Source organism: Lentimicrobium saccharophilum (genome assembly GCF_001192835.1).
Taxonomy (GTDB): Bacteria; Bacteroidota; Bacteroidia; order Bacteroidales; family Lentimicrobiaceae; genus Lentimicrobium; species Lentimicrobium saccharophilum.
Map to the genome: position 1 here is coordinate 1,580,338 of NZ_DF968182.1, position 213,637 is coordinate 1,793,974.

Sequence of the window (213,637 nt, forward strand, 5' to 3'; positions counted from 1 at the left end):
GCCCGCCGAATCGGAGCTGTTCAGTTCTGTGTGCTCATCTGCAAACCGGTTTAACGGATAAGAACGTTCCGGCTGATTTTCACTCCCGGGAGCCGGAGAACTGGCAGATTCAATCCTGACAAAAGGTTCCAGAAGAGCATAAATCTCATCATTGACAGCATAAAGTTTCCGCAGGTCTTCCTTTTTGAAGAACCTCCCGCCCTTCTCCCTGAACTTCAGAATGCTACCGGCCTGTTTTTCAGTGAATCCGAGCCTGACCCAGCCTGCCTGATCCAAAGTATTAGGGTCAAAATCAAAAGGATGGAACCTGTCCCTTAATGCAGACCTGTCGGGTCGTGTAAAATCAAAACTGTGCTGATCCGCCTGCGCCACCGATGCTTCCTGTTTCAGGAAAGCATCAATTTCGGCCGCAAATGAGCCATCGCTAAACGGCTCGGGCGTTCTGTACTTAATGTAAATGCGAGGCACAAGCACCAGGATAACAACCAGCAGAATCACGATCAGAATGGCATTGCGTTCCGATTTGCCAAAATGAAAATACTCTTTCAGCCGGTTATTCACGGGACGGAGATTATCGTTCTACATCATCATTTTCAATATAGGAATCAGGTTCAGGTTTTGGTTTCGACACCAGCACACGATAGAAAAAGTATACGGTGAGCACTACCACAACCAGCTGGACAACAATCATAAGTATCAAAGCTGAAGCATTCATCAGGAAACCCTCCCTTCTTTGGTTCGTTTACGCCAGGCGATATATACAAGCAGCGATATCAGCAGAAATAAGGAAACAAGCAGCAGCCTGGCCATATCAACAAAAAATACCCTGTTTACAACTTTACCGGTATAAAGTTCTGTACCTGCTTCAATTTTATCACCCGGGGTCAGGGACAAACTATGCTTTTCAGGATTAAATCTGTAATCACGCGATACAGGCTCACCACCCGGGTTGAGCCGGGAAACTCTTATATAATGCTTTTCGCGCAGGACGAATACAGAATCGACCCTGCCATCGGCTTCAGCATAAAACGCACCCGCAAACCACGTTTTATTCGGCCCGACGCCTTTATGCTGCAGTTGTCCGATTATGCTTTCGTTATGGAACTCCCACTTCCGCGGGTTAAGGTTGCTCCAGTCGTCATTTACAGGGCGGATAAGGGCGCCTGTAAATACAAGAATCAACACAACCGGGGTAATGTATTTAATAATGAACCTGTATATCAGCGGAATCTTTATATCGGCTCCTTCGGTGATTTCACGCCAGCCTTTTTTCAGGCCAAACACCCAGGAGAAGAGGATGGCTTCGAGCAAAGCAAATACGACCAGCGATACAGTTCCGGCCCAATAGTCGTATTCATCGAAGACCCCCTCATTGAAAAAGAAGATGGTGGGCAAGCCCAGCAAAAGTACAACGGTGCCAAAAGCAAACGCTGCCTTGGGTCGCGACCAGTTAAACTCATCCATCAGGAATCCCATACCCGGCGTACCCATTGCCAGGGAGGAAGTGATACCGGCAAAAAACAAGAGTCCGAAAAAACTTACTCCGGCAATGGCAGAAAGAACAGGCCCCCATTGCTCAAATAAAAACGGCATGGTACGGAAACCCAGCCCGAGCCCGCCGATTCCGGTAAGTTCCACCACCCTGTCGATACCCAGGTAGCCGATGGAGATCGGGATAATCACCGCGCTTCCCAGCACTATTTCCACAAATTCATTCATCCAGCCGGCCGACATCGCGTTAAGTGCGATATCGTCGCGTTTTTTCAGGTATGAGGCATAACACTGAATAGATCCCATGCCCACCGACAGGGTAAAGAAAATCTGTCCGGCAGCAGCCAGCCACACCTTGGGGTTGGCCAGGGAGGAGTAATCAGGCGTCCATAAAAAATTAAGGCCTACCGTTCCATTGTTGATCGCCCCTTCGTGTCCGGCCTTCAGGGTGATGCCCCTGTAGGCCAGAAAAATTCCGAAAATAATCAGCATTGGGACCCCGATCTTGGCCACCTTTTCCACGCCACCGCTCAAACCGCGGCTAAGTATCCAGGTGTTCAGGGCAAGACAGAGCACAAAAAAAATCAGGGCTTCATAAGGTATGCCAGTGGTAGAAGTGGTTACATCCAGATAATTGCTGAAAAATCCGGCTACCTCATGCTGGTCCATCCCGTTGAAGGTCCCGAAAAGGGAGTGAAAGATGTAGGAGATTGTCCAGCTTTCGATGTAGCAGTAATAAGCGGCAATGGCAATGTTCGAAAAAATACCGAAGACTCCCACATACTTCCATATCCAGCGTTTATCCATCGAACCCATGATAAAAGGGGTGGAGTGATGGCCAAACTGTCCGCCGAACCTGCCGGAGGCCCATTCTATCATCAACAGTGGAATGCCCAGCACCAGAAATGATACCAGATAAGGGATGATAAAGGCCCCGCCTCCATTCTGCACGGCCTGCACCGGAAACCTTAAAAAATTACCAAATCCAACGGCATTTCCTGCCATAGCCAATACCAGCCCAACCCTGGACCCCCATGCTTCAGTGTTTGTGCTCATCGCTTCTCTTAGTGAGTTTAACTTTAGTATGTAAATGTCGCAATCCTGACGACTTTAAAAGCAACTTATATTCTGACACTTAAGAACTATGCACAAGAAATGTAAACTCCAGCCGCACCTTTTCACCTGCATTACTTTCAACCATCTCAAAGGGTTCAGCCATTAAACCTGCCGGTCCGGTCTGGTAGATGCAATATTAAAAAATAAATCATCTTTCGCCAACTGTTATTTTAAGCAGGTAATTACCTATCCGGCAATCGAGGCATCGCTTTTTATCACAATAATCCGATTTCATACCGATCAGGGCCTGGGTATTGAAGGCGCTGGATACATCCATGCCGGCGGCTTTCCAGCGGCTGATCTGTGTATTTTTCTCACCGTTTAGCCGGCTGAAAAATTCCAAAGCCCTGTTACACAGGCTATCGTTGTCGATGGAACGGCCATAAACAAAGAGAAATGGCAGCACGGAATTGATCAAAAGTAAACTCACCGCATCCTTTCCGAGGTGTTTCTTCCGGCCGGGCGTTAACCGGTCGAAAATAAAGTGGTTGTCCCAATATGCAGAGGCGCTGACACCGGAAAAGTGCACGGTCAGTTCATCGGTGGTTTTGCACTCCAGTGCGCGCGAAAGCAATCCGCCGCCGGTACAGAGCAGGGCTGAGAACTGGGCCAGGCGAATGGTTGGAAAGTTCACGGGTCTTAGCCGCATAAAGCGCCAGAGATGCGGTGCAATTGGCACCAGATGATACTTTTGGCGCAAAAAGGAATACTCATTGAACAACTCCTGCGGCCAGGGATCTCTCAGGTCGTGCGAGAGCAGTCCGGCCTGACCGAATACCAGCGCTTCCACCTGCATGGGCTGATCCAGATGCCTGGCGATTACGCGATACGGCAGCGACCTGGCCATCATCTCGAAAGGCAGGGCGTTCACACTGAAACCGAAACTGCGGGCGAGGGTATGATAAAAGGCCTCCTCCCAATCGTTGTTCCCCAGCTTGAGAAAACCCTGAATCAACTCAGCTTTGTGCTCAAGCCTTTCAACCAGCATTCGCTCCAGCCAGAGATATGTTTCATGTGCAGGCACCTCATTCAACTGGTTGATGCAAGGCACCCAAAGCTTCGAATTTATAAACTGCTGATAGTTTGAATACAACGACAAATCGAAAAACTCCTTCAGCTGCAGAACCGGAAACCGGCTTTCAGAAGGTTTATCATCATGATGATAAACCACGTGCAACACCACATTCTCATAGGCCGGATCATGCTGATGGCCATGGCGGTACCAGTCGGAACTGTTTACATGTATTTCGACATTGCCGGCCCACATGGCCTCACCGATCCTGAGCCGGGCATCGGAAAAATCAGGCCCGGCGTTATGATTGTGGATACCCGGAGAAATCACTTCAACATACTCATTTTCAATTGTTCTTAACGGCTTATTGTATAGCCTGTACTTCCAGATATAATGCAGGAATTCCTCTTTCATAATTTTAGTATATATCAATAATTAAAAATGGACACCTCCATACATTATCGCCTGAAAACATGTTGATTCCGGCAGATTGCCTTGATTTTTCATCAATTGCCTGATTCGTTCTATAACCTTACTAAATCCTTAAGATAACCGATAATATTTTTAATTCGTTGTTCTGAGGTGACCGGATCGCAGCATCCGCCATGATACCCTGAATGAATCAACCATCACAATGGAGAAATTTTAATTAAAATTAAGAAAAAAGATGGATGTATTCATGAAATTGTTTATATTTGAAGAAAAATGACCAAAGGCAGCCCGGCAGCCTGCTTGCGGATGTCAAACTTTAAACTAACTTTGCCGCTCTTAAAGAGGATTTCATGAAAAGTGCCGTTACGCTTGTTGCAGGAATTGACTACAAAGTGCGTAAGCTTATTGAAAAAAACGGCATACTAAAAGGCGAGAACCAGCGTTTAAATAATGAGGTGAACTCGCTGAACAAGAGGATTGAAGACCTCCAAAAGGAGATCAATGAAATACACGAAAAACTAACTGCATTAAAACTGGCGAAATCACTGAACAGAGAAGAGAGCCGGACAAATGTCAAACTAAAGATTAATGAGCTTGTGCGGGAAATTGACCATTGCATCGGACTTTTAAATAAATAAACTGTTAAACTACCTGATGGATGAACTATCGATAACTGTAGTAATTGCTGACCGGCCCTATAAACTGACGATACAGAGGGAAGAAGAGGAAGCGGTCCGCAATGCAGCCAGGTTGATCGATGAACAAATGAAAAAATATGCAAGTTACTTTCAATATAAAGACAAACAGGATCTGTTGGCGATGGTTGCCCTTCAATATGCAACCAGTACCGTTGAACTGGAGAACCAGTTAAGGTATCGCGACAATGAGCTGCTTGACAAACTTGCTGAAATTGACAGGGTTTTAACAAATGATTGACCTTATTTGAAAGTCTGCAACAAGTTCTTTGAAAAAATTAATGACATCCCGCATTGATTCTACCAAGTTTGTAAACTCAACATTTTCAACTTTGGGACAACGCTCAGTACGGATGTAGAACAGGCCTTACCCTGGTTTCGGCCAGGTCCCTCTCCGGAGGGCATTGGAAGTTTGAAGTCCCTGGCAGTTCCATTTATGTAGTTTTGGGGTTTACCAAAACTATTGAGTCAATGCGGGTTTTTTATTGTCCGTCCCTTCCTCCGTTTCTACATAACCACAATTAACTCTTGTAAAAAAATGGATACACTGATGATTATTCTGGCCGTTGTTGCCGGAATTGTAGCAGGCGGGCTGGTAACCAGCACGCTACTGCGGAAGGCCATCGAAAAAAAGAGCGAACACCTTCTGAAAGACGCCGAAGAAAAGGCTGAAATGGTCAAAAAGGATAAAATCCTTCAGGCCAAGGAGAAGTTCCTCCAGATGAAAACCGATTACGAAAACACTTACCAGGAAAAAAACAAAGAAATACTCAAGAATGAAAACAGGCTGAAACAAAAAGAAGCCACCCTGTCACAAAAATTTGAAGAATTACAACGCAAACAAAAAGAAGTAACCACCATTAAAGACAACCTGACTTCGCAGCTTGAGCTGCTGAACAAGAAGCAGGCAGATCTTGACAAAGCTGTGAAACAGCAGGTTGAACAGCTCGAAGCTATATCGGGCATGTCGGCGGAAGAGGCAAAAGCACAAATGATTGAGGCGCTCAAGGACGAGGCCAAATCCGAAGCCATGGTCCATATCAAGGACATTGTGGAGGAAGCAAAGCTTACTGCCAATACCGAAGCCAAGAAAATCGTTATCGAAACCATACAGCGTACGGCTGCCGAGCACGCCATTGAAAACAGCGTTTCGGTCTTCAACATCGAAAGTGAAGAGATCAAGGGGCGCATCATCGGCCGCGAAGGGCGCAACATCCGCACCCTTGAAGCCCTTACCGGAATTGAGATCGTGATTGACGACTCCCCCGACGCCATTATCCTTTCGGGGTTCGACCCCGTACGCCGAGAAATCGCCCGCCTGTCACTGCACAAACTGGTGACCGACGGCCGCATACACCCGGCCCGCATCGAAGAAGTGGTTGCCAAAACCCGCAAACAAATCGAACAGGAAATTGTGGAAACCGGCAAACGTACCGCCATCGACCTTGGCATCCACGGCCTGCATCCCGAGCTCATCCGTATGATCGGTAAAATGAAATACCGTTCCTCTTACGGGCAGAACCTGCTGCAGCATTCCAAGGAGGTCGCCAACCTTTGCGCCACCATGGCTGCTGAACTTGGTCTCAGTCCTAAAAAGGCCAAACGTGCAGGACTGCTTCACGATATCGGAAAAGTGCCCGACAATGAACCGGAACTGCCGCATGCAATCCTTGGCATGAAGCTGGCCGAACGCTACAAGGAGCCCGCCGACATCTGCAATGCCATCGGCGCCCACCATGATGAAGTGGAGATGGAAAGCCTGATTGCACCCATCGTGCAGGTTTGCGACGCCATTTCGGGCGCACGCCCAGGTGCAAGGCGCGAAGTAGTGGAAGCGTATATTCAAAGGCTCAATCACCTCGAAGAGCTGGCCCTCTCCTACCCCGGCGTGGTAAAAACATACGCCATACAGGCAGGCCGCGAACTCAGGGTAATTGTGGGTGCCGACAAGGTCAGCGACGACGAGGCAAACAAAATTTCGTACGACCTCTCTAAGAAAATCCAGGACGAAATGACCTACCCCGGACAGATTAAAATTACCGTAATCCGCGAGACCAGAGCGATCAGTTTTGCAAAATAACTATTGAATCTTATTTCTGAAGGAGTGTTATCTGTTGGTAACACTCCTTTCTGTTATAAGGCAATTATCCCCTCAATCACCGAAGCCTTCCGGTATCTTTCCACGATTTCGGCGGGGCTGAGCATCATTTCCTTTACTGTTACCGAGATATACTTCCCACCTGAGGAATGGCGGGTAAAAATGCGCGCCTCATCGCCGAACAGGCGGCGCAACAATGCGTAATCGCGGTTTGAATCCGTAATTATGAATTTAAACATATACACCGCCGGCCAGTTTCCCTGCCGGGATAGCTGGTCTTCCAGCCGTTTCAGAAATTCCTCGTTAATATGTCCGGGCACAATGGATTGGTTTAGAAAACGGTTCACTATTTTGCCGTACTTTCGGCAACAGAATCAAGCCAAATTAATCATAATCATGATACAATTTACCGAAGCCCTTAACTATCTGAAATCACGGGGGATCAAAAGCCCGGATACCGGAATTATTCTCGGCACCGGGCTGGGTGATCTTGCCCGGCATATTGAGGCTGAAGTCATTATTAACTATGAAGACATTCCCGGCTTCCCCGTTTCTACAGTAGAAACGCACCATGGCCGCCTGATCTGCGGGTTGCTGAGCGGGAAAAAAGTCCTGGCGATGCAGGGACGTTTTCATTACTACGAAGGTTACAGCATGCAGCAGATCGTATTGCCCGTCAGGATCATGAAGCTGCTGGGGGTGTCGGCCGTGCTGCTATCGAATGCGGCGGGCGGGATCAATCTGAAAATGACAAAGGGGAGCCTGATGCTGATCGACGATCATATCAACCTGCTGCCGGCCAATCCGCTAACCGGCCCCAACCACGACGGACTGGGTACCCGGTTTCCCGATATGAGCCGGCCCTACGATCCCGCAATCAATGCTTTGTTTGCAAAAGCGGCTGTAGAAGAAGGCATTGAGTTGCACACCGGCGTTTATGCTGCCGTTGCCGGACCTAACCTCGAAACCAGGGCCGAATACCGCTTTCTTCGAACCATAGGCGCCGATGTGGTGGGCATGTCGACCGTACCGGAGGTGATCGCCTGCAACCACATGAAACTGCCCTGCGCAGCCGTAAGTGTGATTACTGATGAATGCGATCCTGACAACCTGGCCCCTGCCGACATCGGCGACATCATAGCAACCGCAGCCAAAGCTGAAAAGTTATTGACCCGCCTGTTTAAGCATGTGATTGGAAATTTATAAAAAGAGATAACAGTGGCAGGGTCGAAGCCTTTGCCGGAAATCAGTGCATTTTCACGCGTTTCAGCAGATAGGGCAGCAGCACCTGTTTGTAACCCAGGTTGATATCGGCTTCCACCAGGTCAATGTGGTACTGCGCACAACGAAGATAAAGTTCTGATTTAAAGTTATTCATCTGCTCACGGTAACCGGCCCTGACCTCGTTGGGGCAGATTTTTACCTCTTCGCCGGTCTCCATATCGATGAAACGATACGGTTTGTTGTCGAAGGCGAAGTCAATCTCATGCTTCTTATCAGCCACATGAAACAGGATTACCTCGTGCTTGTTGTGTCTGAGGTGCTGAAGGGCCGGGAACAACTCATCGCGCGAAGCGTCGCTGTCGAGCATATCACTGAAAATCACCACCAGCGACCGCTTATGAATGTTTTCGGCAATCTGGTGCAGGGCGCTGGCGGCTGAAGTTGATTTACCCGACTTATTCTCCGGGGCATCCAGCAGGTGTTCCAGTTCTTTATACAGCCTTTTTTGATGAACCTGGCTCGAATGCGCACCGGTATGAAGCACCACTTCGTCATTAAAAATACTCAATCCCGAGGCATCACGCTGACGCCGGAGCAGATACATAATGGCAGCCGCCGAATAGACAGAAAAAGTCATCTTATCCGGATCCTCAGGGGAAGGTTTGTCCTTAAGCGGATAGTACATGGATGAAGAACCGTCTATCACGATCTGGCAGCGCAGGTTGGTTTCTTCCTCGTACTTTTTGACATACATACGGTCGGTACGGCCGTATAATTTCCAATCGATGTGCTTCACCGATTCTCCCTGATTATAAAGCCGGTGTTCGGCAAATTCAACCGAAAAACCATGAAACGGGCTCTTGTGCAGGCCTGTAATAAACCCTTCCACCACCTGGCGCGCCAGCAGCTCAAGCGGACTCAGGTCTTCAAAACCAGACTGATCAATCGTAACGGGCATGGACAAACAAAGTTATCTGAAATAAAAACCGGGACACAAAGAGCGTTCCATGTATCCCGGCTGATCTGTCAAAGCAGTTTACAGAAGCTTTTCGAGCTTGGCAACCAACACCGACTTGGGCACTGCCCCTACCTGTTTGTCGGCCACTTCTCCGTTTTTGAAAAAGAGGATGGTGGGAATATTACGGATACCGTATTTAGCGGTGGTTCCCGGATTGCTGTCAACATCCAGCTTACCGATCACTGCCCGGCCGTCATATTCCTTGCTCATTTCTTCAACGAGGGGTCCAACCATCCGACAGGGTCCGCACCACTCAGCCCAGAGATCGACGATGGCCGGTTTGTCTGACTTCAGTACAAGTTCTTCAAAATTAGCATCGGTTAATTCAATTGCCATGATGAAATAAGATTTTTAGGTTAAACAATTCAGCTAAGGGTTCAAAGATAACGCATTTTTCTCCCGACAGTTTACAACTGTCGTCATTTTCTTTAAATTTTTATAGCAGTCACCGCGCGGTTGATCCAGCGCAAATGCTGATCAGGCAAGGCTTATTTCAAGCATTGTCCATTGTTTCAGTTTCCCGGCCAGTTCCCTGGGGTTGACCCGGTAGCGCGACATCATCTTCAGGTTCCGGGTCATTTCATCGGAAACCTGAAATTCTAGCGAGGCCTGACCCGGCGAGGATGTTACCGCTTCCTTCAGTCTCTCCACAAAAGATTGATCCACTCCTGCCCCTTCCAGATGAATGGTCACCGAACTGGTAAGCTTGTTGGTAACCTCAGCCAATAGCAGAATGTTTGAAACCTTCAGCTCTATCATATCCGAATCGCGAAAGCGCTTCTGCACCGAGCCACTGATCATCAGCGACATCCCGGGAACCAGTAAATGCCTGAATTTCAGATAATCATCCGAGAACAGCATGAGTTGCACGGTGTCGTTGTGGTCTTCGATGGTGAAACTCCCGAAAAGGGTGTTGTTTTTACTCATCCTTTCATTGGCGGCAGAAACGATACCTGCAACACTCACCGTTTTTCCGAGAAAACGCCGGATATTCTCCTCCCGGATATCGCTTACCTGATTTTTACAGAATGATTTGATTTCCAACCTGTAATCATCGAGCGGATGGCCGGACATATAGAAACCGGTAACCTCCTTTTCGTGCCTGAGTTGTTCAAAGTTGCTCCAGGCTTCACATTCAGGCATTTCAACTTCCGGCATTTCCACCTCCGATTCGCCACCAAAAAGGCTGACCTGCATTCCAAGCTTTTGTGCCTGGTAATCAGAAGCATGCCGCAGCACCTTATCAAGAAAAGTCGGGCCGTCAGGCGCTTCCTGGAAAAAATACTGCGCCCGGTGCGATCCTTCAAACGTATCGAAAGCTCCGGCTTTGGCCAGCGCCTCCAGGCTGCGGCGGTTGATGGTACGCAGGTTTACCCGGCGCGTCAGGTCAATGATATCCTTAAACGGACCGTTGGCCGTTCTTTCTTCTATAATAGCCATCACCGCGTTTTCGCCTACGCCTTTCACAGCACCCATCCCGAAACGGATCTCCCCGTTTCTGTTCACAGCAAAATGGTATCCCGACTCATTCACATCGGGACTAAGGACCGGAATGCCCATCCGGCGGGTTTCATCAATAAAGAAAGTAATCTTTTTGATGTCGCTCAGGTTGTGCGTCAGCACGGCCGCCATATACTCTGCAGGATAGTGCGCTTTGAGGAATGCAGTCTGGAATGCCACAAAAGCGTAACAAGTGGAATGCGACTTGTTGAATGCGTATGCGGCAAACGCTTCCCAGTCGGTCCAGATCTTTTCGCAGGCTTTCAGATCCAGGTTGTTCTTTTTACAACCCTCAATATACTTTCCCTTCTTCTCATCCAGGGTTTTCTTATCCTTCTTTCCCATGGCCTTGCGGAGGGTATCGGCATCTCCCTTGGTAAAGCCGGCAAGTTTCTGGGAGAGGAGCATCACCTGCTCCTGATACACCGTGATGCCATAGGTTTCTTCAAGATACTCCTCAAGTTCGGGCAGGTCGTAAACCACTTTTTCGCGCCCGAATTTCCGGCTGATAAAATTGGGGATATATTCCATGGGCCCCGGACGATAGAGGGCGTTCATGGCAATCAGGTCCTCGAACTTATCGGGCTTCAATTCCCTGAGATGCTTCTGCATCCCGGCCGACTCAAACTGGAAAGTGCCGTTGGTTTCGCCCTTCTGGTAAAGTTCAAGGGTTTTATTATCATCGAGCGGCACCTCATCGATATTGATTTTTTTTCCATGATTCTCTTCTATCAGCCTCAGCGCATCCCTGATGATGCTGAGGGTTTTCAGACCAAGGAAGTCCATCTTGATCACCCCCGCGCTTTCGATTTCCTTTCCTTCGAACTGGGTAATCAGCAGATTGGTTTCCTTTGAAGTGTGCACCGGGATAATATCGGTCAGGTCCGAAGGGGCGATGATGATTCCTGCGGCATGAATGCCTGTGCTGCGGACGGAACCCTCAAGTTTCACGGCTTCACGGAGCACCTCCGCCTGCAGGTCTTTTCCTTTGGCAATCTCCCGGAGTTTCTTTACATCTTCCAGGTCTTCCGCAACCAGACTTTCTTTTTCCTTCAGGCTTCCGGGCCCCTCGAGTGGCGCCTGCATCAATCTTTTCAGTTCAATGCCCGGCTTATCGGGGACAAGTTTGGCAAGGTTATTCGAATCGTTGAGCGGAAGATCAAGCACCCGCGCCACATCCTTGATGGAGCTCTTGGCCGCCATGGAACCAAAGGTGACAATCTGCGCCACCTGGTTGTGGCCATATTTGTCAACCACATAATCAATCACCTTCTGACGGCCTTCATCATCGAAATCGGTATCTATATCAGGCATGCTCTTGCGGTCCGGATTCAGAAAACGCTCGAACAGTAACTTGTACTTGATCGGGTCAATGCTGGTAATACCGATACAATACGCCACAACAGAACCCGCTGCCGAACCGCGGCCCGGGCCGATAAACACCCCGAGATCCCTGCCCGCCTTGATAAAATCAGACACAATCAGAAAATACCCGGTAAATCCCATCTGACGGATTACACCCAGCTCAAATTCAAGACGGTCGGTAATCTCAGGGGTCAGCTCGGCATACTTCTGACGGGCACCTGCATACGTCAGATGGTGCAGATATTCAAACTGATCGGTATAACCTTTTGGCAGGGCAAAATGCGGGAGCATAATGTCTTTCTTCAGGTTCAGCAGCTCCACCTTACCCACAATATCATTGGTATTGTCAATGGCCTCCGGCAGGTCGGAGAACAATTCCGACATTTCCTGCGTGGTCTTGAAATAAAACTGATCATTGTAAAACGCAAAACGCCTGCCCTTTACCGACGAATCTTCATCGTTGTAATCCTTGTTGGTGGGAGTGCTTTTCTTTTCGCCTGTATTTACGCATAGGAGGATGTCATGGGCTTCGTAAAAGTCCTGCTCAACATAATGAGAATCGTTGGTGGCAATGATTTTTACATTGTATTTGCGGGCGAACTTCACCAAAACTTCATTCACTTTGTTTTGCTCGGGGATCTGGTGACGCTGAAGTTCAACATAATAATCCTCCCCGAAAATATCCAGCCACCATTTAAACAGCTTTTCACCTTCCTCCTCGCCCTTATTCAGGATAGCCCTTGGTACTTCGGCAGCCAGGCAGCAAGTGGTGGCGATCAGTCCCTTGTGATGACGAAGCAGCAATTCTTTATCGATGCGCGGATACTTGCTGTAAAAGCCCTCCATATAGCCCAGTGAACATAACTTCACCAGGTTGTTATAGCCCTCCTGATTTTTGGCAAGAAGCAATTGATGAAAGCGCATATCTTTCAGGTCTCTTGTAAACTGCTTGCGATGCCGGTCTTCAACAAGATAGAATTCGCACCCCACGATGGGCTTGATTACCGGGGGCTCCCCCTTCTTATTGTACTTTTCAGCCTCTGCCACAAATTTGAAAACCCCGAACATGTTACCATGATCGGTAAGCGCAACAGCCGGCATATTGTCTTTTACGGCCTTTTCGTACATCTGGCTGATTTCGGCAGCCCCGTCGAGAATGGAATACTTTGAATGAACGTGGAGATGAGTGAATTTATTCATAGAAAATCATCCGGCAGGTAATAAATACCTGTAATATAAAAGGTTAGTTCTGATTCGGATTCTGATTAAGGAACCAAAAACAGCTACCCGATTAACAGAATCAACGGTAACTGTGGTGGGTAAAATTAGTCAAATCAGCCGAGGGGGTTTGTATTGTTGATAAATTTTATCATTCTCAATCAGGGTGCCTTTAAACGGGAGAACGCTACATTATGACTTATCTTTGCACTCTCTAAACCGCAGCATCAGATGTTTCAAAACCGGAAATTACAAAGGATAGCCCTGGTCGCGGTATTTTTACCGGCATTGATCCTGCTTGCCGGTTTTGCTTTCAGAAATGTACTGCTCAACCGGATGCTGAGCGACCGGATTGAAAAGCTTGAAACCAGGACCGGTATGGATATCAGCTTTCAGAAAGCCGGTTTTACCGGGATCAGCACCATCAACATCCATCAGCTTTGTCTGCTTCCTCCTGAAGGCGACACCCTGATGACAATGCAGCGCATAAGAGTGAATATCAGTCCTTTGGCATTGCTGACATTCCGGCTTAAATTCGGGTTTGCGGAGATCAACAAACCAAAACTTACCCTTTGGCGCGAAGGGAGTGAAAGCAATTACCTTTTCCTGCTGAACCATGGTTCCGATTCTGTCAGCAGCACCGCACCCGACGCTCAGCGACGCAATTACAAAGCATTTACCGATCGCATATTCAGTCTGATATTCAACTACATTCCAGCAAATATCCGCATCACGGGCCTTCAGGCAAGCGCCCTGATCAACCGCCACCACCTTGCATTCAGGATGGATGACCTGTTGATTGACGACCGGGCATTCAGCACCAGGATTTATGTGGCTGAGGACAGTACAGTAAATCAATGGAACCTGGGCGGTTTGATTCAGCCCTCTGCAGGCTCGGCAGGATTCAGCCTCACAACCACCGGACTGTCGCCGGTGAAAATCCCGTATCTGCAGCACCGCAGGGGATTGCTTCTTGCCTTCGACACCCTGAAGCTTGATCTGAAATATAAAAAAGAGTCCGACAGTTGTTCAAGATTAACCGGAAATATGCGGACTTCAAATCAGCGCATCAATCATGCGCGCATCTCCCCTTTTGACGTGATACTTTCATCAGGCAGCGCGGAATTCAGCATTAAGACCGGCAAAACCTGGGTCGAAATTGACAGCGCCACCCGTATCAGCTTCAACGGACAGGATTTCAGGTTGTTTGCACGTTATGATCAATCGCCCGAAAAAAGGATACAAATACGGATCAATGAACCTGATTTTGATGCAGCCGTCTTTTTCAACGCCTTGCCTGACGGACTTTTCACAAACCTGGCAGGCATCAGGGTAAAGGGCCGGCTGGGTTTCAGCCTTCATTTTGACCTCAATCCGGATTTACCTGATTCACTGACATTTAACGCCGCATTGAAGCAAAAGGGATTTTCAATCCAGTCTTTCGGAGTCACCGATTTCAGAAGAATCAACGGCGACTTTCCTTACACGGCTTACGAAAAGGGCGTGCCCGTGCGGACCTTCATGGTCGGACCTGAAAATCCAGACTTCCGCCGCCTTGATCAGATCCCGGATTACCTGAAATATGCGATCATGACATCGGAAGACGGTGCATTTTTTCACCACAACGGATTTATCCCCGATGCCATCCGCGAAAGCATCATCACCAACATCAGGGAAAAACGCTTTGCCCGTGGCGGAAGCACCATCAGCATGCAACTGGTAAAAAATGTGTTTCTGAACCGCAACAAAACAATCACACGGAAACTTGAGGAAATGCTGATCACCTGGCTGATCGAATCGCAGCGGCTGACAGGTAAGGAGCGGATGCTTGAGGTCTATCTCAACATAATAGAAACCGGGCCTATGGTTTACGGCGTAAATGAAGCGGCCCGTTTTTACTTCGCCAAAGATGTTTCAAAACTGACGCTGGCAGAATCCATTTACCTGGCAAGCATCGTGCCCCGCCCGAAAGCATTCAGGTATTCATTCGACAGCAAGGGAGATTTACGGGAGCACCTGAAAGCCTATTATGAACTTGTGTCATCCAAAATGCTTAGAAAGGAATGGATCACACAGGAAGATTATGACCGCCTGGCTCCGGCTGTCGAGCTGAAAGGTCCCGCCCGTGAGTTGGTGGTGATGACGGATACGATTCCGGCAGGAGAAATAGAGGAGCCGGAGGAGTTTTAATTTCGGATTTCGGATTTCGGATAGTGGATTGCGGTCCCGATAGCTATCAGTGATCTTATTTACAATATTTGATTTAGTTCTTTGTATGTAACAGGATAAGATTTTTCCCAAATACATTTGAATAGCTATTTATTATAGGCAGTTTAGATCTTTCTATTGTGAATTTGGGTCTTGGAATGATTTATTATAACTATAATTAAATATGGCGGTGATTAATGTCATCCAATGAACTGCGCTAATTAGTTTATCCTCTATTTAATAGTAATTATGCATAAATGTATTCTTGTTATAGGTTGTTCTAATGAAAATATTGTGTATATTTACCGCCATATATAATTTTAGTTTTGTTTAATCAAACCAAAAATTGAAGCGATGAAAATCTCAATCAAGGGCCTAAAGGGCAGCGATTTTTTTATTGACCAAAACGATAGTCTTGGAAAGAAACTAGCTATGCTGATCGAAGGTCATTGCACCATTGGGGTAAAGGCAGCAATAAAAAAGTACGGATATACCGAACAACGTTACTATCAGTTATTGAAGAAATATCACGAAAATGGCTCATTAGCATTGGTTGACAAGAAAACAGGCTCGGAAAAGCAGCCTGTCAGAACAAAGGAAGTTTTAAACCAGATAATCAGGCTTCGGTTTTTAGATCCATTTGCCGATGCTGTTGTAATCTCCCAGAAGCTGAATCAACTTGGATACAAAGTAAGCAAACGCAGTGTTGAGAGGACAATTACGGAGTTTGGGCTCCAAAAAAAACGCATGTTCTGAACCCTAAAAATGAGAAGCAAAGGGAAGAAATCAATATCCGGGTCTCTAAGAGGGAAACATCATCCATCAAAATAAACAATGCCGGAACAGAGAGATTTTTCAGGGAAAGCCTTTCAAAAAAGGTAAGTGGTACACTTGTCGGATTGTGGTTTCTGGTTGCCGAGCACCTTCGACTTGGAAGTTGGGATTTGATACAAGGTTATACCAGAAATACAGACAAGGCTATTGAATCCAGAATAGCTATGCAGATTGTTAACGAAGCTGCATTATGCAATAACCGAATAAGAAGAAATAACTATATATCGCATCAGGGTTTTGAACTGCTTAATGGACTTGGATTCCTGGCTACCGATGAACAAGTTCATAAACTCCTTAATAAGCACACTGTTCAGGATTGCATTGAGTTACAGGAAGCATTGGCCTTGATTCGTTCCAATAACGGTCATTACCTCAGCAATCAGATAGCCATAGACCCTCATCGTATTCCATCAACAACTCAAAGAATAATGCCAAAAAAGAAAAAACAGCCCGATGAGCCATCCAAAAAAATGTTACAAACATTTTTTGCACTGGATACACAAACCGGCCAACCCATAGGGTGTGGCATAGGCTCTCCCGGTGTAAATACATCAAAGGCAGCAATAGCATTGATGAAACTAGTAGAAAAGGTAAATAAAAACGCATTGGTTTTAGCTGATAAAGAACACTTTACCGATCATCTAATCCAAAGCATTGACCAAAATAGCAGTTTTCAATTACTCGTACCTGCAATATCTACCGAGAGAATTAAGAAAATAGAAAGATCTCTGGAATACCAAAGAAAATGGGCAGGATATGCCATTGCAGAAACAACGTTCAATTTTAATGGGTCAAAGGAAAAATACAGGCTTATTTGTCAGCGTGAAGGTGAAACCCACAAAGATTTTTCATTCAAATCATTCTTGACTTTATCTGATAAACCGGTTGAAGAACTGCTTACTGAAGTATACCCTGAAAGATGGTCAATAGAAGAGTTTTTCAATTTTGATGGGGCAATGGGCTTCGACAGGGCTTCAACGTTTAACCTCAATATCAGGTATGGGAAAATGTCCTTGGCCTTGTTGGCTCAAGCGGCAACACATGAGTTTCGAAAAAAATTGCCCCAACCCTATAAAAAATGGAAGTCAACTCACCTGGCTGATGCAGTATTCTCAAAAATTGACGGAGATATAAGAGTAAAAGAAGACACCATAATTGTAACATGCTATAATGCCCCAAATGAGTTAAATTTACAACAAAACTACCAAGGACTACCGGAAAAGCTTATAAGTGAAGGCATCAATCCTAAAATCCCATGGCTTTATGACTTTAAGCTGGATTTTAGGTTCAAATAGCCTTTTACTAAAATGAATACTCGCCAGAAAATCTTTGATAGCTATCGGGATCGGGATCGGTTCTTCGCTAACGCTCAGAAAGACTGCAATTTGCATGTGTTTTTTAAGGAGGGGGCTTGGTGGCGGCTTCGCCGCCACCAAGCCCCCTCCTTTGAATTCTAAAACATTGTCTTTCTGAGCGTAACATCGTGGAGCGAAGAACCGACCAAAGGGAGCTCACCGGAAGTAATCTCCAAGTTCATTATCCGGTTTTTCCGGACAACAATGATTTTTTAAATACCCACTTCCTTCTGCTTACTGCTTACTACATACTTCTTACTGGCAGCTTCAACCTCAGCCTTAGCCTCATCATAGAAAATCAAAAGAAATCCCTTCCAACTCTTTGATATGTCAGAAATTATCCGTTATTTTGCACCCCTGTTTCAAAAATCACAGTTTTAACTACTTAATTTAAGATTTATGCCAACAAAAATGAGATTACAACGTCATGGTAAAAAGGGCAGGCCTTTTTATCACATTGTAATTGCGGACGGTCGTGCACCCCGGGATGGAAGATTCATCGAAAAGATTGGCACGTATAACCCAGTTGCGAAACCTGCCGAGATTGATCTCAATTTCGAAAAAGCTTACGACTGGTTTGTTAAAGGAGCTGACCCCACCCCAACCGTGAAGGCTATCCTGAGCGAAAAGGGCGTCCTGCTCTACAACCACCTGATGAAAGGCGTTGCAAAAGGCGCATTTACCAAGGAAGTTGCTGAAGTTCGTTTCAACGAATGGAAAGAATCCAAGGAAAACAAGACCAGCAGTGCTGTGAAAGCCATTGAACTGAGCGAGAAGGAAGCTGCCAAGAAGCGTCTGGAAGCCGAAGCCAAGGTTAACGAAGCCCGCGCTGAAGCCATCGCCAAAAAACGCATGCAGGAAGCTCAGGCCGCTGCCGGCGAAACCGAAGAAGCCGCTGCCGAAGCCGCCGAAGAAGCCGCCGAAGAAGCCGCCGAAGAACCTGCAGCAGAAGCTGCCGAAGAAACCGCCGCCGAGTAATTCCGGCCATTTCCGGGACTATGGAAGGGTATTTCTATCTGGGCAGAATCCTCAAACTTTTTGCTTCCAAAGGAGCCCTTCTGGTCAATCTTGATGCTGACAACCCGGAAGACTACATAAATCTGGAATCAGTTTTCGTTCGTATGAATGAACAACTGATTCCATTTTTTATTACCGATATTCAGCTCCGGCACAACAACAACGCGGTATTCACCTTTATGGATATCGACTCGCCCGAACAGGCTTCCCTGCTCACCGGCTGCGAATTATATCTGCCTGTGGAAATGCTGCCTCCCCTCACGGGTAACCGGTTTTATTACCATGAAATCAAAGGGTGGCGTGTCGTTGATGAAGCATTCGGCGATACCGGAATTGTGGAAGAAGTGCTGGAATACCCCCACCAGGCCATACTGCGCATCATGCGTGGCGAGAAAGAAATCCTCGTCCCCGTCAGCGACGACATCATTACCGGCGTCGACCGTGAAAACCGAACCCTCAGCATCCGTGCCCCGGAAGGACTGATAGAGATGTACCTGGAATAAATCCGGACAAAAGCCTGCATTCCTTAACTATATAACCGGTTCGTAATCCCATCCATAATTCCAGCAATCTTATTTCCCGTTAACCACAAGCACTGATCGTTTTACAGATTCAATACTGCATAGCGGGAATAACCATAACTAACTAATTATCATATTTTTATTAATATAAATCACACAATTTACTGCAGCAGAAATTACTGAATACTTATTTCGCCCCGCATTAGTTCTGATAAAACAATAAAATATTGCATTCATTTCAATATCTTTGATCGAGCAAGAAAAAAATCCATACGTTTATTCAAATCCGTTATGAAGCAAATACAATTATTTCTGATCAGCCTTATCATGCTCTATATCCCGGCTACCGGACAATTGCCCTGGTCACGCGTCTCTCCGGTACCCCAGGAAAACACCATCAACGACATCGCACAGATTCCGGGCTCCGGCAGGCTGATGGCTGTGGGCGCAGGCGCTACCGTAATGCGTTCTGACAATGGCGGAACCAGCTGGACGATAATGCTTAATCCCGCCGGAATGAATAATTTTTACACGGGGAAAGGCATACGTTTCATTGATGAAACTACCGGATTTATAAACGGCGGCAGGGAAACCATATTAAAAACCACCGATGCGGGAGATTCCTGGTCATTGAAATACCAGGGAAACACCATGTATGAAACACAATACATCAACCATCTGCAGTTTATTAATGACTCCGCCGGATTTGCATGCGGCGAAAACGGACTGCTGTTAAAAAGCAACGATAAGGGCGAAACATGGATCCCTCTTGAAAGCGGCACAACGGCGGGGCTCAAAAAAATCATTTTTCCCGACAGTTTAAATGGCTTCATTTATTCTGGAACCGACGGATTGAAAACCTGTGACGGAGGCAGCACATGGACCTGGGACACCATCTTCCGGGACCTGCCGGTAAACCGGGTTGACGACTGCATATTTACAAATGACTCCACAGGATTTGTATTTGTATATTCAAGTCAGCCAGACTACGAAAGTTACATTTATAAGACTACAGATGCCGGCAACACCTGGACTCAGGTTTATGAAGATCCGGGTAGTGCTTATACGGGAAAATTCGCCTTTTTTAATGAGCAGCAGGGCATGATCGCCTGTGCCACCTGGATGTACCAGACAAAAATACTGCTAACCAATGACGCCGGCGAAACCTGGAATGAGATAGCGCAGCCCTGGCTTCCATGGTACTCAACCAATGCATTTACATGTACCGGAGAAACCTCCGCTATCGCAGCAGGAAATAATGGAATGATCTATCATTCATCGAACGGAGGACAAAGCTGGGAAGCCGGATACGAAAGGATTTTTACAGGAGCAATCTACAAGGCACAGTTTACAGATCCCCTTACGGGATTTGTTCTTACCAACACAGGAAGCGGCGGGGTGGCAAGCATCAGCCTTTTAACAACAAGCGATGGGGGCAGCACATGGGCAAATATCTTCCAAAACAGCTGGTCAGCAACCCTGGATTTCCACTTTATCAGCAATTTAACGGGCTATCTCTTCACAGAGCAGTTCAGCGATACAATGTCTGTCTTTAAAACCACCGATGGGGGCGATACCTGGACCATTTGTCCGGGCAGCCTCAGCTTTTCCATTGATCAAAAAGACATTTTATTCTATGATGAAGAAACAGGGATCGTAACCGGAGATTTTGAGGTATATAAAACTACTGATGGCGGACAGAACTGGGCCAATATTGCTCCGGGAAACGGAATTTTCAACAAAATAGCACTCCGGTCAGCAGAAGAAATTTTGATCACCGGGTCATACAACAATCAGGCAGCACTCTTCCAGTCCATTGACGGCGGAGACAGCTGGACCATCCGGACCATAGACGAGGCTGATTTTGCCGGCGAGATTGCCTTACCGGGCGATGAAACCATAGTGGTCACCTGCGGGACCAAAATCATGAAGTCGGATGACAATGGCAATAACTGGTCGCAAGCAGCGACCGGGGCAACCCCCATCGAATATAAAGCCCTGTTCTTCCCCTCTTTGCTTACCGGGTATGCTATGGGCGAAGGCCCGTTCAGCACCATAGAAAAAACCACCAATGGCGGAAACACCTGGTTTCCTTTGAACACAAATACCTCATCCGCCCTGAATGCCGCCTGGTTTCCGGACGATGACAACGGATTTGTCTTCGGGGAAAGGGGGCTGATGATAGAAACTTCAACCGGAGGGGTGACGGATGCAAACCTCCAGGTAACCGAAGAAAACTCAGCCTTGTTTATAATCTCTCCCAATCCGGTTTCCGGTGGTTTTATCCTCAGTGCAAAGCCGGGAAGCAACCTTCAGGGTTCTGCAACACTCTCCGTTACCAGTCTGACGGGAAGTCTTATCCGGGAGCAAATCATCCGTGATCCGGGCCAGCCTGAATATGTTTCAACGGACATGCTGAAACCGGGCATCTACCTTATTACCATCCACACCAAAAACGGAATTCAGGAGACGCACAAACTAGTGAAACTTTAAGTAGTGCGCTAAAAGCAGACTGCGTTCCGCTGAAATCCGTTGGCCGGATAATGCGTATCTTTGCCGCCATGGCATTCCGTTTTAAACAATTCAGCGTTGAGGACACCGCATGTACCATGAAGGTGGGTACCGACTCCGTATTGCTCGGCGCCTGGGCCGCGGTAAACGGCAGCAGCAAGATATTGGATATTGGCACCGGTTGCGGCATCCTCGCGCTAATGGCGGCTCAACGGAGCGGAGCGGGCATTATCGGGATTGACATTGACACAGCTTCGGTTGAGGCTGCACACATTAACTTCAGCCGTTCACCCTGGAGCGAAAGGCTTACGGCCTTTAACCTGAGCCTGCAGGACTTTTGCTCCAAAAATCCCCCGCAGTTTGACCATATCCTTACCAATCCGCCTTTTTTTATCAATTCGCTGAAAGCCCCCCTGCCTTCGCGTAACAGGGCCAGGCACAACGATGAACTGCCTTTTCCGGAACTGGCAAAACACTGCCGGCAGTTGTTGAAACCGGAAGCCAAGTTAAGCCTGGTGCTGCCTGTTCAGGAGGCTGCCCTGTTTTTGAATACTGCCAGGGAAAACGGATTATATCTTAGCCGGACGCTGGAGATCCGTCCTTACACTCACCGCCCCGTCAACCGCATGCTGATGGAGTTTAGGAGAAATCCGGCCAATGAAACTGCAACCGACAGGTTGGGTATTCGCGGAGAGGACAATTCATATACCCCTGAATACAGGAACCTTACCAAAAATTTCTACCTCAATTTCTGACGTAAAGGCATTGTTTTTGATCGGTATTGAAAAACATTTCACCATGAAAAGGCTCCTTCTCTCCCTGATTTTAGCCGGTTTGATGCAAGGCTTTGTCCATGCCCAAAAAATATTTTCCTGCGAAAACCGATACGATGCTGATTTTAAGGTATATGTAGTAAAAAACCGATACGATGCCGATCTGCTTGTTTACAAAGTCTCCAACCGTTACGATGTTGACACCGATGGCCGCTGGTATTTTGTGGAAAACCGCTACGATGCCGATAAAAAAATCTGGTTTGCCGAAAACCGTTATGATGCCGACCTGCTGATCTTTTTTGTTGAAAACCGCTACGATGCAGGCTGGAGAAACCGGAGTAAGATGCACCTGGTTTTTTGATTGCGGTCCCGATCCCGAATGCTATCAGGACTATCGGGAGCGGATTTCGGATTTCGGATTTTGGATTGCACTTGTCTCGTAAGACGGCGATAGCAGGATAACGAAAGATTGCGGAACAATCAAAACCTCAGCCTTAGCCTTAGCCTCAACCTTGGTTACTGAGCAGCTTGTGGTGAGTATAGCCGAACCAAGCCAAAGCACAACCTCAACCTTAGCCTAAACTTAAATTAAAACTGTGGCTGCGGGCCCTGACGTCTCGATTCACGGCTCAGTCGTTCGTTGAATACATAGATCAGTCTGAAGGAAAACAGTCCGTTGTATTGATCACGGATATTGGGGCGCCCTGTTTTGGAATCAATGATTTCGCGGGTGGCAATGGGGCGTATGGAATAAGCGTAGCGGGCATTGAACCGCAGGCGTTCGAATACCCGGAACCTGACATCAAGCAGGAAATTTAAATCACTGCTTCGGTAGATGCCACTTTCGAGGGTGGTGGCGGGCATCTCGTAACCGTTGCGTTGCTCCCACACCTTGACCAGGCGGCCCCACGACATCCCTGCTCCGAAGGTAACAATATCTTTATCCGTAAAATGAAGCAATACAGGAACTTCTAAATAATTCAATTTCAGATCATAAGAGCCATCCAGAGAATCGAGATATTTAACCCGCTGATGAGCACCCTTTTCGCTGTAAATATTTTCGATACTCACCGACCATTTGTTGTTGAATGGCACAATGGCCGACAACCCGGTATTCAATCCGAAATTCTTATAGCCATATACCTCGTCACCGTCAACCTGCGTAGCGTTCAGCCCGACGATGGCCGCCCCCATAATCCGCTGTCCATAACCGGTCTGCACCGAAATCACGGCAATAAACAACAATACCCCTGTAATTCGCTTTATCATTTCACATTAAAAACAAAAACCTCAAATCAAACGGGATCCCGCCTTTTTTCGTATAAACTGCATTTAAATTACCATCACCTCCCCGGCCCATGATCAATTGACTGGCGGCGAATCTGTTTTACAACTAACAGGTTAGAATATAACCTGTTAAGATAACTCCGGTACTTTACTCCCGGTTAAAGCGCCTCTTTTACACCTAACAGGTTAGAAGAAAACCTGTTAGGTGAATATTACTTCATATATACAACCTTAACCTCAGCCTCCCCTCTACCCTGCGGCTTCCTTCATCGACAGAGAAATCCTTTTCCGGGCTACATCTACATCCATTACCTTTACACGGACTTTCTGGGTAAGTTTTACCACTTCATTCGGGTCGCGCACAAAACGGTTAGCCATCTGGCTAACATGTACCAGACCGTCCTGGTGGACGCCGATATCCACAAAAGCACCAAAAGCAGTAATATTGGTAATGATGCCGTTTAAAATCATCCCGGGCTTCAGGTCCTCAATGGAGTTGATGCTGTTATCAAATTCAAAAAGATCAAATTGTTCTCGCGGGTCCCGGCCGGGTTTGGCCAGTTCCTGCAAAATATCATTGATGGTTGGCAAACCCGCTGACTGGGTAACAAAATGCTCCGGCATGATTTTCTTCCTCAGTTCCTCCTGTTCTATCAGGTTCTTCACAGTACACCCAAGGCTATCGGCCATTCGTTGCACAATATCATAGCTTTCAGGATGCACAGCGCTCCGGTCGAGAGGATTTTCGGCATCGCGTATCCGCAGAAAGCCTGCTGCCTGCTCAAAAGCCTTATCCCCAAAACGTTTCACCTTCAGCAGTTCCTTTCTCGAACGGAAGGCTCCGTTTTTGTTGCGGTGTTCCACGATGTTGCCGGCAATTGAAGGTCCAAGCCCCGAAACATAACTCAGCAATTGTTTACTGGCCGTATTCAGCTCCACCCCAACCTGGTTCACGCAGCTGATTACGGTATCCTCAAGACTGTGTTGAAGCGACTGCTGATTCACATCATGCTGATACTGACCGACTCCAATGGATTTAGGATCAATCTTCACCAGTTCGGCCAGGGGGTCCATCAGACGCCGGCCAATGGAAACGGCTCCGCGGACCGTTACATCATATTCAGGAAACTCCTCGCGGGCGACTGCTGAAGCCGAATACACGGATGCACCACTTTCGTTCACCATAATTGAAACCAAGGGCCTGTCGAAGGGAATTTTTCTGATGAAATTTTCCGTTTCCCTTCCGGCAGTGCCATTTCCGATAGCAATCGCTTCGACACCGTAGGCCGAAACCAGGTTCTTCACCTTGGCAACCGCTTCACGCACTTCGTTTTGCGGTGGATGCGGATAAATGGTTTCGTTATGCAGCAGACGGCCCTGCCGGTCGAGACATACAAGTTTGCATCCGGTCCGGAATCCGGGATCGATGGCAAGCACATTTTTCTGTCCCAGCGGAGCTGCCAGCAACAGTTGCCTCAGGTTGCCCGCAAAAACCTTAATGGCTTCATCGTCGGCCTTTTGTTTGGCCAATTGCCGCATTTCCGTTTCCATCGAAGGCTGCAGCAATCTTTTATAGGCATCTTTCACTGCCATCTCCACCTGGCGGGTCACCTCATTATCACCTTTCAGAAATATCCTGTTGAGGCGCGCAATCGCCTTTTCTTCGGCAGGCTCCACTGCCAGGCGCAGAAACCCCTCCTCTTCTCCCCTGAACATTGCCAGAATGCGGTGCGAAGGGGCCCTGAGAATCTGCTCAGTGGTATCATAATAATTCTGATAGTGGATGCCTTCAAGTTCCTTGCCTTTAACCGGGCGTGATGAAATCATGGCCTCCCGGGTAAACAGATTACGCACCTGTTCCCTTGCCGGAAGACTTTCATTGACCCATTCGGCAATGATATCCCTGGCGCCTGCAAGGGCGTCTTCGGCACTGTTTACAGATTTCTCCGGATCAATAAAGGCTTCCGCTTTTTCTTCAGGATCAACCGGATTTTGCGCCATAAGAATCTTTGCTAGGGGTTCAAGTCCTTTTTCCCTGGCAATGGTCGCGCGGGTTTTGCGTTTGGGCTTATAGGGAAGGTAAAGATCTTCGAGCGCAGTGAGTGTAGTGGCTTCCCGGATCTGCTTTTCAAGCTCCGGAGTCAGCTTTTCCTGTTCCTGAACCGAACCCAGAATATACTCCCGGCGCTTCTCAAGCTCCATAAGCTGTTGGTGACGGTCGCGAATGGCCGCAAGCTGCACTTCATCAAGACTGCCGGTCATCTCCTTGCGGTAACGGGCCATAAACGGGATGGTTGCCCCGCCTTCCATCAGCTTGATGGTATTGAACACCTGCCAGGGCTGAAGATTCAGTTCCCGGGCAATCATCTCAGCAAATTGATTATTCTGATCTGTCATTATTACTTTATTTTCTTCCAAACAAAATTTCAGTCCCTAAATCTTTCCTTGCGACGGCATTTCAAGCGCTTTCCGGGGGTAACAATTATCTGGTTCCGGTTATCATCAGATTTGGGGCCCGCTTATTCACTGCTATCCTGAAAGTGCTAGTGTTGCTGAATATTTCAGCAAAGCGCTTCTCCAGTGCCGAAGCCTCCTTCTCCAGGCCGGGTGAACCGGCGAATTTATTGAAAACCACCTTTCCGCCCGGCACAATTATGCGATACAGGTTCCGGATAAAGGCTTCATTTTCAAATTGCGGAGGCACAAAGCGGTCCAGGTAGATATCCACAACGATCAGTTTGAAATACTGCGTACAACGCTCAATATAAGCCAAAGCATCATCCCGGATGATTTCAAGTGCCGGCAGCCGCCCGATGTTGAAATGCTCCTGTGCAGCCCTCAGCACAACGCCATCAAGTTCAACACCGGTAAGCGGATTATCAAACCCTAACTCTTCACGAAGGATAACTGCCACGCTTCCCGCGCCGAAGCCAAGAATCAACACCTCATCATCTGGATTCAGGTCAGGAGGGTCCAGCCGGAAATACTTTCTGAATGCATCGTGCAACGGCCCGTACGAATAGTTTACATTTTCAGCATTCAGCTGATAACGGCCGTTCACGAGGGCAACCTCAATCACAGGATTAACATCGCCTGTATATTGCTCAATGATCTGCCCGCCGGCAAAACTGGATAGATACCTGAAGGCATCACGGCTGATTTTCACGATGGATAAAGCTTTATGCAAAGATAAAAAAAGCCGGTATGAACCGGCTGATGCATTTTCTGTAAACCAAAACCGGTCTTTCAACCCTGTTCGCTCAGATAAGAACCGCAGTTTAAAAGCAGCGCTTAAATATATCTTTCACTTTTTTGATGACTCCCCGTTAACAGGGCTTACATCTGCTGAATGATAAGTTTTCGTACAATTACCGCCTCATCGCTGGCCAGTCTCAGGTAATACATTCCTGGTTTGCAGTTACGCAATGAAAGGGTGGATGAAAATAAATTTCCGTGAACCAGCGAAATTACTTCAGTATAAATTCGTTTACCCTGTAATGTAAACACTTCAAGATCAGCTATTCCCTTCAATCCTTCAATATGAATGCTGAATTCTCCGCTGGAAGAAGGATTCGGATATACCTGCATGCGGTTATCCTCATTCATCTCATCGATTCCATAACTGCAATTCTGAAAAGTGAAATACACTGCAATTTCGCCCTGATTAGAGCATCCGGTAACCGGATCGTCAACTGTTACATTATACTCCTGAATATCAAAACTGATTCCTGAAGTTTTGATGTCTATGGTCTGTGTAACTGCACCATTGCTCCAGAGGTAAGAAGATCCGGGATTTCCCGCATTCAGGGTTATGGTATCATACACGCAGACACCGATTTCGACCGGACTGATATACTGAATCCTCGGGTCATTGGCTGGTGGGAGACTGATGGAAGGCAAAGGATTTACCCTGACCCTCACACTGCCCGACGTGGAATTGAAACCGTCATATACTTCAACCGAATAAACAGTCTCGACCAGAGGCTCCACAACAGGGTTGGGATCGTTCGAGGTAAATCCCGGCGGGTTGGAAGTCCATAAATATGACTCATACAGTCCTGAACCTCCACCCGGAAGAGCCTGTATCTGAGTACTCTCGCCACGGCATATTACAGAGTCTACTGCCGTAGGGTTCACATGAAGCGGCCCTCCTTCAACAATTACAAGTGTTTGTGAATCGGAGGCGCATCCATTATGATCCGAAACTTCGAGGGTAAAACTCTGACTTACATAAAGGTTTAAAGTAGGGGTTACTGGCATGGTGGGAGCCAGTACCATATCGGCCGGACTCCACTGGTAAGTATAAGGGCCTGTACCTCCGGTAACGGATGAAATCAGCATAGCGCTGGTGCCATGTGGAATAATCTGATCAGCACCGGCGGAAACCACCGGCAACGGATGTATGGTCACGACAACATTTCGGCTGACCGAAGATTCTCCATCGTTTACAATCACCGTATAGGTTGTCGTCTGAAGGGGTGCTACTGTAGGTTCAGGAAGGGTTGAGCTGAATCCGGGAGGATTTGAAGTCCATTCATAAGTATATTGCCCGGTACCACCATAGGCAAGCACTGTAAGCTGAGTCTGATCACCCAGACAAACAGCTGGAGGGCTGGCGTAAGCATTGCAGCTCAGCACCCCGCCTTCAACAGTAATCAGCACCTGGTCCTGACCAATACAACCTGTCTGATTGTCGGTTACCGTGAGTGTAAAAACAGTAGTCGTGTTCATAACAACCGTGGTCGGTTGCAACACATTGGGATTCAACAACAAGGCAGCAGGTTCCCAATGATAGGTATAACTTCCTGATCCTCCGGCAACACCAGCCGGTATGGTATAGGAGGTTCCTTCCGGAATACCGGTATCCGGTCCGGCATTTACTTCAGGATTCGGATTTACTGTAAGATAGATGGAGTCTGTGGCTGTGCATCCCCATTCATTGGCTACCGTGCATCTGTACCAACCTGTGGTATCTCCGAGAATGGTCTGCGAAACCGAGCCGTCATGCCAGATATATGAATTGTACTGCCCGGGATCCAAATAAAACGCTTCACTCGCACAAATTGTCGTATCATTCCCCAGCGATACAGTTGTTGAAGGATGAATCCTTATAAACCGGTTTACGGTTTTCGACTGGCCATAAAGGTAGACAACCAGCCCTACGCCGTACAGACCGGGACCTGGAAATGTATAGGAAGGATTCATCACCGTTGAATTTGACCCGTTGGGAAAGGTCCACTTCAGTGAGTCCGGAGTATCGGAAGCACTGGCATAAAACTGGATCACATTGCCGTCGCACGCCGGCTCGTCCCAGTAAAAGTCAACGGTCAGATAGAAAAATGATTGTATAAATGGCGGAAGTCCATACCGGCATTCCCTGCCTCCAAGGTTAACAGCATTTTCAACAAAATCACAAGCTGAGCCCAATGCATTGGGTTGGTTTATCCTGGAAAGATAAGGAGATCCATACCTGGCAATATAAAGTCTGTTATCAGGGCCTAACTGCAGGGCACCAATGGGATCAGAACTCTGTCCAACAGAAGCCACAACTGTTCTTGAATTCAGAATGGTGGTCGGATCTCCGGAAGAGAGATCATACTGATGGATTTTTCTGTTTGACTTCCATTCACCTATGTATAATCTTGAACTGTTGGGAGAAAATTCAACCCCATAAGGACCGCCCGGATCCCCCCCTCCCGGATTTGTATAAGTATTATCAGTAACCAGATGAGTAATGATCCCGGTAGAGTTATCAAAATTATAAATTCCTACATCAAAGGCAGTATTATTTGCTGCAGCGATTTTTGTCCCGTCGGGTGACACCTTCAGGTAACCTTTCGAAGCCTGACCAATGTTTCCGACAAGCGGCGGGCCTGTTGAACTGATAACAGGTGTGGTATTTACCCCGTCCCAGGTGATACGATAAGCATAAAAATCAGAATTTCCCCATTTTTTTGTGATCACCCAGAATGTCTGTCCATCGGCATGCCCGACCGCTGTAACCTTTTCGCAGGCCAGCGGGACCAGTGAGATATTTTTTTCAGTCGTCACCACATCGCCCAAACCGTCATTGAGCAACATATCAACCTTGGTATAGGAAAGCCCGTTGGCCAGGCCATTATCTGCAGCATCTACCGTAAAGATATAGTATTCTGTAGTGCTGCCCGGCTTTGGAACTATGATCCCGGACTGGGTACTGGACGAATGCCCCCACAATCCAAAACCATTGGGCATCTGCGCGTGATTCTTATTGTACACAAAACGGCCATCTGTATAGAATTCGAGTGCTCCAGCAGCAGTGGATATGGACGAACACCCTTCTCCTGTATTCAGCGCACCGTTGTTTAAGGGCACCGGGGGACCCATTGCAAAACTTATCCCGGCATACTGGCCAAAGTACCAGTAATTGGCCTGTTTCTGAGCATTGACTGTTAAAAACGAGGTGAGCAATGCTAGGAATATTGCAATATTTTTATAGTTCATCTGACAGCTGTTTTTTTTTACCTCTCATATACAAATGTAAATATTTTTAAAACATGCAATAAGATTCCCCTGCAAAACTGAACGTTTATATGCTGACAACAAGGCAAAAATCGAAATACCCGGCCATAGCATTCAGGTGGCTTGTTCCCCGCTAACCCTGATTGCCGAAATCTCCAGGCGTAATAGAGGTAAAGGGATCCGGATAATTTAACAAATATCGCTGACAGGTGAAAGAGTACATTCAGGAAACAGATCTAATGGCTTATCCTGCCCAAAAAATTAACTGATAAGGAATCAGGTCCTGAAGAAAAAAAGCCGGTCAAAGCCGGCCTTATTAAGTAATTGCAGATAAACTACCGGAACAGCATAACGCTTCCTTTGTATTTTACCTTACCAATGGAGGATACATTCCCGATCACATTAAAGGTCATATACCATGCATAAATTCCGGCCGGAGCCTGTTCTCCGTTAAAGGTGCCATCCCACTGGTCAGCAAAGTTTGTCGTCTCCCATACTCTTTGTCCCCAGCGATTATGAATCACAAGTGCATAATCAGAGATTCCGTCACTGGGCCCCAGGGGCCTAAAGTAATCATTTAACGCGTCTCCGTTCGGTGAGAAAGCTGTGGGCAGAGATATATCCAGGGCGATGATTCTAAGGCTGTCAGTGTTCAGGCAACAGTTAATATCAATATATTCTGCAATATACAACCCGGGATCGGTAACATTATAATAACGTCCATCGCTCCCGTCCTGCCATAGGTATGAATACATATCTGCACCGGCATCAAGCGGAATGGTTGAACCCGGGAAAATATACAGGCTGTCAGGAAGAAAACTTTTGGGTGGCAGGTTATTGATTACCACCTGGGAGGTAGTCGAAAATGATTGTCCGCCGAAAGTTTCAGTAAGTGTAACATTATAGGTGCCCGGGCCGCTGAATACATGCACCGGATTAAGCCCGGTTCCGGGCGTGGTATTACCCGGGTCGCCGAAATCCCATGTTGCCTGATCGATATTGGAGGTGTTCAGGATGGTAAACAGGGTTTCATCCCCGTCGCATTTGGTGTCGTAGTCAAATGGCGGGATATCGAAGAAACTCTGGATAAATGTGGGCAGGCCATTCTGTCCGCGTTTACCGCCAAGTGAGAATCCGGACTCATTGTAGTTGCAATACACACCCGGGCGGTTGGGATTTTCTATTACACCAAGAATATCGCGCTGATAACGGGTTACATATATTTTACCATCACGTCCCAGCTGCAACGCGGACACATCAGCTTCGAGCGGGGCGATATTAATCTCAGTCATCAGATTACCATTGGAAAGATCGTATTGATAAAGATGATTATCCCTCCCGGTACTAAGGTTAGTCACGGTTACGTACAATTTACTGCCGTCCGGTGAAAATTCGACATAATAAGGCCCTTGGTTTGGTGACAGAAGCGGAGGCGTAAGTGCTACAGCTCCACTGACAGATCCGCTGCCATTGTTGAAAGAAAACACTTCAACGACGCCTTTACCGAATGAAGCATACGCCAGTTTATCCCCTTTAGGGCTGATTTTCATGGCTCCTACACTTTCCCTCGCGTTGTAATCATCACTCAGTACCGAGCCGGCACTACTCACAACAGGTGTGGTATTAACACCTTCATTGGTAACCTCGTAAGCATAGAAATTATTGTTACCCAGGCCGTGGGTAACCACCCAGTAGCCTTTCCCATCAGCCTTTTTCACACCCGATATCATTTCGGCCGACTTCGGCAACAGGTTAATATCCCGGTCAGCGGTTACCGCTCCCGCTCCGTTACCAAGGGTAAGGTCAACCCTTGAATAATTGAAACCTTTGGTTGTTCCGAAAGCGGCAGGATATTGGATGTCCGTGGTAAAAACATAGAGCATCTGAGGAGTTCCCGGATTCTGCACAATCAGCGAGGATTGCGTTGAACCCAGGTCACCTGCCAGGTTAGGGCCAAAATTAATCAGGTTATGATTGCCGTTCCAAACCCTGATCCCATCCGTATAGAGCAGAAGATTCCCATCCTCGTCAGAATAAACGGCTGTACCTTTTCCTACAGGCAGGTTATTGTTTGACAGATTATTCAGCGAAACACCGGCATCGCTAAACCGCAATCCGGCATTCTGAAAGAAAAACCAGTTATCGGCCTGCCGGGGCGGGACATATGAACATCTGTTAACAGCACGGCTTTGGGCCAACATCATCATCGGGAGACCGATGATAAGCATCAGCAGCGAAATAGGCAGATTTCTTTTCATTAAGGAATTCTTCATTTAGTTCCGGTAAGCTTCAGAAGACCAAGCAGTTCCTATGAATTATACTTTACCAGGAAGCAGTAAGTTATTATTGAATGATCAGTTTCTTAAGAATTACAGCCTCATTGTTGGTTAGCTTCAGGTAATAAATTCCGGATGTTCCCCGCTTAAGCACCAGCGATGAGCTGAAGTCACTTCCCGGCAAGAGAGAAATTTCCTCATTATAAACCATCTTCCCTTGTGCTGTATATACTTCAAGCAGTGCTGAACCTTTCAATCCCTTAATCATGTAATTAAATTCCCCATCATCCGAAGGATTCGGATATATCAGCAACCGGTTGTCGGAATCCCTTTCATCAATGCCATAACTGCAATTCTGGAATGTGAAATAAGCAGTTATCCCTGCAGTATTCTCACATCCGGTCTGCGGATTAATGACGGTTACCTGAAATTCCTGAACGTCGAAGCTGATGCCCGAGGTTTTGATATCAATGGTCTGATCAGTGGATCCATTGCTCCAGAGATATTCTGACCCTGGGTTTCCTGCATCCAGGGTAATGGTATCATAAACACAGGCGCCGATTTCAACCGGGCTGATCACGAGCACCCTTGGGTCATCAGGGACAAGACTAATCTGCGGAAGCTGGTTTACAGTTACAATCACACTGCCTTCGGTGGTATTATAGCCATCATCTACAACCACTGTGTAAGTGGTTGTGATGGTTGGATTCACCAAAGGCTCCGCTTCGGAGGAGGTGAATCCCGGAGGAACGGATGTCCATGTATAGGATTCATAAACGTTGGATCCACCGCCAGGGATAGCCCTGAGCCGGGTTGAACCATTCCGGCAGATAACCGGATCATCTGCCACAGGATTCACCTGAAGGGGACCTCCTTCGATGGTAACAATTGTCTGCCCCGTTGAGACACATCCTTTGCTGTCGGTTACCTGCATGGTAAAGTTCTGAGAGGCATAAAGATTTTGCGTCGGAGTTACCCACATGGTGGGCGCTACAACAAGATTTGCCGGACTCCATTGATAGGTGTAAGGTGAAGTTCCTCCGGTTACCTGAGAAGTCAGCATGGTGCTGGTACCGTGGGGAATTGTCTGATTGGGGCCTGCATTGGGCACAGGAAGGGGATTAACAATTACCTGAACCTGCACCTGGAAGGTATTAAACCCATCGTAAACCGAAAGATAATATGTTGTTGTAACATCAGGATTTACAGTAACATCTTCAAGGGTTGAATTGAAGCCAGGGGGATTGGATGTCCATGTAAAAGTATAGTTTCCTGAACCGCCGGAAATCATTGAATTCAGCATGGTACTCCCGCCTAAGCAAATTTCTGCGGGATTGGCCTGAATAATTCCCGCCAAAGGTCCGCCGGTGATGTTCACCGTCATGTTATCAGATTTCTGACAGCCATTCCCGTTGTCGGTTGCAGTAAGCGTAAAGTCAGTGGTTGCAGCAAGCAATACGGTAGTCGGTGTCAGTGCCGATGGATTATCAACTTTGTCGGATGGAATCCACTGATAAGTATGGCTACCGGATCCGCCGGAAGCAGAGCCGTTCAGTTGGGTATTGGTTCCGTATGCAATGGTTTTATCCGGCCCGGCACTCACATTTGGAGTCGGAGAAATGGATACCGGCTGGATTATGGATTGTTCACATCCGTTGTTACCGGTCACGGTAAGTCCGACGTTGTAAAATCCGGCACTGGTATAGGAATGCTGCGGATTCTGAAGGTTAGAGGTATTTCCGTCTCCGAATGACCAGGCCCAGGAAGAAATTCCTCCGACAGGGACTGTAGTTTGATCGGTAAACTGTGTCTGTTGCTGGGTACAGGGATTTGAAGTGGTAAAAGCCGGAACCGGTTTGGGCCTTACGGTTACCACAGCCTGACCGGTTGCTGTACCCGAACAGGCATTATTCTGCACCGAAGTAAGCGTATAGGTGGTGGTTTGGGTAGGGTAAACCCAGAAAGTATGAGTGGTTTGCCAGAAGTTAATCACTGTCGGGATTCCACCGAAACCATTGGACATCGTTACCCTGAAAGGACCCACGCTGGTTGCATTGATGGTCAGCAAAGCAGAATCACCTTCGCAGATACTTGTTGTACCGCTCAGGGTTGCTGTAGGCGGATCGTAAACAAATACCTCGGTGTTTGTAGGGTCACTGGTGATACCATTGTATGTAATCGTAAGAGAATATACGCCACCATTACTGTGGGTAATTCCATTGATGCTGGGATTCTGCATATTGCTGATAAATCCGGCCGGGCCTGTCCATTGGTAGGAAGCTCCGGGCACGCTGGCTGCATTTAACTGGAGTGTACCACCAACGCAAACCGGAGAATTGCTGGTTGCCGGAGGGGGAAGAATGGTGCAATCGGTGGTACCTGTACCGCTCTGCTGCTGGAATGTAATATCGCAGGGCTGATTACTGAAATTCGTGATTATCAGGATATAGTATTCTCCGGTCTGACCGTTGGGAATATTGGCAGTTTCGGTAGGTGCAGGCGAATAGCTACAGTCAACAACCTTGCTGCCGGTAAGCCCTCCATTGGTATTATTCATGGGGCATGGAGTAATCGGATCGGCAAAAGGCCCCCACAAACAGAAGTCAATGTCCCGCGAAGGGGTACTGTACATGTAGATACCGATGGGACCAGGATCTTCAATTTTAAGATGATACCAAGCCGGATTGGGCCTGGTGGATAAGCAGCTGTAATTGGGGCCTGCCTGTGCCTGGGTATTTGTTCCGGCCGGAAATGTATAAATAGTTCCGGTACAGAATGGCATTGATTTATGACAGGAATCATTCTCAGTATCACGCTGCCCAGTCAGGGCATAATATTCAAGCCACTCACCATGCTGTGATCCAAGCTGTAGAATCATGGCAGTCTGCGCATCCTTGTCAAGTTCCTCATCCAACGAACAGGCCTTGCTCATAATGCCTGAAACTGCCGTTTCTATCCGGTCGAAACTACTGGCAACCGGATAAATATAAATGATTCCGGTCTCTTCTGAAATCACCACCTTGGCATCGGTTAGTGAGTTAAATTCGCTCACCATTACCATTCGCTCAAAGTAAGAATAATTCATCAATTCAACCCGAATATGCTGATCTTCAGCACCCCGGCTGATAACCTGCTGAGAGTTCACACCGTTCAGGAAAATAAATAATCCCGCTAAAAGCAATCCTGTTTTAGTCAGTGCAACTTTCAGTTTGGCAATTGTTTTCATGCTTTTTTACTTTTTCAATCAATACTGAATATTGACTACCATATTTCCGGGAAATATCAGGGAAATTCAGGCTAATGACCGGTATAACAGCAGAATAATAATCAGCATTCAGATAAGTTTTTATCTGATGCAGCAGTTCTACTGACTAATGACAAATCCCCGGAACAAAACCCCTCCCCAAAAAATGGCGATCAATGCAGTCCCAAAATTATAAATTTATTAATAAGTAACGGACATTACAATGAATTTATTAATAATTTTTCAAATCAGGGTTGGAGATTGCCGGCATAAAAGCGGCAATATGGAGTACCAGGCAGCTCCTTTGATCTGTGCTTTTTCCTGACAATGTTTCATATATTGCAGGATTTCTAAAGATAATATTCCCGGAAAGCACAGAATCAATGCCTGTTAACGGTTGAAATTACGTTTTTCAATACCAGGGAATTCAGCAGGCCGGACAGATCAATTTATTTGTTTCGTTGATGACTCAGATTCAATTTCTTCATCTGAAACGGCAAAACTGATTGCGAAAGAAGGAGTCTGGCCGAAATTTCCGGTATTTGCCGCGGACGGACCGGACATTTTTATCCTGTCGGCAGATATTCCTTTGGATATCAGATAGTTTTTAACATTCCGGGTCCTCTCCTCTTCAATTGCTGAAATCCTTGTCTCTAGATGGGCCCTTCCTGAAAGCTGAACTGACTTTTCCTGAACAGAAGCAAGGGCTGCACTGACACCCGACTGCTCTCCGAGCCATGCCGTAAAACCGGGATCACGGTTTGAAATCTGCCTGATTCGCAAATCATCTTCAGGAGACAGACTGTCACTAAAACCGAGCCCAAGGAATTTCTGTTTTGCCATATAGGTGGCCAGGAATTCTATTTCTGCCTCCCGGCTGTTACCCGGTGTAAAATGAACGCTGAGTTCAGGCTTATTCAATATCACTTCAGCAATCCTGCCGAGTGTAACCAGGTTATCCTGGTCTGGCTGCTGCTGAAGAAATTCCATCTTCATTTCACGGTAATCATCTTCTGATCCTCCGAACATATCAGCCACAAGGCGATAAGGAGCAACTGCAGCCTTGATCGCCAGGTTCTTCAATACCTGAAGCAATGCCTTGCCCCAGCGATAATCAGGATCATCGAGATCGCCCTCAACCGGGATTGACAATCTGATATTCCCTTTCAGGTCCCTTAAAACGGATATGGCCAGCCGGACGGGAATATTCATGGCCGTATTGTTCTGAACCCTTTTCCCGGCTACCACCCTTTCGATAAATAACCTGTTCTCACTTTTCAATTTGTGATCCCTGATATAAATCTCATTTTCAAAAGTAAGGTCCCCGTCGATAAATGGTGTGGCGACATAATATACAGAATATGGATTGATATCGGACAACCTGATGCCCTTTATACTGTAATTCATCTCCATTTCAGAATAACCATCCGGATTAATACTGAGATTCCCGGAAAAAATTCCGGTCTGGTTAAGTTTAGACTTCATGACCACGTTTATTCGTTCACTTGAAGAATTAAGATTTTCCGACGAGATGAAAAGGGAGTCCAGCTCGTACTGAAATTTGTCTTCAAGGGTATAATCAGTATATACAACCCTGCCGTTGGTAATCAGCACTTTACCGGCCTTGTAATTACTCACTTTATACTGGCTTGTATAGAATTGAACATAATCTGCAATCATCCTGAAAAGATTGGCATAATCCTCCACAGGCACCGTACCTGTATTCACTGAATCAACTTCTTCGGCAGCTATCAGCATGCGGTCGAAATTAATTCCGTCATCATAAACGGCAAATTTTACGTAAGGTCTGTCAATATTTATGACACCAAAATGATAGACATTGCCGGCAGAGTTGATGGAATCCGCATCTATAAGAAGTTTTCCGACCGATGCAATCACTTCGCCTGTGGTATCAGCCACTGAAAATTCCCTTAAAACAAAATCCCCTGAGGCGGCAATATCAGCCGGGTTTCCGGCATTGCCGTCAAGCCGCAGGTCGGCACTGACTAAACCTTCAAGGGATTCAACAAGCAGGTAATCCTTCATGTACGGATAAAGATGGGTAAGGCTAAAATCAGTGATCCCCGCTTTCAGATTATACACAGAGGTTTCCTGATTAAAAAACAGATCTGCCGTTAAATCTCCACCCTGATTGAATGCGCAAGTCGCGGAAATACTGATACGCGGATCGGCAGAAGAGATTACCGGGCAGGTTATATTCAGATTTTCGATTGAAATATTCACCAGCGGTGATGCACCCTTATAATTCAAGGTATTATTTCTGATTTCAATATTCCTGACTTCAAAAGCTACCGGCGCTCCGTCAGCCGGTTCCTCAACCGTATCGCCTGCAGCAAACCTGAGTATCAGGTCGTCAAAATTGAATGATTCACCATTCTGCAAAACCTGAATAATGGCATTCTCAATTAAAACATCCTCAACGATATTCCTACCGGTAAGAAAAGACAACAGGGCTGTATTTATCCGGATTTTACCGGCAGCTACAAATAAACCGCGATCATCTGTTTCATAAACCTTTAGCAGTTTTATGCCGACCTTTCCGTTCAGCAGGTTTATGACGAGCCTGTCCATTTCGATCTTTCTGCCGGTCCATTCCCTGCTGTTTTTTTCAATAAGGTATTCAGCGACCGGAGAGATAAATACCGCTAGCAGGATTACAATTCCGGCAACAATTCCCAAAAGAAGCGCAATGAGTTTAGTGAATCTTTTCATCCTTTCTTCAAAAGCAATTTAGATCTGACGGAATATCATTCAGTGTGTTGCGATGAAAGAAGAAATTTCATACTCATCGCGGCTTACCTGTTTATAATCAACTTCTTAACAAAGTATCCGGTGTCAGTGCCGATTTTCAGCAGGTACATTCCTTCAGGAAATCCTTCAAGACCAAAACAGGCCGGATCGCTGTTTTCACCGCTGAAATTATGCGCAGCAAGCAGTCTGCCCCGGATATCATACAACCGGAGTTGAATATCTCCTGATACAAAAGGTAAAATTCTTATACAGACAGTTTCCCTTGCCGGATTGGGAAATACAACAACATCATTAAAATCTCCGCTTTCGTCAATCCCATAGGAGCAATTTATGAAGTTAAACAGCACATTGACCTCCGCCCTTGAAAAACAGCCGGTAGAGAGGTCAGTGACAATAACCCATAATTGCCTGAAATCAAAAGTAATACCTGATGTCCACAGTTGAATAAAATTGCCGGTGGAACCATCGGACCAGAGAAATGAAACCTCTTCTGAAGGAAGCGTAATGTTGATGGTATCGAAAACGCAGGCCAGAATGGTATTATCCTCATGAGGCACACCCGGGGCTATAAGATTGATTGCCGGCAGGTTGATAACAGTTACAGGGACTATTCTTTCAATCAAAGACATTCCGTCTCCGACTTCGAGACGATAGGCTGTAGAAGCCAGTGGTGAAACATTCACTTCAGACTGTTCCGAAATAAGGGTATTTCCATCGTACCACCGGTAGTAATAACCGCTCTGAATTCCACCAAAAGGCAAGGCCAGCAATGTAGTTGAGGAACCAAGGCAGATGGTATCGGGATTGGCAACCGGAGAAGCATTAAGCATACCACCCTGAACAATAACGCTGACCTGATCGGGAGGGCTTGAACATCCATGGTGATCGGTGACTGTGAGAAAAAACAGATTACTGGTATACAGAGGGATGGTTAAAGGATCGGCCACAAAGGGGTTAATCAGCGAATCGGCCGGAGACCAGGAGAAGCTGTAATTTCCCGTGGGTGAGGCGCTGCCCTGGAGTTGGGCACTGCTGCCTGTCTGCAGAAAAATATCTTGCCCGGCACTGGCTGCCGGTAACGGCCAGACCTCAACGCTTACCTGGGCAGAAACGGAGGAGGTTCCGTCGAAAACCACCACTTCATAAACAGTACTTACATCAGGCATTACAAAAGGATACTGAAGGTTACTGAATAACACTCCGTTAATCAGCCAGCTGTATTGATAACCTGAACCTGCGCCGCCCAATGCCTGAACCGAGAGTGCGGTTCCTTCTCCCGCGCATAATGCCGGCGGGTCTGCAAAAGCTGAAATGGTCAGAGGACTGCCGGCTACTTCAATCCAAACCTCATCGCTGGCAGCACAACCATTTACCGCATCGGTGGATGTTAATGTAAAGAGTACTGTTGCCTGAAGAGGCAGGGTTTCGGGCCGCATCACATCCGGGTTGAGCAACAGTGAAGCAGGTTCCCAGTGACAAAGCACCGGGTTGCCTCCTCCCTGAACACTGCCCTTCAGTATAACTGACGCGCCAAAGATTACCGTAGTATCATTCCCCGCGCTTACCTGGGGACCGGGTGCAATCTCAACCTGCAGTGCAGGCGAAAAAGGGCCGGTACCGCAGTTATTGACAACGGCCACCCTGAGATTGGCGATACCGGAAAATGCCGGATCCCAGTTCACTGAAACCGCATTCCCGCTGCCTGTAACCACACCGGCACCTGAAGGATCAATGGACCAGTTATAGCCTGAAGCATTCAGTGCAATCTGAGTGGTGTAAATGCCCGTAGCTCCTCCGGAGCAGAAAAAATCCGGACCCTGAGGCTGCATTGCCTGCGATGGCAATGGACTTACTTCTATCACGAGCGGGTCAGACCATACAGATGAACCACATTCATTCACGCCCCTGACGGCCAGTTGGGCTGTGCCGGAAAATGAAGCAGACCACGACAGGGTGATCTGTTGTCCATTGCCAACAACAATTCCGGCTGACGAAGGCAAGAGCGTCCATTCGTAATGGTCGGCAAAAGCGGAACCTGAAGTAAAATAGGTTGTAAGCCCAGCACCCTGGCACAAAGCCGCAGGGCCGACCGGTGTTCCGGTTTCCTTGGGCAAGGGGTTTATATTTACCTGCAACGGAGGCGAACCCGGACCGGTTCCGCAATCATTAACACCTCTTACCTGAATATAAGCTGTCCCTATAAAATTATCGGCCCAGTTGACCATTGCAGATGTTCCGCTGCCCTGGATGGTTCCGGCCGATGGAGGGGACATTCCCCAAAGGTAACTCGTTGTATTGGCAAGGGGGGGTGTACTGAAGACCGTATTGGGCGGATTCTCGCAGAGGGCTGTTGGCCCCTGGATCGGGGCGCCGGCCGGAGGAACTGAATAAATCTGCACCATAGTTGAAAATACGACCTGCGGGCAGGCAGCAGAAGGAGGAATGGTATTGGTAACCTGGTAAGTTCCTTGTGCAGAAGCCGCCAGGTTGATCTCCCCGGTGTAGATGCTCGCAAATACCAATCCTGGTGGTGTTGCAGAAAAAGTGCCGGCTGAAGAACCCGGCGCAAAAACCGGAAGCGGATTGATCGCCGTGACACAATAACCCGGCTGCGGATATCCAAATGTGGCAGAAGGCGAGGTAACCACTGTAAGTAAAATACTTGCCGTGTCAGGGCAGGAACCTTGCGTGATGTGAGAAATGGTATAGGTCCCCGGATTACTCGCACCCAGATTTATATTACCGGTTGAAGCATTGATCGACAATCCGGGAGGAGTGGCAAAATAAATACCTCCGGGATAAGGTGTAACAGGATTGCCTGAGAAGCCACTCTGGCAAAGCGTTGAGGATCCGTAACCAAAACCCGCGTTATCCTGGGGAATAACAGTGACTGTAACATTATCGGAAAAAACCTGGCCACCGCAAAGATTTACCACGGCGGTATATACCGTTGTCACTGAAGGCGTTACAATAAGCTCCGGCCCGTATCCAACAATGGTACCTCCCGGGTAACCACCGGTATACCATTTGATCCCGCTTGGGACAAACCGGGTGCTTTCGTTCGTAACCACCCATTGGGTGGAATTCCGTCCTGTCGCTGTAAAGGCTGTGGAACCATTGCTGTTATGAACACCCTGGGTAGCTGTTCCACCTGCCCATGTAAGGCAGTTGGGCTTGTTGGTGAGATGATTCTCGACAATGCTGCTCTGTTCGTTCAGGACTATCTGGAAAGACCCGCGGGTTGAGGTACAACTGAACATCGGACATTCATACCAGTAAACTACCAGTTTACGGTTTGGGGCTGTGCCGATGGTTTTATAAAAAACATATGGTGGACCGTAGGCTGAAGTCACGCCCGGATGCCAATCCTGCCAGGGCGCCATAATGCAGTTTTTAGGCACTGTACTGCTTGTGCTGGGAATGGGTGCAGAGGTGTAAGTTGTCCAGGATGAATTGTAGGAAAATCCGACCCAACCGTTGGAACCAATGTAGAATTGCGAGTAATATTGGTTGAAGAAGCAGAACTGAAACCCGATATTAAACGGACCGGCAATCTGGTCGTCCTGATTTCCGCCAAAGGTCACCGGTGTCCCGCCGGAATAAGTCTCAGGTTGATACGGATAGACTTCAAAGGTATAGCTATCGGTACCATAGCCACCTTCTGCCTCAGCAAACAATGTTACCGTTTCACCCTGACAAATGGTAACATCCGGCCCTGCATTAATTTGTGATTTTACCTGAAAATCAAAACAAAAAACCAACGCCACCAAAAGAAAAAAACTCCGGTCATTATGCATTAAACACCCTTTTAAGTTATAGAAGATTAATCTTCAGGGTTAAAGTCCTCAAGATTATGCTCTTTGCCATTGATAATAATCTGCCGGATCCCGATGAACAACAGGATTTTCTTTACGTAAGCGGCATCAGTCGGGTGAATGTAAGAAAGAGTAAAACGATGGAAATCGGAAGATGGCTGATCTACAGCCAGGGTAAAGGTTTCAGGCATCAGAGAAGCCTGGCTGGTAACGGGTTCAATATCAGGAAAATCGTCAATATTAATAAAGAAAACAGTTTTAACTCTGCCATTGTCCTGCAATAAAAAATCCTCCGAGTTCACAAACCTGGCAGTATAACCATCCTGAGCACTGACTGGTTGGCCCATTAAAAAAATAACCGATATGAACAATGGTATCAGCTTCAATATTTCAGGGCCATGGGTTCTCATAACGGACAAAGTTAGTGAATAACCAGTTTCGTGACAACAGTACCTCTTTTTGATGTAATCCTGAGGAGATAGGTTCCGGGGCTGTTATCCGACAAGTCAAGCATAGTTTGACTGATACCCGGCATGGTTTTACTGATTCCGCTGCGCATAATTACACGGCCGCTGAGATCGGTCATGGTGACATCAAAGAAGCCGGCCGGTCCGTCCAGCGCTATGGTTACATTTCTGCGGGCCGGGTTGGGATACACAATGATAAAATCCTCCGGTTTCAGATCCTCAACGCCATAGGAACAGGCTGTAAAAGTAAATGCAACCCCGGCAGCGCCATGGTTGATGCATCCGGTAATCGGGTCGGTCACCCGCACCGAATGTTCCTGAAAGTCAAAACTTATTCCGGAGGTCTTAGTTTCAAGATATCTTTCCGTGGATCCGTTGCTCCAAAGGTACTGAGCGCCGGCGTTGCCTGCATCCAGGATCAGGGTATCGTAAACACAAACCTGAATATACCCGCCCTGAATATAATATTCCGGTTTAATCAGGTTTACTTCAGGAAGCGGATTAACCTCAACAGTTACCTGACTTTCAATGGTATTAAACAAATCATTCAGGATCAATGTGTAGGTTGTAGTTCCGGAAGGGGTTAACTGAACGGTTTCGCCGGTTGAGATTTCCGTATCACCGACTTTCCAGCTGTAAAAATAATGCGGATAGTTGCCGCCACTGGGCAGTGCGATTAATTGCACCGTATCACCCATACAGATAACCGGGGGAACTGCCTGAGGCACAACTGCCAGGGGGCCTCCTACAACAGTAACCATCATTTGATCCTCTTCGCTTACACAACCATTTGCATCAGTAACAACCAGGCTGAACAAAGTAGAGTTGTTCAGTTTCCTGGTAACAGGGCTCTGTATGGCCGGATTCCATAGCGAATCAGCCGGTTGCCACTGGTAATCGAAAGGAGGCATTCCTACCCCTGCACTCCCCTGCAATTGGGTAAAAGTCCCGTGATTAATCTGGATATCAGCCCCGGCATCTGCAACCGGTAAAGGATGTACTATAACTGTAACCTGTGAGCTGACAGGATTGAAGCCGTCGTCCACAATAACCGTGTATGTGGTTGTCTGAACCGGCTCCACTACAGGATTCTGAAGCGTTGAGGACCAGCCGTCCGGTGCGCTCCACTCGTAAGTGTAGGGCTGCTGGATATTGCCGCCGAATGCATTTACTTCGAGCTGGGTGGAACCTCCGTAACAGATTTCATCGGGGCTGGCAGAGGCTGAAGCTGCAAGAGCATCGCCCACAAATAATGTCGCAGCAGGCGACATGGTGAGAGGAGGGCAGTCACCGCTGACGAGACATCTGTACTGATACTGTCCAAGCTCAAATGTAGCAGGATTGATGGTCAGCGTGTTTGTATTTGTTCCGGAATAAGGGGCAACTTCGGTAAGATATTGCCAGAATGCGGTCGGATTGGGCCGGTACTGCCACCTGAAACTGGTATCTCCAAGCGTTTCAACATGAAAAACAGCCGTTCCGCCAATGGGCACCATCTGATCCTCAGGGCCTGCCAGCACGGTTGGAAGCGGATCAAGTTGAACATCAAAGGTCTTCCCGTGCGGCAGTGAATTATTCGAACAGAGGTCAACCACATTTCCGATCAAACGCAGTTCATATTCTCCGTTTTCATACATCGGCGGATAAAACTCGATGGTAAAGAACTTCTCCTGCTCGCCACCGGCCTGACATCCTGCCCCGTTGACGCTGGTCACCGTGTGCTCGGTTCCGTCAGGACCAACAAGCAGGAAATCAGAAGGATTTACCGAAAGACAACGCAGGTTCTCGGTAAAACCAAAATACAACGAAGTGGCTCCGGCACATCCGATTTCATTATCAATAAACGCAATGGTTGCTGCAACATCATCATAGATTCCTGCTGTTGAAGCTCCAAAATCAAGGGTATAACCAGCCGACGAAGAAGCTGTCCAGTTACTTATACATAACACATAGGTATCTCCTCCCTCAACGGGCAGGTCGGCATTCCATTTATTGGTAGGCCCGCCGCCGTTACAATGTGAGCTCCCGCCATTGGGACTGCTGATACCGGTCGAGCCGTGATAACCCGCCCCCCCGGCAGCATTACAGCTCTCCTGCATGAAAGCCGCGTTGTTATATATATCGCTGCACTCCATGTCGTTCAGGTTATAAACCGCCCAGTCGTAATCGTCATTCGGGTTAACCGGAGTGATTACAAAACGCAGCATTCCGGATGTCTGGACAGAAATCACGTACCAAATGGTATTGGTCTCTCCATCCATACAACTGCGCGGACAACTTTGATTCGGGTTGATTTCATCAGGATAATTTCCAGAGCCAAGCGGCACCAGTGGCTGATCATAGAAACCGGTGCAAACCGGGATGGCCCCCAGGCAATCCTGAATGGTAGGAACCTGCGACCAGGAGTAACCGTAAAAAGCTATTGCAAAAACAACCGTTAAAAAGAGACCAGACCTGTTTCCCTTGTAGGAAAGATAATTCATGACATCAATGTTTCCGTTATAAAAACCTGTTTATAACGATTTAACAAAAAGGAAAGTAAACAATAAGTTGCTGAAAAAGCAAGCACACAGGCAAATTTAAGAATAATATAACCCGGAATCAGGAGTTCATAAAAAAAATGAAATCTGCCGTATTCCTCTCCTCCCGATGCAGCTGTGAAGGGGATTCGGTAAATCGGAAATGCACAATTCAAAAAAAATGTGTTTTTTTGTGTACGCTTGCGTCTGTAAAGACGTTATAATCCTGTCAATATACTCAAATTATGCACAAAAACCAATATTCCAACCGGCTGTTTTGCATTATTTTACTTGCTTCTCCGCTGATGTTTATAAGTTGCATCAAAGAAGAAAACAACACACTCAATCACCTCCCGGTAGCCCGCTATACCGTGAATCCGGCAAGGGGGGAAAACAATACGCAATTTGTATTTGATGCTACGGGTGTCTCCGATGCAGAAGACCTGGCAAGCCAGCTGCAGATATGCTGGGACTGGGACAATGACGGGTTTTATGACACGGATTTCACAACAGAAAAGACATCCACCCATCAATATAATGCCACAGGAATTTATTTCCCGCTGATGCTGGTTCGTGATACAAAGGGCATGAAAGACTCAATCAGGCACATGGTTGTAGTGGTCAGCGATCTGTCAAACCAGCCGCCGGCAATGCCTGCTTATATCACCCCGCCAAACTGGCAATCGTGGATGGAACCGGAGGTAATTTTCAAGTGGACATGCAGTGATCCCGAAAACGATGAAATAACCTTTGACCTCTGGACCGGCCGCAGCGCTGAGGCCATGTTCCCGGCAGCGACCGGAATTTCGGAATTCAATATGGAGAACGGACGAAAGGTTTATCAAACCACCCACGCAGGATTTGAGCTTAAAAAAACCTATTACTGGCAGATTTATGCAAAGGATGTTGCGGGCAATTATACCGCTGGTCCGGTTTGGCGCTTTACAACCCGCCCTGAATAATGCGGGCAAGGCTATTTTCTTTATTGACCCTATTGATGCTGCTACAGGCGGGATACACTGCCGCAGCAAGGGAATTCACGATCAGTGGTTGTATCGGAGGAACCGGAAACTCCGGAATTTACCTTTACCGCTTCTACGGAGATCTTGAAATAAAAACCGACTCTGCAAAAACAACTCCCGAAGGATGTTTTACCTTTCACTTGAATGATTCCCTGCCTCCGGGCCAATACCGTCTAATATTCAATGGCAACCGATTTCTTGACCTTGTTTTTAATCACGGGGATATCAGTTTCTCTACAACCCTGGACCACCTGATCGACAGCATCCGGTTTACCGTTTCCGAAGAAAATGACTTGTATTACAAATACCTGAAATTCAGGTCAAAAAGCAGATACCGTATCCGGCAATTGCATAAGCAGCTTAAGTCCTTTCCTGAGGATAACCCACAATACAGGAACACAAGACAGGAAATAATGAGCCTGGTGAAGCAGGAAAATGACTTTACCCAAAGGCTGCTCAACGGGCGGGAGAACTATTTTGCAGCAAGGCTGGTTCAGATCGACCGTGAACCCCAACCCGATCCCGCATGGTCGCAGGAGCTCCGAAACCGTTATGTTTTCAGCCGGTTTCTTGGCTACCTGGATTACAGCGATACCCTGCTGCTCTATACCAATGCCTTCTCAGCCGAGATCATTTCTTACCTCTCTGTTGTTACGGCCCTGTGGCCCCAACCCGACAGCACAGCATACGGATTCAGGCTCGCTGCTTTTAACCTGCTGTCAGCCTCAGGCAATTCGGAGAAAATGTTCGGTTTCATCAAAAGTTATCTTATCCGGGGATTTACCCGTCTGGGTTATATCCGGCTTGCGGAAGAGCTTGACAATACAAGTTACAGGGATAATTGCTTTACCGGAGCACTCACGACAGATGCCTCGTTGCACCGGGAAATGTTGACCGGAAAAAAAATTCCTGCATTCAGCAAGTTAAAGGGGTGCACAAATCAACAAACGGATGGAAATGACGCCGGCTTACTGATTATTCTTTCAGCTCCCGGTTGTATCTGGGATGAAAATATGAGACACAATGTCATGCAGTCACTGATACTGTCGCCATACGGCAAATACCGGGCGCTTACCCTGACCGCTGAAGGAACGGACATCATTCCTGTCAACGATAAGGAAAATATTTGCATCCGGGGTAAAAAGGAATATGCAAAAATCCGCCGCATCGCCGGACATCCCCGGGCTCCCCTGCTGATTGTAACGGATTCCGGAGGAACCATTGAAAAAACCGCCGGTTCATGGGCTGCACTGTTAAACGGGAGTGAACTATAATTCCCAGCCAGAAGCCAGAATATCCACGATGTGAATGGTTTTAAGCGGAATATTGTGTTTGCTGATATACCCTTGCATGTGCATGAGGCAGGAACTGTCGGTGGATACAATGTATTCAGCCCCGGTCTTAAGTGCCATTTCAACCTTATGAGCAGCCATAGCAGTTGAAACGGGTTCATTTTTGACAGAAAACATACCGCCAAACCCGCAACAGGTCTCCTTATCCTCCATTTCAACCAGTTTCAGCCCGCGTACATGCCTGAGCAGGATTCCCGGCTCATCCTTAAGACCGTATTCCCGGAGAGAAGCACAACTGCTGTGCCAGGTAACGACATGATTAAAGGTGGCACCGGTATCTTTTACATTCAGAATATTAACAAGAAAATCCGTGATTTCATAGATATTCTTTTTCAGGGTACGGTATTCATTATGCAGGGCAGAATTGTAAAACATTTCGTCATAATAATTCCTCACCATACCCACACAGGAAGCTGAAGGGGCTACAACATGACTGCAATCCTTAAAATCACGGATAAACTTCTCACCCATAGCCTTTGCATGATCCCAAAACCCGCTGTTGAAGGCGATCTGACCGCAACAGGTCTGATTCTTGTTATATCGGACTGTAACTCCGGCCTTTTCAAGCACTTTTACCATGCTGAAACCTGTCTCGGGGTAAAACTGATCAATAAAGCAGGGTATAAATATATCTACAACCATAGTGTAGCGAAAAATTTTAACAAACCTACGCTATATTTGCGGAAGAAACAACCGGTAAGGAAAAAACCGCTTACTTTTTCTGATTTTTGAACGCTTTAGCTACTGCATTGATAAATTGATAACAAAAGGCATGAAACCTGGTTTTATTTGTTCGATAATTCTGCTAATCAGCCTTCTGACAGGGATGGCAATAAAGGCACAGGAGGCCTCAACGCCCGATCCGTCTTCATGGGATACCATTTTTTCAAAACATCAGGTTAACGGCACCTTTGTATTATATTCTGCTGCAAGGGACAAATACTACACATGGAACAAAAAAAGGGCTGACACCAGGTATCTGCCGGCATCCACCTTCAAGATTCCGAACACCCTGATCGGATTTCAGACAGGAGCCATCAGGAGTGCGGATGAAGTCTTCGAATGGAACGGCACGGACTATGGTTATGATGCATGGAACCGCGACCTTAGCATCAGGGAAGCATTCAGATTATCCGCAGTATGGGTCTACCAGGAAGTTGCCCGTCGTGTTGGCAGGGAAGCGATGGATTCACTTTTGCAAATCTGCAGATATGGTAACATGAAGACCGGACCTTTTATCGACAGCTTCTGGCTCGATGGGGATGTGGCCATCTCGGCCAACGAACAGATTGGATTCCTCAATAAGCTATGGAGCCGTCAATTGCCATTTGACAAAAATTATCAGCAATTGGTTACCGGGATCATGCTTGCCGAAACATCCGGAAACCGAAGATTATATGCAAAAACAGGCTGGGCAGCCCGCATACAAAAACAAGTCGGGTGGTATGTTGGGGTCGTTGAAACGCCTGAAGAAATCTGGATCTTTGCGCTGAACATCGATATCAGGCAGACGGCTGATCTGGACGCCCGCGTAACCATCAGCAGAACGATACTCGACAAAGAAGGTATCTTTCCCTGGCCAGGATAATCAATCGGACTCCAGTGTAAATCCGGCGCTTTTAAGGTGATCCCAGAATGCCGGATAAGACTTGGAAACCACCCCGGGGCAGTCGATCACAACCGGACCGGCCTGCACGCTCAGCATTGCAAAAGCCATGGCGATACGATGGTCGGCATGTGATGATATCACATCCGGCTCCTTAGCGTCCCTTCCGGGTAACAGCACCATCCGTTCCCGCGCAGGAGAGTATGCATGGTATCCCATGCGTGCAAGGCCTTCAAGCATTGCTTCAATCCTGTCGCTCTCCTTAATGCGCAGGGTCGAGAGCCCGGAAAATTCCGCCCGGCAACCTTTCCCGGCACAGGCGGCCACCATGGCAGGGAACAGATCAGGAGTTCCGGTAAAGTCGATGTTGATTTTCGCTGTGCCGCCCGGCTGATGCTGCAGGATGAGTTTATCTCCGCTCCAGCGTGAGTTCACCCCGGCATTCCTGAACATATCTTCCACCACCCGGTCGCCCTGGGCCGAACCGGGCCTCAGACCCAAAAATGTGATGTTGCTCCCGGGTTTCATTGCCACAAGGGCATACCAGAAGGCCGCAGCCGACCAGTCAGCCTCAATGCCTGGATTAACAAGCTGATATACTCCTGGATGAATACGGATGAAAGGCAGGTCTGTCTCAACATTGATGCCATGTTCCCTCATAAGCCCGGCGGTAAGCTGAATATACGGCAGCGAAACGGTTTCACCATCAAGTATCAGTTCAAGGCCTTGTTTCATGGAGGGGGCAATCATCATCAGGGCCGAAACAAACTGGCTGCTGACGGAAGAATCGATCCTGATGCTGCCTCCCTTCAGACTGCCACCGCTTATTTTTATCGGAGGAAAGCCATGGTTGCCCTGATACTCTATGATGACGCCAAGTTTTGCGAGGGCGTCCACCAGCGGCCCGACCGGACGCTGCAGCATGCGTGGTGATCCGGTAAGCAGGCGGGTTCCTGAAGTTACCGCCATCAGTGCAGACATAAACCTGAAAACAGTGCCGGCATCACCTGCATTAAATTCATTGCTGCCGGGCAGTGTAATCAGCTGCCGGATCAGTGTATGCATGATCCTGGTGTCATCGCAATCCGGCTCTTCACCATAAATGCTGCCGTCTGCGAGAAAACGGATAACCATTAGCCTGTTGGCTATACTTTTCGACAGAGGGAGTTTAACCGTAAGAGGCCGGACGACTTCCGGCGGAATAATCCGTAGCATCCGGCAAAAAAAATTATTCTGTTAGCCGCCCGAAATCGGTGAAACGGAAAAGACTTTCCCGGATGATTGCCGGCTCGCACTGCTGACCTTCCACCGCATGCCCTATATTACGGAGCAGGGTCAGCATAGTCCGTCCTTTCTGGTTTTTCTTATCGTAATTGGTAATCTCTACCAGTTCATCGATGGCGGTTGTCGGAATTTTATAATGGTTGAAGTTCAGGAGGATCTGCCGTACCAGTTCATCGCGGTCAGAATGACTTAATCCGGCAATACGATATGAAATATATGCTTCGCAGATCATCCCCATGGCAATTGCTTCACCATGGGTAAGCGGGGATTTATCGTTGCGCAATGACCAGGTTTCAAAAGCATGCCCGAGGGTGTGTCCGAAGTTAAGCAACCGGCGCGAGCCCTGTTCAAGGGGGTCAGCGTTTACAATTTCTGCTTTGATCCTGATTGCTTCAAGAATCTGATCATCCCAACTTGAAACCACGGCCATGGGAATCCTGATCAGCCTTTTCCAGAAATCCGCATCAGCGATCAGGGCATGTTTAATCATCTCGGCATAACCGGATAATAACTGACGGTGCGGCAGCGTGCTCAGAAAGCCAGACCATACATAAACGGCAGCAGGAGGTGCAAAGAGCCCGATCTGATTTTTCAGGGAATAAAGATCTACCCCGGTTTTTCCTCCCAGTGAAGCATCTATCATTGACATCAGGGTGGTAGGAATATTTACATATTCCATTCCCCTGTGAAAAACGGATGCCGCAAAGCCTCCGAGATCACTTACCATGCCGCCGCCAAGATTTATCAGCAACGATTTTCTGTTAGCCCCTGCAACAGCCATCTGATTCCACACCTGCTCGCAGGTCGCAAGGGTTTTGTGATCCTCTCCGGCCGGAATTACAATTTTGTAAGCCCTTTCCATCTGAGGTACCATGCCGGCAAGCAACGGATAGCAATGCTTGTCCGTATTTTCATCGGCAAGGATAAAAACAGATTCCTTGTTCACGAAAAGCGTTGTCAGGTTGTAACGCAACTCTTCAAGGGCCGATGGTCCGACATATACCGGACTGCCTGCAATCTTAAATGTCTGCATCTTCTTTGCCATAATGCAAACATACAGCAACTTTGCTGAAATTACCAGAAAAAATCACAATTGACCGTTAAAAATGATGAATGACCAAACCAAATTTCTGTAAAGTAAAATTCATGATTATACAATCCATTTTCTCCCTGCGCACTTCCAACGTATCAGGCACGCCTGAATTGCGGTAGCAGACTTATTTTACATCTCATTATCAAATAGTTAATCTATTGTCAATGGCAGTTTCCTGAAATCAGGGCCGGTTTTGTGATATCATTAACCTTGCAGATATTTAATTTTTAATTTTTTCAAATTTTCCGGCACTTTTTATCGGGTCAATTAAGTATTTTTGAAAATCAATATTACGGGGCTGCCATCAAATATGGAATTAAACTTTAACAACACTGAAACAGCTTTTAAAAGCAAGACAAACAGGGACCTCAAGCGTGCCCTTTGGCTCTTCAGGTCGCTGGCCAGCCCCCGGCTGGTCAGAATCGCCACCTGGATGACCAACACGGCTCTCAGGCTGAAGGTCCCTGTAAACTGGCTGATCAAACCGACCATCTACCGTCATTTTGTGGGCGGGGAAACCCTTGAAGAATGTGCAGGAACGGTCGCCCGGCATAAAGAATTTAACGTCTGCTCTATATTGGACTATTCCGTTGAAGGCAGCCACGATGAAAAAAGCATGCAGGAAACCCTGCTCGAAACCCTTAAATCAATCAGAAACGCCGCCGGAGAAACGGGCATCCCCTTCGCTGTTTTCAAACCAACCGCATTCGCCGTTCCTGAATTGTTCAACAATGCAGAACCCGGCCGCCCTCTTGAGGGACAAATGGAAAATGAATACTACCGCTTCCGTTCAAGGGTAAACGTGCTGTGCAACGAAGCCTTTAAACTTGACGTTCCGCTGATGATTGATGCGGAAGACAGCTGGTATCAGCACCTGGTTGACGATACAACCGAGGAAATGATGCGTCGTTATAACCGGGAGAAGGCGATTGTTTTCAACACCCTGCAGATGTACCGCCATGACCGGATACAGTTTTTAAAGGACAGCATTGCCAACGCAAGGGAGGGTAATTATTTTCTCGGGGTAAAACTGGTCAGGGGGGCCTATATGGAGAAGGAACGCGAAAGGGCAAAAGCAAAAGGTTACCCCTCTCCTATACACCCTGACAAAGCCGCCACCGATGCCGCATTCGACGAAGCTATCAGAATCTCACTCGACAACAGCGATATCGTCAGCGTGTTCTGTGGCTCGCACAACGAAACCAGCAACCTGCTGATGGCTCAGGAAATCCTTAAAAGGGAGCTCCCCGTGAACGACAACCGTTTCTGGTTTGCTCAGCTCTATGGCATGAGTGACCACATCAGTTTCAACCTGGCAAACAGCGGATTCAATGTGGCAAAATATGTTCCTTATGGCCCTGTGAAAAATGTAATGCCATACCTTTTCAGGAGGGCCGAAGAAAATACCAGCATCGCCGGACAAACCAGCCGGGAGCTGAGGCTGTTGAAAACTGAAATCGGGCGAAGGAATTCAACCCGGTAACCATCACCGGTTTCACCGGTTCATCCTCTCTTTTTACTGACCCGCACACCATTTTTCCGCTTTCACCGATTTCGTGAGTGCTGTCCCCCGACAACCCCATATTTTTGTGGCTGTAACCAATTATAATACCGGAAGCCATGAAAAAATTACACACCTGGACATCCATCGCAATCATCATCGCCACTGCATTAATAGCTGCTTTCCTGATGTAATAAGTCCTGAAATTATCTGGCCGGCAGGCCGGAGTTAACCGTGGTTAACCTGCTGATTGATTCAAATACTAAAAAATTGTTAAACACGCCCTGTCAATAAAACAAGCCAGACGATTCGTGCGTTACAGTATCTGAAACTACTGAAACACCAAGTCTCACCTAAAACTACTGTGCCATGCTGGAATATTCAAAAACCATCCTTCAAAAGGTCAGTTTCAACAGGGATCTGTTTAAGAAAGAACTGTACAAGGCAATCAGATTCCTTAAACGGGAAGAGATTGTTCTGCTGCAGATATGGTGTATGGTCAGTTTTAACGACAAATATGCCGATATCATCCGGGAGGTTTTCCGGAATATCGCACGCTAGCATTCAACCACAAATACATGAAACCGGCAGATCCGCCGGTTTTTTATTTAAAAATGATTTGTCCCGAAGCAATCATTTATATCTGTAAACATTACACAACCAGCCTTCTGCTATCAGCCTTAATGGCAATTTGATTAATGCCTTATGCTGATTCAGGCAACAAAAACTGTGTCAATATCGAGGTTAAAACCGGAATGTCAGCAGGAATTCACCATTTATTAAACTTACATCCTATATTTGCTGCTGATCAAATCCTAAATGAATGAATGATTATCAGGAATGGCACAATGAAGTCGTTGCGGACAGGGTGATCGGGAACCTGAAAAGAAACCAGTTTGAGGCCATTTATTTCAGTAAATCAGCTGAAGCATCAGACTTTATCTGCAACCGGATAAAGCAAGGGATGAAAGTGGCTTTTGGCGGTTCAATGACAATTAGAACACTTGGGATGCGCGAGAAAGCCTCAGCACTGGGGGCTATACTGATTGACCATAGCAAACCAGGCCTCAGTGAATCAGAAAGACTGGAAGAAATGCGCAGGGAACTGACGGCAGATATCTTTCTGTGCAGCACCAATGCACTTACCCTGAAAGGAGAACTGGTTAATGTTGACGGTTATGGTAACCGCGTGGCTGCCATGATCTTCGGGCCCGGGCAGGTATTGGTAGTGGCCGGAATCAATAAAATTGTCAGGGACGAGCAGGCTGCATTTGAACGGCTTAGGAGCACTGCAGGGCCCATGAATATGAAACGGCTTGGAAGAAACACTCCCTGCGCTTCCGATGGCATCTGCCATAACTGCAGTTCAGAGGAACGGGGTTGCAGGGCATACACCATCATCCGGAAACAACCGGCACAAACCCCAACCACGGTAATCATCATCGGAGAAAACCTGGGTATGTAAAATTGCAGGATCCGTTTTTTTTCTAAAAATCATCATTCAAACGATAACCATAAACAAGAGATATGGAAACAAAGCAAACCGGATGGACGATCATCATAGTTTTCGCTATAATCCTGGTCACATTTATCCTCTCTGCCGTATTGTTGATTCCGAAGGGTGAAGGCGGAGTTTTCCTGTTAGCATTCTCACCCGTCCTGCTATTGGTCATGCTTTTATTTTACCAGCTCACTGTTAAGATAGATCATGAGACCATAAAAATCCGTTTTGGCATCGGCCTGATCCGGAAAAGCTGGAAATTATCAGCCATTGAAGGTGCCGCACCGGTCAGGAACAACTTTTTCCATGGGTGGGGCATACATTACACCCTGAATACAGAGGTATACAATGTAAGCGGGTTCAGTGCGGTGGAACTAAGTTTCAGAAACAGCAAGCGCAAAGTAAGAATAGGGACAAGTGAGCCGGAAAGACTGGCCGGTCACATCAACCGGATGCTGGAAAAAAACGAAAGGATTTGAGATTCTTTTCAAAAAAGAATGAAAAAGTAAAAAAAGTTGCTATCTTTAAATTTGCTTGCTTACATTTGACCCGATTAATATGTTATTGCCATGGAATTAACACCTTTAAATGCGATATCGCCCGTTGACGGACGTTACAGGAAACAGGTTGAAGTGCTGGCCTATTTCTTTTCAGAAGCAGCGCTGATTAACTATCGCGTATTTGTTGAGGTTGAATACTTTATCGCCCTCTGCGAACTGCCCCTGCCCCAACTGAACGGCGTTACCAAAAGCGATTTTGAAAAACTCAGGGCACTCTGCCGCGATTTCACTTTTCAGGATGCTGCAGAAGTAAAGGAAATCGAAAGCATTACCAACCACGATGTGAAAGCTGTGGAGTATTACCTGAAAAAGAAATTTGACAAAATGGGACTGGGCAAATACAAGGAATTCCTGCATTTCGGCCTTACCTCCCAGGACATTAACAACACCGCCGGCCCTTACGCCCTCAAACTGGCTATCGATGAGGTAATCCTGCCCGCTTATGAAGACCTGGCTACCAAACTCGCCCAGAAAGCAAAACTCTGGAAGAATGTACCCATGCTTGCCCGCACCCACGGCCAGCCCGCCACCCCGACCACGGTCGGAAAAGAATTGTATGTATTCACCGACAGGCTGAAACAACAGATTAAACTACTGAAAGCAGTACCTTTCAGCGTGAAGTTCGGAGGCGCTACCGGCGGGCTGAATGCCCATTATGCAGCCTACCCTGAAACCGACTGGGTATCATTTGCCGAGAACTTTACCAGGCATCATCTGGGTATGGAAAGGCAGAAAGTAACCACTCAGATTGAGCATTACGACAACATGGCCGCCCTGTTCGATGCCATAAAACGCATCAACATCATACTGACCGACCTCTGCAGGGACATCTGGGCCTATGTATCCATGGACTACTTCAGGCAGAAGATCAAAGCCGGGGAAGTCGGCTCATCAGCCATGCCGCACAAGGTCAACCCCATCGACTTCGAAAATGCAGAAGGAAATCTTGGTGTCGCCAACGCGCTGCTTGAGCACCTCTCATCGAAACTGCCGGTTTCAAGGTTGCAGCGCGACCTCACAGATTCCACCGTAACCCGCAATATCGGTGTTCCGGTTTCCCATACCATTATTGCAGTAAAATCTATTGCCAAAGGCCTGGGTAAGCTGCTGCTCAACGAAGATAAAATTACAGCTGACCTTGAATGTAACTGGGCGGTGGTTTCCGAAGCCATACAGACCATTCTCCGGCGCGAAGGCTACCCAAAACCTTACGAAGCCCTGAAAGAACTCACCCGAACCAACACCCGTGTAACCCACGAACTGATCATTGAATTTATCGACGGACTGCATGTGAGCGATAAAGTTAAGAAAGAGCTGAAAGCCATCAGTCCGCAGACTTACCTCGGCAAATTCACAATTTAGCGTTTTACCCCGGTCTTCACCGGAGAAGTTAGTAATGACAGCCAGTAAATGCCACCGGGACGTAATAACTGCCCGGTTGAATGAAACAGGTTATCTTATCATACTTATTGCAGATTTCTTTCCTAATCGGAGGGCGAAATAATCCCTGCGCTGTTGACGCTGTTGTTGTATGCGATAATGTAGTCCAGGAATTCGACATATCCATTCCCGTCAATATCTTCCAGCGAGATGCCTGAGTCGCTTTCTACATTCTTGTTATAAATAGAGATTACATCAACAAATTCGATATAGCCATCCTGTGTGACATCACCGGAGAAGAACCCCCATTTTGAGCCATCGCCGTTAAGGTCTTTCTGATTTGCGCCATAGGCTTGTCCGGCCGAATTTGTGTAATTATAGGAAACGATACTTTCGCTGAAACTAACAGGACTTGCGCTGACAGTTTCAATACTATTGCGATGCCTGACCGCCAGATAGTAATTCCCGTCGTACGCGGCAGGGATTGTAACGGTAGCGTTACCATCTGCAAACAAAAGAACCTCCGGTGCAGACACAATAACATCTTCGTAGTTGTCACCATCATGAAAATCAACCGTGATCTGGTCCGAAATTGTTACATCCCAGATAGCATTTCCATTTGCATCAAGCACAGGGTTCATTAATCCGCTTGCACTATTAAAAAGCCCTTCAAGCATTAATGTAAGATGTAAAGTTTTAACCGGGATTATCTGCGAACTGATGTAGATATTCCGCGACTGAACAGCTTCATTATTCATACAATAATACTGCCCCGTGAGGGCATCAGAAATGGGATTGAGGAAAGTAAGCACCTGAGTATTGGCGCCGGAAAAACCCGGATTACCGGTCAGATTGCCTGGTGGCCCCCACCAGGCCAGCCCCGAGCCAGAAAAATTGGCATCCAGCCTGACTGTCCCTGCAATTGGCGCCCCGTTAATCAGCATAATATTCTGATCTGTTGTTCCATCCAGAGTGGTCAGGGTATTAGCCCAGGTACCATTGTTATATAAATCGCCAAACACAGTGATGGTAAATGAATAAATATTATTCATAATAATTCCGTTGTTGTGGATATCACCCTGCACTTGAATTGTATAAGAGTTTAATCCCCTATTCTTTATCATTCCTTCATTCACAATGCTCCCTGAAAAAGCAACACCAATACCCGCCTGAAATACCCCGTGCAAAGTCACATCCGACAGAAAAACGGTGTTCTGACAATATGCACCTAAGGACTTAAAATGCAGGTCTGTACCTGAAACAGATGCATCAAGAAGATAACCATTCAGCACAGAAAGATAACCACCTTCGGGCAAGGTAACCAGACATCCGTTCAGATCAATATCCGTTCCGTCAAAAGTAAGATCGGTGGCTGCAACGATATCACCGGCTTCATTGTCGTTGATAAGTGCCACACCTTCAAATACCTTTGAGAATGCAAACAGATGTACTGATGTTCCTGTTAAAATAGTTGAAAGGTTTTTCCAGCTACCGTTATTAATCAAGTTGCCTGAAATGCTCAGATAAAAGTCGTATACATTGTTCTGAATTGTGCCGTTGTTGGTAAGATTTCCATTAATAGTCAACAGGTACGAGTTGATTGGTCTGTTCTGCAGGGTTCCGTAATTGATCACACTATTTTTGAAATTATGATTGTTCCCAAAAATCAATAATACACCATAAAGTTCTGTCTGAGGGGCATCTATAATCTGGTTATAAATGAAGTTACCACTGCCGGCAGTTATTTTCAGGGCAGGTGCGGTTGCTTTATACAAGGTGCCCGGGTTAAGACAGCCACCGTTCATGGTAATGGAATTCCCTGAAGTAAATTCCAGGGTATCTGAGTTCAGGGTAATAATGGTATTTGTAAAACTCAGGTTCGAAGTGGCCTGCAATCTTCCATTTGCACTGACTCTCTCGAAATAATATCCGCCGAATGGCTGTGACATGGAAACCGACTGATTGACAGCACCGTTCATGACGGTTGAACGGTTTGTCCACACCCCGTTGTTGATCAGATTACCGGAAATATACAGATACAGATCGTAAACATTGTTATGAATGGTACCGTTGTTGGTTACACTCCCGTCGATGAACAAAGCATATGAATTGTCCGGATAGTTCTGCAGGGTTCCGTTATTGATAATGCTGGTTTTAAAGTTGTGAGAACTTCCATAAACCGTTATGGTGCCATAAAACTCAGTTTCCGGTGCATCAATTATAAGGTTTTGAAGGTAAGTGCCTTCATTTGCCGTAATTCTTAATGCAGGTAAAGCTGTTTTATAAAGTATCCCGGGATTTATGCATCCTCCCGACAAGGTAATACCGGCACCAGTCGTAAACTGCAAGGTATCGTTATTGAGCGTAATAACGGTATTGTTAAAGGCGAGATCGGTCGCTGCGATCAATCTGCCTGCACCTGCCGCTCTTGTAAAGGCCTGACCGGCAAATGGCTGGGTCATCGATATCAGTTGGTTTGAATTGCCGTTGAGAATTGTTCCGTAATTGTCCCACACCCCGTTATTCTCCAGGTTACCCGAGATATTAATATAAAAACCAAAAACATTGTCGGTTACGGTTCCATTGTTGGTGAAATTGCCCGGCACCTGCAGTGTGTATGAATTGTTATTATAATTAAGTAATGTTCCATTGTTGATAACATCTGATTTCAGCGATACACCACTTCCGTATATAACCAGTGATCCGGCCAGTTGCAGCTGAGGGGCATCAACCATAAGACTACTAAAATATGTTCCGTTGTCATTATTCATTGCCAGGGCAGGCATTGATGATTTATAAACGACACCCGACAGTATACTGCCTCCGTTCAGCGTGACGGAAGTGCCGGTGGTAAACTCAAGCGTATCTCCGTTCAACTGGATTTCGGTACCTTCGAAATCAAGTGCTGAGGTTGCCTGAATCCGGCCTGAACCATTAATCCTTATTAATTCGGCCCCTGAAAAAGTCTGAGTCATTGATAATTCCTGGTTGACTGTTCCTGACAGGATGGTGCGGTAATTTGCCCAATAGGCATTGTTGACAACATTCCCGTTAATATTCAGAATGAAGGAGAAAACATTATTCAGTAAACTTCCGTTGTTCGCAAAATTTCCGTCCACGAAAAGTGTATAGGCATTGTTAGGGTAATTACTCAGTGTACCGTAATTGATAAAATTATTCCTGAAATAATTGCTGTTGCCATTGATTATAAGGGAACCATAAAATTCAGTCTGAAGAGAGTAAAGTGTAAGATTTGAAGCATAGGTTCCGTTGTCCGCCGAAATTTTCAATGCGGGCAACGACGATTTATAGATTACGGCATTTGAAAGATTTCCGGCATCAATCAGCAGTTGGCTGGTTCCCGTAAATTCGAGGGTGTCATTTAAAAAATTAATATTGGTCCCGGTAAAACTCAGATCAGAGGTGGCAACAACCCTTCCGGTTTGTGTACTTTTCAAAAAATTGGAAAGGGATAAGGGTTGTCCGGAAGATATCTGTTGATTTCCCGACCCGCTGAAGTCAAGAGTGGTATTTGACATGGTCCCTTCATTGGCCAGATTACCATAAACTTTCAGCGAAAGCCCATATCCGGCATAGTTTGAAATAATTCCGGTGTTTGTGAGGTTACCGTAAACATTGAGTGTATAATTATTACTTGAATGATTCTGCAAAATACCACCGAGATTAACCTGAATATTGTTACATGAATTTCCGTTCACACTCACCGTGGATTCAATGATAACATCGTCGGAGGCTGCCGGAACAATTCCTCCCAGCCAGGTGGAAGGAACACTCCACACCCCCCCGCCGGGAGCTGAAACAATCTGAGAATTTGCTTTTACAGGTATAAGTGCAAAGGATACAAGGACTGCACCCGAGAGAAAAACAAATTTTTTGAAAAGACTTTTCATGGCGTTTTGAATTAAAAATTTCCTTTGAGAAAAAAATATTCAGGCCTTATTTTCGATAAACCGGGAATCACAAATGTTCACCAATGCAATAACAATCGTTTCCGGCTGGTTCAATTACCACGAAAACGATAAATATCAACTATATACCCTCAGCGAGACGACTCTGTCAGATCAGATGCTTGCAGATAAAGGGCCGGAAGAGAATGGAGAAATGGAGATAAGGAAGAAACAAAACAGAGCGGGACAGGAGTGGTTGCCGGTCAATAGGCTTCTGCGTTAATGCCAACCGGGGTTATGCAGTCATCATACTAAAAATGAACATTCCAGCCGTTAAAAGATACTTATCTGTCTGCAGTCACAACTGTGACAATAACTTTAAAACCTGCAGGCAACTGATTTATTTTTAACGCCTTAAGAAAACTAAATATAAGGAAAAATCCCTTTGAATCAGCCTTGAAGATTAACCTTTAAGGTAATTTTAATACACTGAATCGTCTCTCAACTTCAATGACACAACAGCGCTTTAAAACGGGAAGATAATTTAAAGCGGAGTCCAGGCATACGTTATATGCTTTACCTGCAGATCAGCAACTTATGCGTTTCCCGCCAACCCCCCCCTTCAACCAGAATGAAATAGGCACCTGGCGGCAGATTGCTGACATCAAACGTCAACCCATCTGTTCCGGAATTGAAAATTCCACAACTTAACACGGTTTGACCGCAAAAATTCCTGACAGAAACCTTAAACTCACCCCTGCTACTTGAAGATATATTCAACGTTACAACTGTTGAAGCAGGATCAGGAAAAAGGCGCCCCGGCTTCTGAACCGGCATATTCAGGCCGGTGACCACACCCGAACCGGCATACCATAATCCATTGGACAAGGTTCCAAAGACAATATTATCGTTGTCCGCACCTACTGTATTGATCATATAGCCACCCTGAGGCATTCCTGAAGTAATCAGTCTAAAACTGCTGCTATCCCTGTGTTGTACATAACCTCCTGCATGGGTGGCCACATACAGATAGTCGCCATGGGCTGTCATATCAGTAATATACATGCCCGGGACCAACCCGGAGCCTGCCGGCGACCAGGTAAGGCCATTGTCGGTACTGTGGTACATCAGGGTAGCTGAAGCCGCAAATAACTCATCGTCCAGTTTTGCCAAAAGGTTCACTTCGTAAAGTCCTGTTCCGTAAGGCGACCAGGTAAGCCCGTCATCGGTAGAGCGGTAAAGGTAGTTTCCCGTATTTGCCAGCCCTGCCAATAAATCCGGGCCATTTTTCAGAAAACACCTGACCAGCTGATTTGATGCTCCCACATTGACAGCTGACCAGTTCTGTCCGTAGTCTTCGGAACGGAAAACACCATCCTCCGTGTTAGCCAGCAGGATATTCCCATCCGAAAAAATTGCACCTGCATTAAGGCTCGTAAGTCCATTGTTGACTGCTGTCCAGCTGTAACCCATCATGGTGGAACGGTAAACACCGTTTGCAGTGGAAGCATAAAACACGATATTGGCCCCTTCGACCGAGGATATGATTCTTCGGATATCGGAGGTGCCGATCCCGGTGAATGAAGGGTACCAGTCGGTGAAGTTTTGCGATCGCTGGATGCCATTGTCGGAGGTTGCTACATACCATATTCCGCCGTATGACAGCACATCGGTACTCTGGTTCGATACCGGCAGGGCAGACTGAGTCCACTGGGCCTGCAGTGAAGTACTTGCCATTATTGCCAGCAAAATGGTTTTATAAATGAGAAGAAGTGATTTCATGATTTTCTTTTTTAATGCTCAATGATGACAAAAATTTAAAATGATTGACCCGGATTATATGATTTCTATCATTCTTTTCATCTGAGCCTAACCTCAATTTAATTTCACAACATGATTAGCTCGCTCACAATCATTTGATAACAGGCAAACAATCTTACAGGGTAAATTCCGGCTATAAGGGGGACTGATGCCTGCTTAAATGTTGCATGTAAGAATTACCGGTGAACGATCCGGGTACTTTTCAGTTAAGATAAAACTAAAGTCAGCCAGTTGATTATTCCTGCAGCTTAGGGGATACCCCGATGCTCAGATTGCCTTCACTACCCATTAAAAAGACGGTATACTTTCCATTGTCTGCCGTGATGGAACCTCCCTTATCACCCATTTTCATGGTTACTGTTTCGAATCCCTTTTTCTTTAGATCGGCATCGTACTTATCAATGAAATCATCCTCAACATTTTCGTAGATAACATTCCACGATTTGGCTCCATCAATGATACTTGTCGTTACAGCTTTTACTTTTCCGTAAGTGAACTCGGGAACTTCGTCAGGTATTTCTCCGGGCCAGGAATTGGCTTTCCCGTCAAGCTCAACAGTATTGCCGCCCTGGGTGATCACAGCTTTTTCATCGCCGAGATCCACATCGGCATTGCTGCCTGTTTCGTTTTCAATGGCATCTTCCAACAACTCTTCGCTGGTTTTTTTCGATCTATCCTGACAGGAAACGATAAAACTGCAAAAAACAAGGATTGCAGAAAACAACCCGGTTCTGTTAATTCTTTTTGTTGCTTTCATAACAAAAAAGTTAAGTGGATAATTGGAAAATTAGTGATAAAATAAAAAAAGTCAGCTGTCATAAAAGAGGATTCATGAAATCAGACCATCCGCATAACTGATCCAGTGTGTCGGGTAAGGTACCCGGCAATAAAAGCATCACTGAATGATAAAGTTCGAAGCCTGTGACGGATTTTAGGATTTTCTGTTTCATGGTTAACTTCTTTCTCGCCACAAGTTGTGCCAATCCCGATAAATCGGGACATGTTGTGGTTAATTATCATATCTTTATAATCCTCTTCACAATCGTTTGATTTTCAATCCTTGTCCGAAGGAAATAGATACCGGCCGGCAGGTGGCTGATATTGAGTTCAATTTGTCGGGTGCCGGGTTCCGGATTATCGGATTTTACAACCTGCCCGAGAAGATCGGTAACCTTGCAACTTTGAAATTCAACGCCGGATTTCAAACATTGAACTTTGAAACTCCCATGGGTTGGATTCGGGAACAGCCCGATATCCGGCAGAATCAACGCTTCTGAACCTAAACTCCCGACAGGGGTAAAGTCCACCATGACCAATCCCGTTGAGTCGGAGCCATCGCGGATATCAAACTGCATGATTTCTGCAGGATCCGTATGATCCCAGACATTAAAGCGGGCAAAAAGTAACGGATACTGTTCGCTGATGGCCTCAACATACAAATCATAATTTCCGTTACCGGTAATTACATTCAGGCCGGGACAGGTATCCAGCCCGCCACCAAGATCAATGGGATTTCTGAGTACCCGGATCCCGGAACCAGCGTTGTCTTTGATGACATTACCATGAACAGGGCCGGCCAGACCATCCAGGATCATTCCATCTCCTCTGCAGTCTTTAATGATGTTGTGATGAACATCCTCAGCGCCCTTGCTATAGAAACCAGTATAAGATTTTTCGATTTCATTGTTGGCAAACTCCACTGTCCCTGCCTTACTGTAATATCCCATGTTCCCCCCTGTTATCCTGTTCCCGGCTACATACCCCCATCCGGAATAATTGAAAATTCCGCAAGTGCTTTCAGATGGATCAGGGGCAGCTGATTGTACTTCATCAATGATGATAGTGTTGTTCATGACATGCATCGGAGCTCCTGCGCTGGTTCTGATCCCTGAAACATTTCCCGTACAGGTAATGGTATTGTTTCTGATAGTGACAGACCTGCTTTTTGCAATGATCCCGGCCTTATAATCCTCATCGATAAATGCCGGGGAGTTTTCGTCGGAATTGATGGTATTGTTTTCAATAAATTCATCTTCAGTGAGATCGTAATTTCCACCGCTTTGATCCACAATTGCACCATTAAATATCCGGTTATTTGAAATGGTGGTTTTATTCGCAGCCGATTTGTCAAAAATACCGTATTGGATCTCGTTGTTATCGATCAGATAGGTATATCCGGCTCCGGATTTGATTTGAATATAACCGCAACTGTTACCGGTAACGGCTATTTCCGAAATACCTGCACCATGCCTGAACTCAATACTACCTTCTGTTCCTGTAGAATTATTTTCGATTATGAATCCATAATTAGCACCTAATAATGAATCAGGGGGAGGGATTCCAGCTGCACAACCTATCTCAATATACTCTGTTGAGCAGTTGCGTATTATGTTCCTGTCGGTGAAAGGGCCGGTATGGGCTCCCCTGATAAAATAAAACTCATCAAACCTGAGCTTTTCAAGACCGGTTGAAAGATTGCTGTCCTCCCGGTCAACCACAATCCCCTGAATGATCGTTTGACCGGCACCTTCACCCATCAGACTTACCCCAGCTTTGAGAAACAAGGTATGTGGATTCCCTGACCAGGAATCATCGGGAATGTATGTTCCCTGTTTGATCATCACCTGCCAACCTGGAGATGCTGCATTGATGCCTTCCTTTATAGTGTTGAACGGATGTTCCTGTGTCCCGTCTTCAATGCCGGTGTTGTTGGAGGCAGCAACGTAGATGGTTTGCTGACCAAATGAAAAATGGAATACGAAAAACGGAAAAAGTAAAATGGGGATGAGTTTTTTCATGACTTATTTTTTTTTACCACAACAGGCACATAGGGCACCCAGATTTCACAATAGAATTATATGTGCCTTCTATGTGCCTTACTGTGCCTATCCCGATAAATCGGGACATATTGTGGTTAATTATTATAACTTTATAATCTTCTTCACCATCGTTTGGCTATCAAAGCAAAACCGTACAATATATATCCCGGAAGAGAGATGGCTGATATCCAGTTCTGAAGTTCCGGAATTTCGGAACTCCGGAACCCGGGCTTCCAGAATCCTGCCAAAGAAATCGACAATCTCCATAACCGCCGGCAGCCGGCTGCCGGTTGAAAACTGAAAACTGAAAACTCCCCGGGTGGGATTGGGAAACATTATGATCTCCGGCAACGGATGTTCACTTACACCATATGACAATAGCGGCATATACAACACCAGCGCTCTCGCCGGATCATCGTTTGCATCATAAATATCATATTGACCGACTTCTGCTTCAGTACTGTGAGACCACACGTTATTCTGTGCCCAGATGGTGTCAACAAAACCGGAAAGAGTTTCCACGTAAAGGTCATAACCGTCGTTATCTTTGATGACGTTAAATCCTGTACCGGGTTCATCCAATCGCCCCATGGGACAGTTTCCTCTTGTGCGGATACCGTGTCCGCCGTTGTACCTGACGATATTGTAATTCAGTCTGATGGAATTTGTATCAGCATATTCAGACTTGTAATCAAGGATCATCCCGTCTCCGATACAGTACTCCACCCTGTTACTATCGACATCTCCCGAAACTGACTGCAGATATAAACCATAATGCGCCCCATCAATCTCATTTTCATTAAATCCATGCGAAGCGATGGCCGATAAGTATACCCCATAGGCGCCGCCGCTGATCCTGTTGCCTTTCATCCCTCCGAATGATGTCGATCGCACATGGATAGCGCAAACAGATAACGTATCTCCATCTAAAGGCAAGCCGGAGGGTTCAAAATACGGGAGGGTGATGGTATTGTCCTCAAAATAGCCACCGGCTGTAGTTTTAAACCGGATGGCTGCTACCGAGCCATCGGTGTGGATTTCATTTTCTCTGATGACGATATCCCCGGCGGTAGCCTGAAAATGTATACCACCGTTTTTAAAGTTATTATTCCCGATAATTGATTCAGACAATGCCACATATTTGGCCGAAGGCGAACCGTTCTGGATATCATTCTCCGTGAACCGCAGGCCGCTGTGTGAGACCGCTCTTAACCGGATCCCGCCTCCAATCGTGTTACCGGATATCACATCAGGGTATGAGGCTGTCGATAGCACGATCAGGCTGTCGGATACAGTATTGTTTTGGATGAAGATGGTATCGGATTTTGCAGTTGTGATTACGCTCAGGCTTCCTGCCACCTGGTTCCCTTCAAGCCTTATTAAGCCCTGGGAAGAGGTGCTGCTGATCCACAGTCCACCGCCGGTTTCACAATTTATGACCTCCCGCCTTGCCGCACAGGCAGCGCTTCCAATGTGAATGCTATCATCAACGGAGCAGTTCTTTAATAATATTCGACCGGTTTCGCTAACCGATGGGGTGTGATCATTCAGAACTTGCAATCCGCAGTCTTCAATAATCAAAGGGGTCACCGAATAACCGCTGTCATTGTGTATAACGTTCCGGCACCAAAGATTCCTGATGAGCACAGGCATAGAGTCAAGCTTTGAGGATAGTATAAAAATTCCCTGAACCAGGGTAGAAGCAGCAGATGTTCCGGCGATGGAAACACATTTCTCAACCAGCAATGTGTCTTCAGGATAGTTACCAGAAACTATCGAGATAGAATCACCGTTCTGTGACAACTGCAATCCTTCAACAATGGTATTAAAGGGATTTGCCTGTGTGCCGTTCTCGTTGCCTGTATTGTTGGAAACATCGACGTAGATGATTTGCTGCGCAAATGAAAAATGAAAAGCGCAGAACGCTAAATGCAAAATAAGGATGAATCTTTTCATGGCTTGTTTTTTTTCACCACAACAGGCATATAGATTACACAATAAAATTCTATGTGCCTTCTATGTGTCTACTGTGTCAATGCGGTTAATTATCGTAACTTTATAATCTTCTTCACAATCGTTTGATTTTCAATACACAACCGCACGAAAAAGATTCCTTTCCTTAACCCGGATGCTTCATACATTACCTTGTGTTCGCCGGGTAATTGCACCTCATTTACAAGGATTGCTGCATTCCGACCGGTTATATCATCGATGACAAGCTGCACATGCCCTGGTTCTTTCAAATGATACTGAATTGTTGTTGAGCCGGAAAAGGGATTCGGAAAAAGCCTGAGCTGTAGATCATCAGGATCGTGATCCTCAACCGACAGGGCTGTTTGCCATCTGGCGATGTATTTGGCTGTTTTATTTCCTGCCTTGGTAAACCGGCCACCGGCATAAAGGTTATTTCCGTCGGCATACAGTGCTTTCACCCATTGATTGGTGCCACTTCCAAGCGACGACCACTGACTGCCATCCCACATGGCGATGTTGTTGACATTCAGCCCTCCTGCCTGTGTAAAACTTCCGCCGGCAAATAATTTATCACCAATAACTGCAAGTGTATACACCGGCCCGCTTGTTCCACTGCCCAGGGGAGACCATTGCGAGCCATCCCATCTGGCTATATTATTGACGCTCACGCTCCCTGCAACAGTAAATCCGCCGGCAACATACAGATCGTTTCCAATCAGGGCAAGGCTGGTCACAACACCATCACCGCCACTGACGCCTCCTCCCAAAGCCGACCAGGATGAACCATCCCATTTGGCAATACTGCTAGCATCCACGGTTCCTGCCCTGGAGAATTTGCCCCCGACATACACATCATTATCATCTGTTTCAATAGCAAACACATCCGGTGTGTAATAATCTGACAGCCATAAGCCACCACCTACAGCATGAAACTGAGTCCCATCCCACCGGGCTATTCCATAAAGATCTATCCCGGCGGTAGCGATCATTCCCCCTCCCAGATAAAGTGCATCTCCGGCTGAAGCCAGACAGTCAACCTGGTAATCTATCACACTGCCGGGCTGAACCCATTCAGTACCGTTCCACTTCGCGAAATGCTTCATAGCCTGCCCGTTCGATTTGTAAAAGATGCCACCGGCATAAAGCGCTGAATTGAAGAATTCCATGGCAAAAACGGCATTCTGATCAAATCCGTGGCCGATGGGCGACCAGCTTACCCCGTCCCATTGGGCAATGCGGTTGATATTGTTACCGCCGGCTTTGGTAAATTCACCCCCGGCGTATAAAATGCCGTCTTTTTTCACAAAACAATTGACGTCGGCGTTCATGCCCGAAGTGCCAAATGATTCATCCCAGTTTTCATCTCCTGAAATCGGGCTTGCCTGATTTTGCGGGCAGACGTTGAGGCAAATGGACATCAAAATAGTCTGCACAACAGCGATCATTGCAAATAAATTTGTCTTCATAGCCTGATGATTTTTTTCACAATTATTTGGTTTTCAGACTCTATTCTAACGAAGTAGATTCCAGGGGGGAAGTGTGTGATGTCCATCAGAATGCTGGCGGCACCCCGTTCAGATTTGAGTTTTTCCCGGATTTTCCCTGTGGGATCAACGATCTCAACCTGACAATCCGGATATAGGATATTGGATAATAAAATCTGAAATTCCCCCTGTGTCGGGTTTGGCATTATTTCAGCACTTATCCGGCCGGGTTCATCAAATCCCTGTGCCTCCTGCTGCGACCAGGAATAATAATCCCGGGTGCTGAGCACAAACTGCTGCACATGTACGATCCATTTGTGATACGAATCGCTGTGCCGCCGGTTTAATGAATCGAATGTGTAAAGGTGCATGTTTACCCCTTTCCAGGATGCTGATCCGGCATCCCATTGCGATAGCGCATCTTCGACAAGCAGGGTATCCTGAATATATTCATATGCACGCATATAGCCAGGCTCCCATTCACCAAAGTCATTACCGCTGTATCCGGTGTTTCTCAACATTCTGTTAAACGCATTATAGGTCATTTCAGCTTTTATACTCGGCATCCATGTGACTGTATCTTCGCCAATGCGGTAATATTCATACAGGGCCATATTCCCGGCTTCATCCCAGGCCCAATGATCCTTCTCCAGTGGAATCCACTCTTCGATTGATTCCTCGTATTTCCAATACCACGACTGAATTTTGCTATGGTGTTCATCCCAGGTGGGTTCTTCCTTTACCATATAGTACCACAGTTGTGTATTGTGATTATAAAAGAGCCTGGTTTTCAGAATCATATCGCCGGTTGTATTGTACTCATAGTCATACCTTAATTTAGGATAAAAAACTCCTGTTCCATCTTCCTCTTCCCATTCGGTCACCCGTTCCGGAAGTCCCTCAGGATTATATTCATATAAAATGTATGATGTTGAATCCCAATGCTGTCCCAGGTTATTCCATTCGAAATTCACTTCATTCGTCAGCCTTTGCTGATTATCATAGTAATTCAATATTCTTCGATAATTTATCCAGTCGAAAAGGGAAAGACTCCAGCCATCGAAGTATGATTCGGAAACATTGCCTTGGGCATCAAATACATATCTTTCCCTGAAAAGGCCTTTGTAAGCCATGGTTTCGTTTTCCCAAAACAATACTGCCCACATGGTCTGCCGGTCCTGACCATCATACTGCCATTTTTCAATGCGGTATGGCACCCAAAGATTCAGGGCCTGTTCCCTGACGAATTCCTCTTTCTGTATGGTTCGCTTTTGCTCATCATACCGATAGGTTGTCCGGAAAGAGAGAATTGAATCGCTGATGCCGGAAAATTTCCAGGTGATTACTGAATCGAGCACCTCGGTTTGCGGATTCTCCCGCCACATCTGACCCCATATGGAAAAGGGTAACAGAATAAGCACTGCCATCGCAATTGTAATTGAGTTTTTCATGTCCTGATTTATTTCTGAAGTACAATTTTTCCTGAAAAAAGCTGATTACCGGCAATTACCCTGCAGATATACATTCCGCCGGCGAAAACCTCCGGATTCCATGAAATCCGGTTATTCCCTTTCTGACAGAAACCATGGTTTGCCTGATATACCGTTCGCCCCTGCAAATCAGTAACACAAACGGTTACATCTGCTGAGGCATTCAGTTCAAAATCGAAAACAGCGATGTTGTTTGCCGGATTGGGTGAAATCTGCAAAGGCCGGGGAGTGTCTTTTTCTCCATAGAGCAGAAAGTCATCGATCCCCAGCGGAGGCAAAGGCAGTTTGGTCAGTTCACCACCTTTTCTATACAGAATAATATTTGCATTCATTCCGCTGCCGCCTGAAATCCGGCCTTCGCCAACAGCCACATAACCTCCGCCTGCCAGCGGCTGAGCATCGAAAACATAACCCCTGGTCGGCATATATACATTCCCCGGAGACCAGGCAGCGGTATCAGCCGAGATGAAGTTTCCATCCGGATCATAAACCGCCACGTAAATCATTTCCTGTGAGCCGAAACCATTGCGGCTGAGGAGGTAATTACCATCGGCATTCCGGGCGATGGAGCTGAAACCGCCATTCTGGTTCGTATGCGGCATTTTCTCCCAGAGCAGGGTTCCACCCGCATCCAGTTTGGCCAGGTACTCACTGTTCATGTAGTATCCCGCAAGCAGAAATGAACCGTCATCCTGTTCGATGATATCCCCTCCCGTATCCCAGTAATCTGTGAAGTACTCTTTTGTCCATAAAGTATCCCCGTTCTGGTCGAAACGGATCACATACATATTGGTGATATAGCCAACCGATAGTGCATTCCCTTTGGTTCCGGCAAATATGTATCCACCATCTGCGGTGGTATGTACCTCTCCCACCTCATCGCGACGGTTGCCGCCATATCTTCTGGTCCACAGACTGTCGCCCTGCGCGTTGATTTTCATAAACCACAGGTCGCCTGAACCATCGTATTTCGTTGTTTTACCGGCAATGAAGCAGCCCCCGTCAGTGGCTTCTGTGATGGAGATGCCTTCTTCATCGGTTTCATAACCGTATGTTTTTTCCCATTCTTTGTTGCCGTTCTGATCAGTTTTAATAAGATAAAGATCTTTGCCACCGTTGCCGGAAGATTTGGTAAATCCGGTCAGCAGAAAGCCCTGATCGGGGCATTGTACAAAGTCGAAGGCCCGGTCCTCCTGGTTTCCGCCATAACTTCTGGTCCACAAGGTATCGCCATTGATATCCGTTTTGATAAGCCTCATGTCAAAGGTGCTGTTGGTGCCTGAGGAGCCCTGATACCCTGCAATGACAATATTTTTATCCGGTGTTTCCATAACGGCATACCCGCAACCGGCAGTTCCGTAACCTTCGAGGTTGTAATACCCATCAGAATTCCGCGGTGGATCGAGCTTCCATACATAAATGTCGTGCAGACGATTCGCTTTGTAATCATAACCGGTAAGGTAGAGATAACCCTCTTCGTCCGCTGTAATGGCATAGGCAACATCCATGTCGATGGCAGGACCGATGTATCGCATCACCCACAGATCGCGGCCGGTTTTATGGTGCAGGCTGATCATGTTGGCTTCGGCCAGCAATCCGCAACTGTAAGCCGCCACATGTACATTGGTGTCGGGCGTCTGCACTATGGAGAAACCCATGTCGAAGGTCCCGTAAAGCCCTTCATAGCGGTAAAACCATTCGGCTGTGCCTTGCCGGTTAACCTTCATCACGGCCACGTCAAGATCGGTATCCACCTGAGCATCGCGGCCGGCAGCACGACCCACGACATAGATGTTATCATCTATTCCGTAAAGCATTTCATAGCAGGTTTCTCCAAATACCGGTTCCGGGCCCGGCCCGTCAATGTTGCAGTTCCACTGGAATTCACCTGCAGCATTGAGGCAGATGGCGCCGATATCAGAGCCGATCACACAGCTTGCATAGATGCGGCCGTCGTTGCCGAAAACAACATCAGTGGCAACACTGTAACCGACATTAAACGCGGGATGAAGGTATTTCCAGTTAAATCCGCCCAGAGCGGTTAAACTTATAATAACCAATTGTTTTTCATTGGAATTGAGGGAATAACCGGCAGCATATACATTGCCATCGGAACCAACGGTAATCGCGCTGGCCATATCGTCACACAATGAATACGGACAAGCCCCGTCGAACCAGTATATCCATTCCTGCACGCCGGTGGTTGAGTTGATGGCTGTTACCAGAAAGTCGTAGTTGGCTTCCCCGGCCGCATATACCAACCCATTGCCGCCATATTCCACTGAATAAGCTTTACTGGCATAATCCCCGGTGTTATCGTAAATATATTCCCAACGGAAACTGCCTTCGGAAGTAAGGCTGAAAACAAGGTACTTATCATTGCCTTCCACATTTTCCTAAAAACCACAGATATACAAGTTTCCATCGGTTCCATAGTGGATCTCCGATACTTCCATCGCCTTATCCTGCTCTCCTTCATACACATACACCCACTGCCGGGTTCCCGCCTTATCCAATGCAATGACAACAATGTCGTGGTCTAAGTCATTGTACTCCACACCGGCCACATAGACAAAACCATCGTCTCCACAGACGATATCATGTCCAATTTCGCTTTTTCCGGTATTGTAGTTAAAATACCATTTATGGTCCTGGCTGTAGGCGATGAGGCCAAGCAACAGGATAATCCAGAGGCTGACGACATTTTTCATATTTATCTGTTTTAAGTTTTACCCAGTTCAGTCTGTAAGAGTATTACCCTAAACCTGAATAAAAGGATTATACCCTGATGATTTTTCTTACCATTACCTTATCGCCCGAAATGGCCCTGATAAAATAGATGCCCGGAGATAAATGACTTCCATCAAATAAAATCCGGGCAGAACCGGAACCTTTGTTTCCGGAAACAGGCACGGAAATCACCCTGCCTGTATTGTCGCGTATCTCTATCGTCAGAAAGGATTCGTTGGTGAGCTCACAATAAACTGACAACTCATTGTGAAAAGGATTCGGGGCCGGAATTACGGCAATCTGTCCTGTGAGTTCTTTTTCTCTGGAAACACCGGTATACCCCCCGTTGGAAGTGTGCACTGTTCCGGCAACAATGTTTCTATAATTCAACCCATACAAAAATTCGGCTAAGGGTATGAAAGGCATTTCCCGGCTCTTGAACTGGTCTTCCGTCCTGACAATGGTTCCACAGGCCCCGACTGCCACAAAGGCTTGTGCGTCAAGAGCCTGCCCGGCCCATAGACCATTCCCCTGTGGAAGTGGATTCTGCCATTGCCAGGGATTATGTGCCCTGGCATTGAATATCAATAAAATAGTTACAAAGGAAGATACGATTGCTTTTTTCATTTCGACAGCATTAATAATCAAAAACACTTTTTACATCCGAAAAACCAATTTGCATTTTCAGACGGAAGTTCTCAAATCAACTATAAAATTTTATTCTCCATCCATTTCAGGCTCAGCTATATTTCACATTTTCAACATTTTCCAGGCTGATGTACAATCATCAAACCACCCTTTCAGAAAATAAATTCCTGATGGCAGTTTTGAAGCATCGTAATTAAATCTGTGTTCACCTGAAGACCGGTCACAATCCATCAGGGTGCACATCTCTTTGCCGGTAAAGTCATAAAGTTTCAGCACAACATGGGCTTTTTCAGGCTGATGCCAGCTGATGGTGGTACCCTGTGTAAAAGGATTAGGATAGTTCCGAAACATAAGGGAGTTTCCCTGTTCATTCAAAACACCCGGATCCTTTACTCCAACCGTTGAATTTTCGTTATACCCGATCAGGTATATGGTTCCCAGGCTTCCGGTTTCAGTGCAATGGATATTGAGCTGAGCGGTAAAAACACTGCCGGCAGGCACGAACTGCACTGAAACTTCCCAGGATTCACCGGGGGGCACGGTTTGAATTCCTCCTCCCGATATCATTGAAAATGATTCAGCTCCGGCTCCGGTGATGTCAGCGCCCTCAAACTGCCAGTTCGTTGTTCCATTATTCATGCAACTTACCTGGTGAACATCGTCGTTCAGGTAAAAAAGCTGATAATTGGCATAATTGGTAAATGTTCCCCTGTTGATGATATCCCCCTGCACATAAAGAGCAAAAGATTCATTCTGAGTTGGTTCATTCCTGATTAAGCCATTATTCTCAATATTTCCGAAGTTGTAAAGACTATATGTATAAGAGCCGCCGCCGTATACCTGTGACTGAAGCGTATCGGTAACCAATAAATTGCCATAAAACCTGTTTCCATCATCAATTACCACTATTCCACGGATTTCTGTATTTCCGGATGCGGTAATATTGCTTAGGGTGGCATTTTTGATGATGGCGGAGTTTACCCTGCCATTGTAAAGATGCCCGGAAATATCGATTTCATAATGGTTCATCTCCAGGGTTGATCGCAACAGATTGCAATTACCTGCAATTTTAAGATCGCTGGTGGCAACGACCATACTGACGGAATCAACATCCGTGAAATTTGTCTGGAAAACTTTCCCGGGCAGTTGGTGAATCTGCTGTTGCTGACTACCGGAAAATTTGGTATAAGCATTCTCCCAAAGTCCATGATTGTCAATGCCTCCGGTAATTTCAAGAGACAGCAGGTCACCATCGTTTATGTTGCGGATTAATCCGTAATTCGTGATATCTCCCCGAACCTGAAGCGTATAAGTAATGCTTCCTCCGCCATATTCGATGGATTGAAGGGTGTCGTTAACAATTACATAGTCGTGGAAAATATTATTGTTTTCGATGGTGACAACTCCATTAACTGATAATCCTCCCATACTTATAATGTTGTTCAGGAAACCATTGTTCAGATTGGTATTTTCAATGGCTCCGCCGTAAAGCCACCCGTAAATTGTAAGTGTATCCCCTGCCATGTTCAGATGTGCCCCATTCAGATTAAGATCATTCATTATCGTGATATTGCTTTGCGCAACAATATCACTTTCAGGGTTAAGGTCGCTGAAGTAACTGTCGAAAAACCTGTCGGTACCCTGAGTAATATGCTGTGTTTCATCACCTGCTAACTTTACATATTTGCACGACCAGTGCCTGTTGTTTATAATATCACCGGTAATAAGGATTTCAAGATCATCATCATTCAATGGTGCTTTTGTATCCATATTATCCATAATCACCCCATTATTTAACAGATTTCCATTAATCCTTAGTTTATAGATGCCATACCCACCTCCATAAACATTGGCCATCAGGGTATCCGTTACTGTAATGTTTCCATTGAATTTCAGGGTATCCGAAACATCATACCCAACCTTAAATGTTCCAAGAATTTCGAAATCACCCGTAAGGGTCCCGCTGTTAACCAGGCAATGACGCATTTCAAGGGAGTGATTGCCAACACTGAATATATGGCCGTTGAGCATAAGATGGCTCCGGTTATAATAGCCGTCAGAGTACCAGTCACAGGTAAAAACCAGGTCGGTGAGGGCGGTGATGCCGGTACTGCTATTGACGATAATTTTACTCCCGAATGTCATTCCTTCAAGCAGGCTCAGGTTATGATTTCCTGAATTTGTCAGCTCCGTTTCAACAGGCATCCAGATGTTATTATTGGTAAGATCACCATAAACAAACATCTTCAGAGCATCCTCTCCGCCGTTCTCAACGATACCATTATTGACAGCGCTTCCATGTACATAAACCGGGAAAATTCCATTCCCCCCCCCATACCCTCCATTGCGGAGCGAACCTGACGAAGTGATTGTAAGATTGTTGCAGTGAACAGGCAGAATGGCATAACCACTTGTATAAGCCTGAACTACAGGCCCGTTGATGATTACATCATCGTTTTCACCGGGAACAGTCAGACCAATCCAGGTGTTGGGATCGTGCCATAAACCGCCAAATGTTGTTGACTGAACCTGAGAATAAACACTTACTGACACGACAGAAAGAATGAATGCGAAAAGTAGATTTTTTTTCATGTTACGGTTTTTGAAATTTTAGCTTAAATGATCTTTTTCCGGGTTATAAAGAAAGTTTTAATGACTGCGAGAAACCAAATTCTACCTCTTCCTGACCTCCGAACGTTTAAAACCTTTCACCCTTAATTCTGCATCATCATTGGGATTGTAATTATTGTTGTCGTGGTATATCACATCACCCTGAGCATTCTCCCAGCGGAAATTCCATTCATTGGTTCCGCGTTCAGTTTCTCCGGTAAACGGGTTGATGTAGTCTTCCTGACCGGTAAGGTTGAGGTACATGTCGTTGTTGATTTCTGAATTGGTCAGGGCACGGTGTTCGGTGATCTCCCGGTCAATGCGGGCAATGTCGCGCTGGGTTTGCAGGGCGATGTTGCTGTTCACCTGCTGGCTGCGGATTTCACGGGTAATCCATTCGGGATTGAGCTTTACCGACTGGCCGATGGTGGCAAACACAGGTGCCAGCTCTTCGAAAAGCGGTTTTTCGGCCCTTACATACCAGGTTTCCTTATTGCTCCACAAACCACCGCCCAGCTGACCCCAGTCCTCGATGGCACATACCATCTTTTCAAGATATGGAATACCGTTTTCGGAGTACTCAAGATTCGCGATGGCTGCCTGGTAATTGAACCGGTAACCACCAAGCATAAGCGATGACATTTTCCCATACTCTTCAGCCAGATTGGGGAGCTGTTGAACACCTGTAACCTTAATGTTCTGAGCATGAGGATGGGCAAACGGAATGGCAATTTCCCTGATAAAATCGACAGGTGTCATCATACGCATTACCATCATCCCGTTGTAGTTGCTGCCATCCGGGAACATGGGAGCAGCCAGGCTCTTCTCCGGATAGCGGTGTATATCGAAAAAGCGGGTGTCGGGCAGCCACCCCATGCCGGCTTTCTGATCGGGCGACGAGAGCTTCATATACAGCTTGGCTTCAATGGCATTGCCGGCGCCGCCCGCGGCATTGGGATCAACCCGCGTTATCCCGCCTGTAATACTCCAATCTTTCGGCAGCAGAAACGTAAAGGCATTTTCGTTGGGTTCGCTGTTGCGATAAAAAATTACCGGATGACCTTCTCCACCGCTTATAAGCTCCCCTCCATCTTTTTTGTCCGGGTTAAAACCTGAATTGCAGGCAATGAGGGCAAGCAAAGCAGGAATAACTGCTGGTAATGGCATGAGTTTCATAATTGAGAATGTTGTTCCGGGGGGCCGTTGCTATTGAGTCTACGATGTGGACGTAGTCATTACAAATTTACAACGCGTTTTGCAATATACTCATTAATAGCACCTTACAATATCCTTCAGAGCACCCTACAAAAACACTCAAAACAGTAGAAGTGGCAGAAGCAACTTGAGGCAAGGATTTTCGATTCTCAGTTCTGAATCATAGCGGTCTCAACTCCGCAACATGGCATGATGGCCTTGACTCCGCAACATGGAAAGGTGGTCTCGTGCCGATGGCCATCGGTACCCCTCGACCACCACAGAAAATCCCGGCTAAATAATAAAACCGGTGTTCAGGCGAAGCCCGGTGGTCGAGCGGAGTCCGGTGGTCGAGCGGAGCCGAGACCATCCGGAAACACCTGAGAGCAACTCATGTAAAAGATCAGATCAAAGCGATAAAGTTGGTAAGGTTCTGTTCATGAGGCACGCCAAGTTTTTTGCGGATACGGGTGCGGGCGACTTCGATACTCTTGATGGACTGGCCGGTGAGAGAAGACACCTCCCGGGTATTCATATCGAGGCGGATAAAAGAGCAAAGGCGACGTTCTGCCGGGGTAAGATCAGGGTAATTCCTGATCAGCCTGGCCTGAAAACCCGGATGAACTTCATTGAACTGGACTTCAAACTCTTTCCATGCATTGGGGGCCAGTTCCTGCTTCAATTGAACCTGAAGATGCTGAACAGATGCTTCTGACACATCCGTTTTTTTCAGCTCATCCAGTTCTCCGATCAGCTTCTCCAAAAGTTGGTTTTTTTGATTAATAAAAATAGTTTTTGCAGTCAGTTCACGCTCTTTGGCAGAAAGATCTTCGCTTAACCGGCCTATTTCTTCACTTTGCCGTCGGATTACCCCGGTTTCACGTTTTGCTTCATTTTTCCGTTTATAGATCAGCCAAATCAACGCAATACCCAATAAAAGACTTATTCCCAGCAGTAACAAAATGATGTTTTTCGTGCGGATTGCCTGTTTTTGAAGGAGGCTGTTCTGACTCAACGCCTCGTTCTCCTTTTTCAGTTCGCTCCGTGCGAAACCGGCTTCAATTTCCTCAATAGTCCTGTATTTTTCTGCCGTATAGATGCTGTCCTTCAAAGCGGCGGCACTTTTCAGGCAAGTATATGCCTTATCGGAATTACCGGCTTTTTCATAGCAGGCTGCCAGGCAGAGGCTGGCATCCAGTCTTCCTTTGAGCGAACCGGTCGCCGCAGCAATTTTCATTGCTTTGTCAGCCATTTCAATTGCTTCCCTAACAGAATTGAGGTTTATCAATGTATAGGACAGTTCGGTCAGAGCTTCGGCCAGTTCGGGCATTGCGCCTATCTCTTCAAAGAGATTCACTGATTTGCGGAAAAATGCCGAAGCAATTATAAAATCATTCTTTACTATATGCAATTTGCCAAAAAGCATGTTACACGAACCCAAAAACGATTTATCACCCGATTTTTCCGCCAGCCTAAGGGCATCCTCGAGAAAAAGACCGGCGTTTTCATAATCCTTAAGTTCGGTGTAGGCCCCTGCCATATTTTTATACCTGATTATCAAACGGTACTCATCATTGAGATTTTGTGCCATTTTCAGCGATTGGCTGTAATATTCCAGTGCCCTGAACGGGTTGTGGTTGTCGCTGTATAGGTTACCAATATTGTTTAAACAATCAGAAACCGCTGCTACATCATTTATTTTACGAAAAACCTCAATGGCTTTTTCATAAGATTCCATGGCTTTGGCAAAATCGCCGGTTTTGCGGTGCACATTCCCCAGGTTGTTGTGGCAGATGGCTTCTTCGTAAGTCATTCCCGTATTCCGTGCTTTCAGCAACGCTTTATTATATAACTCAACAGCATCTTTATAATTCCCGCGCAACTTCTGAACAATCCCCATACCTGCCAGGCACCAGAACTGACCTGAATCATCATTCAACTTCTCATATCCCGAAAGGGAAAGACGGTAATACTCCATGGAATTGCCGAACTGGCTTTGCTCCAGGTAAACCTCTGCAATATAGAAATAGCATTCAGCAACAAGCAACTTATCCCCGCTTGCTTCAGCTTCCCGCAAGGCCAACCTGAAAAGCTCCATGGAAACAGCATATTCAAGACGGTTGTAATGTACAAGACCCAGCCCAAGCCTGGCTTTGATCAGTTTTCGTTTTACCGCCTTTACCAATGCCTTGCTGCCGCCTCCGCTGAGACATTTTTCGGCAGCTTGAATGGCTGTGTTATAGAGTTGAATAGCTTCATCATCCCGGGCATCTCCTGCTTTAGCCAGAACAGAAGAAATCAGTGCAGTATCATACGGCATTTCAACACCTTGCGACTGTACACCAGCGGGAAAAAGCCAGGACAGACAAAACAGAAGCCGGCTGATTATTCTTAAACGGCTCATAAGGTTTTACGAAATCCGAAATAAAGATAATGAGTTTTCTATAACTTGTCAACTTACATGATGATCGATTTCATACATACCCTGCTACCCCGGTTTCTGTTAGGGCCTCTAACCCGGGCGCAGGCAGGCCCCAGGCGCGAATTCCACTCAACGTTACATTATGATTGACATCAGAACGAACCTTGACAAATTCACGATTCAGCGTCCCGCCTTCTATTTCCTTGAATAATTGTAAAAATATAACAGACTGCCGGCTTCATTATCCAAAGACAGTATTTAATCAGGTACTAAAGATTTGTTTCAGAACGCTTCCCCGCATTCGATTTGCCATAGATTTTTGAAACATACTTACCTGCATAATACGCCAGTATCAGCGGCAGCCATAAATGACGGATAAAAAAACTGCAATTATCCAATTGTTTGTCGGTATTCAACAGTAAAATATAAATTCCGAAGGATAGCAGGATAAATGCCATATCCAGCATGCGAGATATTTTCATTGAATTTCTATTGTAAATCAGAATAAAAATCAGATTTCAGTGAAATGCCGCGATCAGCAGTTCAATATCCTTGTGGGGCAGGTGAAAATATTCACTGATATAACGATTGGTAGAAATGCCGTTGTAAAGATAAACCCCGTTCCTGACCCCGGTATCGGTTCTCAGTATATTGTTAATACCGCCTTCGTCTCCGACCTTCAGCATGATGGGCGCCAGCAGGTTGCTGAGCGCGCGTGATGCGGTCCGGGGCACCCTGGAGGCAATGTTGGGTACGCAGTAATGAGTGACGCCGTATTTTTCGAATACAGGATTTTTGTGGTTGGTAATCACCGAAGTCTCAAAGCAACCACCCTGGTCAATGCTGACATCAATGATAATAGCTCCGGCCTTCATCTGTTGCACCATCTCTTCGGTAACACACACGGGCGATAGCCCTCCCTGCGGCCTCACGGCGCCAATGGCGACATCGGCAGTCTTCAGCGCTTCTTCTATCGGCCGGGGCTGCAGTACACTTGTATATATCCTCGTTCCCAGGTTATTCTGAAGCCTGCGCAACCTGTACACAGAGCTATCGAATACTTTTACCAACGCCCCCATACCCATGGCAGCCCGGGCGGCAAACTCCCCTACCGTACCAGCGCCCAGAATTACCACCTCCGTAGGTGAAATTCCGCTCAATCCGCCGAACATCAATCCCCTGCCGTAGTCGGGATGACTCAGGTATTCGGCAGCAATCAGAATGGAAGTATTTCCGGCAATTTCCGACATGGCCCTGATTACCGGGAAATTCCCGTCACGGTCCTTCATGTATTCATAAGCAAGCGCAGTAACTTTTTTGGCTGCCAGTTGCCTGAAATGAGCTTCGGTTAATCCGGCCAGATTCAGCGATGACAGCAGTACCTGTTTACCCCTGAGCATTTCAATTTCCTGGGTAGTCGGCGGTGCCACTTTAATGATCACATCGCACTGGAATATCATTGCGCTCTCATAAACAATCTCCGCTCCGGCTTCGCTGTATTCGTTGTCGGGATAGTGCGAAGCTGCGCCGGCATTGTTTTCTACAAGAACCCGGTGACCCGATTTCACCAGTTGGCTCACGGCATCGGGCACCAGTGAGATCCGGTTCTCAAGCCAGGCGGTTTCTTTGGGAATGCCAATGGTTAAACGGCAAGCCTTATTGGGAACCTCAAGCCTTTCTTCCTGTGGCATCAGTCCTGTAGTGTGAGAAGGAAACATAATAAAGTCCTGCTGCTGCTCTTCCATTTTTACCACCGTCTGAATTTCATGCTAAGATACAAAAAACAAAAACAACTTAACAAACCCCATGCATGTGCTCCGCAATCCATCAGCACCCACAGGGATTGCTGCAGATGCACTATTATTTAACTGGTAAAAATAAAGGCCCTGTCTTCACTTCCTTCATCCACAGCAATTTCAACCTTAACGGCCCCGGCCGGAATTAGCATCCCCGCGAGTTCGGGCCATTCGATAAAGCAGTAATCCCCGCTGAAAAAGTAATCCTCATATCCAATGTCGAGTAATTCCTCAGGTTTCCGCAACCGATAAAGGTCAAAATGAAAAACAGGCTTTCCGCTGCCGGTACGATACTCATTAACAATTGAGAATGTCGGACTGCTTACGTTGTCTATTACTCCTAATTGCCGGCATACAGCCTGTATAAAGGTTGTCTTTCCGGCTCCCATGGGACCTGTAACGGCAAATACCTTTTCAACCGGAAAAATGGTCAGCATTTGCTCCGCAATTTGATCAAGTTCGTGCACACTGCCGCAACGCAACTGAAGTGCCGGCGTTTTTTCTGAATAAATCATCTGCATCCCGGATATAAAAATGCAAAAATAAGAAGAACTGCCTCAAGCCGGGCTGATTAAAGCCGTGGAAGCACACTCTTTTTTATCAAAGCACCGGTTTACCTCCCTATTTTGCTTTCAGGGTCACAAAGGGTATCATCATTTCCTCCATCGAGATCCCGCCATGCTGGAAGGTATTCCGGTAGTAGTTTACATAATAATTGAAGTTATTGGGATAGGCAAAGAAATCGGCATTCCTGCAGAAAACATAATTAGAGCTGACGTTTGTCCGCGGAAGGTAAATATCCGCAGGATTTTTCACTTCAAATACCTCTTTGCGGTTATAACTAAGGCTGCGTCCGGTTTTGTAGCGCAGGTTTGTATTGGTCGCCTTGTCGCCCACAATTTTTACAGGGGCATCCACCTTTACCGAGCCGTGATCGGTAGTAATCACCAGGGGGATCTTCTTTTCGGCCAGAAAACGGATGATGTCGTAAAGCGGGGAGTGTTCGAACCACGAAACCGTAATGGAACGATATGCGGCCTCATCGTCAGCCAGTTCTCGGATCACTTCCATCTCGGTGCGGGCGTGCGAAAGCATATCCACAAAATTATAGACAATTGCATTCAACTTGTTGCCTGTAAGGTTCGGGAGCGTTTCTACCAGTTTACGCCCGGCGGAGAGGTTCAGTATCTTGTGGTACGAATACCTGACATCCTTTCCATAGCGCTTCAGTTGCTCGCCCAGCAGTTCACCTTCAAATTGATTCTTGGTGCCTTCATCGTCTTCGTTTACCCAGTAGCGGGGATATTTCTTTTCGATCTCAGTGGGGAGAAGCCCGGCAAACAGGGCATTCCTTGCATATTGCGTGGTGGTGGGAAGTATGCTGTAATAAATCTCATCGCGCTCAACCCGGTAAAGTTCACTGATGATCGGCTGAAGGATCTTCCACTGATCATAGCGAAGGTTATCGATCAGAATGAAGAACAGCGAAGAGGTTTCATCCAGCAGGGGAATCAGTTTGTCACGGATCAGTGTATGCGACATCACAGGGCGGTCGGGGTTCTTACCGTTCACCCAATCGGTATAGTTATTCTCGACAAAGCGGCTGAATACCTGACCGGCCTCTTCCTTCTGCATTTTTAGCACATCCATTATGCCGCTGTCGTTCGACTGCCCCAGCTCAAGTTCCCAGTAAACCAGTTTGCGGTAAACCTCCGGCCATTCACTATGGGTTAAGCGGTTACTTATCTCCATACCGATATTCCGGAACTGTTGCTGATAGCTGAAAGTAGTCTTCTCGCTGATAAGCTTCTTGTTTTCAAGGTTCTTTTTAAGACTTAGCAGTATCTGCTTGGGATTCACCGGCTTGATAAGATAATCGGATATTTTGGAGCCTATGGCATCTTCCATGATCGTCTCTTCTTCACTCTTGGTGATCATGACTACCGGAAGGTCGGGAAACAGGTTTTTTACCCGGATCAGAGTCTCAATCCCGGAAAGGCCCGGCATCTGCTCATCCAGAAAAACAATATCAAATGGCCTGGTTTTTAATATTTCAATTGCTTCCACGCCATTGTTTGAGGTAAACACTTCATAACCCTTATCCCTGAGGAACATGATGTGTGGTTTCAGCAGGTCGATCTCGTCGTCGGCCCAGAGTATTGTTACATTTTCCATACTAAATCAAGTGAAGGAGTTCGTTTATGCCTGAAGGGGAAATAAATTCCGTAATTTTGTATCATCCGGAACAGATACAGGAATAATGCCGGAATCCGGTTTTTAGTATCCGGGGCGCAACAAATTAACAATTTTTGCAATTACAAAGATAGGCCAAAACGTGAACCAGGCTGCCCGCAACAAGAGAAAAATCGTGAATGATCCGGTGCACGGTTTCGTAACAATATGCTCCGAGTTGTTATTTGATCTGATTGAACATCCTGTTTTTCAGCGCTTAAGAAGGATCAGGCAGCTCGGGATGACTTCCTACGTTTATCCGGGCGCCCTGCACACCCGCTTTCATCATGCCATTGGCGCCATGCACCTGATGCAGGAAACCATCGATACCCTCAGGCTCAAAGGATTTGAAATCACACGTGAAGAAGCAGAAGCCACCCTGGCAGCCATACTACTTCATGATATCGGTCACGGACCGTATTCACATGCACTTGAGCACAGCATTGTGTCGGGCATGGGCCATGAAGAACTGTCGCTGTTGCTGATGCACAGGCTTAACAGGGAGTTTCAGGGCCGGCTCGGCATGGCCATTGAGGTATTTACCAACAATTACCCCAAACACTTCCTGCACCAGCTGGTATCAAGTCAACTCGACATGGACCGCCTCGATTACCTCAAACGCGACAGTTTTTATACGGGTGTTTCGGAAGGGGTAATCAACACTGACCGCATCATCAAGATGCTTACCGTGCACAACGATGAACTGATGATAGAGGACAAAGGCATCTATTCCATCGAAAAGTTCATCGTTGCCCGCAGGCTGATGTACTGGCAGGTCTATTATCATAAAACTGTTGTATCGGCCGAGAATATGCTGATAAATCTTCTGAAACGTGCCAAATTTCTTGCCGAATCGGGCGAAAAAATCTTTTCCACCCCTGCGCTGGAGCTGTTCCTGCAACACCGGTTCAGCCGCGAAGACTTTGCAGTTGATGAAAACCTGGTGGAGAAATTCGCCCTGCTCGACGATTATGATATCTTTTCAGCCATCAAGGTGTGGATGGAACACTCCGATTTTCTGCTGTCCATGCTCAGCCGTTCATTGGTAAACCGTCAACTTTTCCGGGCCGAATTCAGCGATCATCCAATGAATGAAGTCCGGGTCGGAGCTTTACGAAACGCCATACAGCGCAAATGGCCGCAGGCAGGTCCAGGAGCTGAAGCTTATCTGCTTACTACAGGCACCATCACCAACAACGCGTATATACCCGAGCACGACAAAATCTACCTGCTTTACCGCGATGGCAAGGTGAGCGATATCGCCGAAGCCTCAGATCAGTTAAACATTTCTGTACTTACCAGCGCCGTGTCAAAGCATTTTATTATCTATCCGAAAACCATCCCTGAATTTTGATGTTTATTCTGTCCGGTTTATCGCGATATTTTAATAACTTGCGTGGCTTTTTAAAAAAGGTGCATTTTTGAATATCTGCCTGTAAAACAATTTTTTAACTCAAATTGCAAGTGCCCATTGAACGCTTGCATAAATCCGGATAAATGAAGTTTACTGTCCAAGAAATTGCCGACCTGATCAAGGGAACTGTTGATGGTGACCCGAAAACAGAAATCCACAAACTTTCGAAAATCGAGCAGGGTGAACCCGGGTCAATTTCCTTTCTGGGAAATCCCAAATACACACATTACATTTACCAGACCAGGGCTTCTGCTGTTATTGTCAACCACGATTTTGAGCCTGAACAAACAATAAACTGCTCCCTTATACGGGTCGAAAATGCCTACAATGCATTTGCCATGATGCTGGAAGCATACAATAACCTGAACCGGGAAAAATCAGGCATCTCAAAATATGCAGCCATTGCAGAGAACGCTGAGACGGGGGACAACTGCTTTATCGGAGATTTCGTGAGCGTTGGCGAACACGTGAAAATCGGAAGCAACGTTAAGATTTATTCCAATACCAGCATCGGCGACAATGTGGTAATCGGCGACAATACCATCCTGAATGCCGGGGTGAAGATATACAATGATTGTCATATCGGAAATAACTGTACCCTGCATTCAGGGGTCGTAATCGGCGCCGACGGATTTGGTTTTGCGCCGCAAAGCGATAATCATTATGCAAAAGTGGCACAGATCGGGAACGTAATCCTTGAGGATAATGTGGAAATAGGTGCAAATACCACCATCGACAGGGCGACACTGGGCTCGACAATTATCCGTAAAGGAGTAAAACTGGACAACCTGATTCAGATAGCCCACAATGTGGAAATTGGCGAAAACACTGTGATTGCTGCACAAACCGGGATTGCCGGCTCCACCCGCATCGGCAGAAACTGTATGATAGCCGGTCAGGTCGGTATCATCGGCCACCTGGAGATTGGAAATAATGTAAAAATCGCGGCGCAATCCGGAATTTCCACCAACGTTCCTGACGGAGCAATAGTAATGGGCAGTCCGGCTTTCGAAATTTCTAACTACCGGAAAGCCTACGTTTACTTCAGGAGCCTTCCGAAACTGGCCGACCGTATTTCTGTCCTTGAGAAGAAATTTAAGGGGGAACAATAGCTTTATCAGCTAAGCTTTAGATTTATTATATTGTTTTTCAGCGCATTAAATATACGCTGATCAAATGAAAAATGTAGTAACTTTGCCAGCCCTATGTCAGAAAAACAGAAAACCCTAAAAGAGGCTGTGACCATCTCAGGAGCAGGCCTTCATACAGGCAGGGAAGTCAACCTGACCTTCAGACCAGCCCCGGAAAATCACGGATTCAAATTTCGCCGTACCGATCTGCCCGGCCAACCGGTAATCGATGCCGATGCCGACCTGGTAACCGATACTTCCCGCGGCACAACCATTGAGCATAACGGAGTCAGAGTCAGCACGATCGAGCATGCTCTTGCTGCACTCACCGGTATGGACCTTGACAATATCCTGATAGATCTTGACTGCCCCGAAACCCCCATCCTGGACGGGAGTTCAAAATTTTACATTGAGGGCATCAAAAAAGCCGGGGTTGTTGAGCAGAACGCAGAAAGGCAGTATTTCAGGATCAATGAGGTGCTAAGGTATTCAGATCCTGAGAAAAAAACTGAACTACTCATCCTTCCCGATGACACATATAAGGTGTCCGTAATGATTGACTACGACACCAAAGTACTTGGCACACAAAACGCCCATCTCAGCCACCTGAATGATTTCGCCGAAGAAATCAGCCCGTGCCGGACATTTGTCTTTCTGCACGAACTTGAATTGCTGATCCAGAACAACCTGATCAAAGGGGGCGACCTCAGCAACGCCATTGTGTTTGTTAACCGCCTCATCAGTCAGGAGGAGCTTGACCGCCTGGCAAAATTCTTCAACAAACCTCGCGTAGAGGTTTTAAAAGAAGGCATACTCAACAACCTGGAACTTTATTTCAACAATGAACCGGCCAGGCATAAATTGCTGGACGTTGTCGGTGACCTTTCCCTGGTAGGAACCCGCATCAAGGGACATGTGATTGCAAGCAGGCCCGGCCACCTGGCCAATACGCACTTTGCCCGCATCATCAAACAGCACATCAAGCACGAAACCTCGCAACCGCAGCAGCCAAAGTTTGACCCTGGCAAACCGCCGTTGTACGACATCAACGACATCAAGCGGTTGCTGCCCCACAGGCCTCCGTTTTTGCTGGTCGATAAAATACTCGAGATGAGCGACCATGATGTCACCGGACTGAAAAATGTAACCATGAATGAAGGCTTCTTCGTCGGGCACTTCCCTGATGAACCGGTTATGCCCGGCGTGCTGATCATTGAAGCCATGGCTCAGGCAGGGGGGATTTTTGTACTTAGCTCATTTCCGGATCCGGAGAATTATATTACCTATTTCATGAAAATAGACAATGTGCGTTTCAGGCAGAAAGTAGTTCCGGGCGACACCCTGATCTTCCACCTCGAACTGATGTCGCCTTTCCGCAGAGGGATCAGCCACATGCGCGGGGTTGCCTATGTCGGGAATAAAATTGTTGCCGAAGCTGAGCTGATGGCCCAAATCACTAAAAAAACCGTATCCTGATATGAATCAACCTTTAGCATACGTCCACCCCCAGGCTAAAGTTGCCAAAAATGCCGTAATTGAGCCCTTTGTCAATATCGAAAAAAACGTTGAAATAGGTGAAGGCACGTGGATTGGATCCAATGTCACTATTATGGAAGGTGCACGCATTGGGAAGAATTGCAAAATATTCCCGGGTGCCGTTATTTCCGCTATTCCACAGGACCTTAAATTCGACGGGGAAGATACCATTGTCAGGATAGGTGACAATACCGTTATCCGCGAGTTTGTCACCATCAACCGCGGCACCAAGGCCAATTGGGAAACTGTAGTTGGCAACAACTGCCTGTTGATGGCCTATGTGCATGTAGCACACGACTGCATTGTGGGCAACAATGTAATTCTTGCCAACGCAGCCACCCTGGCCGGACATATCACCATTGACGATTATGCCATTATCGGCGGATTGAGTGCTGTGCATCAGTTCGTCAATATCGGCGCCCATGTGATGATTTCAGGTGGCTCGCTTGTCCGTAAAGATGTTCCGCCATTTACAAAGGCGGCCCGCGAACCTCTTTCTTATGTCGGAATCAATTCAATCGGTCTTCGTCGCAGGGGGTTTTCCGCGGAAAAAATCAATGAGATTCAGGATATCTACCGTTACATTTACCTGCGCGGCAACAATGTAAGCCAGGCTTTGGAATACATTGAAGCAAATCTGCCTGCCACTTCCGAACGCGATGAAATCATCTCTTTCATCTCCAGATCAAGCAGGGGAATTATGAAAGGTTATGCCAAACAGGCATAAGTTTACTGAAGCGACTTCCGGCAAAATTCCTGATTCCGGCTCTTTGCCTTTAATAACTATGAATGCCCTTTTCGCACCATGCTGAACATTACGCTCGAAAACGCCGGTAAGCAATATAACCATACCTGGATCTTTTCAGATCTCAACGCCACGCTCGCTTCAGGGCAACCGACGGCTATTCTGGGGGCCAACGGTTCCGGAAAATCCACTTTACTCCAGATGATTGCCTCAGCAATAATGCCCAGCAGTGGCACAGTCAGCTATTCCCTTAATGGCAACATCATCAGGGCTGAACAAGCCTTCAGGCTGATGTCGATTGCTGCGCCTTATATGGAACTGATCGAGGATTTTACCCTTACCGAAATGATCTGTTTCCACCGCAGGCTTAAACCCCTGATGCGAAACATGACAACTGCTGAATTGATCAGGATAATGCAACTGGAAGAAAACGCAGGCAAGCCCATCCGTTACTTTTCGTCGGGAATGAAGCAGCGGGTAAAACTTGCCCTGGCTATCATGAGCGATACACCGGCGCTGCTGCTCGACGAACCGGTATCAAACCTCGATCAGAAAGCAGTTGAGTGGTTCCGCGGACTTATCGGTTCATTCGGAGGTGAGCGTTTAATTGTAATCAGTTCGAATTCTGTTGCTTCAGAACATGATTTCTGCACCAATACAATCAGGATGGAGGATTACAAAAGCCGGGCGCACGCGGAACCTGCTCCAATGTTCCTTTGAAGCAACACCTCCCGTTTCCCCGGGCAAATCCTTATTTGATGTGCTGGATATATTATGGAGGCTTTGGCAATTAAAAGAAGCCACCAAAGCGCGGAAGCACAATCCCGATAGCCATCGGGACACACAAAAGAATTTATCACAGTTTATACAAAACCTGAAATACTGAATAGCTGATTGCAGTTACTGCACCATATTATAAAGAAACCGGACCCGGCTTGCAAGTAAACGCTTTTATGATTTGCTTCAATCATAAAATATAGTATCGGAAAAAGGAAGAATATAAATCACATTTTCAGGCTAAAATTTCAAAAGCAAAAATTAATCCTGTTATCAGCATGAATAATGACCGAATGTACTATTTGAGAATGAAGCTATCTGTGAGATAAATTCAAGTAAAAAATCAGATTTATCATATTGTTATACAGTCAATTACATCAAATTATGGTGGTCTGAATCTGATCGGCATTAGTTTTGAGAATATTTGCAGGGGTATACTCAAGTTAGTCATCAAACTTTTTATAAGAATCCTGGATCTCTTTTCCTGCAATAAATCAGTGCTTCCGTGCTTCTGTGGCAAAAAAATAAACAGCACATCAAATAATGAATTACCCGTTTTCCCTTCCCCTGATCCCAAATTGTATGAAAACAGTTTGGGAAAACTGTTATAAAAAACATTACCTTTGCGCACGAAAAAAAAATTAAGTATCAGATTTTATGGCAACTACCGCTGACTTTAAGAATGGCTTATGCATCGAATTTAATGGTGAATTATACTCTCTTGTAGAATTTCAGCATGTAAAACCCGGCAAAGGGGCTGCATTTGTCCGCACCAAACTGAGAAACCTTAAAACCGGAAAAGTAATCCCCAACACTTTCAGTGCAGGGGTTAAGATTGATGTAGCCCGTGTTGAACGCAGGCCTTATCAGTTCCTCTACAAGGATGACTCAGGGTATAACTTTATGCACAATGAAACATTTGAACAGGTTTCCATTGAAGAAGCCCTGATCAGCGCTCCACAGTTTCTGAAGGAAGGGCAATCGGTTGAGATCATGTTTCACGCCGAAACTGAAACTCCGCTCAGCTGTGATCTCCCCCCGTTTGTTGAACTGACCGTAACCTACACTGAACCCGGATTGCGCGGCGACACAGCCACCAATACCCTGAAGCAGGCAACCGTTGATACCGGTGCTGTTGTCAATGTTCCTCTCTTCATCAACGAGGGAGAGCGCATAAAGGTCGATACCCGCACAGGCGACTATTCTGAGAGGGTTAAATCATAAACATCAGAAGAATTGAGGAACCGGGCAATCAAACAAGCCCGGTTTTTTTACAAAAGCCAATAGCAAAACAATGCAACTTGACCCATCACTGACACTGCAGACTGTAGCCGGCCTCATCGGGGCAGAATTTCAGGGATCCCCTGATTTTCAGATTACCGGTCTTAATGAGATTCACATGGTACAACCCGGTGATCTTACATTTGTCGACCACCCCAAGTATTACGATAAAGCACTTCATTCAAAAGCGACTACCATCATCATCAACAAAGAAGTTTCTTGTCCCGATGGCAAGGCTTTGATATTTCACGATGATCCCTTTGGTGCCTATGTTTCGCTGGTGAAAAAGTTCAGGCCTTTTGAAAAAGCAGTATCCGCCATCAGCCCCTCGGCAAAAATCGGAGAAGGCACAATAATTCAGCCCGGTGCCTTTGTCGGAAATCATGTGGTAATCGGCAAAAACTGCATAATTCATTCCAATGTCAGTATTTATGATCATGTTGTAATAGGGGATAATGTAATTATCCATTCGGGAAGTGTGATTGGCGCCGATGCATTTTACTTCCAGCGAAAACCGGCAGGATACCGGAAATTTGAATCCTGTGGCCGGGTCGTCATCAGCGACAATGTGGAAGTAGGAGCGCTCTGCGCCATTGATATAGGCGTTTCCGGAGATACTTTTGTGGGCAAGGGCACAAAGTTTGATAACCACGTACAGGTTGGCCACGACAGTTATATCGGTAACAACTGCCTAATTGGTTCACATTGTGCCATAGCCGGAGTTACCCGCATCGAAGATGATGTAATTCTCTGGGGAAAAGTCGCCATCAATAAAGACCTGGTTATCGGTAAAGGAGCCATTATTCTGGCAACTTCAGCGGTTGACAAGAACCTGGAAGGCGGCAAGACCTATTTTGGGGTTCCCGCCGATGACGCCCGTAAAAAGTGGCGCGAACTGGCAGCCCTCAGGCAGCTGCCCGCAATCCTCAACGCTGCAAATTTCAGCGGTATAGAGCAGCCATAATAGACAACTGTCACTGAAACGTGATACCCTGCAGTGGTTTAGCCCGCGGAAACGCTTTAACCCGTATTCCGGCTTCAACCACTGCAGCATGAACAACATCTGCCTGTTAATTCATTGAGGTAATCAGGCGGCACCAGTCGTTCCGGCCTTTCAGGGTAAACCGGAGCATCCGGCCATCTGTAGTTTTTAGATCAAGTCCCTGTGGAATTATCATCAGCTTGTTGTAAAATAATACCTCACTGATCTCTTTGGGAAGAATTTCAAAATCATCAGCATCCGTGGTGTCCCCGGTTGATTTGAAATAAATCCGCTGATTCGTAATGATAAGTTTTCCGCGTGACTCCTTTGCTCCTGATGTATGCAGGGTATTTCCGGCCTTTATAACTACTTCATTGGCTTTCAGATCTATCTTCATTTTTTCCTCCTTTTAATTTGTATATCCAGTAAGCAAAACATATGCCACATGAATATTATGTTGTTTTTCAACACTTTACCCGACAGGGCCAATTCAAAATCACCTCATCCTGTCCGGTGATGTTCAACCTTTGTCCGGAAACAGACAATGCCCCGGTAACGGCAACTGTTCTTAAGACGCCGGAGTGCATATAAAGTTACGCTAAGAAAAAGATTAAATCCGGAAAACGGGAGAAGGTATTGGTTAAGCCTGACCTTTTGTCATTGAGGTATCCACCCTGTCGGTATTCTTGTGGTAGATATCCATTGCAACGATCATGGCCATAAAGCCCCAGAAAGGCACGGAGGCTTTATCGGTATCCAGAAAATTATTCAAAAATCCATGAATAAAATAGGTTACCAGTGCCAGCACAGAAACAAGGCTGTAAAGGCGGATTTCACGGTTTCTGGCCTTGCGGTAAACCCTGATACCCGTTACAATGGCTGCTATTCCAATCCACAGAATGCTGAGTAATCCGGGAAATCCCTGCTCTGAAAGCGGGCCGATATACTCACTATGGGCATTACCAAGGTCGCCCGCATTGGTACTGATAATGGTACGCTCTTTCGAACGTTGAAAAGGTGCATAAATAAACTGGTATGTTCCCGGCCCCCAGCCTAACACCGGTCTCTCCTCAAACATCCTGATCGCAGACTGCCAGCGGTTGATGCGCTCCAGGTTTGAAGCATCTGAAGAAATATTATAGATGGATTGGACGTGCTCTATGAAATTGGCAGACGAATCCTGCTTATTCTTCTCCAATACATACAGAATCTCAGCCTTAAACATGTAAAACGATGCTATCAGAATCACCAGACCTGCAAAAATCCATCTGAACCTGATTTTATAAACAACAAGAACAGCAACACCGACCGAGGCAGCAAGGCTCACCCAGGCAGCCCGGCTGAACGAAAGATAAAGCGCTCCCAAAAGTATCAGGGATACAATAGCTGCATAAAGCCTGTAAGTCCTTGACCGTTCATAATTAAAAATAAACCCCACAAAAACAGGTACAAAAAAGGCCAGAATGGCCCCATAGGCAGTATGGTCATTGTAAAAGGGCTTCATTACCCAGTGTCCCTGCTTTTCAGCAAATCCATAGGAAGAATGATGAACAGTTGTATAGATAATCACTACAATCAGGGTAGCAACATATAACCATTTGAACCGGGAGATATTCTTTACATCCTTAAACAGTAAAATACCAAGAAAATAAAAGGGAACTACAAACCAGAGCCTGGCGGCCAGGAATTTGAACGAAACCAAAGGCATCTCACTGGTAATGCTCGTTATCAGCAGCCACGCCAGGTTAAAAAAAACGGCGATGGTAAGGGGATGAGTAAGAATTTTTCTGTCGTACTGACCGTTGAAGAGCGTTTTGAGGATAAAGAGTACCAGCACACCTACCATCAGCGGTTCTGATGGTAAAGATATTCCTATGCCCAGTTCGCTGTCGGCAATGTTAACAGCCAGCGGAGTTACAAGGACTATAAGAAGCAACAGCTTATCCAGCCAGAAAAGGTACATCAAGGCTACAACGATGGCAACCGGGATGGCAATACCCCAGTAAAACTCCTTTACCAGAAGCAGGGAGTTCAGCAGGATAAACAATCCGCTGAGAAGGTAAAACCATCTTAATTTAGGGTCAGCCAGCGCCTTGAGCATGGTAATGTGTAAAAAAAATACTGAATCAGGAATTTATCAGGTCTTTCATCTCCTGATTTATCCTTTTGTTTTCAATAACGGAAATTACAACGATGGAGAAGAACAGAGCGGCTGCCACAGAATAAAGCACGATAAGCCAGCGTACCGGAGAAGATTTCTTGTCCGCAACTACCGGGGGAGTGACCACATTGGTAAATGTGAATACTTTATCTGCATCATACACTGCCCTGTCATAAACCAGTTCAAACTCGGAATAGATGCGGAGGATATCATTGCGTCGCTGGGTAAGAATCGCCATTTGACCTGCTTTGCTCTCGAAGTTCTCTTTCATGCGGAGTACATCCTTCATATTGATATTGGTACTGTTTGACCCATCAACCGTCCGGAGATAACCACGGGTAATTTCTCGTGCCTGCGCTTCATAATCAATCAGTTCATAATTCTGACGGAGTTCCGAAAGCGCTTTTTCAACACTGTCGAGTTGCGCTTTTTTTTCTTGCATGGTTTTTTCCATGCTGCTGACAACCTCAGAATATTTGTCACGATGGATTTTACGGATCTTAAGATTACAGAAATCAATGATTGCCAGAACCATATCCCGTGCAATCACCGGATCTGTATCCATCACAACAATCTCTATTGACTCATATTGTGTTTTACTGATCTTTACATTCTTATTGTAAAGAAACTGCATTGTTGACTGGAAATATTTGTAAGAACTATCGATGCGGTAGTGCTCTGCCAGATTGAATTTCCGGATAATACTGTCTCTGATATCCTGGGACTGAAGCCACTGTAACATCTGCTCACTTTCACTCTCGTCGGAATATGGTGCTATATTCGAAGGATAGACCAATGCATAGGATTTGAATTTCGGTTTAATAAAGAAAGAACCCGAAAATAAAGCTGCGAGCAATGCCGCAACAACCGCTATGGAAAGGAGATGCCATTTCCACCTGAAGAAGATCTTCATCATGTGGATGTTACTGAAATAGTTCTCCGTAGTGGGCCTGATGTTGTCCATTATGTTGAAATTAAAGCTTATTTTTTTGAAAAGGAGTTTTTTTTTAAGGCATTGAATGCCGGCAGTTTTTCAATGGTGATGATCACAATCACCGAGATCAGAAATGCAGCAAGGGTTGAAACGAGTACGATAATCCACCGGACAGGATAAGACTTCTTTTCAGCTTTGTATGCCGATTCAACAACAAATTTTTGCGGCAGGGTCTCTGTGGCATCTACTTTAGCCTCTTCATATCTTGCTTTGAGATAACTCAATTGCTTTTTCTCATGCTCAAGCATGTCGCGCAAGGAAACATAAGCACCGCCATATTTTGCAAGCAGGTTCAGCTTACTTTCAAGCGAGGCTATACCCCTTTCATTTCCCCTTGCGATTTCAATGGCAAGCTGCTGATTAAACATTTCCGATTGGGACTCATAATCGTAAACACCCAGTTCACGAATCACCCGCAGTGAATCCTCCATTTTTGCAATATCATCACGCAACTTCAAATATTCCTGTTCGACGATGGCAAAACCTTTCATCGCCCGTTCGCGTTGCATGGCATTCTTCGTAGAATCAAGCAGTTCGGAGATCGTATTGGCAATATCGGCTGCCATTTGGGGGTCGCGGTCGAGCACCGATATCCTGACAGCCATGAATTCCGTTCTTCTGAACGTAATGTTGCTCTCGTATTGCCTGTGAAGCTCAGTATTCTTATATTTTGACCTTGGATTGATCCTGTAATGTTTCATCAGGTCAAACTTTTCAACCACCTTATCCCGGATTTTGCTCGAACTGAGAATCTGGAGCATCTGTTCTGTCTGCTCATCTTCACCAAACTCAAGAATATCGGTTTTAGCAGCAGGCTGATCGGAAAGCAATGCCCTGGAAACAGAGTTGCTTGACACCGGAAAAAGGACAACTGTTGAACGGTAAAGCGGCGTTATGAAAAGGCTGGAGGAAAAAACCGCAGCCAAAATGGCGGCACTTAAACTTATAATTATCAGGTGCTTACGCCAGGAGAAAAGGAACATTCCGAGGCTTGTGGAATCAAAATCCCTGATTTCTGATAGCTTATTCTCCGACATAATGGAATGTTGGTTCGTTTTAGGTTGTCAAAGATATGGAAAAATAGATCACAATAAAAATATCAACCCCCGATAAAATATGCAGTTCTACCCGGCCGGCGAAGCAATCAGGCGGATAAAATAGCGCAGGTTCAGCAATCGCAAAACGAGAGCCAGAAAAACAGACAGGAAAATTGCGAGTATAAGAGACTGTAACCAATACAAGGGAAGACTGACAGCTACCCTGTTGATGAGAACAACACCGATGACAAAAACAAGCAGTGCGCCGAGAAACTTCGGATTGAATTTAAACCTGAAGAAGATTAACACCAGAATAATCTGCGCTATAGCCATAATTCCCTGCGTAATCAGGCTGGTCCAGGCTGATCCCAAAGCCCCGAATCGGGGAATAAGCAGCACGTTGAGGCTGATATTCAGGAGCATTCCCCCGGCTGCGATCAGGTTAAGCTGTTTCAGATTTCCGTTGGCCGTCAACAGGGTGCCGAAAACATAGGTAGTTGAGATAGCTATAAAGCATCCCATCAGCACCCCGAACACCGAAGCTGATTCCGGAATGAAGTGATCATACATCAGGTCCATGATCTCAACCCTGTAAAACCAGGAGACAGCTGCCAGAATTACAGAAACAACAAACAATAGCGTAAACGACAGACGTACAAGGTTTTCAACCCTCTCGCCTGACTTAATCTGTCGCGCGAACAAAGGCAATAAAAGAACTGAAAACAGGTAGGCAATGTTATTGGAAGCATCAAGCAAGCGGTAGGCATGGGCGTAAATGCCCGATTGCTCCTTTCCCTGAACACCACCGATCAGACGCTCAATCATCACCGAATCAATCCTGTTGTAGAAGGTCATAAGCAATACCAGAATGGCAAACGGCAGGCTTTGCCGGATGATCATCAGAAAAAACGGGAAATTCCAGTTAAGTCGCCTGAAAGAAGCTTTTTTGATTACAATCAGCAAAGCGATCAGTGCAGTGAGCGCATAGGATACTGTCTGCGCATATACAAACCACTCTATCCTGAATGTCTGGTCTGTGATCCTGCCCCACAGCAATACACTGCATATCGCGATCATCAGCATACGGTCGAGCACCGAAAGAAGGCTGTCGGTTTTGAAAAGCAGCAGCGCTGAAACATTTGACCTGAGATAAAGGATGAAGGATATCAGAAATTGATTGATCCCGAGCAGGCCAAGCATCCATAATTCATTCCCCCTGTAGCCCCATATTATTCCTACTGAAAAAGTGACAATAAAATAAACCACCGCCAGCAGAAATTTCAGGATGATAATGCTGGAAAAATGTTTGTTCAGCAACTGACTGTTCTGGGCAATATTCCGGTTGTTAAAATTGGTAATACCAAAATCAAACAGAATATTAAAAAGAAAGGAAAAGTTAAAAATGGCAAAATAAAAACCAAAGTCCTCAGCCCCCACCACATTCTGCACAGTCCTGTCGATGCCGAAAATCCAGAAAGGTTTTATCAGCAGGTTAAGGAGTAACAGAAAACCCAGATTGGTAAGAAATTTACGTTGCATACCGGAAACCGAAAATCTTGCGGGCAAATTCCTCACCGGTGGGGAATGCAACTGAAAACCTCATCCGGTAAGCGATTATGTGTTAAATTTGCGCAAAAATATCATTATTCTTGTAATATTCACTGCAGGTGGCCGAATAAAAGCCTCATCAAAACAAAATTGATTTGAAGATCGCTGTCAATACCAGATTGCTGTTGCATGGAAGACTCGAAGGCATCGGGTGGTTCAGCTATGAGAACCTCAAAAGAATCACAACAGACCATCCTGAACACCAGTTTTATTTTCTTTTCGACCGTCCATACCACAGGGATTTTATTTTCAGCGACAACGTCATCCCCCTTGTAGCCGGCCCTCCTGCCCGACATCCCGTATTATATTTTATCTGGTTCGAATTTACCGTTCGCCGCCTGCTCAAAAAGACCGGAGCCGACCTTTTCCTTTCCCCTGACGGTTATCTTTCGCTGGGATCAAAGGTACCTTCCATTGCCGTTTTCCACGATCTTAATTTCGAGCACTACCCCGGCGACCTTCCCCTGGCGGAGCGCTGGTATTACAGGACCTTTTTCAGAAAATATGCTTCTAAAGCGGCCAGAATAGCAACGGTTTCCGGATTTTCGAAGGCAGACATCACAAGGCAATATGGTACGGATCCCGGAAAAATTGATGTGGTATATAACGGGGCAAACGAGGAATATCTTCCTGTTGATGAATCCGTGAAATCAGAAACCAGAAAAAAGTACACCGGGGGACGCCCGTATTTCTTTTTCGTAGGATCGTTGCATCCCCGAAAAAATCTGGTCAACCTTTTCAGGGCCTTTGACCTTTTTAAAAGGACAGACCGGCAAAACACCTTGTTGCTCCTTGCCGGCGCCCGAAAATGGTGGACAGGTGAGATCGCTTCCGTTTATGAAAACATGGAATTCAAAGACGATGTGATCTTTTCGGGAAGGCTGGAAACCAGTGAAATGTGCAATGTCATGGGATCGGCTGTTGCGCTCACCTACGTTTCATATTTCGAGGGGTTTGGCATACCAATCGTGGAGGCTTTCCGTTGCGGGACCCCGGTTATCACATCCAACATCACTTCCATGCCTGAAGTTGGCGGAGAAGCAGCCCTTTATGCCGATCCTTTTAAACCGGAAGAAATTGCTGATGCCATGACTAAAATCGCAAACGACAACAATCTCCGCGAGCAACTGATTACTGCAGGGGCCGGGAGGGCCGGGATATTTACCTGGGACCAATCGGCCCGGAGGTTATGGCAAACTATTGAGAAAGTACTAACAGCTCAGGCAGATTTATCAGCGCGCTTGTAGGTGCACAGGCTGACAAGCCACACAACTGCGAAAGCAAGAACAAAGGAAGCGAACCTCACGCTGATTGCCTGATCAAGATAAGTAATTTCAGACCAGATAATTGTTGAAAAAGAACCTGTTAACATTCCTGCAAGAACCCCCTGCCAGGTTGTTTTCTTCCATTTAAGCATCAGCAACAGCGCCGGGCCAAACGATGCCCCCAGGCCCGACCAGGCATAAGAAACCATGGCAAAAATCAGCTTTTGCGACGTTACCGCGATGGCAAATGCCGCTAGCCCGACCAACAGGGTTACAATCCGGCTGAGATTGACCATAGCTTTTGAGCTAATGTTGATATTCAGTATGTTATGAAACAAATCTTCCGACACCACAGAAGATATCACCAGCAACTGCCCGTCGGCGGTTGACATCATGGCAGCGATGGCTGCAGAAATCAGAATACCGGCAACCCAGGCCGGCAGCAGACTGTTGGCAAGGTGAGGCATCACCTTTTCAACATCATTAAAAGTCCCTTGTCCATATAATGCCAAACCCACAAGACCTATCACAAAAGCTCCCGCAAATGCAGGAACTGCCCAGAAAAATGCGATGCGACGGCTTTTTTTCATTCTGGCGGGATCCTTGATGGACATAAACTTGGTAAGCAGGTGGGGCTGTCCCATATATCCGAAAGCCCAGCTCAGGCCGCCGATGATTGTTGCTACTGCCGCCCAGCCTGTTTTGCCGCCCGAAAGACTCAGGTAAGTTCCCCCTGCAGCGTTGAGCGCCGATCCCAGAGAATGCCCGCCGGCTGATACTTCGAGCAATCCTGCCAGCGGGAGCAACACCAGAGCACCGAACATCAGCAGGGCCTGAATAAAGTCAGTCCACACCACCGCATGAAACCCGCCCAGCATCGTGTAAAGAATGATTACCGCGGCACCGATCACCATGCCGGTAAAGGGGGCGATACCAAATGTCACATTGAGCACCTTGCCGGCTCCGTTAAACTGTGCCGCCAGGTAAAATGTAAAGAAGAATATAATGATCAGCATGGCGGTGAACCTGATCCACAACCCTCCCCTGCTGAATTGCTTTGAAAAAACATCAGGCAGGGTGATGGCGTTAAAACGTTCCGACTGCCGCCGGATGTCCTCTGCCACCGCATACCAATAAAAGAAAATGCCGATCAGGCACCCCAGGGCAGTCCAGACCTCAACAATTCCTAATGCCAGCGCTGCACCCGGAAGCCCAAGCAGCAGCCAGGCCGACTCTCCGGAAGAACGCTCCGACAATGCTACCACCCAGGAGTTCATCTTCCTGCCTCCAAGAAAATAATCGGCATTCGACTCATTGCGGCGATACATGTATATCCCGATGCCCAACATGGCAATCAGATAAATGATGAAACCAATCAGGGTTGTGCTCATAAATGCCCGAAATTTGGTAAATAGCTGTTAAAGACTTGCTAATATACGGCAATATGATAAAACCGCTCAGCCATCCGGCGCATTTATCATAACCTTACTGCATCATTGTTGCGAAAATGCATCGTTATCTCAAACAGTATATACTCTGTCAGAAATTACACCTGCAGATAGTGACAGGATCCCCGCTAAAGCGCATTGTTAATCCTGAAATAAACAAGCCTCACAGGCTGGTATCCTACCCACCGGCATAAGCCGGGCAGGAAGAAATCGTTTGGGATATTATAATTTGCCGTTTGCGGGCGGTGACCGATCAAGCCGTTGAGCGTTTTTGCGGACAACAACCCATAAAAAACCAACTGTCCCAAAATTTTTTATAGCGGGTTTCAGGTTTTATATTCTTTATCAATGTTGTCCTGAAAAACCTGATAATGGACTTAGAGATTCTTCGCTCCACGATGTTACGCTCAGAAAGACAATGTTTTAGGATTCAAAGGAGGGTGCCTGGTGGCGGCAAAGCCGCCACCAGGCACCCTCCTTAAAAAACACACGCAAATTGCAGTCTTTCTGAGCGTTAGCTAAGAACCGATCCCGATACTATCAGGAGAGTTCACCGAAGGTAATCTCATGCTTTTCCCCGGGCAATAGTGATTCTTTATTAACCAAAGTCAATGAATTACTCCTAAGGGGCAATGTAGCTTTGCATCAACAAATTTAAAACTTTGACTATGAAAACAAATGAATTGAATTTATCGACAAAAACTTTGGCAAGAACTACCGGATTCTTCTACCTGTTAATTATTACCGGCGGATTGATAAGTGGAATGTTTGTCAGAGGAACATTGATCGACCTTACTAATGCTGAGATTACCCTGAATAATATTATTCAAAACGAAACTTTATTCAGGTTAGGATTTTTAGGAGATCTTATCATGGTTCTATCCGACGTAATGGTATCCGTACTTTTCTACTTCCTTCTTGTAAATGTTCACAAAGGTCTTGCAATCCTTGCGGCCGTTTTCAGATTATTACAATCATCAGTGCTTGGCGCAAACCTGATCAACCTGTTTAAGCCTGTAATAATGATTCAAGGTGCAGAAAAAATGTCAACTGAACAATTGACTGAACTAAGCAGTGATGTAATAACACAGATGCAAGTCTTCGACTATGGTTACTTAATCTCTGGTGTATTCTTTGCGATCAATTGTTTATTAATGGGAGTCCTTTTGTATAAATCTGCTGATTTTCCAAAATTCATCGGAATAATAATTTTCATAGCCGGCTTAGGATATATGTTTAATTCTATGGCAAGTTTTCTGGTCCCTTCACTGATCGAAATCAGTGCAATGGTTATGCTATTTACAGCAGTTATCGCAGAATTAACTTTTTGTGCATATCTATTGACAGCAGGGGTAAGAAACAAAAGTAAAGAATCCCAGCTATAGTTTAAGACTTATTCTTTTGGGCAATACGTTTACGAATCCTGCTCAAAGATTCAGGCTGCACACCCAGGAATGTCGCCAGGTGATATTGAGGAACCCGCTGGAGCAATTCTGGCCGGGTTTCTTGTAACATTAAATATCTTTCTTCCGGATTCCTGGTAAGGTAGTTTTGAAGGACTTCTTGTTGTTTGCCGAATTCTTGCTCAATGCTGTTTCTGCAGAGGGCTTCAAATTTAGGATGCTGTTTATAGAGTTTTTGTTCATTATCAAAACTTAATACAGCCAATGTGTAATCTTCAATACATTCGAAATAATGATTTGCCGGAGTTTTATTAAGATAGCTTAAAAGTGATGCAATTGAATCTCCTTCAATAAAGAACTGAGTTGTTTTTTCTTCGCCATTCAGAATTTGATACGAACGAACACAACCTTTGATGTTGAAGTAACATTCTTTTGCAATGCTTCCTTCTTCCAGAAGAAGCCGGCCTTTCTTAAATTCTTTGATGGGAATTAAGGTATCCACTGCTTCTATTTCTTCAGGAGTCAGAAACATTTCCTTTGCTATCAAATCAGATATTTTTAATTCCATTGGGCGATTAATAAATAAAACCTGACTAAAGGATATTTACTTCCGGTTCCAATATTACACTAAATCCGGAGTAAACCGAATCAATAATTCTCTTAGAAAGATCCAGGATCTGTATCCCGGTAGCCTTGCCATAATTGACAAGCACCAATGCCTGCCGTTCATGCACCCCTGCATCGCCATCCCGGTAACCTTTCCATCCGCATTGTTCAATCAGCCAGCCGGCAGCCAGTTTAACGCCATGTTCACCCGGATATGCGGGTATTGAGGGATTTTTACTTTTCAGTTTTTCAAAATGCGCATGACTCACAACAGGATTCTTGAAAAAACTTCCGGCATTTCCAATCACCTCCGGATCCGGCAGTTTGCTGCGCCTGATATTACATACGGCCTGCGCTATTGCTTTCACCGAAGGCATTTCTCTCATTGCTTCAAGTTCTGCCCCGATAGCACCGTATGCGGTATTCAGTAACGGCCGCTTTCTCAGGCGAAATGTTACCGATAAAATCAGGTACTGTCCTTTTAACTCATTTTTGAAAACGCTGTTCCGGTATCCGAAAGCACAATCATCAGAATAAAACTCACGAAATTCTCCCGTGCGCAGCGAAACGGCATCCAGCATATAAAAGGTATCTTTCAGCTCAACCCCGTATGCACCGATGTTCTGTATCGGGCTGCTGCCGACATTGCCGGGAATCAGGCTCAGGTTCTCAAGCCCGCCGAAATTATGCCTTACACAGTATTGTACAAAATCATCCCAGTTCTCACCGGCCATCCCGCGCACATAAACGAATTCTTCATCCTGGTCAATAACCTCAATGCCTTTGGTTGCGACTCCGACAACCATTCCGTCAAAATCCTTGGTAAACAACACATTGCTGCCTCCACCCAGAAACAGCAAGGGTGTACCGGTCTGATGAATCATGCGGAGCAGTGCCGGAAGCTCACTCTCTGCCGTCAGCCTCGTAAATACGGCGGCTTTCACATCCATCCCGAATGTGTTGCAGGACTTCAGGCTGTAATTGAATTTCTGTTCGGGAACAGGGTGTATTGTCATGGGCACAAAGTTAAGGAGATCGTTCCGACATTCCGGAGGCATGCACCGAATAATTTACCGGCCGGATTCTTAAGACCGGTTGCAGATTACCATAAAAATCACAAGCAATTAAATATCAAATACGCCCGGATCAGGCACCTGGCAATGCTTAAGCATTTAAACTTCTTTAATCAGCACATTTTCACTTCCGCCAGTTTACTGTAAAACAGATGGCCTGCCAATAGCAGTGTTTCCAAAAATTCAGGTATTTTTGCAGCCACCAAAACACCTGACTACCTGCCTTGAAGAAAGTCATTGTTACCGTAACCAATGATTTAAGCACCGACCAGCGCGTTGATAAGTCATGTCGCACCCTCAGGAATATGGGCTTTAGCGTATTACTTGTCGGACGCAGGTTACCGGGCAGCCTTGAGTTGACCGGTCGTCCATACACTACAAAGCGGATGAAGTTATTCTTCCGCAGGGGGCCGCTCTTTTATGCTGAATACAACATCCGGCTGCTTTGGTTGCTTATCACCCATCGTTGTCATTTAATTGTTGCCAACGACCTCGATACGCTCCCTGCCGGCTTTCTGGCGCACAGGCTGAAACGGGTACCCCTGGTTTACGACAGCCACGAATTCTACACCGGGACACCCGAGTTGGTTGACCGGCCTTTTGTTCAGGGAATATGGGAAAGCATTGAAGCGTTTATTTTCCCCAGACTCACAGATATTATTACCGTTAATGGCAGTATCGCCAGGTTATATGAAGAAAAATATCATAAAAAGCTGCATGTGGTAAGGAACATTCCCCGACGCCTGAAGGAGGGGAAAAGCTATAGCCGGGCAGAGCTCGGCTTACCTGAGGACAGGAAAATAATTCTGTTGCAGGGAGCGGGCATCAATATTCAGCGGGGTGCGGAAGAGGCAATTGAGGCGGTGGGGCAATGCGGGGACACCCTCCTGCTCATTATCGGCAGCGGTGATGTGATTGGAAAACTCAAAGAAAAAGCAGAACAGCCTGAATTCAGAGACAGGGTAATGTTCCTGCCAAAGATGCCGTATGAGGAAATGATGCGTTATACAAGACTGGCAGATATTGGGCTGACCCTGGACAAAGACACCAATATCAATTATCGTTTCAGTTTGCCTAACAAGCTTTTTGACTATATTCACGCCCGCATTCCCGTGCTGGCTTCGCGTTTGCCTGAGATTGCCGCCATTGTTGAGGGTTATGACATCGGGATGATTACTGATAGTCATGATCCGGAACAGATTGCAAAAAAATTCAGAGAGATGCTCGACCATCCTGAACGTACAATCAGGTGGAAAAATAATCTGGACAAAGCAGCCGAAGCGCTTTGCTGGGAAAAAGAAGAACTTATTCTGAAAGAAGTCTATCAAAAATATGTCTGACCAACACCTGCATATTGTTTCATTCGATGTACCTTTTCCGCCCAACTACGGTGGAGTAATCGACGTCTTTTATAAAATCATGGCGCTGCACAATTACGGCATCCGTCTGCACCTGCATATCTTTGAATACCCCGGGCGCGACCGGGCAACTGAACTGGAAGCATTCTGTGAAGAAGTACACTATTATTCAAGGAAAACCGGAATAGGGTCCGCATTCAGTCCTATACCCTATATCGTGAAGAGCCGCCGCTCTGAATCATTGGTGCGCAATCTTCTGAAAGACAATTACCCGGTGCTCTTCGAGGGTATGCATTCATGCTATTATCTTGACGACCCGCGGCTCAGGAACCGCAAGTTGATATATCGCGAGAGCAACATCGAACATGAATATTACATAAACCTCTTTTCCGCGGAGCACAACCTGGCAAAAAAAGCCTATTTCCTTGCAGAAAGTTTGAAACTGAGGTTTTTTCAACGCAAACTGAAGCATGCCGGCCTGATGCTTGTGGTATCAGAATGTGATACCGATTACCTTAAAAAAGTGTTTCCCGGGAAAGATATCCGGTTTCTGCCAAGTTTTCATGCCAATGATGCCTTTAATATTGAAGCAGGTAGCGGAGATTACGCACTCTATCACGGAAATATTGAAGTACCTGAAAATGAGGCAGCCGTAGAATTCCTTATCAGAAAGGTTTTTGCCGGCAGCAATCACCGCCTCATCATAGCCGGAATGAATCCGCAGAAAAGGATTTTTGATCTTGCGCAACCTTACAGCAACATCAGTATTATTGCAAATCCAGACGATGAAAGGCTTTTCTCCCTGATTCGCAATGCCCATGTAAATGTGCTGGTCACCTTTCAGGCTACAGGCTTAAAACTTAAATTACTGAACACCCTGTACAATGGCAGGCATTGCCTTGTGAATCCTTTAATGCTCAACGGAACCGGGCTTGAGCCATTGTGCACAATTGCTGAAACAGCGGAAGATTTCAGAAAAAAACTGGACGACCTGAAGGATGTCCCCTTCTCACTATCTGCAGCGGAAAAAAGGCACGAATTACTCAACCGCAAATTTTCAAATTCAGGCAATGCTGCCCGGCTGGCCGAAGCCGTTTTCGGAAGTTAAAACTTTACCTGCTTCACATTTCAGGGTACGTGTGGGAAATTTCTCCATCAGTGCATAATTGTGGGTCGCCATCAGCACTGCACGCCCCGAATGGCTGATTTCAAAAAGCAGAGTCATAATTCCTTCCGAAGTTTCAGGATCCAGGTTGCCGGTAGGCTCATCTGCCAGGATCAACTCGGGGTCGTTAAGCAATGCACGGGCAATCGCAACACGCTGCTGTTCCCCTCCCGATAACTGATGGGGCATCTTGAATCCTTTGGTTTTCAGCCCTACCTTCTCGAGTACATCTTTGATCCTTTCATCCGCAGCCTCTTTATCTTTCCAACCTGTTGCCTTCAGTACAAACACCAGATTGTCATTTACACTGCGATCGGAAAGCAACTGAAAATCCTGGAAAACAATCCCTATTTTCCGGCGCAGGTATGGCACTTCCTTCTGCTTGATATTCCTGAGATTATACCCGACTACTTCAGCTTCTCCTTCATTCACGGGCAAATCAGCATACAGTGTTTTTAAAAGACTGCTCTTTCCGGTTCCTGTTTTGCCGATCAGATACACAAACTCCCCTTTGCCGATGGAAAGGGTAACCTCAGACAACACAAGGATATTGCGCTGGTAAACGCTCAGGTTGTTCAGTTCAATAATGGTATCAAGTGCCATGCATCAGTGCTTTGTGTGCAAAGATAGGGCTACTTTTTAAACGAAAGGAGGATTTTTACAAATAATACAGGACGAAGTTGCCTGAACAAATGATAAGGATTCCTGCTAACAAATACTGCTACCCGGATGCTTGTTTTCAACCGGGTGGATTATTAAAAGCAACATAAATACACCTGCATATGTTCGACATGAAATTCCCAATGCAGTCATTTTATTCCGGCAGGAATACAACCGCAGCTGAATTCACAAGCCTTTCTTATCTGGCATATACCTGTCGATCATGGCAAGAAATGTATCGCGCTTCAAAGGCTTACTCACATAATCAACACACCCGCAGTCAAGCGCTTTTTGCCGGTCCTCCTCAAAGGCATAGGCAGTGAGGGCGACTACCGGCAATTCGTTTCTGATTTCCAGAATCTGCCGGGTTGCATCATACCCATCCAGCAGGGGCATCTTGATATCCATCAGCACCAGGGAAATATTCGGGTTTTCTCTGCATTGCATTACTGCCTCCTCCCCGTTGAGTGCCCTGATAAGCTTTACCTGTCTGCCTGCCAGCAACTTATTCAGGTAGTAATAACTGATATCATCATCCTCAGCAACAAGAATCAGATTACCGGCAGGCGGCTCCGCGACTGAATCATGCATTTTTTCATGCGCGGTATGACCTTCGTCAGCCGGCAGGTAAGGCAATGTAAAAATAAAAACAGAACCTTTTCCCACTTCCGATTCCACGGTGATATCCCCGCCCATCATTCCGGCATAAGCTTTACAAATTGACAAACCGAGGCCGGAACCTTCATAATCGCGTGAATAAGAAACATCTGCCTGAACAAAACGCTCAAATATACTCTGCAGCCTGTCGGCAGGAATGCCCTTTCCGGTATCGGAAATACGGAATTCAAGCATGGAATCATCCACCAGCCAGTAACTCAGTTTTACTGAACCCCGGCGGGTGAACTTGAGGGCATTTTTGATAAGATTTGTAAGGATTGACTCAAGCTTGACATGATCTGAATTCACCCAGGTCTGCTCATCATTCAGTTTCTGCTCAACAGAGAAAACTAACCCTTTCTCATCAGCCTCAAACCTGAAAAATTTATACAACCTGTCAATCAACTGGTTGACATTTGTACGTGTATGATTTACAACAGCCTGCCCTGATTCAATTTTAGAAATGTCTATAATATCATTGATGGTACTCAACAAGCGTTCTCCACTCGATTTTACAATACCAATGTACTCGGCCCGCAGTTCGCTTTCGAGATCAGGCTCCTGCAAAAGATCCATGAAACCGATTATTCCGTTCATCGGCGTCCTGATTTCATGACTCATATTTGCCAGAAAAGCAGATTTCAGCCTGTCGCTTTCCTCTGCTTTGTCCTTGGCGGATTTCAGTTCAGTGATCATCCTTTTTTGGGCAGTTATATCTTCAAGAATAATCACGTAATGACTGATCTGCTGCTCCTTGTCAAAAACCGGGGATATCACTGCATTCTCCCAGAAAGTCCCGCCATTTTTGCGACGCTCCGGGTACTCTCCGCACCATTCCTTACCAGCACCAATGGCAGACCAGACTTCTTCTACCTGATGAAGATCCCCGGACTTACGATTCAACATTGACGGAACAAATCCGATGAGTTCTTCGGAATCCAACCCCGACATCTGCAGATACTTTGGATTTACATATTCAATAACGCCATGAGGGTTTGTGATTATTATACCCACAGGACTTTGTTCTATTGAACGGATCAACAGGTTTATGCGCTGCTCGGCGTATTTTTTGGCTGACACATCATGTACAACAGAATGCAAAAATTCCTTGCCCGAAATCAGAATGCTGCTGCTGAAGACCTCAACATCGCTGACAGACCCATCTTTATGACGATGCCGGAACTCAAAATGGGTACGTTTTTTGATCCTGGCATTTTCCATCTCCACTTTGAGCTTCTCCTCTGACAAGGTATTTATCTGATTGATGTTCATGCTGGTAAGCTCCTCATGGGTCCATCCGTAAAAAGCTGATGCCGATGCGTTTGCATCGGTGATCTGTCCTGATTCCGCATCTATCAGCAATTTTACCGCGGAATGATTTTCAAAAAGATTCCGGAACTTTTCTTCACTTCTCTGAAGTGCCTGCTCAGCCAGTTTTCGTTCGGTGATATCATCGACCATCACATGCCTAGCCCTTATACCATTATAAGTGACGAGATGCGACACAATTACAACCCATATAACTTCGCCATTCTTCTTTAAATGCTTCCACTCCCCGGCATGATTCAACTCAAAACTGGTCTCGGAAATACTCTTAATAAGGCGTTCATGTTCATCATCAGGCCTGATATCCATTATGGTCATTGAAAGAAACTCATCATGGCTGTAACCGTATTTTTCAATGGCTGCATCATTAACCTCAAGAAACCTGAGACTTTCCAGGGCATAAATCCACATTGGCTGTGGATTTTCGACAAACATGCGGCGGTATCTCGCTTCACTCGATTCAAGGGCGGCTTGATAATTACGCTGTTGGGACTGATCGTGAAAAACAAGCACGGCACCCGTCACGCTGCCTGATTCATCCCTGATAGGCGCCCCGCTGTCGGCTATAGGAATCCTTTTCCCATCCTTTGAAATCAGGTTGGTATGGTTTGCCAGGCCAACTACAATACCCGAAGACAGCACTTTAATAACCGGGTTCGGAACTTCCTCATCCGTATCTTCACTTGCAATACGGAATACCTCTGTTATGCTGCGGTTAATTGCATCTGATTCCTTCCAGCCCGTCAGCGATTCAGCAACAGGGTTCATATTCTGTATCATACCCGCCTTATCGGTTATGATGACACCATCCCCGATGCTGTAGATGGTAGTCCTGAATTCTTCGCGGGCCTGAAGTAATGAAGCAAGCACCCTGCGCTGCCGCTCCGCATTATACAACCAGAAAACCGCACCCAGAAACAAGCCCACCAGAACCAGCAGAATTAAAACCAGGACGATTTCCTCGCGGAGGCCTGAATAAAGCTCATCCTTATCAATCTTTGTGATCAGGTACCATGACGTTCCTTCAACAGGGCACAAATAAGCATAAATTTCGATTCCGCGATAGTCCGTAATTTCAATAATCCCTTTAAAACCATCAGTAGCCAACGCTTCATTTCCTTTCAAATCAGGCAAGGGTATTCTTTTTCTTAGAGCGGCCCCATCCTCGAAGCGCAGGTTACTTAACACCAACACCTGATCCCCTTCCTTCATTAGAAGCACCGATTCGGAAGATCTACCCGGTGAAGGATAGAAAGACAGCAACGGATATAAATAATCATAAGGGTCAATGCTCAACACGATCGCACTCTGCAACTCCCCTTCAGGCAAAGCCAGCGGTGCAATAAAATCTATCCTGGGGGCATTGTTTACAGGACTCAGATAAAGACCGGTACATATAACCATCTTTTCACGTACAGCCTCTTTGATAAAACCAACCAAAGCAGTGCCCGGCCCGGAAGAATCCGCGCTTGTGGATAAACGCAGATTACCTTCAACATCAGTAAGGAAAATTTCACTGTATCCGTGTTCGGTCTTCAGGTCATTCAGAAAGGTAATCAGATCAGCGCCGGAAGCCTCATCTCCGGAACTGATGCTTTTCAAATATACCGCATGGAGAAAAGTATTGGCCGATATTGCGGCAGCATCATTAATTTCATCCAGGTACCATTCTGTAATGCCGTTTCGCTTCAATTCAGCAATAGAAACCAGCTCATTTCCAATTTTTTTCTTAACCGATGCGATTCCATTACGGATATAGAAAATTGCCGCAACTATCAGCATCATGAAAATCAGCCCGATTGCCAGAATAAAAACAGATTTACCGCGATCCGGAAATAATTTTCTTTGCCTGAGATTTTTCATAGACAGAACCAGACTGAAGGAATGGAAAAATTTTATAAACTGATAAAAAACAACCCTTTAAGCCAAAACGCTAAATCTATAATTTCCTGCCGCTGTTCCGCAAATTACCGGAAAAACTCCTGCCACTTTCCTCACAGGCTAAAGTAAAATAAAAAATGATTCCACACAAGCGGCATAATATATATGGCTGCCAAAACAGTGGTTGCAAACAAATCTGCACCATGAAGGCTGCTTATACAAGCCAGCATTTAACCGGACAATTTGCGCTGAAAGAATGTGAATGGCTCCTCTATCAGTTTTCCGGAGCTTCCAGAATCTGTTTTAGTCTGGTCAGGCCGTTTTCAAAGTCAGGAGCCAGCATACCTTCCATATTCATAAAGAGCAACATCAGGTTCATGGGATAATTCATCCTGCCGCTGAAGCCCCATTTAACAAGCGTTGTATGCTCTCCTGTACTTTCACAGATCATGTATGTGTAGGCAGTGCTTTCAAACGGCTCTTTAAATCTCAACTCATAATCTATCCGGTCACCTTCAGTTATTCCTGTGATTTCCTGCTCACCTTTACCAACCCGTTTATCATCACTTTCCCACGCTGATACAAAGCCAACGGTTCCGTCTGCACCGCTGAATTCTTTCTTCATATCAGGGTCAATTTGCGACCATACGCTGTAATTGTCCTGATTTTTCAGGTATCTGACATAATCAAAAACTTCCGGTTTTGGTTTATTTACAGTAATTTCACGTTCAAGCGAATACTCTTTTTTAACAAAAGCCGCCACAATCAGCATCAGGGCAACCAATGCAAGAATCAACAGAAGAATACGTTTCAGGGTTTTCATAAGGGTTGGCTTTGGTGAATGAATAATAAGTGATTGGCGTTTCCGCTAACCGGCTAACAAATTTAATTGATCTGACCATTTGTTTTACGATGCATAACCGTAATCGTTTTATGAACATGCGATGTTTACAAAAACTGTTTTAAACTTTTGCTGAATCCCGAAAATTCCTGTACGTTTGGGGTCTTCAAAACTCAGCCTCCCACGATGAATCAGCAATTCGACCCCAGGGAAAACTACAGAAAGACCATGGAAGCGGCCGGTTATGTACTCCGCAGCGAAGCAACCCAGGAAACCTATGATACCATTGGCTTTATGTCAGGGCTGGAGGTGCACCAGCAGTTAAAGACCAGAGAAAAACTATTCTGCCACTGCCCTGCCGGCATCTACCAGAAACCCGATGTATTTGACGCGGAAGTAATCCGGCACATGCGCCCCACCCTTAGCGAGTTGGGCGAATATGACGGGACGGCGCTGATGGAGTTTAAAACCCGCAAGAACATCATCTACAGGTTAAAGAACGAAACTACCTGCACCTACGAAGTAGATGACACCCCGCCCTTTCCGGTAAACCGTGAAGCGTTGGATATAGCTATTGAAATCTCGTTATTGTCGAAACTCAATATTGTCGGTGAAGTACACATTACCCGCAAACAGTATCTCGACGGAAGTATTCCTACAGGTTTCCAGCGGACTGCCATCATTGGTGTGGAGGGGGAGATTCCTTTAAAAAAGAAAAAAGTCAGGCTGATTCAGCTTAGTCTTGAGGAAGACTCCTGCCGGGAGGTATCCGACATCGGCCATACCCGGATTTACCGTACCGACCGTTTGGGCATGCCCCTGATCGAAACGGTTACTTATCCTGATATGTTGAATCCTGACGAGGTAAAAGAGGCCTGCGATTATATCCGTTTTCTGAACCGCAGTACCGGAAAGGTAAGAACCGGCATAGGCGCCGGGCGTCAGGATGTGAATGTCAGTTGCCGCGGCGGGCACAGGGTCGAAATCAAAGGTGTTGCCCATACCCGCTGGATACCCGAACTCACGCACAACGAGTGCTTCAGGCAGTGGTCACTGCTTCTGCTCCGCGACCGCTTGCTTGAAGATATCCCGGATCATAAAAACTGGAAAACGAGGCATGCAGAAATTGATTTTCACGATTTTAAGTTCAGTTATGCGCCGCTCGATGAAACAAAAATCCGTAAACATAAAATCATTGCCATAAACCTTCCTGGTTTCAGGGGCGCTTTATCGCACTTTACCCAGCCGGATAAAATGTTCGCCGACGAACTCACCGACCGCCTGAAGGTAATTGCCTGTCTGGAGAAACCAAATATGACCCACTCCGAAGCCTTTGAGCAGGTTGTTGCTGAAAAAGACTGGGAATCCATCCGCAGGATGCTGAAAGTCAATGGTCAGGACGCCCAGTTAATCATATGGGGACCGGAAGAAGATATGGCCACAGCCATCGAAACCGTGGAAGAACGCTGCAAAATGGCATTCGAAGGCATCCCCGGCGAAACCAGGAAATCGTTTGAGGACGGTACCACCATTTTCGAAAGGGTGTTGCCGGGCGCCGACAGGATGTATCCCGATACCGACAGCGCACCCATCCCGCTCGAAGATGCCCATATTGAAAAACTCGGCAAAAATCTCCCCCAGGAAGTTATCGACCGCTATCACATCATGAAAGACTGGGGTATTCCGGAAGATACTTACACTTATATATTCAAGAAAGACATCTTCCCCCTGATTGAAAAGATTATCAATGAACTTGGTTATAAACCTTCGTTCGTAGGAACACTTTTCGGACATAAACTTAAATATGTGGAAGGCCACGCCAAACCTACAGCTGAATTCTCATACAAGGTCATTTACGGTTTGCTTAAGTTTATTAAAGATAAAGGGATGTCGCCCGAAATCGCCTGGCTGATGTTGCCCCATGTGTATGAATATCCGAAACTCGATTTTGAATCGGTGCTCACCAGTATCAAATACAAGAGAGTCAGCAAAGAAGAACTGCTGGGCAGCCTGCCATTCCTTAAATCGAAATTTTCAGAAATCCGGCATACGCAGCGCGAAGGCATAGAAAAAGACTGGATCATGGGTCAGTTAAGAAAACTGGCGATCGGGAATATCCCGCTGGCCGAACTGGCAGAGAAACTCAGGAAAAGCAAATAAATGGGAGTTCCCGGAAACTCATTAAAACTCTTAAAGAAACAAAAAACAATGGCCGACGATATTTTCCAGGGATATAAGGGAGCTGCCCTTGAGATGCTCAAAAAATTCAATGTCAGGGTTTGGGGGCAGGCAGAAGTCACAACCACACGCGGGTTGTTTAAAGGAACGGTACTTCCGCGTGCCGAAAACGACGACGACAAGCATATTGTCATGAAGATTGCAACCGGCTATAACGTGGGGATCGATATTTCGACAATCACCGGTATGAAGGAAACCGGGTATAAAAAAGCAAACTATAAAATTCCGGAAAAGGAGTTTCCTTATACACAGGGGCTGCCGAAAGTTAAACTGATAGGCACCGGCGGCACCATTGCTTCGCGGCTCGACTACCGCACGGGGGCTGTTATCCCGGCGTTTTCGCCCGGAGAGCTGTATGGTGCGGTGCCGGAACTGGCTCAGATCTGCAACCTCACAACCGAAAAAGTCTTCGCGGTTTTCAGCGAAAATATGGCCCCTGACAACTACCGGAAACTGGCCGTTGCCATTGGTAAAGAAATTGAAAACGGAGTGGAAGGTATCGTAATCGGTCATGGAACTGACACCCTGCATCACACTGCCGCTGCATTGACCTATATGGTTCAGGATTCGCCGGTCCCCATTGTGCTGGTAGGATCTCAGCGGTCGTCGGACAGGCCCAGTTCAGATGCCGCCCTCAACCTTATGCACGCCTGTACCGCGGCCGGGCATGGCGATATTGCCGAAGTAATGGTTTGCATGTTCGGCCCGACCAGCGACGAGTACGGATTTCTCCACCGCGGCACCAGGGTAAGAAAAATGCACTCATCCTACCGCTCCACCTTCCGCACCCTGGGCGATACCCCGCTGGCTACCGTTACCCGCAAGGGTGTCTTCCCCATCAAAAAAGATTACAACCCCCGCCGGAAAGATAAAAAGGTTACCATCCTCCCTTATTTTGAAGAAAAGGTGGCCATTGTTTACTACTATCCCAACATGCAGCCCGATATCATTGACTCACTGGTCGAAAACGGATATAAGGGCATCGTGATCGCCGGTACCGGGTTGGGACATGTGAACAAACCATTGTACCCTGCCATCGAAAGGGCACATGCCGCCGGCGTACATATGTATATGACCGTGCAGACACTCTGGGGCTATGCCCATATGTTTGTATATGATACAGGCCGCGACCTGATGGCCAAAGGTATTGTGCCGGCAGGTAATATGCTTCCCGAAGCCGCTTACATTAAACTGGGCTGGGTACTTGGCCAGACCAGCGACCCGGAAGAGGTCAGGCGGATGATGCTTACCCCCGTTAAGGATGAAATCACCCCAAGGGAACCTTACAACGGATACCTTGTTTATCAGGGTGGCGTGCCTGAAGTGGAGGAATTTATCCGTAGAGTTCACAAGTAAGTATCCGGCTCCGGATCATCATGCGTTGCTTCTGCCATTCAGCAGGCAAAAGGCTTTTAAACCGCTGACATATAATGCCTTCAGGGGTATTGATTATTGTCGTACCTTTGCATGCCTTGAAAATCCATGAATTATTTTGTCATTTCCCTGATGAAAAAAAGCCTTCTCATCCTGCTCCTAACTCTGATTGCGCTTGTTTCAGGCGCTCAGGACACCATTACCATAATGCATTACAACCTGCTGAATTACGGTAATTATACTTCATATTGCACCTCATCCAACAACAACCACGAACAAAAGGATACCTACCTCAGAACCATCACGGGTCATGTGAATCCGGACATTTTCACCGTAAATGAAATCAGCCAATATGAATTTTATCACAACCGGATACTCACAGAGGTACTGAACGTATCAGGAAAGGACTATTACCGGAAAGCTGCGATCACTAATATTGCTGACTCGTATATTATTAACGGCCTTTTCTACGATTCGCGAAAGCTGGTATTGTATTCACAGGCAGTGATGCAGTCTTACGTCAGGGACATCAACCTTTACAGGCTGTATTTCCGGAGCCCTTCACTGGCGAAGGGCGATACGGTTTTTATCAACTGTATTGTCGCGCATCTGAAGGCCAGTTCCGGCAGTTCGAATGAGGAGGCAAGGGCGGTTATGACCAATTCGGTGATGAACTGGCTGAAAACCAATATGATGCCGGGCAATTTTTTGATAATGGGCGATTTCAATGTTTATACTTCTTCGGAGCAGGCTTATCAGAACCTGGTCAACCCGCCCGCATCAAACCAGGGCTTCAGATTCTACGATCCGGTTGATAAACCCGGAGACTGGAACAATAATTTTTCCTTTGCCGCCTGGCATACCCAGTCGGTATCATCTTCGGGCAATGGTTGCCAGGCCAGTGGCGGCATGGACGACCGTTTCGACTTTATCCTTGCTTCGGCTGGTATCATGCAGGGGAACAAAGGGGCCAGGTATATTCCGGAATCCTACAAGGCGCTCGGACAGGACGGAAAACACTTTAACCGTTCAATAAATGATTCCCCGCAGAATACCAGCGTACCATCCGGTGTATTGTCGGCACTTGCAGTAATGTCGGACCACCTTCCGGTAATCATGAAATTAAAAATCGACAGCGGCCCGACGGGCGGGATAACTGGCCCGGATGTATTTAAAAACGCCTTTGTTTACAGGGGCGACGACAGGATGAATTACCTCTGTATCTATTCGGACAGAAGCATAACAGTTGAAACCGGCATTTATGACCTCGCCGGAAACCTGAAATCCACCGGCATTTATCCGCTCTGCGGCGGAAGGAATGATATACTGATTGAAACTGACCGGCTCATGCCTGGCTTTTACCTGCTGAACATCCGTGATAAATCAGGGAATGACGCTACGATAAAACTGGCTCTTTAATTTCCGAATGCAATCCTTTTGACAACGGGCTCCTGGCTGCTTCAGCTGCCAGTTGAAGATAACGGGCTGCCCTTTCGCGGGCGGTCCCGAATTCAGGCAATTTGCGCTTTCCGTAGGCGACCATCCTTGCCTGAAGCACAGGATCATGATACAACAATAAAATTTTCTCTGCAATATCTCTGGCATCCAACGGATTGAAATACACTGCCGCTTCACCGCACACATTACGGGCAAAGGAAAGATCGGAGGTAAGTATAGGTAAGCCCATTTTCATTGCTTCGGGATAAGAAGCAGAAAAACAGTCGAGCAGCGAAGGCAGAAACATAAAATCGCATTGCCTGTACAGATGGGGACAATCCTCCACATTGATGCGATCGGTAAAATGAACGGATTTCCTGTTTGATGGCTGCAGGCCATCGAATTGCTCTTTCCTGATGGTAAGAATAAATTTTACCCGCAGATCCGGCTCCAGAGCCTTCAATTCATCAATCACCCTGTTGATGATTTCCAGGTTTTTATAACGGTGGTTGGCTGAAATGGTAACCAGCCTCAGTTCCCCCTTCAGCCGTTCAGGCAGCTTAATTCTGTCGGACCACTGGGCCGGATGATTATAAATATTACTATATGTGTTGTGAACCTGAAAGATGCGCTTCTCATCAATTTTAAAAATGCTGATAAGGCGTTGCCGCACTTCTTCTGTTTCCACGACAAGATAATCCACATAGCGGGTAAAAAGCCATTCTTTCACAAGATTGACGAAATTACGCTTTAATAATTCAACCTTACTGATCACATTGAAGTAGGGCGAATCCCGGTAAACAAAGAAAGGGATGGCAAAACCCGCGATATGGGGGGCAGAAGGTTTCCAGAAAGTTGGCCCGAAAACAGTAAAAACCACATCCGGCTTGATCACACGTTCCAGCAGCTTCAGTCTGCTCAGCCGGCGATAGCTTAACCAGCGCTTCTTCACCCCCCCCGGCTCTCCTGAAAAAGCCAGAAAAGAATAAAAACTGAAGTTATCTGGGAAACCCTTGCCGGAAATCTGGCTTTCAACCTCGGCTGATAAAAAAATATGGTACTCGTTGCCGGGGAAATATACCAACTCATTGATAAATGAGATGGCCACCTGCAACATCCCCCCCACATGAACATTCGATGCATTAATGATGAGTTTCATGTTGATCTGATAACTTAATTTTAACTAATCAGCGGGGTTTGAATATTTTACTTTTAGCTATAACCTTAATGATTGAGCAATCATATTCAAGCATTAAAACTAAAAATACCGGGTTTAATATGCCGAACCCGGATTCCCAAAATTTTGGCCTCTATAAAGATATGAAATATATAAGTATTTGGTGCAGGCAATCCCAACGAAATGATAAAATAAATCATTTTGCCCGGGGAAATTATTATAATTTGACCGGAATGCTTTATGGGTGCTGGTTACAGAAGATTGTAACAGCATACAACTTGCTTTTAAATATTTAGCCACTATTCAGTGTACTGAACCTGCCGAAGCGGCACAAAGGTACCATGTTCACCAAAACCTGTTTTTCTCATTTAGTTATTCTTAGTGGCTTTGTGGCAAATTCTTTCTTCATTTTATCCGGACAATGGTGAAAATAAATAACTCAGGTCAAAATAAAAAGGTTTCACCTGAATAGGACTCCGGCCTTCAGGGTAATCCTGTTATAATGGGTAACTGTTTTTCTGCTGTAATTACCGCTCCGGTCATAGCCGGGGGATGTCCGCGACAATTCCTGATAGCGGTATCCAATGCCTATCAGAAAGGCACTTCTTTCCCCGACAGAAATCTTTAATCCTGCCTCCGGATTAAGAAGCACTCCCCCGTAATTCCTTCCCTGACTCCCATTCTGGTATGAGTCCGGATTCTTTGAAAGGGGAAACGCATAACCACTCCTCAACGACAGGTAAGGGGTCAAAACATCCGGCTTCATGAAAAATAATAATTCTGCAAAAACAGGCAAAACACTCCATCCGAAGTATTCATATCCCAGTCCGGCCCCTGTAAAAAAATTTTGATTCCAATGATACCCATTGACCATGGTCATGGAGAGATATGGGACAAAGCCGTCAGCTCCCTCGCCAAAAAGCAGGGAGCCACTGCTCAGATTATAATAGCCGTTGCGTTTATCGGATGACCGCTGGCAGAAGCCCAGAATATTGACACTATCCACCTCCCCTATGGAAAATAGCCAGGATCCGCAATCATTATCTATTCTGACCCCCCGGAGGCTATCGCAATAAATCAGGTTTCCGGTAAGCACTGATCCCGATTTCAGGAAAATAACATCCTGCCTCCTGTTCTGGGCCGAAGCGCCACCCGGCAATAACAAACCAGCATACAAGCATATAAATGTAACCCTGCAGATACGATTGAGATCAGACATCAGGCATTTTTTAAGGAACATACACCGGAATATGACTGATAAGAACGAGGTTGTTCAGGTCGGAATAGTTATACTGATATAATCCACCGGAGCCGATAAGCATCAGCAGTCCATTGTAAGGTATAACATCATAGGTTCTAATATCCGGGAAATGGGCCAGCTGGTTCAGGTGAATATTCATGGGGTCTGTGGCATCGTATACCTTCAGCCCTGCATCCCCGTCACAGATAAACAGAATGTGATTATCTATTCCAAGCCCGTGAGGATTGAACATGGGATAAGATTTTACAAGAAAGGGATGCGCGAGCGAAGAAATATCCACCACATCAAGCTGGTTGGTAAATCCGTTGCACTGCGTGCCGGAACGGAGGGTAACATAAGCATAGTTCCCTTCTATAACGACCGGATCACACGAATTAATATGCTCAAAAACGGAAACAAAAGCCGGCGCGGCAGGATTGGAAAGGCTATACACCATCATCCCTGTGGTTGTCCCGAGAAACAGATGATTGTTATATGGAAAAATGGTCTCTACCTGCCTGTCGAGTAAAATTTCAGGATTCATGGTAATGCCAGGTGTGGGATTGATGCTGAACACTTTCAGGGAACTGTTGTGAACCGCGTAAAGGAAATTGTTATTCAGCGTAAACCTGGCCATGGAACCTGCCAGCCCTGTGCCGGAAGAAGCTATGGCAACCTCATTGGACCCCAGGGTAGGAACGCCCATGTTATCAAAATACAGCGTCTCATTGCGATAGGTGTTCCCTTTTTCCACCAATTCGGTAACCTCTTTGGTCTCCCAACCAACTACAATCCCTTTTTCCCAGTCAAGGCCATACACAGGGTAGGTGTAATCAAAAACAGGCAGTACATTCGGAAAGGCATCTTCAACCCGGTCGATCTCCACCGGATTCATCGGATCCGAAATATCAATTGCTACCAGATCAATGAAACTGTCTGCATAAAGGATGTTTCCCTTTATAGCGATATCATAGTTTCCCGGAATTTCAAGGAATGTGGAAATCACAGGATTAGCCGGATCGCTGTTGTCCACTACATGCACCCCTTTGCTTATCTCGTTAATAAACAAATAATTATCCTTAAAATAGATTTTACCCGGTTGTTCCATCTGCCGGGGATCCGATCGCTTTACCGACGCGCGGAACTCATCAAAGCCCATATATACGGGTACATTGGCGGTGTAAGTAACTTCCTCAAAAGTTTTATCCTGACAAGCATTAAATAACACTGACGCAGGCAGAATTAAAAGTACAGCAGACAGAATGAATTTCAGCGTTTTCATGATTCCGGAATTTTGAATTTCTGTTAATAGATGCCCCTTCGGCGCCATGGTTGCATCCGCAGGCAAGATAAAACCGGTTAACGGATTTTAATGCGGATTCCTGCTTGAAATGAAGGCCAGGCAATCCTTGCACTCCTGATATTATATGGCTGTGATTTGTTCATAAAAAAGCATTGCATACCAGCCATTCCGTAGATCGACATTGTCCCTGAGAATTTCAGTTCCCCTCCCAGACCGGTAAGCGATGAAATCTGGAAACCGCTGATGCTTTCATGCCTGTTTGCTGATTCATTCAGAAGTCCTGAATGGTAAGTCGAGGATGTAACGCGGCTTGAAATGCCTTTTTCAAAAATAAAGGATTGCGATGCAAAAAATCCGGCACGTCGTCCGTCAATTACATTAAACCGCAAGCCAAGCGGCACGCCGAGATAGGTGAGTTCATTCCGGTATTCGCGGTAAGCCGAGTTTAGCTCGGTAGTTCTGATCAGGTAGCCCAGCCGTGAATATACCAGTCCGCTTTCTGCAGCCCATCTCCGCGCGAACGGTTTACTTATAATCAGCCCAAGGATAAACGGTGCCTGATGCTCAGTACTTTCTACTTCATCAAAATAGGATGTTTCTGCAGCCAGTCCGGAGGAAACGGCATCAAGGCTGTAATTGCCCCTGTTCGATTCCAGTGAATAATCCTGCTGCGTGAGCTCTATCGCGGGATTTGTACCGTATTGCAGGGCCAGTAACCAGCCATTGTCCGGAACATTTTCGTTTGACGGCGCCTGAGGTAAGTTATTTTCCTTTATCACAGGAGTATTCCCGGCGATAACCGGCACTACTTCGGCGATTTCTGTTTCCGCTGCATAAACTGCTTCATCACCCTGAATTTCGGAAAGCGTTTCCGGCCTGTCATGCACCAGAGCGGCATCGGCCTCCCGGATTACTTCGGCAGCCAATGTTTCAGCTGTCAATGCAGCTTGCTGAGGCAGAGGTGCGGAAATCCGCTTTTTCCCTGAATACTGCATGGCAATCCGGACCTGAGTAATAGCGGGCTCTGCATCTGACAAGCTACCATCCGTCGCTTTACCCGAAGAACCCGAAAGAGAATCTTCCGGATTGGAAACCAGATTCTGTTCTGAAAGCATGACATTTCCGGAATGCGGCACCGGAACGATCAGTTTGTAACCGATGCCGATCAACAGCAACAGGGTGGCAGCAACCAGGGTATGTCTCAAAAGAATAAACCGCCTGCGGCGATGCATGCCCGCACGGATGCGATCCCACATGAGTTCAGGCGGTGCGGCTTCAAACTGCGACAGCTGTCTGCCCGCCTGCTCTCTCAGATTATCCTTTATTCTTTTCATTTTGGCAATATATTTAACTTTTTAAGCGCTGCTGCAGCCAGGCCCTTGCCCTAGCATACTGCGATTTGGATGTTCCTTCGCTGATTCCGAGCAATTGCCCGATTTCTTTATGTGAATGGTTTTCAACGGCATAAAGATTAAACACAGCCCTGAATCCTGCCGGCATTTCCTGTATCAGCCTGACCAGCACATCAGTATCAGGAATATCTTCCACATCTTCCACCTGATCGCTTACCTGAAGGTCGTCGTCCAATGGCGAAGCATAACGGAAAACGTCCTTCTTCCTGAGTATTTCGAGCGAGGTATTTACCATAATCCTTCGCATCCAGCCCTCGAAAGAACCTTCCATCCTGAAGCTTTTCAGGCGGGTAAAAACCCTGATAAACCCTTCCTGCAAGAAATCCTCAGCCATCCCCTGATCGGCGGCATAACGAAGACATACCCCGAACATCTTCCGGGCATACGTATTATACAAGCGCTTCTGGGCATGCACATCGCCTTTGAGGCAATCCTTCAGGAGTTGCTGTTCATCCATCAATTGTTCAGAAGCGCTGTTAAGTCCGGATCAAATCTGAGATGCATCATACACGCAATGGTTGCATGCTAAATTAGTTAAATGTTTGCAATCTGCCCGGCCGCAGAAGTCATCAACCTTCGCATGGCAGTATGATTGACTGACAAAATAATCAGATTCAAACCCGATCGTCCAAAACATCAATAAAGTTTGAACCTTTCAATCAGCCGACATAATAATCACCTAAATTTGCCGCTGTCATTACAGAACCGGAGTTTTATTCCGGTTTTACGGTGAACCGGCAATCATTATATACCCAATCCATGAATGCAGAAATCATTACCATAGGCGACGAACTGCTTATCGGGCAGGTTGTTGACACCAATTCCGCATGGATGGCGGAACAGCTGAACCTTATCGGAATCAGGGTAGTGCAGATCACGAGCATATCTGACCAGCGGAAGCACATTCTTACCACGCTGAAAGAAGCTTCATCGCGTGCTGACATCATTCTTATTTCGGGAGGCCTGGGCCCAACGCGCGATGATATCACGAAAACCACCCTTTGCGAATACTTTAACACAAAACCGGTGTTCAACCAGGATGCTTATGAGAATATCGTCCGGCTTTTCGGTTCACGCGGATTCGTGATCACTCCGCTTAACTGCGCCCAGGCGGAAGTACCGGAAAGCTGCACCCCGCTGCTGAATGTTAACGGCACAGCTCCCGGCATGTGGTTTGAAAAAGATGGAATCATCTATGTTTCAATGCCCGGCGTGCCATTTGAGATGAAAGGCCTGATGACTACCCATGTGCTGCCGCGGCTTTCGAAACTCAGCTCAACAGGCATCGTGCACCGGACAATCCTGACGCAGGGAGTTGGAGAATCATTCCTTGCTGCTAAGATTGAAGACTGGGAAACCGCGCTGCCTGATTATATCAAGCTGGCTTACCTTCCGCAACCAGGTATCGTAAGGCTCAGGCTGACAGCTTCAGGCCCTGACAGGACACTGCTTGAAAAAGAAATAAATGAAAGGGTAACAAAACTATACGGCCTGATCCCGGAATATATTTTTGGCGAAGGCGACGAAACGCTTGAAATGGTCGTAAGCAAGCTTTTGAAAGCCCATGGCTTCACCCTCGCCACTGCCGAAAGCTGTACGGGAGGTTACATTGCCCACCTGATTACCAGCATCCCCGGAAGTTCCGCGTTTTTCAAGGGCTCGGTAGTTGCTTATGCCAATGAGATCAAGGAACATCTGCTTGGTGTAACACCCGACACCCTTGCCAGGTATGGAGCCGTCAGCCAGGAAACGGTTTTTGAAATGGCCGCCGGTATCATCCGGCATCTTAAAGTTGACTGTGCCGTCGCTGTTTCAGGAATCGCCGGCCCTGACGGAGGGACACCCGACAAACAGGTAGGAACTACATGGATTTCAGTACTTTCGCCAAAAGGCGCTGAAACAAAAATGTTTACATTCGGTGAGCACCGGGGCCGCAATATCAGAAGGGCAGCCCTGGCAGCATTGGATATGCTGAGAAAACAACTCAGTATCTGATTACCCAAAACCGGCCGCGCAAATTATGAAAAATCCTGTTTAAGATTGCATATCTTATTTCTTTTCAACCTGTTGTCATCGATAAGGACACAGAACAATCAACCATCTGGTTTATAAAATAATTTAATAACTATACAGGTAGATTGAAATAATTTTATTATTTCCGGGCATCCATTTCAATTTGTAAAGAATAGTTTTGCACATTTGTTGCCACGATAAACATCCTAAACCCTAATCCATGAGAAAAATTTTTGCCCTTGCCTTATTGGCCTTATTTGGCATATTCAACCTCTCCGCACAGATGTTGGTCAGCACGGACCCTATGCCCAGAAATGCCATTCTTGAAGAATTTACAGGCATTCATTGCACTTATTGTCCTGATGGACATGCCATTGCACAGTCTATACTCGATAATAATCCCGGAAGGGCCTTTGTCATAGCCCTCCATCAGGGTTCATTCGCAGCACCCTCGGCGGGGGAACCGGATTACCGCACACCATTCGGAGATGCGATTGCCGGACAAACCGGCCTGACCGGATATCCTTCCGGAACTGTTAACCGGCATGTTTTCAGCGGGAGCAATACCGCACTCAACCGCGGCGCCTGGGCCGGCGCCTGTGATCAGATCATGCAGGAAATGTCACCGGTAAATATCGGAATTTCATCGGAGTACGAACCATCCACAAGGCTGCTGACAGTAAACATTGAATTATACTACACCTCCAATTCTGCAGCTCCCGGTAACTTTATCAACATAGCACTCATTCAGGACAGCATCTACGGACCACAAACCGGAGGAGGAGCAGGCAGCAACTACCGTCATATGCATATGTTGCGCCACCTCATCACCGGGCAATGGGGGGATGAAGTCACCACCACCAGCGCAGGCACCCTGGTAAACCGGACCTACACTTACAATGTACCTGACGCTTATAACAATGTTCCGGCGATTGTCGAAAATATGAAGGTTGTCGCTTTTGTGGCCGAAGGCCATCAGGAGATTATTACCGGTGATGAAGTGGATGCCATCGGAGGAACAAACCTGTATATCGGAGAAATTATATCGGCCGGACCATACATCCAACGGGGTTATATGGATTTCGAAAGCAATTTCAGCATTGAAGCAAACAGCAATATTGAAGGAAGTAATGCTTTCGAATTCTGGCTCGAAACCGAGAATTCCCCGGAAGACTGGCAGGTTTCCTACCTGATTGACGGGGAAGAATATACCACATCAACCGTCGTCAATCTTACCAAAGGCACACCAAAGCCGGTAACCATAAAGGTTATCCCCGGAGAGACACCCGGATTCCCGGGATACGTATTGAAAATGAAATCTGTTGACAACCCGGCTGCCCCGGAAAAACAATACAGGGTAATGCTCATTGCCGGTGTTACTGATTTATTGGTAAATGGAACCGGCGGCCCTGAAACCAGCCTGCATCAGGATGTTTACCTCGACGGATTTACCGCTGCAGGCATCACAGGATATGCTGTTACAAACGCAAATGCGATGCGTGATATGATCAATGCAAATGCCTACCAGGATGTTTTCACCTGCTGGCTTAATATCGCCTGGACCTTCCCTGCCCTGACTGACAGCCAGGCTGAAGCCGTAATGGATTTCATGGATGCCGGACACAATGTTTTTATAGCAGGACAGGACATCGGCTGGGACATCATGAGCGGGCAAGACGGTTCGAACGGCACTCCGGTGACTCAGGATTTCTACACCAACTATTTGAACGCCATCTATGTAGCTGATGGATCAGGCACGAATAACAAGCTGAACGCCAATACCGATGACCCCATTTTCGGAGGCGTAGCCCAAAGTAACATTGTCGATGTATATGCCGGCAACATGTACCCGGAAGAGATCAATGCCGGACCCGGCGCTGATATTATTTTCAATTACACGACCGCGGCCAAGCATGCGGCCATTAAATATGAGGCATTAAATTACCGCTCGGTCTATTTTGGCATCGGCCTTGAAATGGTAAGTAATGTAGATGTAAGAAATGAGATCATCAGTCTCAGCAGGCAATGGTTATCAGATGAGATGGTTGGAGTGGAGTACACGCAGGCCATGCAAACCCTGATGAGTGAGCAGAACTATCCAAATCCCGCTTACGACTATACCTGGATAAAGACCAATGAAGCCGCAAAGGGTGGAATCATTGATATATTTAACATGAATGGCAGCAGGGTAATCAGTCAGGCAACCAGCAGCTCCCTGCTGAACCGCATCGACCTGAGCGGACTGCCAGCCGGACTTTACACCTACAGGATCATTTCCGGAAACAAGACATCCGAAACAAGGAAACTTGCTGTAATCAGGTAAAGTGCTGCCTTTCAATAACCGGCCCTGACTTTTGTCTGAATCCGATAATTCAACCCGTTATCCCGAGAAATTTCAGTCTCTGGATAACGGGTTGAAAATTTTCTGACATTTCATTGCTGATATGCCATATGAATTAGATTATGTTGCGTTTGTTTCAGATCAGAACAACCCCACTTTCAATGAAAGTCCGCCGTTAAAACCGTCAAGCTCGCCGGACACGAAGTCCCCTGAATCAAAGGATGAAACAATACGGTAGCTTACACCCATACCCATCCTCAGCCAGCGGGCCACATTCACTTCAATTTCAACGCCGGGTTCGGCAATCAGAAAAGCTTCGGCATCGTCAATAAAAAAATCATCATAATCATACGGATGATAAATACCTGAAACCCTGTTGCAGGCAACACCCCCGGCTCCCAGTAATACAGGGAATGACAAATGCACAGGACGTTTCGGGAAAAGAATCGGCTCTATCAGCAAACCTCCGTACCCGCCGGCATAATTAAACTTTTCGGCAGTGCCTGCTTCGCCGCGAAAAGGCTCTGAAACAAAACCCTTCCCGGAAAATCCTACTGCTAGGCTATGATTGGCTATCAGCGCAACTGAAGCACCTGCATTTACAGCATCATAACCATCGATCCGGGAATAACCGGTTGTAAAACCAAAATAAAACCCGATGTGGCTTTCAGGTCCCGTCAGTGTCTGTATTTCATTGCTGTTCCTGCCTTGCTGATCAGGCATTTTCGCTTCTGATGATCCATCATTCCGTTTACCAAACAAATGCAAAGTATCCTGTGCATTGGTGAACCGGGCGAAAAAAATAACAGCGATCAGCATCATTAAGAATTGCTTATTCATTGTCAGCTTGTTTTAAAGATTTATAATTTAATGTTAAAATTCATTACTTATTCATTTTCAGCAATGCCTGTGAATAGTTTTTGAAAATAACTTCCTCTTCTAAGCAGCACATCCTTTGTTTAACCAGCCAGGCTGATGTCCGGAATTATATGGTTTCCTCACGACCCCGGGCCGGCGAATTGCCGGCAATCAATACCTGATTACCTTACCTGAACCGCTGATGTGAGAGATTACTCCCGGATTGCCCATGTAGTAAACGCAACCACTGCCTGATATCCATGCTTCAAGTTCATCTGCCACCGTAACCAGGATATTACCGCTTCCGGAGATATTTGCATCGCAGTTTAACAGATCGCATTCCTGCGCCCTGATTTCACCCGAGCCGGAAACACGCAGATAACCATTCCCGGCCTGCCCGTTGATGGACAAAATGCCCGAGCCGGATACCACTGCTTCAATATTCTCAGCAATAAAACCGCATGCAATCCTACCCGAACCTGAAAGATTGATATCAGCATTGTCACATGCAAATGCACCGCTTTCAACAAGTCCGGAACCTGCTAGATGAATGCTGTTCAGCTCCGGCGTAGTGATATAAACTTCAACAGTATAGTGCTCGCGTATATTGTAACCGTTTCTGAATTCCAACACGAGCCGGTTTCCCGAAACAAATGTTTCCACATAAGGCAGCACATTGGATTCGCCTTTTAGTTCAACAGAAGGCACATCACCGGGGATAATATAAACCCTGAAATTGCCTTTGGAAACAACACCGGTAAAGGAGCTGGTTTCACGGGTTTCAGAAATAAGATCGTAATTCCCTTCAATTCTTTCGCGCATACAGGCAGCAGATGCAAGAAGAATTAATACTAATAACGCGGGCAAACCGGTTTTCGACCGGGAAGATTCTATAAACGCCTTTACTTTTTTCATGATCTGTTGATTTTGATAAATGAATGACAACAAAATTTCTTAAGGGTTGGAACCAGCGGAAAACTAATTTCTAAGCGGGCCGGATGAGGCTGAAACCATAGCCTCCGGCTGATAAGTGCCGGTTATAAAACATTGGAAACTACTATGTAAAAGATGCTATTTATTCAGCAGGGTCAGCGAACCCGCTTTCATCAGGAGGGTGACCTGCGAACTGCCGGCATGTCCGATTTCAGCACGGGCTTTCACGGCTCCGGTGGTCGCATTGACGACTTCCCTTTTAAACAGATTGTCAATAGATTCGGGCATGTTCAGGGTTGTTTTGGGATCATAACTCAGGTCAATGGAATAAGCAGCCTGATTGCTGAATGAACATACCAGATCAGTATACTCAGATCTGACATAAATATGTCTGAAGTTTTTCGAAATGCCATTCAGCTTCAGATCGCCGTAACGGGTATTCATGGTACATCCGGATTCCAGCGTGTTGATACGGATGCGTGAGAAAGATGCATCTCCGTCGAGAGAAGAACAGTTCCTGATGTTGATTTTATCCCTGACAGAATTAATTTCGAGGTTTGTAACTTTATCTATAGCAAGATTTGACGATCTGCTGTTGAGTGAAAGGTTCGTCACCTGCTGAACCGAAACGTCAGAATAATTGATTTCAAACTGTCCGTGAACGGCTTCCTGTATGGTTGCTGATCCAAATTCAAGCTTAAGTTTGAAGGTTCCTGCAAAATCCCTGGCCTGCAGGTCTCCGTTCGACAGATTGATATCTGCGTTTTGATTATGGCTGCCCAGGTAAATATTCCCGAATTTATTTTCAATTTTTACAGGACTTGCAACCGGTAGATAAACTGTGTAGTTGATCTGAAGGTTATTTCCGGCATTGATAACCTTGCCGGCATAGCTGACAACATCCTTCCAGAAAGTGGCGCTGTTATCGTTAAAAACTGTGCGGGCACTGATAAAACCGGCCGCTGACACCATTTCGCAGTCGATGGATGACAATATTTTATTTACCCTGGCCTGTTGCTTCGACTGGGCGGTGATGCTGACTTCAAATCTGACTGAATCTTTTTCCCATACCAGGACATTTACATTGCCATACTTATTGAAAACCTGCACCTGCGTGCCTGGTTTCAGCCGGAAACTCTTATTCTCCTTTTTCGTTTCGGAGAACATTTGCGCCTGTGCAACCTGCGAAAAACAAAGCATTCCGCCTAATATCAATGCTCCGAAAAACAGTTTCTTTATCATGATTCAGTTTTCTTTTAACGAATACGAACAGTTCATTTTGATTTACAACTCCTTACCGGACTCAGTATCATTGTTTGATTCATTATCCGTCTGCCTGAGTTCCAACAGCATCTCATCCAGAATTTCGAGCTTTACCCGGTAAGACAGGATGATGGCCTCTATCACCTTTGCATCGGCATTGCTTTCAGCCAGGTCAGTCCGCAATTCAGCCTTTCGCTGGTCCATCACCCTGAACTCCTCTCTCAGGTCTTCGATGATCTCAGGATGATCCTTTGCATAGATTGCAAGCTCCTGTTCACGGCTTTGGATTTTGGATGTGTAATAGGCCTCGGCATCCGAGAGTTCATCAATGACATAATTCATCCCGGTAATCGCCTGCCTGTCTGCATCCTTGATCTGCATCCGGTTATCACGCGCATCATTCAGCATCCATGCTGTAGCAAAAATCAACACAGCGGCCGCTGACCTCAAGGCAATGGCACGAAACTTTTTCAATCTGCCTGAGCGGATTGGTAAAACCCTCTCTTCAATTACATCCCATGAAGCAGGGGGTGCCTCAAGGGAGTCAAACTCCCCTGCATGCTCCTGAACAAATCTTTCCAGGTTATCCTTTTTCATAACATTATTTTTTTTAGGAAGCGGGCATTCCGTGTAAAATATCCTTTACCATCTGTCTGGCCCGCATAAACTGCGTTTTGGAAGTGGATTCAGATATCTTCAGAATTTCTGCAATCTCCGTATGATCATATCCTTCGATCAGGTAAAGTGAAAAAATCATTCTGGCTCCCTGCGGCAACTGATTCATAGCCTGTTTCACCCTCTCAACGCTGAGCCGGAGTTCTTCTTCATCAGGCGTTTCATCCTGAGGCAAGGGATCGGGAACCTCCTCATCCACAAAAACAATTCTGCGCTTTTCAAGGGCATTGATACACTTGTTCACGACTATTCTTTTAAGCCAGGCGCCGAAAGCCGATTCGAACCGGAATGAGTCAAGACGGTTGAATGCTTCAATAAAACCTTCCTGCAACATATCCCTGGCATCTTCAGCATTATTCATCATACGCAGACAAAGGTTATACATAGCCCTGGAATAAGCGCTGTAAAGGTCATTGTACGCTTTCCGGTTGCCGGCCATACATGCCTCAACAAGATGTCTGTGTATATCGTAGTTTTGTTGGTTCAAACTATCCGGATCCTGTTTTTATCAGACTAATGACAGAGAAATAATTTAAAGGTTGGAATGAACAGATAAATTTACGAATATTATTGGTGCTCTCCATCGCTGACCGGATAAATGGCTCAGCCCGGACGATCTCCGAACCGGCTGAACTTAATGTGCAACGATTTGTTTCATATTACCTTAAGGTAAATCCCTTTTATGCAAAGCAATCAAAATTCACAAAAGCGCACTCAACTGTATTTGTTCCTCTCTGCCATTTTTCTTACCAACGCACTGGTTGCCGAATTTGCGGGAGTAAAGATTTTTTCGCTTGAAAAACTGCTCGGTCTGATGCCGGCACAGCTTCCTTTTTTCGGCGGGCAGAAGCTCGATTTTAACCTGAGTGTGGGGGTGGTTATCTGGCCCATTGTTTTCCTGGTTTCGGACCTGGTCAATGAATACTTCGGCCGCAACGGGGTGCGTAAGATCAGTTTTATAACCGCGGGGATGATTGCATGGTCATTTTTAATCGTTCTTGCCGGCACAGAAGTTCCTCCGGCGGATTTCTGGCTTAACCTGAACCAAACAGATCCAACCGGCAACCCTTTCGACATCAACTATGCCTATACCAGTATATTCAGAGCCGGGCTGGGAATCATTATCGGTTCACTGGCAGCCTTTCTCGTCAGCCAGTTGATCGATGCCTATGCATTCCATTACCTGAAAGCCCTTACCGGCAGTAAAAAACTCTGGTTGCGGGCAACCGGCTCCACCGTGATTTCGCAGCTGATCGACAGTTTTGTAATCCTTTTCATTGCTTTTTACCTGCTCGGAAACTGGAGTATGCAGCAGGTATTGCAGGTAGGGCTGGTTCAATACACCTATAAGGTTTCACTGGCAATCCTGCTTACGCCCCTGATCTATCTGGCACACTGGCTGATCGACGGATATCTCGAAGCCCGGGGAGAAATGTAAATGCGATGTGAGCCATTATAATAGAATTATCTGAATCTGAAGCAATAGTCACAGAAAACAAGGTAAGATAATTATAGTATATTCGGGTAATATTGTAAAAAATATAACATACTGAATATCAGGTCAAATCTACTTGAGCACCCGACAGGAAGGCTCAGCCAGATAGATTATCAGTACTTCAGCCTTTCACCTGCGCAACAGGCTAAAGTATAATTATTGTCCAATCACCTGTTTCTGCATAAAAAACTTATCTGGTTATTTTTACTGTATATTTCTGTAACTTTGAGTAAACTTTCAGACTTTATAAAACATATGATACTCTGAAACGCGGCAGAATATACGCCTACATGTATAAACATAACCATGAAAAAAATCCTTTTTACCATTTCAATCTTAATATTGAGTGTCGAAACCGGCTTTACACAAACAAATGTTTACCATCCGTTTCCAGATTCTGCTATCTGGAGAGTGGACTATTATTATAACTATGCTTTTCAGCATCCATGCTATGTCAGGTATTATTTCCAGTACTTTGTTCAAGGCGACACCCTGATAAATTCATGCATTTATAAAAAAATATACAGATCTTCCGTTCAGGTTGACACCGTGTCATGCAATTCTCCAATGAATCCTCCGGCGGCCCCGGCTTCAGGTTATGCAGGGGCATTGAAAGATGATTCCCTTGCTAATAAAACATTTTTTGTTTTCCCTGATACAACGGTTGATTCTTTGCTGTATGATTACAATCTCGGGGTTGGCGATACGTTGAATGGCATTATATCCCATTACTTTGTCTATAATTTTGACCTGGTTGTTATATCAACCGACTCGGTTTTAATAAACGGACAATACAGAAAAAAATGGAATTTTGACATGATCGGGCATAATATCTACCCCTATATCATTGAGGGCATCGGATCCAATTTTGGATTGATAGAGCCTGTTTATTCCTATGCTATTGATTTTACAGACAGATATCTGGTCTGTGCCAGGAATAGCTCCGTTATATACTTTTTATCAGATTATCCGTCGTCTGTTGGCTGTGAACTGGTACTTAACAGCGGGCCTGAGATCAGGTTAACCGGAAAACCTGCTGTTTTCCCGAATCCGTTTTCATACAAAACGACCCTCAGATCAGATTATAACTTCTCTGACGCAACGCTGACGATCATCAACTCATCCGGGCAACAGGTGAAAATAATAAAGAATTTCAATGACAGGGAAATTGATCTTTATCGCGATAATTTACCTTCCGGGATTTATCTGCTGATACTGGAAAGTGAACACAATATCATTGCAACAGAGAAACTGGCAATTGTTGATTAATACAATTATTCCCATAAAAACAAAAGATAGATTTAAAACAATAATATTAAAAAAAGCGCATACTTTACCTATAAATATTCGAATGTAAAAAGCATTTCTGCCCCCTGCCCATCAGCGATTAGAACCATCCTTCCGTGCTGTTCTGCGGGATCCACGCTCGGGATAATTATAAATAACGGGCAGGTATCGCTGACAGAAGGAGAATCCGGCCTTATTAACCACTATGCGTATGGCTGCCTTTACGGGCAAAAGAGGGGGTTATTCTTTAAATGATGTGCTGGCTTTTCCCATCGGGATTGCTATCAGGTCATTAAATACCAAATATTTATCAGAAAAAAAATAACCATTACGGGATAGGTTTACCCCTTAAAATGTAGCTCACTGAATCCTTGTAAAATAAACAATTACACAGAGCTCACCGAGGTATCGCGGAGTAACACAGAGAAGAATACAACCCTCTTTGAATCTCTGTGCCTTCTCTGTGTATCTCTGTGCATCTCTGTGAAACTATTTTACAAATACACTGCAAATCACTAAGTACATCTTTAACTCCGGTACATCAAATAACGAAACACCCCAAAAGAGATCTAAGTTTGTGAATGATTCAACGCGGCTCACACATCACCTGCCAGGAAATGATTGAAGACCGGAGCAATACACCTGCAAGGTTTCATTGTTTATTTTACTTACCCCGACTAATTTACCTTGCTCATCGGGCGGTTGACAGGTGTCGGACTTCCGGTAATGCAGGCTTAGCCCCTGCAGCTTTATTCCTATCTTTGCAGAAAAAATCAGGATATGGCCCGGAAAAACCGGAAACAGGAAGAAATTATTCACGATTCGCATGAGCGGAGCAAGAAGTACGGGGTCACACGCGATCAGCAATACCCTTCACTGCTGCTCTCCGAGCAGGAAAAAGCGGTGTTGCTTGACGGAAACCGTGACCTGATCCGCGTTGCCGGACCTTTCCTCGACATGCTCTATAATTTTCTGGAAGGATCGGGATTTATCATTTTACTTACCGATAAAAACGGCTGCATTCTCAGCATTACCGGTGATCCTGAGCCCGTTGGGGCAGCTTCCGGATTGAACATGGTGGTAGGCGCGTTTATGAATGAAAAGAGTATAGGCACCAATGCCATGGGTACCGCGCTGAGTGAAAATTCCCCTGTTCAGGTATCTGCCTCCGAGCACTTTATAACCGCGTATCACCGCTGGACCTGTTCCGCAGCCCCTGTACATGATGATGCCGGGAACATCATCGGCACCGTTAACCTGACCGGAGGCCGCGAACTTGTTCATCCGCACACCCTCGGCCTGGTGGTTGCAGCCGTAACTGCCATCGAAAATCAGCTGAAAAACCTGAAAAATGAGTACCGCCTGAAGGAATCAGCCAGGTACATCAGCCAGGTGATGGATTCACTATCACTGGCTGTGATGTCGGTAAGTGAAGACGGGCTGATCACATCCGCCAACAAGATGGCTCACAAATTACTGAAATATCCGCATGGCATGCTTTCGGGAAAAGCGATTGATGGTTGCATTCCCGATTATAAAAAGCTGCTTCAGGCCATTCATGAGCCGGGTATTATGCTTGATGAGGACACCCAGATCATCACCTCCTCTGGTCCTGAGTCATTCAGCCTGAACGCCTACCCAATTACCCGGCCTGACGGCAAAATTGAAGGCATGGTCATCAGTTTCAGGGAAATGAAAAGGGTTTATAAGACCGTGAATAAATACACAGGCATGCATGCCCGCTATACTTTTGAAGACCTGATCGGCGAAAGTGATGAGCTCAGGCGGGTGACGGAATATGCAAAAACGGTAGCCGACAGCCCGTCAACCGTACTGATTACAGGGGAAAGCGGCACCGGCAAAGAGGTAATTGCCCAATCCATGCATAACCACAGCGCCAGGGCATCGAATGGTTTTGTAGCCCTTAACTGCGGCGCCATCCCCGCCACCCTGATCGAAAGTGAGTTGTTTGGTTACGATGAAGGGGCGTTCACCGGAGCCTTCAAGGGCGGAAGGCCGGGAAAATTCGAGCTGGCTAACGGAGGCACACTGTTTCTGGACGAAATCGGCGAAATGCCGCCCGATATGCAGGTTAAACTGCTCAGAACATTGCAGGAGGGTGTAATCACCCGTGTTGGAGGCAGCAGACAAATTCCGGTTGATGTCCGGATTATCGCAGCAACAAATAAAAATCTCAAAGAAGAAATTGAAAAAGGAACATTCCGGAGCGACCTCTTTTACCGGCTGAGTGTCATCCCGATCCATCTGCCCGCCCTGCGGGAGCGCAGAGAGGATATACCACTGCTGATCAGCTATTTCCTGAACCTGAAGTCTGTAAAACTGAAAAAGAGCACACCGGAAATCAGCAAGGATTTGTTTATCAGGCTTACCGGTTACCACTGGCCCGGCAATATCAGGGAACTGGAGAATTTTATCGAGAAATATGTGAATCTGGGTGGAGACCTTTCCTTCGATCCTGAATCATTTTCTGCAGAAAAAAAGAGCGCATCAAAGGAATCATCCGGCAATGACAAGCCCGGAAGGACAATCCTCAACCTCGCTGAAGCTGAAAAACAAACCATTTTGTCAGCGCTCAGGGCAACAGAAAGTAACATCAGCCAGACTGCCAGATTACTGGGTATAAGCCGGAACGCACTTTACGAAAAAATGAAGCGCCACGGCATCGGTTGAAGTCCGGATTCAATGTGCACCGATACCCGGATTTGCCAGGTACTTCTGCTTAGAATTTGTCAAACAGTGTCTGCTGCAATTATCCTGAGCAGACCCCATCTGTCAATTACCAGCATCTTTTTCTCAGGGATTTACTGAATCTCGGATTCAGATTCCGGGCCAGAAAGACATATTTCGTTGTTTATCTGAACTTTACACAGTATTTAGAAGAAATATAAATTATAGGAAATTTCAACCTATAATATCCGGAATTTCTACTTTTAACGCAAAAACAATTTATCCATGCGCGTTGCACGAATTCAAAAAGCAGAAAAGCCTCTCAATGGTGAAGTTCCTGACCTCAACCTGCTGAACCCGCTTATAGAGAAATACAAAGAGCGCAAAGGGAATATGATCCCCCTGCTTCAGGGAGCCCAGAACATTTATGGTTATATCCCCCGCCAGGCTTTTGAAAAAATTTCAGCGGATACAGGTTTAAGTCTCAGCGAAATGTATGGCGTGGCAACATTCTACGCACAGTTCAGGCTGAAACCCGTTGGAAAACACATTATAAAAGTTTGTCACGGAACAGCCTGTCATGTTCAGAATGCCAATTCCATTACCGATGCCATTCAGGATTCTTTAAAAATAAAGGATACAGAAACCACTGAAGACGGGATGTTTACGCTCGAATCCGTAGCCTGTCTCGGATGTTGCTCCCTGGCCCCGGTGATGATGATAGGTGAAGACACCTACGGAAAACTCACCGGGAAAGACGCGGTGAAGATTATCAAGGAAATCAGGTTAAAGGAAAACCGGCAGGAAGAAAAATAAACCACTGATTCATATTGCTTTACATCAGGATATATGAGTAAAACACAGGTAATTGTAGGATTGGGCAGTTGCGGCATTGCAGCCGGGGCCGGCAAGACCTACAACAAAATCAAGGCATTGAAAGAAGCCGAAAATCTGGACTTTGAATTGAAGAAAACCAGTTGCGTAGGCATGTGCTACCGGGAACCACTGGTTGAAATCGTGGACAGCACAGGAACTTACCTTTACGGCGAAATTGATGAGGACAGGGTATTTGAGATTATCGACAAACATATCGTCCAGGGAAGTCCGGTAAAAGAATATGTTGTACAGTCGGATCTTTTTAAAACGCCTGAAAATGAATTTCTTGACGAACAGGTAAAAATCGTGCTGCGTAACTGCGGACATATGGACCCTGAGAGTATTGAGGAATATCAGGCGCGTCAGGGATATGCCGCCATCCGCAAAATTGCCGGAGAGCAGATTTCCGGGGCGGATGTTATCCAGAAGGTACTTGATTCCGGAATCAGGGGCCGGGGCGGCGGTGGATTTCCCACCGGTATGAAATGGCGGTTCGCCGCCGGCAATCCTTCTGATGAAAAATTCATCATCTGCAATGCCGACGAAGGCGATCCGGGGGCTTTTATGGACCGTTCAGTATTGGAGGGGGATCCGCATTCCGTGCTCGAAGGCATGATTATCGGCGCCTATGCCATCGGCGCCACCGAAGGAGTCATCTACTGCAGGGCTGAGTATCCCCTGGCCATCAAACGGCTTAACATTGCCCTTGACCAGGCCAGGGCAAATGGATTCCTGGGTCAAAACATCCTTGGAATCAAAGGATTTAACTTCGACATACATATCAAGGAGGGTGCCGGTGCTTTTGTCTGCGGTGAAGAAACGGCCCTGATTGCATCGGTGGAAGGTGAGCGCGGGATGCCCCGGAAACGCCCTCCATTCCCGGCTGCTTCAGGATTGTGGCGCAAGCCTACCAACATCAACAATGTTGAGACTTACGCCAATATACCCTGGATTATTCTCAACGGCCCGGAAGCCTATGCAAAATATGGCACCGAAAAAAGCAAGGGCACCAAGGTGTTTGCCCTCGCAGGAAAAATCAGGCGGTCAGGCCTCGTTGAAGTCCCTATGGGCATCACCATCAGGGATGTAATCTTTAAATTGGGCGGAGGAATCAAGGATAACAAAAAATTCAAGGCCGTTCAAATGGGAGGCCCTTCCGGCGGGTGTATTCCCGAATACCTGGCCGACACCATCGTGGATTACGATTCGGTAAATGCCACAGGCGCCATCATGGGATCAGGCGGTATGGTCGTGATGGATGAAACCACCTGCATGATTGATGTGGCCAAATTCTTTCTTGACTTTACTCAAAAGGAAAGTTGCGGAAAATGCACCTTCTGCCGTATAGGGACGAAACGGATGCTTGAAATCCTGAACCGCATCACCGATGGGGAAGGCAGGGATGGCGACATCGAACTGCTCGAAGAACTTGCCTACCAGATCAAGGATACGTCGCTTTGCGGACTGGGACAGACAGCGCCGAATCCCGTGCTCACCACGATCCGCTATTTCCGCGATGAATATGAAGCACATATTTATCACAAAAAATGCCCGGCCAAAGTCTGCAAGAAATTGCTGACTTATGAGGTAGATCCGGAAAAATGCACCGGGTGCACGGTTTGCGCCAAAAACTGCCCTACCCATGCCATCGATGGCGACAGAAAGCAGATTCATTTCATCCGTCAGGATGCCTGTATCCGCTGTGGCGAGTGCTATTCGAGATGTAAATTCGACGCCATCAAGATCTTCTGAACCGGCTATTTTTAATAAAAGCAAGAGAATCCAATGAAGAATAAAGTCAACATTATTATAAACGATCAGTTAGCAAAGGGTTACGAAGGTGAAACCATACTTACCGCAGCCCGCAGGCTGGGCATTGAAATTCCGACCCTTTGCGACGATCCCCGTCTTGAACCTTTTACATCCTGCTATGTCTGTGTGGTAGAGGTTGAAGGTATGCGCGGCATGCAGCCGTCCTGCTCCACACGCATCGCCGAAGGAATGAAGATAAAAACCCACAGCGAGAAAGTGCTGAAAGCAAGGAAAACGGCACTTGAACTCATGCTCAGCAACCATTATGCCGATTGTGTGGGACCTTGCAAGCAGACCTGTCCGGCAGGCGTAGATGTTCAGGGGTATATTTCACTGATAGAGAAGGGATTATATAATGATGCCGTGGCAGTTATCAAGGAAACAAATCCGCTGCCGGCCATCTGCGGACGTGTATGCGTGCGTCCCTGCGAAGTAGCCTGCCGCCGTAACCTGCTCGACGAGGGTGCACCCGTTGGCATCGACTACCTGAAACGGTTTGCTTCCGATATCGACCTCGATTCACCCGATAAATTCAAACCGCACATTCATCCCGAAACCGGAAAACGTGTTGCCGTTATCGGCGCAGGACCGGGCGGACTTTCAGCAGCATTTTTCCTTAGAAAAGAAGGGCATGCAGTGGATATTTATGAAGCCAGCCCGGCCGCCGGCGGATGGCTGAGGTATGGTATCCCCGAATACCGGCTGCCCAACGACCTGTTGCAGCGCGAAGTGGATAACATTACCGAAATGGGGGTAAATATCCACTATAATAAACGGCTTGGCGACAACATCAGTTACAAGGATCTGAGGTTAAAATATAACGCAACCATACTTGCCATCGGCTCTCAGAAAGGTACCGGGATTGGCTGCGAAGGTGACGATGCTGACGGCGTGTTTGCAGGTACTGATTTTCTGAAGGCTCTGGAGTTAAATAAATCCGACAAACCTGATTTCACCGGAAAAACGGTAGTTGTTGTCGGGGGTGGCAATACCGCCATGGACTGCTGCCGTACTTCGCGCAGGCTCGGCGCTTCAAAGGTTTACGTAATATACCGCCGTACCGAAAAGGAGATGCCGGCCAATCCGATCGAGATCCATGAATCAAAACTGGAAGGCGTAGAATATATGTTTCTGACGCTTCCGCTGAAAGTTAAAAAAGATGAAAAGGGCCGAATTAAAGGGATGATCTGCATCCGCATGGAGCTGGGCGAACCTGATGCTTCAGGAAGGCGCAGACCTGTGCCGGTTCCCGACAGCGAATTTGAGATTGACGTGGATATCGCCCTGGCAGCAATTGGCCAGAAAACAGATATACATTTCCTGAATGATATCAATTCAAATGAAACCACAGGCCAGCTTGCCGCAAACAAGTGGGGAGATCTGGATGCCGATAAAAATACCCTGCAGACGGGCATCCCTTCAATGTTTGCCGCAGGCGACGGGGTTACCGGCCCGGCTACCCTGATACAGGCCATTGCCCAGGCCCGGATCGCAGCGCTGAGTTGTCATCAGTACCTTACCGGTCAGCCGGTGAAGCCGCGCAAAAAAGAGTTTATCAGCAAACGGGAAAATTTCAGAGAGCAAACTCAGGCTGATTTTGCCGGAAAGTTCGCTCGTCAGCTCAGGCATGAAATGCCGGTGCTGGATCCTGATCAGCGCAATAACTTTAAGGAAGTTGAACTGGGTTATGAAAACGAAGCGGTTGCCAGGCAGGAAGCTGCCCGTTGCCTCGAGTGCGGATGCACCGCCTATTTTGACTGCGATCTGAAAAAATACTCCACCGAATACGAAGCGGAGCAAAAGCACTTCGAAGGTGATCATCGCGAGTATGAAGTAGATTTCAGACATCCCTACATCGAAATTGACAACAACAAGTGCATACTCTGCGCCCGATGCGTGAGAATCTGCCACGAGGTGGTCGGTGCCAACGCCCTGGGGCTGGTAAACCGGGGATTTGATACCTATGTAGCTCCAAGTATGGGCAACTCGCTGAGCGACACCCAGTGTGAATCGTGCGGGCTCTGCCTTTCCACCTGCCCTACCGGCGCCCTTTCCGAAAACAAGCTGTTCAAGCCGGGACCGGTAAAGACTGAAAGTTTCAACACCATCTGTAACTACTGTTCCGTGGGATGCACCCTGGAGATTCATCACCGTAACGGTTTTGTGATGGAGGTTAAGGGGGCAGAAGGCTTAGTAAACCAGGACGGAAACATCTGCCGGTACGGAAAATTCGGTTATCAGTACCTGAATGACCGCAGCCGCCTTACCGTTCCGATGCTGAAAAAGAACGGAAAGCATGAGCCCATTGAATGGGACGAGGCATTTGATATTCTGGAAAAAAAGATCAGAACTTCCATACCATCAGAGTCTGCTTTTCTGGCCGGGGCGCGCCTTACCAATGAAGAACAGTACCTGGTTCAAAAGCTGGCACGTGCGGGTGCGAAAACCAATAATATCGGCAGTTTCCATTATCTTGGACGTGGCTCCGGGTATACAAAGCTTACCAAGGCCAACCTGCCTTTCCCCGAGCTTACCGAATCGAGCCGTGTCTACCTGCTGGGGGCAGAAGTGAGCAGGGACAATGCCGTTGCCGGTTTTATGATCTGGAATAACCGGAAGATAAATGGCATTCCGGTGGAGGTAATCACTGCGCCTGACAAAAGTACTTCGGACCATAAAGCAGATAAAATTATCAGGATAAAATCCTATTACCATTTCGTGAAAGCGGCGAACCATTATCTGCTTACACATAAACTGGAGAATCAACTCTTTATAAGAGACCTGATCGATAATTTCGACGAATACAAGTCACATACACTGCGTGAATCTTTTTCAGATCTGGTAAAGGCATCGGGTGTTGACCGTGAAGAAACCATCATCCGGTTTGCGGTAGATTACAACAATGAAAAAGCGGCGGTCATTGTTTTTTCCGAAAAGGAATTGTCGGGACTCACCTGTTCCGAAATCTTCAACCTTGCCTGCATCACCGGCAAACACGGGAAAACCGGCAGCGGGCTGATGTTGCTGAAAGAAAAAAACAACAGCCATGGCCTGCACGACATGGGCGTAATGTCAAACCTGGGCCCGGGGGCCTGCGACTGGGAAGACCCCATCCTCAGACAATCGTTCGAGCACAGCTGGAACTGCGGAGAACTGCCGTCAGGAAACGGTTGCACCCTGCACGACATGCAAAGCGGCACATACAGGAACCTTTTTATTTTCGGTGAAGACCCTGTGGGATGCGCCGTAAACCAGGACGAAGTCAGGAATTGGTTTTCCAAAGCCGGATTCGTAATGGTGCAGGATTATTTCATGACCGAGACGGCAAAAATGGCTGACCTTGTATTACCTGCTTCACTACCCTGGGAGACCGGAGGCACCTTTACCAACAGTCAGAAAGTGATTCAGAAAATCGACAAGGCATTGGAACCTGCGATTCAATACGAAGGATGGAAACAAACCGATAAGCTGCTTTCGCGGCTGGGCCTCGGTACATTCGAAACGGTCGACGACATCATTTTCGAAGTTGCCTCTTTGCTGCCAAAGTATTGTACCAGCAGTAAACTCCGGTTCAGGATAACGGAAGAGGACAACTACAACCCTCTTTTCAGACATGGTTGTGATGCAGTGAACAGAAGATTCGACCTGGAATTTGAGAAGGCATTTTCAGAATCATGATGCCTGATTGTATTGACGGAATATTTCAGTCAGCTCGCGGCAACCTTAAGGTATTATGAATTTTCCGGATAATCCGGCGCCGTTCTCATAACGGAGCACGAAAAGGTATATTCCTTTGATAACCGGCTTACGGGTAAGCATGATACGTCTTTGATCAAATATATAGTTATCAATGCTTTTGCCGGAAATATCCAGGATTGACACTTCGCCTTTGCGCGCCGGCGGGTTTTTAACGGATAATTCTGCACCCTGATCTGAATAAAGGATGGTATAACCCCGATCACCTGAAGGTATGAATTCAACCTCCAGAGCGGTAGTAAAACCCGTATTACCAAGTTCAAGGCGATAGTAGTTCAGGGTGTTCGGAACAGGCAGGCTGTCGGTAAAAGTGAAGGTGACAGAAGTTTCAGGGTTACCGCAGATACCGGGAATCTCTCCGATCTCATCATAAAACAGCCCATCCGCAGATCTTTCGATACGGGTTCCTTCGCACAGGCTACCACTCCGGAAAGTCCAGCGAAGGAAGACCTTATTGCCCTGCTGGTAACCCGAGAAATCCTGAAGTAACGGATGTACCTGTGCCCTGCCCGCGGAAGGAAGGACCTGCAAAGTAATTATCACCAGAAAAATCAGGTATTTAAACGGAACTGTCATTTTTCAGCATGTTTTCCATACTGAAATAACAATAAGACATTCCCATTGTTTAAAGCATCCCGGCAATCTACCGGAATTAAAAGGTTAGACGGTGAACCGGTTAAAATTTCAGTTGCCTGATGATATCTATGGTTTGGTCAAGCATATTTTCAGTAAAATCAAGGTGCGTGACCAGCCTTACCGATTGCCTGTCGAAATCGATGGCCAGAACGCCCTCTTCTGCCAGTTTGCCTGTAACCATTGAAGCGGTGAGCGGCTCTTTAACTTTGAAAATCACAATATTAGTATCCACAGGCAGCACCTCACTCACCCATTGAAGTTGCTGAAGGGCTTCTCCCAGCTGGCGGGCCCGCCGGTGATCCTCTTTCAGCCGCTCAACGTGATGATCAATTGCATATATTCCGGCAGCGGCAAGATATCCCGCCTGTCGCATGCCACCCCCGAACACCTTTCTTACCCTCCTGGCCCTGCGGATAAATTCATGATCACCCAGCAAAACCGAACCTACAGGAGCACCCAGACCCTTGGAAAGGCAAATGGAGATGCTGTCAAACAAAGCGCCGCATTCCCGCGTTGATTGCCCGGTAACAGCCAGGGCATTAAAAACCCGGGCACCATCAAGGTGATATTTGAGTCCGTTGTTACGGCAAACCTCCCCTATCGCGGCAAGTTCCTGATTGCTGTAAACAGCGCCTCCTCCCTTATTCATGGTATTTTCAACCTCTGTCATTGCGGTACGCGGACGGTGCAGGTCGTCGGGATTGATGTGATCGGCCACATCCTTTGCTGTGATCCTCCCACGGTCACCCTCCAGCAGACATACCGAAAGCCCCGAGTTCGACATCAACCCGCCAGCTTCATAGTAATACACGTGCGAAAGCTTGTGCAGAATCACCTCTTCGCCCGGCCGGGCATGCACCCTGGCTGCAATCTGGTTGGTCATGGTGCCCGAGGGGCAAAAAAGCCCGGCTTCCTTCCCGAAAAGAGCGGCCGTTTTTGCTTCAAGGGCAGCTACCGTAGGATCTTCCCCGAAAACATCATCCCCGACCGGGGCTGAAAACATGGCTTCAAGCATACCCGGTGTGGGACGGGTAACGGTATCGCTCCGCAAATCAATTTTCATCGGCGTAAAAATTTTCCGGCAAAGGTAAGACTTGTGATGATTTTATGCTTCCGGAAATAACCCGGATTACCGCTAAGATTTAAACCAATGAGAGATAAAAAGTAAAAGGCCTGACAGGCAATTTGCCCGCCAGGTCCTTCTCCCGTAAATAATACTCAAACCAGGATGATAAATTTCAAACTGCCTCTAATTATCTGTCAGGCTAAGGGTTCCACCACAAAGAGCACATCGTTCTTGGCTACGGCATCACCGGGATTGAATTTTATTCCTGAAACAATTCCATCGGCTGTAGCCTTGATGTTATTCATCATTTTCATGGCCTCAATCACCGCAACGGTTTCTCCTGATTTAACCTGTTCGCCGTTTTTCTTTTTAAACTCCACCAGCATGCCGGGAATAGGGGCTACCAGTGCGCCGGTGCTGACCGTGGTCTGCTTTTCCTTTTCCCTTTTGGGTTTGCGCACCTGACGCGTAGTGGTTTTAAACTCAGGTATGGCAACGGTAAACCGCTCACCGTCAACGTACACCTCGAGTTCATTCAGGCTTCCGGCATCCTTTTTCTGTGAATGTTCCCCGCGCAGGGCGGCAGAAACCAGTTCCTGCTCCCGCTTCACGTCTTCCATCGTTTTTGGCTTTACATCGTCCGGAGGGGTTTCCAGACCATATTTCCATTTCAGGAACCGCTTTCCGGTTACGGGGTAAAGGGCCACGATCAGTTCATCATCAACATCCCTGGCAAGGCCTTCCGCTTCTTTGGCTACGCCCGGCATTTCAGGCTTAAGCACGCTGCCGGGCCTGCAATCGATGTGCTGCTCTCCGCGGGGATAATCTTTGAGCGCCCGGGCACGCAACTCATTGCTGATCGGACGGGTAGTGGCGCCGTAAAGCCCGTAGCACAGATCCTTCACCTGTTCGGTAATCCTTGCATATTCACCTTCATAGGAATCAAAGAGCACATTATTAACCGTCTGCACGCCCACAATCTGACTGGTTGGAGTAACCAGGGGAATCTGCCCCAGGTCTTTGCGTACTTTAGGCAGCAGCCTGAAAACATCCTCCAGTTTATCCAGCGCATTCATCTGCTTAAGTTGGTTCACCAGATTTGACAGCATACCGCCGGGCGTCTGGTGCATAATCACATCAGTGTCAATAACAGAATATTTAGGGTTGTTGTCAAGATGCCTGTATTTGGGAATAAACTCCTCCATTTTCGCGCTGATTTCCGACAGCTTTCTGATATCCAGTCCGGTATCACGACTGGTGCCCAGCAGCGAAATTACCAGCGGCTCAATGGCTGCATGAGATGTCCGGTAGGCGTAAGGCGACATACAGGTATCCACAATATCCACCCCGGCCTCTATGGCTTTGAAAATCGCCAGGTCGCCCATGCCGGAGGTAAAGTGCGTATGAAGGTTAATGGGAAGATCCGTAATCTTCTTGAGTTCCGTTACAAGGTTGTAGATATCGTAAGGCGCTACCAGTCCCGCCATATCCTTGATGCAGATGGAATCTACGCCGAATTCCATCAGTTCCCTGGCCTTATTGATGTAGTAATCTATATTGTAGATTTCACCACCGAGTCTCGGCTCCGTTAAAGTGTAGCAGATTGTTCCCTGAAAGTGCCTGTTGTTGCGCTTCACCACCTTTGCGGCGGTTTCGAAGTTTCTGTAATCATTCAGGGCGTCAAAGCAGCGGAAGATATCCATACCGTTGTCGCAGGCACGCTGTACAAACGTTTCCACCACATCATCGGCATAATTCCGGTAGCCCACCACATTCTGACCGCGGAGCAACATAAAGAAAGGTGTTTTGGGCATGTATTTTTTCAGCACCCGGAGTCGTTCCCAGGGATCTTCATTGAGGTAGCGGTGCATGGTATCGAATGTGGCTCCTCCCCAGGTTTCAATGGCATGAAAGCCGACTTCATCCATCATTTCGGCAACGGGAATCATATCTTCGGTGCGGCCGCGGGTCGCAAACAATGACTGGTGCCCGTCCCTGAGGCTGACATCCTGTATCTTCACAGGATTTGAAGCGGCCGGGCGGTTCGCGTCATAATTCATGGGGGTCATCTCTAAAACCCCGTGTTTATCAAAAGTTCTCATGATTTTCTCATTTTAAGTTCTTATTTCATTCTCGAAATTCTGCCTTTCAGCTGCAGGAGTTCCCTGCCGTTCATGGCCATTTTAAGGCCCATGCGCGCCCATTCGTTCACGCTTACCTGCACACTCTCCTTTTCCTGCTGTTTCAGGTAAAAGCCAACTGCCACTGCAGCCGCTTTCATTTTCAGTTCTTTCTTTGTCATTTTCAGGATTATTGAGGAATATTACCATGTTTTTTCGGCGGAAGGGCCTCTGTCTTCGTTGCCATAATTTCCAGACCGTCAATCAGCCGCTGGCGGGTTTCCGAAGGCAGGATTACTTCATCGATATACCCGCGTTGGGCCGCGATGTAAGGAACATTGAAACGCTCTTCGTATTCCGCAATCTTTTCGCGGGTCTTTACTTCCTTATCTTCGGCTTCCCTGATCTCTTTGCGGTATCCCGACAAGACTTCCACCGCGCCTTTGGCACCCATCACGGCAATTTCGGCCGTAGGCCATGCAAAAACCATATCCGCGCCAAGCTGGCGGGCACTCATCGCCAGATAAGCGCCGCCATAATCCTTACGGATTACCACTGTAAACTTGGGAACGGTTGCTTCGGAATAACTCCACAGCAACTTGGCCCCATGCCTGATGATGCCTCCCCACTCCTGATGCACCCCGGGAAGGTAACCCGGAACATCCACAAACGTGACGATGGGAATATTGAAAGCATCGCAGGTCCGGATAAAACGGCTGATTTTATCAGAAGCATCAATATCGAGACACCCTGCCGACACCATGGGTTGATTGGCAATAATGCCCACCGAACGGTTGTTGAGGCGTGCGAAACCAACGATACAATTTTCGGCGAAGTGCTCATGCACTTCATAAAATTCCCCCGCATCCACCACCTCATGAATAATGGCCTTCATATCGTAAGGCACCCTGGGATCATCGGGAATTAGGACATCCAGTTCAGGGCAAAGCCGGGCAGGATCATCCTGCATTTCGATGCGGGGCGCCTGGCTCATATTGTTATCCGGCAAATAATCAAGTAGTCCGCGGATGCGTTCTATGGTATCTTCATCGTTTTCGCAGGCAAAATGAGCGTTTCCGCTTTTCGAATTGTGCACCATGGCACCGCCCAGTTCCTCGAAAGTAGTCTCTTCACCGGTAACGGTTTTAATCACATAAGGACTGGTAATAAACATATGGCTGGTCTTTTTGACCATGAAAACGAAGTCGGTCATGGCCGGAGAATACACAGCGCCACCGGCACAAGGGCCCATAATGGCTGAAATCTGCGGGATAACGCCGGATGCCCGTGAGTTTCTGAAAAAAATCTCTCCGTATCCCTTCAGGGCATCCACCCCTTCTTCAACCCGGGCGCCGCCCGAATCGTTCAGCCCGACCACCGGTACCCCCGATTTGAGTGCAAGATCCATCACCTTGCAGATCTTGGCAGCATGCATCTCGCCCAACGAACCCCCACTGGAGGTAAAGTCCTGTGAAAATGCAAATACGGGCCGGCCATTGATCAATCCGTGACCGGTAATCACCCCGTCGGAAACGATTTCTACCTTTTCCATCCCGAAATTTACAGAACGGTGCGAGACGAATGTATCGAGTTCCCTGAATGTCCCTTCGTCGAACAGCAGCTCTATGCGTTCCCGCGCGGTAAGTTTTCCTTTTTCATGCTGCTTTCCGACCCTTTCCCGGCCTCCCATTGCAGCGGCTTTCTCCCTTTTGGCCTTTAACAGGGCCAGCTTTTCTGAAACCTTCATGTATATGTTGATTTTGTTAATGAAACCTATTTACTTTCAGCCATTGCATCCACCTGCACACCGGCCCGCGCATTGAAGAGCTTACGGGCTACTTCTGGTGAACTGATGCCTGCAGGCCCTGAGAGGCAACCGCCTTCGCAGGCCATCACCTCAATCATATTGTAATCATGCTTTCCGGCTACCAACTTCCGTAGTCCGGCAATATTCCTTTTATTCAGGCCATTGACAACCAGGGGCTTCAATGGCACACCGTGATAATGAGCCGCTACGGAACGCATCACGCCCGAGCTGGCAGTAAATATCCTTTCAGGGATTACCCCTCCCTGTTCTTCCTGCTCAAAATCCTGAAAATCCACATTCATGGCAATCATCAGCGAACCCAGTTCTTCGAAGGTCATTACAAAATCTACCCCTTCATATTTTCGGGCTTCAGCCTGCTTGGCCACGCAGGGTCCTATAAAAACCACAGTGGCATGGGGGTACTTCTCTCTTACCAGCGTTGCCGTATAGCGCATCGGCGACCATGTCGCCGAAACCGAAGGTTTTAGTTGCGGAAGGTGCTTCTCCGTCATTTCCACCCAGGCGGGGCAGCAGGAAGTGGTCATGAAGGGCCTCCCCGACTCCAGGGTTTCGGCAAGCTCTTCCGCTTCGTGCCGCGCAGTTATCGCCGCGCCTGCAGCAACTTCAAACACATCGGTGAAGCCAAGCTTCAGCACGGCCTGCTCCACAGCCTGGTAGTTGACCCTGAACTGTCCGCAAACAGCAGGCGCGAGCATGGCAACCACCGGTTTATCGGCCCTGGCAATGCGATGCAGCACATGAATCAGCTGCGACCGGTACATAATGGCACCAAAAGGACAGGCAACCATGCATTTACCACAATGAATACACTTTTCATAATCAATTTCTTCAATTCCTTTTTCATTGCGGTAGATAGCCTTTACGGGACAGGATTCTTCACAGGGTATGGGTACATAGATTATGGCATGATACGGACAGGCATCCTGGCAAAGACCGCAACCCACACATTTCGAAGGGTCGATTTTTGCCTGCCCGTTCTCCATTGAAATGGCCTGTTTGGGGCAGGTAACCATGCAATGAGAGGCCAGGCAGCCACGGCAAAGATTTGAAACAGTATAATTGCTTTTTACACACGAAGTGCAGGCTTCATCCACTACCGTCAGCACCCCGCTTCCATGGTCGGTGCCTGCCAGTGATCGCAGGGCATAACTGTAGAGGGATTCCAGCTCATCGGTTTCATCGGCGACATTGAAACCCAGCAACGCCATAATCCTGTAGCGGATAATGGCCCTTGCCTTGTGAATGCAGCATCGGGAGTTGTGGGCGGCGGTATTGCGCGGCGCCATATCGAGGGGTATCCGGTCAATTTCGTCAAGCCTCCCCTGGGTGTAAAGCCTGCAAAGCCGGGTGATGATCTCCCTGCGGATCAGGGTGGCATTATTGGTTTGCGCCATGCGACAGTTCCTCCCTGACTTTAGCAATTACTTTCTGAATATTTGCCTCCTCAATCAGCGCCTGATTGACCATAACAAACGGAGGTTTGCCAAACCCTGCCTTTTGACAGTATCCCGGACAGTTCATCCCCTGCACCCTGACCTTGTTTCTGAACTCTACGGGAAGATGCTCTCCCAGCATTTCGAAAGCCGATCCCCCCATGATAAAACAAAGGGTTCCAAAGCAAATTTTTATTTCAACCATCCCGTCCATATTTGTTTCAGATAAAGTCCAGATGTACCTCTTTCAGATACCTATCTTCAAGCAACCGCTTTATTTTTTTCACCACATTCCTTCTGATTTCCAGCTCAACAGGCAGGCTGGGATCCTGGTGAGCTTCGTTGATGCGGGTGCCGGCCAGCAGGTAAATCTGATCGTTGTTAAGCAGCAGCCTCAGCAGCGCAGAAGCGGCATCCCTGCCTTTCACCGGCAGGGAAACACCCTCCTCCAACCGGGCTGAAACGCGGCCAAGGGTAAGCACGCCCTCCGTCACCAGATCTACGCCTTTCATGCGTGATACGGGAGGAATACCGTCAGACATGGTTTCAAGACTTACTTCTATCCCACGACCGGTTTCACGGGCGACAATCTCTGCCGTAGTACCTCCGCATAGCACCTTTTGTCCTGAAAACGACTCCACAATCTTGGCAAGCCTGTGGTCGTCGGCATTGTGATAGGGAGGCCCCGAGCAAAGCAGCAGTCGGCGCGGTCTCCTGAAATAGATGACCACGCAGGAAGTATCATCATTGGCAGAGTAAATGTCGTTGGCATGTGCCCGCTCCACCATTCTTCCCGAAAGATCAGCTGCCGAAATTCCCGGCTCCTGCTGCAGTAAATGGCATACCCAATCCCCTGTTGCTGCCATATCCCAGCCGAAAGGATACATACTGGTTCCTATCCCCGATTGGCTGATGCCATCGCTCATCAGAATTATCCGGTCTTCGCGCCTGGCCAGAAAAGTGCTGCACGCAAGTTCGCGCTTCCGGGCTACCCTGCGGTTTATCACGAGCTTCGTTTGATTGGTTTTCAAAACTTTGCAATCTCTGATTACCAGCGGAGCCGGGTTATCGAAATTGACAATGCGGGTTTCACCATCTGCATCGCTGTCAACAATGGTAAACGTCGCATAACTGATTTTTCTTTCCCTGTCGACCGGAAGGGTATCCAGTATGGTTCGGGCGGTGCGCTCATGCGGATATCTTTCCATGGTAAAATTGAGCCCCATGGTGGCTGTAAGCGTTGCCAGTACATTTGCCCGCACGCCGCTGCCCAGCCCATCACTCAGTACGGTAATGATGCGGTTCTCTTCCTGAATCTTACGCGACAGAAACACATCCCCGCAAATGGTTTCACCCTTTTTACAGAGTTGCCTCGAAGCAATTTCTATGTAAAATTCGCTGCCGTTCATCGTTCAGACCTTTTCCTGTTCAGTAACAAGGGCATTCAACATGGCTTCGGTGCGGGCTGCATTTTCGCCAAGCAGAAAAGCTACTTTCTGCACAGTGCCCATATTTTCGCGCACCACCTGCCTTATACGACGGACTACCTGCTCCTGCATCACTTCGGGCTGGTGCAGGTCCTGTATAATACCGCAAACAATCCGGTGCCGCTGAATGGTGAAAACGGAAAGGTTCATCAGCCTCCCTTTCTCATCTATATTTTTATCAATCAAATCATTGCCTGATGAAAGCACATTCAGGAATATCTTGTGACTGCTGATCATTTTCCTGAGGTCGGCACCCTTCAGCCCCGGCCTGACTTCCCAGAGGGCTGGCAGGTCGTTACCGGCCAGCTCAGCGAAAACTTTGTTGCTTTCGATCACGTGCAGACTGTCGTCAACCAGCACCACCCCGTAAGGCATGCGTTGCAGCAGCACACTGGCCTTATCGGCCGCTACCTTCCGCATATAGGAAACACACATCTGCCGCTCTGCCATACCACTGAGCATGGCGATGGCAAAATCACGGCAACTATTGTATCCGCAACCTCCGCAATTAAGTTCGTCGGCTTTGGAGGTTTTACCAACTGTGCGCAACGCTTCCTGAATGTCTGATTCACTGCAATCGCGGTTTCGCACCGGCTGACTTACGGTACAGAAAGCCGAGCGGATGCCCGGAAAATCAGCAGATATAACGGCTCCGGAACTTCCGGTTTTATGCATTTTTCGGTAATGTTCTATCTGCAGATTCTTGACAATGGTTCCTTTCTGCGAGGAGAATCCGGGTCCATTGACGCAACCACCGTCACATACCAGCAGTTCAAGAAAAAGTTTGATATTACACTGAAGTGCAGAAACCCCGTCAAGAGCTGCTTTAATATTCTCCATTCCGGAGATATGCATATAACTGACATCCGGCAAACTGACCACATTCCTGAGGGTCGTTGTCATCCCTCCGTCAAGCGGATATAATGCACCGTCGGCTGCACTGAAGGGTACAAACTCTGCCGGCACATTCATCCTGACGAGGCCCGGCAGGATCCCCTCCTCTTCAAACCATGCCCTCAGATCTTTAAATGTCAGCGCGGCATCGATCAGGGAGTTGAAATCGTCGGATTCATTCTTTTTTGCCACACAGGGTCCGATAAAAACTACCCGGATATCATCTCCAAACCATTGACGGAGCATCGCTGCATGAGCCATAAGCGGAGAATGCAGCCCCACAATGCATGAGGTAAGTTCCGGCCTGTACTTGCGAATGTAATCCACAGCCGAGGGACAAGCGGAACTGATAAATATTCCGGATGCTGACTGTTGCAGCAAACAGGATGTTTCAGCGGTGACCCGCTCGGCACCCAGGGCAGTTTCCGAAACGCCTGTAAAACCAAGCATCCCCAACCCGGCTATTAATTCATTTACAGGGTAGGCGGCAAACTCAGCCACAAAAGAAGGCGCCAGGGAAACATATACCGGTTTATCGCGCCTGAGCATACGTTTGACCCGCGACACATCATCGCGCACCTTTTTGGCGCCGGAAGGACAAATCAGGGTGCAACGGCCGCAAAAAATACAGAGATCGCGCACAATTGAAGCCCTGTCGGACTCTATTCTGATTGCCTTTACGGGACATTCCCTGATGCACTTGTAGCAATCCTGACAATTGTTGGTTTCGGTATACACCGGCTGCATCCTGTCCATTTCAGTATCATTTTTCAGGCATGAACCCCGCTGATGGCGCTTTTCAGAATATTGATCACATTGGCCGGATGTACATCCTGATAGACATGGTCGTTGATAATCAGGACGGGACCTTTGCTGCACAAACCGGAACATAGCTGTCCCTTGAAGTTGACTTCAGCTTCGAGTTTCCGCTCATTCAGCCACGCTTTGATCAGTTCAAGACTCACCCTGTTTCCTCTTGAATAGCAGGAGCTTCCCATGCAGATGGTGATTTGTATTTTCGGATTCATATCAGGATGATTTAGGGTAATGACTCAGTGAACCGCCTGGCTTCTCAGCCGATGAATAATGCGCTCATAGGCGGCAGCGATGTCTTGTCCGGGGCGGGTTTGTTCAACAATAATCCCGGGCCCCGGATCAATGTTATCAGCAGTAAAGTTCCAGATGGCTTTCATGCCGGCACCGGCCAGTAGATCGGCTACATGGGAAGCCTCGCCGGCCGGAGTGGCTATGATTCCCAGACTGACATGCATACGTGCCGCCAGCGGGATAATCTTTTCGGGCGACATCACCCTGATGGAACCGATCAGGCTGCCGATTTTCCGGTAGTCCGTATCAAAAGCCGCCACAATCTTCAGGCTGGTTTGCCCCAGATTTTCCTTCAGCAATAATGATGTCCCCAGTTTTCCGGCACCTACAAGAAATGACTCCGTTTCATTGTAATAACCAAGAATCTTCTCCAGCGCTAACATAAGCGAAGATATATGAACAGCCTTCTGGCCTGCCAGCATAAATCCATGGCCAATCAGATCCTCTTCTACCTGATTTTGGTGTATTCCGGTTTCCGATGCTATTGATTCAACAGACAGGTCAGTTCTGCCCCTCAGGCGCATAAGCCTGAGATACGACAAGTAAAGCCCATACCTCCTGAGCCCGGAAATTTCGACGTCTCCAGTAACAGGATAAAAAACGCCGGCTGTTTCACCTGTTCCACTACCTGAAAATGATGCCGTGGACACAAATTCCCTCTTATGCAGGGAAAAATTTCCCGAATCTGAGCTATTGTATTCCATAACCTCTGATCTTTATGCCTGCTTTGAAACAGGCTCACCCAGACTTTTGCCCGAAATATCCCTGACTTTGACGGTATCCCCGGAATCCTTCCCGGAAGCTACACTAATGCTTGAACGGCTGATCGCATGTTGAAAGTCAACCTGACGGGCATCAAATTCCGGCCCATAAAGGGCTACATCCAGCGACTCGCCGCCCACATCCAGCCTGAACCCGCTGAGGCCGGTAGCGGACAATAATTCAACAAAACCGGCAGTCGCCGGAATTCCATGATTCAGGGCAAAGTCTGCCACCTGCTTCATCATCTTCAAGGGACCAAATGTGGTTATCAGGTCGTAACCTTTCACCTGGTCATAGGGAAGTAATCCGAGTAACTGAGTTACTGAACCATGGAATCCGACACTACCGTCGTCGGTGGCCAGAAAAACATTCCGGCATATCTTTTCAAACTGATCCCTGAATAGCAGGGAAGATTTGGAAGGAGCTGTAAGCAAAACATCTGCGCTCCCTCCGATTTTATTCAACCATTCTATCTGCATTAAAGCAGACGCCACACCCAGACCACCGGCAATAAACAGGAATTTAGCTTTTACCAGCTCACTGTCATTGCACTCATTCAGTAAGGAGGGTCTGCCATGAGGTCCGGTCATATTTTCGAGAATAAACACTTCAGGATGGTTTACCAGCAATGTTGTTGCATCATCAACAAGCTGAACCAGCAGGACAATGGTCCCTGTATGATGATTTATCTTCATCACGGGCAGGGAAACATAACGGCTTCCGGCTGTTGGTTTTACGTTTACAAACTGGCCCGGCAGCAGGGCCGAAGCAATGCGCGGTGCAAAAACTTCAATGAGGGAAATATCTTTAGCGGGGCTTATTCTGCTGACGACAGTGAACATAATATTTTGATTTTCAGACAAAAAGCCGGCAGGAGGCAGGGCCTCCTGCCGGCAGTAAACACACAAATGAGAAATTAAAGCTGTATTTTTATCAGAAGCTTACTTTCGTGCCGTAGAAAGCAGCCGTGTAAAGGGTTTTGAATTCTTTAACTCCGGTTTCGCGGGGATTGCATCCGGTGCAGGCATCCAATACCGCATTGGCCGAAATCCGGTCAACATTGCCTAAAAACATTTCTTCTGCAATCCCATACTCACTCAGACTTTGGGGGATGTTCAGCTGATCATTCAGACCGGTGCAGAAATCGCGGAAGGCATCTGTCAGTTCATCATTGGTGGCACCCGGAAGATCAATCGAACGGGCAATTTCGGCGTAACGGTCGGCACAAACCTTTCGGTTGTAGTCAATTACTACCGGCAGGTATATCGCGTTCAGACATCCGTGCGGGATATGAAAAACTGCGCCGGATTTGTGGGCCATGCTGTGCACAATCCCGAGCAGTGCATTCGAAAATGCCATCCCGGCAAGGCACTGTGCAATATGCATCTTATTCCGGGCCTCTTTGTCACCATGATAGGATTTAACAAGATTATCCTTAATCATCCGGATGGCTTTCAGGGCAAGCGGATCGGAGAAATCAGACCGGTTTACGGCAACATAAGCCTCCGTGGCATGGGCCAGTGCATCCATCCCGGTGTGGGCGGTCAGTTCCTTTGGCATGGTATAAGCCAGGGCCGGATCAACAATCGCAACATCCGGAGTAATCTCAAAATCGGCCAGGGGATACTTGATCTGGGTCTTATAATCCGTAATCACTGAAAAAGCCGTTACTTCCGTTGCCGTGCCACTGGTTGAGGGGATAGCAACAAAGCGGGCCTTGTTGCGCAAAACCGGAATATTGAATGGCTTCGCAATTTCTTCAAAAGTAGCCTCCGGATGCTCATAAAAAACCCACATTGCCTTGGCCGCATCAATGGGCGATCCGCCACCGATCGATACAATCCAGTCGGGATTGAACCTCCTCATGGCTTCAGCTCCCCGCATCACCGTTTCCACGGATGGATCCGGTTCCACTCCTTCAAAAACAAGCGTTTCCATTCCGGCTTCCTGAAGATAGGTTTCCACCTTGTTCAGGAATCCGAATTTCTTCATCGATCCGCCGCCAACAACAATAATGGCGCGGGTACCTTTGAGATTTCTGAGTTCTGTGAGTGCGTTTTCTCCGAAGTAGAGATCGCGGGGGAGCGTGAATCGTGCCATGACTTTTTTTATCTTAATTAAACTTAGGTCATTCCACCTATACCAATGGTCGTGCCACAAATTATATCACACTATATTTCAACATCTTACAACTGTTAATTGTTTCACACAACTGTTATTTCATTAACAAGTGTCATCTTTCTGAGCATGCTCATTGTCCTGTTTCATGACAGTGTCCTGATTCATGACATATTCTTTTACAAATTGATCTCTTACGGGAAGGAATTATAATTATTTTTGAATCAGGCAAGAACCCGGCTATACCATGAAAAAGAACCTGCAACTCCTGATTATTTTACTCATTTCATTCAAACTGACCGGAGCACAAAGCGCGGACATATACCGTCAGACAGCCCTGAATTTCTTTAATGAAAGGCTGGCTTTGCACCAGCATAAAGGCAGAAGTGCTGCTGAGATTAAGAATTATATTCAGGTTTCGCCTGAAGGCCGCACAATTGCCTATGCTTATAATTTTTCAGGCGGTGGTTTTGTACTGGTTTCTGCTTCAGAGAATACTTTTCCGGTTCTGGGCTACAGTCTGGAGGGTACATTTACCGGAACACACCTTCCGGATGCCCTGCAGGCATGGATCAGATATTACGGCAGACAAATCTGGGCAGTTGCAGATCAGCCCTATCCGGCTGAAGAAGTTCAGCTTATCAGGAGTCGTTACAATCAGGGTGTGGCAAAAATGGCGGGCGTTAAAGGCCGGGTTGTCGAACCTTTGCTGCGCACCGTGTGGGACCAGGGGAATTATTACAACGGGATGTGTCCGCCGGATCCTGACGGGCCCGGGGGTCGCTGTTATGCCGGCTGTGTTGCCACGGCAGTCGGGCAACTGATGTTTTATCACCGCTGGCCGGAGCAGGGAACCGGAGAATACAGCTATACACATCCCGATTATGGTGTACAATACGCCAATTTCGGCACATCCACATACAACTGGAATGGGATGGAAACATCGCTTAACTCGCCAAATCCGCATATCGCCCTGTTGCTCTACCATCTGGGTATCTCCTTTGATATGGATTATGGACCGGACGGCTCCGGCATGTGGAACCACAGCGCAGCCAATTCGATGAGGACATATTTTAAATACGGGCCACAGACTCAATATATTTTCCGGGATACCACCACCATGAACTGGGACAGCATCCTGGTTGCAAACCTCGACGCGCGTAAGCCCCTCTACTACGCCGGATGGGAGGGCGTCGGGTCACAAAACGGACACGCTTTCGTCTGCGATGGTTACGCACCCGATAATTTCTACCATTTCAACTGGGGATGGAGCGGTTCCTATGATGGCTATTTCCTGCTTTCGGCGCTGACACCGGGAGGCAGCAACTTCAATTTCGCACAGGAAGTCATCAAAGACATTTACCCTGACACTACTCAATACATCTATCCGCCGTTTTGCGCGGGAGCCGACACCCTGAATTATATCTCAGGGACATTTACCGACGGTAGCAATATGATCGCTTATCCGGGCGGATCTGCCTGCCAATGGCTGATAAAACCCGACGAACCTGACTATGATTCCATCAGTGGAATTCATCTCAGTTTCCCCGGCTTCGAACTGGCACAGAATGACCGTTTACTGATTTTCAGCGGAAACGACACCACTACCCCGCCCATCGCCGAACTTACCGGAGATGAAACGCCCGGAACCATCGAAATAAATGCATCGTCAGCAACCGTTGTTTTCGATGCACCCGAAGGCAATGCCGGCGGATTCCTTGCTTCCTACAAAAGTGTATTGCCGGTATATTGTTCGGGAACAACCAATTTCAATCAGTCCTCGGGAATGTTTGATGACGGAAGCGGGGATAAAAACTATGTAAATAACAGCCTGTGCAAATGGCGGATCGTCCCGCAGAATCCCGTGCCGCTCACCCTTACATTCGATGCATTTGATACGGAAGAGGGCAAGGACATCCTGAAAATTTATGATCTTGGCAATCAAAGCCTTATAGCTTCATTATCGGGCGACACCCTCCCGGAACCAATCACATTGAACAGCGGAAAATTCTATCTTGTTTTTAACACCGACGGATCAGGGACAGCTTCCGGCTGGACAATCAGGTGGAATCCGGAAGGGAGTGTGGGGATTTTCAGCGAAATCAGGAAGGAATTTACGATCCATCCAAACCCTACCGGTGATTACCTGATCCTTAGGTGCAATAACAGTCCGCTTAACTTATCCGCCAGTGTTTTCAACACTTCGGGCAGGTTGCTGATGCACCGGCCGCTGACTCCGGACGGTTCAGGGGAGGCTACAATGGATATTTCGCAACTTGTTCCCGGGTTCTATCTGTTGAAAGTGGATACAGGCAAAGAAAGCCGGTGGCTGAAGTTCATCAGGAAATAAACCATTGGTAAAAACCGGGAAAATTCAGATATTGAAACAAAACGCTGATACCAGGAAGACTGATATTAAGAGACAGCAAGACCGGTTCCGGATCAACTCCGAATCCGGTTAACCTTTTCCTGAAAATTCAAACAAATGAAGCCCCGAGCCCTCTGCCAAACACTCCATGATCCGCTTTTTGAATTTCCAGCAGGTCATCTGCCGGGTTTCGAGCCTGCGCGATAACTCATAACTCGAAATACCGGGAGAACCGCACACCATCCAGGCAATTTCAAAGGCATCTGTAATGGGGATGCGGCAACGGTGAAAGATGGTGTGGGCCGTGGCCGATTCATCATGCTTACATCTGGTACACCGCCTCGAAAAGGGCGATTTCCCTTCGCAATAATTGGTGTGGCCGCAACTCCTGCACACATAACCATCACGCCACTTCTCGTCAGCGATCACCTTCAGACACTGCTCAGCCGTTGAAAACCGCTGATTAAATTCCGCAAGGTCAAGACTTTTGAATAAATGTGACAAATTTGTCGCAGCCAAAATGTAAATTATTGATAATTAAACAGAACCAAATCACAACTTGACTTGTTTATGATTTCAGCGCTGCAAAAATAAAAAATTTTAGTGATACTTATGCGATTTAAAATAAAAAGATTTATCTTTGCAGCGGAAATTAATCCACTCCTAATCCGACAACAAAAATGAACAAACGAATTTTAACAATAGCAGTGGTTGCAAGTCTGGCCATGTTCGGATGCAACCAGTCAACAGGCAACGGACAGACTACTTCCGGGGAACCGGTTAAATCAGCAACTGCTTCAGCCAATTCAGAGGAAGGAAAAGTTGTTCAGATGAATAAGGCTATGTTTCTTGAAAGGGTGTTTAACTACGAGAAAAACCCTGACACCTGGGTTTACGAAGGCAACAAACCCGCCATCATAGATTTTTATGCCGACTGGTGCGGGCCCTGCAAGAAAATAGCCCCTATCATGGCTCAGCTTGCCGAAGAGTATAAAGACCAGATCGTAATCTACAAGGTTGACACCGACAAAGAGCGCGAACTGGCCCAGGTATTTCAGATTCGCAGCATTCCCAGCATTCTGTTCATCCCGGCCGAAGGACAGCCACAAATGACCATGGGGGCACTGCCCAAGGCTGAATTTGAAAAAATGATCAAGGAAGTCCTTTTGGCTCCCAAGGCACAGCCTGCATCACAAAAATAATTATCATAATCACGAATCAATTTCATCTCAATAATGGAACATTTAACTTTTGAAACCTTTAAAGAAAAGGTTTTTAACTTCGATCAAAACCAGGATTGGAAATTCGAAGGAAAATTACCCTGTATCATTGACTTTTACGCCGACTGGTGCGGCCCCTGTAAAATGGTAGCCCCCATCCTTGATGAACTGTCAAAAGAATACGAAGGCAAAATCAACATATACAAGGTAGATACCGAGGCCGAGCAGGAGCTTTCCCAGATATTCGGAATCAGGAGTATACCAAGTATGTTATTCTGTCCTGCCGACGGCCAGCCCCAGATGGCGCAGGGAGCGTTGCCCAAGCATGCGCTGAAACAAGCCATCGAAGATGTGCTGCTGAAAAGCACGGTGAGCTAAGAAACTGTTGTTGATTAGCGTTATCCTGAACAGGCCCGGTTTTCCGGGCCTGTTTTTTATTCCGGATTAAGGATATTACAGTGCTCTAACGATTAAGTTTTTGTAATCAGCTATGATCGGCCCGGTTAAAAAACTTAACCGGGACTTCCCTATAAAATCAATAGTTCAGAACTGCCGGGCTTCTTATTGAATAATTCGGGTTTATTTTAACTTTGCCGCAACGATCCGATTGCTATGATAGTAATTCCTCCCGTGCTTCTGCCGGTTGCCTGCCTGCCCGATGCAGAATATTTCTGCTGGCTGACCCATGCCCCCGCTGTAACAATCGAGATACATGAGACTTTTCCAAAACAGACCTGCCGCAACCGGTACAGAATTGCTACCTCAAACGGCCCCCAGATCTTATCGGTTCCCGTAAACAAACCCCTGGGAAATCACTCTCCCACAGCAGCGGTTGAAATCGACAGAAAAAGCAACTGGAACATTATTCATTGGAGGGCACTGGAATCGGCTTACAACAAATCCCCCTTTTTTCTTTATTACCGCGATCAGTTTGAAGCGCTTTTCATGCAACCTCCGGTTCTGCTCACCGATTTTAATTTTCGCCTTCTGGAAACCTGCATCCGCCTGATCAGTACCCCCCGCACATTTAACCTGACGGAAAGATATATCCATGAACCGGAAAACCTGTATGACATGCGCGGGAGAATTATGTCCAAGCGCCCCGGGCCTCACCAGTGGAGTATTACAGAATTTGAGCCGTATATTCAGGTTTTCTCGGAGAAATATGCCTTTATTCCGAACCTCAGCATACTTGACCTGATTTTTAACCTGGGGCCCGAAACTGCAGATTACCTTAAGAAGCACCGGCCCGGAATAGGACATCTGCCCGGATCTTAATTAATCAATTTCTGACCCGGCATAGCTTAAGACAAGCATTTTCAAATATCCGAAAATTCCGGCCTGTCCGAAACCAGGCTGGACTCATAACAATCTACGAAGCAGGATATTCAATTCTTATATGGTAGATGCTCATTAATTTTTTCCTGAGTATTTTTTTGATCCGGGTTATGTCCTTAAGGGTGAGTTCTGAATTTACAAACTGTTTCATTTCAATCTGTTTGTCGATGATTGAGTCGACCAGTCTGGCAATGGATTCAGCATCGGGCTTTACCATACTTCTGGAAGCAGCCTCAACCGAATCGGCCATCATCAGGATGGAGGTTTCTTTAGAGAATGGCACCGGTCCCGGATAGCGGAAATCGGCTTCCCTGGTTTCTTTCTCAGGGAAGTCAATCCGCTGGCGGTTATAGAAATATTCAGCCATCCGGGTGCCATGGTGTGTACGGATAAAATCGACCAGAATTTCAGGAAGTTTATACTTTTTGGCTTTATCAATCCCTTTGGTTACATGGCTGACAATAATCCTGGCACTTTCCTCATAACTGAGTTCATCATGAGGATTAATTCCTGAAGTTTGGTTTTCAATGAAATAGGCAGGCATATCCATTTTGCCGATATCATGATAGAGCGCTCCGGCCCTTACCAGCAGGGTATTACCTCCTATCTCATACGCGGCGGCTTCCGCAATGTTGGCCACCTGCATCGAATGCTGAAAAGTGCCCGGAGCATGCAGTGAAAGCTGACGAAGCAAAGGGCTGTTGGTATCGGAGAGTTCCATAAGCGTAACATCGGTAACATGTCCGAACAGCTTTTCGAAAATAAAAATCATCGGATAGGCAAACAGGGTAAGCATGGCACTACCACCATAGAGCAGGAAATTGGTTGCCTGAAGGTTTCTCAGGCTGCCATCCTGAATCAGCAGCATACCGGTATATACCACAGCGTAAGTGATAAAAACAGCCAGGGCGGTTATAAAAAACTGCGACCTGCGTCTGAGCTCAGCCACGCTAATGATGGCAATCAGTCCGGCAATCAGTTGCTGAAATATAAACTCAAAACCGTTGGGGACCATAAAACCGGCAAGGATCAGGGTAACCACATGAATAAAAAAAGCCAGGCGCGTATCAAAAAACACCCTGATGATCACAGGAACCAGGCAAAACGGAAGTAAATGTAGCAGCTGATATTCCGTTTTGATGGTTCGGGCAGCCGAAGCAACCATCACCAGAATCAGCACCAATATCATCAGCAGGTTTTTATTATCCCTGAATACATCTTTGCGGAAAGAAATCATAAACAGGATAAAGGCGATGATGGTCAGGCTGATCAGCAGGGACTGCCCGAGCAGGATGTTGTTGTACTCGAACGATTCATCGAGCCGGCCTTCATAATCCATCCGGAGGGATTCCAGTATCTGGAATTTTTCAGCATTAACCAGTTCCCCCCTCGAAATGATTTTTTCTCCGGCCTGTATCATTCCCCTGGTGGTGGTAACCTCACCCGTCAGCGCTTCCCGGGCGCGTTCAGTATTGGCTGCATCAAAAACGATATTCTGACTGAGGGCATTCATCAGCGCCCCCTTAACCAGTTCTGATTCAGCCAGTCCGGCCCTGTCCAGGGCTATGTCGATATACTGCCCCGCCGATTTAATGGTGAATACTGACGAAAGCCTGACCCTTGAAGCAATATTTCCATCGATGATAAAGATCTCGTAATCGCCGGGTTTGTTCTCAATTTCATTGGAAAGGGCAACGATACCATGGGTAAAAAGCGTATCTATGATCCTCAGTGCCGCTTCAAGATGCTTTGCCTGCTCTCCGTCTCCCCCTGTATTCCGCCCGAACCTTGATTCCCATAACTTATTGAAATCATTAATCAGCCCGTTTATCTGCCTGTCAGCGATGTTGCTCCTGCGCTGAAAATAAGGGCGGGCATCGCTCAGCGCTGCACTTATCTCCGACTGCAGTTCCTCTTCGGGCTTGAGAATACCGAAATCAACGGGGGCAATCAGATCATCATGCTGCCATGGTTTCCCTCGCTGGTATTCATACCTGAACTTGCCTTCACGTGGAAAAATCATGATCAGCGCCGCTATGACCACCGCAAACAACAGGATTTTTCCTATGATGTCATGGTGATCACTCAGCCAATGAATATATCTGTTCATACCGACTGCCCGTTGATATTCTTTTTCTTTATTGCCCGAAAATACAAAGAAATCTTTCAGGTAATCTGACAAAAGCCCATAAAATCATACACTCAATCATTACTATTTTTGCTGATCGTACTTTTTAAGTCGATTGCAGGGAAAATCAGGAAAAGTTTTCAACAATCCGGCCTGATCTGTTGATTACTTCTTATTTAAACCGGCAAATAATTCAATATATTTGCCCGGATAACTCTTTCTGAAAGTCCCGATGACAGGTGGTATTTGTTACCTTTCGCTTGTAGCCGTAAGATCAGCACCTTCCGATACATCCGGAATGGTTAACCAGCTGTTGTTCGGCGACCTGGTTGATACCGGTGAGCGTCATGAAGGCTGGGTCAGGGTCACTTCACGACATGACGCTTATGAGGGCTGGTGTGATGAAAAACAAATTACCGTGTTAAGTACCGAGACCATGGAAGTTCTGGGGCACAGCAGCAGAAAAGTTGTTACAGGCACTACCGCTACCCTTACCTCTCCCGGTCTGCCCTCCCTCACTGTTGTGCAGGGAAGCCTGCTTTTCCAGCTTTCAAACGGGAGGATTGCCGGGCCCGGAGGAGAATACTTCCTGTCGGAAGGCGATAGTATAAACCCTGTTCTCCAACAACCCGATGAGATTGTTGAAACAGCGGCTTCTTATCTGAAAGCGCCCTATTTATGGGGCGGGCGTTCGCCTTTCGGCATCGATTGTTCAGGACTGACCCAGATTGTGTTCAAACAAAAAGGGATTAAAATAAAAAGGGATGCCTGGCAACAGGCATCTCAGGGTCAACTGGTTAACCTGATCGAAGAAGCGATACCCGGAGATGTCGCCTTTTTTGATAATGAAGAGGATAAAATTGTCCATACGGGCATACTCACAGGCCGGGGAACCATTATCCATGCTTCAGGAGAGGTCCGGATTGACCAGGTTGACCACCACGGAATTTTCAATAAATCAAAAGGTAAATACACGCACAAACTCAGGCTGATCCGGCGTTTCACCGGGATGAGCCAGACAGCATAATGACTGGCCGGACTCATGGAAATTATTAACGATAACTTAACCTCAGGCATCCGGAAGTTTATCCGGGGATCAATAATTTTGCAGTTCTTTTCCGGGAAAAGACTTTTCAGTATAAACCCTTTGGCTTGCCAACCGGAGGTAATTTAGTTACAGCAGTTTATCATCAAACATAAAGAGCAAATCACAACCAATTCCTGAAATTTTTCAGTTTACTAACCAAAACAACAAACAATGAGAAAAACAGACAAATTTTTGCGTAGACTCAGGATTACCTTCCTGATGTTTTCTGCAATCCTGTTGAGCGGCACCATTGCACTGGGGCAGGTGACTACATCAAGTATGAGTGGCAAGGTTTCAAGTTCATCAGGCGAGACTCTGCCGGGTGCAACGGTAATTGCAACACACACACCTTCCGGAACAAATTATGGTACTATATCCAACGCGGAGGGCCGGTTCAACCTGAACGGTATGCGTGTTGGCGGACCATATACTGTGGAAGTTACTTTCATTGGATATGGGGCATTCACGCAAAGCAACATTACGTTGAGTTTAGGTGAAAACTCATTAGTGTCCACTAAATTTTAACCAACGTTCTTTGAAATCCTTGACAGATCACGCTTTCAGAGCTTTTTGAGCTGGGAACGATTTGAATTGATTAGGTTTGCCGCAAAACCTGCAAACCATGAATCAAGGGAAATATGTTTTTGCTCAAATTGTAGAATTATTGCCGTACAAAGTGTTTGACAAGTATGTTAGCAAGTATCACGGCAACAAGCATGTACGGCATTTTAGTTGCTGGAACCAGTTGCTTTGTATGGTATTCGGCCAACTTACCAACCGGGATAGTTTGAGAGACTTGATTGTTGCAATCAATGCACATGGAGGCAAATCATATCACTTAGGTTTTGGGAAAAGTGTAACCCGGAGCAATCTGGCAAAAGCCAATGAAAAAAGGGATTACCGGATCTTTGAAGAATTTGCCTACCATCTGGTTGCCATAGCCCGTAAACAAAGACAAAATCATGACTTTAAGATTAAGGGACAGGTTTATGCTTTTGACTCTACCACCATTGACTTGTGTTTGAATGTCTTCTGGTGGGCTAAATTCCGCAAGCGAAAAGGAGGAATCAAACTGAATACACTGTTTGATGTCACAACCCAGATACCAGCATTTGTGCATGTCTCTGTGGCCGGGGCTCATGATGTAAACGCAATGGATATGCTTGTTTATGAGCCTGAAGCCTATTATATCTTTGATCGGGGCTATGTTGATTTTGAAAGACTCTACCGAATTACCCGGCATTCTGCATATTTTGTTGTCAGAGCAAAAACGAACCTTTGCTTTAAGCGTTTGTATTCGTTAAAAAGCAACAAAGAAACTGGGGTAAAAAGCGATCAAATCGGCAAGCTTACCGGCTTTTATGTATCCAAAGACTATCCTGAAAAACTCCGCAGGGTCAAGTTCTACGACAAAGAATCAGACAGGACTTTTGTTTTTCTTTCAAACAACTTTGAACTATCAGCCGAGGAGATTGCTTTCCTATACAAAAACCGATGGCAGATTGAGTTATTCTTCAAGTGGATCAAACAACATCTGAAGATCAAAGCATTCTGGGGTATAACAGAAAACGCTGTGCGTATTCAAGTATATTCGGCCATCATTTCATATTGTCTGGTCTCCATTGTTGGTTCCAGCTTGAAAATTGAACGGTCAACCTACGAAATTCTACAGGTATTGGGCATATCGTTACTAGACAAAACTCCTGTTAATGAGCTATTTAAAAACGTGAACTACCAAGATGTCAAAGAACCATTTTATAACCAACTGTCCCTCAGGCTAATTTAAGTGGACAGTAATGGTGAAAACTATCAAATGAATGTTGTACTCTCAGAAGAAGCAACATCTTTAGATGAAGTTGTTGTTACGGCAACCAGAACAAAATTCTCTAATGAGAAAACCGGGGCAGTGACCAATATCACAAACAGCGATATAGAAAATTTGCCTACAGTGAGTCGCAGCATTACAGACATTACCCGCCTTTCACCCTATGGTGGCAATGGGATGAGTTTTGCCGGCACTGATGGTCGTACGGCTAACTTTACCGTGGATGGTGCTAATTTCAACAATAACTTCGGTTTAAGTTCCGCTCTTCCCGGTGGAGGTAGTCCAATCTCTATTGAAGCTATCGAAGAATTACAGGTAGTAATCGCTCCATATGATGTTCGCCAAACTAACTTTATTGGTGGCGGTGTAAATGCTATTACAAAATCCGGTACAAATACCTTCAGAGGAAGTGCCTATACTTTTCACAGGAACGAAAACCTGCGCGGAGATGCTGTTGATGGTCAACAAATATCAGGTGCGCGTGATAAAGACCGCAATACAAACTATGGTTTAACTTTAGGTGGTCCGATTATCAAAAACAAATTGTTCTTCTTCGTAAACGCTGAAATGGCAAAAACTCCAACAATTGCCAATCGTTGGCGGGCTTCAACTAACGGCATTGCTGATCCAAACAATTTCATCTCTCGCACAACAGTAAGCGATCTTCAGACAGTTTCTGATTTTGTAAGAAATCAATATGGTTATGAAACGGGATCTTACACAAATTTCCCTGCAGATGAAAGCAACACCAAACTGCTTGCCCGAATAGATTGGAATATCACCAACAAACATCGTTTGGCATTACGCTATAACTACACCAAAAACACTTCATGGATATCTCCTAATGCAACTTCTATGGACGGGGGTACCCGTGTGTCTGAGGCAAGGATGTCACAAGCCTCAATGTCGTTTGCAAACTCGATGTATTCGATGGACAACCTGGTTCATTCATTCTCTTTTGACTTAAACAGCCGCTTGTCTGATAATTTATCCAATCAATTTTTGGCAACATTCTCAAAACTTGACGATGTCCGCGGATCGACTTCTGCCGAATTTCCTTTCATTGACATTTTGAAAGACGGACAAGCCTATATGTCTTTGGGATATGAACTATTTACATGGAACAATGGCGTTCACAACAACGTATTGAATATCAAGGACGAGCTCACATTCTATTATGGCAAGCATAAAATTGTAGGTGGAATGGCTTTCGAATATAAGATGGCAGATAATGCTTATATGCGTAACGGTACAGGATACTATCGCTACTTAAGTCTTGATGACTTCTTAAACGGAGCAGCACCTGAAATTGTAAACTTAACTTATGGTTATGACGGAGAGAGAAATCCTGCAGCTCGTATAAGAACAAACAAAATTGGAATTTACGGGCAAGATGATTGGAGCGTTAGGGATAACTTCAAACTTTCTTACGGACTTCGTATAGATGGACTTTTCTTCAATAATAATGACCTGATTACAAACAATGCAATCTATGAAATTGATTATTCCGGTCGCAATATCGACACAGGAGAATGGCCTGATGCAAATATCATCTTCTCTCCCCGCGTCGGTTTTGTGTGGGATACATATGGCGATAAGAGCTTGAAAGTTCGTGGAGGTACCGGTCTTTTCTCGGGTAACTTACCCCTTGTATTCTTCACCAATATGCCTACCAACGGTGGAATGGTACAGTATCAGGCTCAGATAAATGCAGCGAACGCAGCAAAAATGGGTTTCACAATGGATGAATTTGCCGGCGGTCTTGTAACTGACGCTAACGGAAATGCAAATATTGCTGCACTTTATGACAAGCTCATATCATTGGGATATCCTTCAACTATTTCTCCCGAGGATGGAACAGTTCCGTCTGCTATTGCGGCTGTAGATCCAAAATTCAAAATGCCGCAAGTATGGAAAACATCACTTGCTGTTGACTACGCACTCCCGATATCTTTCCCATTCTCCGTAACGGTGGAAGGTATCTTCAATAAAACGATCAACGGTGTTTCTATTTCTGACTGGAGTATTCCAACTGTAGGTGGCTTTGCCCGTTTCAACGGTGTTGACAATCGCCCTATTTATCCTGACGGTTATCGTACAGGCACAAAGGCATTCGTATTGGAAAACACAAACCGTGGTTATGGCTGGTCAGGCAACATCATGATTAATGCTCAACCCGCGGATTGGATCAGCATGATGGCATCCTATACGCGCACTACTACCAAAGATGTTACAGGTATGCCGGGATCAAATGCAGAATCAGCATTTACATACGTTCCAACAGTAGAAGGTCCTAACAACATTAACTTGCACAATTCTCAGTACACCACACCCGATCGCCTTGTGGCATTTCTTACTGCCCACGACAAGAGCGGTAACCACTATAGCTTTATCTATGAAGCATGGCGCGGGGGAGCTAACTACTCATATATGATGGTTAATGACATCAATAGCGACGGCTACAACTACGATGCAATCTACGTTCCAACTGATGATGAAGTTGCCAACAACGAATTCCGCTTTGTTTCGGAAGACGACAAAACCCGCTTTATGGACTATGTGCATGCCAATGACTATCTGAAAAACCAACAAGGCATGTATGCAGAAGCTTATAGCGTTTACTCTCCCTGGGTACATCGCATTGACTTCAGCTACAAACATGATTTTGCTATTAAAACAAACAATACTGAGCACAAACTGCAACTTAGTTTTGATATCAAAAACGTGATGAACCTCTTCAACTCCAATTGGGGTGTAGCTAAATATCTGAATCCGGAAATTGGTTCCGAAGCCCGTATCCTTAGATACGAAGGCGTTGACGCTGAGGGCTTTGCTACATTCTCCACACCCTCTTCAATCAATGGTAATACCGAAACATTCACCAAAAGTTACTCATTGGGTCAATGCTGGTACGCATTAATCGGTGTCAAGTATCTTTTTAACTAATTAAAAACCTGATAATCATGAAATTAAAAAAAATATTTCCACTTTTCATTGCAATACTTGCCTTGATGACAAGTTGTACCGATGAAGAAACAATGACATTGCTTGAAGAAATTCAAGTATCATCATCTTACGTGTCTATCCCTGTGGATGGAGGCTCCACAACGATTACTGTAACCGCTAAAGATAGCTGGACAGTAGAAAAGGTAACTACTGTTAAGGATTCAGTTACGTGGTTGACAATCTCTTCAACCTCAGGCAGTGCCGGTGAATCTGAACTGACTTTTTCAGCTGAATCAACCCTCGATGGTCGTACTGCACAGGTTTTAATTCAAAGCGGAGGCCAAACGCAGAGAATTAACATCATACAGGGTTTGTCAATAGTTGAACCTGCCACATGTGCGGAGGTAATTGCCGGACCTGACGGCAAGACCTTCATGGTAACCGGGGTTTGTACCGCAATTACCAACACAACCTACGGCAACTGGTACCTGGAAGATGAAACAGGTTCTATTTATATCTATGGAACCCTTGACGCAAAAGGAAATACAAAAAACTTTTTAAGTTGGGGACTTGAAGTGGGGGATGAAGTAACTGTTCAGGGACCTAAAACCACCTATGGTTCGACAATAGAATTGGTAGATGTTACTGTTATCAGGATCAATAAGTCACTTGTAAAAGTTGATTCGGTAGCAAACGCAGTGCTTCCTCTCGAAGGTGGTGAATTCATAGCTTACCTTACCTGCAAAGGACAAGGCGTTTCGGTGGATATTCCTGAAGATGCCAAGTCATGGTTGTCAATTTCCTCAATCGAGTCGGCAGGCGAACAAGTAGTTGTGAAATTCCACGCCATTGCCAATAACGGCGGCGACCGTAGCACTACCATCATATTCCGCACCACAGACGGGTCTAAAACCTATTCTACAGAAACAACACTGAGTCAAACAGGAGCGATTATTGATGCAAGTATCGCACAATTCCTTGAAGCTCCGGTTGGTGATACACAATATCGGTTGGCAGGTGTTATTACCAGTATTGCCAATGATACATACGGTAATTTATACCTGAGAGATTTCTCAGGTGAAACGTTTGTTTATGGCATCGAGGATTATGCACAACTGGGACTGAAAGAAGGTGACATTATCACAATTGTTGGAAAACGTGCCGCTTATCAAGGAACCCCGCAAGTAGGTGGTGCTGTTCTGGAAAGCTCAATTCCCGTAACTCCGATTACTATTGCAGAGGTACTGACTAAACCTGATGACCCCAATACATACTATATGGTAACCGGCGAAATAACATCAATCGCCAATGAAACATATGGTAATCTGTATTTGTCAGAAAACGGCAGTGAAATCTACCTGTATGGCTGTTATCCGGGTTATGGTGCAACCGGCGATGACAGAAAATACCTTTTAGCCAACGAAGGCATTGTTGTTGGTGATATACTGACAGTAATTGCTACTAAGGGTTCCTATAACGGAGTGGATCAACTTTCAAATGGCATCTATTTCAGCCACGTAAGTGCTAAATAAAATGTAATTTTCTTCATTATTTATTTAATGGAGTAAAACAAAAAGAGGCTGTTTAAAAAAACAAGCCTCTTTTTGTTTCGACAGGGTAATGCAGTCTTTCGTAAAAAAAATAGGCGGCAAGAGTGGAAACCTAATTCAACCATGTAAATAAAACAAAATGAAAACAAGTAACGGTTACGCGCTTATCACCGGTGCCTCCGGCGGCATTGGTTTCGACCTGGCAGTATTGATGGCCTCCAAAGGTCACAACCTTATCCTCACAGCACGTTCGGAAGAGAAAATCGCCAATCTTGCCAGGCAGTTGTCAAAAACCCACGGGATTGAATCCGTTGTATTCCCCGCAGACCTTTCTGTTGAAGATGACAGGGAAAAACTGCTGGAATTTATCCGGAACAACAATTACCACATTGAGATACTTGTCAATAATGCCGGCTTTGGCGATCTGGGACCGTTCGAACATGCCGACTGGGATAAGACCCATCAGATGATACAACTGAACATCACGGCACTTTCACACCTGACCAGGGTGTTGATCCCCGGAATGCGGAAGTTCAAAAGCGGCAGAATCCTGAATGTCGCCTCTGTCGCAGCGTTTATGCCGGGCCCGCTGATGGCGGTATATTATGCAAGCAAAGCTTATGTGCTTTCGTTTTCCGAAGCCCTGGCCGGAGAGCTCAGGGGAAGTGGCATTACAGTGACAACCCTTTGTCCGGGCCCTGTAGCTACCGGTTTTCAGGAAAAGGCCGAATTCAACGATCCGACCCTGATGAAAATATTAAAACCGGCTACACCGGCAGAAGTTGCGGAATATGGTTACAAAGCGATGATAAAAGGCAAACGGCTGGCTATACATGGTTTGATGAACCGGTTTATGATTTTCAGCCTGCGGTTTTCTCCACGCCGGATGGTTTCGGATTTGGTTAAGAGACTCCATCAATAATCCGCTTCCTTTTTTTTTCAAACAAACTGTAATCTTTCTGAATCTTTTTCGTCTAACCTGATAACTATATGCAACAACAGTAAAACTGTGTTGTTCTATGATAACTCTTCCGGTATTAATCAAACAATATCTTATGAAAAAGATCAGTGTTCTGGTAATTGTCATGATCATGACCACAATTTCAGCATCTCTCCTGGCGCAGGACAGTAAACTTCCACCGCTCCTTGACCGTGAGCTTTTCTTCGACAATCCTGAAATCTCAGGCGGGCAGTTATCGCCTGACGGGAAGTTCATTTCATTTGTAAAGCCATACAATGGTGTAATGAATATCTGGGTAAAGACGCTTGAGGAGCCTTTTGCTTCAGCGCGCCCGCTTACCGCCGATAAACAGCGTCCGGTACGTTCCTATTTCTGGTCGAGAGACGGGAAATATATCCTCTACGTACAGGACAAAGGCGGTGATGAAAACTTCAACATATACGCCGTTAACCCATCTGAGAAACCGCCTGTGGGTGCCGAGGTTCCTGAAAACCGTGACCTCACCAACCTCAAGGGTGTGAGGGTGCAGATCTATTCGGTCCCCAAAACCGATCCGGATGCTATTTATATTGGCCTCAATGACCGTGATCCGGCCTGGCATGATTTGTACAGGATGAAACTTTCGACAGGCGAGCGTACCTTAATCCGTCAGAATTCGGGCGAAGACCGCATCACCGGATGGATATTTGACTGGGACGACCAGCTGCGCCTTGCCATGCGGGCCAATGCCGACGGAAGCAACGACATCCTGAGGGTTGATGAAAGCGGGTTTACCCCGATTTACACTACCAATGTATTTGAGACTGCCTACCCGATTGCCTTCGACAAGAATAATCAAAGGGTTTATCTTATCACCAATAAAGGGGATGATGTGGACCTTACCCGGCTGATCCTGCTGGATCCTAACACCCTGAAGGAAGAATTCGTTGAAGCAGACCCTCAGCAGCGTGTTGATCTGGGGGATGTGGCATTCTCGGATCTCAGGCGTGAAATTATTTATACTTCCTATGAAGATGACCGCAACAGGCTCTACTGGAAAGATAAGGATTTTGAAGCTGACTACAAACGCATCAGCGAGCAGTTACCGGGCGTTGAACCTTATTTTGCAAGAACGACCGCTGACGAGCGGTTCTGGATTATCGGCTCATACAGCGATGTAGATCCGGGAACAACTTACCTTTTTGACCGCGTCACCAAAAAACTCACCTTCCAGTACCGGCCGCGGCCCAATATCCCGGTTGAACACATGGCAAACATGCAGGCCATCCGCTATCCCTCTTCCGACGGATTGGAAATACCTGCTTACCTGACACTTCCCAAAGGGGTTGAGCCCAAAAACCTCCCCCTGATCGTGATGCCTCACGGCGGCCCATGGGCCCGGAGCGGATGGGGGTTTAATTCGTATGCCCAGTTTCTGGCCAACCGCGGCTATGCCGTGCTTGACCCGAACTTCAGGGCTTCGACAGGATACGGCAAAAAGTTTATCAATGCAGGAAACAATGAATGGGGACGTAAAATGCAGGATGACATTACCTGGGGTGTAAAGTATCTTGTAAAGCAAGGCATCGCTGATCCGGAAAAAGTGGCCATCATGGGCGGCTCGTATGGGGGATATGCCACCCTGGCGGGACTTGCGTTCACTCCGGATGTATATGCCTGCGGGGTTTCCATCGTCGGGCCTTCAAACCTGATCACCCTGCTCAACTCCATTCCGCCTTACTGGGAATCCATCCGCACCGTATTTCACAAACGCATGGGCGATCCTTCCACCCCTGAAGGCGAAGCTGACCTGAAAAAGATGTCTCCCCTCTTCTCAGCCGATAAAATAAAATCGCCTTTACTGGTGGTTCAGGGTGCTAATGACCCAAGGGTAAAACAGCATGAATCGGATCAGATTGTGGTAGCCTTGCGCGACCGTGGTTTTCCGGTAGAATATATTGTTGCGCCCGACGAAGGACATGGTTTTGCCCGCCCGGTCAACAATATGGCCATGCTGGCAGCCGCAGAGAAATTTCTTGCCCGCCATCTGGGAGGCCGGTATCAGGAAAGTATGAAACCTGAAGTTGCTGAAAGACTGAAAGAAATTACGGTGGATCCCAAAACGGTAATTTTGAAGTCTACTGAAAAATAATCCGCCGGGATTACCAGATAAAAGCTTGCGCCCGGAAGCCATACCGGGCGCATTTTTTCTTATCATAAAAATCAGACAGTATCAGATAATTAATTGCCTAACTTAGGGCGAAAATAGCAAGCTTTAAATTTTTGTTAGCCGGGTGCTTCAGAGTAAGATATTACGATCTCCCGGCATTCACATCGCCTAAACACCCTAATAAGTTTAACATGAAGAGTAATTCTGAAAATGTGCCGGTCAGAATCTATTCAGGTTCCCCCTGGCATGCAGCCCTGCTTAAGAGTATACTTGAAGACGCTGGCATTCCTGCATTTCTGAAAGATGAATACATCGCCACTATTGCTCCATGGAATGCCGCCCCCGGAGGCTACAACACCACGGATGTCATGGTTGCAGGGCAGGATTTTGAAGCAGGCCGGGCAATTGCAGAGACTTTTGAGCAAAACCTCAGGAATGACGGATAAAACATTGCAAACAAAAGGTTTTTTCAGGTGTTGAATTAAACGTCATATTACCTTTCAGCCGTGGCCCGATCAACATATCTCATCCTGATCTTTCTGCTGTTTTCCGGTTTCAGCCTTTCAGCCCAAAACTGGAAAGCCTATCCATATCATGAGGAAGGCACACTGATTTATTTTCCGCAGGACGAAGGTCGTCATCCATCAGAACCTACCGAGTGGTGGTACGCAAATGGTTTCCTCACCGGCCTGAATTCCGGAAAGGAATACTCATTTATGGTTTCCTATTTCTATTATCCGGCCTTTGGCTTTGATGGTTTCCGGATATTTAATATTGCCGATGAAACTGATGGACAATTTTACCCTGAAACACTTCCTTGCACTTATCCGGAGATTTCGCAGGATATGCTTCATATTCAGGCCCTGACCTGGGGCGGAGGAAGCGAGCAATGGGTAACCCTTACTGATAACCAGGGAGAACTTATTCCTTTCGAATACCAACTTAACGCACAGTCGGAATACGGAAGCATTGACCTTGACTTTGCGGCAGTTAAAAAACCTCTGATGATCAACGATTCGGGCTTTGTTTACCAGGGCGCAACCGCATACTCCTACTATTATTCGCTTACGACCCTTGAAGTAAGCGGCAGCATCACACTCGGCGGATTCACCGAACCGGTTTCGGGCGTCTCCTGGCTTGACCGGCAATATGGCACCTTCAACCCCAGCACCGGCGAAAACTATGAGTGGTTCTCGGTACAACTTTCCAATGGCATGGATCTCAATATCTGGGAATTGTTTACCCCTCAGAACAGCATTCCCGACACGTCTGCCTACCGTCATTTCAGCATCTACATCAATGACTCCACAGCAGTTTCCACATCAGATTTCACGCTTGAGCGGCTGCAGTTCGTATTCACACCTGATCAGGAACAATGTTACGCGAAACAATGGCGCTTTGTTCACGATACCCTCGACCTGACTTTTACAACCCGCCACGACAACCAGGAAGTCATGCTGCCTTTCAGGTTTTACGAGGGTTCCTTTGACGTTTCAGGTTTTGCAGGTACAACGCCTGTTACCGGCAAGGGGTTTGCTGAATTGCTGCACAGATACCAGCATCCCGAAATCCGGATCGACCAGCCTGACGGAAGTTTTACCGAGGGTGGCTTCTATCCCGTTACCTGGCAACTGTTAAACCCTGACGACGGAAGACCGGTCTATTACGATGTGGAGATCAGCCTTAATAATAACCCGGACTACGAGGTTGTAGCCCAGCATATTACAGACACATCCTTTTTATGGGACAACACCGGTATTGAACCGGGAACGCCATTCCGCGTAAGAGTAAAAGGATACTCCATTGACTCTACACTCCATGGCAGCGATTCAACCTCCCAGGCATTGTTCACAGGAATTTCCGGCAGCCCCGCCGGACATACGGGAAAACAGGCCGTAATTTATCCTAACCCGGCTGATGACCACTTCATTATCAGGTTGAGTATACCAACGAGTGATGCGGTGCTTAAACTGACCAATAGCCAGGGCAGGACTGTCAGGATCATTGATAGCGTTCACGGAAACGATCTCAGAATAAAAAGGGGAAATCTGCCTCCCGGTATCTATTTTTATAAAATTTCGTCCGGCAACATCGTAGTTGCAAGTGGTAAACTGATATTGCGCTAAGCAATTCCTGTTTACTTCAGCGGGCTGCAACATCCTTAGTTTTGACCATTCCGGATTAAAAAAGCGAACAAACCCGGTTTTTATATAGTAAAAATCTATATCTTTAAACATCATTTAACAGTCACTTAATCTGCCATCATATGAGAACAAGATTATTCTTGATGCTATCCGTTTCCATACTCATCTCTTTCTCTGCTGCAGGACAGGAAAAATGCGAAGTGATGAAATCCTCTATTTCAGGAAGCTACACGGGAGGTTGCAAAAAAGGCCTTGCCGATGGAAAAGGGACTGCCCAGGGTATAGATCATTATACCGGCCAATTCAGCAAAGGTCTTCCGCATGGCAAGGGAACATACACCTGGTCAACCGGCGAAGTTTATGAAGGAAGCTGGAAAAAAGGAAAACGGCACGGCATTGGCACCTATTCCTGGTTTTATCAGGGCCGTGATACCATATCTGAAGGACAATGGATAGAGGATCAGTATGCTGGGCCGGCTTACGCAAAACCCCGCATTACCCAGAATTCGAATATTGAGCGGTATACTATCCGAAAAGAAGGTGAAATAACCAACCGGGTCCTGATAGGATTTTATCAAAACGGTCTTCCGAATACTTCTATGACAAATCTGATGCTTGCATCCAGCAGCGGGTATCAATCCACATTGGGTCCGCTCACCGGTTACGAAGGGGTTACATTTCCTGTTACCATCAATGTCAAGTATACTACCATGAACAAGTTACAGACAGCTACCTATGAGGTCAGGTTTGAATTTGAAATTTCCGAACCCGGTGATTGGAGGGTAACACTTTATAATTAAACATTCGGTTCAGGACGCGCTGATACCACGCGGTCAGACCTGTATAAATCAGGGGTATACGACCGGATTTCATCTTGTTATATCTGCTGTTCAGCGGTTCTTCATGCCCAGCATTCCGGCTAAAGGCATGAATCAAAAATTCGTATTGACATGAAATGCAGGCTTCTGAGGGATTATGCTTATTTTTACATCATAATTCCGCACTTTGCGGATATCGCATGCATGAAGCGCGCTACCATCATTCTTCTGGCAATTGTCGCTTCCCTGTCATATTCATGCAGGAAAAGCAAAACGGGTTCTGAAAAGGACCCCGGATCTGTTATTGCCACAGAAACGGTGGTTGAAATTTCCGGGCCTCAGGTTTTGCTGATCTACCCCGGTCCAAAGCAGGCCGACAGCCTGAAAAAAATCATCGGAGCCGAAGCTTTCTACCGGATTTCCGATCAAAACGGAAGCCATTTCAATGAATTGAGAAACAACCTGGACGGAACCGGGATAACCACTACTGTGTCCGAAAGCACCAGATTCCGGTTTATTGCTGACGACGGCGCTATTACCGTTACAGACCTGAGCAGATTGGGCTCTCCCTGGCAGGTGTTGATATTTACGGGTAATGGCACACCAACACTGGCTGCACCTGAAGATGCCATAATGCAGAGCAGATTGCTCTTCGGCTTGCCTGAAAAGGACAGATCGCACACCTCTTTAAAACCTAATAAAAAACCAGTCAAATCAAAGCTTTCGACTTTCAGGCATGCAGATGTAACTAAAGATACACTCCCTGCCCCCACTGCTCCATTGGTCAGGGAAACAACCCTGCGGCTGGTTCTTCCGCCCGGAACAGAGCCTCCGTCAAACCGCAACGAAACCTCAGGCTTCAGGGTGGTGACCAGCTATATCAGCCCGGTTCACCGCTTCCGGCTGGAATTTGAGAATGATATTTTTTCAAACACCGACCGTTATTATACCAACGGGGTAATGCTTGGCTACACTGCCCCCGGTCTGATCAACCTGCCGGTTAACCGGCTGATGCTTCCGCCAGGGCACAACAGCATCGTGCATGCATCACTCAGCCTGCATCACGCAATGTTTACACCATTTACCACCAAGAATCCACCGCTGCTGGACGGTGACCGCCCCTACGCATCAACATTGTTTCTGCGCTACAGTCAGACATCTGAATGCGCTGAGGAAGGAATAATATTAACTTCAGCCATTGAAGCCGGAGTGATAGGAGATGCAGCACTGGGCAGGTACTTCCAGAAATCGGTACATGCCACAGTCCCTACCAATGATGAACCCCTGGGCTGGGAAACACAAATTCAAAATGATGTTGTTCTCAGCTATTATGCCAATATCAGTAAATTATTGATGCAAAGGAGGAACGCCGAGGTTTTTGCAACCGCTTCGGCAAAAGCCGGAACACTGCATACTTATGCGGCTTTGGGTATGGATGCCATAGCAGGGGAATTTACATCCGGCCTTACTCCGGTTCCATACAGCTATTCTGAACTCAATCAGAAACCGGTGAAGTGGCAATACGGCATCAGGGGAGGACTGGAATTCAGGATAATCGGTTATGATGCCAGCCTTCAGGGAGGCATTACCAATAAACAAAACATCTATACCCTTAATGCGGAAGAAATTGAACGGTTGGTCGCAGCCCTGCATTTGGGTATATTTGCACGTTACCGCAAACTTGGAATTCAGGTTTCACAAAACTACTTAAGCCGTGAAATCAGGGAAGGCCGGCAACATTTCTGGGGACAGGTAGGACTGGATTACACATGGTGATGACACAAAAAAAACAGCGACTGGTACATTTTTATAACCAATCATGATTTCAGAATACATTAAATACGCCTTTCTGGCGGCAACAATTTTCCTGGGGGCCAAGACAGAGGAACTCCCCTTACCCGATCCGGTAATGGCACCTGATTCTGTTGCCCTCACCCTGATTTTTGCCGGCGATATTATGCAGCATGGCCCGCAGATTGAGGCAGCCTGGAGCGATTATGATTCCACCTTCAATTATCACCCCTGTTTCAGCTATGTAAAGCCCCTGGTCAGCAGTTTTGATGTTGCCATCGCCAATCTTGAAGTCACCCTGGCCGGAGCGCCTTATACCGGTTATCCTCAGTTCAGCGCACCTGACGAACTGGCCGTTGCTGCCCGCGATGCCGGATTTGATATCCTGGCCACGGCAAACAACCATTCGTGCGACCGGGGCAACAATGGCCTGATCCGGACACTGCGTGTACTCGACAGCCTGGGGATAGCGCGCACGGGTACATTTACCGACAGCACCGACCTCCTAAAATACCACCCACTGGTACTTTCAAAAAACGATATAACTTTCGCACTTTTCAACTATACTTACGGAACGAATGGCCTCCCCTTCTACCCGCCTGCGATTGTTAACCTTATCGACACCAACCTGATCATCAATGATCTTGCTGCTGTGGACAGGACAAAAACCGATTTTATTATTGTTTTCTTTCACTGGGGTAACGAATACCAGTCACAGCCTTCGCTAACCCAGGTCAAGCTGGCGGGACTGTGTAAAAGACATGGAGCAGATGTCATCATCGGCTCCCATCCGCATGTACTGCAGCGGATGGAGTATGACGAACCTTCAGATTCCCTGCCGGGAGGGTTCCTGCTTGCCTATTCGCTGGGAAATTACGTTTCAAACCAACGCGACCGTTACCGCGACGGAGGCGCCATGATCAGTTTTACCTTGTCCAAAACATGGAATAAAAAATCTGTTATCAATCCGGAATATCACCTTACATGGGTGCATACTCCCATCAGGGACGGGAAAAAGCAATATTATATACTCCCTGTCAGGCAGTTTGAAAATGATTCAACCATGGACACAGCCGCACTTGAAAAACTCAGGCTGTTTATCTCCGACGCTGACGAACTCCTCGGGAAGGGAAACCGTCAGGTTCCGGAATACAGGCCAGTTCAATCTGAATAAGTTTCTCCTTTTCACTCCTGGCATTCACAGACTTCTGCCAAATCGTCACCCAAACCTCAGCGTGTCAGTCTGTGCAATTTAGCAAATATTTTAAATCGCTTATTTATCACCATTTAGATGGTGGCCTCTGCCATAGACGACTGTCATGGCACAAAAGTTGAAAGTCCGCTTGAAAATTTAAAACCATGAAAGTAAAATCCATAAACTCACTTCAGGAACTAAGATCAATACTGACAGCCCGGAAGCGCACCTTTTTGCTTCTTTACAAAAGTAATTCCGCCACTTCGGGCTGCGCTGAAAGCTATCTTGAGGAAACCGCTGCCCGTTTGAGTGAAGCAGCAATACTGAAAGCCGACGTGGTAAACGTTCGTGATATTCATCCGGCCTTTGGTGTTGATACCGTTCCTTCGTTGCTGGTATTTGAAAATGACAGCCTGAAAAACATTATTAAAGGCTGTCAGACAGCTGAATATTATAAGAACCTTATTGAAAACCAGCTTTATCAGGCTGCTACCGGCGGAGAAAGCGGGGGCCCCAGCGTGACTGTTTACTCTACTCCTTCCTGCCCCTGGTGTACCACACTCAAAAACTACCTGAAGCAGCACAGGGTGGCATTCACCGATATCGATGTTTCGGCAGATCCCATGGCAGCCAGGGAGTTGGTAAACCGCACGGGACAAACCGGTGTACCACAGGCTCAGATCAACGGCGATTGGGTAATCGGCTTTGATAAATCAAAGATCAACCGTCTGCTCAACATCAACGGATAAAAACCGGCTTATCACCGGGTTCAGTTGCCAATAAACATTTTTACATCTGTCAAAAAACCAAAACATAAAAACAATGAAAGAATTACAACCCCTCAATCAGAATGTATTGCTCGATATGACCCAGCCATCGGGCGAGCAGCGAACTGCCGGCGGAATCATTATCCCTGACACCGCAAAGGAGAAACCGCAGGTGGCAAAAGTAATTGCCACAGGAAACATTGAAAACAGCGAGATTTCGGCAGGAGATATGGTCCTGTTCAGGAAGTTCTCGGGAACCGATATTGAATTTGAAGGTAAAAAGTACCTCATCGTTCCCTACAGCGACCTTCTTGCCAAAATAGTGGAAACAGAAACCATCTGACAATCCTGAAAAATAAACTGCCTGATGAGCCCCGGAGGCCTGTCAGGCAGTTTATTGTTTTAAGTTTAAATAAAGTTACGGGCCCTGATTACCTTCGGCTTTAATTCTTGCATCATTGACTACCTTGTCTGACTCCAGCCGTGCCTTTGTCATAATATTGCCGGATTGTTTCTGAGCCTCCAGAACAAGCTTATCCGCTTTTTCACCAGCTTCTGCCCTTACTTTTTCCGCAGCCTTCTTCGCTGCCAATTCAGCGATTGGTCCTTTTTTCCGGCCTTCGGCAATTAATTGCTCTGCCTGTTTATCCGCTTCGGTTTTGATTCTGGCTGCTGATTCATCAGCCAGCCTGACCACTTCGTCGGCCTGCTTTTGCGCGTCAGCTAAAATTTTCTGCGCCTGCAGGTTTGCCTCTTCAATATACCTGGAGGCCTCTTCACGGGCTTTCGCCACCACTTCTTCCTTTTTCTGCTGAATGGTTTCGGTGATCTGCTGCTTCATCCGCTCAACGGCGCTTCCGGCGGCTGTTTTCAGGCTGGTGGTAATGGTCGGGTTGGTAACTGTTCCACCGATCAGCACCGTAACCGGTATCACATCACCGATGCTGAAATTCGCGCCTTTTTTGTTGGCCTCTCCCACCAGATTATTGAGCACATTGTTGGCCGCCCCTCCAAACTCAGCCCGCGGAATATTCAGCTGCATCACATACTCCATAGTCTTGTCGAAGCTATTCCAGCCCGATATTTCAGCCCGGGTATTACCCAGCCGGGTTTCAAATGGTTTGACAAATACTTTTCCGTCAACCATTTCGAAGGAGAGGTTGATTTTTTCAATAACCCATTGCCTGAACTTTTCAATTTTAAGCGTCTCGGCAAGCTTGTTAAAACTGTTCACATTGCTGATGGTTAATGCCTGTGACATCAGCCGGCCATCGCCGTTGACAGAAGAAAACACCGGCATCATATTGCCGTCCAGGTCGGTTTTGATGTTGAGCCGGGTACTGATCTTCCCGGAAGCCATTCCGGCGATGGGGGCGAGCATTTCCATGGTATTAAATGTCCGGAATGCCTGTTTCACATCAACATCACGGATATCCACCCTGAAATCAACAGCCGGTTTCCCTTCGGCAACGGCAGAATAAGTACCGTTTACTCCCAGGGCGCCTTCCAGGGTGTTCATGGTGAGATTTTCAAGGGAAAGTACCTGATCTTTAACTTTCATCACCCCTTTCACGTTCTTCAGATCCATGTTGTCATAAATCACCTGATCAAACGACGCTTTCAGCACAAAATCAATCCCTCCCGGAATTTCGATGATGCCGATGGCGGCAGTATCGCTTTCCACAGGTGCTTCAGCGGGCTCTGATGCAAAATCGTTCACATTAAAATACTTTGAACTCAGATTAAGGGATCCCTTCAGGTCACTTTTTCCGAAAGCATAGGCCAACATATTTTCCAGTCTTCCATTGGCAGTCAGATCGTTTTTACCGATCTGAGCTTTCAGCACAGGCAATTCAGCCAATGCCGGTGTAAGATTCAACCGGGCTTCGGTTACCGAAAGGCCTTGGGGCAACGAAGCTGTTTTGTAACGTACGTCACTCAATATTAAACGCCCTCCGGCTTCAAAATCCTGATAGCGTCCGCTTTCGATGGCCGATAAATTACCCTTTGCAACAATATCTGCATCCAGCATTCCGGCAAGGTCATCGCCATCTTCAAGCGGGTAAAACCTGCCCACATCGCCCAAATTAAGTTTTCCCGTAATTTTCGTATCCACATAAGGATCGCTTACTGGTGTTCTGGCGTAGAGCCGGATATCCACGGGGTTTCCTGCAGTTTCCAGGTGCATTCTGCGTACATCAATGATGGTGGCATCCGCATCGCCGTCGTCGTTGGTAATACCGGCAGACACCGAAATATTTTCCACGGCTTCAGGCAAACCGGGATAGCGGAACATGGCTTCACCGATTTCAATATTTACCCCGAAACCCGGCATGGTTTCCTCACTGTAAAGACCTTTGACAAACCCTTTCAGCGCAAGGGTCCCTTCCGCCTGTAGCGAAGAGAAGTCCTTTAAGTATATGGCCGGCACCAGCGATAAAAAGTTTTTGAAATCGTTTTTGACGGCCTCAAAACTGATATCCATGTCATACCCCTCATCGGGCATGGCAAAAAATCCTGACGCATGCAGGTCCAACTCGTTGACCCTGAGTTTTGCATCAGGAAAGGTAAATTTCCATGCGTTCAGATCGGCACCTATTGCAGATTCAAGGCTTGCAGTTGCCTTGTTGAGATAGCGGATCCCGTCGTAATCCACAACGATGGACGCAGCAGTAGCTTTTGCAATTAATTCAGAATAATCAAGCGAGAGGTCGCCTTTAACCAGCATTTCCAGTCCTCCGGCATCCAAAAGCATGGGAAACGTAACATCGTCGTAAATCAGGCGGCCGTTGGTAACTTCCATAATCCGCAGGGCAGCCCGCACAGGCGCAGAAGGTTCCGGTTCGCCTTCGGGTACGGGAACGGTGTCGGGTTTCATAATATCCCAGTTCACCCGGCCATCAGCCAGCACCTTGAGTTTAATGGCCGGATTTCTCAGCCGCAACGCCTTGATTTCATATTGCTCTCCCCTCAGCACACTCATGAGGTCGATGGTTACCCTGAGGTTGGGAATCCCTGCAAGCGTATCTTTTTCAAAATCGCCGGTGCCTGAAAGCGAAAGATTTTTAATCCCAACAGAGAGATCGGGAAAGCTCCGCAACAGCGAGAGACTGACGTCTTCAAAATCAAGTCTGGCATTGAGGCTTTTATTGGCCGCGTTTTTAACGGCTTCTTTAATCTTTCCCCTGAAAGCATATGGCAGCACAACTAACGCCAGCATCAGCGCCAACAGGGTCACAACGATAATCTTAGCAGTTTTCTTCATGGAAAGAAATTTAACTGAAACAAGGATGAACAACGCAGGCAGGAAACTCCACGTTATTAAAACTCTGTAAACTAAAGAATATTGCGGGGGATCTTGCCTGAAATCAGCATATGATCAGCGATAACAAGTGCAGCCATTGCTTCAACGACCGGCACGGCCCTGGGGACAATACAAACATCGTGACGTCCTTCTATGGACAGATGCTGCACCTGACCGGATTTGCCGGCAGTGAGCTGAGGCTTAGAGATAGATGAAACCGGCTTGAATGCCACATTGAAGAAAATATCTTCACCTGTTGAAATACCTCCCAATATTCCACCGGCATGGTTGGAGGCTGGCCTGAGTCTGCCTTCCTGCTCTTCGTATGGGTCATTATGTTCTGACCCTTTTTTTGAAGCGGCGGCAAAACCATCTCCGTATTCAAATCCTTTCGCAGCGTTGATACTCATCATTGCTTTTGCGAGATCAGCCTGAAGCCTGTCAAAAACCGGTTCGCCGATTCCGGCCGGGACCCCACGTATCACACAACCGACTACGCCTCCGGTGGAATCATCTTCAGCCTTCAAACCGGTCAGCAATATTTTCATTTCAGCTTCCGCAAGTGGGTCGGGACAACGTAAAGGTGAATCCATTACAATAACCGGGTTCACATCTCCGGGACTGAGATGTGATACCACATTCCCGATTTGCCCGGTATAAGCTGTAATGCTTATGCCAAATTTTCCGAGCAACTGCAGGGCAAGCGCACCAGCAGCAACCCTGACGGCTGTTTCACGGGCCGATGACCGGCCACCTCCCCGGTGATCATGAAAACCAAATTTTGCATCCCATGCAAATCCTGCGTGTGAAGGGCGGTAAAACTCCTCCATTTTCTTGTAGTCCGCCGGCCGCTGATCGTTGTTGCGGATCAGAAAGGCCAACGGGGCGCCGGTGGTTTTCCCCTGAAAAATACCGGAAACAAACTCCGGAAGGTCGGCCTCATTCCGGGCGGTCTGGAATTCTCCATGCCCGGGCCTTCGCCTCTCCATTGCAGTCATGAGCGCTTCCATATCAATGGGCAATCCGGATGGGAAACCATCGAGCACCCCGCCAACTGCAGGTCCGTGAGATTCGCCGAATGATGTCAGGCAAAGCAGATGCCCAAAAGTATTTCCAGCCATGAAGCTAAATTACAAAAGAAATAGGAAGCTTGTCAAACAAAAACCGCCGGAAAATCCGGCGGCTGATTCGTTTTACTGGTTGGCTTCGCGAAGCATCTTCAGCTTTGTCTCAAGCATCTGCAACTCCTCGCGTGCTTTTTCAATTTTCTTTTCAAACTCCTGCTTTAACAGGTTGGCTGTCTTGGAATTGGCAAAGAAACCGATATTGTTCTCCCACAGTTTGATATCTTCCTGCAGTTGCTGGATTTTGCCCTGAACAAAACTCCTTTCTTTACTGATGACCCTTCCGGCATCAGGAGCATCTTTTGCCATGCGTTCGATGCGGCTCTTATAATTAAGGGCGCCCATTGATATGGATTCCATCTTCAGCTTTTCGAAATGCTTGTTGATCAGTGTGCGGAATTCGGTTTGCAGTTTTTCCTTTTCCTTAATGGGCACATGACCGATTTCCATCCACTGACGCTGAAAATCCTTCAGGGTTTCAACAGCTTCATTCCGGTTATCGCCTATTTCAAAAACCTTAACCTTTTCAATCAGTTCAAGTTTGAGTTTGAGGTTTTCCTCTTCATGTCCGGATACATTCTTGAAATATTCAGATTTTGAGGCAAAAAATTCATCACATGCAGCCCTGAATCGTTTCCATATCCTGTCGCTCTGTTTGCGCGGCACCGGTCCGATTTTTTTCCATTCATTCTGGAGGTTGATCAATTCACGGGTCGTGTTGCGCCAGTCAGTATTGCTTCTGAGTGCTTCTGCCTGAACACAGAGGTCTATCTTCAGGTTATAGTTATGCATCTGCTGTTCCTTCAGCTTGTTGTAGAAGTCCTTCTTTGCATTAAAGAATGCATCCAGCGAAGCTTTAAAACGGGCCCAGATTTCATTATTTTGCTTTTTGGGAGCCGGTCCGATGGTTTTCCAGACCTGCAGCAGTTCAGTGATCTGGCTGGTGTAATCCTGCCATCCCTTAATGGAATCGGGCTCTGCAGAAACAACTTGTTCAGCTTTTTCGCAGAGAATGTTCTTTGCGGCTAAGTTCTGCTCCAGACCTTCCTGCATCTGGTTGTAATATTCCCGCCTGCGTTCATTTATTTTGTCAGTGGCGCTGCGGAAACGCTCCCACAATTCATCCTTTTTATCCTGGGGTACAGGTCCGATCTCCTTCCATTCCTCATGATACTGCTGAAGCTGTTTGAAGGATTTGATGATTGAACTCTCAAGCAGCAATTCTTCTGCCTTTTCGCACAAATGAATCTTTGCTTCAAGGTTCTTTTTCAGATCCAGATCCTTTAACTCCTTATTAATCTTTACCTTATCAAAGAACTTCTCAACCAGGAAATGATAATTCTGCCAGAGTGTGTTGATTTCTGTCTTAGGCACCATCCCGATCGCTTTCCAGCGCTCCTGAAGAACCTTAAACTCATCATAGGTTTTTTTGAGTGTCTCTTCAGAATTGATAAGCACTTTCAGCTCTTCAAGGATATGATTTTTTGCTTCAAGATTCTGAATCTTAATCTTTTCCTGTTGCTCGTTGTATTTACCTTTGTTCTGTTTGTATATCTGGAACGCGGCTTTAAACCGCTCTTCAATCTCATCATCAGGAATTACCAGGGATTCGTCATTCTCGCTTTCCCCTTCAACTTCAGCAGCTGCGGCAGCCAGTTTCTGATATGCTTCATGCTTGAACTCTTTGTTCAGCTTCAGAAAAGCAACCTTAATCTGTGAGACTTCTCCTTTAATCTTATTGACGTCATCCTGTTTCACAAGCTCTTCCAGCCTGACAACCAGTTCCTCACGGGACTTTCCTTCAAGTTCTGCAGGTTGTTCGGCATCTTCTCCTTCTGCCGTTTCGTCGCTTTCGTCCTGCTCATCCTCATCGGAATTTTCATCCGGCAGAACAGCAACCAGTTCTTCTTCGGCAACCGCAGGAACAACTTCCGGCTCATTGGTCACTTCTGCTTCCATTGACATTTCCGGTTCAGCTTCGGTCACTGTTTCAGTCTCAGCAGAAGCAAGCGGAAGATCTTCAGTTTCAGTTACAACTTCAGTTACAGTTTCAGCTTCAGCTTCAGCCAGCGGCTCAGGAACTTCTGTGATGGTTGCATCAGAAATATCCTCAACATTAGCCTCTCCTGACGGCACTTCAACTTCAACTTCAGATTTCATTTCGGTACCGGCAGGTTCATTTTCCTGTTCTTCCATTACTGGTTCGAGGGTTTCATTCTCAGTAATTTCTGCTTCAACTTCAGCAGAAACAGCATTCAGTTCCTGATTGTTGATGGCTTCATCAGGGATCTGATCAGGTTGCGGTTTAGTTTCCATGGAGAATTCAAATGAATGATTAATAATGAGTTGACTACGTACTCCCCTGCAATCTTGTGATATATGGCCCTTTTCGGATCATGCAGCAAAACACCGTATTTGATTGAAAAAGACGCGGAATCGCGGATACAGAGGTGGGATTGGTAACTGCTCTTTTTTCAGTTCTTTAGGTTCAAAATTGATTTTAGAAATGCAAAAGTAAGAATTAAATTTTGCAAATACAGCAAAATACGGCTCATTAACCTGAAAAATGGCCAAATGCAATCAGAAAGGCCTGTCATTGAAAATCAGATACCCGAACTTAAAGAAAAAAGAGACAGGGTTGTCCTCTCCGTAGTAATAATTCAGGTTCAAACTTAAAGGGCCAATGGGCGAGTGATATACCAGTGCCGCAGTTCCGGTTGCATAGGCATATATCATGTCAGCCCTTACCGCTTTGCGGCTATAATAATCCTGCTCAATAGCCCTCAGGGGCAGAAAAACATAAGCTTCTGTCCTGAAATCAATATTTTTCCTAAGTTCCATTACATGCTTTGTACCGGCTGCGAGAAAACGGTTCGCCCTGAACTGGGGCATAAAACGTGTAAGTGCCTCCTGAAACGGCTGAAACGGCTTAGCCGCCAGTATACTTGATGTATAATTACTAAAATATTTCTGCGAAGAGAAGTAACCCTGTAAATACAATCCCAGGTGAAGCCATCTGCGGGAATAATAGAAATTCTCATAAAATACATTCATTTGTATCCATGTGTGGTTATCTTCATATCGGAAAGGGAACGGAGAAGTACTGCCTGGTGTATAAATCTCTCTTCCTTTAACGAACCTGAATTCAGCATTGAGCCTGGCCCCACGGCTTGCATACATCTTCCTGTTCAATGAGTTGTATTCAATGTTGATTCCCGGCGAGAAAAAATTAAACGCTGTGCGGTCAAGGGTATCCAGCCTGGTATAAAAGTTAGTCTGAAAATAATCATCCCGGTTGTGACCGGTTGAAAGTTCAACGGCTCCCATACCTTTATCTGACAGTGGAATCCCGGCTGAGAAAGTAAAAAAATGCTCTCTTTCGATGAGATAAAACGGATCCTCATCCTCAAAAAAGTAGGTATTGGTTTTGAAATAGTTGAACTTATTAAATATATACCTGGCTTTCAGATAAAACGGGATCTCCCTGGCATAGTCAATCCGGCCTTCAAACTTGCCGGAATTGTAGAATCTTCCGAAATAAGCATTGGCTTTGGCCTGGTATGCCACTCGCGTCCAGTAATTATACTGTAACTGCAGAAAAAGTTCATTTACGGCACTTGATGTAACGGCGCCTCCGATATTTGCAATCATCTGGTTCTCGCGTTGAACATCAAGGGATAGGTCAAACAGTCCGGATTCATCATCATAGATCAACTGCGGATAAATATGCTCGATTTTATCTTCCGCAATCAACTTAAAATATTCAGGCTTAATAGATTCCAAAGGAACGCCTTCCGACCTTTCAACATCAGTCACCAGCGCATTTTTCCTGTTGCCCGCAGCACGAATTCCCAGCAATTTATTTACATAATCATACTGACCACTCCTGAGTCCGGTCACTTTCAATTCACCGATCAGCAGCGGGGGCTTTTTGTTATTAAAATCAGTCCGTCTGGCATCAAACTGTTGCTGGCTGACTTTGTCAACAAGAAACTTTCTGATCTCAGGAATCATCCTTTTAGTCATTACATAACCGGAATCAATAAAAGCATTGGTGTAACTGAAATCAATGACGTTCACCTCCGGCACCGCAGGCCTGATAAGCACCCCGTTGTCACAAATTACAGAATACTCCTGTTTTTGCATAAGCATATTCTGCAATTGCGACAGCACATTATCATCTTTCGGATCAGCATAATTGGAAGCTACCTGGCTTCCGATGATTATATCAGGAAAAAACTCTTCATACATAACATCTGAAGGGAAATTATTGTACATTCCCCCGTCAAAAAGCAGTTTTCCGTCAATACGTATCGGTCTGAAGTAAAAAGGGAATGTCATTGAAGCCCTGACGGCACTGGCAAGATCTCCGTTTTTCAGCATTACCGCTTCGGCCCTGGCAACATCAGAGGCCATGCACCGGAAAGGAACCATCAGACTGTCAAAGTCATATCCCGCAGCTGCGCTAGCTGAAGAAAAAATCTCCAGAAATGCAAAATCCATCAGAATGGGGGACACGATATTTGATGGCAGGGAAGGGGAAATCAGGGAATCAATTTTAAACTTGAAATCCACCCACGAAGGATCCGGAGTTGATTCCTTGAAAAGGTAACGATATTGTTCATCAATATTTCCGGAAATCCAGCTTTTAAATTCATCAGAATGTAAGATTTCCTGCATTTCATCGGGGGAATAACCTGAAGCATAAAGGGCCCCGATAATAGCTCCCATAGAGGTACCCGTCACATAATCTATTGAGATGCCTTCCTCTTCGAGCGCCCTGATGACTCCGATGTGTGCGACCCCCTTGGCTCCGCCACCGCTGAGGACCAGCCCGACCCTCTGGGCATTACCCTCAAAACCTGCTAAAAGCAAAAAAACAACTGAAAGCAAAAATGAACGGAAACAAGTCAACAAATTCATGATCCGGGATTAGAGAAGAGCATATTAAAAACCTAGAACAACGAAAAACTTAAAACGACAGGATCAGGCTGAAAGATAAAAAATTTACACATAACAAATATCCATTAACATTCACTTCGCTATGCATAACTGAGCCTTTCTCAAGGCCCGTATTCCTGTAGTTCTATTACTTATAAACCAATCGCTATTGGTTTAATAACGTACCTCAACCGCTAATGTTACGCTAACAGGCTTAAATTTTCTCCAGGCCCAACTTCAGGTCATCAATCAGATCATCAACATCCTCGATACCAACCGAATACCTGACCAATCCATCAGTAATTCCGGCTTTAAGCTTGGCTTCATGTGAGACTTTTGAATGTGTCATGGAAGCCGGATGCTGAATAAGTGTTTCCACGCCGCCCAGCGACACAGCGAGTATGGCTACCTTAACATTATTCATCAGTACTTTGCCTGCATCAAGTCCACCTTTCAGTTCAAAACTGATCATTGATCCGAAGCCGTGCATCTGGGTTTTGGCAAGTTCATGCTGAGGGTGCGACTCCAGTCCCGGATACTTCACCCAGGCCACTTTGGGATGTGACTCCAGAAAACGGGCTACCTTCATGGCATTCTGTTGTGAGCGTTCAATCCTGATGCCGAGGGTTTTTATCCCCCTGATCACTAAATAAGCCTGATGCGGATCCATATTACAGCCCATATTTACCATCATGCCCCGGAGCTTTTTCCCAAGTGCCTTGTCTTTGGTAATAATCATTCCCGCAACAATATCTGCATGACCGTTCAGAAACTTGGTCATGGAATGAAATACCGCATCGGCACCCAATTCAAGCGGCCGCTGAAGATATGGACTGCAAAAGGTATTGTCAACCACCAGTAAGGCGCCACGATCATGGGCTATTTTAGCACATAACCGGAGATCGGTAATATCCATGGTAGGGTTTGCGGGTGTTTCAACATACAGCATGCGCGTATTGGGCTTGAAAGCGGCAAGTATTTCATCAGGGTTCGCCGTATTCACGTATGTGGATTCCACCCCAAACCTGGCCCAGTGCTGTTCCATTACAACCCTTGAAGGGCCATAGACTGCCGCGGAACTGATCATATGGTCACCCTGACTCAGCAAAGCCATATACAAAGTGTTTACTGCAGCCATACCTGAACTTGTGGCAATGCCTTCCGACCCGCCCTCCAGGTCAGCAACCAGGGTTTCCAACGCGTGAATGGTCGGATTTCCGATACGGGTATATATATAACCGTCATCTTCGCCCGAAAAGCATCGTGCTCCATGATCTGCATTTTCAAATATAAAAGTGGAGGTCTGATAGATCGGAACTGTGGCACTTCCCAGCGGATTGTCAAATTCCCCGCCATGTATCATCCTTGAATTTAATCCGAGTTGACTCTTTTTCATATTTTCTCAATTAAAAGTTATTTAAACTCCGAATCCTGATGAATTGGATGTAAGATTAAGGGATTACGGGGTGATGCTCCCGAATCATGGGTGTGCTGCATACAGGGCAAACCAGGCTGCGGCAGGGAATTCCTGCCTGATGTGAAACCTTCAGCCCGCATCTGGAACATACGCAGAAACCTGTCTGATGAATCGCCGGCCTTGGAAGCATATCCGGAACTGATTCCCTGCCGCTCTTTCTGATATCTGAAAGGTCACTGCTCCTGCATACGGGGCATACGACAAAACTACTTTTTCCTGGAGGGCTGAAAGCAGTATGGCAGTTGTTGCATCTGAACCAATCTTCATCAAATAAAATATTGCCGCCTTCAATGGTCAGGGCAAGGCCCTCAACAAGGGCTTTGGCAAGTTTTTGCCTCGCCAGGTCATATATTCTGGAAAATGTCGGACGCGACACCTCCATCCTGCCGGCGGCTTCCTGCTGAGGCAGGCCCTCGTAATCCGCAAGACGCATGGCCTCAAATTCCTCATAAAGCAAGGATATTCCGCCTGAAGAACCTGCTGAAGATCCAAAAGGCAGAAACCCTGATATCAGCGGAGGTCTGAAAACTTTACGGCGACGTTTTGGTCTGGGCATGTTAGAAAGATTTCAGTTATTAAAACAAGAATAAACAATGAGTCTCACCGACAAATTATTTATTCTTTTTAATTCCAAAAGACAAGCTGTCAAAAATGGTTGTTTTCCGGGGTTTCTTGAATATCCCTTCATTGATGGCTTTGACATCCTCAATGGTATAGAATGCATTCGGATTAAACTGATTGATAATTCCTACGACATTGTCTATATCCTTGCGCTTGATAATCGTAAATATAATGTCAACCTTTCCCTTACTGCCCTCGGCATTTACCGATGTCACACCATAATTATTTTCCCTCAGATAACGGATCAGTTCACTGGTATCTTTGCGCGGAATAATCCTGATCAGCACATTTCCAAGCGAAAGTTTTTCTTCTATCACCATCCCGATATAATTACCCATGGCAAAGCCTCCTCCATAAGCAATATAGCAGAGTACATTATCCAGATGCTTCATGATCTGACTGACGGCAATCAGCCAGATAATCACTTCAAAAAATCCAAGGAAAGGAGCCAGCAGTTTATGACCTTTCGAAAGAAAAATCAATCTCATCGTGCCGATAGTCTGATCGCTGATACGTGCCAGGAATATCAGCAACGGCAGCACTACCCATGTAAAAACCGGTGAATCGGCCTGGAATAAAAATGACAAATCCATAAATGCAGGTTTATTTCTTTGCAAAGTTAAGTTAAAACATGCTGCTAGTTTATAAAACAGCTCTATTATCCAATTATCTGCAACAATCCCGGTCGCATGAACGGATAAAAATCCGGATCAGGAAATTTTCAGTAAAAGTTGAGTATATTTGAATGAATTAATCACAATAACTTAAAATATGGAAACAAATGAGCAATACCCTGCCCCGGAAATTTCCGTTGGCGATTGGATGATCACCCTGCTTATTGCAGCAATTCCAGTGGTTAATGTTGTTATGCTGTTTGTCTGGGCCTTCGGAAGTGGTTACCATCCAAGTAAAGCAAACTGGGCTAAAGCAACGCTGATATGGGCGTTGATTTCAATTGTTATCGCGGTTATTCTTATGATTCTGTTCGGAGCTGTAATTTTCAGCTTTATGAATTCAGGACCGGATTTCTATGAAAATCCACAGTTCTGAAGAAACGCAAATGATAAGCTGCCGGGGATAAGACCGCAGGCCTATGCTGAATTTCCGGGGCTCTTTTTCAATTCCTGGTATAAACTCCGGGAAACGCAAAAAGGGAACTTCCGGTCTTGTCTGGCTATTCCCCTTTCATAAACTCAATTTCTTATACTAAGCCTGTGCGGTAGGCCCTCCAAGAGAGAATGGCATACTGGCATCACTTTCCTTAATATTGCCATGAACGGCTTCATATTTGGCAATATTCTCACGTAAGGCACCCATCAGGCGCTTCGCATGCTGAGGAGTCAGAATGATCCTTGATTTAACTTTTGCTTTGGGAACGCCAGGCATCATTTTCACAAAATCAATGATAAATTCTGCATTGGAATGGGTAATGATGGCCAGGTTAGAATAGATTCCCTCAGCGGTTTCGTCGCTAAGCTCAATGTTGATCTGGTTTTGCTTATTGTCGCTCATGGTTATGTATTTTAACGATGAATAGTAGATTAAAAAAAAGGGCGGCAGGCTATATTACCGGCCGCCCTGCTTGTAAGTCTGTTACAATCAGAAATCCTCGGCCTTCGAAGCCATCAGTTTCTCATACTCATCTTTCGATCCGACGATCAGATCATCGTATTCACGAAGTCCGGTACCGGCAGGGATAAGATGTCCGACGATCACATTTTCCTTCAGACCGAGCAGTTCATCACTCTTGGCATTGATGGATGCAACCGTAAGTACTTTGGTTGTCTCCTGGAATGAAGCCGCTGAGATAAAGCTCTTGGTCTGCAGCGAGGCACGGGTTATCCCCTGAAGTACCTGTTTTGCAGTGGCCGGCTGTGCATCGCGGGCTTCAACCAGTTTTTTGTCACGGCGTTTCAGCAGCGAGTTTTCATCACGCAGTTTACGGGCTGTAACGATCTGACCCGGCTTCAGGGTTGTAGAATCACCCGGATTAATGACAACCTTCTTGCCGAAGATCCAGTCATTCTCGTCATGAAAATCTATCTTGTTAACAAGCTCACCTTCAAGGAATTTAGTATCTCCCGGATCTGCAACCTCAACTTTACGCATCATCTGGCGGACAATCACCTCATAATGCTTATCGTTGATCTTAACCCCCTGAAGCCTGTAAACCTCCTGGATTTCGTTGACTATATATTCCTGAACTTTCATGGGGCCTTTGATCGCCAGAATATCGCTGGGGGTCATGGCGCCTTCCGAAAGTGGTGTACCGGCTTTTACATAGTCATTCTCCTGGGCAAGAATCTGCTTTGAGGTCGGGATCAGATAACTCTTTTCTTCCCCTGTCTTTGAGGTAATAATGACCTCGCGGTTACCACGCTTAAGTTTCTTACCAAAGGAAACTACGCCATCGATTTCAGCCACGATGGCAGGATCAGAAGGATTACGCGCTTCAAACAACTCGGTTACCCTGGGAAGACCACCTGTGATGTCACCGGATTTTCCAACTGCACGCGGAATCTTGACAAGGATTTCACCGGCTTTGATCATACGGCCTTCTTCCACGATAATGTGCGATCCGACCGGGATATCATAAACCCTGAGGTCAGAGCCATCGCCGGAAACAATGCGGATACTCGGATTTTTCGCTTTTTGTCTGGATTCGATGATAACTTTATCATGATAACCGGTCTGCTCGTCCGATTCCACCCGGTAGGTCGTACCTTCCACGATATTGTCGAAAACTACCTTTCCGGAAACTTCCGAAAGAATTACGGCGTTATACGGATCCCAATCACTGACCAGGCTTCCCTTGGTTACATCATCACCCTGGCGGAAGTAAAGGTTGGCTCCGTAAGGAATATGGGCCGAAGAAAGAATGATGCCTGTTTTCCTGTCAACGATACGCATTTCAGCCGAACGGCCGATCACGATATCATATTTCTTTCCTTCAGCGTTTTCGTATTCAACAAATCTGAGCTCATCAATCTCCAGAATACCATCATACTTGGCCTCAATACGTGAAGCAACGGAGATGTTGGAAGCAGTACCCCCGACGTGGAATGTACGCAGGGTAAGCTGCGTTCCCGGCTCCCCGATCGACTGTGCGGCAATCACACCAACAGCCTCTCCCTTCTGAACCATCTTACCTGAAGCCAGGTTACGTCCGTAGCATTTGGCGCAAACGCCCTGTTTTGATTCACAGGTAAGTACCGAACGGATTTCAACAGCCTCAATCGGTGAATCTTCGATAATGCGGCAGATATCCTCGGTAAGTTCCTCTCCGGCTTCTACAATCAGTTCGCCGGTCTGGGGATGATAAATGTCATGCAGGGTAACGCGGCCAAGAATCCGGTCATAGAGGGTCTCCACAATTTCCTCATTTTTCTTGAGGGCCGTGGTTGTAAGACCGCGCAAGGTACCGCAGTCAGGCTCCGTAATAACCACATCCTGGGCAACATCAACCAGCCTGCGGGTAAGATATCCGGCGTCGGCAGTCTTCAGCGCGGTATCGGCAAGACCCTTACGGGCACCGTGGGTAGAGATAAAGTACTCAAGAACCGAAAGACCTTCCTTGAAGTTCGAAAGAATCGGGTTTTCGATAATCTCGCCACCAGTAGCACCTGATTTCTGCGGCTTGGCCATAAGACCCCTCATCCCTGAAAGCTGACGGATCTGCTCTTTCGATCCACGGGCTCCTGAATCCAGCATCATATAAACCGGGTTGAAACCCTGCTTGTCTTTTGCCAGATTCTCCATCAGGGTATAAGTAAGCCTCGAGTTGGTATGTGTCCAGATATCGATGATCTGGTTGTAACGCTCATTGTTGGTAATGAAACCCATGTTGTAGTTGCCCACAACTTCTTCCACCTCTTCATTTGCCTGGCTGACCAGTTCTTCCTTAACTTCGGGTACAATTACATCGCTCAGCGTAAAGGAAAGTCCGCCTTTGAAAGCCATGGTATATCCAAGGTTCTTGATATCATCAAGGAACTGGGCTGTTTTGGCCGTTCCGGTCTTCTTCAGCACATCACCGATGATGTCGCGGAGTGCTTTTTTTGTAAGCAGCTGGTTGATATACCCGTATTCCTGTGGAACTACCTGGTTGAATAATACGCGTCCAACGGTCGTTTCAATAAGTTTCTCAACGGGAACGCCTTTCTCAACCTCAGTGATTCTGACTTTAATATAAGCATGCAGATCTATCACGCGCTCGTTGTAGGCAATAATCACTTCTTCAGGAGAATAAAAACTCATCCCCTCTCCTTTCACCGGATTCTCGGGAATTGATTTTCTTCCTTTGGTCATGTAATACAACCCTAGCACCATGTCCTGCGAAGGAACGGTAATAGGTGCACCGTTGGCGGGATTCAGAATATTATGTGAAGCGAGCATCAGAAGCTGGGCTTCCAGCACTGCGGCATTTCCAAGGGGTACATGAACAGCCATCTGGTCACCGTCAAAGTCGGCGTTGAAAGCGGTACATACCAGGGGATGCAGCTGAATGGCCTTTCCTTCAATCAGTTTAGGCTGAAACGCCTGGATTCCCAGACGGTGAAGTGTCGGAGCGCGGTTCAGCATTACAGGATGTCCCTTCAGGATATTTTCGAGGATATCCCATACAACAGGATCCTTGCGGTCAACAATTTTCTTGGCCGATTTCACGGTCTTGACAATGCCCCTTTCAAGCATCTTCCTGATAATGAATGGCTTGAACAACTCAGAAGCCATATCCTTAGGCAAACCACACTCATTGAGCTTCAGCTCGGGGCCGACGACGATCACCGAACGGCCGGAGTAGTCAACACGTTTACCAAGAAGGTTCTGACGGAAACGACCCTGCTTGCCTTTCAGGCTGTCGCTGAGCGATTTAAGGGCCCGGTTTGATTCAGTCTTAACCGAATTGGCCTTGCGTGAATTATCAAACAAAGAATCAACGGCTTCCTGAAGCATACGCTTTTCATTGCGCATGATCACATCGGGAGCCTTGATCTCAATCAGTCTTTTGAGCCGGTTATTGCGGATAATCACCCTGCGGTACAGGTCGTTAAGATCGCTGGTGGCAAAACGTCCGCCATCCAGGGGCACCAGTGGACGCAGTTCCGGCGGAATCACAGGAACCACTTTCACGATCATCCATTCAGGACGATTTTCGATACGGGACTGGGCATCGCGGAAAGCTTCAAACACCTGAAGACGTTTCAGCGCCTCAGCCTTACGCTGCTGTGATGTTTCATTATTAGCCTTGTGCCTGAGTTCGTATGATTCGAAGTCAAGGTCAAGATTTTTCAGCAGTTCAAACAGAGCCTCAGCCCCCATTTTAGCAACAAATTTGTTAGGGTCGCTGTCATCAAGATACTGATTCTCCTTCGGCAATGAATCAAGCACTTCGAAATACTGCTCTTCGGTAAGCAGGGCAAGTTTTTCGACCTTAACATCTTCCTTAAGCATTACTCCATCCATAACTCCCGGCTGAACAACCACATACCGTTCATAATAGATGATAGAATCAAGTCGTTTGGTATTCAGGTTAAGCAACGCGCCGATTTTGTTGGGTAATGACCTGAAAAACCAGATATGTGCAACCGGAACAACGAGCTGAATGTGGCCCATGCGTTCGCGGCGTACCTTCTTTTCTGTAACTTCAACGCCACAGCGGTCACAAACGATCCCCTTGTAGCGTATCCTCTTATATTTTCCGCAATGACATTCCCAATCCTTTACCGGGCCAAAAATCCTTTCGCAGAATAAACCATCACGTTCGGGTTTATAGGTGCGGTAGTTAATTGTTTCGGGCTTCAGCACTTCACCGCTCGAGCGCTCGAGGATCATTTCCGGTGAAGCCAGGCTGATGGTAATCTTGGAAAAATTGCTGGAAATGGTGCTGTCTTTTCTGAAAGCCATATGCTGTTTGATAAGGTATGAAAGAGTAAAAAACAAACATGCGGTAAATGTCTGCCATTTTGCATATCAGGCAATATGGCAGACACTTCCGTAAATATTAATCGAAAGAGATGTTAAGTCCGAGACCTCTGAGCTCGTGCACAAGAACATTGAACGATTCCGGGATACCCGGGATCGGCATGTTATCGCCTTTTACAAGCGCCTCATAAGCTTTGGCCCTGCCCATTACATCATCTGATTTCACAGTGAGGATTTCCTGCAGAATATGCGATGCACCGAATGCTTCAAGAGCCCAGACCTCCATTTCTCCGAAACGCTGGCCCCCGAACTGAGCTTTACCTCCGAGAGGCTGCTGGGTAATGAGGGAGTAAGGTCCGATAGAACGGGCGTGCATCTTGTCATCCACCATATGGTGAAGCTTGAGCATGTAAATGTAACCTACGGTAGCCGGCTGGTGGAAACGTTCACCGGTACCTCCGTCGTAAAGGTAAACCCTTCCGTTCTCCGGAAGCCCGGCCTGACGCATATATTCATTAATCTGCTCATCGGTGGCACCGTCAAAAATCGGAGTGGCAAAATGCAATCCCAGTTTTTTCCCGGCCCAACCCAGCACGGTTTCATAAATCTGTCCAAGGTTCATACGCGACGGTACACCCAAGGGATTCAGAACAATATCCACCGGTGTTCCGTCAGGGAGGAAAGGCATATCCTCTTCGCGAACGATACGGGCAACAATACCTTTGTTACCGTGACGGCCTGCCATTTTATCACCCACCTTCAGCTTGCGCTTCTTGGCAACATAGACCTTGGCCATCTGTACAATTCCGTTTGGCAGGTCATCACCTACAGTGGCAACAAACTTCCTGCGGTTGTAAACGCCGAGGATCTCTTTGTACTTAATGATATAGTTGTTGATAAGCGTTTTAACCAGCTCGTTCACATCCTTATCGGTTGTCCACTTACCAGGGTTAACACTCAGGTAATCAATACCCATCAGCATTTTCTGGGTGAATTTGATCTTTTTGGGTACAATCTCCTCCTTAAAGTTATTGTAAACGCCCTGAGAGGTTTTCCCTGAAACCAGCACGGTCAGCTTATCAACAAGTTTGGTTTTCAGGTCCTGAGAATTCTTTGCAAATTCATCATCAAGCACCTTCACCATGTCTTTTTCTTTGGCTTTCACCTTGCGGTCCTTGATCATGCGCGAGAAGAGCTTCTTATCAACGACCACACCCTTCATCGAAGGAGGTGCCTTGAGTGAGGCATCTTTCACGTCTCCGGCCTTGTCACCGAAAATCGCCCTGAGGAGTTTTTCTTCCGGGGTAGGATCACTTTCACCTTTCGGGGTGATCTTACCGATAAGGATATCGCCTTCATTTACCTCGGCTCCGATGCGGATCAATCCGTTTTCGTCAAGGTCCTTGGTAGCTTCTGTGCTGACATTCGGAATGTCATTGGTCAGCTCCTCAACACCACGTTTGGTGTCACGCACTTCCAGTACAAATTCCTCGATATGGATAGAGGTGAAAATATCCTCTTTAACGACCTTTTCAGAGATTACAATCGCATCCTCAAAGTTATATCCCTTCCAGGGCATGAATGCCACCATCAGGTTACGCCCAAGCGCAAGATCACCCTTGCTGGTTGCATATCCTTCGCAAAGAACCTGGCCTTTTTTCACCCGGTCACCTTTACGAACCACCGGACGGAGGTTCATACAGGTATTCTGATTGGTTCTCGAGAATTTGGTAAGCTTGTAATGTTTTACATCATCATCAAAACTTACGAGTTTTTCATCTTCAAGCCTGGTATGACGTATTACTATTTCAGTCGCATCCACAAATTCGACCAGTCCGTCGCTTTCTGCATTGACGAGTACACGGGAATCAAAAGCAACATTGCGCTCAATACCTGTACCAACAATCGGGGCTTCAGGGTTGAGCAGCGGGACTGCCTGACGCATCATGTTTGAACCCATCAAAGCGCGGTTGGCATCGTCATGTTCAAGGAACGGAATCAGCGAAGCTGCGATGGAAGCGATCTGATTGGGAGCGATGTCGATAAGGTCAACATTCTCCTTTTCAACGATAGGATAATCGGCCAGGTAACGCACTTTGATACGCTCGTTTTCGAAATTACCGGCATCATCAAAAGGTGTGGTAGCCTGCGCAATAACTTTGTTTTCTTCTTCTTCTGCACTAAGATAAACCGGATCCTCATTCACTGCTACTTTACCGTTTACAACACGCTTATACGGTGTTTCAATAAATCCGAGCCTGTTGATCTTCGCATAAACGCAAAGAGAAGAGATAAGACCGATATTCGGGCCTTCAGGTGTTTCAATGGTACACAGACGGCCGTAATGGGTGTAATGCACGTCGCGAACCTCGAAACCGGCACGCTCGCGCGACAAACCTCCCGGACCAAGCGCAGATACCCTTCTTTTGTGGGTGAGTTCTGCCAGGGGGTTGGTCTGGTCCATGAACTGTGACAGCTGATTCGTTCCAAAGAACGAGTTGATCACTGAAGAAAGGGTTTTCGCATTGATAAGATCAGTTGGCGTAAACACTTCATTGTCACGAACGTTCATTCTTTCACGAATGGTACGGGCCATACGGGCAAGGCCTACACCAAACTGGTTGTATAGCTGCTCACCAACGGTACGGATTCTGCGGTTACTCAGATGGTCGATGTCATCAACTTCCGTGCGAAGGTTAATCAGACCAATCAGGTACTTTATGATGGAAATGATATCCTCTTTGGTCAGAACTTTAGTCTCAATGGGGATATCAAGATTCAGTTTTTTGTTAATTCTGTAACGTCCTACATCTCCGAGATCGTAGCGTTTATCGGAGAAGAAGAGTTTTTCAATAATACCCCTTGCCGTTTCCTCATCAGGCGGTTCGGCATTGCGGAGTTGCCTGTAGATAAATTCCACGGCTTCCTTTTCGGAATTGGCGGTATCCTTTTGCAGGGTATTGAATATAATCGAATAGTCAATATTATCAGGGTCATCGCGATGGAGCAACACGGTTTTTGCTCCGGATTCAACGATGAGATCAATGTGATGGTTTTCAATCACAGTCTCGCGGTCGATGATGACCTCGGTACGTTCAATGGAAACGACCTCTCCGGTGTCCTCATCCACAAAATCCTCTATCCAGTTTTTAAGCACCCTGGCAGCAAGACGGGAACCGACAACTTTTTTCAGACCAGCCTTGGACACTTTAACTTCTTCAGCAAGATTGAAGATTTCGAGGATGTCTTTATCAGTTTCGTAGCCAATAGCCCTGAGCAACGTGGTGACCGGCAGTTTTTTCTTCCGGTCGATATAGGCATACATCACGTTGTTGATGTCTGTGGTAAATTCCATCCACGATCCCTTAAAAGGGATAATCCGGGCTGAGAAAAGCTGCGATCCATTGGCGTGGTAACTGGTTCCGAAGAATACGCCGGGCGAGCGGTGCAACTGCGATACAACAACCCTTTCGGCACCATTGATCACAAAAGTACCTTTAGGGGTCATGTAAGGAATCATTCCAAGATAAACATCCTGTATGATTGTCTCAAAATCTTCGTGCTCCGGATCGGTACAATAAAGTTTCAGCTTGGCCTTCAGTGGGATACTATAGGTCAATCCCCTTTCAATACATTCTTCTATTGAATAGCGGGGCGGATCAATGAAATAATCCAGGAACTCAAGCACGAAATTGTTCCTGGCGTCAGTGATCGGGAAATTTTCTGCAAATACCTTATACAAGCCTTCCGAAGCCCTGTTTTCGGGGTTGGTTTCCAATTGGAAAAAATCCTGAAATGACTTGATCTGGATATCAAGAAAATCAGGATATTCGGCTTGAACCTTTGAGGTTGCAAAACTTATTCTATCAATTTTTTTTGAAGCCAAGGTGGTAAAATTTAAAGTAAGAACTCTTAATAATTTAAACAATTAATCCCGATCACCATAATCGGGAAACAGCAGACTCTGAACCTACGCATACGCGTAGGAACAGAATCTGCTTGTATAATTGCAAAATAATCCCATCTACTTATTTTACTTCAACCTCTGCACCAGCTTCTTCAAGTTGTTTTTTGAGTGCTTCAGCTTCATCCTTGGAAACGCCTTCCTTGATTGCTTTGGGAGCAGCGTCAACCAGTTCTTTAGCTTCTTTCAGTCCAAGGCTGGTGAGTTCTTTAACAAGCTTGACAACAGCAAGTTTAGCCTGTCCTGCTGCCTTGAGGATAACGTCGAATTGGGTTTTCTCTTCAACTGCAGCGGCTTCTCCTGCCCCTGCGCCGCCTGCCATCATTACGGGAGCTGCTGCTGCGGGCTCAATGCCATATTCATCTTTGAGAATCTGGGCTAATTCGTTAACTTCCTTAACAGTCAGGTTAACCAATTGTTCTGCGAAAGCTTTTAAGTCTGCCATTTTTATTGTTGTTTTAATTGTTTTACAATGAAACGTGATTTGTTTTTTCGGAGCTTCCTAATGAAGCAAATGTATACTACCGCTCAGAGAGGGTTTTCAGAACTCCGCTCAATTTATGACCACCCGACTGAAGTGCTGAAACCACATTGATTGCAGGTGACTTGAGGGCCAGGATAATATCGGCGATAAGTTCATTCTTGGATTTGATGTTGACAAGCATATCAAGGCTATGATCGCCCATAAACGACATTTCTTCTACATAAGCACCCTTAAGTATAGGTTTGTCGCTTGTTTTGCGGAACTCCTTGATCAACTTGGCCGGTCCATTGTTTACTTCCGATAACATGATGGAAGTAGCACCCTTCAGTGCGCCGTAAAGCGGTGAGAAGTCCTTTCCGGAACGCTCCATTGCTTTACGCAACAATGTATTTTTAACAACGATCAACTTGACGTCCTTCTTGAAGCATAACCTTCTCAACTTACTGGTAACTTCAACGTTGAGGTCGGAGATATCAGTAATATAAATGTTATTGCTGTTGCTCAGCTGCTCGGTCAGGGTGTCAATAAGTTGACTCTTTTCTTCTTTTCTCATGATTTTCTTTCGGTTTACGAGGAAAGTTCAACAGATTAACTTACACGGTGAATGATTTCTGATCAACACGTATACCCGGGCCCATGGTACTTGACATGAATAATGACTTCATGTAAGTGCCTTTAGCAGCTGAAGGTTTCAGCTTCACGATGGTGTGAAGCAGTTCCTTCGCATTTTCGAGTAATTGCACCTCATCGAAAGAGGATTTACCGATCGCTGCGTGAATGATTCCGAATTTGTCAACTTTAAAATCAATTTTACCTGCTTTAGCTTCCTGAACGGCTTTTCCCACTTCCATGGTAACTGTTCCGGTTTTCGGGTTAGGCATAAGTCCACGGGGACCCAGTATTTTACCGAGTGCACCAACTTTGGGCATTACGCTGGGCATAGTGATGATTACATCCACGTCGGTCCAACCCTCTTTGATTTTCTGGATATACTCATCCAGTCCATAAAAATCAGCACCGGCAGCTTTGGCTTCATCTTCCTTATCCGGGGTGCACAATACCAATACCCTTACAGTTTTACCGGTACCGTGAGGCAGCATTACAGTACCCCTGACCATCTGATTGGCCTTACGGGGGTCGACACCCAGTCTGACGTCAATGTCAACCGAGCTGTCGAACTTCGTACTGGAAGTCTGCTTTACGATTTTTATGGCATCATTCAGGGAGTAGGTCGCGCTCTTATCGAACTTAGCCAGAGCCTCTTTCCTTTTTTTTGTCAATTTAGCCATTTCGCGCCTTTGTTATGAATTGTTTAAACGTTCGTAATTCCAACCAATGGTAGAACTACTTGATCAGTCATTAGCAAAAGGCGGGTTACCGGTTACGGTAATTCCCATACTTCTTGCTGTTCCGGCAACCATCCGCATCGCAGATTCAATAGTGAAGGCGTTCAGGTCGGCCATCTTGATTTCAGCAATAGCTTGAACCTGATCCCATGAGACAGAACCCACCTTTTTACGGTTAGGTTCAGCGGATCCGCTTTTCAGTTTGGTTGCTTCTAACAACTGCACTGCAACCGGCGGGGTTTTGATGATAAAATCAAAAGACTTGTCCTTATAAACGGTGATAATTACCGGAAGAACCTTGCCAGCCTGATCCTGGGTACGCGCATTGAACTGCTTGCAGAACTCCATAATGTTCACACCCTTAGAACCCAATGCAGGCCCTACTGGTGGGGAAGGATTGGCTGCTCCACCTTTTATCTGCAGTTTGATTAAACCGCTTACTTCTTTTGCCATTTGTGTAAACTTAGTGAGTGAATTGACTACACTTTCCCGTTCGTCAATCTTTCTCTACCTGCATAAAGCCCAGTTCGAGCGGGGTTTTACGGCCAAAAATCTTGACCATTACCTTCAACTTTTTCTTCTCTTCGTTTATCTCTTCGATAATACCTGTGAAACTGTTGAAAGGCCCGTCGATTACGGTTACGGTTTCGCCGACGATAAACGGAACACTGACTTCTTCGCCCTGTTCGGTTAATTCATCGACTTTACCCAGTATGCGATTAACTTCCGCAGGCCTGAGGGGAACGGGTTCACCTTTAGACCCAAGAAAGCCTAAAACTCCGGGCACATTTTTAATGATGTGCGGAATTTCACCAGTTAAGATCGCTTCTATCAGCACATAGCCCGGAAGATAATTCCGCTCTTTGCTGACTTTCTTACCTTTACGTACCTGATAAACTTTTTCTGTAGGGATAAGAACCTGCGTAATAAAGTCACTTAAACCAAGGCGATTGATTTCACTTTCAAGGTATTGCTTTACCTTTTTCTCATTCCCGCTGATGGCCCGGATGACGTACCACTTTTTAATTTGTTCACCCATACAGAATGACGTAATTGATAAGATTGAATATCAAATAACTGATATTGAAAAGTAGAAGAAAGAGGTTAACTAACTAAAACAGCAGGTAGAACTGTTTCAATATAGTTTGGAAAGACATATCCATCAAATAAACGACTAACGCGATTATAAGGGAAGCGATGGATACTACTACTGCACTGTTCTGGAGCTCACTCCAGCTGGGCCAGGAAGTTTTGTGCACCAACTCATCGTAACTTTCGTTGATGTATTCCTGAATCTTTGTCTTTGCCATTTAACCAGTATTATTTTTGCACGGGTGGAGAGACTCGAACTCCCAACCAACGGTTTTGGAGACCGCTACTCTACCAATTGAGCTACACCCGTTTGAGTAAATTTCCTCTCAGAGATTTATCTCCGCCAATTGTATTTATTTAATATGGCAGAGATAAAGGCACTCCGCAGCCGGAATACCTTTATCTCAGATTTAGCTTATTAGTCAAGAATTTCAGTTACCTGACCTGCACCTACGGTACGTCCGCCTTCACGGATAGCAAAACGCAGGTTCTTAGCCATAGCGATAGGAGCGATCAGCTTAACGGTAACAGAAAGGTTGTCACCAGGCATAACCATTTCAACTCCTTCGGGAAGATGAACTTCACCGGTAACGTCGGTAGTCCTGAAATAGAACTGGGGACGGTACTTGTTGTGGAAAGGAGTGTGACGACCACCTTCTTCTTTCTTCAGGATATAGACTTCACCCTTGAATTCCTTATGAGGAGTGATTGAACCGGGTTTTGCGATAACCATACCACGGCGGATCTCGTCCTTGTCAATACCACGAAGGAGCAGACCAGCGTTGTCTCCGGCTTCCCCTGTATCAAGGATCTTACGGAACATTTCAACTCCGGTAACAACTGATTTCAGTTTATCTGCATCAAGACCGATAATTTCAACGGGGTCACCAGTGTGGATAACGCCGGTTTCAATACGACCTGTAGCAACGGTACCACGGCCGGTGATGGAGAATACGTCCTCGATAGGCATGAGGAAAGGCTTGTCAACATCACGCGGAGGCAGGGGAATCCATGTATCAACGGCTTCCATCAGTTCCATTACTTTTTCAACCCATTTGGGCTCCTTGTTCAATCCGCCGAGTGCTGAACCACGGATAATCGGAGAATTATCTCCATCAAAACCGTAGAAAGTAAGCAGATCGCGAATTTCCATCTCAACGAGATCAAGAAGTTCAGGGTCGTCAACAAGGTCAACCTTGTTCATGAAAACAACCAGGCGGGGAACACCTACCTGACGGGCGAGCAGGATGTGCTCACGGGTCTGGGGCATGGGGCCGTCAGTTGCGGCAACCACCAGGATAGCGCCGTCCATCTGGGCAGCACCGGTAACCATGTTCTTTACGTAGTCGGCGTGTCCGGGACAGTCAACATGCGCATAGTGGCGGTTTGCGGTCTGATACTCAATGTGGGCAGTATTAATAGTAATACCCCTTTCTTTTTCTTCCGGAGCATTGTCAATTGAATCGAATGACCGGTATTCCGATAACCCGGCATCAGCAAGGATGAGGGTAATAGCAGCGGTTAAGGTAGTTTTACCGTGGTCAACGTGACCGATGGTACCAACATTAACGTGCGGTTTGGAACGATCGAATTTTTCTTTTGCCATATTAAATAATTGTTGTTAATTGTAAATTAATGAAAACTTACGTTCAGTAAACTAAATCAGAGCCAATGACGAGATTTGAACTCGTGACCCCTTCCTTACCAAGGAAGTGCTCTACCACTGAGCTACATCGGCTTTAATGCCGGACTGCATATTCAATACAATCCGACAGTTTTAATCATTGAGCGGAAGACGGGGCTCGAACCCGCCACCTATAGCTTGGAAGGCTATCGCTCTACCAAATGAGCTACTTCCGCAATATGCACCCTGATAAAAACCGGAATGCTGTTATTAATGTGGGGAGAGGAGGATTCGAACCTCCGAAGGCTTAGCCAACAGATTTACAGTCTGCCCCATTTGACCGCTCTGGTATCTCCCCAAATTATATTCAATATTTAAAGAACTGAGCCGATGGAGGGATTCGAACCCCCGACCAGCTGATTACAAATCAGCTGCTCTGGCCAACTGAGCTACATCGGCATGATGTCAATGAAAAGACAAGACTTCTGCTTGTGCTCTGATATCCCTTCAGGCATTTAAAAGACAAATTTTTATTACAAATCCTTTGAATGCTGCGGCTTTCGATGAACTTATACAGGCTTTTAAAAAAAAGCAGTCCTTCTTTTCAAAAAGGACTGCAAAAATAGGAACTATTTTGACACGAACAAATACTTTGCGATTTTTTTTCGCTTAAGCTTTAAAATTATTTTTGAAATTTGCCTTTATGCTTATCCAGCTGCTTGCGCAATGCATCCACAGCAGTATCTGTCGCCTCCTCAAAGGTCTTGCTTTGCTTCTTGGCAAACAGGTCGTTACCCTTGATCTGCAACCTGATTTCAGCTATTTTGTTATCGGGGGTTTCCACATTACCAAGCTTAAGGATTACCTCACTTCCGATGATTCCGTCATAAACGCCTGAAAGTTTTTCAACCTTATCGTTAATAAATTCCTCAAGCTTTTTGTCAGCTTTAAATTTGACGGCATTGATACTTACCTTCATGATAACCTCCTTTTTTTTATGCCCTTGGATGGGCGAGTTTGTATATAGATTTAAGTTTTTCAATACTTATATGGGTGTAAACCTGTGTTGCCGCCAGGCTTGAATGGCCAAGAAGTTCCTTGATAGCATTGAGGTCAGCACCTTCATTGAGCATGTGGGTTGCAAAGGTATGCCTGAGGACATGGGGACTTCTGCGCCCTTTTACACCAGCGGCTTCCAGGGCCCGGCTCACTTTCCTGTAGATAAACACCGGATAAGCCTTTTTTCCCTGATCGGTCACAATTATTTCTGAAACACCCGGACTGACAATCCCGGAACGCAATCCGATATATTCATCAATCAGGGCTATAAGTGATGGTGTTACAGGGATGATCCGCTGCTTATTACGCTTACCCGTGACCTTGATGGTTGCTGCTGCATGATCCAGATCATTGAGCCTGAGGTTAATCAGCTCCGAAAGCCTGATCCCCGTGCAATAAAGTATTTCAACGATCAGCATATCGCGCCTCTCATTGAAAGAAATCTTTCCATTGCTTTCATGCAGCACTGATGCCATTTCATTCCTGGACACAAAAACAGGCAACCTCGAAGGCATTCCAAGCGAAGTTGCCCTGAGCAGGGGATTCTCGCTGATGAAACCTTCCTTCAGCAGGTAGCGGAAATAAACCTTGAGGGATGACAGCTTACGGTTGATGCTGCGTGCAGAGAGCCCCGAATCGACAAGTGATGCAAGCCATGAACGGACAATAGGGTAAGTAACCCGGGTGTCGTCGGTCAGATTATATGAATTGTCACAATATTCCTGAAACTGAAGCAGGTCGGTTTTGTATGCATTCAGTGTATGCAGCGAATAGCGTTTAACGAGTAGTAAATAGTCGTAGAATGAATCTCTTATCATGAACAAAAAAAGAAGAAAACTTTGTTTCCTTAATTACAACGTCTAAAATAAGACATTATTACCGGAAATCAAAATTTTCTTCCTTAAATCGCACTTAAATAAGGCGGCCTACTGATCCTGTGCCTGCTGAAGCTGCTGCACGTATATTGCGTGCAGGCGCTGCTCGCGATTTTTAACTGAAGGCTTGGTAAATTTCTGCCTTTCACGCAGTTCTTTAACAACACCGGTTTTTTCAAACTTTCTCTTCAGTTTCTTTAAGGCCCTGTCAATGTTTTCGCCTTCTTTAACGGGTACGATAATCATGCGAATACGCTCTCTTTCTGTTAATGGTGAAAAAATAATTTCTTAAAAGGGGTGCAAAAATAGAACTATTCTCCGAATAATCAAAATTATAACTCATTTTTTTTCAGAGATTTTCTTTCAGATAGTCCTCAATCAGGGTAAAAAGGTGCATACGGGTATTGCCTCCGTAAATGCCGTGATTGCGGTTGGTGTAAAGCATCATATCAAACTGTTTGCCCTCCTGTACCAGCCTTTCAGCAAATTCCAGCGTATTCTGCACATGTACATTGTCATCGGCAGTACCATGCACCAGCAATAGTTTTCCCTGCAGGTCGCCGGCAAAGAAAAGTGGTGAATTCTGATCATAGCCTTCGGGATTATCCTGGGGCTTACGCATAAACCTTTCGGTGTATATATTGTCGTAGTACCGCCAGTTGGTGACAGGCGCCACGGCTATGCCTACCCTGAATGCCCCGTTGCCTTTCACCATGCATGAAGAAGAAATAAATCCGCCGTAACTCCATCCCCAGATACCAATCCTTGAACCGTCAACGTACGGCAGCGTAGCGGCATAGCTTGCTGCTGCAATCTGGTCGAGGGTTTCATATTTTCCCAGCTGCAAATAGGTAACTTTCCTGAAATCCTCACCCCTTGCGCCTGTTCCACGCGGATCCACGCACATCACAATATACCCCTGCTGGGCAATATACTCATCGAAACCCAATGACCAACGGTCAATAACCTCCTGCGAATTCGGTCCGCTGTATTGATTCATGAGTACAGGATACTTCATGGTGCTGTCAAACTGCGGCGGATAAATTACCCAGCCATTCAGCGTGATATCATCAGGCGTGGTAAAACTGAAAAACTTCCTGAGAGACGGTTTGTACTCATCCAGCTTTGTTCTGAGTGCCGTGTTATCCTCTAACACCCTGATCTGTTTTCCGCCGGCCTCATGCAGGGTATAGACGGGAGGTGTCGTTACCGATGAATAAGTATTGATGAAATACCTGAAGGTGGTACTGAATGCACCGTTATTGGTTCCGGTGAGAGCTGTAAGCCGGTTGGCTTTCTTTCCGTCGAGGCTTACCGAATAGATCTCGCGCTGCAAGGGTGAAACAGCGGCAGCCTGGTAGTAAAACAGCTTTTTCAAAGGATCGTATCCGTAAAATTCTGTTACATCAAAGTTTCCTTTGGTTAGTTGTCGCACCATGACCCCTTCCGTTGTAAAAAGATAAAGATGCGACCATCCGTCATGTTCGCTGGTAATTACAAAGTGTTTGCCATCAGGCAGAAAACGCAGATTGTCAAAGTTCCCTTCATCAATATATCTTTCATTCTCCTCTGCATACATGACTGATGAAGCGCCATTCAATGCATTGACCTTTAATATTTCCAGCTTGTTCTGAAGTCTGTTAAGCCTCAGCACAGCCAGAACAGACGGATCTGTAGTGAACTTTATACGCGGGATATACTGATCGGTCTCCGTCCCGGTATTTACCCTGAGGGTGTTCCCGCTTTCAAGGTTGTAGACCAGTACACTTACCTTCGAGTTATCCTCCCCTGCCTTAGGATACTTGAATTGACTGTTTGCAGGATACAGGGCATTTTCATCAAGCGAAGGCTTCTGACCCTGAAACATGGTCATATTAAACATTTTCACATTCCGCTCATCAAACTTTACATAGGCCAGCCGTTTACTGTCCGGCGACCAGTCAAAAGCCTTATTAAACTCAAACTCCTCTTCATAAACCCAGTCCGGAGCCCCGTTGATGATTTCATTGAATTTTCCGTCGGTGGTTATTTGCTTCTCTTCCCCGGTTGCAATATCTGTGATGAAAATATTATTGTCGCGCACAAACGCAACCTTTGTGCCATCGGGTGAGAAAGTAGCCAATTGCTGTTTTCCCTTGCGGGACAATGGCGAGAACGTCTCTGTTGCAATATTAAAAATATAATAATCTGCTTTGAATGACCGCCGGTAAAGCGGTTCGTAATCGGACTGTATCAGTATTTCTTTCTCATCGGCACTGAATTCATAATCCACGATCATTTTAATTCCGGAATCTTCAAAACTGTTGAGGTCGAGGATAACCGAAACAACCTCTCCGGTTTTGTAGCTTGATTTCACCAGTTTACGGTTATTCTCAGTCAGGGTAGTATAATGCATCCCATCATTCATTGATCTGATTCCCTGCACGGAAGATGCAGCGAAAATCCGCTTTTTCATAAGATCTTCCAGGGTGAAAGCCTTTTGGCCGGTCTGAGCTGAGAGCTGAACCGGAGCCAACATGAACAGGGCAAAAAACCAGATGGCAAAAAGTAACTTTTTCATAATCAGTAGTATTTATATTTGCGAATCCCATTCACTGTTGTTAACATGCAAAGTGCGGAACATAACAGGATTGAAACGCCAAAGGTAACCAGCCTGCCTGACATGGAGAAATGCTGTCCTCAAAAAAAGCTGCTGAATGGTTAAAACCTTTGGATTTCTGCTTGAAAGCTGTCTTATTATACCCTGGCCTGGGAATCAGGAGAAAGCCGGCAATGGTGCAGATCCGCGAAAGCATCACAAACCGGCCTGCACCCTGGAAAATGCGATCCGGACCTTAGAAATAATCAAAAAGTTCCTGTTAGAAAAGAAAAATTTCAGCAAATGGATTGGTATCAGTAAAATTTATTAATTTTGCACCCCTCCGGGATGTTAGCTCAGTTGGTTCAGAGCATCGCCTTGACAGGGCGGGGGTCACTGGTTCGAGTCCAGTACATCCCACAGAAAAGACCGCACATTTATCATGGCGGTCTTTTTTCATAAAATCAAACAGGCCTCCTGAAAATCCGGAGGCCTGCCTGAACTCAAATTATAACCACATTGCTAGTGAGTCCGGATAATCCGTTGTACCCTGATGGCTGTCGGGGTTCGGATTACACAAATCAACATAGCAAAGCTTTCATTCCTGCTGACATTGTAAACTTCGGTGCGTTCCTGCCCTGCTTCCATATTGCCTTCGAAGAGGGTTTTTACCAGATTTCCCTGCATGTCGTAAAGCTGGGCCTGAACCCTGCTGTCTTTATCCACACTGAAGGACACCTCAGTAAATAAACGGAAAGGATTGGGTGCAACCTTTAATTCAATGCCCACAGGCAATTCGTTCCCTAGCGGAAGTACCAGAGAGGACTTGGGTTTGGGAATGAAGAAGATGAAACGGCAATCCTCAAATGCCTGGTTAATCACCTGCACGGCATCCCTGATATCGCTGAGGGTAGGTCCAAGGTTCGGAGGAGGTGCAACACCGCCCAATGCCGAATTGGCCAGATCATAAACATCCTGAATGGTCGGATTGATACCAAGATAGAGGTATACCGAATAAGGAATGACGAAATGTAATGAATCGTCCAGCGGGTAACTGCCATTGGAAGTACCGCCGCCACAGGCCGACGAAGCCCGGGTGTAGAATTCGGGACTTGTAAGCACAACATCGGCCAGACCGGGTGACAGTCGCATATTCAACTCAAGGGCAATCATCTGCGAAAGCAGCGTATTGTAAAGTTTGCCATCATTGTTGAGCAGATAGCCAAAGTTTCCACAGCCCCAATTGCCGGTCAGTTTATTGGCAAACCCTTCACCCGGCAATATATCCATAATACACTGGGCGCCGCCGTCCACCGGCACACTGAAGGTGCGGCCATTGGCAGGTAAACCAAGCAACAGCGGATCATCCGGATACATCAGTGATTCAATCAGGTCATAAATGGTCTGACCGTTACAGAATTCTCCGAACTGATCGCTGTAACCTTCCTCAGTCAGTGTACAAACCTCAATCATAGGAGGCTGGCTCCATGCCTGGGTATCCTCGGCCGATGCAGTAACAGGCGTTGTCCCGAAATATCCGGTTACAAACGCGGTATTGGTGAACGACCCGGCTGCAATATCCGGTTCTGTAAGGGTATAAACAGCCGAATAGGCGCTGCTGTTGGTCATTCCAGGAGTCAGGACTTCAATGGCATTGCCGCTGAGATCTGCCAAAGGATCACTGAGGGCAACATCCGTGAGCGTTACGTTTCCGGTGTTGGAAATATCAAATGTATAGACGATTTGATCTCCGGCATTGTAAATACCCATGGGGAAGTTATCCACGAAGGTTCCTGTTTTAACCAGACTGATCGAAGGAGCCTGGATAAATGTCTGAACGTCGTCATCGGTATCGTAATACGCATTGACACCTGCCAGACCAATTACCATCGCTGTATTGGAGAGCGATCCAACATCAATGTCCTCCTGAGTAAGGGTGTAAATACCTGAGAAAGTTGTGTTATCGGTAACACCCGGAGCCATATTATTGATAGGCCCGCCATTTACCGCAATCATTGGATCGTTGATGTAAACGCTGGAGAAGGTCAGGTTGCCGATATTGGAAACTGCAAACTGGTATGATACCTGGTCGCCTGCATTATGCACCCCAATGGGCTCATTGTCGATAATGGTACCTGTCTTAACCAGCTCAATATTATTGGATAAAGGCGGTACAAAGTAGATAAATCCGCAATTTTCAAATGCCTCATTGATGTACTTCAGCGCATATTTAATCTGAGCCCGGGTTGGTGCATTCGGACCTGGAATCACCGGAGAGCCTAGTGCAAGGTTGGCCAGATCAAGCAGATCCTGGACAGTAGGATCAGATCCGAGATAGCTATAAACCGAAGGAGGTATTTCATAATAAGTTGAATCATCCAGCGGATAATCATCTTCGCCTCCGCAACCTGAAGCAGATCTGATGTAAAATGCAGAATTTTCCAGCAACAATTCGCCTAAAGCGGGAGTCATCCAAAGGTTAAACTGCATCGTAATGGCTTCCACAAGCAGGGTGTTGTTAAATCTGCCATCCGGCTGCAAGAGATCTCCGAAATTGCCGCAACTGTAATTGCCGGTCAATACAAAGGCGTTGTTCCAGCTGGGGAAACGATCAAGGATACACTGAGCTCCGCCAACTACCGGTACGGTAAATGAACGGTTATTGGCCGGAAGACCCACTACCAGCGGTCCGTTTTCCTGCAACAGGGATTCCATCAGGTCATAAGAACTGGTGCCATCACAGAATGAAGCAGTGGAACTACCAAGCGTAAACTGGGTCACGGTGCAGTATTCCTCCTCGCACTTCGGCACCTGAATTGTTTGTGTGAACGATGCGGGATTTCCGCAAGCGTCCGTCACAGTCCATGTTCTTGTATATGTAGCAGGTAAAGGAGCAGTTGATGCAGGATCAATCACATCCGAAATAACCGTTACCGTTCCGCAATTGTCCGTCCATTCGGGCAGCTGCCACGGCAGCAGATCAAACGGAGTCCCGCATTCTGCCACAATGGTTGAGGGCGGGATGTTGGTGATGGCGGGGGGTATGGCATCTCCGGATAATGTGAAGCTGCGCGTTATGCTGGCACTGCTGCAAAGGTCATTAATGCCAAAGATCACAGTCACCACACCGCCTTCGCAAAGTACCGGAGCTGTATAACCACTCAGATCGGGGATAATTACTCCACATCCGTCACCGGTCACGGCAAACTGGCCAAGCCATGCGGCAAAGGCCGTGTTCAGGGCTGACTGGTCTGCAAAGTCACAACTGCTGTAGGAAGCATCCGCCGGTCCTGCTACGGATACGGCTGACGGGGCAGTGACGCTAAAGCTGCGCGTAATACTGGTACTGCTGCAAAGATCTGTAATGCCATAGGTTACGGTTACCACACCACCTTCGCAAAGTACCGGAGCTGTGAGATTACTCAGATCGGGGGCCGTTACGCCGCATCCGTCTTCGGTAACTTCAAACTGGCCTAGCCATGCGGCAAAGGCCGTGTTCAGGGCTGTCTGGTCTGTAAAGTCACAACTGGTGTATGAAGCATCCGCCGGTCCTTCTACGGAAACAGCTGACGGGGCAATCAACGTAAAGGTCGCTGTTACTGACCCGCCTCCGCATTCATCCGTTACATTATAGGTCACAGTGGTGGTGCCGCCCTGGCAAAGTGCCGGAGCTACCGGTGAACCAACAATGGCTCCCACAGGGTTAAACCCTCCGCTTACACTGAAGCCGGTCAGCCAGGTGGCAAACGCTGCGTCTACCGCGGCCTGATCGGCAAACATACATGATGAACCGCTGTAGTCGTTGGGCTTGTTAATCACCAAGGGGTTGGGTGATACAATGGTAAACGTGGCCGTGGCTGTGCCTGTCTGGCAAAGGTCGGTTACATTATAGGTAACTTCGGTAAATCCTCCGCAAAGCGTGGGCGCCGTTGGCGTTCCATAGCTGCCCTGGGGATTGCATCCGCCCGTGACTCCAAAGCCTTCAAGCCAGCTTGCAAACGCTGCATTAATCTCTGCCTGGTCGGCAAAATCGGTGGCGTCTGCACTGAAATCAGCAGGTTCTGCTATTACAATCGCTGTAGGGGCATTTACGGTGAAGCTGCGCGTTATGCTGGCACTGCTGCAAAGGTCAGCGATACTGTAAGTAATTGACACCTCTCCTCCTTCGCAAAGTACAGGAGCTGTATAACCACTCAGATCGGGGATAATTACTCCACATCCGTCACCGGTCACGGCAAACTGGCCAAGCCATGCGGCAAAGGCCGT

157 protein-coding genes and 6 tRNA genes (1 of these 163 cut by a window edge) are annotated in these 213,637 nt (G+C 46.5%); 63 read left to right on the forward strand and 100 right to left on the reverse strand.

The window, feature by feature from the left end; all coding sequences use genetic code 11:
• The 3 genes from TBC1_RS05950 to TBC1_RS05960 all read right to left on the reverse strand — a co-directional run.
• Positions 1–561: the 5' portion of a ComEA family DNA-binding protein gene (locus TBC1_RS05950; protein ID WP_062039750.1), read on the reverse strand. 363 nt of this gene lie to the left of the window's left edge; the window shows 561 of its 924 coding nt (coding positions 1–561); the start codon lies at positions 559–561; its stop codon lies off the left edge, out of view.
• Between the two features lie 153 nt (positions 562–714).
• The gene (locus TBC1_RS05955) at positions 715–2,547 is read right to left on the reverse strand and encodes a sodium-dependent transporter (protein WP_062039752.1); all 1,833 of its coding nucleotides are present in this window, start codon (positions 2,545–2,547) and stop codon (positions 715–717) included.
• 208 nt (positions 2,548–2,755) lie between these two features.
• Positions 2,756–4,033: a DUF2851 family protein gene (locus TBC1_RS05960; protein ID WP_062039753.1), complete on the reverse strand. Its 1,278-nt coding sequence runs from the start codon at positions 4,031–4,033 to the stop codon at positions 2,756–2,758.
• 368 nt (positions 4,034–4,401) lie between these two features.
• Between TBC1_RS05960 and TBC1_RS05965 the strand changes: the two genes are divergently transcribed.
• The 3 genes from TBC1_RS05965 (at position 4,402) to rny (ending at position 6,826) form a co-directional block, all read left to right on the forward strand.
• Complete coding sequence (locus tag TBC1_RS05965) at positions 4,402–4,689, forward strand: hypothetical protein (RefSeq protein WP_062039755.1); 288 nt, start codon at positions 4,402–4,404, stop codon at positions 4,687–4,689.
• A 16-nt stretch (positions 4,690–4,705) separates the two neighbouring features.
• Complete coding sequence (locus tag TBC1_RS05970; protein WP_062039757.1) at positions 4,706–4,987, forward strand: cell division protein ZapA; 282 nt, start codon at positions 4,706–4,708, stop codon at positions 4,985–4,987.
• Between the two features lie 297 nt (positions 4,988–5,284).
• Positions 5,285–6,826: a ribonuclease Y gene (rny, locus tag TBC1_RS05975; protein WP_062039759.1), complete on the forward strand. Its 1,542-nt coding sequence runs from the start codon at positions 5,285–5,287 to the stop codon at positions 6,824–6,826.
• 53 nt (positions 6,827–6,879) lie between these two features.
• Here the strand turns inward: rny and TBC1_RS05980 are convergent, their stop codons facing one another.
• Positions 6,880–7,164 (reverse strand): YbeD family protein, encoded by a 285-nt coding sequence (locus TBC1_RS05980; protein WP_201781635.1) that lies wholly within the window; start codon positions 7,162–7,164, stop codon positions 6,880–6,882.
• A 76-nt stretch (positions 7,165–7,240) separates the two neighbouring features.
• Here TBC1_RS05980 and TBC1_RS05985 point away from each other — a divergent pair, with 76 nt between their 5' ends.
• On the forward strand, positions 7,241–8,050 hold the full coding sequence (locus TBC1_RS05985; RefSeq protein WP_062039761.1) for a purine-nucleoside phosphorylase: 810 nt from the start codon (positions 7,241–7,243) through the stop codon (positions 8,048–8,050).
• 40 nt (positions 8,051–8,090) lie between these two features.
• Here TBC1_RS05985 and TBC1_RS05990 read toward each other — a convergent pair whose 3' ends face one another.
• The 3 genes from TBC1_RS05990 to dnaE form a co-directional block, all read right to left on the reverse strand.
• Entirely contained in the window at positions 8,091–9,026 is a 936-nt protein-coding gene (locus TBC1_RS05990; protein WP_062039763.1) for a DUF58 domain-containing protein, read from the reverse strand.
• 78 nt (positions 9,027–9,104) lie between these two features.
• Positions 9,105–9,422 (reverse strand): thioredoxin, encoded by a 318-nt coding sequence (gene trxA, locus TBC1_RS05995; protein ID WP_062039765.1) that lies wholly within the window; start codon positions 9,420–9,422, stop codon positions 9,105–9,107.
• Between the two features lie 141 nt (positions 9,423–9,563).
• Positions 9,564–13,151 (reverse strand): DNA polymerase III subunit alpha, encoded by a 3,588-nt coding sequence (dnaE, locus tag TBC1_RS06000; RefSeq protein WP_062039766.1) that lies wholly within the window; start codon positions 13,149–13,151, stop codon positions 9,564–9,566.
• Between the two features lie 249 nt (positions 13,152–13,400).
• Here dnaE and TBC1_RS06005 point away from each other — a divergent pair, with 249 nt between their 5' ends.
• The 8 genes from TBC1_RS06005 (at position 13,401) to TBC1_RS06040 (ending at position 22,749) form a co-directional block, all read left to right on the forward strand.
• Positions 13,401–15,359, forward strand: a complete 1,959-nt coding sequence (locus TBC1_RS06005; RefSeq protein ID WP_062039768.1) for a biosynthetic peptidoglycan transglycosylase — start codon at positions 13,401–13,403, stop codon at positions 15,357–15,359.
• Between the two features lie 372 nt (positions 15,360–15,731).
• Entirely contained in the window at positions 15,732–16,133 is a 402-nt protein-coding gene (locus TBC1_RS06010; protein WP_062039770.1) for a helix-turn-helix domain-containing protein, read from the forward strand.
• 242 nt (positions 16,134–16,375) lie between these two features.
• Positions 16,376–17,506 carry a transposase gene (locus tag TBC1_RS06015; RefSeq protein WP_137305471.1) on the forward strand — a complete coding sequence of 377 codons (1,131 nt, stop codon included), beginning with the start codon at positions 16,376–16,378 and terminating at the stop codon, positions 17,504–17,506.
• Between the two features lie 459 nt (positions 17,507–17,965).
• On the forward strand, positions 17,966–18,544 hold the full coding sequence (locus TBC1_RS06020; protein WP_062039773.1) for a 30S ribosomal protein S16: 579 nt from the start codon (positions 17,966–17,968) through the stop codon (positions 18,542–18,544).
• Between the two features lie 20 nt (positions 18,545–18,564).
• Complete coding sequence (gene rimM, locus TBC1_RS06025; protein WP_062039775.1) at positions 18,565–19,086, forward strand: ribosome maturation factor RimM; 522 nt, start codon at positions 18,565–18,567, stop codon at positions 19,084–19,086.
• A 309-nt stretch (positions 19,087–19,395) separates the two neighbouring features.
• Positions 19,396–21,597: a YCF48-related protein gene (locus TBC1_RS06030; protein WP_062039777.1), complete on the forward strand. Its 2,202-nt coding sequence runs from the start codon at positions 19,396–19,398 to the stop codon at positions 21,595–21,597.
• A 50-nt stretch (positions 21,598–21,647) separates the two neighbouring features.
• The gene (locus tag TBC1_RS06035) at positions 21,648–22,370 is read left to right on the forward strand and encodes a tRNA1(Val) (adenine(37)-N6)-methyltransferase (RefSeq protein WP_062039779.1); all 723 of its coding nucleotides are present in this window, start codon (positions 21,648–21,650) and stop codon (positions 22,368–22,370) included.
• A 43-nt stretch (positions 22,371–22,413) separates the two neighbouring features.
• Positions 22,414–22,749, forward strand: coding sequence for a DUF6150 family protein (locus tag TBC1_RS06040; RefSeq protein ID WP_062039780.1), 336 nt, complete (start codon positions 22,414–22,416; stop codon positions 22,747–22,749).
• Between the two features lie 227 nt (positions 22,750–22,976).
• On the opposite strand, the gene TBC1_RS06045 is transcribed toward TBC1_RS06040, so the two are convergent.
• From TBC1_RS06045 to TBC1_RS06090, 10 genes are all read right to left on the reverse strand, one after another.
• Positions 22,977–23,657 carry an outer membrane beta-barrel protein gene (locus TBC1_RS06045; protein WP_082189500.1) on the reverse strand — a complete coding sequence of 227 codons (681 nt, stop codon included), beginning with the start codon at positions 23,655–23,657 and terminating at the stop codon, positions 22,977–22,979.
• Between the two features lie 267 nt (positions 23,658–23,924).
• Entirely contained in the window at positions 23,925–26,072 is a 2,148-nt protein-coding gene (locus tag TBC1_RS06050; protein ID WP_172668841.1) for a Tex family protein, read from the reverse strand.
• A gap of 85 nt (positions 26,073–26,157) precedes the next feature.
• Positions 26,158–26,841 (reverse strand): spermidine synthase, encoded by a 684-nt coding sequence (locus tag TBC1_RS06055; protein WP_172668842.1) that lies wholly within the window; start codon positions 26,839–26,841, stop codon positions 26,158–26,160.
• A 170-nt stretch (positions 26,842–27,011) separates the two neighbouring features.
• Complete coding sequence (locus TBC1_RS06060) at positions 27,012–30,158, reverse strand: T9SS type A sorting domain-containing protein (protein ID WP_062039787.1); 3,147 nt, start codon at positions 30,156–30,158, stop codon at positions 27,012–27,014.
• Positions 30,159–30,511: 353 nt separating this feature from the next.
• Positions 30,512–32,434 carry a T9SS type B sorting domain-containing protein gene (locus TBC1_RS06065; protein WP_062039789.1) on the reverse strand — a complete coding sequence of 641 codons (1,923 nt, stop codon included), beginning with the start codon at positions 32,432–32,434 and terminating at the stop codon, positions 30,512–30,514.
• A gap of 85 nt (positions 32,435–32,519) precedes the next feature.
• Positions 32,520–35,678, reverse strand: a complete 3,159-nt coding sequence (locus TBC1_RS06070) for a PKD domain-containing protein (protein ID WP_062039791.1) — start codon at positions 35,676–35,678, stop codon at positions 32,520–32,522.
• A gap of 462 nt (positions 35,679–36,140) precedes the next feature.
• Positions 36,141–38,429: a DUF748 domain-containing protein gene (locus TBC1_RS06075; RefSeq protein WP_082189502.1), complete on the reverse strand. Its 2,289-nt coding sequence runs from the start codon at positions 38,427–38,429 to the stop codon at positions 36,141–36,143.
• An 83-nt stretch (positions 38,430–38,512) separates the two neighbouring features.
• Positions 38,513–42,265 carry a T9SS type A sorting domain-containing protein gene (locus TBC1_RS06080; RefSeq protein WP_062039795.1) on the reverse strand — a complete coding sequence of 1,251 codons (3,753 nt, stop codon included), beginning with the start codon at positions 42,263–42,265 and terminating at the stop codon, positions 38,513–38,515.
• A 26-nt stretch (positions 42,266–42,291) separates the two neighbouring features.
• Positions 42,292–42,693 (reverse strand): hypothetical protein, encoded by a 402-nt coding sequence (locus TBC1_RS06085; protein ID WP_062039797.1) that lies wholly within the window; start codon positions 42,691–42,693, stop codon positions 42,292–42,294.
• An 11-nt stretch (positions 42,694–42,704) separates the two neighbouring features.
• The gene (locus tag TBC1_RS06090; RefSeq protein WP_062039799.1) at positions 42,705–45,233 is read right to left on the reverse strand and encodes a T9SS type A sorting domain-containing protein; all 2,529 of its coding nucleotides are present in this window, start codon (positions 45,231–45,233) and stop codon (positions 42,705–42,707) included.
• Between the two features lie 281 nt (positions 45,234–45,514).
• Here TBC1_RS06090 and TBC1_RS06100 point away from each other — a divergent pair, with 281 nt between their 5' ends.
• Positions 45,515–46,231: a PKD domain-containing protein gene (locus tag TBC1_RS06100; RefSeq protein ID WP_062039804.1), complete on the forward strand. Its 717-nt coding sequence runs from the start codon at positions 45,515–45,517 to the stop codon at positions 46,229–46,231.
• Between the two features lie 35 nt (positions 46,232–46,266).
• Positions 46,267–47,565, forward strand: coding sequence for a DUF4369 domain-containing protein (locus TBC1_RS06105; protein WP_236695641.1), 1,299 nt, complete (start codon positions 46,267–46,269; stop codon positions 47,563–47,565).
• Here the strand turns inward: TBC1_RS06105 and TBC1_RS06110 are convergent.
• Positions 47,560–48,285 (reverse strand): (Fe-S)-binding protein, encoded by a 726-nt coding sequence (locus tag TBC1_RS06110; protein WP_062039808.1) that lies wholly within the window; start codon positions 48,283–48,285, stop codon positions 47,560–47,562. The genes TBC1_RS06105 and TBC1_RS06110 overlap by 6 nt on opposite strands.
• Before the next feature lie 130 nt (positions 48,286–48,415).
• On the opposite strand from TBC1_RS06110, the gene blaOXA reads away from it, so the two are divergent.
• Entirely contained in the window at positions 48,416–49,231 is an 816-nt protein-coding gene (gene blaOXA / locus TBC1_RS06115) for a class D beta-lactamase (protein ID WP_062039810.1), read from the forward strand.
• On the opposite strand, the gene TBC1_RS06120 is transcribed toward blaOXA, so the two are convergent.
• Entirely contained in the window at positions 49,232–50,464 is a 1,233-nt protein-coding gene (locus TBC1_RS06120) for a 3-phosphoshikimate 1-carboxyvinyltransferase (RefSeq protein ID WP_082189503.1), read from the reverse strand.
• Positions 50,465–50,477: 13 nt separating this feature from the next.
• The gene (gene aroB, locus TBC1_RS06125) at positions 50,478–51,578 is read right to left on the reverse strand and encodes a 3-dehydroquinate synthase (protein WP_062039814.1); all 1,101 of its coding nucleotides are present in this window, start codon (positions 51,576–51,578) and stop codon (positions 50,478–50,480) included.
• A 325-nt stretch (positions 51,579–51,903) separates the two neighbouring features.
• Between aroB and TBC1_RS06130 the strand changes: the two genes are divergently transcribed.
• From TBC1_RS06130 to purB, 5 genes are all read left to right on the forward strand, one after another.
• A complete protein-coding gene (locus TBC1_RS06130) occupies positions 51,904–53,109 on the forward strand; it encodes a proline dehydrogenase family protein (protein ID WP_201781636.1) in 1,206 nt (401 codons plus the stop codon).
• Positions 53,110–53,496: 387 nt separating this feature from the next.
• Positions 53,497–53,688, forward strand: a complete 192-nt coding sequence (locus TBC1_RS06135; protein ID WP_062039818.1) for a hypothetical protein — start codon at positions 53,497–53,499, stop codon at positions 53,686–53,688.
• A gap of 262 nt (positions 53,689–53,950) precedes the next feature.
• A complete protein-coding gene (locus tag TBC1_RS06140) occupies positions 53,951–54,592 on the forward strand; it encodes a lactate utilization protein (protein WP_062039820.1) in 642 nt (213 codons plus the stop codon).
• Positions 54,593–54,654: 62 nt separating this feature from the next.
• The gene (locus tag TBC1_RS06145) at positions 54,655–55,107 is read left to right on the forward strand and encodes a hypothetical protein (RefSeq protein ID WP_062039822.1); all 453 of its coding nucleotides are present in this window, start codon (positions 54,655–54,657) and stop codon (positions 55,105–55,107) included.
• 90 nt (positions 55,108–55,197) lie between these two features.
• Positions 55,198–56,550 carry an adenylosuccinate lyase gene (gene purB, locus TBC1_RS06150; RefSeq protein ID WP_062039824.1) on the forward strand — a complete coding sequence of 451 codons (1,353 nt, stop codon included), beginning with the start codon at positions 55,198–55,200 and terminating at the stop codon, positions 56,548–56,550.
• A gap of 122 nt (positions 56,551–56,672) precedes the next feature.
• On the opposite strand, the gene TBC1_RS06155 is transcribed toward purB, so the two are convergent.
• Positions 56,673–60,479: a beta strand repeat-containing protein gene (locus TBC1_RS06155; protein ID WP_062039826.1), complete on the reverse strand. Its 3,807-nt coding sequence runs from the start codon at positions 60,477–60,479 to the stop codon at positions 56,673–56,675.
• 73 nt (positions 60,480–60,552) lie between these two features.
• Here TBC1_RS06155 and TBC1_RS06160 point away from each other — a divergent pair, with 73 nt between their 5' ends.
• Positions 60,553–60,759, forward strand: a complete 207-nt coding sequence (locus TBC1_RS06160) for a hypothetical protein (protein ID WP_062039828.1) — start codon at positions 60,553–60,555, stop codon at positions 60,757–60,759.
• 293 nt (positions 60,760–61,052) lie between these two features.
• Here the strand turns inward: TBC1_RS06160 and TBC1_RS06165 are convergent, their stop codons facing one another.
• The 16 genes from TBC1_RS06165 to porX form a co-directional block, all read right to left on the reverse strand.
• Positions 61,053–62,258, reverse strand: a complete 1,206-nt coding sequence (locus tag TBC1_RS06165) for a T9SS type A sorting domain-containing protein (protein WP_062039830.1) — start codon at positions 62,256–62,258, stop codon at positions 61,053–61,055.
• Positions 62,259–62,532: 274 nt separating this feature from the next.
• Complete coding sequence (locus TBC1_RS06170; RefSeq protein ID WP_062039832.1) at positions 62,533–63,054, reverse strand: hypothetical protein; 522 nt, start codon at positions 63,052–63,054, stop codon at positions 62,533–62,535.
• 259 nt (positions 63,055–63,313) lie between these two features.
• Positions 63,314–65,095 carry a T9SS type A sorting domain-containing protein gene (locus TBC1_RS06180; protein ID WP_062039835.1) on the reverse strand — a complete coding sequence of 594 codons (1,782 nt, stop codon included), beginning with the start codon at positions 65,093–65,095 and terminating at the stop codon, positions 63,314–63,316.
• Positions 65,096–65,218: 123 nt separating this feature from the next.
• Positions 65,219–67,072, reverse strand: coding sequence for a T9SS type A sorting domain-containing protein (locus tag TBC1_RS06185; RefSeq protein ID WP_062039837.1), 1,854 nt, complete (start codon positions 67,070–67,072; stop codon positions 65,219–65,221).
• Positions 67,073–67,161: 89 nt separating this feature from the next.
• The gene (locus TBC1_RS06190; RefSeq protein WP_062039839.1) at positions 67,162–68,556 is read right to left on the reverse strand and encodes a T9SS type A sorting domain-containing protein; all 1,395 of its coding nucleotides are present in this window, start codon (positions 68,554–68,556) and stop codon (positions 67,162–67,164) included.
• On the reverse strand, positions 68,553–70,025 hold the full coding sequence (locus TBC1_RS06195; RefSeq protein ID WP_082189504.1) for a T9SS type A sorting domain-containing protein: 1,473 nt from the start codon (positions 70,023–70,025) through the stop codon (positions 68,553–68,555). Before TBC1_RS06195 ends, TBC1_RS06190 begins: the two co-directional genes overlap by 4 nt.
• Before the next feature lie 8 nt (positions 70,026–70,033).
• Positions 70,034–72,454: a T9SS type A sorting domain-containing protein gene (locus tag TBC1_RS06200; RefSeq protein WP_062039842.1), complete on the reverse strand. Its 2,421-nt coding sequence runs from the start codon at positions 72,452–72,454 to the stop codon at positions 70,034–70,036.
• Positions 72,455–72,460: 6 nt separating this feature from the next.
• Entirely contained in the window at positions 72,461–72,775 is a 315-nt protein-coding gene (locus TBC1_RS06205) for a hypothetical protein (protein WP_062039844.1), read from the reverse strand.
• A gap of 67 nt (positions 72,776–72,842) precedes the next feature.
• Positions 72,843–73,421 (reverse strand): T9SS type A sorting domain-containing protein, encoded by a 579-nt coding sequence (locus TBC1_RS06210; RefSeq protein WP_137305475.1) that lies wholly within the window; start codon positions 73,419–73,421, stop codon positions 72,843–72,845.
• Positions 73,422–73,544: 123 nt separating this feature from the next.
• Positions 73,545–76,034: a T9SS type A sorting domain-containing protein gene (locus tag TBC1_RS06215; protein WP_062039848.1), complete on the reverse strand. Its 2,490-nt coding sequence runs from the start codon at positions 76,032–76,034 to the stop codon at positions 73,545–73,547.
• A gap of 81 nt (positions 76,035–76,115) precedes the next feature.
• On the reverse strand, positions 76,116–77,219 hold the full coding sequence (locus TBC1_RS06220; protein ID WP_062039850.1) for a hypothetical protein: 1,104 nt from the start codon (positions 77,217–77,219) through the stop codon (positions 76,116–76,118).
• Positions 77,220–77,649: 430 nt separating this feature from the next.
• On the reverse strand, positions 77,650–79,650 hold the full coding sequence (locus tag TBC1_RS06225; protein ID WP_062039852.1) for a tetratricopeptide repeat protein: 2,001 nt from the start codon (positions 79,648–79,650) through the stop codon (positions 77,650–77,652).
• Positions 79,651–79,937: 287 nt separating this feature from the next.
• Positions 79,938–80,150, reverse strand: coding sequence for a hypothetical protein (locus tag TBC1_RS06230; RefSeq protein WP_137305477.1), 213 nt, complete (start codon positions 80,148–80,150; stop codon positions 79,938–79,940).
• A gap of 36 nt (positions 80,151–80,186) precedes the next feature.
• On the reverse strand, positions 80,187–81,413 hold the full coding sequence (locus tag TBC1_RS06235) for an alanine dehydrogenase (RefSeq protein ID WP_082189505.1): 1,227 nt from the start codon (positions 81,411–81,413) through the stop codon (positions 80,187–80,189).
• A gap of 119 nt (positions 81,414–81,532) precedes the next feature.
• Entirely contained in the window at positions 81,533–81,979 is a 447-nt protein-coding gene (tsaE, locus tag TBC1_RS06240; protein ID WP_062042839.1) for a tRNA (adenosine(37)-N6)-threonylcarbamoyltransferase complex ATPase subunit type 1 TsaE, read from the reverse strand.
• A 106-nt stretch (positions 81,980–82,085) separates the two neighbouring features.
• A complete protein-coding gene (gene porX, locus TBC1_RS06245) occupies positions 82,086–83,639 on the reverse strand; it encodes a T9SS response regulator signal transducer PorX (protein WP_062039862.1) in 1,554 nt (517 codons plus the stop codon).
• Between the two features lie 160 nt (positions 83,640–83,799).
• Between porX and TBC1_RS06250 the strand changes: the two genes are divergently transcribed.
• The 7 genes from TBC1_RS06250 to TBC1_RS06280 all read left to right on the forward strand — a co-directional run bounded on the left by TBC1_RS06250 (position 83,800) and on the right by TBC1_RS06280 (position 91,543).
• On the forward strand, positions 83,800–85,050 hold the full coding sequence (locus TBC1_RS06250; RefSeq protein WP_062039864.1) for an HD domain-containing protein: 1,251 nt from the start codon (positions 83,800–83,802) through the stop codon (positions 85,048–85,050).
• 143 nt (positions 85,051–85,193) lie between these two features.
• Positions 85,194–86,222 carry a UDP-3-O-(3-hydroxymyristoyl)glucosamine N-acyltransferase gene (gene lpxD, locus TBC1_RS06255; RefSeq protein ID WP_062039866.1) on the forward strand — a complete coding sequence of 343 codons (1,029 nt, stop codon included), beginning with the start codon at positions 85,194–85,196 and terminating at the stop codon, positions 86,220–86,222.
• A 93-nt stretch (positions 86,223–86,315) separates the two neighbouring features.
• A complete protein-coding gene (locus tag TBC1_RS06260) occupies positions 86,316–87,716 on the forward strand; it encodes a bifunctional UDP-3-O-[3-hydroxymyristoyl] N-acetylglucosamine deacetylase/3-hydroxyacyl-ACP dehydratase (RefSeq protein WP_062039868.1) in 1,401 nt (466 codons plus the stop codon).
• A gap of 1 nt (position 87,717) precedes the next feature.
• Positions 87,718–88,503 (forward strand): acyl-ACP--UDP-N-acetylglucosamine O-acyltransferase, encoded by a 786-nt coding sequence (gene lpxA, locus TBC1_RS06265; protein WP_062039870.1) that lies wholly within the window; start codon positions 87,718–87,720, stop codon positions 88,501–88,503.
• A 78-nt stretch (positions 88,504–88,581) separates the two neighbouring features.
• Positions 88,582–89,241, forward strand: a complete 660-nt coding sequence (locus TBC1_RS06270; RefSeq protein ID WP_062039872.1) for an ABC transporter ATP-binding protein — start codon at positions 88,582–88,584, stop codon at positions 89,239–89,241.
• Positions 89,242–89,955: 714 nt separating this feature from the next.
• Positions 89,956–90,522: an elongation factor P gene (gene efp / locus TBC1_RS06275; protein WP_062039874.1), complete on the forward strand. Its 567-nt coding sequence runs from the start codon at positions 89,956–89,958 to the stop codon at positions 90,520–90,522.
• Between the two features lie 70 nt (positions 90,523–90,592).
• A complete protein-coding gene (locus tag TBC1_RS06280) occupies positions 90,593–91,543 on the forward strand; it encodes a UDP-3-O-(3-hydroxymyristoyl)glucosamine N-acyltransferase (RefSeq protein WP_062039876.1) in 951 nt (316 codons plus the stop codon).
• A gap of 106 nt (positions 91,544–91,649) precedes the next feature.
• Here TBC1_RS06280 and TBC1_RS06285 read toward each other — a convergent pair whose 3' ends face one another.
• The 5 genes from TBC1_RS06285 to TBC1_RS06305 all read right to left on the reverse strand — a co-directional run bounded on the left by TBC1_RS06285 (position 91,650) and on the right by TBC1_RS06305 (position 97,292).
• Positions 91,650–91,958 carry a hypothetical protein gene (locus tag TBC1_RS06285; RefSeq protein ID WP_062039878.1) on the reverse strand — a complete coding sequence of 103 codons (309 nt, stop codon included), beginning with the start codon at positions 91,956–91,958 and terminating at the stop codon, positions 91,650–91,652.
• 243 nt (positions 91,959–92,201) lie between these two features.
• Positions 92,202–93,662, reverse strand: coding sequence for an O-antigen ligase family protein (locus tag TBC1_RS06290; RefSeq protein ID WP_062039880.1), 1,461 nt, complete (start codon positions 93,660–93,662; stop codon positions 92,202–92,204).
• Positions 93,663–93,687: 25 nt separating this feature from the next.
• Positions 93,688–94,686 (reverse strand): Wzz/FepE/Etk N-terminal domain-containing protein, encoded by a 999-nt coding sequence (locus TBC1_RS06295; protein WP_062039883.1) that lies wholly within the window; start codon positions 94,684–94,686, stop codon positions 93,688–93,690.
• A 17-nt stretch (positions 94,687–94,703) separates the two neighbouring features.
• A complete protein-coding gene (locus TBC1_RS06300; RefSeq protein ID WP_062039885.1) occupies positions 94,704–95,753 on the reverse strand; it encodes a GumC domain-containing protein in 1,050 nt (349 codons plus the stop codon).
• Between the two features lie 87 nt (positions 95,754–95,840).
• Positions 95,841–97,292, reverse strand: coding sequence for an oligosaccharide flippase family protein (locus tag TBC1_RS06305; RefSeq protein WP_137305479.1), 1,452 nt, complete (start codon positions 97,290–97,292; stop codon positions 95,841–95,843).
• Between the two features lie 164 nt (positions 97,293–97,456).
• On the opposite strand from TBC1_RS06305, the gene TBC1_RS06310 reads away from it, so the two are divergent.
• The gene (locus tag TBC1_RS06310) at positions 97,457–98,608 is read left to right on the forward strand and encodes a glycosyltransferase family 4 protein (RefSeq protein ID WP_062039889.1); all 1,152 of its coding nucleotides are present in this window, start codon (positions 97,457–97,459) and stop codon (positions 98,606–98,608) included.
• On the opposite strand, the gene TBC1_RS06315 is transcribed toward TBC1_RS06310, so the two are convergent.
• On the reverse strand, positions 98,581–100,017 hold the full coding sequence (locus TBC1_RS06315) for a sodium/proline symporter (protein ID WP_062039891.1): 1,437 nt from the start codon (positions 100,015–100,017) through the stop codon (positions 98,581–98,583). The two genes, TBC1_RS06310 and TBC1_RS06315, sit on opposite strands and share 28 nt — an antisense overlap.
• 725 nt (positions 100,018–100,742) lie before the next feature.
• On the opposite strand from TBC1_RS06315, the gene TBC1_RS06325 reads away from it, so the two are divergent.
• Positions 100,743–101,459: a DUF4386 domain-containing protein gene (locus TBC1_RS06325; protein WP_062039895.1), complete on the forward strand. Its 717-nt coding sequence runs from the start codon at positions 100,743–100,745 to the stop codon at positions 101,457–101,459.
• Position 101,460: 1 nt separating this feature from the next.
• On the opposite strand, the gene TBC1_RS06330 is transcribed toward TBC1_RS06325, so the two are convergent.
• Both TBC1_RS06330 and murB read right to left on the reverse strand, forming a co-directional pair.
• Entirely contained in the window at positions 101,461–102,045 is a 585-nt protein-coding gene (locus tag TBC1_RS06330) for a Crp/Fnr family transcriptional regulator (protein WP_062039897.1), read from the reverse strand.
• Between the two features lie 25 nt (positions 102,046–102,070).
• Entirely contained in the window at positions 102,071–103,099 is a 1,029-nt protein-coding gene (gene murB, locus TBC1_RS06335; protein WP_062042843.1) for a UDP-N-acetylmuramate dehydrogenase, read from the reverse strand.
• 281 nt (positions 103,100–103,380) lie between these two features.
• On the opposite strand from murB, the gene TBC1_RS06340 reads away from it, so the two are divergent.
• A complete protein-coding gene (locus TBC1_RS06340; protein ID WP_082189507.1) occupies positions 103,381–104,496 on the forward strand; it encodes a glycosyltransferase in 1,116 nt (371 codons plus the stop codon).
• Positions 104,489–105,622, forward strand: coding sequence for a hypothetical protein (locus tag TBC1_RS06345; protein ID WP_062039901.1), 1,134 nt, complete (start codon positions 104,489–104,491; stop codon positions 105,620–105,622). Before TBC1_RS06340 ends, TBC1_RS06345 begins: the two co-directional genes overlap by 8 nt.
• Here the strand turns inward: TBC1_RS06345 and TBC1_RS06350 are convergent.
• From TBC1_RS06350 to TBC1_RS06360, 3 genes are all read right to left on the reverse strand, one after another.
• Positions 105,578–106,282 carry a cell division ATP-binding protein FtsE gene (locus TBC1_RS06350; protein ID WP_062039903.1) on the reverse strand — a complete coding sequence of 235 codons (705 nt, stop codon included), beginning with the start codon at positions 106,280–106,282 and terminating at the stop codon, positions 105,578–105,580. The genes TBC1_RS06345 and TBC1_RS06350 overlap by 45 nt on opposite strands.
• A gap of 243 nt (positions 106,283–106,525) precedes the next feature.
• Positions 106,526–110,185 carry a PAS domain S-box protein gene (locus tag TBC1_RS06355; RefSeq protein WP_062039905.1) on the reverse strand — a complete coding sequence of 1,220 codons (3,660 nt, stop codon included), beginning with the start codon at positions 110,183–110,185 and terminating at the stop codon, positions 106,526–106,528.
• A gap of 292 nt (positions 110,186–110,477) precedes the next feature.
• On the reverse strand, positions 110,478–111,026 hold the full coding sequence (locus TBC1_RS06360; protein WP_062039907.1) for an SRPBCC family protein: 549 nt from the start codon (positions 111,024–111,026) through the stop codon (positions 110,478–110,480).
• A 204-nt stretch (positions 111,027–111,230) separates the two neighbouring features.
• Between TBC1_RS06360 and gatE the strand changes: the two genes are divergently transcribed.
• From gatE to TBC1_RS06375, 3 genes are all read left to right on the forward strand, one after another.
• Positions 111,231–113,204, forward strand: coding sequence for a Glu-tRNA(Gln) amidotransferase subunit GatE (gene gatE, locus TBC1_RS06365; protein WP_062039908.1), 1,974 nt, complete (start codon positions 111,231–111,233; stop codon positions 113,202–113,204).
• Positions 113,205–113,252: 48 nt separating this feature from the next.
• Positions 113,253–114,638 (forward strand): Glu-tRNA(Gln) amidotransferase subunit GatD, encoded by a 1,386-nt coding sequence (gene gatD, locus TBC1_RS06370; protein WP_062042845.1) that lies wholly within the window; start codon positions 113,253–113,255, stop codon positions 114,636–114,638.
• A 150-nt stretch (positions 114,639–114,788) separates the two neighbouring features.
• Positions 114,789–116,075, forward strand: a complete 1,287-nt coding sequence (locus TBC1_RS06375; RefSeq protein ID WP_137305481.1) for an exonuclease/endonuclease/phosphatase family protein — start codon at positions 114,789–114,791, stop codon at positions 116,073–116,075.
• Here the strand turns inward: TBC1_RS06375 and TBC1_RS06380 are convergent.
• From TBC1_RS06380 to TBC1_RS06405, 5 genes are all read right to left on the reverse strand, one after another.
• Positions 116,053–117,252, reverse strand: coding sequence for a glycosyltransferase family 4 protein (locus TBC1_RS06380; RefSeq protein WP_062039912.1), 1,200 nt, complete (start codon positions 117,250–117,252; stop codon positions 116,053–116,055). The genes TBC1_RS06375 and TBC1_RS06380 overlap by 23 nt on opposite strands.
• Before the next feature lie 478 nt (positions 117,253–117,730).
• Positions 117,731–118,489: a hypothetical protein gene (locus TBC1_RS06390; protein ID WP_137305483.1), complete on the reverse strand. Its 759-nt coding sequence runs from the start codon at positions 118,487–118,489 to the stop codon at positions 117,731–117,733.
• Between the two features lie 10 nt (positions 118,490–118,499).
• Positions 118,500–119,792 carry an LVIVD repeat-containing protein gene (locus tag TBC1_RS06395; protein ID WP_201781637.1) on the reverse strand — a complete coding sequence of 431 codons (1,293 nt, stop codon included), beginning with the start codon at positions 119,790–119,792 and terminating at the stop codon, positions 118,500–118,502.
• A gap of 77 nt (positions 119,793–119,869) precedes the next feature.
• Positions 119,870–121,147 carry an outer membrane beta-barrel protein gene (locus tag TBC1_RS06400; protein WP_062039920.1) on the reverse strand — a complete coding sequence of 426 codons (1,278 nt, stop codon included), beginning with the start codon at positions 121,145–121,147 and terminating at the stop codon, positions 119,870–119,872.
• Between the two features lie 13 nt (positions 121,148–121,160).
• Positions 121,161–121,682 (reverse strand): RNA polymerase sigma factor, encoded by a 522-nt coding sequence (locus TBC1_RS06405; protein WP_062039922.1) that lies wholly within the window; start codon positions 121,680–121,682, stop codon positions 121,161–121,163.
• Between the two features lie 302 nt (positions 121,683–121,984).
• Here TBC1_RS06405 and TBC1_RS06410 point away from each other — a divergent pair, with 302 nt between their 5' ends.
• A complete protein-coding gene (locus tag TBC1_RS06410; RefSeq protein ID WP_062039924.1) occupies positions 121,985–123,220 on the forward strand; it encodes a competence/damage-inducible protein A in 1,236 nt (411 codons plus the stop codon).
• A 238-nt stretch (positions 123,221–123,458) separates the two neighbouring features.
• Positions 123,459–125,561, forward strand: coding sequence for an Omp28-related outer membrane protein (locus tag TBC1_RS06415; RefSeq protein ID WP_062039926.1), 2,103 nt, complete (start codon positions 123,459–123,461; stop codon positions 125,559–125,561).
• A gap of 159 nt (positions 125,562–125,720) precedes the next feature.
• On the opposite strand, the gene TBC1_RS06420 is transcribed toward TBC1_RS06415, so the two are convergent.
• The 5 genes from TBC1_RS06420 to TBC1_RS06440 form a co-directional block, all read right to left on the reverse strand.
• Positions 125,721–126,419, reverse strand: a complete 699-nt coding sequence (locus TBC1_RS06420; protein WP_137305485.1) for a hypothetical protein — start codon at positions 126,417–126,419, stop codon at positions 125,721–125,723.
• Between the two features lie 189 nt (positions 126,420–126,608).
• Positions 126,609–127,352 carry a head GIN domain-containing protein gene (locus tag TBC1_RS06425; RefSeq protein WP_062039930.1) on the reverse strand — a complete coding sequence of 248 codons (744 nt, stop codon included), beginning with the start codon at positions 127,350–127,352 and terminating at the stop codon, positions 126,609–126,611.
• A 156-nt stretch (positions 127,353–127,508) separates the two neighbouring features.
• Positions 127,509–128,612, reverse strand: coding sequence for a hypothetical protein (locus tag TBC1_RS06430; protein ID WP_062039933.1), 1,104 nt, complete (start codon positions 128,610–128,612; stop codon positions 127,509–127,511).
• Positions 128,613–128,654: 42 nt separating this feature from the next.
• Positions 128,655–129,230, reverse strand: coding sequence for a hypothetical protein (locus TBC1_RS06435; protein WP_062039935.1), 576 nt, complete (start codon positions 129,228–129,230; stop codon positions 128,655–128,657).
• A 13-nt stretch (positions 129,231–129,243) separates the two neighbouring features.
• Positions 129,244–129,795 carry an RNA polymerase sigma factor gene (locus TBC1_RS06440; protein ID WP_201781638.1) on the reverse strand — a complete coding sequence of 184 codons (552 nt, stop codon included), beginning with the start codon at positions 129,793–129,795 and terminating at the stop codon, positions 129,244–129,246.
• Between the two features lie 195 nt (positions 129,796–129,990).
• On the opposite strand from TBC1_RS06440, the gene TBC1_RS06445 reads away from it, so the two are divergent.
• The 6 genes from TBC1_RS06445 to TBC1_RS06470 all read left to right on the forward strand — a co-directional run bounded on the left by TBC1_RS06445 (position 129,991) and on the right by TBC1_RS06470 (position 141,144).
• Positions 129,991–130,746: a queuosine precursor transporter gene (locus TBC1_RS06445; protein ID WP_062039939.1), complete on the forward strand. Its 756-nt coding sequence runs from the start codon at positions 129,991–129,993 to the stop codon at positions 130,744–130,746.
• Between the two features lie 363 nt (positions 130,747–131,109).
• Positions 131,110–132,072, forward strand: a complete 963-nt coding sequence (locus TBC1_RS06450; protein ID WP_062039941.1) for a T9SS type A sorting domain-containing protein — start codon at positions 131,110–131,112, stop codon at positions 132,070–132,072.
• Between the two features lie 798 nt (positions 132,073–132,870).
• Positions 132,871–134,781 carry a sigma-54-dependent Fis family transcriptional regulator gene (locus TBC1_RS06455; protein WP_062039943.1) on the forward strand — a complete coding sequence of 637 codons (1,911 nt, stop codon included), beginning with the start codon at positions 132,871–132,873 and terminating at the stop codon, positions 134,779–134,781.
• A gap of 282 nt (positions 134,782–135,063) precedes the next feature.
• Positions 135,064–135,594 (forward strand): NADH-quinone oxidoreductase subunit NuoE, encoded by a 531-nt coding sequence (gene nuoE / locus TBC1_RS06460; protein WP_062039945.1) that lies wholly within the window; start codon positions 135,064–135,066, stop codon positions 135,592–135,594.
• A gap of 33 nt (positions 135,595–135,627) precedes the next feature.
• Complete coding sequence (locus TBC1_RS06465; RefSeq protein WP_062039947.1) at positions 135,628–137,406, forward strand: NADH-quinone oxidoreductase subunit NuoF; 1,779 nt, start codon at positions 135,628–135,630, stop codon at positions 137,404–137,406.
• Positions 137,407–137,439: 33 nt separating this feature from the next.
• Entirely contained in the window at positions 137,440–141,144 is a 3,705-nt protein-coding gene (locus TBC1_RS06470) for an FAD-dependent oxidoreductase (protein ID WP_062039949.1), read from the forward strand.
• A gap of 45 nt (positions 141,145–141,189) precedes the next feature.
• Here the strand turns inward: TBC1_RS06470 and TBC1_RS06475 are convergent, their stop codons facing one another.
• The 13 genes from TBC1_RS06475 to TBC1_RS06535 form a co-directional block, all read right to left on the reverse strand.
• Positions 141,190–141,798, reverse strand: a complete 609-nt coding sequence (locus tag TBC1_RS06475) for a hypothetical protein (RefSeq protein ID WP_062039952.1) — start codon at positions 141,796–141,798, stop codon at positions 141,190–141,192.
• Positions 141,799–141,898: 100 nt separating this feature from the next.
• On the reverse strand, positions 141,899–142,921 hold the full coding sequence (locus tag TBC1_RS06480; RefSeq protein WP_062039954.1) for a threonine aldolase family protein: 1,023 nt from the start codon (positions 142,919–142,921) through the stop codon (positions 141,899–141,901).
• Between the two features lie 197 nt (positions 142,922–143,118).
• Complete coding sequence (locus TBC1_RS06485; RefSeq protein WP_062039955.1) at positions 143,119–145,026, reverse strand: pyruvate carboxylase subunit B; 1,908 nt, start codon at positions 145,024–145,026, stop codon at positions 143,119–143,121.
• 20 nt (positions 145,027–145,046) lie between these two features.
• The gene (locus TBC1_RS06490; protein WP_062039957.1) at positions 145,047–145,226 is read right to left on the reverse strand and encodes a hypothetical protein; all 180 of its coding nucleotides are present in this window, start codon (positions 145,224–145,226) and stop codon (positions 145,047–145,049) included.
• A gap of 8 nt (positions 145,227–145,234) precedes the next feature.
• Complete coding sequence (locus TBC1_RS06495) at positions 145,235–146,791, reverse strand: acyl-CoA carboxylase subunit beta (RefSeq protein WP_062039959.1); 1,557 nt, start codon at positions 146,789–146,791, stop codon at positions 145,235–145,237.
• A gap of 26 nt (positions 146,792–146,817) precedes the next feature.
• Positions 146,818–148,266: a monomeric [FeFe] hydrogenase gene (locus TBC1_RS06500; protein WP_062039961.1), complete on the reverse strand. Its 1,449-nt coding sequence runs from the start codon at positions 148,264–148,266 to the stop codon at positions 146,818–146,820.
• A complete protein-coding gene (locus TBC1_RS06505; RefSeq protein ID WP_137305487.1) occupies positions 148,250–148,510 on the reverse strand; it encodes a thioredoxin domain-containing protein in 261 nt (86 codons plus the stop codon). The genes TBC1_RS06500 and TBC1_RS06505 overlap by 17 nt, the downstream gene beginning before the upstream one ends.
• 16 nt (positions 148,511–148,526) lie before the next feature.
• The gene (locus TBC1_RS06510) at positions 148,527–149,714 is read right to left on the reverse strand and encodes a SpoIIE family protein phosphatase (protein WP_062039965.1); all 1,188 of its coding nucleotides are present in this window, start codon (positions 149,712–149,714) and stop codon (positions 148,527–148,529) included.
• Between the two features lie 3 nt (positions 149,715–149,717).
• The gene (locus tag TBC1_RS06515) at positions 149,718–151,442 is read right to left on the reverse strand and encodes a [Fe-Fe] hydrogenase large subunit C-terminal domain-containing protein (RefSeq protein ID WP_062039967.1); all 1,725 of its coding nucleotides are present in this window, start codon (positions 151,440–151,442) and stop codon (positions 149,718–149,720) included.
• Positions 151,443–151,456: 14 nt separating this feature from the next.
• Positions 151,457–151,714, reverse strand: coding sequence for an NAD(P)H-dependent oxidoreductase subunit E (locus tag TBC1_RS06520; protein WP_062039969.1), 258 nt, complete (start codon positions 151,712–151,714; stop codon positions 151,457–151,459).
• 24 nt (positions 151,715–151,738) lie between these two features.
• A complete protein-coding gene (locus TBC1_RS06525; RefSeq protein ID WP_062039970.1) occupies positions 151,739–152,497 on the reverse strand; it encodes a redox-sensing transcriptional repressor Rex in 759 nt (252 codons plus the stop codon).
• Between the two features lie 12 nt (positions 152,498–152,509).
• On the reverse strand, positions 152,510–153,397 hold the full coding sequence (locus TBC1_RS06530) for a hypothetical protein (protein WP_137305489.1): 888 nt from the start codon (positions 153,395–153,397) through the stop codon (positions 152,510–152,512).
• 91 nt (positions 153,398–153,488) lie between these two features.
• On the reverse strand, positions 153,489–154,655 hold the full coding sequence (locus TBC1_RS06535) for an iron-containing alcohol dehydrogenase (RefSeq protein WP_062039974.1): 1,167 nt from the start codon (positions 154,653–154,655) through the stop codon (positions 153,489–153,491).
• Between the two features lie 265 nt (positions 154,656–154,920).
• Between TBC1_RS06535 and TBC1_RS06540 the strand changes: the two genes are divergently transcribed.
• A complete protein-coding gene (locus tag TBC1_RS06540) occupies positions 154,921–157,023 on the forward strand; it encodes a C10 family peptidase (protein ID WP_062039976.1) in 2,103 nt (700 codons plus the stop codon).
• A 108-nt stretch (positions 157,024–157,131) separates the two neighbouring features.
• Here TBC1_RS06540 and TBC1_RS06545 read toward each other — a convergent pair whose 3' ends face one another.
• Positions 157,132–157,560: a transposase gene (locus TBC1_RS06545; protein WP_137305491.1), complete on the reverse strand. Its 429-nt coding sequence runs from the start codon at positions 157,558–157,560 to the stop codon at positions 157,132–157,134.
• Between the two features lie 161 nt (positions 157,561–157,721).
• On the opposite strand from TBC1_RS06545, the gene trxA (TBC1_RS06550) reads away from it, so the two are divergent.
• From trxA (TBC1_RS06550) to TBC1_RS06560, 3 genes are all read left to right on the forward strand, one after another.
• Positions 157,722–158,243 carry a thioredoxin gene (gene trxA, locus TBC1_RS06550; RefSeq protein ID WP_062039980.1) on the forward strand — a complete coding sequence of 174 codons (522 nt, stop codon included), beginning with the start codon at positions 157,722–157,724 and terminating at the stop codon, positions 158,241–158,243.
• Positions 158,244–158,276: 33 nt separating this feature from the next.
• The gene (gene trxA, locus TBC1_RS06555) at positions 158,277–158,639 is read left to right on the forward strand and encodes a thioredoxin (RefSeq protein WP_201781639.1); all 363 of its coding nucleotides are present in this window, start codon (positions 158,277–158,279) and stop codon (positions 158,637–158,639) included.
• Positions 158,640–158,873: 234 nt separating this feature from the next.
• Complete coding sequence (locus TBC1_RS06560) at positions 158,874–159,539, forward strand: WbqC family protein (protein WP_062039984.1); 666 nt, start codon at positions 158,874–158,876, stop codon at positions 159,537–159,539.
• A 94-nt stretch (positions 159,540–159,633) separates the two neighbouring features.
• Here the strand turns inward: TBC1_RS06560 and TBC1_RS06565 are convergent, their stop codons facing one another.
• Positions 159,634–161,709 (reverse strand): HD family phosphohydrolase, encoded by a 2,076-nt coding sequence (locus TBC1_RS06565; protein WP_062042848.1) that lies wholly within the window; start codon positions 161,707–161,709, stop codon positions 159,634–159,636.
• A gap of 250 nt (positions 161,710–161,959) precedes the next feature.
• Here TBC1_RS06565 and TBC1_RS06570 point away from each other — a divergent pair, with 250 nt between their 5' ends.
• The 14 genes from TBC1_RS06570 to TBC1_RS06635 all read left to right on the forward strand — a co-directional run bounded on the left by TBC1_RS06570 (position 161,960) and on the right by TBC1_RS06635 (position 179,303).
• On the forward strand, positions 161,960–162,754 hold the full coding sequence (locus TBC1_RS06570; protein ID WP_062039985.1) for a C40 family peptidase: 795 nt from the start codon (positions 161,960–161,962) through the stop codon (positions 162,752–162,754).
• 231 nt (positions 162,755–162,985) lie between these two features.
• Positions 162,986–163,339 (forward strand): carboxypeptidase-like regulatory domain-containing protein, encoded by a 354-nt coding sequence (locus TBC1_RS06575; RefSeq protein ID WP_062039987.1) that lies wholly within the window; start codon positions 162,986–162,988, stop codon positions 163,337–163,339.
• A 97-nt stretch (positions 163,340–163,436) separates the two neighbouring features.
• Positions 163,437–164,600: an IS4 family transposase gene (locus tag TBC1_RS06580; protein WP_062039660.1), complete on the forward strand. Its 1,164-nt coding sequence runs from the start codon at positions 163,437–163,439 to the stop codon at positions 164,598–164,600.
• Between the two features lie 27 nt (positions 164,601–164,627).
• Positions 164,628–167,585 (forward strand): TonB-dependent receptor plug domain-containing protein, encoded by a 2,958-nt coding sequence (locus TBC1_RS06585; RefSeq protein WP_236695642.1) that lies wholly within the window; start codon positions 164,628–164,630, stop codon positions 167,583–167,585.
• Between the two features lie 17 nt (positions 167,586–167,602).
• Positions 167,603–169,117 carry a BACON domain-containing protein gene (locus TBC1_RS06590; RefSeq protein WP_062039989.1) on the forward strand — a complete coding sequence of 505 codons (1,515 nt, stop codon included), beginning with the start codon at positions 167,603–167,605 and terminating at the stop codon, positions 169,115–169,117.
• A gap of 157 nt (positions 169,118–169,274) precedes the next feature.
• Complete coding sequence (locus TBC1_RS06595) at positions 169,275–170,057, forward strand: SDR family NAD(P)-dependent oxidoreductase (protein ID WP_062039991.1); 783 nt, start codon at positions 169,275–169,277, stop codon at positions 170,055–170,057.
• A gap of 133 nt (positions 170,058–170,190) precedes the next feature.
• Positions 170,191–172,227: a S9 family peptidase gene (locus TBC1_RS06600; protein ID WP_062042852.1), complete on the forward strand. Its 2,037-nt coding sequence runs from the start codon at positions 170,191–170,193 to the stop codon at positions 172,225–172,227.
• Positions 172,228–172,436: 209 nt separating this feature from the next.
• Complete coding sequence (locus TBC1_RS06605) at positions 172,437–172,691, forward strand: putative signal transducing protein (RefSeq protein WP_062039992.1); 255 nt, start codon at positions 172,437–172,439, stop codon at positions 172,689–172,691.
• Between the two features lie 60 nt (positions 172,692–172,751).
• Positions 172,752–174,371, forward strand: coding sequence for a lipocalin-like domain-containing protein (locus tag TBC1_RS06610; RefSeq protein WP_062039994.1), 1,620 nt, complete (start codon positions 172,752–172,754; stop codon positions 174,369–174,371).
• Positions 174,372–174,511: 140 nt separating this feature from the next.
• Positions 174,512–175,189 (forward strand): MORN repeat-containing protein, encoded by a 678-nt coding sequence (locus TBC1_RS06615; protein ID WP_082189510.1) that lies wholly within the window; start codon positions 174,512–174,514, stop codon positions 175,187–175,189.
• 150 nt (positions 175,190–175,339) lie between these two features.
• Complete coding sequence (locus TBC1_RS06620; RefSeq protein ID WP_062040000.1) at positions 175,340–176,983, forward strand: lipid A deacylase LpxR family protein; 1,644 nt, start codon at positions 175,340–175,342, stop codon at positions 176,981–176,983.
• Positions 176,984–177,026: 43 nt separating this feature from the next.
• Positions 177,027–178,172 carry a CapA family protein gene (locus TBC1_RS06625; RefSeq protein ID WP_062040002.1) on the forward strand — a complete coding sequence of 382 codons (1,146 nt, stop codon included), beginning with the start codon at positions 177,027–177,029 and terminating at the stop codon, positions 178,170–178,172.
• A 185-nt stretch (positions 178,173–178,357) separates the two neighbouring features.
• Complete coding sequence (locus TBC1_RS17405) at positions 178,358–178,942, forward strand: thioredoxin family protein (protein ID WP_082189511.1); 585 nt, start codon at positions 178,358–178,360, stop codon at positions 178,940–178,942.
• A 73-nt stretch (positions 178,943–179,015) separates the two neighbouring features.
• Positions 179,016–179,303 carry a co-chaperone GroES gene (locus tag TBC1_RS06635; RefSeq protein ID WP_062040004.1) on the forward strand — a complete coding sequence of 96 codons (288 nt, stop codon included), beginning with the start codon at positions 179,016–179,018 and terminating at the stop codon, positions 179,301–179,303.
• 75 nt (positions 179,304–179,378) lie between these two features.
• Here the strand turns inward: TBC1_RS06635 and TBC1_RS06640 are convergent, their stop codons facing one another.
• The 7 genes from TBC1_RS06640 to TBC1_RS06670 all read right to left on the reverse strand — a co-directional run bounded on the left by TBC1_RS06640 (position 179,379) and on the right by TBC1_RS06670 (position 191,020).
• On the reverse strand, positions 179,379–182,225 hold the full coding sequence (locus tag TBC1_RS06640; protein ID WP_062040006.1) for an AsmA family protein: 2,847 nt from the start codon (positions 182,223–182,225) through the stop codon (positions 179,379–179,381).
• Between the two features lie 71 nt (positions 182,226–182,296).
• A complete protein-coding gene (gene aroC, locus TBC1_RS06645) occupies positions 182,297–183,385 on the reverse strand; it encodes a chorismate synthase (RefSeq protein WP_062040008.1) in 1,089 nt (362 codons plus the stop codon).
• Positions 183,386–183,457: 72 nt separating this feature from the next.
• On the reverse strand, positions 183,458–185,704 hold the full coding sequence (locus TBC1_RS06650) for a DUF349 domain-containing protein (RefSeq protein ID WP_062040010.1): 2,247 nt from the start codon (positions 185,702–185,704) through the stop codon (positions 183,458–183,460).
• Positions 185,705–185,968: 264 nt separating this feature from the next.
• Positions 185,969–188,311, reverse strand: coding sequence for a patatin-like phospholipase family protein (locus tag TBC1_RS06655; RefSeq protein WP_062040012.1), 2,343 nt, complete (start codon positions 188,309–188,311; stop codon positions 185,969–185,971).
• Positions 188,312–188,543: 232 nt separating this feature from the next.
• On the reverse strand, positions 188,544–189,725 hold the full coding sequence (locus TBC1_RS06660) for a trans-sulfuration enzyme family protein (RefSeq protein ID WP_062040014.1): 1,182 nt from the start codon (positions 189,723–189,725) through the stop codon (positions 188,544–188,546).
• Positions 189,726–189,780: 55 nt separating this feature from the next.
• Complete coding sequence (locus tag TBC1_RS06665) at positions 189,781–190,362, reverse strand: DUF134 domain-containing protein (protein WP_062040016.1); 582 nt, start codon at positions 190,360–190,362, stop codon at positions 189,781–189,783.
• 55 nt (positions 190,363–190,417) lie between these two features.
• Complete coding sequence (locus tag TBC1_RS06670; protein ID WP_062040018.1) at positions 190,418–191,020, reverse strand: DUF2179 domain-containing protein; 603 nt, start codon at positions 191,018–191,020, stop codon at positions 190,418–190,420.
• A gap of 178 nt (positions 191,021–191,198) precedes the next feature.
• Here TBC1_RS06670 and TBC1_RS06675 point away from each other — a divergent pair, with 178 nt between their 5' ends.
• The gene (locus tag TBC1_RS06675; protein ID WP_062040020.1) at positions 191,199–191,477 is read left to right on the forward strand and encodes a hypothetical protein; all 279 of its coding nucleotides are present in this window, start codon (positions 191,199–191,201) and stop codon (positions 191,475–191,477) included.
• 156 nt (positions 191,478–191,633) lie between these two features.
• Here TBC1_RS06675 and TBC1_RS06680 read toward each other — a convergent pair whose 3' ends face one another.
• From TBC1_RS06680 to TBC1_RS06770, 19 genes are all read right to left on the reverse strand, one after another.
• Positions 191,634–191,939: a DUF3467 domain-containing protein gene (locus TBC1_RS06680; RefSeq protein ID WP_062040022.1), complete on the reverse strand. Its 306-nt coding sequence runs from the start codon at positions 191,937–191,939 to the stop codon at positions 191,634–191,636.
• 87 nt (positions 191,940–192,026) lie between these two features.
• Positions 192,027–196,331 carry a DNA-directed RNA polymerase subunit beta' gene (gene rpoC, locus TBC1_RS06685; protein ID WP_062042857.1) on the reverse strand — a complete coding sequence of 1,435 codons (4,305 nt, stop codon included), beginning with the start codon at positions 196,329–196,331 and terminating at the stop codon, positions 192,027–192,029.
• 97 nt (positions 196,332–196,428) lie between these two features.
• Positions 196,429–200,235 carry a DNA-directed RNA polymerase subunit beta gene (gene rpoB, locus TBC1_RS06690; RefSeq protein WP_062040024.1) on the reverse strand — a complete coding sequence of 1,269 codons (3,807 nt, stop codon included), beginning with the start codon at positions 200,233–200,235 and terminating at the stop codon, positions 196,429–196,431.
• 142 nt (positions 200,236–200,377) lie between these two features.
• Positions 200,378–200,758, reverse strand: coding sequence for a 50S ribosomal protein L7/L12 (gene rplL / locus TBC1_RS06695; RefSeq protein ID WP_062040025.1), 381 nt, complete (start codon positions 200,756–200,758; stop codon positions 200,378–200,380).
• A gap of 76 nt (positions 200,759–200,834) precedes the next feature.
• On the reverse strand, positions 200,835–201,350 hold the full coding sequence (rplJ, locus tag TBC1_RS06700) for a 50S ribosomal protein L10 (protein ID WP_062040028.1): 516 nt from the start codon (positions 201,348–201,350) through the stop codon (positions 200,835–200,837).
• A gap of 40 nt (positions 201,351–201,390) precedes the next feature.
• On the reverse strand, positions 201,391–202,086 hold the full coding sequence (gene rplA, locus TBC1_RS06705) for a 50S ribosomal protein L1 (protein WP_062040029.1): 696 nt from the start codon (positions 202,084–202,086) through the stop codon (positions 201,391–201,393).
• 63 nt (positions 202,087–202,149) lie between these two features.
• The gene (rplK, locus tag TBC1_RS06710; protein WP_062040032.1) at positions 202,150–202,596 is read right to left on the reverse strand and encodes a 50S ribosomal protein L11; all 447 of its coding nucleotides are present in this window, start codon (positions 202,594–202,596) and stop codon (positions 202,150–202,152) included.
• A 43-nt stretch (positions 202,597–202,639) separates the two neighbouring features.
• Positions 202,640–203,182: a transcription termination/antitermination protein NusG gene (gene nusG / locus TBC1_RS06715; RefSeq protein WP_062040033.1), complete on the reverse strand. Its 543-nt coding sequence runs from the start codon at positions 203,180–203,182 to the stop codon at positions 202,640–202,642.
• 73 nt (positions 203,183–203,255) lie between these two features.
• Positions 203,256–203,453 (reverse strand): preprotein translocase subunit SecE, encoded by a 198-nt coding sequence (secE, locus tag TBC1_RS06720; RefSeq protein ID WP_062040035.1) that lies wholly within the window; start codon positions 203,451–203,453, stop codon positions 203,256–203,258.
• A 19-nt stretch (positions 203,454–203,472) separates the two neighbouring features.
• Positions 203,473–203,545, reverse strand: a tRNA-Trp gene (locus TBC1_RS06725).
• Positions 203,546–203,653: 108 nt separating this feature from the next.
• Positions 203,654–204,841, reverse strand: coding sequence for an elongation factor Tu (gene tuf, locus TBC1_RS06730; RefSeq protein ID WP_062040037.1), 1,188 nt, complete (start codon positions 204,839–204,841; stop codon positions 203,654–203,656).
• 60 nt (positions 204,842–204,901) lie between these two features.
• Positions 204,902–204,973, reverse strand: a tRNA-Thr gene (locus TBC1_RS06735).
• A 49-nt stretch (positions 204,974–205,022) separates the two neighbouring features.
• Positions 205,023–205,095 (reverse strand) — tRNA-Gly (locus TBC1_RS06740).
• 40 nt (positions 205,096–205,135) lie between these two features.
• Positions 205,136–205,217: transfer RNA gene (locus tag TBC1_RS06745), tRNA-Tyr, on the reverse strand.
• Positions 205,218–205,244: 27 nt separating this feature from the next.
• Positions 205,245–205,318, reverse strand: a tRNA-Thr gene (locus TBC1_RS06750).
• Positions 205,319–205,541: 223 nt separating this feature from the next.
• Positions 205,542–205,838: an HPF/RaiA family ribosome-associated protein gene (locus TBC1_RS06755; RefSeq protein ID WP_062040039.1), complete on the reverse strand. Its 297-nt coding sequence runs from the start codon at positions 205,836–205,838 to the stop codon at positions 205,542–205,544.
• A gap of 16 nt (positions 205,839–205,854) precedes the next feature.
• On the reverse strand, positions 205,855–206,736 hold the full coding sequence (locus TBC1_RS06760) for a tyrosine-type recombinase/integrase (RefSeq protein WP_062040041.1): 882 nt from the start codon (positions 206,734–206,736) through the stop codon (positions 205,855–205,857).
• Between the two features lie 108 nt (positions 206,737–206,844).
• Positions 206,845–207,039 carry a 30S ribosomal protein S21 gene (gene rpsU, locus TBC1_RS06765; RefSeq protein WP_062040043.1) on the reverse strand — a complete coding sequence of 65 codons (195 nt, stop codon included), beginning with the start codon at positions 207,037–207,039 and terminating at the stop codon, positions 206,845–206,847.
• A gap of 103 nt (positions 207,040–207,142) precedes the next feature.
• On the reverse strand, positions 207,143–209,353 hold the full coding sequence (locus TBC1_RS06770; protein WP_062040045.1) for a S9 family peptidase: 2,211 nt from the start codon (positions 209,351–209,353) through the stop codon (positions 207,143–207,145).
• Positions 209,354–209,716: 363 nt separating this feature from the next.
• On the opposite strand from TBC1_RS06770, the gene TBC1_RS06780 reads away from it, so the two are divergent.
• A tRNA-Val gene (locus tag TBC1_RS06780) sits at positions 209,717–209,791 on the forward strand.
• A 102-nt stretch (positions 209,792–209,893) separates the two neighbouring features.
• Here TBC1_RS06780 and TBC1_RS06785 read toward each other — a convergent pair.
• Positions 209,894–213,637: DUF7507 domain-containing protein (locus TBC1_RS06785; RefSeq protein WP_201781640.1), on the reverse strand; the 3,744-nt coding region annotated here is incomplete at its 5' end.

What these genes read in the sequence shown, in the direction of transcription:
- TBC1_RS06535 (WP_062039974.1), bottom strand. Translation starts at nt 154,655, where the DNA reads ATGGCACGATTCACGCTCCCCCGCGATCTCTACTTCGGAGAAAACGCA.
- nuoE (WP_062039945.1), top strand. Translation starts at nt 135,064, where the DNA reads ATGCGCGTTGCACGAATTCAAAAAGCAGAAAAGCCTCTCAATGGTGAA.
- TBC1_RS06165 (WP_062039830.1), bottom strand. Translation starts at nt 62,258, where the DNA reads ATGAAATCACTTCTTCTCATTTATAAAACCATTTTGCTGGCAATAATG.
- TBC1_RS06650 (WP_062040010.1), bottom strand. Translation starts at nt 185,704, where the DNA reads ATGGAAACTAAACCGCAACCTGATCAGATCCCTGATGAAGCCATCAAC.
- TBC1_RS06680 (WP_062040022.1), bottom strand. Translation starts at nt 191,939, where the DNA reads ATGAGCGACAATAAGCAAAACCAGATCAACATTGAGCTTAGCGACGAA.
- blaOXA (WP_062039810.1), top strand. Translation starts at nt 48,416, where the DNA reads ATGAAACCTGGTTTTATTTGTTCGATAATTCTGCTAATCAGCCTTCTG.
- TBC1_RS06195 (WP_082189504.1), bottom strand. Translation starts at nt 70,025, where the DNA reads ATGAAAAACTCAATTACAATTGCGATGGCAGTGCTTATTCTGTTACCC.
- TBC1_RS06430 (WP_062039933.1), bottom strand. Translation starts at nt 128,612, where the DNA reads ATGATAAAGAAACTGTTTTTCGGAGCATTGATATTAGGCGGAATGCTT.
- rimM (WP_062039775.1), top strand. Translation starts at nt 18,565, where the DNA reads ATGGAAGGGTATTTCTATCTGGGCAGAATCCTCAAACTTTTTGCTTCC.
- TBC1_RS05970 (WP_062039757.1), top strand. Translation starts at nt 4,706, where the DNA reads ATGGATGAACTATCGATAACTGTAGTAATTGCTGACCGGCCCTATAAA.
- TBC1_RS05965 (WP_062039755.1), top strand. Translation starts at nt 4,402, where the DNA reads ATGAAAAGTGCCGTTACGCTTGTTGCAGGAATTGACTACAAAGTGCGT.
- TBC1_RS05960 (WP_062039753.1), bottom strand. Translation starts at nt 4,033, where the DNA reads ATGAAAGAGGAATTCCTGCATTATATCTGGAAGTACAGGCTATACAAT.
- TBC1_RS06220 (WP_062039850.1), bottom strand. Translation starts at nt 77,219, where the DNA reads ATGCCATTACCAGCAGTTATTCCTGCTTTGCTTGCCCTCATTGCCTGC.
- TBC1_RS06490 (WP_062039957.1), bottom strand. Translation starts at nt 145,226, where the DNA reads ATGACAAAGAAAGAACTGAAAATGAAAGCGGCTGCAGTGGCAGTTGGC.
- TBC1_RS06605 (WP_062039992.1), top strand. Translation starts at nt 172,437, where the DNA reads ATGAAGAGTAATTCTGAAAATGTGCCGGTCAGAATCTATTCAGGTTCC.
- trxA (WP_201781639.1), top strand. Translation starts at nt 158,277, where the DNA reads ATGGAACATTTAACTTTTGAAACCTTTAAAGAAAAGGTTTTTAACTTC.
- TBC1_RS06565 (WP_062042848.1), bottom strand. Translation starts at nt 161,709, where the DNA reads ATGAACAGATATATTCATTGGCTGAGTGATCACCATGACATCATAGGA.
- TBC1_RS06480 (WP_062039954.1), bottom strand. Translation starts at nt 142,921, where the DNA reads ATGAAAATTGATTTGCGGAGCGATACCGTTACCCGTCCCACACCGGGT.
- TBC1_RS06375 (WP_137305481.1), top strand. Translation starts at nt 114,789, where the DNA reads ATGAAAAAAAGCCTTCTCATCCTGCTCCTAACTCTGATTGCGCTTGTT.
- rplJ (WP_062040028.1), bottom strand. Translation starts at nt 201,350, where the DNA reads ATGAGAAAAGAAGAAAAGAGTCAACTTATTGACACCCTGACCGAGCAG.
- TBC1_RS06230 (WP_137305477.1), bottom strand. Translation starts at nt 80,150, where the DNA reads ATGAAAATATCTCGCATGCTGGATATGGCATTTATCCTGCTATCCTTC.
- TBC1_RS06515 (WP_062039967.1), bottom strand. Translation starts at nt 151,442, where the DNA reads ATGGACAGGATGCAGCCGGTGTATACCGAAACCAACAATTGTCAGGAT.
- TBC1_RS06400 (WP_062039920.1), bottom strand. Translation starts at nt 121,147, where the DNA reads ATGAAAAGAATAAAGGATAATCTGAGAGAGCAGGCGGGCAGACAGCTG.
- TBC1_RS06170 (WP_062039832.1), bottom strand. Translation starts at nt 63,054, where the DNA reads ATGAAAGCAACAAAAAGAATTAACAGAACCGGGTTGTTTTCTGCAATC.
- TBC1_RS06495 (WP_062039959.1), bottom strand. Translation starts at nt 146,791, where the DNA reads ATGAAGGTTTCAGAAAAGCTGGCCCTGTTAAAGGCCAAAAGGGAGAAA.
- TBC1_RS06570 (WP_062039985.1), top strand. Translation starts at nt 161,960, where the DNA reads ATGACAGGTGGTATTTGTTACCTTTCGCTTGTAGCCGTAAGATCAGCA.
- efp (WP_062039874.1), top strand. Translation starts at nt 89,956, where the DNA reads ATGGCAACTACCGCTGACTTTAAGAATGGCTTATGCATCGAATTTAAT.
- rny (WP_062039759.1), top strand. Translation starts at nt 5,285, where the DNA reads ATGGATACACTGATGATTATTCTGGCCGTTGTTGCCGGAATTGTAGCA.
- TBC1_RS06540 (WP_062039976.1), top strand. Translation starts at nt 154,921, where the DNA reads ATGAAAAAGAACCTGCAACTCCTGATTATTTTACTCATTTCATTCAAA.
- TBC1_RS06325 (WP_062039895.1), top strand. Translation starts at nt 100,743, where the DNA reads ATGAAAACAAATGAATTGAATTTATCGACAAAAACTTTGGCAAGAACT.
- TBC1_RS06755 (WP_062040039.1), bottom strand. Translation starts at nt 205,838, where the DNA reads ATGAAGGTAAGTATCAATGCCGTCAAATTTAAAGCTGACAAAAAGCTT.
- TBC1_RS06225 (WP_062039852.1), bottom strand. Translation starts at nt 79,650, where the DNA reads ATGAGCCGTTTAAGAATAATCAGCCGGCTTCTGTTTTGTCTGTCCTGG.
- TBC1_RS05955 (WP_062039752.1), bottom strand. Translation starts at nt 2,547, where the DNA reads ATGAGCACAAACACTGAAGCATGGGGGTCCAGGGTTGGGCTGGTATTG.
- rpsU (WP_062040043.1), bottom strand. Translation starts at nt 207,039, where the DNA reads ATGATTATCGTACCCGTTAAAGAAGGCGAAAACATTGACAGGGCCTTA.
- TBC1_RS06330 (WP_062039897.1), bottom strand. Translation starts at nt 102,045, where the DNA reads ATGGAATTAAAAATATCTGATTTGATAGCAAAGGAAATGTTTCTGACT.
- TBC1_RS06380 (WP_062039912.1), bottom strand. Translation starts at nt 117,252, where the DNA reads ATGAAACTCATCATTAATGCATCGAATGTTCATGTGGGGGGGATGTTG.
- TBC1_RS06500 (WP_062039961.1), bottom strand. Translation starts at nt 148,266, where the DNA reads ATGGCGCAAACCAATAATGCCACCCTGATCCGCAGGGAGATCATCACC.
- TBC1_RS06020 (WP_062039773.1), top strand. Translation starts at nt 17,966, where the DNA reads ATGCCAACAAAAATGAGATTACAACGTCATGGTAAAAAGGGCAGGCCT.
- TBC1_RS06770 (WP_062040045.1), bottom strand. Translation starts at nt 209,353, where the DNA reads ATGAAAAAGTTACTTTTTGCCATCTGGTTTTTTGCCCTGTTCATGTTG.
- TBC1_RS06065 (WP_062039789.1), bottom strand. Translation starts at nt 32,434, where the DNA reads ATGAAAAGAAATCTGCCTATTTCGCTGCTGATGCTTATCATCGGTCTC.
- TBC1_RS06560 (WP_062039984.1), top strand. Translation starts at nt 158,874, where the DNA reads ATGATAGTAATTCCTCCCGTGCTTCTGCCGGTTGCCTGCCTGCCCGAT.
- TBC1_RS06010 (WP_062039770.1), top strand. Translation starts at nt 15,732, where the DNA reads ATGAAAATCTCAATCAAGGGCCTAAAGGGCAGCGATTTTTTTATTGAC.
- TBC1_RS06160 (WP_062039828.1), top strand. Translation starts at nt 60,553, where the DNA reads ATGTTCACCAATGCAATAACAATCGTTTCCGGCTGGTTCAATTACCAC.
- TBC1_RS05985 (WP_062039761.1), top strand. Translation starts at nt 7,241, where the DNA reads ATGATACAATTTACCGAAGCCCTTAACTATCTGAAATCACGGGGGATC.
- TBC1_RS06190 (WP_062039839.1), bottom strand. Translation starts at nt 68,556, where the DNA reads ATGAAGACAAATTTATTTGCAATGATCGCTGTTGTGCAGACTATTTTG.
- TBC1_RS06145 (WP_062039822.1), top strand. Translation starts at nt 54,655, where the DNA reads ATGGAAACAAAGCAAACCGGATGGACGATCATCATAGTTTTCGCTATA.
- TBC1_RS06530 (WP_137305489.1), bottom strand. Translation starts at nt 153,397, where the DNA reads ATGTTCACTGTCGTCAGCAGAATAAGCCCCGCTAAAGATATTTCCCTC.
- TBC1_RS06620 (WP_062040000.1), top strand. Translation starts at nt 175,340, where the DNA reads ATGAAATGCAGGCTTCTGAGGGATTATGCTTATTTTTACATCATAATT.
- TBC1_RS06185 (WP_062039837.1), bottom strand. Translation starts at nt 67,072, where the DNA reads ATGAAAAGATTCATCCTTATTTTGCATTTAGCGTTCTGCGCTTTTCAT.
- TBC1_RS06070 (WP_062039791.1), bottom strand. Translation starts at nt 35,678, where the DNA reads ATGAAAACAATTGCCAAACTGAAAGTTGCACTGACTAAAACAGGATTG.
- TBC1_RS06140 (WP_062039820.1), top strand. Translation starts at nt 53,951, where the DNA reads ATGAATGATTATCAGGAATGGCACAATGAAGTCGTTGCGGACAGGGTG.
- TBC1_RS06285 (WP_062039878.1), bottom strand. Translation starts at nt 91,958, where the DNA reads ATGAAGATAGATCTGAAAGCCAATGAAGTAGTTATAAAGGCCGGAAAT.
- TBC1_RS06075 (WP_082189502.1), bottom strand. Translation starts at nt 38,429, where the DNA reads ATGAAAAGATTCACTAAACTCATTGCGCTTCTTTTGGGAATTGTTGCC.
- rplK (WP_062040032.1), bottom strand. Translation starts at nt 202,596, where the DNA reads ATGGCAAAAGAAGTAAGCGGTTTAATCAAACTGCAGATAAAAGGTGGA.
- TBC1_RS06660 (WP_062040014.1), bottom strand. Translation starts at nt 189,725, where the DNA reads ATGAAAAAGAGTCAACTCGGATTAAATTCAAGGATGATACATGGCGGG.
- TBC1_RS06215 (WP_062039848.1), bottom strand. Translation starts at nt 76,034, where the DNA reads ATGAAAAAAAATCTACTTTTCGCATTCATTCTTTCTGTCGTGTCAGTA.
- TBC1_RS06435 (WP_062039935.1), bottom strand. Translation starts at nt 129,230, where the DNA reads ATGAAAAAGGATAACCTGGAAAGATTTGTTCAGGAGCATGCAGGGGAG.
- TBC1_RS06035 (WP_062039779.1), top strand. Translation starts at nt 21,648, where the DNA reads ATGCGTATCTTTGCCGCCATGGCATTCCGTTTTAAACAATTCAGCGTT.
- TBC1_RS06405 (WP_062039922.1), bottom strand. Translation starts at nt 121,682, where the DNA reads ATGGATGAACAGCAACTCCTGAAGGATTGCCTCAAAGGCGATGTGCAT.
- TBC1_RS06290 (WP_062039880.1), bottom strand. Translation starts at nt 93,662, where the DNA reads ATGCTCAAGGCGCTGGCTGACCCTAAATTAAGATGGTTTTACCTTCTC.
- purB (WP_062039824.1), top strand. Translation starts at nt 55,198, where the DNA reads ATGGAATTAACACCTTTAAATGCGATATCGCCCGTTGACGGACGTTAC.
- TBC1_RS05990 (WP_062039763.1), bottom strand. Translation starts at nt 9,026, where the DNA reads ATGCCCGTTACGATTGATCAGTCTGGTTTTGAAGACCTGAGTCCGCTT.
- TBC1_RS06105 (WP_236695641.1), top strand. Translation starts at nt 46,267, where the DNA reads ATGCTGCTACAGGCGGGATACACTGCCGCAGCAAGGGAATTCACGATC.
- TBC1_RS06280 (WP_062039876.1), top strand. Translation starts at nt 90,593, where the DNA reads ATGCAACTTGACCCATCACTGACACTGCAGACTGTAGCCGGCCTCATC.
- TBC1_RS06135 (WP_062039818.1), top strand. Translation starts at nt 53,497, where the DNA reads ATGCTGGAATATTCAAAAACCATCCTTCAAAAGGTCAGTTTCAACAGG.
- aroC (WP_062040008.1), bottom strand. Translation starts at nt 183,385, where the DNA reads ATGGCTGGAAATACTTTTGGGCATCTGCTTTGCCTGACATCATTCGGC.
- TBC1_RS06585 (WP_236695642.1), top strand. Translation starts at nt 164,628, where the DNA reads ATGAATGTTGTACTCTCAGAAGAAGCAACATCTTTAGATGAAGTTGTT.
- TBC1_RS06600 (WP_062042852.1), top strand. Translation starts at nt 170,191, where the DNA reads ATGAAAAAGATCAGTGTTCTGGTAATTGTCATGATCATGACCACAATT.
- TBC1_RS06625 (WP_062040002.1), top strand. Translation starts at nt 177,027, where the DNA reads ATGATTTCAGAATACATTAAATACGCCTTTCTGGCGGCAACAATTTTC.
- rplL (WP_062040025.1), bottom strand. Translation starts at nt 200,758, where the DNA reads ATGGCAGACTTAAAAGCTTTCGCAGAACAATTGGTTAACCTGACTGTT.
- TBC1_RS06445 (WP_062039939.1), top strand. Translation starts at nt 129,991, where the DNA reads ATGCAAAGCAATCAAAATTCACAAAAGCGCACTCAACTGTATTTGTTC.
- TBC1_RS06640 (WP_062040006.1), bottom strand. Translation starts at nt 182,225, where the DNA reads ATGAAGAAAACTGCTAAGATTATCGTTGTGACCCTGTTGGCGCTGATG.
- secE (WP_062040035.1), bottom strand. Translation starts at nt 203,453, where the DNA reads ATGGCAAAGACAAAGATTCAGGAATACATCAACGAAAGTTACGATGAG.
- dnaE (WP_062039766.1), bottom strand. Translation starts at nt 13,151, where the DNA reads ATGAATAAATTCACTCATCTCCACGTTCATTCAAAGTATTCCATTCTC.
- TBC1_RS06475 (WP_062039952.1), bottom strand. Translation starts at nt 141,798, where the DNA reads ATGACAGTTCCGTTTAAATACCTGATTTTTCTGGTGATAATTACTTTG.
- murB (WP_062042843.1), bottom strand. Translation starts at nt 103,099, where the DNA reads ATGACAATACACCCTGTTCCCGAACAGAAATTCAATTACAGCCTGAAG.
- aroB (WP_062039814.1), bottom strand. Translation starts at nt 51,578, where the DNA reads ATGGCAAAGAAGATGCAGACATTTAAGATTGCAGGCAGTCCGGTATAT.
- TBC1_RS06305 (WP_137305479.1), bottom strand. Translation starts at nt 97,292, where the DNA reads ATGCAACGTAAATTTCTTACCAATCTGGGTTTTCTGTTACTCCTTAAC.
- TBC1_RS06235 (WP_082189505.1), bottom strand. Translation starts at nt 81,413, where the DNA reads ATGGAAGAGCAGCAGCAGGACTTTATTATGTTTCCTTCTCACACTACA.
- TBC1_RS06050 (WP_172668841.1), bottom strand. Translation starts at nt 26,072, where the DNA reads ATGACAGATCAGAATAATCAATTTGCTGAGATGATTGCCCGGGAACTG.
- TBC1_RS06350 (WP_062039903.1), bottom strand. Translation starts at nt 106,282, where the DNA reads ATGGCACTTGATACCATTATTGAACTGAACAACCTGAGCGTTTACCAG.
- TBC1_RS06260 (WP_062039868.1), top strand. Translation starts at nt 86,316, where the DNA reads ATGTCAGAAAAACAGAAAACCCTAAAAGAGGCTGTGACCATCTCAGGA.
- TBC1_RS06045 (WP_082189500.1), bottom strand. Translation starts at nt 23,657, where the DNA reads ATGATAAAGCGAATTACAGGGGTATTGTTGTTTATTGCCGTGATTTCG.
- lpxA (WP_062039870.1), top strand. Translation starts at nt 87,718, where the DNA reads ATGAATCAACCTTTAGCATACGTCCACCCCCAGGCTAAAGTTGCCAAA.
- TBC1_RS06015 (WP_137305471.1), top strand. Translation starts at nt 16,376, where the DNA reads ATGCAGATTGTTAACGAAGCTGCATTATGCAATAACCGAATAAGAAGA.
- TBC1_RS06300 (WP_062039885.1), bottom strand. Translation starts at nt 95,753, where the DNA reads ATGTCGGAGAATAAGCTATCAGAAATCAGGGATTTTGATTCCACAAGC.
- TBC1_RS06270 (WP_062039872.1), top strand. Translation starts at nt 88,582, where the DNA reads ATGCTGAACATTACGCTCGAAAACGCCGGTAAGCAATATAACCATACC.
- TBC1_RS06410 (WP_062039924.1), top strand. Translation starts at nt 121,985, where the DNA reads ATGAATGCAGAAATCATTACCATAGGCGACGAACTGCTTATCGGGCAG.
- TBC1_RS06090 (WP_062039799.1), bottom strand. Translation starts at nt 45,233, where the DNA reads ATGAATTATCTTTCCTACAAGGGAAACAGGTCTGGTCTCTTTTTAACG.
- porX (WP_062039862.1), bottom strand. Translation starts at nt 83,639, where the DNA reads ATGGAAAATGTAACAATACTCTGGGCCGACGACGAGATCGACCTGCTG.
- TBC1_RS06455 (WP_062039943.1), top strand. Translation starts at nt 132,871, where the DNA reads ATGGCCCGGAAAAACCGGAAACAGGAAGAAATTATTCACGATTCGCAT.
- TBC1_RS06635 (WP_062040004.1), top strand. Translation starts at nt 179,016, where the DNA reads ATGAAAGAATTACAACCCCTCAATCAGAATGTATTGCTCGATATGACC.
- rpoC (WP_062042857.1), bottom strand. Translation starts at nt 196,331, where the DNA reads ATGGCTTTCAGAAAAGACAGCACCATTTCCAGCAATTTTTCCAAGATT.
- TBC1_RS06110 (WP_062039808.1), bottom strand. Translation starts at nt 48,285, where the DNA reads ATGGTTGTAGATATATTTATACCCTGCTTTATTGATCAGTTTTACCCC.
- trxA (WP_062039980.1), top strand. Translation starts at nt 157,722, where the DNA reads ATGAACAAACGAATTTTAACAATAGCAGTGGTTGCAAGTCTGGCCATG.
- TBC1_RS06655 (WP_062040012.1), bottom strand. Translation starts at nt 188,311, where the DNA reads ATGAATTTGTTGACTTGTTTCCGTTCATTTTTGCTTTCAGTTGTTTTT.
- rplA (WP_062040029.1), bottom strand. Translation starts at nt 202,086, where the DNA reads ATGGCTAAATTGACAAAAAAAAGGAAAGAGGCTCTGGCTAAGTTCGAT.
- gatE (WP_062039908.1), top strand. Translation starts at nt 111,231, where the DNA reads ATGAATCAGCAATTCGACCCCAGGGAAAACTACAGAAAGACCATGGAA.
- TBC1_RS06595 (WP_062039991.1), top strand. Translation starts at nt 169,275, where the DNA reads ATGAAAACAAGTAACGGTTACGCGCTTATCACCGGTGCCTCCGGCGGC.
- TBC1_RS06120 (WP_082189503.1), bottom strand. Translation starts at nt 50,464, where the DNA reads ATGCTACGGATTATTCCGCCGGAAGTCGTCCGGCCTCTTACGGTTAAA.
- TBC1_RS06180 (WP_062039835.1), bottom strand. Translation starts at nt 65,095, where the DNA reads ATGAAAAAACTCATCCCCATTTTACTTTTTCCGTTTTTCGTATTCCAT.
- TBC1_RS06060 (WP_062039787.1), bottom strand. Translation starts at nt 30,158, where the DNA reads ATGAACTATAAAAATATTGCAATATTCCTAGCATTGCTCACCTCGTTT.
- TBC1_RS06100 (WP_062039804.1), top strand. Translation starts at nt 45,515, where the DNA reads ATGCACAAAAACCAATATTCCAACCGGCTGTTTTGCATTATTTTACTT.
- TBC1_RS06315 (WP_062039891.1), bottom strand. Translation starts at nt 100,017, where the DNA reads ATGAGCACAACCCTGATTGGTTTCATCATTTATCTGATTGCCATGTTG.
- TBC1_RS06450 (WP_062039941.1), top strand. Translation starts at nt 131,110, where the DNA reads ATGAAAAAAATCCTTTTTACCATTTCAATCTTAATATTGAGTGTCGAA.
- TBC1_RS06525 (WP_062039970.1), bottom strand. Translation starts at nt 152,497, where the DNA reads ATGGAATACAATAGCTCAGATTCGGGAAATTTTTCCCTGCATAAGAGG.
- TBC1_RS06155 (WP_062039826.1), bottom strand. Translation starts at nt 60,479, where the DNA reads ATGAAAAGTCTTTTCAAAAAATTTGTTTTTCTCTCGGGTGCAGTCCTT.
- TBC1_RS06005 (WP_062039768.1), top strand. Translation starts at nt 13,401, where the DNA reads ATGTTTCAAAACCGGAAATTACAAAGGATAGCCCTGGTCGCGGTATTT.
- lpxD (WP_062039866.1), top strand. Translation starts at nt 85,194, where the DNA reads ATGAAGTTTACTGTCCAAGAAATTGCCGACCTGATCAAGGGAACTGTT.
- TBC1_RS06675 (WP_062040020.1), top strand. Translation starts at nt 191,199, where the DNA reads ATGGAAACAAATGAGCAATACCCTGCCCCGGAAATTTCCGTTGGCGAT.
- TBC1_RS06395 (WP_201781637.1), bottom strand. Translation starts at nt 119,792, where the DNA reads ATGAAAACGCTGAAATTCATTCTGTCTGCTGTACTTTTAATTCTGCCT.
- TBC1_RS06295 (WP_062039883.1), bottom strand. Translation starts at nt 94,686, where the DNA reads ATGGACAACATCAGGCCCACTACGGAGAACTATTTCAGTAACATCCAC.
- TBC1_RS06345 (WP_062039901.1), top strand. Translation starts at nt 104,489, where the DNA reads ATGTCTGACCAACACCTGCATATTGTTTCATTCGATGTACCTTTTCCG.
- TBC1_RS06510 (WP_062039965.1), bottom strand. Translation starts at nt 149,714, where the DNA reads ATGAACGGCAGCGAATTTTACATAGAAATTGCTTCGAGGCAACTCTGT.
- TBC1_RS06420 (WP_137305485.1), bottom strand. Translation starts at nt 126,419, where the DNA reads ATGAATAAGCAATTCTTAATGATGCTGATCGCTGTTATTTTTTTCGCC.
- TBC1_RS06670 (WP_062040018.1), bottom strand. Translation starts at nt 191,020, where the DNA reads ATGGATTTGTCATTTTTATTCCAGGCCGATTCACCGGTTTTTACATGG.
- TBC1_RS06085 (WP_062039797.1), bottom strand. Translation starts at nt 42,693, where the DNA reads ATGAGAACCCATGGCCCTGAAATATTGAAGCTGATACCATTGTTCATA.
- TBC1_RS06390 (WP_137305483.1), bottom strand. Translation starts at nt 118,489, where the DNA reads ATGTCTGATCTCAATCGTATCTGCAGGGTTACATTTATATGCTTGTAT.
- TBC1_RS06760 (WP_062040041.1), bottom strand. Translation starts at nt 206,736, where the DNA reads ATGATAAGAGATTCATTCTACGACTATTTACTACTCGTTAAACGCTAT.
- TBC1_RS06040 (WP_062039780.1), top strand. Translation starts at nt 22,414, where the DNA reads ATGAAAAGGCTCCTTCTCTCCCTGATTTTAGCCGGTTTGATGCAAGGC.
- TBC1_RS06590 (WP_062039989.1), top strand. Translation starts at nt 167,603, where the DNA reads ATGAAATTAAAAAAAATATTTCCACTTTTCATTGCAATACTTGCCTTG.
- TBC1_RS06520 (WP_062039969.1), bottom strand. Translation starts at nt 151,714, where the DNA reads ATGAATCCGAAAATACAAATCACCATCTGCATGGGAAGCTCCTGCTAT.
- TBC1_RS06030 (WP_062039777.1), top strand. Translation starts at nt 19,396, where the DNA reads ATGAAGCAAATACAATTATTTCTGATCAGCCTTATCATGCTCTATATC.
- TBC1_RS06485 (WP_062039955.1), bottom strand. Translation starts at nt 145,026, where the DNA reads ATGAGAACTTTTGATAAACACGGGGTTTTAGAGATGACCCCCATGAAT.
- TBC1_RS06205 (WP_062039844.1), bottom strand. Translation starts at nt 72,775, where the DNA reads ATGAAAAATGTCGTCAGCCTCTGGATTATCCTGTTGCTTGGCCTCATC.
- TBC1_RS06080 (WP_062039795.1), bottom strand. Translation starts at nt 42,265, where the DNA reads ATGCATAATGACCGGAGTTTTTTTCTTTTGGTGGCGTTGGTTTTTTGT.
- trxA (WP_062039765.1), bottom strand. Translation starts at nt 9,422, where the DNA reads ATGGCAATTGAATTAACCGATGCTAATTTTGAAGAACTTGTACTGAAG.
- TBC1_RS06415 (WP_062039926.1), top strand. Translation starts at nt 123,459, where the DNA reads ATGAGAAAAATTTTTGCCCTTGCCTTATTGGCCTTATTTGGCATATTC.
- TBC1_RS17405 (WP_082189511.1), top strand. Translation starts at nt 178,358, where the DNA reads ATGAAAGTAAAATCCATAAACTCACTTCAGGAACTAAGATCAATACTG.
- nusG (WP_062040033.1), bottom strand. Translation starts at nt 203,182, where the DNA reads ATGGGTGAACAAATTAAAAAGTGGTACGTCATCCGGGCCATCAGCGGG.
- TBC1_RS06615 (WP_082189510.1), top strand. Translation starts at nt 174,512, where the DNA reads ATGAGAACAAGATTATTCTTGATGCTATCCGTTTCCATACTCATCTCT.
- TBC1_RS06580 (WP_062039660.1), top strand. Translation starts at nt 163,437, where the DNA reads ATGAATCAAGGGAAATATGTTTTTGCTCAAATTGTAGAATTATTGCCG.
- TBC1_RS06505 (WP_137305487.1), bottom strand. Translation starts at nt 148,510, where the DNA reads ATGGTTGAAATAAAAATTTGCTTTGGAACCCTTTGTTTTATCATGGGG.
- TBC1_RS06470 (WP_062039949.1), top strand. Translation starts at nt 137,440, where the DNA reads ATGAAGAATAAAGTCAACATTATTATAAACGATCAGTTAGCAAAGGGT.
- tuf (WP_062040037.1), bottom strand. Translation starts at nt 204,841, where the DNA reads ATGGCAAAAGAAAAATTCGATCGTTCCAAACCGCACGTTAATGTTGGT.
- TBC1_RS06425 (WP_062039930.1), bottom strand. Translation starts at nt 127,352, where the DNA reads ATGAAAAAAGTAAAGGCGTTTATAGAATCTTCCCGGTCGAAAACCGGT.
- TBC1_RS06210 (WP_137305475.1), bottom strand. Translation starts at nt 73,421, where the DNA reads ATGAAAAAAGCAATCGTATCTTCCTTTGTAACTATTTTATTGATATTC.
- TBC1_RS06575 (WP_062039987.1), top strand. Translation starts at nt 162,986, where the DNA reads ATGAGAAAAACAGACAAATTTTTGCGTAGACTCAGGATTACCTTCCTG.
- TBC1_RS06665 (WP_062040016.1), bottom strand. Translation starts at nt 190,362, where the DNA reads ATGCCCAGACCAAAACGTCGCCGTAAAGTTTTCAGACCTCCGCTGATA.
- tsaE (WP_062042839.1), bottom strand. Translation starts at nt 81,979, where the DNA reads ATGATTTATTCAGAAAAAACGCCGGCACTTCAGTTGCGTTGCGGCAGT.
- TBC1_RS06360 (WP_062039907.1), bottom strand. Translation starts at nt 111,026, where the DNA reads ATGAAAACCCTGAAACGTATTCTTCTGTTGATTCTTGCATTGGTTGCC.
- TBC1_RS06465 (WP_062039947.1), top strand. Translation starts at nt 135,628, where the DNA reads ATGAGTAAAACACAGGTAATTGTAGGATTGGGCAGTTGCGGCATTGCA.
- gatD (WP_062042845.1), top strand. Translation starts at nt 113,253, where the DNA reads ATGGCCGACGATATTTTCCAGGGATATAAGGGAGCTGCCCTTGAGATG.
- TBC1_RS06355 (WP_062039905.1), bottom strand. Translation starts at nt 110,185, where the DNA reads ATGAAAAATCTCAGGCAAAGAAAATTATTTCCGGATCGCGGTAAATCT.